Source organism: Saezia sanguinis (genome assembly GCF_003991585.1).
GTDB lineage: Bacteria > Pseudomonadota > Gammaproteobacteria > Burkholderiales > Burkholderiaceae_C > Saezia > Saezia sanguinis.
In genome coordinates this window covers 1-230,686 of record NZ_PQSP01000004.1, presented here as the reverse complement: position 1 = coordinate 230,686, position 230,686 = coordinate 1, and the positions used below count along the sequence as shown (strand labels likewise).

Genomic DNA, 230,686 nt, shown 5'->3' with positions numbered 1-230,686 from the left:
GCCCGGCCGAGGTATGGGGGCTGGTGATCAGCCCCATTTCTTCCAGATCGGCCATCACGTTGCGGATGGTCGCTGGCGAGAGTTCCAGTCCGGAGGCTTTGGAAAGCGTGCGCGACCCCACCGGCTGACCGTCTGCAATGTAACGCTCAACCAGGGTTTTCAGAAGTAGTCTCGACCGCTCATCCATAGCTGTTCATTTTAAAGGCAATAGCTGCTGTTGTCTGTTTGTCCTTGATATGTCTGCCAGTATAGCGCGCCCGGCAGGATTGTCATTTGCGGCCTGATCAGGCTGACAGGGCAGTAAGGTGGCATATAAGCCTCCTGCACGGTAAAGTCCGGTTATAAACGCTGGTTGTATGCAGGTGGTGGCTTGATGGCAGCGTATGGGCATATGGTCATGTGTTTTTAAAAGCGGTCTTTATATGGCTGCCCGCCGTCCTGCCCCCAAGCATAGGGAATGCAAGCCCCCTGCCTGACCGGCGGCATTGCCTGCCGTACTTGCGCAGAGTGCCTGCCATGGCACACAATAGCGCGATGCATTTATTGATTACTCACGCTCACAGCGTTGCCGTCACGCCCAATACGGATGCGCTGGCCGCTCATCTGAAGCTGCCCAACTTGCAGCAATTGCTCGCGCGCCTGAATGACAGGGGGCTGGATAAAAGCGATCCGTACAGCCTGAACATGCCGCACGAACGTGTGCTGGCACATTTGATGGGTCTTTCCTGCGATGATGGCCGCTTCCCCGCCGCCAGCCTGCACATGGCAGCCCAGGGGCTGGATGCTGCCGGCCACTGCTGGGCAGAGATCACGCCTGTGCATTGGACAGTGGGGCTGGACCAGATCAGCATGAGCGTGCCGGAGAATTTGCGCCTGAGCGACGATGAATCGCGTGCCTTGTTTGATGCGGTGCAACCGCTGTTGTCCGCGCAAGGCTGGCAGTTGCAATGGGGCACGGCATTGCGCTGGTATGCCACACATGAACTGTTGCAACAACTGGCTACTGCCAGCATTGACCGCGCCATCGGGCAGGACGTGGACGACTGGTTGCCCGATGACTCTGAGCCTGCCAAAGAACTGCGCCGCCTGCAAAATGAGGTGCAAATGCTGCTGTACCGCCTGGCGGTAAACCGGCAGCGGCGTGACAACGGAGAGCCGGATGTCAACAGCATCTGGCTTTCCGGCTGCGGCATACTGCCTGCACAGGCACACCTGCCGCAAGACCTGATCATGGATGACAGCCTGCGCCTGCCCTCCCTGCAAGGCGACGGCCCGGCATGGCTGCAAACCTGGCAAACGCTGGATGCCGGCCCCATTGCCACGCTGCTGGAAGCTTACCGCAGCGGCCAGACGGTGCAACTGACTTTATCAGGCAGTTGCGGTTTTTGGCAGTGGCAGGGACAAAAGAGCCTGTGGGGCGGCATTCAGAAATGGTTCCACCAGCCACCGGAGCCGGTACAGATTCTGGCAGCGCTTTAACGCGCTGATTCAACACCTTGCATATGGACCATTGCGGGGAAAAAGCCGCCGCAGCAGCATCCGATTACAATGGCGTTCATGCATTTAATTCCGCGCGACATCCCTCCCCGCACCCAGTGGCAGCTTGAGCAGGCCGGCATACACCCGCTGCTGGCGCGCCTGTATGCGGCACGCGGCGTCAGCAGCATCGACGAGGTGGATGCCAGCCTGAAACGGCTGCTACCACCCGATACGCTGGAAGGCACGCATGAAGCGGCTTTGCTGCTGGCCGACGCGCTGGAGCAGCAGCACAAACTGTGCATTGTGGCAGACTACGACTGTGACGGTGCCACCGCCTGCAGCGTGGCTTTGCGCGGACTGGCCATGCTGGGTTTTGCGCGTGAACAGCTCAGCTACCTGGTGCCGGACCGCGTTGTGGACGGCTACGGGCTGACCGCGGCCATTGCAGACCGTGTCAAGGCCACCGGTGCCGGGCTGCTGGTTACGGTGGATAACGGCATTGCCAGCCTGGAAGGCGTGGCACACGCCCGCCAACTGGGTTTGCAAGTGCTGGTTACCGACCACCATCTGCCCGCGCTGGTTGATGGACAGGTGAAACTGCCTGAAGCCAATGTCATCGTCAACCCCAATGCGCCGCAATGCAGCTTCAGCAGCAAGGCGATGGCCGGTGTGGGCGTGATGTTTTATGTGCTGCTGGCCCTGCGGGCCGAACTGCGCGCACGCGGCCGTTTTGACGCGCAGACACAGCCCCGGCTGGACAAACTGCTTGATTTGGTGGCGCTGGGTACCGTGGCCGATGTGGTACGGCTCGATGCCAACAACCGCCGCCTGGTGGCACAGGGGCTGGAGCGCATGCGCAAAGGCCAGATGCAGCCCGGCGTGGCCGCGCTGTTCCAGGTGGCGCGTCGCAACCCGGCGCGTGCCAGCACGTTTGACATGGGTTTTGCGCTGGGGCCGCGCCTGAATGCCGCCGGACGCCTGGCTGATATGACCATCGGCATAGAATGCCTGACCACCGACGATGCAGCACTGGCAACACGCCTGGCAGGTACGCTGGACCAGATCAACCGCGAGCGCAAGGACATTGAATCCGACATGCTGGAGCGCTCGCTGGTACTGCTGGAACAACACCTGACGGTTGATGAGCAACTGGACAGCGCCGCACAATTGCCGGCGGCCATCGCTATTTATGACGCCGGGTTTCACGAAGGCGTGGTCGGCATTCTGGCCTCGCGCATCAAAGAAAAGTTTTACCGCCCCGCGTTTGTTTTTGCCCCGAGCCAGGCGCCCGGTCAGGAACAGATCTTAAAAGGCTCCGGACGCTCCATTGCGGGTTTTCATCTGCGTGATGCGCTGGACCTGGTGGAAAAGCGCCATCCCGGTATGCTGTTGCGGTTTGGCGGGCACGCCATGGCTGCGGGCTGCACCCTCAGGGCACAGGACTTTGAAACATTTGCCAGTGTTTTGGCACAGATTGCCGCCGAGTTGCTGGATGCCGCCACGCTGGCGCGCACACTGCCAACCGACGGGCCGCTGCCTGCAAGCTATTGCACACCGCAAACGGCACACCTGCTGCAAACAGCGGTATGGGGCAACGGTTTTGCCGCCCCTGTTTTCAGTGAACCGCTGCAGATACTCTCGCAGCGCATTGTCGGGGAAAAACACCTGGCGCTCAAACTGAACTACCAGCAGCAGGTGGTCGACGGTATCTGGTTTGGCCGCAGTGCGCCGCTGCCGCAAAGGGCAACCCTGGCCTACCGGCTGGAAGCTGACGAATGGCAGGGCCAGCAGCGTGTGCGTTTTGTGGTGGAGGGTATGGACGACGGTGCATGACAGTGCGTCAAGGGTTAAAGTGACAATTCAATTCAAAATCTACATTAGAATCAATAGTACATTTCAAAGTAGGTTTACACCATGAAAAAGCTGTTACTTCTTTTATCCTGTTTTGTGATGGTCTTTGCAGCCCATGCGCAACAACCCTCTCAGGAAAACACCTCTTACACCCTTGACCCTCAGGCCACAGCCGCCGCACCATGGAAAGTGGGTGAAATGATCGCGGAAGAGCCATGTTTCGTCCTTAATGAAACAACCTGCTACTTCAAATTTCTTGGCATAACTACACAAGGCAAGGCTTTGCTGCAGGAATTTTATGCATCAGAGCAAAAGGCAACAGAACCTTATACTGCGATAGTATTACCAGAGACCGGAGAACGACGCCGTGATGGCTTATACACCATGCTGCATGAAAACGGTCAGAAAATGATGGAAGGCTACTATCAGGACGGCAAACGGCAAGGACTTTGGCCCATCTGGTGGTATGGCGATGGTGCGAAACATTCGGAAGGCTACTATCAAGATGGCAAAATACAAAGACTTTCGGCCTTCTGGCATGATGATCAGAAAATGTCGAAGGACCATTATCAAGATGACAAAATGCAAGGACTTTCGACCCGCTGGCATGAAAACGGTCAGAAAGCTCGTGAAGGTCATTACCAGGATAACAAAAAGCAAGGGCTTTGGACCTGGTGGCATGACAATGGTCAGAAATCTCAAGAAGGTTATTATCAGGATGACAAACCACAAGGGCTTTGGACTTGGTGGGATAAAAATGGAAACATCATTGAAAAGAGAAACTTTGACTGATACGGTGCCATTTTTCGTTTTGGATAGATATTCCCCGCTTTTTTAAAAACCGCATTTATCCATGCTAAAACCACCAGGCACCTCATTTTGAGGTGCTTTTTTTCATCAGAAACAATTCATTTGGATTTGCTGCGTGCCGGGTAGCAGCGGCACGCGAGAGAGATCAAAACGCACACGGTTTCAGCGCTGCTGCTGATCTGTGCCGGGGGCTGAATCCTGCGGTTGCTTTTTGCATGTGTTGATGCCCAGCCACAGGTACACCGGGCAAAACCCGATGATGCCCATCACCAGCGGAAGCAGGCCCAGCCAGCCCCACCAGCCAATCTGCCCGGCAACAGCCAGCGCAATCAGCAAAAGGCCAACTGCAATGCGAACTACCCGGTCTGTCAGTCCCAGATTGAACAGCATGGTTTTCCCTTTAACACGTTTTCAAAATATCCGGCCAACCGGACATGATTGGCAATATAACTCTTTTCTACTCATCCAGGTCAAGCCCCGCATACCGGTGTGCTTTTTTGTTCCATGGCATCTGCATCATCAGGTAACCAAGCAGGTTCACCCCGGTCAGCCCGGCAAAAAGCTGTTCCACCCCGATAAATGCGGCTACCAGATGAAACCATGGCGAAATCACAAAACCCAGTGTGACGCCCGCAGCAACCAAGGCGCCGACCAGCATCTGTACCTGACGCGAAATTTCAAACGATTGAGAGGGTGCGGTAAATACCGGCAGACCGGCTTTTTTCCATGCGTTCAGACCGCCTTCAATGAAATAGGCCTGTCCGGGTGCCACGCTTTTTTCCAGCAGCTTGGCATTCATCCGGGTACGCGCACCGGAGCGGCAGTGGAAAATCACCACGGTATCCTTATCGGCCTTCAGCTTTTTCCCGGCAAAACGCTCAATCGGCACATTGCGCACACCTTCGATGTCAATGTATTCGCGCTCGTGCTCGTCCGGCGAACGGATATCCACCAAACGGGCGCCCTTTTCAATGAGATCAAATGCCTTTTGCGGTTTTATTGCTTGAATCGGCATGGTTTTCCTTCACATTCGACTTACCAAAACAATCACTGCACCATGCATACCTGTGCCGGTACGGTGACAAAAATTTCACATCCATTGGCTTTTCTGCCTTTGGCGCCTTTAGTGCATTTTGCTCATGCAAACACCACGGATGAACAACACTGACAGATTCATCTGCCACAAGTGCCTACTTGCAGTCAGTGCAACAGTCTTTCCCCCGGTGACAGCGTATCAACTCTGGCGATGGCTCTGCCGCGCGGCTCATGGCATCTGACGGCATTCACCCGGTGTTTTGCAGATAAACACCAAATGGGGGTGTTTATCTGGTATGGCGCTTCTTCTATCTGTAATATTACATTATTGTCAGATTTTAGTGCCAATTCTTGTCAGTTGCATCCATGCCGGATAAAAACAGCACAGTTTGTATGCTGGGGCACTGCTGCCCTTTGCCGGTGTTTGCTTAATGCTACCGCATGAAACAAGTTGCAAACTGGCGTACACTTGCGCCTGGTGCTGCTGGATCTGCCCCGGATTTTTTCCGGCTCGTCTCAAAAGCCTGTTATCTGTTGGGAATCACATCATCGTGGGCATCGAAACCATTGTCATCCTGTTTTTTGTGGCGTTTGGCGCCGGTTTTCTGGACGCCATTGCCGGCGGCGGTGGCCTCATTACACTGCCTGCACTGCTGATGGCAGGGGTTAACCCGCTGGCCGCATTGGCCACCAACAAGTTCCAGTCTTCGGCGGCAACCATTTCCGCCACCATTGCCTACGCCCGGCGCGGCCTGATCGAATTTAAAACCGGCTGGCCGATCTTTTGCATGTCGTTTCTGGGCAGCGCCATCGGGGCAGTGCTGGCCAGTGTGATCCCGCAGTCTGCCCTGCAGGTGCTGGTGCCCATTCTGCTGATCATTGTGGCGATTTATTTCTATCTGTCACCCAAGCTGAGCAACGAATCCACCAGGGCCAAACTGTCCTACTTCACATTCTGCCTGACCATGGCACCGGTACTGGGGTTTTATGACGGCATCTTCGGCCCGGGCGCCGGGTCGTTTTTCATGATCGCTTTCGTATCGCTGCTGGGGTTTGGCATTCTGCGCGCTATTGCCTACACCAAGCTGGGCAATGCAGCCAGCAATGTCGGCGCGCTGCTGGTGTTTGGCGTGCAGGGTGCCATTGTGTGGCCGGTTGCGCTCACCATGGCTGTGGGGGCTTTCATCGGTGCCCAATTGGGCGCACGCTTTGCTGTACGGTTTGGCGCCAAAGTCATCAAGCCGCTGATCATTGTGGTCTGCCTGATCATGGCGGTCAAGCTGCTGCTGGACCCAAGCAACCCGATCACCCATTTCTTTCTGAAGTAATGCTGCACCAGCACCGGCGCTAATGCCGAGCGCTGATGCCAAGCTCTAACGCTGAGCTTTAATACCAAGCGCTTGTATCATGCGCCATCGGGCTTGCGAGTCAGGCGCCAGGTCAGTATGGCAGCCAGCGCCGGCAGCACAACAAAACCGGCCATCAGCCACAGCGCCGCCTGCCCGATCAACGTCGGCGGTGCACCTTCCTGCCCGCCACCGGTGGCGTTCACCACCAGCCCGGCCAGTGCCGAGCCAATGGCCATGCCATACAGTTGCAGTGTGGTTCCGGCTGCCGAGGCATGCCCGCCCTGCCCGGGCGCTGCCAGTTGCATGACCCGGGTCAGCAGATGCGGCCAGGTGGAGCCAATGCCAAAACCGGTACCCGCCAGCGCTGCCAGCAAGAACATCAGTTGCAGCGGGTAAATATCCCAGCGCCAGGGCAATAACACTGCCAGCGCCAGCAGACTGCCCGCACACAGCACCGGGCCCAGGCGCAGCATCTGGCTGGCCCGCTGTCCACTGCGCCCCGATGAAAACAGCGATGCCGCACTCCAGCCCGCCGCCATGACGGCCGCCAGATAGCCTGCGGCCAGCGGGCCATACCCGTGCAACTGCTGTAAAAAATACGGCACATAAATCTCAACCATGATGCCCGCCTGCAGCAGCCAGATACATGCATAAACCACCCCCAGCGGCATGCGCAGGCTGTGCCCGCCAACCGGCAGCATCTGCGTACCCTGGCTGCGGCTGTCCACCCAGACTGCCAGTGCGCCCAGCAGCAGGCCACCCACACAGCCCGAGAGCGGAATCCATAACCGCGTTTTTTCCAGACTGCTGACGGCAACCACCATCGCAGATGCCACCAGCAGTGTCAGCGCCAGCCACGGGATGGATGCTTTTTCACGGCCCGTACTGCCTGCTTCGCGCTGCACGCCGCGCGCCAGTTGTTTCAGCACAATCAGCGCCTGCACCACCGCCACCGGCAGCAGCACGCCAAAAGACCAGCGCCACAACCCGTACTCGGCAAACACACCACCAATGGCCGGGCCGCATAAAGTAGCAATGCCCCACATGGCCGATACCAGTGCAATCGCACGCGGCCACAAAAAGGGTTTGAACACCTGCCGGATCAACGCATAACTGAGCGCGGTCAGCACGCCGCCGCTGAGCCCCTGCACGGTACGCCCGGCCAGCAGCACCAGCATGCTGGGCGCCAGCGCGCAGACCAGACTGCCCAGCATGAACACCGCCATGGCAGCCAAATACGCGGTACGCGCACCCCAGCGGTTCAAAACAGAAACGGTCAGTGCTGAGCCCAGAATGGACGCCACCACAAACAGCGTTGTGCTCCAGGCATAATAATTCACGCCCCCAATTTCAGCCACAATGGAGGGCATGATGGTCGCCACGATCAGCACATTGATGGCATACAACGCCACCCCGCCGGTTACCGCGACTGCGCGCCAGATGTATTCGGAGGAAAACAGGGTTCCCCAACTGGCAACCACGGGCTGGTCTGCCGGAATCCGGGCCGATTCAACCGTGTCGGAACGGGTTTGAGATGTCATACGCTATGTTTGGGCGTCAGTTTGCACGCTGCACTGACGTCGATGGAAATGAGGTTATGCGGTTCATTATAGAATGCTGCCAATGCCTGCCCAAGCGGTGCAGGTAAAAGCATCCTCAGTGTCCTTTAGACACAAGATGCCCCCTTATACAACCCATTTCATTGCGCGCCCCCTGACCATGACCCTTTCTGAACCCCAGTCCGGCCAACCGGCTGCATTACCGCAAAGCCATGTTCCCAACATTCCCGGCATCATCTTGCTGCTGATGTTCATCATCCTGCTGGCTAGGCCAGTGACCCAGGCGCTGGGAGCACGCTTTGAAACCCAGTTGTTCGCCCAGATTGCGCCCCCCATCACCAAAGACCCGGCCTGGATCGCCTACCTGGCAACCGTCATCACCCATCTGATCATTTCCATCACACTGGCGGTGGCCACCTTTTTATGCATGGTCACCGTCAAGCGCGCGTCTGCGGTGCGCTTTGCCATCGCCGGTTTCTGGCTGCTGTGGCCGGTCTCTATCCTGGTTGCGCACTGGCAAAGCACATATTTCATCAGCCGCTACTTTGGCGCATCGCAGGTTGCGGCGCTCAGCCCGTTTCCCACGGCCATGCTGGCAGCCGGCAGCCTGATTGCGCTGGGCTGGACCGCCTACCTGCTGACCTCCCGCCAGGCCAGGCAGGCTTACCCTCACAGGCCGGCAGTTTAAGTGAAGCCGCTAGCCTGAGCCTGCTTTGCAAAGGCCGCCAGGAATAACAGCCTGATGCCATACACCATCACTGTCCTTCATGGCGATAAAGCTCTAAAATAGATAAGATTAACCTATTATTGACAAGATTTGACCTTCTGGAGACCGCCCATGAACGTTGAGCAAGCCCGTTACTACATGATAGAACAGCAACTGCGCCCCTGGCTTGTGTTGGATCCCAAGCTGCTGGAGTGCATACAGGCTGTGCGCCGCGAACTTTTTGTTCCGGCAGCCTATCAGGCCATGGCGTTTGCCGATATGGAAATCCCCCTGCGCGCCAACCCGACCCAGGGCGAACACATGCTCTCTCCCAAGCTGGAAGGCCGCCTGTTGCAGGCACTGTCGATTCAGCCCGACGACCGGGCACTGCAAATCGGTACCGGCTCAGGCTATATGGCTGCCGTCATGGCGCAAATGGGTGCTAACGTGCTCTCGCTGGAACTGGAAGTTGAACTGGGGCAAATGGCGCGCAAAAGCCTGCAAAAAGCCAACATCACCGAAGTGGAAGTGCGCGTGACCGATGGCTCCGGCGGCGCCCCCAAAGAAGGCCCGTACGACATCATTCTGCTCACCGGCTCGGTCGCATTTGTGCCGCAGACCTTTTTCAACCAGCTCAAACCCGGCGGCAGGCTGGTAGCGGTTGTCGGCGATGCGCCAGCCATGACCGCCATGCTCTACACCCGCAAGGAAGAAAGCACCGATACCGAAAAACCGGTCAGCATGGAAGACATTCACGCGCAATCGCTGTTTGAAACCTATATTGAACGGCTGCGCAATTTTGACGAGAAACCCTCGTTCACTTTCTGACACATCGCAAAACAGATTTTCGGTTTTCATCTGCATTCAGGCCTCTTACCCGGAGGCCTGTTTTCATTGGGTGCCTTTCCCTTTCTCTTTCTCCCCTGAACCGGCAGCCGCACAACCGCCCTGAAACACCCGCAGGCAGTGCGATCAGCCCTGCTTACAGCATGGGTTGGCCTTTTATAAAAATAGCTGTCAAAATGCCACAATAGCGTCACCAGTGCCATCAGCGACCATGCTCTTTCGCTACTTCATTGCCAAAGGAAACCGCCATGAACACCCGCCACAGCCCCACCCTCACACTGCCTGTCAAAACCGCCATTGTCACCGGTTCTTCGCGTGGTATTGGCCGTGCCATTGCGATACGGCTGGCGATGGACGGCTTCAAAATCGCCGTCAACTATACGAGCAATGAAGCGCAGGCGCAGGAAGTGGCTACCATCATTCGCAACACGGGCGGCCATGCCGTTGTCATCCAGGCAGACGTCTCCCGGCCAGACGATGTGCAACACCTGTTTGCCGCCACGCAGGAAGCCTTTGGCGTGATCGGCGCCGTGGTGCACAGCGCGGGCGTCATGTCCATGGCAACCATCGCACCGGAAAACATCGCGCTGTTTGACCAGACCATCAACACCAACCTGCGCGGCGCTTTTCTGGTACTGGCCCAGGCCGCCAAATACCTGGGCGAAGGCGGGCGCATTGTTGCCGTTTCAACCAGCGTCATTGCCAAGCCCTCACCCGGCTACGGCGCGTATATTGCATCCAAAGCCGGCGTGGAAGGACTGGTGCGGGTACTTGCCCATGAACTGCGCGGACGCAATATCACCGTCAATGCCGTGGCACCCGGACCAGTATCCACCGAACTTTTTCTCAACGGCAAAACCGCCGAACAGGTTGAACAACTCGCCAAAGCAGCACCGCTGGAGCGGCTGGGGCAACCGGAAGACATCGCCCGTGTCGTGTCATTCCTGCTCGGGCCGGACAGCGGCTGGGTCAACGCCCAGGTGCTGCGTGCCAATGGTGGATTTGCCTGATAGAAAAGCCGCAGCCAGGTACCGCAGCAAGTGCTGCGGTCAGCGGGAAATGACCAGTTCACCGTCAATCAAAGAAAACCAGGGGTTATAGCCCCAGAAGCCTTTGCCCTCCTGGTTTTTAAGGCGCAGTGGTGAAAAGCCCCTGTTGTCGAGCCGAACCAGGCGCCCGCCCATCGCCGTTTGCAGTTCAAAATCATCCCAGCGGATAGGGACCGCTCCGGTACTTTGCTCAAATTTGGCATCAAACCCAAGAGAGTCGGCCCACATGCCGGGGGCCAGATGGTTGGCGGCTTCTTTTTCCTCAAATGAGATGCGCGCTTTCTCCTGGATACCTGCCATATCTTGATGATCCATCAATTGCCAGAGCTCTTCATAGGCCTGCCGTAGTTTTTCCATGTTTTCCGGCGTATCTTCAAATACCGCGGCTTTGGTCCATGCCCACTCGGGAAGCCCGCTGAGCGTGACCTCACGTTCAATATGATAAAGAATGGTTCCTTCCTTCTCAAACTCATGGACGGCGCCAGCACTGGCCGAGCCCTGATAATGCGGCGATTGGACGCCTGTTGGCTGAAGTTCACCATCCACTTCGGCCACCGTGGCAACGAGCTGTATGACTTCCGCATCCCCTTCAGGAAGTGCCGCTTTGATCACGATCCGGCATTCGAAGTCGGCAGGAAATGCTGGATCGCCTTTTAAGGCCGTCAGGCTCGCTACATCAACGGCAATGGTATTTGCCCCATTTTCCAGATAGGGCGTGATATTCAGCCCCGCAGCCAGCGGGCCTTCGTCATAATAGTTTTCAATAATCTGTACCTGATTAACAGATGCAATACACAGCGCATTTTGCGCACTGAAATACAGCGTATGTGGCACAAACGGTGTCCTATCTGCCGCATACAGCATTTGAGGAAATAAAAACAGCCCCAGCAATCCCAGTAAACCTACTCTTATTTTTTTGAATGCCATTTCAATCATTTTCCTCTTAACCCATCTATCAGTTATCCAAATTCATTGTATCTTGGCCTGCTATTTTCTAGTGCCCCCTTAACGGCATGCTAAGGCATTGCCTGGCCAAAGGCCTGCCGCCCCTGTAAACGGCCTTTTCCCCTGCACCTCCCCCTCGCCCCCGGCTTCATCCCCTGCTGTATGGTCTTTTAGACACCTCAGGCCCCTTATAGGCAATCGGCCTGTCAGGCTCACCGTTTTGGCCGTCTGCCGGCATATCCATATTGTACTTGTCAGATTAATTGCTAAATGATAATCATTATCACTATAATAACCATTCATTATTAACAGAACATCAGCTGTTGTAGGCGGAACCGCAGGCGATCCGACAGGCACGCCTGCCACTACGGCTTGCATTTTTGCTGTATTCATCATGTTTTTAGCAACATTTCTCATCATGCTGCGCGAAGGGCTGGAAGCCGCCTTGATCGTGAGCATCATTTCCAGCTACCTGAAGCAAACCGGCAATGAAAAATGGATGAAGTTTGTCTGGCTGGGTATCGCACTGGCGGTTGCGCTGTGCCTGATCGTAGGCCTGGCGCTGTACTACACGGTCGGCGAAATTCCGCAAAAGGGCCAGGAACTGTTTGAAGGCATTGTCGCGCTGATTGCCGTGGTGGTGCTCACCTACATGATTTTCTGGATGCGCAAGGCATCGCGCTCGCTCAAAAATTCCATTGTGCAAAGCATTGATTCGGCCATCAACCGCAGCACCGGCCAGGGGCTGGTGATGGTGGGCATGGCGTTTTTTGCAGTGGCCCGCGAGGGGCTGGAATCGCTGTTTTTCCTGTTCAGCTTTTTTGACCAGGATGGTTACGTGCTGGTTGCCACCGCGGGCGCCAGCCTGGGCCTGTTTACCGCGATTGCGCTCGGGTACGCCATTTATAAAGGCAGCGTGCACCTGGACCTGCGCAAGTTTTTCAAATACACCGGCGTGCTGATTCTGTTCATTGCCGCCGGCCTGCTGGCCGGTGCGCTCAAGGCGTTTCACGAAGCCGGCATCTGGAACAGCCTGCAAACCATCGTGTTTGACCTTTCGGACAGTTTCCTGTCGATTCACACGGTACTGGGCTCAGTCCTCTCGGGGCTATTCGGGTTCAACGACCACCCCACCCTGGGAGAAGTCATTGCCTACTTCCTGTACCTGATACCGGCATTGCTTTTCTTCTTCTGGCCAGACAGATCAGCCCGCGCTGCCACAGCGCCAGCCACATCTGAGGCTGCTGCGCCAGCATCTGTGTCTACATCTCACTCATGATTCATTGCATTTTTTAAGGAGCTTTTATGTTGCGTTTCAAACTCAAATCCTCTGTTGTTGTGGCTGCCTGCGCAGCAGCGCTGTCGCTGCCGGTTTATGTGGCACAAGCCCAGACGGCACCGGCCGCTGCATCGGCAACCGCCTACGTGCCGCACGCCGAGGATTTCATTGAACCGGTAAGCCAGTACAAGATGTATGTGCTGGCCGAGATCGACGAGCTGGTAGCCAAGACCCGCCAGTTTACCGATGCTGTCAAAGCCGGCCGCATTGAAGAAGCCAAGGCGTTGTATGCACCGGCACGCGTTCACTATGAACGGATTGAGCCAGCCGCAGAAATTTTCGGCGACATGGACCCGGCCATTGACGCACGTGAAGACGATTTCAAAGATGGCGTGAACGACCCCGAGTTCACCGGCTTTCACCGCCTGGAATACCTGCTGTTCTCGCAGAACACCACCGAAGGTGCCGGCAAGTATGCCGACCGGCTGATGGCCGATGTGCTGGAGCTGCAACGCCGCCTGCAGGACGAGCCGATTCCGGTGGTGAAGATGGTTCAGGGTGCCGCCGACCTGATGGACGAAATCGCACAGACCAAGATCAGCGGTGAGGAAGACCGTTACAGCCGCACCGACCTGTGGGACTTCAGCGGCAACCTGGAAGGCTCGATCAAGATTGTGGAGCTGCTGCGTCCGCTGATCGTCAAGGCCAACCCGCAACTGCTGGCAACCATTGAGAAAAACTTTGCCGAAGCGCAGGCCACGCTGAATAAATACCGCACCGCCGACGGCAAGGGCTTCCAGAGCTATACCGCTGTGACCGAAGCCGACAAGGTGTTGATGCAGGCCCAGATCACCACGCTGGCAGAAGACCTCTCCACGCTGCGTGCCACACTGGGGCTGGATAACTGATACGCGCATGGCGATGAACCGGGCTGATGCTGTGCGCATGCATGCAACACATGCATACGTACACAAACATACAGACGGCCCGGGCGCTGTTGCAAAGGCCTTTGAACCGCAAACGGTTCAAAGGCTTACGAATAAAGGATAAACACATGTCACGCTCGAGCGTTTTTTGCAGGCTGACCCGTTACGCCGCCGTTGTTGCGGCCGCCATGGCGCTGGCCGCCTGCGATAAAACCGATGACGCAGGCAGCGGCACCGCACAGACTGCCGCCCCTGCCATGCAGGAAATTAAAATTGAGATTCTGGACCATGCGTGCGACCCGATGGAACTGACCATTGACGCCGGCAAAGTCCGCTTTATCATCCACAACAAGAGCAACCGGGCGGTTGAGTGGGAGATTCTCAAGGGCATACGCATTATTGACGAGCGTGAAAACATTCCGCCGGGCTTTACCCAAAAGCTCACCACCACACTGGACCCCGACACGTATGAAATGACCTGCGGGCTGCTCTCTAACCCCAGAGGCACGCTGGTCGTGCGCGCCACCGCCGACAATGGCGCTAACCGCAAGCCCACACCGATTGAGCTGGTGAGCGCCGCTGGCGAATACAAGGTATACATCAGCACCGAACTGAACGCCTTGCTCAAGCAAAGCCAGGCACTGGCAGACGCCATCAAGGCCGGCGACCTGGCCACGGCCCAGGCGCTGTATGCCCCGGCACTGCAACGCTATGAGCACATCGAACCGGTACTCAAACAGTTTTCCGCGCTGGATACGGCGATTGCCGCCGATGAAAGCGTATTCCGCGAGCGCGCCAACGACCCCGCTTTCAGCGGCTTTCACCGCATAGAAAGAGGTTTGTTTGCCGACCAGTCCACCGACAACCTGGAACCCGTGGCAGCGCAACTGCTGGAAAACATCAGCGCACTGCAACAGGAAATCAGCACCGTGAAAACCTCACCCGACCAGATGGTGGGTTATGCCGCTGCACTGATCCGTGAAATTGAGCAAAGCAAGCTACAGGGGCATAAAAACCTGTACGCCCGAACCGACCTGTGGGGCATACAGGCCAATCTGGATGGCTCGCACCGCATCTTCCGCCTGGTACGGCCCATGCTTTCCAAAGCGCACCCCGAGCTTTACCAGCAGATTGAAGACCAGTACAAGGCCGCCAACACCATTTTGGAAACCTATAAAACCACCGACGGCTTTCAGCCTTATGAGCAGTTAACCGAGGCAGACAGAGAAGCGCTGAAAACCACACTGGCGCAGTTGAATGACAACCTCTCCAGCCTGCCCGAAGCATTAGGCCTGGAATAACCGGGCACGTTGTCAGCAAGGAGGACTAAACCCATGTCACAGCAACACGATACAGCCCCCGGCAGTGCACAGCACACCAGTCCTGAGCAGCCGGGCACACCCACACGGCGCAACCTGCTCAAAGGCCTGGGCACCCTGGGCGGTAGCCTGCTCGCCGGTGGCGCGCTGGCCAGCCAGGCCCATGCAGCGGCAGAAACGGCAGCAGGCACAAACACCAATGCCAATGCTAACGCCTGCCCGGACACCACACTGCAATCGGTTCCGTTTTATGGCAAGCACCAGGCCGGCATCATCACGCCGGAACCGGCCGAGGCCGTCTTCATTGCGTTTGATGTGGTAGGCAAGGGTCGTGAAGACCTGGTGAAACTGTTTCAGGACCTGACCAACATCATCGCTTTTCTGACCAAAGGTGGCCCGGCCCCAACCGCCGACGTACGGCTGCCGCCGCCGGAATCAGGCATTCTCGGGGCCCAGGTACATCCGGACAACCTGACCATGACCGTGACCGTGGGCGCATCCCTGTTTGACGAACGCTTCGGGCTGGCCGCACAGAAACCGGTGCATCTGGTTGAAATGCCGTCCTTCCCCAATGACGCACTGGAGCGACCCTGGTGTGATGGCGATGTGATGATCCAGATTTGCGCCAATACGCGCGAAACGGTGATCTACGCGATGCGTTACGTCATCAAAAACTTTCCGAACCGGATGGTGGCCCGCTGGAAAATAGACGGCTTTCTGCCCGCACGCGATATTCGCAACCGCACCACCCCGGTCAACCTGATGGGCTTCAAGGACGGTACCGGCAACCCGTCGCATGAAGATGAACAACTGATGAACGAAATGGTGTGGGTCGGCAAAAACTCACGGGAGCCTGCCTGGGCTGAGGGCGGCTCTTACGAAGTGGTGCGGCTGATCCGCTTTCGCCTGGAATTCTGGGACCGCACCCCGCTGGGCCAGCAGCAAAATGACTTTGGCCGCCTGCGCGCCACAGGCGCCCCGCACGGCAAAGAACATGAATTTGACGACCCAGACTTTGAATCCGATTTGGATGGGAACATCACCCCGCTGGACTCACACATGCGACGTGCCGAGCCCCGCATACCGGAGCGCCATGTGGCCAAACTGCGGCGCCGCAGCTTCAGCTACTCGCTCGGGCTGACCAAAGCGCGCCAGCTTGATATGGGGCTGATTTTTGTGTGCTTTCAGGCCGACCTGCAAACCGGCTTTATCCAAACACAGATGCGCCTGAACGGCGAACCGCTGGAAGAATACATTAAACCGTTTGGTGGCGGCTACTACTTTGCGCTGCCCGGCACCACGCCCGATAGCTACCTGGGGCAGGCGCTGATGGAGGCATAAGGCGTAAAGCATAAGACATCAAGCGTAAACCGCATCCGTTTTTCTTTCAAGCCGATGGCCACTGCAAAGTGGCCATTGTTATTAGAGCTCGTTGGTTTTCAAGGGGCGCTAGAATTGCATGACATTGCCATATGTATCACGCTGATATCCAGGAGTGCATATGTGTGGTATCTTGCCTGCTGATGCGGCAAGGCAGCGCCACTGAACGCGCTCGCCATCAATTTGCGGATGCAACCAGACCAGGGCATTGTTATCAAGCATGAAAATGATGTCGCCACCCTGCGCCTGGTATATCACCTGTGCCCCTGGGTATTGTTCCAGTGCCAGAAAACCGCTGTTAATGGTTTCCTGCTGCTGGCCCAGCAGCAGCGGGTCTGTTGCCTTTCTGATGTCAGAGAGGTTAGTCAGTGCCTGTTCTATCGGGTCTTTATGCGGCTCGCTGATCGCGTCTTTGACGTAGCTGAGCGCAAAGTAAAACACCGGCGCCAGTAACAGTCCGCAAAACATGCCAAATAAAAAATTGCCTTTTTTCATTGTGATTTGAAAAATATATGTTCAAGACTGAGTTCGTCGATGTAGGAAACAATATTAAGTGATGGCTGTTCGCGCAGATAGGTCTTGTTCAGCCAGGGGTCTAACACCAGCACATAAACGCTCTGCGGCAAAGGTGTCTTCGCCGCCTTATTGTACTCGTAGGGTGAGCGTGCCTGATCAAACGACCATACATCGGTAAGCGTGGGTATTGCTTCCACCCAATAATGTCCCGGCCGCTCTGCCATGACAAAAATCCATTTGAGGTTAAGGCCCGTCAGCCGGTGATTGAGGCAGTTTGCTAAAAAACGTGCCTGATCATAACATTTAAAATAATCTGTATTTGTAAAGCTCGATACCCATGAATCATGTGCCAGCACATTGTTGAGCAGCGCAGAACTGAAATCGCTGCCTGTACTGCCACGCCCGGCCATGCGCAGCCCCTGATTTTCCATTAGCTTAAGCGACCAGCGGAATTCCTCTTCAATGCGCTGAACATCAACTGCATAGTCATAAGCCAGACCGTTGTTGGTAACGTTATTTGTCATGCGTTAAAACGCGCTGATGCTCGCGCCAAGTTTACCCATGGGTTCAAGGTCTAAGCTGCTGTTAAGCTGCATGACAGCCGGTGCTGTGGAATGCATTCGATGTAATCTGATCAGGACCATGTCAATATCTCCACCTAAGTGTATTGATGGTACGCGATCAAACAACACAGTCAACTGGTCGCCCAGCACACATCTGGTCATGCCACAGCATCAATCAGGCCTGAATTTTTGTGTAATGCAGTTCAGCGCAGGCGCCCGGCAATGTACTCAGCCATATGCTGTGCGGCACCCTGGTGTGCATGAATAAAGCCGCTGGCCTGCGCCTGCAGGGTGCGCAACTGCTGCGGCTGCTCCAGCCAGTGCTGCACCTGGCTGAGTGCCTGGGCGAAGTCAGCCACGCGGCAGGCGACCCCGGCTTGCAGTGCCATTTCGCTGGCCCAGGTGAAGTTGTAGGTGTATTCGCCCATGATGACCGGGCTGTCGCAGGCCAGGGCTTCAAGCAGGTTCTGCCCGCCATAGTCTTTGAAGCTGCCGCCCAGCAGCACGATATCGGCCATGCCGTAGTACAGCGGCATTTCACCGAGCGAGTCTCCCAGCCAGATCTGCGCTTCTTCAGGCTCCATGCCGGTATTGCGAACGGCCGCAGCTTCAAACACTGATGCGGCCTGCTGCCCTGCGGCGTCCAGCCTGGCAGCCGGCCAGGCGCTGCGGCAGCTCAGTGTCAGCCCGGCATCGCTCACCAGGCGTGCGACGGCGTCAAACCGCTGCGGGTGCCTGGGCACCAGCAACAGCACCGGGCGCTGATCGGGCAGCAATGCATGCCATGACATGGCCTGCCAGGCCTGCAACAGGTCGGCCTCTTCACCCTCGCGCGTGCTGGCCGCCATGATGATGGGGCGTGATTCTGCCAGTTTCCACTGCCGCCCTCGCGCGAGCAGCGCCGGGTCGGGCTGCATGTCAAACTTCAGGTTGCCCAGCACTTCCACCGTTGCAACGCCTGCTTCTTTTAACCGGCGGGCGTCGCTTCTGGACTGTGCCAGCGCCGCATTCAGCGCTGCATAGGCCGGGCGCAGCAGCGTGTTGACTTTTTTCATGCCTTTGAGGCTGCGCCTGGACAGACGCGCATTTACCAGATACATGGGCACCTGCTGTTTTTGTGCCATGTGCATGACGTTAGGCCACATTTCGGTTTCCATCAGCAGGCCCACCTGCGGGCGGAAATGCCGAAAAAAGCGTTTCACGCTGCCGGGGGTGTCAATCGGCAGCCAGCACTGGATGTCACCCTCGCGCAAAATGGCTTTGCCCTGCACACGGCCGGTTGCGGTGCCGTGTGTGAGCAGCAGCTTCATGTCCGGAATCTGCCGGCGCAGTTCATCAATCAGCACCGCCGCCGCGCGCGCTTCCCCCAGCGAAACCGCATGCACCCAGACATAGCTGCCTGCGTGTGCGGCAGCCGGGGTGCTGCCATATAAGCCAAAGCGCTCGCCAATGTGCTGGCGGTAGACCGGTTCTTTACGGCCACGCCACCAGAGCTTGAATACGTAAAAAGGCGACAGCAGCCGCCACAGGCTGGAATAAGACCAGCGCGCCAGGCACTGCTTGAAAGGTATTGCCATTGTGTGTGCGGTACTGCGTTGTTGCTGCGTTACGGTTCTGCCAGGGGTATCAGTGTGCGGCCGGCCCTTGCGGCAGTTGCACGCCGGGCATGACTTTTTCGAGCAGCGCCAGCATCACGGCCTGAATGCGTTCGAGCGCCTCAGGCGTCTGCCCTTCAAAACGCAGCACCAGCACCGGTGTGGTGTTGGAGGCACGGATCAGCCCGAAGCCATCGGCCCAGTCAACCCGCAGGCCGTCAATGGTGGTGCGCTGTGCCGGTGCGGCAAATGCGGCCTCTTTGGCTGCCAGCGCAACCAGTTGCCCCACCAGCGCATGTGCGTTGCCGTCCGGGCACGGGATATTGATTTCCGGCGTGTTGAACGCGGTAGGCAGCGCATTGAGTTCGGCGCTGGGGTCGGCCACGCGGCTCAAAATTTCCAGCAGGCGTGCGGCACTGTAGGTGGCGTCGTCAAAACCATACCAGCGTTCTTTGAAGAAGATATGCCCGCTCATTTCGCCGCCCAGCGGCGATTTCAGCTCGTGGATTTTGGCCTTGACCAGTGAATGCCCGGTGGTGGACATGACCGGCACGCCACCAGCCTCGCGTATGGCAGGAATCATCTGCTGCGTGCACTTCACGTCAAACACAATGCTCGCACCCGGTTCACGGGTCAGCACATCGCGGGCAAACAGAATCAGTTGGCGGTCCGGGTAAATCTCCTGCCCGTCGCGTGTGATCACGCCCAGGCGGTCGCCGTCGCCGTCAAACGCCAGGCCCAGGTCGGCATCGGCCAGCGTCACCGCGTGGCGCAAATCTTCCAGGTTCTCGGCCTTGGAGGGGTCGGGGTGGTGGTTCGGGAAGTTGCCATCCACTTCGGTAAACAGTTCAGCCACCACCTCGCAGCCAATGGCCTTGAGGATTTCGGGCGAGGATGTGCCGGTAATGCCGTTGCCGCAGTCCACCACGATTTTCAGCGGCCGCGCCAGTTTGATGCCTGCAACAATGCGGTCACGGTATTCGGGGAAAATATCGCGCTGAACAATTTCACCACTGTGTGCGGCCTGCACATAATCTTCTTTTTCTATGCGTTCACGCAGGGCCTGGATTTCAGGGCCATAAATAGCCCGCCCGGCCAGCACCATTTTAAAACCGTTGTAATCCTTGGGGTTGTGGCTGCCTGTGACCTGAATGCCGCTTTGGCAATGCACGGTGGCAGCATAATACAGCATGGGCGTGGTGACCGCACCCACATCGAGCACCTTGACGCCGGTGCTGGCCAGCCCCTTGATCAGCGCAGCAGAGAGCGCCGGGCCGGAAAGCCGGCCATCGCGCCCGACTGCGACTGTTTTTTCACCCGCTGCCAGCGCCGCGCTGCCAAAAGCACGGCCCAGATGCAAAGCCACCGTTTCATCCAGCGTTTTGCCGACAATGCCGCGAATATCGTAGGCTTTGAATATAGATGCATCAACGTTCATGGTTGTCAGAGTCCTTTTATATGTCTGCGCTTGTGTCTGTCATCAGCTTGTATGCGCAGGAAATCTTTCTCATTTTAGGCGAGCTTGCACAATATGTGCAGCCTGCCAGCCATTTCAGTAGACAAATGGTTCACAAAGAGGTTCCCGACACGCTGCCCGGCTGTTTTCTTGTGCCTGCCCTACCAGAACACGGTCAGGGTCTTTATAATGACAGGCACCGGTATTCACCGCCCTTGACTGCTATCCACTGCCTTATTGCCACCTGTTATGACCAATTCTGCCCCACACTCCCAGCCTGCCACGGCACCCGACCACGCTGCCCAACAGACAGCACAGTTGCAGCAGCAGGCCCGCCGGCTGGAATACTTTGCCTATTTTTACTTTTTTTCGTTTTTTCTGATTGTCATCACCGCTTATATTCCGTTCATGGTGTTCCAGAGTGCCGTGCGCGAGCACGGTGCTGCCGGCAGCGCCGCCCTGGTGCCCTTGCTGCTGGGCATCAGCTTTACCCTGGGCATGGTGGTGGGTGTACTGGCGCTGGTGCAGGTGATGGGCGCCCAGGCGCAGCAAAAATTGTTATCCGGCCCCATGAATAGGCCTGACCAGGCACAACTTGCTGCCAGCTCTGCCCAGATCAAAAAGCTGAAACTCACCAACATGGCCGCGATGATGCTGTTTGCCATTGCGCTGGTGATTAACCTGGTTGCAACGGCTCAGGTGTACTGACCCAAGCTCAACAAACGGGGTGAGAATAAACAAGCATAATTAAATACATGCGGTAAACTGGCTGCATGCATCTGTCAAAGTACGTCAATGTATATTGCCTGATCAGTACATGGCAACACCCCACTGACCCAGCATGTTCAATACCTATCTGAAAGCATGGAGCCTGAAGGCTGACGGCGCCCCGATCATTCGCCACAGCAGCAGGCTGCTGCCGGTACGGCTGGCCAGCGGCAAGCCCGCCATGCTCAAAATTGCGCTGGAGGCGCAGGAACAGCGCGGTGGACAGGTAATGCGTTGCTGGCACGGTGAAGGTGCTGCCCGGGTTTATGCCTGCGACAGCAACGCCCTGCTGATGGAGCGGGCACAAGACAGCGCCTCTTTACTGGACATGGCGCTCAGTGGCAGCGACGCTGAGGCCAGCCGCATTATCTGTGCAGTGATTGCCCGGCTGCATACAGCCCCTGTGCCGCCATGGTCCGGCCTGGTGGTACCGCTGGCGTACTGGTTTCGTGCACTGGCGCCCGCCGCGCAGGTTTACGGCGGTATATTGCAGTTCTGCGCAGCCGCAGCACTGAAGCTGCTGGCGAACCAGCACAACACGGTATTGCTGCATGGGGACATGCACCACAACAATGTGCTGAATTTTGGCACCGCACGCGGCTGGCTTGCAACCGACCCCAAAGGGCTTGCCGGTGAGCGCGGTTTTGAATACGCTGCCCTGCTGTGCAACCCAGAGCTGGCAAGCGCCACCTGCCCACAGCGTTTTATGCAACAACTCGGTGTTGTCACCCAAGCCAGCGGGTTGAGCCGAGAGCGCCTGCTGCAATGGACACTGGCCTATGCCGGGCTGTCAGCAGCCTGGTTTTTGGAGGATGAGGATCCGGCTTCAGCCGCGTCCGGCCTGGCCATTGCCGAAATGGCATTAACTGTATTGCGGTATTCCACCTGATCACACTGCGATCCAAAATGCTATGCAGACGGGCTCTGCAAGGGGGAGAGCACGCCAAAGCGTGACATATTTCACACTTTTTTGAAAAAATGATTGATTTATTCCTTTATACTCCCAACAATAATATGCAAAACATGGTATATCATGGATCAAACATCAACCTCACCTAACTGGGTTCGCCCTTACTTCGAACAGCCGCTGCACACCAACCTGCTGTATTACATTGTCTATGGTGAAGTGCAAGGGGAATTTCAGATTGATGGTGAAAAATACCGTGTCACCTATATGCCGCAAAGCCTGCAGTTGCAGAGTTTTCGCATGCCCGACGGGGTGGAAACCATCAGCCAGTTTCGCAGCGGCATATTTGCCAAGCAATTGCAAGAGCAACACCCTGAGCTGACTGAGGCCATCAACCAGCAGGAGCACTGCTACACCGTGCAGGCACTGCTGCCCGACAGCGATACACTGAATGATTTTCGCGTGGTCATCGGCGTTGCCAGTTACCTGCTTGACAGTGGCGGCGTGGCCCTGTATGACCCGCTGAACCGCAAATGGTGGACCCCGCAGAACTGGCATGAAAAGGTGTTTGAACCGCAGCAGTTCACCCCTTTCCCACACGTGAACATCATGGCTTCGCCCGAAACCGACGGCACCCACTGGATTTACACACAAGGCATGCGCAAGTTCGGTCGCCCCGACCTGAGCATTCGCGGTGTCGGGCAGGACTACATGGACGGCGTGTTTGAAATGATCAACCGCTTTATCGGCTACATGGCCGGGGGCGGCAACATCCATGAGGGGCAGGAGATCCGCATGGCTGCACTGCCTGAGGGCATGACCTGCGCTCACGGCGGCAGTTTTGACGACCCGAATTTCAACAACGTGCATGTGGAAATACGCTGGCCGCAAACGCTTTAGCCAGACACGTTGACCAGCCCGCCCGACAGCGGCGGGTCTGTCATGCTGTTTGCTACTGCCTATACGGCCTGGTCACAAACATTCTTTAATAAAAGATAATGCGCCTAATTGTCTTGTAACGCAAGCAATACCGGTACGCGCTGTATGCGTACTTGAAATCGTTTGATGATCCCTGGCCGCAACAGTAAAATAGGAACTGTCTGTAGCACTGTGTAAGCTACATATTTCCCTGAACCGATGCTCCATGAGCAAGGGCTTGGAAGTATTGCTGTATGAGCGTGATCATCTCGCGTTAGATGAACCCAACATGCCGCTGACCTCGCCCACCTGAACCCCTGGGTTCGGGAATGAGGCCCAAGCAGTTGCTACAGACCTTTTCTTTTGCGGCTGCCAGCATCCGGCAGCAGATTCACGCCATTGCATACAGCACATACAGCTTTCTGTGCATTGCACAGAAAAGTGCCATTGACGCCGGAGCATCATCTGGTGTAAAAACAATGGATGAAACGCATACAAGCATTTTTTCTGGCCCTGCTTACCGGCACGCTGATGTGGCTCCCAGGCATGGGTATAAGTGCAGCCCTGGCTGATGATAGCCAGCCTTTATCAGATTGGCGCCACCCGTTTGCTACCGTGTCTGCTCCGGCTTCGCAACCACCGGATCAGCCTGCCTGTACACTGCAGCCTGGGGAAACCACAGCCCAACTGGCACAGCGCGGCTGTTGCTCGCACCATCGCGGCGTGTGTGGCTGCACGCCAAACGGCAGGGTCAAATGCTGCGACGATAGCCTCAGCCCGACATGCCGCTGCGATCCGCGCAACCCTGACGATACCTGACCGGCTCCATGCAATGACACTCCGCTTGCATTGGCTTTGATCGCCGTTTTAAGCAAAGCGTGTCTATACTGTGCCTCAGCCAGGCAGGGTATCTGCTACCCGGCACCTTTCATCGCACGCGTCATGATCGCATCCAGAAAACTGTCGGCCTTCTGCCTTTGCTCGGCGGTCAGCTCATCGATTAAAGTGCTTTGCCCATTGTGCAGGGAAATGCAGGCAGCATACCCGGCATCGCCCCAGACAAAAGGATAGATGGCAGCAAAATCATCTGCCTGCGGCTGGTTAAAAGCTGCACAGCCACGCACCGCCGCCAGGTACGGAATCATTTCGGCATAGTTTTCGGTCAGTTGCAAAATACCAAGCTGCCATACGCCACGGTTACGGTCATAGTGCGTATGTGCCATGCAGTGCGGTGCCTCGCATACGCCGCTGACAAACTGTTGCAGCGATATATCGGCAAACGCCTGTAGAAAACGCTCAGGCACAGCAACAGATTGGCTCAACTGCCCGTCAATCCAGCCCTGCCAGTCATTGAAAGCACCGCCGACAGGCACCTGGCTGCTCATCATCTGCTCATAGCGCTCCGGCGTCACCGTTGCGCGCACGTAAAGGGAATGAGGTTCGGACACAGGTCAACTCCTTTCATCATCATCCATACCACGGTCTGGTACTTCATTACAACACGGAGCTTGCCCATAGGGGAGAGATGAAAAAGTCATCCGCCTCCTGCCGCTGGGCCGTTGATAATTCCGTGAAAAAGCGGCTTTGCTTGTCTTTAATGCCAATGCAGGCATCACAATCCATTCCTGTATAGGGATACATGGCAATGAAATCACCGGCATCCGGTTGGCTGAATCTGGCACAGCCGCGCAAAACAGCCAGAAAAGGAATCATCTCGCTGTAAATACTGGTCAATTGCGCAACACCCAATTGCCAGATGCCTGTATGCGCATCATAGACAGCACGCCCGTTGCCGCCGCTTGGCTCACATAGCCATTGCACCACCTGTTGCAAAGGCATGCCTTCATACACACTGAGATAGGCCGCTGGCACCAGGCCATCGCCTGTCAAATCTTTAGAATCAAACCACCGCTGCCAGTCATCAAAATCATTTCCGGTAGTGACCGGGCTTGACATCATTTGCGGATACTGGTTTGCACAGACTGTGATACGCGCATACAGCGAAGAACGTTCAGCCATGTCCCCTCCTCTTTTTAATCTGCCCCAACTGAAATGAATGCACACGGCTCTAACGGCCTTGCTGCGATACATTTTGACATATTCTGCAATTAACTTTTCCTGTAAAGCCGCCACGCTGGATACAGGGTGCACAGTGGCCAATACGTCAAAACAAACCGCTGGTTTTCATTGGACAACTCAAACTGAGCACTCCCGCCCTCTTTCATGACCATGGCGCAGTCTATGTGTTTTTTGACCCTACCTCGGGTGTATTTGAAAAGATTGAGCAGTTTCATTGAAAGCATTGCCGCATTTCATGCATTTTTTCACACCATGTCAAAGAAGGTAATCGCAGCAATTGATACAATGAATTTTTAACTGGCATCTTTTTAGCATATTTGCCCGGAGAATTTGCATGCAGCCTGCTTTTGGAACTTTATTTGACGCCCATATCGGCACCGTTTTTGCGCGCCAGTTGTTATTCTCCAAATACCTGGGGCCGCAGAACCAGCCCAAGCTCGACCTGGAAAAAGGCACCGCCGATTTCGGCGCCGGGCGCGTTTTTGCGATTCAACTGCTGGGCACCCAACTGGATGCGGAAGACGCGTGGCTATGGGCCTGGGCCGAACAGAATGAAACGCCTTTTCCCCCAGCCCTGCTGCTGGACAGTCAGGAGCTGAAAGCCAAAGGCGTGGCCGAGCACATTGACACGCTGGAACACCCCAAGCTGGTGCTGGAACTCAGCAGCGTTCCGCTGGTGCCTGACGAGTTCAACGGCGACCATATCGCCTCTGTAGCCGCCGGCATTTTCAACACCGCCTACTGGCGCGAACCGCTGGACAACGGCCTGCTGTTTTATCTGGTTAAAGACCTCCCTGCCGAACTGACAGGACCTTACGAGGTACCTTATATTCTGGAAACCATTGAGCAGGTTGCCTCTTACTACAGTACCGATAATGAAGCCATGGTGGAATATTTTCTGAAACAACAGGGCTTCAGCGTGCAGTGGCAGGATGTGCAGGAGGATAAAACAGAAGACAGCGAAGAGGGTGTGACCCTGCTGGCGCATCGCGGTGCCGAAGAAATCACCGCCCGGTTTGATGCCGAATATGTATTGCAAGAAATCGAAGCGCACGGTTTTGAAGGCGAAGAGAATTACCAGGAGCAGGAGGATCAGGAAGCGCAGGACTGGTGGGATGCCGAAGACCCCGACCAAGAGTTTCCGCCGCCGCTGGGCACGGCTTAAGCATCTTTCCCTTCAGGCTGCCATCAGACAATAGCAAATGCTTTGTCGCACCCTGTAATAAATAGCACCGCTATTCATCCTGGCTGCTTCGCGTATCCATCTGTGCCTGGTCCGCAGCGCACCTCCTATATTTTGCGTTAAAACACCCTCATAACCATTGGATAGCTCCCGGGTTTCATAGCCTCTTTACTCGTTATAATGTCTTGCTAATATGGACTTATAGCTATCCAAAACAGATCAAGGCTGGAGTTTTAAATGACAGGTAAGGAACAACGCGCGGCACTGCAACGTCAGATCTGGCAAATTGCCAACGATGTACGCGGTGCAGTGGATGGCTGGGATTTTAAGCAGTATGTCTTAGGCACGCTGTTTTACCGCTTCATCAGCGAAAACTTTGCCAGCTACATTGAAGGCGGTGATGACAGCATTAACTATGCCAAGCTTGATGACAGCGTTATCACAGCAGAAATCAAAGACGATGCCATTAAAACCAAGGGTTACTTCATTTACCCTAGCGAGCTGTTCATTAACGTCGCCGCTGGTGCCAATGCCAACGAGAAATTAAACACAGATTTGGCGGGCATCTTCGCCGCCATTGAAACATCTGCCAGCGGTTACCCTTCAGAGGGAGACATCAAAGGCTTGTTTGCCGACTTTGATACCACCAGCAACCGGCTCGGCAATACGGTAAAAGATAAAAATGCCCGCCTGGCGGCTGTGCTCAAGGGCGTAGCAGGATTAAATTTTGGTGGCTTTGAAGGCAGCCAAATCGACCTGTTCGGTGATGCCTACGAGTTTCTTATCTCCAACTACGCCGCCAATGCCGGCAAATCCGGCGGCGAGTTTTTCACCCCACAACATGTGTCGAAACTGATTGCGCAACTGGCCATGCACAAGCAAACCAGTGTCAATAAAATTTATGACCCCGCTTGTGGCTCCGGCTCACTGCTGCTGCAAGCCAAAAAACATTTTGACGCCCATATTATTGAAGAAGGCTTTTTTGGCCAGGAGATCAATCACACCACCTATAACCTGGCGCGTATGAACATGTTTTTGCACAACATCAACTACGACAAGTTCAACATCCAGTTGGGCAATACCCTAACTACACCACACTTTGGCGATGAAAAACCCTTTGACGCCATCGTATCCAATCCGCCTTATTCCGTGAAATGGATTGGCTCAGATGACCCGACCCTGATTAACGATGACCGCTTTGCCCCGGCAGGCGTGCTCGCGCCCAAGTCCAAAGCCGACTTTGCTTTTGTACTGCACGCGCTCAGCTACCTTTCCAGCAAAGGTCGAGCGGCGATTGTCTGCTTTCCCGGTATTTTTTACCGGGGCGGCGCCGAACAGAAAATCCGCAAGTATCTGGTGGATAACAACTATGTCGAAACGGTGATTTCGCTTGCACCCAACCTGTTTTATGGCACCACCATCGCCGTGAATATTCTGGTGCTGTCCAAACACAAAACAGACACCCAAACCCAGCTCATCGATGCCAGCAGTCTGTTTAAAAAAGAAACCAATAACAATGTGCTGACTGATAAACATATCGAAGACATTATGCAGGTGTTTGATAGCAAAGCCGACAAGGAATATTTTGCTAAATCAGTATCGTTTGAGACCATTGCCGCCAACGACTACAACCTGTCGGTCAGCAGCTATGTCGAAGCCAAAGACAACCGCGAGGTGGTGGATATTGCCCAGCTTAATGCCGAACTAAAAACCACCGTTGCCAACATCGACCGACTGCGGTCAGAGATTGATACCATCGTGGCCGAGATTGAGGGCACTCCCAATGAAGGCTGGGAGACTAAGACATGAGCAACATGGACTTTATTGAGAAATTGCTGGATGGCGTTCAGATAGAGTGGCAACCTCTGAAGGAAGTGGCTGAAATTCGTAGTGGCTGGGGTTTCCCGAATGCCTATCAAGGAAAATCTGAAGGCAGCTATCCATTTTATAAAGTCAGTGATATGAATATCGTTGGCAACGAAACTACGATGACTGCAGCGAATAACTTTATTGATGATACGGTAGTTAAAAAACTTGGTATCACGCCGGCACCTGCGGGCACTGTGATTTTCCCCAAAATTGGCGCAGCTGTGGCGACAAACAAGAAGCGCCTTTTATCTATGCCATCCGCCTACGATAATAATGTCATGGGATTGATTTCAAGTGAGAAAATTAGTGCTCGGTTTCTGTTTTATTGGATGCAAACAATTAACCTGAGCTCTTTGGCACACGATTCTGGTGCACTTCCCTCTATTCGCAAGAGCGAAATGGAAGCTCTACTAATTCCCATCCCTTGCCCTGAAAACCCTCAAAAATCACTAAAAATCCAAACAGAAATTGTCCGCATATTGGACACGTTTACCGAGCTTACCGCCGAGCTTACCGCCGAGCTTACCGCACGTAAAAAACAATACAACTACTACCGCGACCAGTTGTTGAGCTTTGAAGATGGGGAAGTGGAATGGAAGATGTTGGGGGAAGTTTGTGACTATGTAGATTACCGAGGAAAAACGCCAGCGAAAACTTCAAATGGAATATTTTTAGTGACAGCAAAAAATATTAGAATGGGATATATAGACTATCAAGCTTCACAAGAGTTCATATCTGAGAATGATTATGCCTTAGTTATGAGACGTGGTTATCCAAAGCTAGGGGATGTTTTGATAACTACAGAAGCCCCATGTGGGTTCGTGGCACAGGTGGATCGAGAAAATATTGCGCTAGCTCAGAGAGTCATAAAATACAGAAGCACAAATGATAGTCTCTCTAATTCGTTCTTAAAGTACTACCTATTGGGCAGCCAGTTCCAAGATAAATTGCATAAGACCGCTACAGGTTCTACGGTAAAAGGAATAAAGGGTAGCAAATTGCATCAATTAAAAATTCCTATTCCGAGCATTGAAAAACAAACACGCATTGTCGCCATCCTTGATAAATTCGACACCCTCACCAACTCCATCAGCGAAGGCTTGCCGCGTGAAATTGAGTTGCGCAAAAAGCAATATGAGTATTACCGCGATTTGCTGCTGAGCTTTCCCAAGCCTGAAGAGGTAACATAGTATGGAATACACCAAACCCATTGCCGAATCAAACAGCTTTATCGTTCTGGATAAATACACCAAAGAATGGCAGGTGGCCGAAAGCTACCAGAGCGAAGGTGACCTGGAGCGTGAGCTTATTCAGGATTTGGTCCATCAGGGTTATGAATACCTGCCGGGTTTAAATAAGCCTGAAGCGATGCTGGCCAATGTGCGCGAGCAGTTACAGGCCCTGAACAACGTGCAGTTTACTGACGGCGAGTGGCTGCGCTTTGTAGAAACCTGGCTGGATAAACCCAGTGATGGCGTCATTGATAAAACCCGCAAAATTCACGACGACTATATTCATGATTTTGTGTTTGACGATAACCGCATTCAGAATATCTATCTGCTGGATAAAAAGAACATTGCCCGCAATAAGGTTCAAGTGATCAAGCAGTTTGAGCAAACGGGCTCGCACGCCAACCGCTACGATGTGACGATTCTGGTGAATGGCCTGCCGCTGGTGCAGGTGGAACTGAAAAAACGTGGCGTGGCGATTCGGGAAGCCTTTAACCAGGTGCACCGCTATAGCAAGGAGAGTTTTAACAGCGAGCATTCGCTGTATAAGTATTTGCAGTTGTTTGTGATTTCCAACGGCACCGATAGCCGCTATTTTGCCAACACCACGCAGCGCAATAAAAACAGTTTTGATTTCACCATGAACTGGGCGAAAGCCGATAACAGTCTGATCAAAGACCTGAAAGACTTTACGGCGACGTTCTTCCAGAAAAATACCCTGCTCAAAGTTCTGCTGCATTATTCGGTATTTGATGTCAATAACACTCTGTTGGTGATGCGCCCGTATCAGATTGCCGCCACCGAGCGTATTTTGTGGAAGATCAACAACTCGCATGAAGCCAGAAACTGGAGCAAACCCGAAAGCGGAGGTTATATCTGGCATACCACCGGCTCGGGCAAGACCTTAACCAGCTTTAAAGCAGCTCGCCTGGCTACAGAACTGGCGTTTATCGACAAGGTATTTTTTGTGGTGGACAGAAAAGACCTCGATTACCAGACCATGAAGGAGTACCAGCGCTTTTCACCCGACAGCGTCAACGGCTCGGACAGCACCGCCGGGCTTAAGCGTAACCTGGAGAAAGACGATAACAAGATCATTGTCACAACCATCCAAAAGCTCAACAACCTGATGAAAAGCGAAGGCGACCTGCCTATATACACGAAGCAAGTGGTGTTTATTTTTGATGAATGCCACCGCAGCCAGTTTGGTGAAGCGCAGAAAAATCTGAAGAGGAAGTTTAAAAATTTTTGCCAGTTTGGTTTTACCGGCACACCGATCTTCCCGCAAAATGCCCTGGGCGCTGAAACCACGGCCAGCGTGTTTGGCCGCGAGTTGCATTCGTATGTGATAACGGATGCCATTCGCGATGAAAAAGTGCTCAAGTTCAAGGTGGATTACAACGATGTGCGCCCGCAATTCAAGGCAGTTGAAACGGAGCAGGATGAGACCAAACTGAACGCGGCGGAAAACAGGCAAGCCCTGTTGCACCCCGAGCGCATTCGGGAAATATCGCAGTATATTTTGAACAATTTCCGGCGGAAAACCCACCGTCTGCAAGCAAATGCCAATGGTTTTAATGCCATGTTTGCGGTGAGCAGTGTGGATGCCGCCAAACTGTATTATGAAACGCTGAATCAACTGCAGGAACACAGTGACAAGTCACTGAAGATAGCGACGATTTTTTCGTTTGCCGCCAATGAAGAGCAGGATGCTGTAGGCGATATTGCGGATGAAAGCTTTGATGTGTCGGCCATGAACAGCAGTGCCAAAGAGGTTTTAAGCGCTGCGATCAAAGACTATAACGCACTGTTTAAAACCAGCTTCAGCGTGGATAGCAATGGTTTTCAAAACTATTACCGCGATCTGGCCAAGCGGGTTAAATCAAAGGAAGTCGATTTGCTGATTGTGGTGGGTATGTTTCTGACCGGCTTTGATGCCCCCACACTCAATACCCTGTTTGTTGATAAAAACCTGCGTTACCACGGTTTGATACAGGCCTATTCGCGCACCAACCGTATTTATGATGCGACCAAGACTTTCGGCAATATTGTCACATTTCGTGATCTGGAGCAGGCTACAGTTGATGCCATTACCCTGTTCGGCGATAAAAATACCAAAAATGTGGTGCTGGAAAAGAGCTACAAGGAGTACATGGAAGGCTTTACCGATATAGTGACCGGTGAAGCAAGACGCGGCTTTGTGGACGTTGTTACAGAATTAGAACAACGTTTCCCCAACCCTGATGAAATTGTTTTGGAAAAAGATAAAAAAGACTTTGTGAAGTTATTTGGCGAATATTTGCGTGTGGAGAACGTGTTACAGAACTATGATGAGTTTGCCAACCTGAAAGCCTTGCAAAGCGTCGATATGGGAGATATTGAAGCGGTTGAGGCTTTTAAGGCACGACACTATTTGAATGATGACGACCTGGCGGCACTGCAAACCATCAGGATGCCTGCCGAGCGAAAAATTCAGGATTACCGATCAGCCTATAACGATATTCGCGATTGGTTACGCCGGGAAAAGTCGTCTGACGAGAAAGACAAATCGACCATTGACTGGAATGATGTCGTCTTTGAAGTGGACTTGCTGAAGTCGCAGGAAATTAATCTTGATTACATTCTTGAATTGATTTTTGAACACAATAAAAAGCATCAAAGTAAAGCAGGCTTAATTGATGAAGTACGCCGATTAATCCGGGCCAGTCTGGGTAACCGCGCTAAGGAAAGCTTGATTGTTGATTTTATTAACCAGACTAACCTGGATAAGATCGGTGATAAGGTTGGTATTATCGAGGCTTTTTTTGCTTTTGCGCAAGCAGAGCAACAGCGCGAGGCACAAGAGCTGATTCGTTCCGAAAATCTGAATGAAGAGGCAGCTAAACGTTATATCGCTACTTCACTCAAGCGTGAGTTTGCCAGTGACAATGGCACAGAACTCAATGCTGTTTTGCCTAAAATGAGCCCCCTAAACCCGCAATACCTCACAAAAAAACAGAGTGTTTTCCAAAAAATTGCAGCGTTTGTTGAAAAGTTTAAGGGTGTCGGTGGAAAAATATAAGCGTTTGAACCCGCTATATCAAGTTGTTGGTTGCTCAACTACAGTGTAGCAAACCGTTTAAAACGGTTTGCTACTTTCGCATTTATTTTTATCAGGACGTGTTAACACACCTTTTAAGATGCCATAACCGGCTTTGCCGGCGTGTTGCATCTAACCTCCTTTGAACAGCGGAATCTTTACCAGGCTCGCGGCTGAATGGTACCCGAGCCGATCTGTGGTTTCAGCTCACCGGTTTCACCGTAGTTAAGCTCGCGCACCAGGTTGCCCTGGCGGTCCCACCAGCTCCACACGCCCACCTGCACACCGTCAAGGTAACGCCCAGCCTGCTTGCGTGTGCCGTTGTCGTACCAATAGGTCCAGTCACCCTGCTGCTGCTCGTTGCCGTAAGCGCCTTCCTGCATTTTGGAGCCATTGTTGTACCACAGGATCCATACGCCATCGCGCACGCCGTTCACATATTGACCCTGCCCGGCCTGTTTGCCGTTGGGGTACCAGCCCATGGATGGCCCGTTGCGCACGCCGTTGATCAGCTCTTCCTGAAACATGGGTGCGCCGCTGTCGTACCAGAGTTTCCACTGCCCCTGCGGCAAGCGGTTTTGATACAGGCCTTCAATGGCTTTTTGTCCGTTGGCATGCCACTGCACATAGGGCCCGTCAATGCCGACCTGCCACAAGGCCTCGTATTGCTGTGTGAGTGATTGTTGCGGTGAAAGTATCCAGTTGTGCACTTCATCCAGGCGCAGCATGGTATAGGGGTCGGTGCGTTTCACGCCGCCGGCATGGTAAAAGTCCTGCACCACAAAAAAGCCTTGTGTCGTCATGCCCCAGAATTCGCGGTAGTACGCTTCATTCTGTGCCACCACAGTTCCTAATTCAAACGGAGCCGGCGGCAGGTCAGGCGTGGACAAAGGGGTTTCTTCAGGCGCGGTGCCTGCCACAGAAGGCGGTGTGGCAGGTGTTGTGCCTGCAGAAGGCCTGGAGGTGCCGGTACAGGCACTGAGTGCCAGCGCCAAAAATAGGATTGCCCACCCTGGTATAGAACTGTTCATCGTTTTCATTCTGGTTGATTTTTCACAATGTGTTTTATTCCTTTGGCTGGCTTTCAGGGCTGTTAACACGCCTTGAAACGCCATGGCCGCAGGGTACACTGCACTTGTGTGCATGCTGTTTGAATTGTAAAACATGGCCTGAAAAAAGCGGGCCGAAAAACCCTTTTAAAGGCTTAAGTGTGCCCTTTATCGCACAAAACCGCCATGACCGGGATCAGAAAAAAGGCCCGGCATGCATACGCCGGGCCTGTGCACTGTGCTTCAAATCACTCAGGGTTGGAGTGGTTCGTAGGTTACGGTTTCGAGCAGTTTGCCCTGCTCATCCCAGCGCTGCCACAGGCCAACCGGAATACCATCCACAATATGCCCATGCTGGCTTTTCTGTCCGTTTTCATGCCAAATGGTCAGCTCACCACGGCCCTGGTCAAACTGCCCGACCACCCAACGCTGGCCATTGCCATACCAGACCTGCAGTTGCCCGTGTACACGACCATTCTGATGCTGTCCCACCAGAGCGCGGTCGCCATTGACATACCACTGGCGCCAAGTGCCATGCAACTGGCCGTTTAGAAAATGGGTTTCGTCGCTGAGCTGGCCGTTGTCCCACCATTTGCGCCACACGCCTTCTTTCAGGCCGGCCTGGTAAGAGCCTTCTTCGCTTTTCTGGCCGTTTTCATACCAGCCGGTCCACAGGCCGTCTTCCTGGTCATGCACATAGTTGCCTTCCAGTGATTTTTCGCCACCGGCGTACCATGAGGTCCATTGCCCTTCTTTCAGCCCGTCGATGTAGTACCCCTCGCGCTCTTTGGCCCCGTTGCTGTACCAGGTAGTCGCCAGCCCCTGCTGAACACCGTTATGAAACTGGCCCTGCATGGCCATGGCACCATTGTCATACCATTGTGTGAGCATGCCCTGCAAATGCAGGTCAAACGGTACATCATCCTGCGTTACCAGCGTATCCATCGGGATTTGCGGTGACATCATCCGGGGGGTGATGTACAAACCATTCATGAAAGCACCGTGGGTAAACACGCAGCGGGGAATGTCTTGCACCTGCGTCACCACAAACGGATCGGTCAGCTTCTGGTTGCTGCCCTGGTAAAAGGCCTGCATCTGATAGCCTTGCTGCGTGGTGCCCAGGTAGGTGCAGTAAGCCACATCGCCCTGCGCCACTTTTTGCCCGACCTCATAGGACGGGGCCTCTACCAATGGGGCTGGGGTCAAAGTTGTGCAACCGCTGATGGCCCAGACCGCGAGCAAAGGCAACACCCATGCCAGCCGGTGCTGCAATGTGAAACTTGACGCAATTTTTTTCATATAACATCCCCTCCATTCGACCATACACTTTGGTACCGGACCTGGCAGCACACACTCATAAAGAATCTTAAAGAAAACACCCGAGCCCGTTACTGCGCGGTGGCTTCCAGCCGTTCTTCGTGCAGCAGCACGCCCTGTTCATTCCACATGCGCCAGACGCCCACCCGTTGCCCATGGTCGTAAGCGCCCTCTGTCTGCATTTGTCCATTGGCATACCAGACAGTCCAAGCCCCATGCAACTGACCGTTCAGATAGCGGGTTTCCAGCGCCTTGCGGCCATTTTCGTACCATAACACATAAGGGCCGGCCGCATTCAACTGGCCCAGCCAGTTCAGCATGCCCTGGCTGAGCCCGCCAGAGCCTTCCACGGCACCCGAGTACAACAGACCTTCCACATCAGCCTCGGTGCGCAGCACATAGGCATCGGTCAGTTTTTCATCGCTTTGCTCAGACTGCGTTGTTGCGGCACTGTGAGCGGATTTATAAAAGTCCTGCACGACATAGCCGTTCTGCGGTGTCATGCCCAAAAATTTGCGGTAAAACAAGTCGTTTTCTGCCACCAGATCACCCACATTGTATGCCACCACCTGTGGCGGTGTTTGCGGCACTGACGGCACGGAACCCCCGATGGGAAACCCGACACCCACCCCAACCCCGGAATGCCGGCTGCCGCCGAAAACACCAATCCCGATATTGGGTGAAATGCCATTACAGGCGGTAACGCTGACTGCTGCCACCAGAATGGCCAGTGCGACTGCTTTTCTTGTTGAACTCATAGCAAACCCCTTAGAGTGGAACCCTTTGTGTGAGCGCCAGCCTTGCCTAGCAGTGCTTGAGCAACCCTGAGCGCATTCCAGCCCATTGTAAACCACCTGGGGATTCATTTTTTCAAAGTTTTCACATGGGGATCACTGTGGAATATGGCATACTGTAATGGGTTTGCGCACAAACCGGTTGAACATCATTCACCTGCACGACAAAAGAGAATACGTGATGAAGCACATGCCTCGTCAAAACACCTGGATCTATCTGCGTATTGCACTGCTACTGGTTGCGGCAGCATTGCCGGGTGCCTATGCCCAAACGCCAGGCACTTTAACTATATCAGCCCACCCACAGCAGATGAGCTGTGAACTGATGACGGAGAGTGTCGAGCGCAGCGCCGGTTTTTTGGCAGCCGGCGCCTCTTTGAGCGAGGCTTACCAGCGTATCACAGGGCAAAATGCCTCCTTCAGGGAGCAGGTCAGCAACATACTTCACGTATCCATGGCTTCTGAACTGGCACAGCACAATTCAGCGCGGTGGAAAGAGGCCATGGAGATCATGTGCCAAAGACATTATCCGGAGAACCTGATGCAAACGGTCAATGGCATATGCGACAAGGTTTCAGGGCTCGCGTCAGTAGCAACGACCACCAGGGATAACGGGCCGATCAGCGAACAGCAGTTTATTGCAACCATCAGATCATCTATCCGCCAGGACGGTGGCGATACGGAGATTACGCAGTTTGCCATTGCACAGACGGAGCGCATTGTGATTGACCTGGTGAAGTATGTCTACCAAAACCCGGATAAAACCGGCGACGAATTGATTCAGGAATTCCGTGCCAGTTGTTACTATGACTATGACAACCGCTGATTTGATAACCACCGATCAAACGCTGACCTGCATTCCATGAGGCCTGTACAGCCCCCGGCGTGCTTCTGCTCTTACACCTGCGCAATCTGTATCTGCTGCGTTTGTGCGCATGGTCAACATTCGGCTGGCTATTTGACATGTCATTTTGTCAGACCTATGATCTTTCTGGTATTAATAAAAAAACAAGGCATAACAAAATGATTCACCTGACAACTGCTGCTCAAAAACACACCTATTCCGCCAAAAACCGCCTGAAGCTGGCCGGTGTGTTCTGCGCCTTGCTGATGGCAGGCAGCCCGTTTGCATACGCCGATTTGCTCACCGATGCCCAAAATGGCGATGTCAAGGCGCAGATAGAACTGAGCAGATACTATTTGTGGGGAAGCAGAGGGTACCCGCGTGATATACAGCAAGGCTACAACTGGCTGCTCAAAGCCGCTGAACAGGGCAGCACTGAAGCGCTAGTTCAGATAGGAGATATGTATAGCAGCCCCACGACTTCGCCCACTGGAAAACAGGAACCTCAGCTTGCACAGGAATGGTATCAAAAGGCTGTAGACCTGGGGAGCACCGCCGCCATGATCAAAATAGGCGACCTGTATATTTTCCAGTATCGGTCTCCCACCGGCAAAGCAGAGCCCAGAACAGCGGAAGAGTGGTATCTGAAAGCAGCTGACCTGGGAGACACAAAAGCCATGATCCAAATAACCAGGCTGTACAATAGAGCATACATGTCTCCCACAGGCAAAGCAGATCCCCAAAAAATAGAAGAATGGCTGCTCAGAGCTGCCAACCAAGACGATGGATTCGCTCAACTCAGGCTCGGATTTTTTTATCGCAATGAAGACGGAGAAAGTGGTGCTTTTCGAAATGCCGACAAGGCATTTTTCTGGTTTACCCAGTCAGCTCAGAACAAACGCAATGATCAGAACCACACCAGCCTTCCCTCCTCCTATTCCTCATTACGTGACATGATCCGCTTCGGAGAGAAACAACTCTCTGCGCAAGAACAGCAGGATCTGTTGGCATGGGTATTGGAAAAAGCAGCCAACAACCAGAATGTGCATGCACAAACACTTGCTGGTTTTTTATACAATAATCAAACCCTTGATATTTATGATGCTGAGAAAGCGTTTGAATGGTATCAGCGTGCAGCGCAGCAAGGAAGTCCTATTGCTAAAAACGAACTGGCCATCATTTATCTGGACGAGAAAAGCACACATTTCAATCCGCAACAGGCACTTGATCTGTTGAATCAGGAGGTTGAAAAATGGAATCATGGCGCTGAATTTCAACTGGCAGAATTGTACTTTGAAGGCAAGTTTGTCCCACAGGATAACCAGTTAGCATTCGCCCTGCTTAAAAAAGCGGCCTATGGTGGCAACATTGATGCCCAGTACAAACTGGCACAATTGTACGATAGCGGCACAACACCCGGCATCACGCAGGACAAAGCGGCTGCTTTTACTTTTTTTATGCAAGCCGCACAACAAAACTACCCCCCGGCCCAATACCGTTTAGCCCTCATATACTGCAACGGCGGGGTGCTTGCGCGGGATGTTGAGGAGGGACGCGCCTGGCTGATACGTGCAGAACAGGGCGACGTGGCTGAGGCCCGTGAGGCCCTGCAAACCGTGTGCAAGTAAGCAGCGCTACACACGCCGCCATAGCTGAAGTTGTATCACAGGTATGGCGGCACGTAAGTCATTTTTTGCTTTCATGGTTTTTGTTTAACCGAAAGATTTTGTCTGACCACAAGGGCCAGCATATGCTATTTCAGCTGCAGTACTGAGATATACTTTGACGGAGTGACTGAACTTCAATGTGAGGACGTGCGATGAATAAATCAACCTGGTTTGTTTCTTTGATGTTGGCTGTGGCACTGAGTATACCCGGCATGACAATGAGCCTGAATGCTGCTGCCCAGCCTGTCCCTTCGAACCTGCTGTTGATTGAGGCAGATTCTGAGGGCTTTGAACCCGCCGCATTTTATCTGGACCTTGACTCCATCCGCCCCAGCCCTGGCCACCCGCACTGGCGGCGTGCCAGCCTGATTGTACAGCCTGAAAATATCCAGAACTCACATGATTTGGCAGAAGTAGCGGGAGCGCAGTCCTGGGGCATACATATCACCGTCGACTGTCAAAACCAGGCCGCACGGGCAGATACCGAGCGCTGGTTCAGCCAGCACTACGGGCAGGGAGATGTCCTGCGCCGTGCTGATCAAGATGAAAGGTTTGCCGCCTCCGATGGCAGTAAAGGGGCGCAACTCATATTGGGTACCGTATGCAAATGACCCCGGATATCACCTTGCATGTAACCCGATACACGCGCCCTGGCACAGCGCCTGCTGAATGCCAAGGGTATGCATAGCCTCCTACCGAAATCTTTTTGACAGCCAGTCCTGAGGTGCCGCTTTTTTGCCCACAGATAACGACACAGCCCAATTTCCGGCTGCGGTTTGCAATCGATAAACTCTTCGCTAAAATGGGTGCTGGCTGAGTATCTCTTTACCCGCCTTTTGATATCTGATAAGGAATATGACATGTCTTTGATGCGACGCACACACCACGCTATGCTGGCGCTGGCTGTTATTTCAGGTTTTTCTGCAAGCAGCATGGCTTCTGCTAATGAGGCATTATGGACGCTGATACCAGGCACCGAAACTGCGCCGATTTTCATTGACCAGTCCTCCATCCAGCCCAGCCAGCAGAACCTGGCCTGGCGCACCGCCACATTGCTGGCACAACCTTTTGACAACGAAACCCCGCCGCGTCCGGTACCCAACGCATCAGCCACCATGGAGATCACGGTGGACTGTACCCTGCGCGCTATCCGCACCGATGCCATGCACCAGTTCAACCAGGCTTACGCCAAGGGTGAGGTGGTCAAGTCGATGACAATGGAAAATAATGACTTTCAAAATGCGCAAACCGCACAAGGCGATGTATTCATTGTGAACACGGTCTGTAAATAACCAGATCAGCCCCACAGGGCATCCATTTCAGCCGCAGCGGCCATCCCCTGCTTCACGCATAAAGGCCATACCGGTTATCATTGACATAAATTGCTGCTCATGTTCATCGGTTGGCATGTAAAAGCCGTACGGCAAACCTGCTGTACGGCTTTTGTTCTCAGACCGCAAATCACAGCACGGCTATCGCCTGCCGCGCTATTGCATAGTAGCCAGTACCCCTTTGATCAAGGCGGAGAGTTCTTCAGCCCCAATCGCAGCAACCGGCAGAAACAATGCCAGCCCGGCCAGCACCAATATGCACGCAATCGGCGTCAACACGGCAATACCGATACCGGCCAAAAATGAGATGTCGACCCGGCGGGAAATGCTATAGCCCAAAATGCCCACAGCCAGCAATGTGTTGATGATGCTCACATAGTACATGATGCTGGCCAGTGACTGCGGCAGTTCCTCCATGGCCTGCAGTTCAGCAGCCGTGTACTGCCCTGTGCTGTAGCTGTACAGGACAAACCCAATCACAATGTTGATGAGGAACATCACGATATACATGATGTTGAGCGATGCCAGCGATTTGTAAAACGTCGCATCCTTGCTGAACAGACGTGTCACACCAAACAGCACCCAGACAACCGCCAGATAAAATCCAAGCGCAAAAAGCGCCAGCCGTATATCGGCAATGGCATACAACAGTAAAGTGGTGAGTACGACTGGCAGGTAATGCATTCGTTGTAATCTTTCTGAGTTGATGGCCAGCGCGGACAAATCGGAACAATCGGACAAATGGCTTTGCAGCAAGCCAAGTATAGCTGCGCTTTGGGCTGCGAATGTTAAACCTGACTCATAAAAAAGCCATATCATTTGATATGGCCTGAAAATGCTTCAACCACACCGCCCTGCTGCAAAACCCTGCAGCCGGTTTGGGGTGGCCTTTAGAGGCCTATCTGCCTGTTATCGGCGCCGGTTACACCCTGAACGGCGAACATTGCCGCCACTTTGGCTGTTAGAGGGCGTCATCACCGCAATGCTGCCGCCACCGGAACCGTAATTCGATACGGATGCCGCCCGGTTGGCGGTGTTGCAGGTTTGTCCTCCCGGCTGCACACCCGACATGCTGTGCACCCGGACCGCCTGGGAGCTGCTGCTGGTTGCGCATGGTGCATCAGAATAGGTCACCCGCCCGGTTGCCGGGTCGGTGCAGCGTTGCAGTTGCTGGGCGTGTGCAGAAGTTGCCAGTGCCATTGCAAAAACTGGTATCAGCATCCAGATTTTCATCGTCATTTTCCTTGATGTTGATAGAAAGAGAATGTTGTTTCCGTATCACCCGCGTTACAGCATAATGCCCCTGCTTTGACGTGATGACATGTCAAAAACCATGTTGTCTATCCGATCTTATCATGTATACCCGCATGCTCCAAAAATAATTCCATGCAGATCATTCTTGGTGACTGCCTATCGGCATATGCAGCACCGCCAGCGGCCTGCCGCCACTGCTGTATCCGTACCTGCAAACGATGGGTCCGATATACCTATATATACAAAGGCTCCATCACACAATTCAGCAGATTAGGCAAATACACCGCAGGCTACAGCACGGCAGCGCTGGCAGGCGATAGCATACTGATGCCCAGAGTCACGACAGTCCAGCAGACATACGTGATTACCGCAATCATCAGCGCCACGAAAAACGATACGCCAAAATAGAGACGGATAAAAAACGATGCAACGGCTACCGTCACAGCAAAATAGATGACATAAAAATACAGCGCCACCTTATCCAGCTCAGCTTGCGTCAGCTTCTGTGGAAAGTTATACCCCGACAGCCCAGCTCCCGCAACAAATCCCAAAAGAAAGACAATGGCTAAAAGTGTAATGACGGTCATGTTACTGGCCGCCAGCGATTCATAGTATTTGGCCGTTGTGGTAAAAAGCCGCGCAATGGCGTATTGCAGCAAAACATAAAAAAGATAGAGCCCGGTTGCCACAGCCGCTGCCAGCCCACCCAGGTAACCCCATATAATGCAAGTGATGATCACAACCAGAACGTAATGCATATTCTTTTTCCTTTTTTTATAAAGTTTGATTAATTCAACATTGACATGGCTATGCAGCCATATCTCTGGAAACCTACCCACCCTGGGATCTTTGATGGCACGGTATGCCAGCAGCCCAGGCGCAAAAACAGTGCTCTTAAAATAAAAAAACCGCACGGGATACTTTCCGTGCGGGTTGCTGCTGGCTCAGCAAGGGCTAATCGCCCGGCACTGCGCTCGGGGGGAAGGGCCCCTCACACCAGCGACACAACTCACACGAATCACACCGATTCACAACCGCTTTTGTCTTTAATTCCATCATTTACACACCACACCGTCATTTGTATCAATTTGATTGCAAGTGGTCACAATCAAGTTATCGCGTTTAAATTCCGCGATAATTTATGTAATGTTAACGCCTAATTTTTTAAGGTCAATGATTTATAGGTTGTTGACCAAAATAATTGCATTTACAAAGAAGGCATATTTAATGAGTAAAACGCGCTCTGCGTAAGAGAACTTTCTACCGAAAATCTCGCGAAGATGCCCTGCCACAGAGGCATTAGGCATTTTCATGGCAAGCATTAAAACACCGCAAATAAGCGCATCAAAAGGTCTGAAAAAATAAATCCGCGTAATAATACATGTTGTATTTATGTAAAAAATCAAATGCCACATGGCTGCGACAGGCTTACGCTTGCTGCCCTGCTGGTCATTAAGCCGTTTTCAGTAAGTGCACGGTATTCGGACAGGCCAATATGCAGGACAATACTGCACGCTTGTGATTGCGGGAGCGGTTACCGCGCCACGATCATCTGTGCCCCGGGTAGTGCATGATCGCCGGCCCGCGTGCTACACTGCGGCAACCAGCGCTGGTTGAGAAAATCTCAGCGTGGCGATGTTTTGAGACTGATGTGTTTGTTGTACCGATGGCTGCCACACCCAAACATTTTTTTATCATTCCCTGGATACTGCTGGTTGTCAGCATGTGTTTCATCTATATGGGCGTTAAAGACCTGTATGGCGTCAGCGCTGCCTATCTGTGGGGCGAACAGGCGCAGGGCCAGGTCACTCAGACCAGCGCCGCAGGCCGCACCCGTTCAACCACATACTATTACACCATTGAATACCAAGATGCCCGCGGCACCCTGCACACCGCCACCAGCAGCGATATGCGGCCTTATGAAACAGGGCAGCACATTGAGGTGGTTTATTCGCCGGGCACCCCCAGCAAAGCCTACCTGCCTGATGTATACCTGTACTGGGCCGCTGACGGGCTGGGCTATATCACGCTGGCCTTGTTCATTGCATTGTTTGGATTCAATGAACTCAGCAAGGCGCTGGCCGGCAGCAGGCACCAGGCACTGGTGAACAAACTGCTGGCTATTGATAAAAGCATGGTGCCACTGGCATTGATGCTCACCGTCATCGCCCACCTGGCCGGCAAGCCCACATTTTAAGCTGCGCCCTGGCAGCGCGCAGGTTCAACGGCTGGCCCTGAAAAGAGCCTGATCAAGCACTGGCCTGACATGTTACATGGTGTCACTCAGATAGAACATGACCAGCCACACTGCCGCCTGCCTTAACCTGCTTTTGCCGCCGGCCCTGTTTTGAACAACACTGATGCAGGCAACCATTGATGCGCCACGGCCTGTACATAGCCAGCAATAACGTTATCGGTTAAGATTAATGCTGTCACTAAAAAACACGTCTGGATACAGGAAACGCACGGCCTGACAGGACCATGGCCAAGCGGTTCACTGAAAACCACCCGGACGCAATATGAAAAACTGATCACCTACCTGTGGCGTGAACCCAAGGAAGTAACAACATGGACATCATCACATTTTCCCAACAAGCCCGTAATTACCTGCAAAACTGCGACCCGGCCATTACCGGCCAGCTCATTGACGCCAACCTGCTGCAGTGGCAAGCCAAACGCAAACACCGCAAAACATCGGCATGGCTGTATGAAACGCTGCTGCGCCACGCTTCACGCGGCACCGGCAAGGGTGACGCCCTGGGTAAATGGTACCAGCCACGCACCGAAGCGGCTGATACTGCCCCCACACTTTACCTGCGCGATTATTTAGCCCCGATACTGTTTAACTTTAACCCGCAACAGGTTGCAGCCACTTATGGCAAAGAGCCGAAAAAAGTATGGCAGGCCCTGGGCGGTAAAAAAAATCTGAAAGAATTGCTGGCGCCGGACGGGAAAGCGCCGCAGAAAAAAACCATCAAAGCCTGGAAAAATTTTGTTCAAACCATCTGTGATGCTGCGGCGTTTTTTGCCGGTGACGACCAGTACAAGGCTTTTAAAAGCGCGCTGAGCGACGCCCATGGAGACGATGTCAACGCGCTGCTGGTACCGGTGGAGCTGTTGCACGAGGCCATCCCCTCACTGGATAAAGGCTTGGTTTACAACTTCATCAAAGAGCTTGGCTACACCGATTACGTTAAACCTGACGCCTCGCTGATCAACCTGTGCATGCGAGCCGGGCTGGTGGACCTGAAACAGGTGCAGCAACGCATGCAGAAAAAACCCAAGACGCTGCCCAAGGCACCGAAAAAGGACAAGAAGATCAACTATGCCAAAGTGGTCTGCCCGCAAAAGTTTTTCACCGCCATTGTGACGCTGTGTAAAGACAAAGGCATTCTGCCTTATGAGTTTGACAAGCTGATGTGGCTGGTGGACAGTGGCAAGTTCATTGAACCTGACGGTCGGCTGCGTGAATTCAAGACCAGCAAAAAAGATTTCATCGCGCAGTGCCTGGTCAATGAAGCCATCAATGCAGAAAAACTGCGCCATGGCAAAAAGCCCAAACAGCCCCTGAAAAAACCGGCTGCATAAAACAGCCTGATCATGAGCAGCAGTGCTACATTCAGCGCCTGCATGGCAATCAACCATGCAGGCCTTTTGTAATTTTGTGATCCTGTGATTTTATAACTTTTTACTTTTATATCTGCTTGCATCTGAACATAAATCTGCCTGCCGCAGCAGATCGCATGCCCACCAATTTCAGCCTGCGCAGGTATCACCTCATGCGCCCGGCCGTATGGGCACATAGCACTTCTCTGAAAATTGCATGCGGCGCTGGAATGCACCGCTAAAGTCAAGACATGTACCACAACAAATGAGTTCTGTACCATGTTTGACGATTACCTTTTAAATTACAAACCAGATCATCAGGAAGAAAGCACGCAGCAGGAAGATGCGCAAGCATGCATGGAAATAGAAGCACATACAGAAACGGTTGATCCGCACCCTGTCATTTCCGGTTTGATTTCTCTGGTGCTGTTGGCCTATGTTGCGGCCTCCGTGCTATTGGCAGTCAAGTTAAGTACGGTCATGGGTTATCTGGCTATACTTTTCGGTGGCAGTGGAATGCTGTTTGGCCTGCTCCCAATTATCATCATTGTCTTTTCTGCCATCGGCATAGCCCGGTGTACTTGGAGCGCTTACAGTAAAACAGACGGCTCGCTTGGGCAGAAGCTGGGCTTTGCTTTGTTTGCGTTCACTCTTCTCAATGTAGTACCGGCAATGCTCTTATTTTAAAAATATTTCCGGCAGCCAAAGTTAAAGCAAGGCAGCGATGACAATCATGTCCTGCAACAGGCACGTATCATTTTATGCGCCTCGCGGTATGAACAAAAAGCACTTCTTCATGAAACACGTACAAAGCCGGAATGCCGCGCTAAAGTGCAGACATGTTTTACAACACACAGGCAATTGAGCATGTCCGCAGAACACACTTCAACCAGTACGCAAACAAGCCAGCGGAATACGCGTGAACCTGCACACACGGCAAAAGTCAGCGCCCCGAACCCCATTGCCTTGATTCTGCTCTGCGTGGTGTTGGCAGCGCTTGCTATTGCGTTTATTCCAGTACTCATGTGGACAGCAGACGTACTCAATATCCTGATTATTCTTTTTACTGGTAATCAATCTTATGCCGTGATGAGGTGGGTTTTCGGTCTGTTATATGTCTGGCGCACTACCCGCATTGCCCGCTGGGTGTGGATCAACCGCAAAATGGATGGTCCTGGAAGCAGGTTTCGCATCGCCTTGTTGGCCCTCATTCTTTTCTGTGTGTTGATGTTGACAATTTTCTTTACACAAATCAAACCACTTTGATACCACGCAGGCTTAAAACACCGCATCTCCTGCCGCATACGCCTGAGGCATCCATTGCGTACCGGTGGCGTCGTCGCCATAACGGGCATAGCCCCCCAGATCGTTAAGCGCCTGAACCGGGTCGCTGGTAATGCGTTGGAAAAATTCTGGCAGGCTTGCGGCGTACAGGCTGAAGCTCAAACCATCCTGGTCGAAATAATAGATGCCACCATGCTGCGCGCCGCCCAGCGCCAGTAAAAAGTAGTTGCCCGAGTTGGGTACTTCACCGAACATGACGGCTTCATGCACCCATGGCGGAACCCGGGCGTTCAGTTCGCCGGCGTCAAACACCTCACCGTCGATCCAGTCCTGAAAATAGTCTCCCATGCGCTCCCACATTGCAATGGCAAAAACGCGTATGCCCACGACATGAATGCCGATGGCGTTGTGCTCGACGGTGTCGGCATACAGCTCGGCGCCGTTGTAGTGCGTATAAAAGTCAATGAATGCCTGCGGTGCGTTTTCACCCAACTGCTCATGCAGCAGCGCCATGTCCGCAGCAGATGCCGGCGCCCCCAAGGTGCTGGTCACATGCGCCACCCACTGTGCTGTACTGCTGCCATCTGCCGGGTGGCACAGAAAGCGCTGATTGGGCTGGTTGATATATTCACTTAATGGCCTGAGCCATTGCGGTACGGCCTCATGCGGCGGTGTATGCATTCAATTTCTCCACAAATGTTCCACGGCCTGAATCGTTTTGCCATACATTCAGGAAACAACAGTATTGTAACAATGCCCGTGTCTCGACTATATATAGCAGCACTGGTTGGATATTCAAGCTCTGATTGTTTCAGATCGACATGTTATAAATAAAATAAAGTATCATTGATTAACGCGTTATACAGGCACGGGACAACGTGACGCGTTTCATGGCTTGTTTCATTTACCCCTTGGATTTGCGGGTACGGGGTTTAGTTGCACTGCTTAACCTGGTGAGAATTAACTAAATCCTTGCCTTTGTTGCGCATCTTGATTCTCACCCTCACCGCCGTAAACGCAGCTCTGCCATGGCGCACGTTTTATTCCTGTATTTTTGAGGAGACTGTTTTGAAATCAGACTGGATCATCCGCTGCTGCAAGTGGTATAGTTTGTGCAGTATTTTGTTACTGAGTGGGTTTGTCCATGCCCAGCCATTGAGCCTATACGGTCTGACTCTGGGGGAAAAACTTAACCTGCCCAATTGCGCCATTGAAGAGCAGGACAGATTTTCCCAAGGATCATTGAAAAGCGCACTGCTTGATGTGCCCCAGCTGTGCGTGGTCAGGAACCTGGGTACGATGACCACACAAACTCCTTTCCCGCTTGAAGTTGCCATAGTTGCTTTTCCATTGTTAAACCAACCTCCCATCTCTTTGGGCAATATCGTATATGTCCATCTGGACAAAAATAACCGCCTGATGCGCTTTTTCATACAGGCGCCCGATAAACTGGATCAAAGCCATTGGATTATCCGTGCCTTGGAGCAAAAATTTGGTCCCGCACAGGTAAACACAACCCGTCGTGAAACCAGTATTTTTGGTGATTTGGAAGGTTCACTGCTGATGCAGTGGACATTTCCAAACCGGGGTGCTATTGAAGTATCGGGCGCTACTGGCTACTTTCCTTCTGGCGGGAAGATTGTTTTTAATGCCTGGCCAATGGCTCAATACATCACGGCAGTTGACGCGCCGCGTTCAAACACCACCACGCTGTATGGGCTGACCATTGATCAGCCCCTGCGCCTGCCTGAATGTTCACCTATGGCACGGATGGAGGATATACAGAAAACTTGTATCCTGAACAGTACGTTGCGTCAGACTTTTGGCACGGTCAATGCACGCGGTGGCTCAGTGTTCTACCCTTGGAAATCTCCGCCGAGCATCGCCACCCATGACCCGGTTGACGTTTTCGTTGACGAACAGGGGCGTCTGCTCTGGCTGCGCTTCAGAACAAACGGCGTAGCAACTCAGGAAAAAGTGCTGTCTGAATTGATTGCTCAATTTGGGGAACCCACTGAGCGTTTTCACGCCCGCGATATTCAGTACGCATTGCCTATCGGACCGGAATCACTGTTTGCCATATGGGAAAGAGACGACGCACGTATCACCTTTATCGGACAGAGCCAGAGCGGTCGTTTAGGCAGCGTCATGCTCACTGCCCGCCGTGTTATTCCAGATGAGTAAAACCGGCACTTATGCATACACAGCATCAGCCCTGTGCTGTGTATGCAGGCCAGGCCCTGGCGCAGCCCAACGTTTCAGGAACTGGAGGAGACTTTCATCAGCACCAGACCGCTGACAATCAGCAGCGCGGCCAGCACACGCATGAGGGTGAGCTGCTCGTGAAACACGATCACGCCCACAATGAATGCACCCACTGCGCCAATGCCGGTCCAGATGGTGTACGCGGTACCCAGCGGCAGGCTGCGCATGGCCAGCGCCAGAAAGTAAAAGCTCACGACCATGAACACCACGGTCACGATGGAAGGGGTCAGTTTGGTAAAGCTGTGCGATTCTTTCATGAAGGTTGCCCAGACAACCTCGGAAACGCCGGCAATCAGCAGATAAAACCAGGCCATGGATAACTCCTTGACTCAGGCCGTCCTGCATGCTGTGTGATGCCACAAGGGTCGTCCCCTGTGGTGGTTTTAGAGATGAAAAACGGTATGCAAGCTGCCAGCAGATCATTTCTGCCGGCAAACGCCCGTACGGCTCCCGCAACACCGGCTGCATGTGTTGCCGGTTTGTGATCATGCCGTAGTTTTTATTTTAACACAGGGCCGTTAAACCATGGCAGCCCATGCCCTCATCCTCAACGCATGTGCACATGCCCTAGTCTGCGCTGTAAAGGTCCCGCACTTCGGTGCCCTGCTCGTTCTCAATCAACACCAGGGCATCGACCCCGCCGCCAAAAAACAGTTCCACCGTCAGTTTTTGCGGTCCAGCCCAGGTGTATGAAACCGATACATCTTCCTGGCTGTGGTCTTCATCGTCTTGCAGGCGTGAGACTTCTGGCTTTAAATACTGGCCATTGCCGTTTTCAAGCGTGCGCTGCCGGTAGTCGGTATACGCTTGCAGCAGGTTGATACCTTTATACCGGCAGGCGGTACCGCCATCGTAGCCGTCATACTGTCCGTTTTCGTCGTAATAGATCAGCCGTTCACAACCCTGCGCACCGTGGGCCGCCGCAATGGGGGTGTAGACCATCACCCACCCGGTGTCCAGGATTTCATAGCGGAAAACAGCCGATTCAATATCCTGTTCATTCACCCGGTACGCCTGTTCCATCAGTACGACCCGGTCGCCTTCCTGCACCTGAAGAAATGCGTTGCCCGCATCAAGAGCGTAGACTCGCTGCTCTGCCCGGCCTGTGTATACCCAGTCGGTTGTGCCGTCAGAATCACCATACGCCAGCGGAGATAAGCGCAGCACGCTGCCGTCTGATTTACGCGTGAGCACCATCTCCGCACTGTTGCAACCTGGTTGTACCTGTTCGCACTGCGATGCCAGTTCAATAACATACGATGTGGTTAGCCACGTGGGCGTCTGCGCCACAGCCCGTGCACCGGCAAATAACAACATGCCTGCGCATAAAAAGATCATCCATGTGTTTTTCAGCATGGCATTGATTTTAATTTCAAATTTGAAAAGTGCATAAATAACAGCCAGCCGAAACAGGTCCGCCCTGTACATGACGGCGGATACGGCTAAAATTCAGCCTTCTGTCTGCTAAGAAACCAAGGAACCGCTGTGAACCATGATCAAGTGATGCTGGGCTACTATATTGCGCTGTTTGCCGTGCTGCCGCTGGCCTTCCTTGTTTTTCTTTACCTGATGGTGCGTGTGCTGAAAAAAGTGAATACGCTCAACCTGCCGCCCAGCACAACCGTCGTTGGCGGGCAGGTTTTTATCAGGTCAATTCCTGCCATCGTGGTGCTGATCATCCTGACCATACCGGTGTTTTATTTTAGCCACCTGGTCAAGCAGGAGGATTACTGCAAAACAGTGATTGCGGTGAACCACATCACCTCCCCTAACAACCGCATGCTGCAAGAGCGTTGCAGCAGTTTTGATATTGAAAAACTGATTGAAGAGGTCGGCCAGCAAACTGCACAGGCAACACAATAGTCTGAACAGGCCACGGCCCATACAGACGCAAAAGCAAGGCAGATGTAACGCCTGCCCGGAAATCTATGCCAACCAGCTTAACGGGCCGGGCGTGTCAGCAGGTTCATGCCTGCGCCGATGAATTTGCAGGCTGTGGAAACACAGAGCATGGCAAACAGAAAGAAGGCCACCAGCGCCACCATTACCGCCAGCCCCCTGCCAATGACCAGTGCAGGGATATCCTGGGTTTCGTGCAGCAGCGGCTGATCGGCCAGCCAATTGATTATGGTGTTGATCAACACGTTGCCTTCCATGAGGTAGTAGGCCAGATAAAGTTCTCTGAGGATATAAAAAATCAGCACCGCCCCGACCAGAACCAGCGCAGCGCCAAACAATGACCGCAACCAGGAAAAAGACCAGTTAAAGCTCCACGAACGGGTACTCTCCAACTGCATCTGCTCCAGCAGCTCCTGTTGTGAAATGGTTTTGGCTGGCTCCATGCGGGTCATGCTCCTGTGGTTTTGAATGTCATGTCAGGCGGCAGGCACCAGCCTGCCTTACGGCTCTGAATGCCATCATGCCAGAAAGCAGCAGATTTTCAGGTGAAAAACCGGGGCTACCGCTCGGATACTGGGTTTTGCCCCAGGCAGGCCAGCGCTGCGGGGATATCCGGTGCAACATCACGGCCCAAGGACGTGGCAAACTAACCGCCATAGCAGGCACACGGGCAATGCACAGGCATCACACATGGAGCCTGTGCCTGTTGGCTGCTTCATCACCGGGCGGGCAGATGCCGCCCGGTTATACAAACCGCTGCAAAGCAGTATCTGTGCATTGCAACAGCATGGCTGGCATTGCTGCCTGTTTACGCCAGGTTACACCGGTGCGGCAGGATCAAAACCTGGAATGCTTTTCAGCCAGATGACAATAAACCCGGCTTTAGAGGCACCATCGTCCCCATTGAACAGCACGCCAATACCCGGCTCAAGCTCCCACTTGGCTTCAATGGCACCGCTGGCCGCATTGGGGCCGGAGCTTAAGGCAACCCGGTTCAGTGACTGCGGTTTGCCAAAACGCGTTGTCAACTGTTGCAGGATCTGTTCCTGCGCTGTGGCTTCGGTAAATACCAGCAGATGCACCAGCTCACCCTTCTGGTTCAGGCTGGCCATCATCAGTGCGTCGGTATAAGGCAATGGTTTTTCGACCGGAGGAAAAGCAATACCGACCATTTCTGTCGGCATCGAACCCAGGGCTGTATTGTCGCGCAGATGCCTTTGCATGCACAGCTTGGGCACATTGCCCAGCGCCTCGTAAAGGTGCTGCGTCTCTTCATCGATGGCACAGTCGGGTAGATTCAGTGGTTTACCCAGCGTTAATCCGAACAAGTCGGGTGTTTCTGCCCGCGCCACCACGGCTGCGCACACCCATACCAGAACAAGGAACAGTTTTTTCATGACCACACCCCTTGATATCACGGCTATAAGTAACGCCCTTTATTTTGCCTGAAAACATGTATTTTAGGGTTAAGATATATCAAAATAGAGAATTACCCTGCCGGCCTGCATAAAAAAGAGGCCATGCAGCGGATGCCGCCGCCCTGATGGAACAGGGAATAGGACTTGTGGTTAGCAAATTCTGAGAAATCAGCCACTTTAACTTCCTAAGGCCTTAAACAGATTCACCAGAAACAAAAATATATTTTTCCTGCCATAAAATGCAGTTCAATAACCATGGCAATGAAAATATGACCCCGGACGAAGAAAGAGCCGCATGAACCGCCACACGTCAACACACAGACCATCCCCGCAGCGCAGGAAAAAATCTGGTTTTACTGTGCTGCCATTGCTACTGACAGCGCTTTCTCTGTCTTTGTGGCCCCGCACTCGCAGAAATGCACCTGATAAAACGGATGAACAGCCGAAAGAACCACCGGACAGTGATTCAACTACCTCCGTTCAGCAGAGCGAGACCGGACCATCCAGCTCAAATGAAAACATAGAACAGGAAGACGCATCAACCTCGCCTCCCATGCCTATGAACCATCTGGAAGGTGTTCTGGTATGGGTTCAAAAGCGGATATGGCCTTTAAGTGCATCCACACTGTCTTTGTCAGCACTTTCTCTTTTTCTATATTCGTGGCTGTTCCATGCGCCGATCAATATCACTTCACCGTCGATGATTGCTGCACTACCGGTGATATTTGCTCTGACCATTGTTCTGGAAATATTTCTAGTGCTACTGGTACTGGCTCCCACTGCACTTTTATTTGTGGCGCCAAGCAGCGATAAAAAAGCGCTTGTTTTTCAGTTAAAGGAAAAACCTGACCCAAAGATTCTCAGACGATGGTTTCAGTCTTCACTGACCATGACAGTGATATTGTTGATTGTCATATTCGGCGGTTCTCAGATCTCTCCCGGGCACGAAACATTACGCTCATGGATATTAATCCCCCTTTGCATATTGACACATATGTCATTCATGCTGGAACAGAATTCAGAATCTGCACATTCCAAATGGCAGTGGAAAAATTTGCGCTGCATTTCGCCTGACTATCTGGGCGTATTAACCTACGGTTCTATACTTCAGTTATTTCTAAATCTGAATGCACTTGAAATGGCGGTCAAATTTGTTTCTGACTGGAAATATCCCGACTTAGTCCTTCTCATTGTTGCTGCTGTAATTTCGATTTGCATTGTTGTTGTGATGAGCGTATTTCAATATTTGGCAATACAGGTAGCAGTCGACAAAAATTTTTATGAAAAACTTAAGTCACAAAAATCTGTAACCGCTCTCCTGTTTGGCTTGCTTTTTGTCTTTACTGCTTTTCTGGGCGCGTATTGCATCGATGCCATCTTCAGGCAAACCGCATCCGGTGGGCGTGAATGTGTTCAACTGACATGGGCACAGGATACGGCCCCTGGCGTTCCTTCTGCCCTTGTCAATCCGGACAATACGGCAGTAAGCCATCCTCTGCGAATCCTGCTGCAAGCCGATGGAGATTATCAGATTGGGTTGATTGGCGATGCTTCCAAAACCGTTTATTTTGTGTCTCGTACCCGCGTTGCAGCGCTGGCAAGTTGCCCGTCCACCAGCGCGCAAAAGGTGCAGGATTAATTTCAACTCAAGCTTCCATTCCACCGCTGGGGCTGCTGGTAAAATCTTGTTATGAAAGAGAACAAATACGATGACGCGCAGTTTTTCAGCGAGTACAGCCAGATGTCGCGCTCGGTCCAGGGGCTGGAGGGTGCGGGCGAGTGGCATGTGTTCAGGCAGTTATTTCCTGAGCTGAAAGGTAAGCGCGTGCTGGACCTGGGTTGCGGCTTTGGCTGGCACTGCCAGTATGCGGCGCAGCAGGGCGCACAGTCGGTGATCGGCACCGATATTTCGGACAACATGCTGTGCGAGGCACTCCGGAAAAATGCCTTCCCCAATGTGCAGTATGAACGCGTTGCAATGGAGGATATTGTCTTCCCTGATGCTTCGTTTGACGTGGTGATCAGTTCACTGGCGTTTCATTACGTGGCGTCATTTGATGATATTTGCGCCAGGGTGTACCAGCTGTTAACGCCGGGAGGTGATTTTGTTTTTTCGGTGGAGCATCCGGTGTTCACGGCCCAGGGCACGCAGAACTGGTATGACGATGCACAAGGCAAGCACCTGCACTGGCCGGTAGACCGCTACTTCAGCGAAGGTTTACGCCAAGCCTGCTTTCTGGGGCAAGAGGTTACCAAATACCATAAGACGCTGACCACCTACATCAACGCGCTGCTGCAAACCGGCTTTCGGCTCATGGCACTGGTTGAGCCTGAACCCGACCCCAGGCTGCTGGCACAGCACCCTGAATATCAGGATGAACTGCGCCGCCCGATGTTTTTGCTGCTGTCGGCCAGAAAATAAAGCACGCTGCCTTACTGGCCATGCGCGGCAATGTGCTAGCCTGCCCTGACCTACGCACGGCAGCTTACTTCACCATCAGCGTGGTGTTGATGGAGATGGTGCCGGTCAGCAGTTTATGAATCGGGCATTGGTCGGCAATTTCCAGCAGGCGCTGGCGTTGTTCTGCGTCGAGCTTGCCGGTAAATGTAATGGTTCGGCTGAGCTGGAGCTGCGCGGGCTCAGGTGCCAGTTGCTCATTGTCCACCTCCACGGTCACGTCAATTCCCTCCAGCGGCCAGTTTTTGCGCTTGGCATACATGGCAACCGTGATGGATGTGCAGGCTGCCAGTGAAGAGCTCAGCAGTTCGTGCGGTGTCGGGCCGGTATCACCCCCGCCCAGATCCGATGGCACATCAGCTACCCACTGGTGGGTACCTGATGACAGGGTGGTTTGATATGCGAGTTGCCCCAGATGGGCCTTGATGACAGATTCGCTCATGATCAATGGCTCCTGACGTTAAAGTAAGCAGCATTGCATTGCTCTGCTGCCCGAATTTGATTGATTTATGAATGATTGTGCCCATATTAGCATGAATCAAAAAACACGCGCTGCCGGAATATGGATCGGTTTCTTTTTATACTAGTGTCATAAATATATTGTTATGCAATACCTATATTGAATGGGCCCAGCCTCTAAGGCATGAATAAACCCTTGATCAGGACAGAATATGCAGAAATACAAAATAGGAGATGAAATGGCCAGCAAGTACAAAGGCTCAGGACACGTGCTGGCCGCAGTGACCAACGGCCGGGTGGTCGGGCTGGTGTATATTCATGATGTTTTGCCTGACTATGATGATTCTTCCAGCATGCATGACCTTAAGATTGCCGCCAACGACCCTAAAATGAGCCCCGTTGTGAGCGAGCTCAATGCGCTGGGGCACGTGTATGTCGGCATCTGCTCGGCATGGGAGCTGATGGTGCTGTAGCCTGGCTCTCAACGGATGCCAGCGCCTTGACATACCCGACCTTCCCCGCCCAGAACGCTTGCGTCAACCTGGCAAAACCGATAAAGTTCACTGAAATAATCAGTGGAGGCTAGGCACCGTGCATGACGATACGTTGAAGCGTTTTAAGGATGTCACAGAAACACTCAACACCATGGAAACCAGGTTCCGCACCCTGCACCATACGTTTCTTCAAGCACAGGGCCAGTGCGAAGAGCCCCTGCAGGATTATCTTGCCCGCCATGCTGCACAGGAAGCATTTGGCACACCGGCCGATGTGCAAACCATTGAACAGGCGCAGCATTATGCGGCTGTTCCGTTTCCGGCAGACCTTGTCAGTTTTTACCGCAAAACCGGTTCGCTGCACGGTGGCAGACATCTGAACAACCTCACCATTTTCTCGCCTGAATCTGTGCTGGAGCGCACCCGCAGCGACAGCCCTTATGCCCACTCAATCGGCCTGCTGGACACGATTCACTATTTATGGGACCACCTCAGAGAGGCTGAGTCCATGGACAGCTACACCGCGATGATGAGGCAGGAAGAATATGACGAGCTGAACCGCAGCTACATGGCCGTGGGCTACTGGTGCGAATCTATGGATGACGGCCAAGAGGATGGAGACATGCACTACTGCATCTTTTACGACCGGCAGGGGCTGTTTCGCACGGTATTTGTTAATCTGCTGGATGAGGATTTTGATATTGCCCAAGAGATCGAGCACAGTGCAGACGCTTGTACCTGGGACGAGATCATGAGCCACGCTCTCGATGAGGCGCTGTCAGCACGCTTATCATCGCCCAGATTATAGTGAAGCACGTTGTATTCATTTAAAAAAAACCAGATACCGTTACCCGTGAAGGAACCGCACCATGCACGACACTACGTTGAACCGTTTTAAAGAGGTTGCTGAAACATTCAACGCACTGGAAATTGATTCACGCACCATGTCTCATGCGCTGTTGCAAAAAGATGGCAACTGTGATGAGCCTTTGCAGGAATATATCAGGCGCTATGCCAAGCTGGCCAAATTCGGTACGCCGACAAGCGCACAGGCCATCGAGCAGGCGCAGCGCTACGCCGCCATTGCGTTTCCGGCAGCGCTTGCCAGCTTTTATCAGCAGGTAGGCGCATTCATCGGTAACGAGCATCTGTGCGACCTGACCATTTACCGCATTGACACGGTGCCTGAACGCGCCCGCGATGAATGGCCGCCTTATGAGCGCTTTTACTCGTTCGGCCTGTTGGACACGATCAATCTGGCATGGGGCAACAGCAGAGATGAATTTAAAATCGGCAGTGATACTGCCATTGTGAGCCAGCAGGAATACGACATCCTGAACCAGAATTACATGGTCGTCGGTTATTGGGCACACCCTCCGGGAGCCGATGCCAGCACCTACATCTTTTACGATAAGCAGGGTTTGTTTGGTACGATATATGTCGACCAGGATGAGTTTGACATTTTCCACCTGCTAGAGAAAAGCACCGCCGCCCAGACCTGGGACGAAGTGATGAACTATGCGCTTGATGAGGTTCTGAAACAGCGCTTTGCCATACCGATGATCTAAGCAGCCATCAAACCGGCTGATATGCAATGGCGCACAGGCCACCTTCCAGCCTGCTAAACAGGCCATGGTACTGGTGCGCCTTGTCAATCAGTCAATGACAATCTGAAACTGAGACATGAACATATCACGCAATTCTTCAGGTGTTTGACTGCGCTGCCTATACACTTCAGAAACGATGTAGCTGCTCAATTCACCCATAATCTGGAACTGCATTTTCCCCGATAGATTGTCATGTTCATTTGAAGCTCTTTGTTCAAGGTAACTCTTGAAAAAATCCGTCAAACCCTGCTGGGACATGCCTTCATCACGCATCATCGCCGCCCCCTGCATCATCTGCCCTATCCCCAACGTCATCTGGTTCAAGCCTGTTTGGATTCCATCCTTCTGCTGTGAACACAATTGCAGAAAATCAGGCCTGCTCTGTGGATGCAGCTCCCACAAATAGACCCCGCGGCTCACTCCCATCATATAGAATACACGTTCCTGCCGTGAAATACCGGAAGGCACCAGCTGCTCAACCATCTGTTCAAGTGATATGTTCCGGCTGACCATGTCATACGCCTGCGAATTGAGCGTGCTGATTTGCTGGCAGTTCACATGCAGAGGCGGTATGCTGCCCTGGGCATAAGCGGCATTTCTCAGCAACAATAAAAACAGCAGCCCCATCACTGCCACAGATAAACGCAGCGCCCTTGTCACCATATTGGCCATCATATATTTTTCAGTCAGAAAGCCACTTGCCCTCCCAAAGCCAGAACGCCCGGCATTTCAAGGCGCTCCAAACAATGGCTGATTATACATTCAGCGTTAATACGCCCCAGTGCTTCAGCTTGCTTTTTGGCATGCCATGCTTTACCATCTGGCCGAACACCGAAACCCCTCACAGGACGTGCCATGCTGAAAAAATACATCGTGAGTTTGCTACTGTTACTGGGTGCCACCTTCGCGTGCGCGCAGGAATATGGGCACTACGACCTTAAAAAAATACTGGTGACTTCACCCACTTCTGAGGGAAATGCCTATGCCGTGGATATGCAGTATCTGGACCAGATACTCAACGACCTGGCCAGCCACGCACTGAGCTACCCCACCCGGTTTGACACACCACAAGACAAACAGCGTGCAACAACTGATGTCAAAACCATCAGTGCCATATTCGACATCTTGCTGGACAAGCCGGAACCAGATGCTGGCCTGCTGCGGCGTGCCGGCATGTTTTACAGCATCGGACATAACCTGGACATTGCCGACTCTGCGCATAAAGCGGATACGACATTTCAGCGCCTGCTGAGCAACTTTCCCGATGATCCGCAGGGCAACTACATGTACGGCAATTTTCTGGCCGGTAGTGGTCAATCGCAAAAAGCCGTGACCTTTCTGGAAAAGGCCTTGAGCCTGGGCATCACAGATGCCAACTATTCACTCGGGCTGAATTGCCTGATGCTGGGCGATACACCCAAAGCACTGACCTATCTGCAACGCTACCAGCAGCAAAACCCCGACCATCCGCACATTGCAGACCTGATTGAAGCCATTCAAGAAGGCCGCTATGAAATGAAAACAGAAGAGGTGCCTGCCTTATGACCGCAGCACACACGCTATTAGCAACAGAAAGCAATGACGCATTCTGCTGCGGCTATATCCAACCTGGCAAGGCTGAATCCGTCTGAACATTGAAACCTGATGGAAACTATAACTAATACAGTTAACGTAGTCCTTAGTTTTTTGCTTGTCGCCACGGTTATTTTTCTTATCTTTGGACTTCCAAGCCTTTTAAGCGATTTTTTATCCGAGTCTATATTTAAAATACTCGAAAAAATAACAGGAAAGCCATTTACAAAAGACAAAGAAACATCTTTGATTGCTATCATCAAAGCCATTGTGATATTTGGCAGTATAGGCATTGTGATATGGTTCTGGACCAGTGCGTTGGAATCACTTGTGACATGGTTTTTATCTTGATTGCCTCCCTCCCACCACACCGGCTTTATGCCAGCATGGCACTGCCACAGCTGGATCAGCAACACGAAGAAATATTCGGCATTTCGGCACCCAAAAAACTCTTGCTTGCCCATAACGCACCTGCACAGGTCTTCCTGATGCTTTTTGCCGCATCTGCTGCTGGCTTTTAAAACGCACGGAGAGCCGCGCACCGCCTGTGGCGTATCACTCTTCGTGCCCACGGGCGTTGTAAAACCCGTTACACGTCAGTAAGTGGTTTCGAGTTGTGTCAGCGTATTGTGCATAGACTCCCGCCAGCCGGTCAGATTCTTCAAGCAACTCGGTAAGCACTCGGATGGTGTGGGCGGCGGCAGTGCAATTGCCGGCAGCGGATCCACCGGCAGCCTGACGTACACGGGCGAGCTCTGCGCGCACCCCGTCACGCTCAGCAACAGCGCCGTCACGCTCAACCATAATCTGCTGCAGCCTTTGCTCGTTTTCATATCGCTCCACTTCTTTAAGATCCAGTTCACGCTGTCTTTCCTGCTGCATCTGTGCCTGTTGCTGCAACTTGTACTGCTCAAACGCCAGCGTGATCCGGTCGGTTTGATTGTGCGCAGCTTCCAGTCGCCATGTCTGCACCGCTGCCCACAGCAACAGCCCGGTCATGGCAAGCACCACGGCCAGCTCAGGCAGATATTTTTTGATGAAATTCATCTGCACACCCGGCTTTATTTACGCTTAACTTTGTGCCAGAAACTTTTCCACCCGCTGTAAATGGCCTGCCCGAATCCGGGGTTTTTCACCTGTACACCGACACCAATGAAAAAGAACAGCACACATACAACCACTGCGGCAATTGCATCCATCACACACCCCCTGTTTCAATTTTTCGGATACCGGGCACATACCCCACGCCACGTCGCCATGAAAGCACCTGCTGCCGCATTCTGCTGCCAATGCCCAGGTGTACCCAATCAGTCACCCCCTGTTCAAAAATGAGCTGGTCAAACCGGATGCCGCTACGCTCAATGGCCTGGCAGACCTCCTGCACACTCTGGCCCTGAACCGTAAAATCTGCCGCCAGCCCTTGGGCATGGTCAGACGTTGCCACACCGCCCACCGCCTGATTGAGCGCGGCGGAACGATAACCACTTGAAACCAGAAGCGGCACATTGAACAAAGCCCTGACCTCCTCCAGCGATTGCGCCAGTTGCATCAGGTTTTGCAGATGTGCAGCATCAGGCTGGTTGTTGATCTGCAGGCGTTCGGCTGTGGCTGAGCGGGTAAACTCGCTGAGCCTGAAATGCGGGCTGAGGTACATATTGCTCATTCATCCTCTCCATAGGTTTCAGGATCAAAAATCTGCGTATCAAACTCCTGACCGCCTTTATGTGCGTACTGGCGCCATGCCGGTGCACCATCCACCAGCAGCCAGATCACGCCCCCCACCAAGGCCAGGCTGCCAACGCCTTGCAGTGTGCTGCTCAAATACGGCTGGCAACCGGCAACCGATGCGCACAAGATCAATGCCGTGTATTTGAAACGCGGTCGCAAGCTGCTGCCACACAGATTCAGCCGGAACACGGAAATGGCAATCACGCCAAAACACAGAATGCCTGTGACCAGCGCCGTCAGATAATAAAACGTTGTCATCGCTGTTATTCCTTTCCATCCATCTTGCGGTCAACGAACAGCTTCACCTTTTGCACAAACCATTCGCCGATCTTGTACCAGTCATCCCCAATCAGCCCGATGATCAGCGCCACCGGCGCCACCAGCCAGTCTGCCTCTACGCTGGGAATAAAGCCGGCAGCTATTTTGGAAATACCGACCGTCAGCAAAACAGCGGTAAAAACCACCCGTACAAAATAAAACAATGCGCTTGCCTTGCCTTTGGGCTCCCTTCTGCCCAGCGACCAACCCGCCCCGGTTGCTGCGGCAAAAGCAATCAGGATATAAGGCCCAATAATGGCCGCCATGGACGGCCCGAAAATAGAGGCCGCCATAATCACAAATAACTGCATCACATCCGTCTGGTTGTTTGTATCCATCTTTTCTCCTCTTACGCATGTGATGTTAGACGCCGATAGCACTTTTATGTGAATGGTTGGATGGCCAAATCATGGCTGGCAAAGACAAGAAAAAGCCACCTGAAGAGGTGGCCTGCATATTGATTGGATACTGAATGGTCTGCTTATTTTTTAAGAATTACAAGCTTAAAAAATGTCGAGTTGATGACAAAGGAAAGCGCTGTGATCAGCAGTTTGCTTAACAGCTCATTTACGCCGTAATCCACCAGCCCCTTGACCATTGCCGAATAGATCAGGATGACAATAAACTGGTAGACATACCAGGTAATGTATTTTTTCAATGAAATTCGATGCGCTGCAAACAGATAGCGGCCTGACAAAAACCAGACCACAATGACGGATACGACCGAACTGATGGCATTGGCGTAAAACGGGGAAAGCTGTACGGCCCAGATTAAAAACGCATACAGTGCAATATCGAGCAGCACTGCGCATATGCTGGAAAAAGCATAACGCATCAGATAATCAATCAGCTGGCGCAAATTCATCATCAGTGAACCACATCACTTCCGCACATGAATTCTGTACATTATTTACGGTATTTCTCAAGCGCCTGTTCAGGCGAAAGATGAATGAATTCATCCGGATGCATGGCCTTGTCATCCACATAAAACCCGAACCGCGCATACGGCTTGCCAAACCGTATGCCATGATAAGGCACCTGATGCACTTCAAGCCAGTCCATCGTTGTTTGCCCGACCTCGGCCACAATGCGGGCCTCGTTGTTCTGGAATGTTTCCATGCGGCGTGATGTATAGATAATGATCTCCCACCCGGCCCGCTCAAACTCCCTGAGCCTCATGATCACGGGCCTGTTTGGCTTTTTCATAGCGTAAGACACGCCCGGCTCGTCTATGGTGATGGTATTGTCCAGATCCACCACCAGCACGGGCGCCAGGTTTTCAACCGCAAGCTGCTTGACATCCACTTCCCAGAACGCTTCAAGCTGTTGCGGCGTTCCCATGGGTTTGAACAGGCTGACACGATCCATCAGCACACATTCCCCCGCATCCAGATATGTCTGATACAGCGGGGCCACGTAATACTCGCCCTGTTGGGTTTGGGTCTGGGGCTGCGCCAGGGCATGCAGCGCACGCTCGCAGAAAAGTGCTGCATCTTTAAAGTAATAAAGCCCGACAGATGCCCACTCGGAAATGCGCTCTTTTTCCCGCACCTGAAGCACCTGATCATGCTCATCGACCTCACAAAACGACCATGAATCCCCCTGTGCCTGGGCACAGGGAATAATGCCCTGCACCTGCGGATCGTTCATTTTGCCTAGCAGCGTCTGGCTTTCAAAATACGTGTCGCAGTTATAGATGACAACGGAACTCTCAGGCAGAATATGCTCAAAAGCAAAACTTGCTGTCTCAAGCTGGCCTCTTGTCAGCGCGTCAATCTCCAGCCAGACCACCGATGAAAACGGATAGTGCATGGCAATTTTCTGCTCCATTTTCTCTTTGACCCGGTGTTTCTTTTGCGTGATGAGCACCAGCCGGTCCTGCCCGCAGATTGGCAGTGAGCGTAAAGACCACTCCAACAAAGTAGAGCCATACAGCTCGATCATCGCCTTGGGCAAGGTGCCAAAAGAATCACGGAACCGGCTTCCCTCGCCGGCAGCACACAAAATATACGTTACAGCCATCAGCTTTCCTTAGCGCTTCATACGCCTTTCATCTATGACAAAATTCTTTTCAGGTGGTTGAGAAGCGGTAAAGCTCCATCGCACGAATCAACTGCCTGTGCATTCTGAGCTCATCCTCTGCATGCAGCGGCATCATGCTCAGAAACAGGCTGCTTTCATACAGGCGTAAACGTTTAACAGATATATTGCGCTTTTTCAGGTAGTCCAAAAACGTCTGCTCCAGCAGCGCCACTCCCGGCACATGTGCATCCTTTAAACCCAGAGTCAGATCACGCTGCATCACCACATCCATCATGTCGTAGACCATCAGGTCATAATGCCCCAGGAATGAATGGCTCAGCTTGGCCAGGTCGTACCACGCAGGCATATAGTCATCTTCTGCCTGCGGTGAGACACGACCTCTGGGGTCGATGAGCTTGATGTACTCTTTGGTGCTGTCAAACAAAATGTTGGAGAAAAACAGATCCCCATGAGAAAACACCAGCGTATCCTCTTTATGCTGCTCTATATCCTTTTGCAGCGCTGCAACATACAGATCGGCAAAATGCGCTACAGAACCCATACCGTTCATCTGGCACATCACATCCATTTTGGGTACGCAGGCATGTTGCAACAACATGTCCACACGCTTTTTCAGCTTGTCGACAAACAAGGCTTCAGCCCGGCGGGCGTAAGCCTCCTCCCCCACTTTTTGCGCCGGGCAACTTTGCAGGTATTGATCCAACAGGCTCATTAACAGCTCGCCATCATGCCGGTTGGCAAATACCCCGTTCAGCAAGGATTTAGCCACGTCCAGACAGGGAACCGCCTCAATTTCATAACCACTGCGGTCTGCCTCCATCACCAGATCGCCCACCTGCGGAAAATAAGGCCGAACCGGGGCTGGAAGCTGCCTGAAAAAATCATACTCAGCTTGCATTTTCTCCACGACAGACGAAAGCTTTAAAAAGAACACATTGCGACTGGGCTGCAATGAATTAAAGTGCCGCAGGGAAAAACCGCTGCCAAACAGCCGCAACGCCGTTGCCGTGTGCCCCAGATTCGCGATCTGGTCATCGCCGGCCTGCACCCGTGCTGGCTCTGAGGATTCCAACGTTGCTTCTATCAGCTGCTGATAGGTCATACAGGCTGCAACAAACCGGGCCGGCTGGCCAGCAGTCTGATGGGGGTGCTTCTCCACAAACAAGGGAATATCCGTTTGCATGGCCTTATGGAACAGGTTATCCACCCAGTCCAGATCCAGCGGGTAGTAGGCAAAGTTGTAAATCACCACCTTTTCATCGTCTTCCGGCAACCGGGCCTGCGCCTGCAATACCTTCATGCACAAAGCCTGCACCTCGCTCCACTTTGAAGGGCACGCGGCATCCGCATACAAAAAGCGGCTGTGCTCAAACGCAGGAATGCTCTCTACAAGCCCGCCATATGTGCGTTGCCCCAGGCGCAATTTACGCACATCCTTGGTATGTAAGACACTGCTTACAAACGAGTTAGGCAGAAGTTGGGGGAAAAATATGCAAATCATCTCATCAACTCAATCTCTAAAAGAGCACGCCTGACGGTCTTTTTTAAGCCAGCGCACAATACTCAGCATGACCAAAAGTACGGCTGCCACATAAACAACCAGCATCAGACAGTTATAAACCTGTGTCGCATTAACACCCAGCGCTATGCCAAAGCTGCCGCCCACCCGGTTGATGATGACCGCAACGGCATCCCCGCTGACAGGGATAACCAATGCAACAGCCATCCACTCGAACACCCAGCCGATAACGGATAAAGACAACACCATGCTGATCGTGCCCTTTTTCTCCCAGGGCAGCTTGTTGAGGCTTTGGCGCAGTTGGTAAGACTGCCTTAAAAACCAGGCATCTTTCCTGTTGACCCGGTTGAGCTCCAGCAGGTTTCGCTCCAACCGCCTCAAAATAGGAGACAGCGCAAACATAATGCCCCACATCAACGCTAGCAACAGCAGCAAAGCAAAAAACAGAATGCGTGAATCCGACAGTGTGGTAAAGAAGAATATCACCACAACCAGAATGAATGCGTCAAAAATGCGAACCAATATCAAAGCCAGCAGCGTTGGCACCGCCTTGCTGCGATCCTTGTAAGCACAAAGAACAATGACGGTGAGCTCATACACAAAGGCCCCGATCAGATAGCCCAGCGCCGCCCCGACAAAATGAATCGTATTGGTGCGAAACAAAGAAGGGCGCAAGACCCCCAGACTGATATACAACCGCGCTGCACGCACAGCCGTTGCCACCAGCATGAACAGTAGAGCAAATCCCCAACACACCCACAATGAAAGCTGCTGTTCCATCAGATACTCTTTACAATGCAGAACTTGTCTCAGCCAGAGAACCTGCCAGAGGAATAGACTGGGACGTATATTGCGGTTTACTGGGCTGGTGTATGCTTGAGAAAAGCGTTTGCGAATCCCGCATATACTGCCATGTCAGCCCCAGCAGACGCCACCCCTGGCGGAAAATCTTGGCATTTGAAACCTGGTCATCCTCCCGCCACGTCAATGGGAAAAACTTCATCGGCACCTTTTTCCAGATACTGTAGTACAGCATATATACATTGAACGTCAGGTCATCCGGGAAACCCATGTAAAACCGGGGTTTCAAAAACCGGGCGCTATACATGTTCAGCCCGGAGCCCATATCCAGCACCTGAGCGCGCGTCACCAGCGAAATCATCTTGTTAAACGCGACATTGCCAACCGTTCTGAAAGTTGAATACCCCTCCAGGACTGAACCTTTAGCAAACCGGGCCCCCAACAGATTATCGTATTGCTCGTACTCCTGACGCTCCAGCAACGGCAGCAAATCCTGTATGCTGCCCTGGTCATCGCCGTGCAACACCACCAGGTAATCATGTCCTTGTTCAAGGCAATAATTAAACGCCACCTTATGAGAGCCACCCAGACTGTAATTTTCATCGTTTCTCAACAGCGTGGTTTTACACCCCTGAATCTGCTGCAGCCCCTTTTTGGCTGCCTCCAGTGTTCCATCAGGGCTGCGGTTCTCAACCACCACAATTTCACTGAAATATTTGGCAACTTCGGGTGGAAACTGATTCAACACCCGCCCAATTTGTGCCTCGCACCGATAGGCAGGAATAAAAACCATGATATTTGGCATAAAAGCACCGTCTCCTCGCAGCTACGTGAATAGGCAGATTCACTGTCAAGTAAATGATTATAACGTTGCAGCACCACCTTTTTGAATATACAAGCGCCTTTATATTTTGATCGGCAGAATCGGTATAATCTTTTCTTCATATTGAAACACCTTGGCGGCTTAAGCTCCACTTGGAGCACATCATCCCGACATACCAGAAATTATGCGACTGCGAACATGGTTATCAGACACTATTCATAAAAAAGCACTGTTCATTGCTTTGGTTCACTGGTATGTCACCTTTTTCTTTGAAAAAGACCTGTTCATACGCTCTACGCTCGAGAGCAAAACCTTCACCGTAGCCAAAATCATCGTCATATTCAGCTTCTGGCAAATTGCAGCCTACATGTTCAGGCGGTACAAGCGCGAAGCCGACTACCGCCGCTTTATCCATTTTTCCGCTATTTACTTTCTCTTTTCAATGGTCGTGCTGCTGATGATATGGCCCGGAAATTGGGGCTGGGAAAAAATGGGGCTCATCGGCGTTGTCAGAAACTTTGAACAATATGCATGGCACCATTACCTGATGATATGGTTCTATTACTACGCCACGCTGCTTTTGCCAAGCCCGGTAAGTGTCATCATTCTCCAACTGGCATGCCTGTCACTGATTGTTGGCTATTTTGTCTACTCTATATCTGAGACAATCCATCGCAGCAAGCTGGCATGGCTGGCTTACATTCCATTTATCTTCCCGTCAGTCCTGGCGCAAAACTACTTTCCGCTGCGGGCAACCCTCTTTGCTTATATTGTCCTGCTTTTACTTGTCATTTTAATCAAATCAATCAGCCGACAAAAAACGTTACCTCCAAGCTGTTCATTGCGCTATCCATACTCACTGCCCTTATCTCCACCATTCGCGGTGAAGGTGTCTACTTTCTGGTTGCCATTCCAATTCTGTTTATTATCATTTTTTGGAAAACCTCAACCCGGTTCCAAAAAACACTTTTCCCGATACTTACAGCCATTCTCTTCCTGATTGTCAATTACCCGCAATCCAAAATCATGGGGCCAATTGACCATCAGAAATACATTCTGACCACTTACACCGAACCTTTGGGGTCCTTAGTCAACAAGGCAATGCAGGACAACAGGACCGACTTGATAGAAGACATTGACAAATACCTTCGTGTTTCCAACTTCAAAGACGTCAGTGGTGCCTATGCATACTGGCACACCGATCTGATCAGGGAAGGCTTTTATGAAGCCGACAAAAGCGACTTATATCACGCACTTCTCAAACTGATTTACACATACCCGGACGTATTCATCAAAGACCGGTGGGCAACCTTTCAATTTGGCCAAACGCCAATCGTCGTAACAGAAACGGTCGGGTACACCGCCGGCTCAGCCCCATCTGAAGTTTATGACACTGTTTTCAAAGGCGGGCTTTCTGACTATCTTTCACCGAAAACAAGAGACAGAACGCTCCAATTCATTGCCCTGCAAACCAGCAAAACGGCACGGGCATTTTTTCATAACATATTGATTCCACTTGGACTTATCGTATTTTTGTCGCTTGTTTTATTGATACTGAAGCAATACAAGACCCTTCTATGTGTCATATGCCCCCTGCCTATGGCAGTCCTGGCATTTCTCGCAGCACAAACCGGCTTCTTTATGTATTACTTTTCAGTTTACCTGTTTGGATATGCAGCTTTTTTTGTTGCAGCCATTTTGATAATCTACAAATTGACCAACATGATATGCTTGCCCTCCAAAACCGGATCCGACAAAGCGCTGTATTGATCCTTGCAGTCATCGTACCCAAACCTCATACCGCCCCAAACAGCCTATCATCACTTGTCCAAATAATAATAAGATTATCAGCCACCCCAGCTACCGCACCAGCCACCTACTTCCAAGGGGTATAATCCCCTGCGACGCGGAGACATCATGGCATGGCTTAAAAACAACATCAGTATACCGATTGCATTGCTTGTGGCATTAGTCCACTGGGGCCTGTCCTTTTACTTTGAGGTCGATTTCTATAGCCAACCGACCATTGAAAACCCTTTTTTAATCGCCTCAAAACTTCTATTTCTGGTGATGTTCTGGCAAATCATCGCCTACATGATTCGCCGCTACCTGAAAGAGCCTGAATACCGTCAATTCATTGCTTTTGCCAGTATCTATTTCGCGATCTGCATGTTGCTTTTGCTGCTGATCTGGCCCGGCTTTTGGGGAGCTGATGCATTTGAACTTTTAGTACAGGTGCGCCGCATGGAATTCAATGCCTGGCAGCACTTTCTGACACACGCTTTTTATTACTGCGCCGTATTTATTTTTCCTACACCCGTCAGTATCAACATCCTGCAATTGGTAATTATTTCTCTGATTGTGGGCTACTTTGTGTACTGCATTTATACCGTTTGCGGTCATTCCAAAATAGCCGCTGCCTGCGCTTATATCCCTTTCCTTTTACCCAATATCCTGCTACAGGACTCATTCATTTTACGGGCCACAGTGTTTGCATATCTGGTTTTGTTCCTATTTACCAGGTATTTATTTAAGGCATGGGAGCGTAAAAACATCCCGCTTTCTGCCGCCCTGTTTTTCGCCTTTATCACTGCCTTGGCTTGCACCTTGAGAACCGAAGGCTTTTTAATTGCGCTGGCATCCATCCTGATGTTTCTGGTTGGGTTCAGACACCTGTCCACCAGAGGTGTCAAGATGGTATTCATTGTAGCAACCGTACTTTTAACCTCAGTCTCACAGTACACCCAAAAAAGCCTGCTTGCGCTGCATGACGAGAAGATCCCTTACTTTTATGCCATGACTACTGTCATTGATCCTTTGCACCCTCTGGTCTTGAAAGCCAGAGAGGAAGGCCGCCAGGATTTGCTTGCAAGCATTGCTGCGGTATTAGATATTGACCAATTTGCACATGGACAAAAACCAATGGTTTTAATAATACAACCCAACATCATTAAACCTGCTTACTATGAATCACCACGTGCAAGAAGGCATTTTTTACGTGCATATTTCAACTTGATCAAGACATACCCGACAACCTTTATTCAAGAAAGATTAGATACATTTTTAGAGCCTAACAATAATTCGCACAATACTATATATCGTGATGGTTATTCACTTTGGAAAACATACCACCACTTGTTTGAAAACTCAGTTTCTGATTTTTTAAACAAGTCATTGAGAGAAAATACTATTAGCTGTCTAATACTTGCGGAAACTCCCATAAGCTTCTTTTTTAATAATCATCTTATTCCAATTGTGCTATTAAGCTTACTTATATTGATCAGCCTGATCAAACGAAACTATATTGCATTTTTTGGATTCTCAGTCATTATTGGAACGGTTATGCTTGTATTCTTAACCGCTCCAGGAACCATGTTCATGTATTATTTTCTTAGCTATCTCAACGGCTATGCATTTACTGTTGGTGCTGTGATTATTTACATGAATTGTTTTAAGCAAAAATGTATTCAGTCACGATAACGATTCCTGATGAACCCGAACCGCCTGTAGTGATTGTCGTATTGCCTGAAACCGCTGCACCTGCCCCACCAGCCCCATAGCCTGATGCACTCATCCCCGCAAGTGCCAATCCCGAATTAACGACACGTGCCTGCCCTCCTCTGCCGTATTTTGAATGAGCCCCCACACCAGATACTCCAGTCACCTCAGCAGGCCACCAACCGACCCCACCACTTTCGCCGGGGATATTAATATCTCCACCTGTTGCCGATCCTCCTGTTCCTGCTGCTGCAGACCCAATAACTGCTGATGAACCTTGGGAACCATTGCCTCCGCCATTTGCGGTCAATGTTAAAAATGTCGTTGTGCTGCCACTTAAATTTGAAGTCCCTCCTGCACCAATGATAACGCTTACATTTGCACTAATTTCAGCCTTTGTAAATAATTTGCGGCAGTATCCTCCAGCCCCACCGCCGCCACCTACATTGGCAACATTGGGTCCAGCAGCAGTCTGCCCACCTCCGCCACCTCCGCCCAACGCTTCAACAACAATACAAACCATGCCGCCAGATGGTTTGTATATTCCAGATGAAGTAAATACCTGAATATTCATAGAAAAGGATTTGTTAACTTTAGTCCATCCACTCGCTTCTTCAGAATCCGGATCAGTCATATTGGCATCTACCGTGTTCTGCCACAATGTCACACCGTCAGCACCCAGCAGCACAGATCCTTTAGGATATCCCCCAATCTCTGCACAAAGCTCCTGGTTGAAAGGTACGCTGACCCCAGCATTGACATTTCTCTGCATTTGGCTGATACCCTCACGCAAAGTCTGACTCACCTGCATCTGGCCCTGTGCACCAACCTCCAGCCCGTCTCCTAAGAGCACATTGACACCATCCACATTCACCTCAATACCCACGCCTGGCTTAACAGTCAGGTTACCATCCTCGTCATAACGCAAACCATCTCCAATATAAATTGTCACTTCTGTACCCCCTCCTATCTCAAGATTAGTAATACGCCTCATTAAATTACTCAGCAAGCCCCGTAAGTCAACTAGGGTCGCTGCATTTCTGTTAATCGCATTCAGCAGCTCTGTTTTCAGCCGTAGCTGGGCCTGTGCATCAAAGTCAAGCCCTTCACCGGGCTTGACCACAACGGCACTGTTATATGCCCCCAGTCCATCACCAATAAGTAGGCTGACACCCGCTGCATTGCTGATAATGCCTATATTCGCGTTGACCATCAGCATATGTTGCGCAGTGATCAGTCCATCCCCTACTTTGATAGCCTGCGGCAATCCACCGGTATCAAACCCCAGCAATGCATTTTTTCTCTGGCTGACAGACGGCAGTACAAACTCGCCTTCATCAGTATCAGGCAACTTGACTGCCCGTCCAACCTCATACGCCAGTTCCTGCGCGATCATCGTAAGCTTATCCAGCGCCACTTCATGCTGTTTGGCAGGAAAAACGTCTCCCTGCACATAATTCACCAGTTGTGTTACAGGCACCTTGCGCGAAATTGTCAGCATTTTGCCTACAGCCAAAGGCTGCACCAGTTCGACTTGACCATCACCAGCCTCTGCCGCAATAACATGGTAATCAACGTCTGGCACCAGGCAAACTTCATTTGCTGCGTCTGTCATTACCACATGTAAATGCTCGTTTTCCAAAAAAGGAAATCCAACGGCAAACACGGTAGAAATGTCATCGCCCCTGTAAGGCCCGACCTGGCTGCTGGTTATACTAACGGTCATCCTCTATCCTCTTTTCTATACCCTGTGTGCTACAGGATCAGAGGTTAGCAGGAGCATGGTGATTTATGTGAACAATCCAGATTTTTTTCATTGATACCTGTATAACCATTTTCAGTTATACGATGAGAAAGCCACCTAGAAGGTGGCTTGTACATTGTTTAATAGATGGCATTTACATAAAAAGGAAAATCTAAATCCGACACAACTTGCTGATCTAAATTTCTCTGCCATTCAAAAACCAATACAGCAAGTGGCACAGATAAAACTCAATCCACAACCCACACTTGGATCCTACATGGAGCGGTCGTTGTTGCTGAGCCATTTTTAAAGACATTAAGTGTACCTGCAGCAGATCCAAACAGGCCATTGCTACCTGTCTGAATGCGCAACACATCATTAACAACATCCGCCACAATACCGACACCCCCGCTTGGATACAAGTAGTAAGCAGAAACAGTTCCCCAATCGCCACCAAACAGCAATTGAATTCGTAAATCGATGTTTCGACCTGGGAATGGATTTGGCATCGTATAGCTTTGATTGATTGTTACATTCGCCGGATTCGCTGCACTCCCACCATTCGGATAAATAATGGCAAAACGGTCTGACAAATACTGTGCCAATCTGCCCTCATTCACCACCTTGATCCATCCATTGGCGCTACCTGAATCCGGGTCTGTCATATTGGCATCCACCATGCTTTGCCACAAAGTCACCCCATCAGCGCCCAACAACACCGCCCCTTTGGCATAGCCTCCGATTTCTGCGCACACATCCTGGTTAAAAGGAAAAGTTGTGCCTGCTGTTACCTGGGTCATCTGCCCACTCAACTGGCTCACACTTTCGCGCAAAGCCTGGCTCACCTGCACCTGGCCCTGATCACCGGCCTCCAGCCCCTCACCCAGAATCACGCTCACGCCATCAGCATCCACCTGAATGCCCAGCCCCGGTTTCACGGTCAGCCGTCCCTGTGCATCGTACCTGATGCCGTCTCCAATATATATAGCCACTTCGCCCCCCTCTCCTGTTTCAAGATCCTCTACACGCTGCGTCAAATGCGCAATCAGCCCTTTCAGTTCGATAATGCTTGCACTGCCGGAGCTGACCGATTTGATCAGCTCCTCCTGCACCTGCGCTCTGGCCTGCTCGTCAAACTCAAGCCCTTTACCCAGCTTCACAACCACTGCATTGTCAAACATACCCAGCCCGTCACCAATGAGCACACTCACGCCGGCTTCATTGCTGACAATACCCATGCCTGGCTTCACCATCAGCATTTGTTCTGCCAGCTTCAACCCGCTGCCAATCGTCACGCTTTCAGGCAACCCCTGTCCGTCAAATCCCAGCAGCTTGTTTTTGCGGTCATTCAGGGCAGGTAATTCAACAGGCTGCTGCTCCTCACCATCGGCTGTTTTCACGGCGCGGTCTACGCCGTCTTTAAGCTGCTGCGCAATCATGGTCAGTTTATCCAGCGCCATTTCGTGGCTTTCTGCCGGAAAAGCATCTCCCTGCACATAATCAGCCAGTTGTGTCACCGGCACTTCGCGGCGAATCATCAGTGCTTGCCCAACAGCCAAAGGCTGCGACAAGTGAATCTGTCCTTCTGGCTGCCCGACGCCTGCCACGGTATAGTCACGCCCCAGCACCAGCACGGTTTTGTGCTGCTCCTGTTCATACCATACGTGCAGGTGTGCAGCATCCAGAAATCGGAAATTCACCGCAAACACAGCCGTTACACCATCGCCCTCATACGGCCCGGCTTTACAAATGTCGGTGGTTACAGTCATGGCATATCCTCATTCATCTTCGCTCCTCTGTGCTACGGGGGTTAGCTTACGAGACCTAGTGCCGCTAATGTGAACGCCTCTTGCATTGCCTGCGCCTGCTACATCAGCCAGCCACATCAATTCGCTCAATATTTCCATATCAGTTTAGTACAGCCTAAACTCATGTGTTAACATATTTCTTACCTTTTATTCACAAAATCCCTGCATGCCATACACCACGTGTATGCAGTGCAAGGCTATTGATTTGTATGAAACAAACTGCCTGCACCCGCTCCACTATCAGACGCCTATTTCTTTACCTGCTGATTCTTTTTTGCAGCTCCACGGCCATGGCGCAACAAACCCCGCGCGTCACATTCTACGGCTTGACCTTAGGTGAAAAATTAACGCTGCCAAACTGCCAGCTCCCCGCACGGCTTGCCAATGCACGTGCCCTCCAGATATTGCCCACCATCCGCACCACCTGTGTCATTGAGCACCTAAGCACATCAGAAAAAGGTGCATATAACAATGTCATTGTGCGAAAAGTCATTGCATTGCCAGCCGACTGGCCTTTCCCATGGCTAGATTACAATTTCATCATGGCTGAGCTTGACCCCCAAAGCGGTACCATCATTGGCCTGGGTGCCGGAACCCGTGGCATTGCTGTACAAGAAGAGGTAGTACATGCCCTTACCATGCAACTCGGACCACCATCATCTTTAACCGACGGTACAGATAATCCACTTATGGTGGCATCCCCCGGCTCAATAGAAGCCCAATGGCTGTTCAACCGAAGTGGCATCAGCATCACTTTCACTGGAGAAGCCGGAGAATCTGCCAATAACCGTACCGGCATGATTCACATAACCATGAAACCACCGCAAAGAGCACAGCCGCCTGCATCAGCGCCGTACCGCTATGCCCCAACAGGTATACCTTTCAGGTCTTACTGATACCCACCTGAAAGTACCTTTACATGGTCATGAACAACCTCTAACGCTTCTCCTTTTGCCGGTACGCTTGCCAGCAAAGTTGTACATGCCCATGCACTCGCTGCAAAACAGCGCTAAAACGACCTGTGTTGCACACCAGGTGCCTGCCAGCCATTGCCCAAAGGCTTATGCACATCCTCACCGCGCGGCATCAGCCCTTTGCGCCGGTAGCGTTCACGCACACGGTTTGGCCCCGTATTGCGAAACATATCGTTCACAGCCTCGAGCCGCTCGGGGTAACGCATGTACATGCTGTGCTGTACCTCGCGCATCAATTGCGCTTTCATCTCACCAGGGTTAAGCGCCTCCTGTATGCGGTTGGTCACCACATAATCCAGTGCCTGGCGGCTGTAAAACAAATCCACTGAAGGCGTGTTATACAGCAATGCCCCCAGCTCTGAGGCCGCCGCTGCATCACCACGCCTGCTGCTGGCATAAAGGGTTTGCAAATGGTCCATGCGCATGGCACCGTAACCGCCCGCATAATCCCCCTCAGCACTGCCACCAGCCTGGCTTTGCCTGTACGCCTGTGCATACAGATAATCAGCATAAAACCCTGCGGCACCGCTTTGCTCCAGCGCTTGCTGCCATACATAGGTATCCCCTGCTGGCCGCGGATTTTTACCCTGCAACACACGCTGCGCACAATCTCCCACATAATGCAGCATGCCTGCAAGCGTCATGCTGTTGGCAATTTGTGTCATCGGGTTGGCGCCATCGTGCACAAACTCAGCCATGGCTTGTGCATTCTTGCTGTAAACGCCATCGCCCCATGTCAGATACAGCATCGCATTGGCCACCGAATCAAACTCTTGCATCACCCGCACCAGCTCGCCTTCGGCCGTGCCTGCAAGCGTACCGTCGTACAAAGAGGCTCGCGGCACACGCTTGTTTCCCAGCGCACCGACTGCACCATTCATCTGGTCTCGCAGCAGCGCGCGGTAGCTGTCAGCCAACTGCGCCCGGGCACTTGCAATTGCTTTTGCAGACGCCTCTTGCCCGCGCGCCAGCAGATCTTTGGCAAATGCACCATCAGGCACAGCCGCCAGCGCCTCAGGCGTTAAAAAGCGCCGCCCATCGCTGGCCAACGATACCGCCTGCCGCAGCAGGTCCCAGCGCCCGGCATCCACGTTATACGCTGTCAGCAGGCTCTGTATCCGTTGTGGCAGCACGTCAAAACGCCTGTCGCTGCGGCCTGCCAGCAAAGCCGCGTATTCCACCGTAAACGCCCGGCGCATCACGTTTTGCCACTGGGTCTGTGCATCCCAGCCAAACAGGTTATGCAGCCCCTGAAACAACTTCCCGGCCATCAGCCCCGGCGCATCCACCTGCGAGGCCAGTTGCCCCATGATCGACTGCCCCAAAAACTGCATGCTTTGCAAAGCCCGTTTCTGCTCGGCCGCATTCAATGCTGTCAGCGGCTGTGCAATCGTGCGCCATGCATGTGTCAGCAGGCCATCACCATCGGGCGCATACAACGCGGCCATATCCTGCGGCAAATCCTGCAGCAAACTGCTGCTCGCCTGCCCCAGTTGCTGCACAGCATGATAGTTTTGCACACCGTCCTGCCATTGCAGCGCCAACTCATGCCCAGGCTGTGTAGCAGAGCCATCCAGCAGCCGCATGGCATCATCAATCTCCCGCCCACCGGCGCTGAACAAGGCAGCGCGTACCGGGTCTGCCGCCAGTGATTCATAATGCCCGTCCACCAGCCGCTCCAGCATGGCCTGCGGTTGCGTTCCAAACCGTTTGACCAGTGCCAGCCGCTGTGCCTGGTGTTTGATATGGTGCGCCAGTGTCCCCAGCACATCACTTGTGCCAAACGCACGCTGGTATTCAAACTGTGCATCTGCATTCTTAAAATACAGCCAGTGTCCGGATGCATCAGACGCAGGCGCCTGCGCCCCGCCACGTTGCTGCCAGCCATGGTCATGCAAAATACCATCCAACACACGCAGCGCATCAACCCGCTCGTGCGCGCCCTCCTGCAAGGCATCAAACACAGCCTTCAACACACCATTCTCTGGCCGGACACCGCGCTGCAAAAAAGTCCGCTCCATGTCCAGCCGCGGTATCACAAAATCACACCACTGCGCATACCCGGCATACGAAAGCCTGGCACTGTCATGCACCTGCGGCATCAAGGCATCGTCAGCCGCGTTCAGATAAACACCCTCGGCCCGCAACTGCTCACGGATATGCTGGTTGAGCAGCATCACAGAATCTGCGGCATCCCGCACCTGCGGACTGTAGCCGCTCAGGTCACGCTCTGCGGCCTTGTCGGCCAGCACCCGGTAAACATCACGCGCGTGCTGCCTGTCCGCCAGAATGCGCCAGCTTCCGCCTTCCAGTGCATCGCTGCGCAAAAAAGCCTCCCACTGCAGGCTGTATTCCCGCCCCAGTTGCCGCACAGAAGGCACCTTGTTTTCAGCCGCATGGGAGTCTCCCAGCAGCATAGACACAAAAGCCCGGGTATCCGAAACCGGCTGGTTGCGGCTGCCAGGCATTGCCGCTTTTTCACCCGCAACCAAACCGGCCGCCCCTGCACCATCCTTGCCGGCAGCCATCTGCGTCTGCATTTGGGTTTGCGTTCGCGTCTGTGTCTGTACCTGCTCCTGCGCTGGGGTCAGCACCGATTCAACATCTGTCAGCCGGGCTGTAAATTTGCTTTCATCCAGCAAACGAACCCGCTGCTGCTGCATGGCCCGCTGCTCCAGGTCCAGCGCCACCCCTGTAGCCATCTCCTGCATCAGCGGGCGAGCATCCAGATCCTGAACATCGGGCAAGCCGTCAAACCTCTGCCGTTGCACCGCAGCCATACGCTCCTGCATCGCATGCAGTACCGCACGCACCTGCTGCGGCGGTACACCAGTCAAACGCTGCTCCAGCACCTGCGCCAGATGCGGCATATCCGCCGCCTGGTGCGCAGCCTCCACCAGCACAGCACCCGTGCGTTGCGCCGTCGCTATTTCATGCTCACCAGCGGCAATCTGTTCAGCAAAAACAGGCTTTCCGCCCTGCCCGCCAGACACATCTCCCTGCCCCGGTACCGGGCCTGCCTGGGAACGGCTGTGCCTGGCCTCGTTACGCAAAGCTGCCAGCGCCATCGCGCTCAGGTCCGCATCGGTCAAAGCCATCATCTGCCGTGCCGTACCAAAATGGCGGTAAACCCAGCTTCGCACTGTCGCTTTCACCTGCTGCACCAAAGACAGATCAGGATAATGCTGCACCACATTGGCCAGCATTTCCAGATGCACCGCTCCCTCAGGCGTATAACGCGGCACCTGGGCACGCGCGCGCTGCGCCCATGGTTCAGAGCGCAACAATGCATCGTCAAGCTGCTGCCTGATATCTGCCAGCACCTGTGGCCCCACCATGCGTTCAAAACCGGTCCGCACCCCTAACTGGTGCAGCAAAATACCCTTCACCTCTGGCCCCGAAACATTATCAGCCACCATGTACACATCGCCATCGGGGCGCAACACCGTCTTCACACCGGCGGCATACGGGCCGCCCGGCACATCGGCCACAGACGCCACCACCTTAACCCGCCCGGCCTCCAGCAACCTACGCGAACTGCGCCCGAACGCATCGCGCACCGCCCCCTGTACCAACTCTACCGACTGAACTGATTGAACTGACTGAGCCGCCGGCATCCGGTCTGCGGCCTGCTGTGTACCCATTGCCCCTGCACGCTCTGTCACTGCCGGTTTTTCTGTGACCGGTGCCAAAAACGCCTGCCGCCTTTGCTGTTGCTGCGCATGGGCCTGTATCGCCTGCTCCAGTTCCTGCACACTGCGCGCCAGCACCGTTTTGCGGCCTGGCGGCTGGTTATCAACCGGCTGCCTTTGGGCCGCCTCTGCACGCAGTTGCCGGGCCTGCAACGCCGCCTGGGCGTCATAACCTATCTGGTTTTGCGGCTGATGGCTGCGCTGGGCCACGCCCACCATATCGGCGCTGTTGAGTTTGCCGGCATCGGCATCCAGCACCGGCCTGACATCCAGCTGCTGCCCCTGCACCATCTGAACCACAGCCGCCTGCGCAACACTCCTGCGGGTCTCAGGCGCAGCACTGCGCAACTGGTCTACGCCCCGCTCAGGCGCAATCTGAGTCCACTCCAGCGCCTGCTGCATCACACGCTCACGCCGTGCCTGCACCTGCCCCCCGTCCGCATCCCTGCTTGCAGGGCCGTGCGTTTTCAAATCATCCTGCCAGGCACGCGTATAGTGTTCAATCCACTGCCCCACCTTCGCTGGCGCATTAACTTGCTGCGCCAAAAACTCTGCCGTGCGCTGCACCTGGGGTGACAACACCTGCGCTCCATCTTGAGCGGTAACTGGCTGAGCATCTGCCGGCGTGACCATATCCGTACCATGCGTCGTAGGCGCCGCCACATGCTCTGCAACAGCAGGCATATCCCGTGTAACAGCCCCAGCCGTACCGGCTGCGCCTTCTGGCTGGCGCAACTGGTGCGCCATGACCAGCGTATCGCCAATGTCATTGAGCACAGCAGCACGTTCTGCCGTGGGCAACCTGTCCACGCCCCGAACAACGCCCAGCACCTCATCCAGCAAATCCCCGCCTTTCTGGCGCTCTTCATGCAGCAACCGCACCAGCCCCGGATGCATCGGACTCTGCGGTTTGACTCCCGCCAGGCGCCGTACGCCCTGATACGCACCGCTCGCCATGCGGTTAATACCCACCCCGGCCACAGAACCCACCGCCACATTTTTAAAAGAATCCTGCAAACTATAATTATCCAGCGGGTTCATCTGCCGAATATGGTAATAAGGAACTTCCCGTGCCGTATTCATGATCACATTATCGACCAGGTCTGTGGCAACACCGCGTCCCACATGCGCTATGCGCCCGATCGTTGACTGCTGCATCACCTCGCGCTCCAGTTGTGCCGCGCTGCCGCTCAGCACCCGACCGATACCCAGCCTGGCAGCGCCTATCCGCACAAACCTGCCTCCGGGAATCAGCGCAATGCCCGCCTCAACCGGATCACTCACCATCGGAACAACAAACCCAACCGCCATCAGCGCACCACCCCGAAAAAACCCATTGTTATCACCAATGATGGCCTGCTGTGCATGCTGAATTTGAATACTTTCAATCCATTTCATTAACCCCGGTTCGGTATACTGGCCACCCCTGAGCTCAGCCCGCCCCTGCTCGCTCAAAGGTCCCAGGCGTTCCTCTGCCATGCGCAGCGCCTCATCAGCTGATAACCGAGGCAACGAGCTGTCCTCATTCAACTGCTGAATACTGTAATTGCGCAGCGCCGAAACACCGATTGCATCATGATGGGACAGTTGCACCTGCGCATTCATCTGATCGGAAAATGACGCACGTAAATCCGTGATCGAAAATTCATCTGCCGCAGTGCGGTAATTTCTAAATGGAATCATGATCAGTCCGCCATCCCCGAATACTGCTCCTGGTAAACCAGGCTTAATTCATTGGCTTGTTGCATAATAGCTGCCTCTTGCATCTTTTGCTCATACAGCTTTTCAGGCGTTATACCCAGTATCTTCCAGGGTAAAACCACTGGCTTACCATCATTGGTATATGCACGGTATTGCTCATCGGTTTTTTTATCCACGAAAAACAATGCCATACCAGAACCATCATGCTCTGTATACAATTTGATGCTGCCATTGAACCTGGAAATATCAGCCACCCGGCCATAGGGGTCCAGCGAATTCGCCAGCCCCCGCGCATGAATATCAGGCGCATGATCTGTAATCCAGTTTCTAGCGTTTGAATCTGCTAACGTTGCTAAACGAGTCTTCCCTCCCATGATACCCAATGCTTCTGCGGCTTCGACAGACTTCCGTGGCAGTAACAATCCATCATGCAGCACATACCTGCTCACAACCGATTCACCTGCCAACTTAACGGCCTCGCCAATATCCAGGTTACCGTTGGATTGCTGCAGGTTCATATACGCCAGCCGCAGAATCATTTCCCTGCGCGAACTGCTTGCAAACGGAAATAACTCGTTGTCAGGCTCCAGTGTTTTATCCAGTAAGGCGACCTGCTGATTCACCAGATTTTCCAGCCTCTCGGTCTGGTAAGGCCGCAAATGCCTGCCGGCAATCAATGCCTCGCGCCCATCCTCTGTCAGGCGTGCAGCATATACAATATTGCGAAAATCTTTCTCCCTGGCCGACAATATCGGCATATACAAATCTGCCAACCGGTTATTTCCTGCAAAAATTTCACCAAATGCCTGCCTGAAATTTTCACCATACGTGTCATACATGATTTTAATGTCACGTGCAACCGCATCCGGATGACCATTCATCAGAAAATCCTGCAACGATGCCACCTGCTGATTATCCAGAAACCGCACCGCACGCCCATCCCGACTCCACTGGTACTGCGTTTGAAACAAAAGCGCATTGATCTGGTTTTGTGCCAGCATCATGCGTGCCATTGCATTTTGCTGCGCGGCCACATCGTTTCTGTTCATCGCAGCAATATACTCCGCCTTGGCCTGAGCATGCATACGTGAGAACCCATTCTTAAGCGTCAGCATCTCTTCACCGCCAGAGGAAAAAGCATGGTATGCCGGGTCAGCCTCCCTCAGCTTTAACTCCGACTGCGCCGCAAGCGCCATCGCGGCCGGATTGGCTGCGTCAGACATGCCGGGAATATTCCCACCGTTCAGGTAATAACGCAGCATTTGGTTGCTGGCCTGCATCACACCCGGCCTGTATGCCATTGAATCTGTTTTCAACTGATATTCAGCAAACTTTTGGGGCGCCTCATCGCCATAAACCTGCCTCAGACTCTCCAGCGTCACCTGGCCTTGCTGCTCGGCAGAAGGCATCTGCCCCTGCGCCATCAGCACCATACACTGGTTATACGCGGTTTGGGCAGCACCGGCCTGTTGCGCGCGCTGTGCCTGTTGCTGGCTTTGCAGCATGGTATAAAAACGGTGCTTATCCTCTGCGTTCAGATACTGCCAGTAGCGCGGCAATGCCTCCCTTTGTTCAGACCCGACAGTCGGACTGGCCACAGGCTGAGCCGCTCCGGATTCGGCCTCAGGCACTGCACCAGAGTCAGACTTCACTTTAGTTGCCGCGTCAGAGCCAGGGTCAGGGGCAGCCTCGGCAGAATGCAGTGCATTGTCTGTAGACTGCCCCACAAGCTGCACCGCCGCCATCAGTCCATCGCCTGACACCCCCATCGCCTGCGCAGCCCGCAGGTAATTACGCGTCTCCTGTGCGGGTGGCTCCCGACCGGCCAGCACCGCTCTGCTGGCCGCTTCACCCCCGTTGTAGTTGGCAAGCGCGGCCAGCATATTGCCATCAAAACGCTTGTACAACTCCCCAAAATACTGCTTGGCAGCATCCAGCGCGTAATCAAAGTTACGCATATCCTCATGCGTATACCGCCTGCCGTCTACAGAGGATGTGAACGATTCGGCTGTCGGAGGTATAAACTGAAATGGCCCAACCGCTCTCTTATTCGACTCCCGATCATCCCTGACCCGGCCAAATGACAAATTTTCTGCAATCAGTGCCGTCCGCAGCGCCATATACAGCCATGTATTCCCACCCGCTGCAGCTATAAGTTTGTTATTCTGCTCATCGGTCAGTTTAAACTGCTCCAGCGAACGCTTTACCTCTTGCGGAACCGCCGACGGATTCGCCACATTGACCGAAGTACCCCCCATCTGCTGCGACACCTGGCTGACATCCTTGCCATCCAGCGCCACGCTTTGCTGAGCTGCTGTGCCACCGCTACTTGCAGCACCGGGCGTCCTGATGCCCAGGTCCTGCTGCATGGCAGATAACCCTGCGTCAGGCACCTCGCCACGCCTGATCTGCGCCTGCACAGCCGAAGCGGCCCAGGTACTGCGCGCATTATAAAAAATCGCATCTTTGCTGACCTGATCTAAGTTCTGATTCAATGCCAGCATGTGCTCCAGCGAAGACGTCCGGTCATCAAACAGCGCCGGGTCATCCGCCAGCTCAGAAGCACTGTTGCTGACAAACTGAGCCAGCCCGAGCTTATCCCGCTCTACAAGCATCGTTCTCTGATAATTCTGATTGCTTGTTGAGAGCCCCCGCCGCATCTCCTGCGCCTTGGTCGCAAAAAGCGCTCTGGCCCCGGCCGTTCTGAACGAATTCAAACGCTGCGCAAACCAGGGATCAAACCCCTTGTCCAGCTCCTGATTCAGGTCGGTATCAAAATCCCACTCCTGCTGGCGCTGCTGCATCTGCTCATTCCACATGCGCTGGCCTTCTTCCAGCATGCCCTGGGCCCGCATCTGCTCCTCAAACTCCAGTTGCGCCTGGCGTTTTTTCTCCATCTCAGCCACCACCTGCGCGCCTACCTGCCCCATTTGCCCTACCGCTGCACCCACAGGGTCCTTGCCGCTGACCTGCGCGGCCCCGCCGCTCATCGACGGCACCACCTGCCTTTGATAAAAAGGAATTGCCGGCATATCAAGCCCCCCCTGTGCCGCGCTGATAACCGCGATAGCCTTTTGACAGCCGCTGACTGCCGTAAGCCGGCGTTTTCAGCAACTGGCTGGTGGCGCTGCCCCCTTTTTTAATACCATCCGTGCCAAACGCCCATTGCGTCAGCGTATCCATTGAGGTAAAGCGCCCGCTCTGTTTGGTCATTGCCGGGTATTTTGACGTTTTACTTCCCGCCGATTGAGCTGAATTCTTCTTGAACTGATCCTTCACCGGCTTGACACTGTCAAACAGACTGTACAGACTCACCCCGGTATTCACCGCCGCGGTCAGCGCGCCCATTTTGCCCGCCTTATAAGCCTGATCACCCTCCCAGCGCTGCACGGTAGCCTGATTTCTCAGCCCGGTCGCATCAATCTGCGCGTCCGTATGCACGGCGGCCACATCAGCCTCCAGATTGTCGTAGGACTGGCGCAACATATCCAGCCGTGAGCCGCTTAAACCCACCCCCGACTGCGCCCCCGCAGCCAACTGCTCGCCAATCACCTGCCGTGCCTGCGAGCGCAACACATCCCCCCTGACCGTTGAAGCACGCAGGCGGTTGTTTGCCTGCTCCTCCAGAATCCGGGCATTGGCCCGCCCGGCTTCCCTGGCCGAACGCCCCTGGCTTAATGCCCCGTATGCCTGCATCGCACCACTGACCAGCGTTCCACCTGCCTGAGGCGCTATCTGCGAAAAATCAGCTCCCATTACTTCCTCCCTCCTGTCTGCCGTACCAGCCGTGGCCGGCCTCCATCACACCGCACATTCCACCTCATGCACCCGTGCATACATATACGCATCGGCTCCATTGGCAAAAAAACGCCGCATCGTACCCTCACGTGTAAACCCCAGCAGCCGCACCCACTGGTTGCCGGCCTTAAAATCCGTGCGCACATACGCCTCCAGCCTGGTCAGCGGCACACTGCCGATATACCCTTTGGCGATACGGCACCCGGCCCGCATGCAACGCCCGGCATGGCGCGACAACAGCGCCCACACCATGCCGCGCCCCTGCCATAACAAAAACGTACCGTAACAACCCATCACCTCGCCCTCATGCAACAGCGCATATGCAGGCAGCGGCGAAGCCGCCATCGATGCATAAAACGCCCCCGAATCCAGCGCCTCGCGCATCGCCTCCTGCTCAGGCTGCAACACAATGGCCTGCAAATGCGCCTGGGTCAATGCCTGAATCTCCAGCCCCAGTTTCAACCCCACTCCCATCACCGGTCCTGTGTGGTCACCTGCGGGAAAATACCCACCAGCGTTGCCGCATACGGCTGGTCACTGACAAACACAACATAGCCGTCCTCGCCATAATCCCCCGGAAACTCCACCAGCTTATCGCCGCTGAACAACGGCACCGCCTTGCTCATCGCGTGCTGCGGCGTTCTGAACATCAGCGCATCCAGCTTATCCAGGCTGGCGCCATAACGCCCGCTGCCCGTATCCAGCAGCCGGAACACCGCCTTGTTGATCCGCTTGGTCTTGCCCTGCGCCGTACCATCGGCCGCAGCCGCCTCAATGCGCATCGAGCGGTAAGTGGCCGTATACGGCAACCCCACATGCACAACAGACGCAGCGCTGGCCAGCGTAATCGCACCATCCCGCACCAGTGCATTCGACTGCACGGCACCATCGGCCAGCACCGCCACCTCGCACCCTTCCAGATGCGACAAGCCCTGCACCACCTGAGTCGGCGTACCGCGATATGACAACCCGCAGTCCAGATAAAACTGCTCGCTGGGATCCTCCCCGCTGCGATACATCGCATCCATATACTCGATACAGCGGCACACCCGGCCATTCACCATGCGCTTCACACACAGCCACAGCTCCTCGCGGTCCCCCTCAAAAGCCGGAATCACCCCAACCGACTCCACCTCGCCACTCACACTGTGCCGGTGCCAGCCCTTCACCTTCTGCTCGTTATTCCAAGTCAGTCCGATCAACTGCCTGTCAGAGCGCACCATCCACACCACCGGATCAGGCTCCTGCGCCAACGCCATCGCCACAATCCCAAACGCCTTGCGCCCGCCAGACACCACCACACCATCGCCAGCGGTGATATGCTCAGCCACCACAGCCGCATCCTCCGACACATAGCCATCGGCCCCGATGTTGTAATAAAACTCGCGCGCCTTCAGCCCCGCACGCTGAATAAACAAAATTGAACTGCCATTCTTCACCGGCTGAATCGACTTGGAGCCATATTCCGACTGCAACACCGCGCGGATATTGTTTGGCCCCAGCGCATCACCATTGCTCAGCTCGCCAATTGCAAACTCGCCTGCGGCCGTACCCGCAATCAAATCCTTATCCGGCAGCAGCCACTGAATGTCATTGATCTGTCCGGATGCCAGCGTGATACTGATCGCCATATCCGCCGTCACCTCACTGTTATCCTGAGGCGAAAAATCCGTAAAATCCTCAACCACCGAAGCCCAAACCTTCTGCCCGCGTGCAAACCACAGGCGCGAACGGAAAAACGCCACCGAAGTCGGATACCCCTGCGCTTGATCCCATGCCCCCAGCGCCCAGCGCGTCGTCCGGTTCTCATAACCGCACACATGCAACGGCAACAACGACTTGCTCCACACCCAGCCTTCCACCTCATAGCTGCTGATCACATTCTTGATCATCACGCTGCCATAACCCGGATCACTGTACTGCCACAACACCCCCACCATATGCACAGGGTTGAGCTCCATCACATTCGGCCCATCCCACTCCAGCCCTTCGGTATGCACCGGCTGCACCGTGCCGGTATAGGCATTGGTCTGGGATATATAGTTTTTACCGTCAGAGCGCCGTAGATTACCGGGCCACACCGGCTCACTGGAAATCCATGGTTTCACCGCTGCATGTGCAGGCGTTTCCAGATATACCCACGTATCCAGCATCCCGCTGTGAAAAATCGGGGCTGATGCGGTCAGCCTGACATAACCCGACTGGGCATTCGCATAAATAGTCGTGCTTGAATCATTCAAATCCTTGAACGGTCCATTTTTCGTCTCGTAATACAAAAACTCAAACCCCGTGGCCGACGTCCGCCTGAGCGTACAAACCGGAAGCCCCGGACAGCACAGATACAGCACATCCCCCGCCTGCGCATACTTCAGTTTGGTACTGCCATCGGCGTTAAAAAGATGGCTCAACGTATAAGACGTCGCCACCTCCACCGGCAAACCACTTGCATTCAACAGCAAACCACGCTCACCCGTGCTCGAATCGGTCGTATAAAAACGCGCATAACCAACCCCGAACTCCACCATATACGCCTGAGACACCGAATACTCAAACGGAATCAGCACACACTGCCCATTATTCTTACTCGTCCCGGCAAACCGCGTTCCGGCACGCTTCTTCAGCGGCCCCTGAACCGTTGGCACAAAATTCTCCAACAGCGAAGCCGCATTCGGATACTTCTCAAAATCAACCCGGGCATCCAGCAGCGGAGAAATCTCCCCCGCATTAAAATTCGTCAGCGCAGGAGACGCCTTAGCCATAAAACCCTCCACTGCGTGCACTGTCAGCCGCCTCGCTGCCTGTCATGCCACCCGACTCGCGCGCCGCCAGCCAGTTACCCTGCGCGGCCACATCTGGAGCCGTCTCCACCGCATCCTGCCTGATCGCGCGCCGCAGCGCCTGCTCATACTCCTGCCACAGATTCTGCTTTTTCGTATTCGACTGCGTCAGCGACTCACACGCCTCCAGTGCCAGCTTGCACGACAGCACCTCCACAAACAGCGGGCTGAACAACCGGTAATCCTCCACCCGCGCCACATACCGTATCCGCAGCGGCGGCGCCCAGTCGCTCAACAGGCGATCCCCCTCAATCGACCACCACGGCTTACCGTGCCTGCGCGCCAGCACCAGCAAATCATTCAACTGCACCAGCGCCAGATAATCACGCGGCAACAGGTAAGTAAACTCATAACCAAACGCCGGCGCATCAACCAGTGCCGGCAACTGTGCGCGCCGGATCGCAAACTTCCAGTGGTATGCCGCCAGCTCCGCATCGCGCACATCGGCAAACAGCGCCTTCATCACCCGTGCGGCCTTCACATCATCTTCCAGCAACAAAATACGCTCAGCCCCCAGCTTGGTCAGTGCCTTGTTGGCAATAGCAACCGGATCCGTCATGCCCACCTCTTTTCTCTCATCATCATTTTCAATACGCCAGGCACACTATAAAAGCCGCCACGCCATCTATGTGAACGCAGCCGCTACAATTCCCACAAACTCTCTCACACCGCTACCGCCTCAAACAACCATGCAAAACACCCTCACCCCCATACGGCGCCACCTCACATTTCTGGCATCTGCCCTGCTGCTCGGCCTGGCCAGTACCCAGGCCAGCGCAGACATCCGCGTCACCGGCATAACCACCTCTGACGTCCAAACCCGCCATGAGAACCACTTTCCCTTCATAGAAACCACAGACCCGGCCCGCCAGCGGGTGGCCGACAGCATCAACCTGCTGCTGCAAATATCCGAACTGCGCGCCAACTCGCCGCAGGCCGATACAGCCGGCCCCTACCCTCTGGACACCCGGCATGAACTGCAAAACCAGACAGAACCCCTGCAGCAAAGAAACTACCGCGTCATATACCAGACGCCCCGCTTCCTGACACTGCAAACCGACATCGGGCCGCGCACCGACACTGCACAACTGCAACCCGGCTTCAGCCAGCGGTATATCCGCAATTACGTGTTTGATCTGGACAGCGGCCAGCCTGTCACCCTGAACCTGCTGCTCAGCCGCGAAGGCATCATCTGGCTCAATGAACAACTCATGGCACAGCGCAACGCCGTATACGAACAACTGCTGGCCCGCATACCCGCAGCACCAGGGCATGGAAAAGCACACGAAACAAACGCTGAAGCAGACCCGTCACAAAACGAATACACCCGTTATGAAGACTGCCAGCTCTGGTCCGTGGAAGAAACCGGTGGCACCGTCATGCTCACCTCCAACGCGCAGGCCCTGCAACTGCTGCCACATGCCCTGGTCATGGAAGACCTCGACACCTCCTGCCTGGGTGGGCAGACCACGCTGCACGGCGTCAACGTCAAGCCCGGCTGGCACAATGAAATCAGCTATGCCAGCCTGGCGCCCTACCTCAGTGCTTACGGTCAGTGCCTACTCAACGGCAGCGGCCCATGCCAGCTGCACTACCCCCTCAGACCGGAACCCGGCCTGTGGAGCGGCACCCTGCCGGACGGCAACCACATCACGCTGGTCGTCACCAGTTACGACCCCCATTACATGGACGGCATGGGAGACGACCTGAACGGCTACATCATTTGGAACCGGCAGCACCTCTATCCGGTACGCGTTCACAACGAACGGCGCGACTCCAGCTGGCGCGACCACGAGCCCAAGCCTGAGCCCGGTACCGACACCGTCCCTCAACCCATCTTCTCCGGGCCGTTTCGCTTCACCACATCCGATCAGGTTGAACAATTTTTACAACTGGCCTTTACCACAGACGGCCTCTGGGAATACGTCTCCACCACCAGCGATACGCAGCACACACTCAGCCCCGGCCTGCCATAACCACCGCGGCTCATCATTAAATACCAACAACCAGAAAAAAACCGGGAACGATGATCCCGGTTTCAGACAACGCTTCTATTCTCTATCAACGGCGGTCCCGCGCTATAAGCAGCCGCCCTTGCGCACACCCGCCATCCCTCACGCCCTTTTAGGAATGAAAGAAGTATCCATCGCATACTTTTTATAATTATCGATATCCACATACACATCCAGCATGCGGTCATCCGGAATGAACGGGTCAGGGTCCACCCACAAATTCTTACTGTAATAAACATACAGCTTTTTATCCTGAGGATTCTGCCACTCCGACACCAGCCGGTACGGGTGCCGCCCATTCACCGAAACACTCTGGTTACGCTCCACCCGCGTCAACCGCACCGAAAGCCTTTGCCCGCTCTGCCTCAGCCGCTGCAATCTGACCTCTCCTGACCACATCCGCCACATTGGCACCATGCCCACCAGGAAAAAACCCCCGCCAAATCCCAGAAAAGCCACCGCAAAAAACCAGCCCTCCAAAAAACCGCCAATACGCGCCCTATTCGGTTCTGCCGGCTGGTAATACACCTGTACCCGCTCACCAATATCGTAAGAAGGTGGACTCGAGCCTACACTGCCATGAAACATAATCTCCTGCCCGTCGGCCGTTTCAAACACAACCACCGGCTTGTAAGTTTCATCCCCGACCAAATCCACCACTTCGCCCGTTGTCTTCACCGAGTCCATACGAAACTGCAGCGTTTGGTAAGCCATATAACCACCTACCAGAAAAAACACCAGACCGACACCCGCAAAAATCCCAAGAATCCATTTCAACGTTTGACTCCTTTACATCACCATGCCACACCACTGTGTTCAGGCACAGACAGACAACATCCTGATCTGTTCGCCCATCCTTGCTGCCTGCGTGGCATTATAGATAGCGGCAAAGCCTTTACCCCCTTACACGAGCAGATTGCTCGTTTTTCGCATTGACACGCAATAAAAAACCTCACAGGCACATAAACCCATGAGGTCTGAACCAACCAGCAAACCGCACAACCAGCGCCCAATGGTCAATTGCTCAATGACTCAATCCGTTTGCGTTCGAGTTTGCGCCTCGCGCTCCTTCTCTGCGGGCACAAAAGACGTATCCATCACATACCTTTTGTAATCACGGGCATCCACATACACATCCAGCATACGGTCATCCGGAATGTACGGGTCAGGGTCCACCCACAGCCGCCTGCTCGAAAAAACATACAGCACCTTGCTTTCAGGATGCTCCCACTCCGAAACCAGCCGGTACGGATGATGCCCGTTCGCCGCCAGATTCTTATTCACCTCCACCCGCGTGAGCCGTACTGAAATCTTTTTGCCGCTGCGCGTCAGCAGCTTCCACCTGATCAGGTAACGCACGCTGCGCACCAAACCCGATACACCAATCAAAAAAAAAGCAATGCCTCCCACCTGCATAAACAACAGCCCGAGCCATGCCCCCAAACCTTCTGCCACACCTGCAAGCATACAAAATAAAATCAGGCCAGACCACAGCAGCCCCACCACGGTCAACAGCACACTCGCATAAAACGGCATCATCCATCCCCACCGGCCTACCACTAGATACAGCAGCCATCTCACTTGTTTACAGGAAAAACAAAGGGCAGATCAACTGCCCCTCGTCACGCACCCCGAAACATTATACGCAGGGATAACACATGCTCAAAACTCCGCGCCTCACCCGGCTGGCCCTTTTACCTTTTAGCCCTTTTCTGCACGCGCCCTGGCTGTACGTGCCGTTGAAGCCGGCCGGGTACTTTTAGAAGCATCCGCTTTGCGCACCGCCTTCTTTTGCACCACGGCAACAGGCGCTGCCTCAGCAGGCTCCACCCGGTCTGCCCAGTGCGAACAATCACGCCCGCTCACAAACACCTCACCCGGTTGAATCAGCACATTCTGCACCTGCCCCATCTCCCTTGCCTGCCACTTCACCATCACCGCCCACCTTTCAAAAAACACCACCAAATCCGGCACTCACGCCCCATTCATGCCTTATTTCTGCCCCACCAGCCTCACACCTTCACAAACGACAAACGCCTGTCAACCGATGGCTGATTCGTAATGAACGCATAAAACCATGCATTCTCCAGCGACTGCTGCACTTCATAATACAAACGGAACCGCTTTTGATACCCCCCCGGCGGAAACACCTGCACCGCAAACAAACTGCCTACCTGCACTGTCGAAACATCCACCGTATCCGTTTCCAGCACCGTCTGCGCATTCTCCCAATCGTCACCGGCAGCCGTCTTCACCACCATGCGCACCATTCCCGCAGGCCGTTCAGGTGCCTGGCCGTTGCCCGCGTCCTTGGGCTGCAACAGCATCACCCCCAGATAAGCCGGCAGACCCGAACCATCATCCAGCGCCAGATCATAAGGCGACGTCTTGATCGCATCCAGATCCAGCGTGTTATCACCCCACTGCGAAACCGTAACCTGCTGCGCCACAGAAAAACCCAGCCGCACCGTCTCACCACTCACCACAATACCGCCGATCTCTATCGAAATATCAAACTCATCCTCAACATCCACCGCCATCCATCACCCCTTTAGACATGCTTTCAAGAGCCGCTCCAGTGCCACCGGTACAAACACAGACACAGAAAAACGGAGTGCAGGCCACACAGCAACATCCACGCCCTATTGCCCTATTGCTCCATTGCCTTATTGCACCTGCACCGCCTGCACTCCGTCAGCACCAACCGGCCCTGCTGCGGCCGGCTCCCTGCTGTTTACACCATGGCGCTGCCCGCGGCCAGCGCATGGCTCACATGCGCATCCTTCACCATAAATGCATTCACCACCCCATTGGTCAATGAACCATCCACGGTATAACGCACGGCCAGATACTTCCGGTACGCATCCAAAGGCAAACGCAACGCACACAACCGCTGATACGGCTGCAAAGCGCTCACGTCCACCTCACCCGAACTCACCACCACCTTCGCGCCCGTCATCTGCGCGTTATCCGCCGTCTCCAGCGTCACCGTCAGCGTACCGGTACCGCTGGCCGCTGCTGTCGCCAACTGCACCACCAGCCACACCGGCTCACCTGCGCCCAGGTCCACCTTGGCGTTCGGTGTTGTACCGGCAAACATATTCAGCACATTGTCTGAAAGTGCATTGGCCGACACCACCTGCTTGTTAGAAAACTCCAGTTTGCTATCCAAAATCATCTGTACACTCCTTACCGTGTCACCTGCTCCCTCAGGGAGCAACCACCACATCCTCATTGTTCATAATGCGATCCACCTTGCGAATCGGCACACCGTCAAACACCACCTCGCTGGTGCGCTTGCCAAACTGATTGAGCCCCTGCTCAATCGACAGCACATTGCTCGTCTTCTCCATCGCGGCAATCTTGAGCAGCGAAAACAGCGTGCGGTTCACGTAAAACGCAGGCCGCACCGCATCCAGTGACGGCAGATGATCAATTGCACGACTCATCAGCTTGATGATCGACGTCTTCGCATCCAGTGCCTGCGAGCCACTCAGCCCTTCCAGGTCATTCACGCTGATATTGGCAACACGCACCACATAACGCCAGTCACGCACCGTCAGCCCCGCATTCCACTTGATATGCGCACGGTAGGCCTCAAAATACCCACCCTTGTCATCGGTCACCGTCACCTGGCCCTTATCGTCAAACGACAGCCCGGCCTTGGACCCTTTCGGGAAAATGCCATGCACCGTGTTATCACCCCAGCCCACCAGCCAGATCGAAGTCAGCGGCCCGGTCGTGCCACCCGCACCCAGCACATTCTGCGCACTCGCTGCCGCATTGGCACTGGCCAGCTCGCTGTAACGCACCGCCAGGCCGGTAAACTTCGCCGGCTCCGCCGTCGCATTACCATAAATCAGCGTCTGCGCCATCTCCTGATTCATCGCCTCAAAAAAAGCCTGACTCTCCGACAAACGGAACTGCTCCGTATTGCCATTCAAATCCGCCAGATCCTTATCCACCTCTGAATACGACTCCAGCATCCCGCATGTATCGGTAATCTGCACGGTCGTTGACTTCGACGGCTGCACCCCCTCATACAGCTTGCGCCACGCCACATTAGGCATACCGGTGCGAATGGTGGTCTTGTGCCCGGTCGGCAAATTCCCCTCGCGCCAAATCATGTCAGACAAAATCGAATTATTCTGATTCAGAATCTCAACAATCTTGTCCACCTTTCCGTTTTCATCCAATCGTTTGGCCCAGTCATTCAACGTCAAATTTGAACGCGGTGCCTCATTCGCAACGGCCATTCCTGCTCCTTCCATACATATAAATAAAGATACAGGCGCAGCATAAAACCCGGTGCCCTTTTTATGTGAACAACACACCCACACAACAAGGCGCATAGAACGCGCTAGAATGAAAATTCATTTTGAAAATGGAACACCTCAATGAGAAAAAACTTCTTAATTGTTTTCTTCAGCTGCTTCTTTATGCATTTGGCATCTGCACAGCAAAGTATCAATTTTGATTACCTGAACCTCGGGCAAACCCTTGCATACCCGCTGTGTCAGAAAGACATAGAAAATTCACAGCCGGCCTGCATACACACGATAGGTTTTGCACACGCCCAGAAAAGCATCGTTGGTTATGGTGACCGTGTAGGAGGAATTCAGGGGCTGAAAACCTTCAGGTTAAATGTGGCGGCAGATTTCGACCAGGCGTTGCGTGAACAGTTTCAAAACAAGGGCATTACCATCAAAAACGGATTCTCCCCGTGGAGTATTAACGGGGTGGCAGACAAAAATAACACGATACTGCAATACAGCTTTAACTATTGTGCCTCAGACCTTGAAAAAATCTTACAAACCATGGACCAGCAATTTGGCCCCCATCAGTTTAACGACTTAACCGCTGAAGCAGAAAAAATCATCAGCAGTGAGCGATTCGCCCACCCGCATGGATATGGTCTCTATGCGCAGTTTTACACCTGGACGGTAGGCGACAAAGTCATTGTGCTGACCACCAACCCTGAGAGATCCTGCTTTGAACTCGCCGTTATGACAACAGACTACTTTAATCAAAAAAGCAACGAGCTGAAATATGAACCGCGAGTGGTTCATTATCTCTGAAATTACCCGGCAAAGCAGTCAGATACATTCTGTTATCGGCAGATGAGTCAGCGTATCCAGGTCATTTTTTACATGAGGATGAATGATACGCGTCCATCTGCCGCTCAAACAAAAAATCATGACCAAAGCACCTGAAACTTTTCACACAACCGAAAAACCTCACTGCTAAAAAGACTGTTGACACAGCCAACGCAAGGCCAGTTTGATCTGTTGCATGGAAAAACATTTTTCCCAAAAACACCTTACCTCGGGTTACACACCACCTCATACTTGATACCGTCAGGGTCCTTGAAAAAAAACGCATAATAATCCGGCCCGTGCTCCTCAAACACACGCGGCGCATGCACAATCTGTGCGCCGATAGCCGCCACCTGTGCATACATATCGTCCACCTGCGCGCGCGATAACGCCCTGAACGCCAGGTGATGCAGCGCCCCGGGCTTTCTGCGGTGTACTTCATCATGTGCAAAAGCACGCCGCGGCGAGCAAATGCCAAAGTCATACTCCGGGTGCAAATACTCCACCACATACAGATCATGCGCCTCAATCACAGCACTCACCTTGCGGTTGATATCAAACCCGAAAATCGGCATCAGCCGGTCATAAAACGGCTCGGCCACCCGCATATCCCGCACCGTCACCTGTATATGGTCTATCGCCAGCATCGCTTCACCTTTCTGTCAACATCCGCCCCAACTGCGTCATGCACAGCCCCGCATGCCATTCATTTTACCTGCGATCACATATCCGCCTGCCCATAAAAAAAGGAGCCGAAGCTCCTTTTCAATCCCCCCCCGCGGGCATCCTGATCAGCACACCTGCCGGCACACCGCCACCGCCCTCATGCTCCAAAGGATGAGGCTCTCCATAGTTTTTCTGCCAGATCTGCATTCCTGCCTGATCCCACTTATACCAGGTACCAACCTCTTTGCCCTTGTAGTACAGCCCCTCTTCTTTTTTCTGTCCACTCTCATACCAGTAACTTGTCCACAAACCATGAAACTGGCCCTGCAAAAATGAGCCCTCGCAAATCTTGTTGCCTTCCGTATCCCATTCGGCACACAACCCCTGCTGCTGCCCGGCGTAGTACTCACACTCGGCCATCACCTGCCCGTTTTCATACCAGTCAGTCCACACCCCCTGCTGCAAACCATTCACATAAGTGCCTTCCGTCTTTTTGCCGCCGTTTTCATACCATTCGGTCCACAGACTTTCACGCCGGCCATTCAGATACAACGCCTCAGAAGCCAACTGCCCGCTCAAATACCATATTCTCGACTTGCCCTGCAACGTGCCATTGTGAAAAAAAGATTCCTGCACCTTCTGCCCCTCAGGGTTCCACACCAGATAGGCGCCGGTAATCCTGCGGTTGACATAACCAAAGTCGGTCAGCTTTACACTGCTCTCACCGATCACGGTATACGCACAGGTATACTTTCCGTCCCCCTCCTCGTAAAAATCCTGCACCAGGTAATGTCCGCCAATCGTCACACCGAGAAACTTGCGGTACAGCTTGCACATCTGCGTAAAAGCATACACCCCGCCGCGCACAACTACCTCACCGGGCTGCCATGGCGCCAAAGCTGTTGCCACGGCGTCAATCGGCGCACTCTGCCGGCAGACACACCCCTTTAACGTATACACACCGGAAAGGCCTGGCAGCCCTGCACCACTGAACCCTACATTATTCTTGTCCATAACGATTCTTTGCCTCCTTGTTAAACAACGTGCCTTATTGCTGGCACATGCCTATCGAGAAAACACAACCGCCCTGCCCACAGACGCCATTCTTTGCATCACATTTCAGCCTGCATACGGTTTGACAAAACCACCACACACGGCCTGATGCCACAGACATTCAGTGCGACCCGTTTAAAAGAAATAAACACACACCGAAAGTAATTACAGTCTAACACCGCTGTGCCAATTACGCACATGCCATATACCAATCAGGCAACACATCGCAGGTACAACCAGCCGCAAAACAGCGGCTGGCACAAAGCCTCTTTGGCCCTTTTCCCTCTGAAAATACACAACCAGCCATGCCGGCACACACCCTGCCAAACCCCTTCTTGGCACAAGGTCTCAAATGCCCCTTCGCCAATTGTATTTATACCTGCTTGCGCACCCCAAACGCACCAGATATCCCAACAAACCGGCCACAACCATAAAAAAACCACCTGCCGTCATGACAGGTGGTCCATTGTCGAACCCGGTACCGCCTTATGCAGAAGTTGCTACCTCAAACACAGCGGCATCCGGCAGCCCTTATACCAGGTTATTATACCGAGCCGCCATAGTTCACTTCATCCAGCAGCTTGCCGCTATCGTCCCACTGGCTCCATATGCCCACTTTGGAACCACTGCGGTAACTGCCTTCACTGGCCTTTTGGCCATTGGCATGCCACTGAGTCCACTGGCCTTGCTGCTTGCCATCCAGATACTGGCCCTCTACGGCTTTCTGGCCGTTATCATGCCACTGTGTCCAGGTACCCTGCAACTGCCCATCCTTGAACTCACCTTCGGTCTGCTTCTGACCGTTGTCATGCCACTGAATCCAGGCGCCGTGCTTGCGGCCATCCTGGTAGTCCCCCTCCTCAAACTTTTGCCCGTTGGCGTACCACTCGACCCAATGCCCCTGCGGCTTGGCGCCATCGTAGCTGCCCTCTGAATTCTTCTGCCCGTTGGCATGCCAGCGCACCCACAGGCCCTGCATCTCACCATCCTTGTATGCACCTTCTACCGACTTCTGGCCGTTATCATGCCAACTGGTCCAGTGGCCCTGTTTGGTACCTGCCACATACGATCCTTCTGACTTCTTCTGGCCATTGTCATACCATTCGCTCCACAGCCCCTGGCGTTCGCCATTGCTCCATTCGCCGGATTCCGTCTTGGTACCGTTGTCGCTCCAGTGCGTCCATACACCATGCGACTTACCGGCTACGTATTCACCCTCTGCCGACTTCTGCCCATTGGCATGCCAGAACACCCAGGGGCCGCTCTGCAACCCGTTCTCATAGGCGCCCAGCACCCTTTCCTTGCCATCGCAAGACCAGCGCACATAGGCACCCGAAACATCCCGCTCATAAGGTTTAAAAAAATCACCCCGTTCCACATCCTCACGCTTGACCACCATGTATGGATCGGTCAGCTTCAACTCCACCGGCTTGCCGGCCTCATCGGTACGCACATGAAAAAAATCCTGTACCAGGTAGTGGCCATCAACCGTCATTCCCAAAAACCGGCGCACCACCGACTTGGCACCACAGGCCTCAGATATCGGTTGCGTTGCCACCTGGGCTCCCATCTCCCACGGCGCGGCCAGCGTTGCCGCCGCATCCACCAACGGAATTTCCTGCGCAGATGCGCCCCATGCCAAAGTAGCCCAACAAGCCAAAACTACCAACTGCTTTTTCACTGATACACTCCTGGTTAAAAAAACCTGACAAAACTCACAACGCTGGCACCATGCCACCGTAATCCATCTTTTCAATCAACTCACCGGACTCACTCCAGCGCTGCCACACACCGCGCCTTTGACCCTTTTCAAAAAAGCCCGACATCGACTTGTGACCGTTCTCATACCAATAACACCACACCCCGTCAGGCTCGCCATCCTGGTAAGCACCTTCCGAGGCCAGTTGCCCGTTGGCATACCACTCCTGCCACAGCCCCTGCTGGTGGTCATGCACGTATGCCCCCGTTTCCCGCATCTGCCCGTTATCATGCCAGACCGTCCAGCGTCCATGCGCCAGACCATCCTCATACATACCCTCGATGGCTTTGGCGCCATCCTCACCCCACATCACCGCATCACCCGATTGCCGCCCATGCACAAAGAACAGTTGATATTTTTCCCCACCATCCGAATACCAGCCCAGATACGGCCCCGAAATCGCCTCACCGCGCCATGCATCAAACCCGGCCTCAGACACATCGCGTTGCTGCATCAGTTCATACGGATCGCTGAGCTTCGCATCGCCATGCGCATAAAAATCCTGCACCACAAAAAAACCATTGACAGACACCCCGACAAAACGCCGGTACACCTCAACCGGCCCGCCTCCGGAAGGCAGGCTCCCTGTGGCCACCACCTCGCCCACGCCCCACGGTGCTACCGCAGTCGCAGCTCTATCTATCTGCGCAGACACATCCCTATCCGACCGCTCACCCGACATGCCGGCACAGCCGCCCAGCAGCAGCGCAGCCATCATGCCCAACAAACCCATCCATACCTTACGCATATGCAGTCACCATCCACAATTTATCCATGCAGTGGCTGCATTCTACAAATAAATTCATATTCACCATTTAAAACTGAACACCTGCAAACAAACACCCTGATATATGCCCATAAAAAACCACCTGGTTTGAATCAGGTGGTTTTCCATACAAAGAACAAACCGCATTTTGACCACACCGCGCATCACGGAATCCATTCAGCCTGTCCCTGTGTCCATGAGCCCCATGACGCAAAGTTTCTTACCCTCTTGCCATCTTTCTGACATTTCCGTATCGAACAGGCAAAAAAAAGCCACCGGGGCGGGTGGCTGGCACTGGGTGCCAAAAGTAGAAAGACTGCTCTGGAGGACAGAGATACAGACTTTCTTCAACCGAAACGCTCTTCAACACTCAAAAATACATCATCAACTCCATTTAATGCCAAAGGTAGCAGGCTCCATCTGCCGCAAAACACATCCGTTTGAACACAAGCCAACCGGACTGTCCGCCAGCAACACGCCACCCGGCATACACCGACATACACCAGCACCGGTTCAGCACCACGCTGGCATTCACACAAAATCAGAACCGCACAGGTCGCCATCATGCCCAAAAAAAATAACCCCATCTATGCCATAGCCACTTTTCTCTGCACCTATCTTTGCACCCGTATGCATACCCACACCCCCCATTTTTCAGCCGGATAGACAGGCCACACCAGCCAGGCCCACACCCGCTTTCACAGGGAAAACACCTTCGCCCAGCTTGTAACACCCCATTGCCATACACATACCACACACAACCCGGCCCGGTCACCGTCACCAAAACAGCCCCCTTTATACAGCGCGCATCATGGAAAACACCTAGACTTTTATACCGTCCCTAAGGGTTGCAACACCGGCTCATACAGCAGCGCCCATAAAAAAACCACCCGGCCAATGCGCGGGTGGTTTTTTCACACCATCTGATATCCGTTCAATTCACCGATTCTGCGGCCACACTCCCATGATCCTGCTCATCCACCAACTTGCCGTCACGGTCCCACATGCGCCACAGCCCCACTTTACGACCATGCTCGAAATACAGCTCGCTGCGCTTTTGCCCGTTATCATGCCAGGTCGTCCACAAGCCATGGGGCTGATTCCCCTCAAACTGCGTTTCCTCCCGCTTCTGCCCATTGTCGTACCAGGTCATCAGCGGCCCCTGCAAACCGCCATCCACATAAAACACCTGCTGCTGTTGGCGCCCATTCAGATACCACGTCACCAGCGGCCCCGAAAAAGACCTGTACCCCGGCCGCAGCACATCCTCCTTGAGCACCACCTCCTGTGCATCCATCAGTACAAACGGCTCGGTATACAGCTTATCATTCTCCTCATAAAAATCCTGTACCAGATAACCGCCCTCAGGCGTCACCCCTAAAAATTTACGATACGCATCAAACACCACAAACACCTGCGCACCATGGCGGCGGTACAAATCACTCAACTGCTCACTACTTTCATAATCATCCGAATACCGGCTCACCACATCACCCACCGGCCATGGTGCAGCAGCCGTAGCCGCCTCATCCAGCGCCGCCGCACTATTGCTTTCAACCGCGCCCTGTGCCCCGGCCAAAGCCCCCGCAAACAACAAAACCCCCGCTGCCAGCCACTTTTTCATCTCATATCCTTGCATCATCTTGTACCGCCAACATACACCTGCTACACCCGCACATCGGCAAAACCATTTAAGAAAGCTATTTCACAAAACCATTTTATACCAGCCCCTCATTCAGCAGGCACACCATAATCCTCCTCATGCACCAGTTGCCCGTGTTCATTCCAGACCCGCCATACCCCCCTCAACTGCCCATTATTGAACATCCCCTCTTCGGCCTTCACACCATTTTCAAACCAGCTCACCCACAGCCCATCCTTCTCATTATTCAGATAACGGCCCTCGCTCCACTTATGCCCGCTGGCATACCATGTCGTAGCAAGCCCCTGCCTCACATCATTCTGAAACTGCGCCTGTTCATAAGCACCATCGTCATACCACCATGTCCACAAGCCCTGGCGCACATTATCCATATACGACCCTTCCTCCCGCTTCTGCCCGTCCTCATTCCACACCGTCCAAGTGCCCTGCAACAGCCCCTTTTCATAATGCGCCTGCATCGACATCACGCCACTCTCATACCAGTATGACCATAACCCGTCAGCCACGTCATCCAGATACGGCCCCTCTACAGACTTGCCGCCGCCTTCATACCACTGCACCCACACCCCTTGTGCCATATCATCTTCATAACGCCCCTGCATCTGCCGCTCACCGCTCTCATACCAGTACAACCACAGCCCCTGCGCCATATCATCGCGGTAATCCCCCTGCACACTCATCTGACCGCTGTCATGCCACCAGCGCCACTGTCCGTACGCCACACCATCCTGATACTGCCCGCTCATCATCGGCGCCCCATCCGGATGCCACAACGCATAAGCCCCCTGCACCGAATGGCGGCACGCCGCCTTGAAACACGTGGAAACCACCTCATTGCGCCGCGTCACCACATAAGCATCAGACAACTTGGCATCGCCCGTGCGGTAAAAATCCTGCACCAGATAACCGCCACCCTCCACCATACCCAGAAAACGCCGGTACAGCAGATACACACCCTGCGGGGCAGCAACCCTGCCTTCAGCCACCACCGCACCCGCAGACCATGGCGCGGCGGCAGTCGTTGCAGCAGCAGCCTGTGCATCCAGCAACGGCCCGCGCATGCCACTACATGCGCCCAACACCAGCGCAACCACAGTGCTCAACACACACCACCCCATCCGTTTCATGCCGCCACCTCCTATCACGCCTTGACCCCACATCCAAAAAACATCGTCAGATTCATTGTATACAGATCCCGCAATACCCCCGCAAAACCAGGCACCCCACATATAATTAGCAGCAACAGCAACCCGCCTTGCCCCACCATCAACCCCCATAGGAATACACTGACATGCAGGCACACCAAGCCGCCACCTTCGCAATTCAGGCCATGCTGCTGTTTGCAATGCTGGTCCTCCCACCTAACGCACACGCCGATCAGACCGCATCCGAAAACAGCGCCGCAGCCCAATATGCCCAATGTACCCAACAGCATCTGGAAAACCTGCGCCAGCAGGCACTTGCCGCATATCAAAACCAGGGAAAAACCGAGCAGGCCGCACAAGCGGCCATGGAACTGCTGCAAGACGCCATTGATGCCGACTGCCTTAACCGCCCCGAAAACCCCAGCAGCGAAAACCAGACACCCCCGGCCGACCTGGCAGCCACCACCGCCTACGCCTGGCTACTCAATGACAGCATGTTCTACCTGCTGCATGCCCCGCAGAAAAACATATATGACGACATATACAACAACGGCTGCACCTGCCTGAGCGCGCTGACCCCGCTGCTCGACGAAGACTACACTCCCGTAACCTGGCTGCCCGAAAACCTGCGCCGCGCCACCGCTCACAACACAAGCCAGTTAATCGCCCACTGCACCGACACCATCACCCGCGCCAACTACTGGCAAAACCAGGTCAGCCAGGCCGACCGGTATACAGTGCAACCGCCATGCCCGTTTGACAGCACTGCCACACGCCTGAACGACAACCTGTGCATCCGCTTTGACACCGGCCTCTACCCCGAAGCCGCCGAACACATGCGCACCAGCGATGACGACGTCCCCCTCCCCGACTGCGACTCAACCCCCACCGCACAAGGCTGCCCGGTCTTCATCGTCTCCACCCGCACCAACGGGCGCATCACCACCACCCGCTTTGCGGCCAGCCAGTCGGCCCTGGCCGACATCAGCAACACCTGCACCTTTCAGCACATCGGCGTCAACGCCACTGGCGACCAGTTTGCGCTGCTGGCGCCCTACGGCTACGACTGCTTTGGCGGCTCAGCCCGCTTTTCCATTGAAGAAATCTACGAAATCCAAGATGGCAAGCCGGTACTCGTGCGCAACAACAGCATGGGGTTTCACTGAACACAGCCATACCACATGCTGGCACGTCCATCATCGCTTTTGCTGTTTACAACTTATCCATTGTCTGAGCTCGGATAGTCTTTTTGATCGACCAGTTTCCCATCCTCATCCCAGTGGTACCAGACTCCCGTTTTCACGCCATTGCGGTAACTTCCCTCATTGCTCTTTTGTCCATTTTCATACCACATTGTCCAGGTACCACTCCATTGGCCATTTTCATAATGACACTCCAACTTTTTCTGCCCATTTTCGTACCATGACACCCACAACCTCTGCCGTTTATCATGATCATACTGCCCTGACTGCCGTTTTTGCCCATTCTCATACCACATGCTCCACGGGCCATTCAGTACACCCATCTGGTATGTCTCTTCCCGCATGGACGTGCCATTCTCGTACCAATTACTTCGAACACCATCCAATTGTCCATCCTTAAACTGGTACTCCCATTCTTTTTGCCTGTTGCTATACCAACCAACCCATTTCGCAGTGGATTCGCCATTCAAATAATGCTTCTCCCAGGATGGCTGCCCGTTTCTATACCATCCCATCCAATCGCCATGACGTTTGCCATCCAGATAATGCCGTTCTTCATATTTTTCTCCTTCTGGATACCACAAACGCAAAACCCCCTCAAGATCAGCATCCCATGTACGATCAGTCCTTAACCCCCCATTACCATCAGTAACTATTTTCACGTACGGGTCTGAAAACTTCACTTCCATCTCACTCAAGCTATCGTCTGCCAATACCTCCCGATAAAACCCTTGCAACACGTAATCGCCCTGCGCCGTCATACCTAAAAACTTCATCTGTACGATATACTTTTTATCAGTGCCATCATCTGCCTTGGAATACAAAGGACCAGCGCTGTCCACAAGCTCCCCAACAGTCCACGGAGCAGATTTTGTCGCAATATCATCAATGACTACACCCTGTTCCTGTTGTGCCTGTGCATACACCATACAGGCACATGCCGCCATTCCTCCCAGCAAAAATTTTTCCCATACTTTCATATACAGTCCTCTTCTCATTCATGTCCAAACCCCTTCATTCTACATATATCGTTTAAACACAAAAAAACCCGCCATCAGGCGGGTCGTCAATTCATTTGGACTACAGGTTCTTTACCTCAACAAAACCTTTACTCTGCTCAGCCCCGGTCAAACAGCACTTCTGCCGCACTCCTTGCCTGTGCACGGCCACTTCCGCCCAGCCCTGCCGCGTCATCCTCGGCCAGCCCACGGCCAATCTCATACAGCAGTTGCACCGTCGCCTTCACCCCCACGGCATCCTGCAGTGCGTTAATGATGTCATCAGCCCGGTCCGCCGGCAAAAACTGCGCACGTGCACGCCGCGCCAGCTCAATGTTAGCGTCATAGCGGCCCTGCCACTCCTGCTTCAGCGCCTGCGCCTCGGCCTGGTACTGCGCCTCCTGCGCTGCCTGCTGCTGCTCCTGTTGTGACTGCATTGCACTCACCTGCTGCGCCATATACGCATTCCAGCCCTGCGCCAGCGTTTCCGCCTGGTGCTGCGTCAACCCTGCCTGGTGCAGCAGCGGCGCCATCTCCTTGGCAAAAACACCATCATCGCCCTGCGGCAACGGCAATTCATAATCCTGCGGCTGTTGCGGCCGGCCAATCTGCTCATAAAACTGCGCCCACTGCTGCGGTGTGGCATCCTGCCCCGGCATCTGCACACCCTGCGGCTGCTCAGTGCCATCGCCAAACAAACCGGCCTTATCCCCGGCTTCATTGCCAGGCTCATTACCAGCATGATTCCCGGCGGCACCTTTAGCCTCATGCTGTACTGCCTCCCCCTGCAGGCTGCCCAGCAACGCCGCACTCACCGAAGCATCATCGCGCACCTGCGCCGCCCTGTTATCCACACCCGCATCATTCACTGTATCCATGCTCATCACTCCATCGTTGATCATCATTTCCTGTGCCTGCATTCATCAGCCGCACCAGCTGTGCATCGCTGATATTGAGCGTCTGCACAATCTTCAGCCACACCTCGCGCCGCCCCTCCAGCACCGCCGTGGCGTGCGTATCCACACGCCCATCCTTGCCAAAAACCACGCACGACATATCGGCGCGGCAAAAGCCGCGCAAATCCGCCAGCACCTTCTGTGCCGCACGGCTCAACACCTGCTCCTGCGCTGCATCTGCGTCTGTGCCAACATCTCCACCCGCACCTGCGTTATCCTGCATCACCTCGCCGTACCAGAACACCCGCCGGTACCAGTGCCGCAGATTCTTAAAAAACGTCATCCGGTTCATTACCAGCCCTTACGCCATCAGCCCGGCAAAACGCCCGGCATCGGTCCCTGCTCTGCCGTGGCAGCCAGCACCTGCGCCTGCGCCAGATCCTTGGCGGCACTTGCCGCTACCGGTGCGGCGGCCAGAATCTGCTGTTGCTGCTGCGCCTGCTGCTCCTGCCGCTGCTCCATCAGCGCCTGCACCTCATCATCCCCGCGGATCACCCGCGCCGGCACACCGCTCACCTCCAGCATCACCTTGGCTGCCTGGTCAAAATCCACCCGCGCCAGCACATCGGGCCCGGCCACCTGCGCCAGTGCGCCCAGTTGCTCAATCGAACGCATGATCGCCACCCCGTCATCCATACGGCGGTAACGCGCCAGCTCATTCGTATACTCAATGCTGTACTCGCCGCCCTGCTCCATCAGCGCCTCAGGCATTTGCGGCAGCTCTTCATGCATGGCCAGAATATCAATCTCCCGCGTAATCGTCGGCTCCAAAAACTCGCTCTCTACCCGGGCCGCGGCAGGCGCCAGCAACGCACCCTTTTCCTGCGCACGCAGCATCGCCTCGGTGGCCGTCATGTTCGGCGTCTGCACCAGAATCTGAAACAGCGTGTTCCACAGCGCATCATTGATAATCTGGCGCTTTTGCTCCATCATCTCCATGCCAATCGGCAGACTGTTACCAAACTGCATTGGAATCGCCAGTTGCCGTCCCTGGTCATCCACCCCGCCATAATTAATAGCACCCGGCGTCAGATTAAACCCGGTCGAAAAAATCCCGTCGCGCGCAGCCAGCATCGGCGGCATCACCGCCAGCTCGGCGGCCTGCATCATGTCGCGGTTCATCACATTGAGCATCTTGATATCAGGCAGCACCAGCGCACACGGCCCCTCGCCATAATTACCATCGCCCGAAAACCGCAGAATCGAATACGGCATCGTGCGATAGCCGCCCTCACCCACCACCTGCGAGCCCGTCAGCGAAATAAAAATCGACTCAAACGCCATACCACGTGCATCCAGCCGCTGCTGCTCACGCTCCCTGCGCGGGCGCACCATATGCACAAACCAGAACTTCTGATTCGGCGTGCGCTCCTTCGCACTGATCACCGTTGCCGGCAGCCTGTCGCCAAACCGCTGATACGCCTGGCGCGCCGTCAGCGCAAACTCGCGGTCCACCCAGTCCACCTCGCCATAATCATTGCTGCACCAGTACACCTGCTCCAGCGGCACATGGCGGTAATACAGCGAACGCCCCAGCCGCTCACCCACATACATACACGCATTACCAAAGCAGCCCGCATCCAGATAACACTCCTGCGTGGCCACATCAAAATTGGCCGAATAACGTGCCGAAAACAACCGGTCGCGCACCAGCTCGGTATAAGCCCGCACCTGCGGATCACCGTCCAGATCCTCATCCACCGCCTTAATGTCATGCCACATGCGGTTTTTCGGCGTTGCCAGCGACGACAGCGCCGCCGCAAAACGTTTCAGCGCCAACGCCGGTGTTGCATCATAAATATGCTCGGTACGTGCCTTGCCCTTGTACAGCGCCTCATCGGTCATCGAGCGGTGCTCCCTGAAATTCGCCCGGTTCGGTGCCACCCGCTCGGCAATACTTTGCCACAACTGCTCATACAACCGGCGCTCCTGGCGCAACTGCTCATGCAACGCCAGCAGGTCAGAAACCTTCTCCATGCTCACACTCCCCCTTCTTATCTGTGCCATCCGTTTCCTGCCGCGCCTTACTGCCCAAGCAGCGTTTTGCTGGCTACCGCACCACTCGTATTACCGCTGCCATCGGTCAAAATATTCGCAGCCACCCCCTTGCGGCGGCGCGCCATATCCTGCGCGTTGCGCAGTGCCGCCTCATTGTTAGGCGTCACCTCCTTGTTGCTCAGCGTATCCAGTTGCGGCCCGGCCTTATTCGCCTTGGATGCCATCATTGCGCTGCCAACCGCCCCGGCCGCACCCGCCACACCGGCAATCGTCGAACCATACGTTGAAAGAAAACCACCCACAGCCGCCATCGTCCCTGCCATACCAAACCCCCTTCCCTGATCCTCACGCTCAATCCATGAAATTAAAATCCGCCACCGCTTTCGTCGGCAACCGCTCCTGCCGCTCACTCACCGGGTAGGCAAACGTCAGCGCCAGCGAATCCGCCCGGTCGGGCGACTTCACGCCCCGCCGCTTCGCATCCTCTTTACTCTCCATCAGCAGCGCACCACCTTTGTAGCTGTAACGCAGCGCCGACAAATCCGTCTGCAACTCCGCATCGTTAGGCAAAGACGCACCAGCCTTCAGATAGTCCCGCAAATCACGCCACAGCCGCGCGCGCAGGTTATAGTTCTGTCCGTCTGAGAGCCGCAGCGCCGAATTCACATCCACCACCACCGGCCCAAACTCGCGCCGCAAAATATCCGCCACCCCTGCGCCAATACCAATCGTATCCACTGCAATCTGTGCCACACCGGCCCCCCGCTGGCGGCTATAAACACCGCCCCAGTCATGCACCACATCCTTCACCCGGCCCGCCACATCCACCACATCGGCCTGGCCGAACACCACCTGAGGAAACACCACACGCCCCTGGCGCAACGTAATCACACTCTTATCATCACCAAACCGCGCCACATCCACACCCACCTGCAACGGCCCCAGCGCATGCACATCGGCCGGGCCGCAGCGCATACACTGGCTCACCACATCACCCGGTATATACGTATTACTCACCGACGCCGCATAATTGCGGTCCACCTCCTGCGCCAGAACCACCGCATCCAGCAGCGCCTGCTGGCGTGCGTACCAGTCCGCACCCTTGCGCGGGTCGTCCCGCCAGTCAAACACAAACACCGGCACACGCCCGCCATGCCGCTTGCGGTAAAACGGATTACCCACCCCGTTGGGTGTACTCACATCAATCTTGCAGTTGCTCGTCTGGCTCAGCGCCGCTTCAATCGCCTCGGGCTGCTCATAAAACGCCGACTCATCCTTAAAATAAATCGACGTGCGGTTACCACGCCCGATATTGCTGCCCGCCTCGCCCACCATCACCGCGCCATTCTCCGGGTTGATGATGCGCATCGCCGGCGCATGCCTCTTCTCGTCATACCCTTTAGGCAAAAACTCACGCGGCAAATACTGCAACGCCGTGCGGACCTTCCAAAACAGCGACTTCGGGTCACCCACCTTATCTACGTACTCCTCCTTGCGCGAGCCAAAACCAATCACCACTCCCGGGTGAAACAGCCACATCCACACCGCCACGGCCACACACAACCACGACACCCCCATGTCGCGGCTTTTTTCAACCAGCCCGTCCTCACGGCTGCGCCATCGCGCCACCAGCCAGCGCACGCACTCGGCCTGGCGCTCAAACAGCACAAACGGCGTCAGCGCATCGCCCCCCACCTCCACATGGCGCGGGTCAAACGTACACAGCCAGTCGCTGATAAACGCCACCGGCTCCTCGCGGTAATGTGCTTTCACCGCTGAGAGCAACTGCGCATCAGCCTGCAAAAGCGCCAGCCGTGCGCTGCGCGCCTGCCACACCGGCGCATAATCCGGCGCCAGCCAATCCAGATCAACAGCGCCCATCTCATCCAACGCTGCCGCCGCTGATACCTTTGCCGATACCTCCGATGTTGTCGATGTTTTCAATGCCGCCATGCTCCTGCTGAGAACTCCGGGCAGCGCTATCTCTTCGAACGCTCCTGCTGAACCCCGGCCATGCAGCATGGTAGAAGCGCTGCCACACTTTATGTGAACATGGCATACCCTTGCCTATTCATCTGCTCTCATTTCGCACAGCCACAAACAAAAAGCCACTTATAGTGGCTTTTATCATCAATACACAAAAATAACGTCAGAAATCTATCCGCCTCAGAAGTTATGCACCGACCCCTCATGCACTTTCTCTCCCATTAAAATTCTGAACTCTGTCCCATCCTCCAGCTTTCCCATGCCCGAGCCATTCATCAGATTTTCCCCATAACGCAAAACACGCGCCGTTCCGGTACGTCCGTCAGAGCAGCTCACCTTTACTTCTAGCATCGCGTTCGTGCTGAACTGGTCATAATCCCCATTACAAAAGAAACCGCTTGAATCAGAAGCGTAAAAAGTCCCTTGCGACAAAGAAGCATACGCCTCACCCATCAGGGCTTCGCTCTTGCCATCCACATTCACCAAAATACCTGTAGTCACACTGCAACCAAACAACCATAGAGACAATACCGTGACAGCAACCAAATTCTTCATCCTCTCTCTCCTTTCAAAATATATAAACTCACACATATCAACACACGGCATTATCACTTCTTCACCACAAATACATTTTCACGCTGAAAACCCTTATATCAAATCACCTTATTTTTAACCCTCGCTTCCCCACCATCCTCAAAAATATGTCAGAATTAAGAACGCAATATAAATAACACTCACTGCACACAAAAAAGCCCTCCGCCCAAAGACGAAAGGCTTTTCCACCGCATCAGCGGTCCAAATGAACTGCGCTGAACTATCCGTCCTGCAACGCCCCCATCATCACCTGCACCAGCTCCCCGCCTTCAGGCGTGCTCCAGCTGCCGGCTAGCTCTGCAATCAACTGGTTGGTACTGGTCAGCGTCACACCGCCACGCTCCATGCGCCGCAATGCAATGTCATCGGCCATCTTCGTTGGGGAGCCACCGGCATCAGCCACCACCTGCACCTCATAACCATCACGCACCAAGCTCAGCGCCGGATACACCGTACACACATCATTGGTCACCCCGGCAATAATCAGCTTTCTGCGCCCGGTTGCCTGGACCGCACCGGCAAAGCTTTCATCCTCCATCGCATTCACAATCCCGCGCCGCCGGATACGTGCGGCAAACGCCTGTGGCAAAATCGTCTCCAGCTCGCTCAGTAAAGGCCCCTGCACATAATCCTCCATGCTCGAAGTCAGCACCACCGGCAGCTTGAGAATCCGCGCGGCCTGCGCCAGCATCAGCGCATTGCGCTTCAGCTCTTCAAATCCAATCGACTTCACCCAGCCCATCGTGCCCACCTGGTGGTCAATCAACAACATAACCGCATTGCCTGCATCCAATTTTTCGCAACTCATGATCATTCCCCTTTCCAGCAGACGAAAACATACCACCTTCGTCCGCATCAACCATTAACACACAAACACCATTTATCCCCATCAGGCCGCCATCACCAGGCGGTTGGGCAGCGATAGCAGCCCGTCTGAATGGGGGTGAATAACTTGCTCATCTTTTTAATCCTTTACTGTATTGACTGAAGCATGGCTTTATTGTCAATGAATATGAAAATGGAATAAAGGCGGTAAAATGGAAAATATTATTTCATTTATGGCGCAATAAAACGGAGCATCATCCATGGAACTCCTCAATGACATGGCCCTGTTTGTCGAAGTCGTCAACGCCATGAGCTTTCGCCGCGCTGCTGAAATCACCGGTGTGCCCAACTCCACCCTGTCACGGCGCATCAAGGCGCTTGAACAAGCCATCGGCCTGCGGCTGCTGCACCGCACCACCCGCAAAATCGAACTCACCGAAACCGGGCAAATCTACTACGACCGCTGCAAACGCATTGTCCACGAAGCACGCCTGGCACACGAACAACTGGGTGACCTGCTTGCACAGCCCAGCGGCACCCTGCGCGCGTCGCTGCCGGTCGACTTTGCCAGCGTTTTCCTCACCCCGCTCATTGCCGAATTTGCCCGCCTGTACCCCGGCATCCGTTTTGAATTTGACCTCACCCCGCGCCGCGCCGACCTCGTGAGCGACCCGGTCGATGTCGCCATCCGCATCGGCGAGCCGCCCGGCTCCAGCCTCATCGCACGCCAGCTCACCCGCCTGTCCAGCAACCTCTACGCCACGCCGCGCTATCTGGAACACCACGGCGAACCCTCCCACCCGCACGAGCTTGAGCAGCATGATTGCCTGCACTTTCCCAAAGTCAGCACATGGACCCTGCACAACGCGGACCAGACCGTGGAAATCCCCATCCACAGCCGCTTTGCCATCAACAACGTCGGCATGCTGCGCCGCCTGGCCACACTCGACATGGGCATCATCATGCTGCCCGCAGAAGTCGTTACCGAAGACCTCGCCAGCGGACAACTACGCCACATCCTGCCCCTGTGGCAGGGCACACCGGTGCCCGTCTACGCGCTCACCGAAACCCGCCTGCTGCCCGCCAAAACACAGCGCTTCATCGCATTCCTGCGCGAACGCCTGAGCCTGCTTACCTTTGCCCGGCCCGCTTTCGCCCATGACGCAGCACCCGTAACACCATCCACAACACCACCCGCTGCACAAACTGCCACTCGCGCGCGCCATACCAAAGCCAGCCCGCGAAAACCGCGCCAAAAAACCTGATGATACTTTACCCGTATACCGCCCCTCAATCCCGTCTGACAGACCCGTGCACAACCCCACACGCAACGCACGGTATTGACACAACACCGGGAATGCTCAAACACATAACATGGCTGCTGAATCCATGCAACACCATCCGTTTTACAAAACTTTACCCGGATGTAACAGGCCATTAAACCGATTCAGATAAACTAACAACCAAATCACAAAACCAAAAACTGGGGAAAAGACCATGAAAAAAATACTGTTGGCCTTGAGCATACTCAGCCTTTGCATCGGCAGCGCGTCAGCAGCAGACTTTACCGACTTTCTGGCCGCCATCCGCGGCAAATCAGACGTCACCTACTACCGCAACAACGACGCGGTCGTCGGCTCAGACGGCTCAGCCATCCAGATCAAAGGCCGCAACATCTACACCAACTATGGCGAAGTCTACCGCATCAACGGCGACACCATCTACGCCAGCAACAACATTATCTATCAGCTCAGGGGCAGCAGCCTGTGGGGTTCCAACGGCACCGTCTACACGCGCGAAGGCAACACCATCATCGGCAGCAACGGCATCGTATGCTACACAGAAACCAGTCTTGAAAAAAGAGAAGTCATGACCTTCTGCAAATCAAACCGCTCCTCATCGCGGCCACCTTCACAGCACAATTCACGGCCCCATTACCGCTGAGCCGGAACCTAAGCCGGCCCCACACGCGGTGGCATGATGCCGCCATCAGCACCGCGCCCCCACCATCCATGGTGTAGGTCGGCAACAGGCCGGGCGCCCCTAGCTGCCCAGCAAAGACCGCTGCATCCTGCTCACCACCTCATCGCGCACCTGCTCGGTCAGGAAATGCGTCGGCACATGTCCTAGGCTACTGCGAAACCACCTTTTAGGCCGTAATTTCTGGCGCACAAACGCCAGAATCCGCAACGCGTCTTGACGGTTGCGCGCATACAGCAACCTGCCGCGAACCTCCCATCGCCACCATGCATCCTCCGGCCATGACAGCACATGCACACGGTTATCGTGACAATGCGAACACAACACCACACCCTTGTGCCACCTCTGGTAACCCGGCTTATCATCGCCAGCACCGCGCAAAATCTGGTCAGAAGAACTTTGCGGTGGCGTCCACCGCAGCAAATGCGGGAACCGCTCCATCACATACCAGCCACCCCACTGGTGGTATAGATGCTGCGCATCCCTTTTCGGCGTGCGGTTCAAAAACACAAACGGTTCATGAAACTGCGCCATCTGCCCGCAAGCCGGGCAAATCACATCATACGGGTCATCATTCATTATCCACGTCCCCCACTACAAACGCAGCCAATCCACCCATCGCATCACGACCATGGCATCACCGGTCCGCCAGGCGCAAATGCACCGCATTCCTGGGCATCGGCTCAGGATTCTGGTTACTACCCCTGGCCCCGGTCGGAAGCTGCTGCGCAATCCACGCGGTACTCAGCGTCTGCGCCTGGGCATCCCAGACAAACGGCTCACGCGTAATCGGGTGATACGCCCGCAGCGCCGTATCATGCATAAACGCATCGGCCTGCGCCGCAGGCACACCCGCGCTCACCAACTGATACTTGGTATGCACCAGCATCAGATAACTGTGCACATCATAAAAACGGTTCAGATACACATCAAACGTATCCAGCGTATCTCCAATCCCCTGTTCGACGAGCCAGTTCGACGGCACCAGCTCACCGTTTTGCCGGCGCTCATTTTGCAACGCCATCTGCGCATCAAAAACAGCGCGGCGTGCTTGCCCCGGCGTAAGCAGCTCATCGCGGGCATACAAATCAGCCACTTCATCCATGTCCAACGCCGCCCGGTCCAGCATCGGCTGCATGGTCAGAAAAATCAGATTCTCCGAAGCCTCCGGATCATAGCTGGCCTGAACCACCAGCCAGTTCACCACACCTTGAGGCCCCTGCGCCAACTCCTCCTCCACGCCCACGTTATACAGCCACAGGGTATACATCATGAAATTGCGCTCTCCCGCAAACCCCTCCACCATCGCTTTCTGCTCATCTACACTCAACGGCGCAATGAGCACCTGCAACCGCTCATCGTGCAGATAAGGCCGCATCTGCGGGCTGTCCAGCAGCACACTGAGCGTATGGTAAACCGTATAAACCTCATTGATCGCAACCATCTTCCCGATCAGCGTTTTTTCCTGAACCAGCATGCGCCGGGCAAAATCCGCCTCAGCCTGCAACAACGCAAAAGCCGTATCCGCATCACCTGCATCCAGCGCAACCAGCGCCTGCGCCAGCCGCAACTCAGAAAGCCGCAAAGCGTAATGGTAACTGGGCAAACGGTCGATTACCCGATAAAAATAACCGCCATAGTTCGGCAACCGCTGAATCGCCACATAACGCTGCAGCAACGCCTTGTTGCGCTCAATCAATGCCGCCACATCGCCCTTGCGCGCAAGCGTTTGCGCCACACAGTCATCCACATCCAGCCACCTGCAGGCAAACACAAAATCCTTCCCGTCCACCTGTATGTTCAATTTCAGCGGTTCCCCGTCCTGATAATGATTTTCCGGCACGTCATACTGATCGCGCGTCGGCCCGCCGCCGGCCGCCAGCGCCTGTTCCAGATAATCATAATTATTCAGCATCACATCCGCGCCAATGGCCATATAGTCCATGTCCGCAGGCACATCCAGCGCAAACAGCCCCACATACACATCCTGCAGCAAAAAATCCCGCTGCGGCCGCTGCGGATGCATGATCTGCTCAACCTGCGGCAACATTTCAGTCGCTGCCATGGACGGCGCATCCGGCCCTTCCTGCGGTGCAGCCACTGCACCCAATGCCCAAGCCATTGCGGTCACTGTCGCCGCTATTCTAAAAAAGAACCCTGACATCGAAATTACCCTCCGTTAAACGGCTCAACACGTGGCCCAAGTTTATAACAGCACTCCACTTTTACAAAGCGCTGCATCACCAGGCATATCCAAATCAGGCTGCCTCAGCAGCCAGCCACGACCTTCACCCCAGGGCAAGCGCATCACCGGCACGGCAGGCTGAACCGGCAGGCCCGGCAAATCCGGCAAATGCGGCAAATACCGCGCAGAAAAACAGGTACCCATCACAGGCGCTAAAAAGCGCTGCGCAACAACTCCGCTTAATCCAGCCTATTCCAGCCCATTCCAGCCTAATCCTGCGCCAGCGTGCAGCCCTCGGTTGCAAGCGCCTGTTCACCTTCATGGCCTGTGGCGACCGCCGGATTGGCAGCAATCCACGCCTTCAGCAAAGGCTTATACACCAGCCACCAGGCCAGCCCGTCATCTGTGAGCAAAGCGGCTATATCGGCATCATCAAACGCCCACCACTGCGCCAGCGGATACTGCTTGCACTGCATCACCATCACCTCGGCGGTATACACCACCTGGCAGCACCGCATCTGAACCGTCATCACCTCCCTGCCATTGCCCAGCTTCAGCCCTGACAGGCTGGCGCCCTGCAAATTCACACCAGTCAGATCAGCACCCCACAACACCGCCTCACTCAGATTGGCGCCACGCAAATCTGCGTCCTCCAGCCTGGCCGCACTCAGATCCGCCCGGCACAATTGCGCTGCCCGCAGGTCGGCCCGGTCCAAATATGCATCCCTCAGATTGGCACCGTACAAATTGGCATCACGCAGCTTGGCAAAACTCAGCTCGGCATCATGCAAATTGGCCTGATACAGATTCGCACCATTCAAATTCACATTGCGCATACGGCACTCATGCAAATCTGCCCGCTGCAAATCCGCCATGCACAAATTGGCACCATAAAGCTGCACGCCACTCAGCCTTATGCCCCGCAGCTTGAGCTCCTGCAGGTTGGCCTCACTCAGATCCGCCTGATATAAACGCGTCTGGCGCAAATCCGTCTCACGCAAATCCGCACCGCATAATTTAGCCCCCGCCAAATCCGCCTGGTACAGATCAGCTTCCCGCAGACACGCCTTTTCCAGCCTCGCATGGCGCAGCCGTGCCCCGCTGAGGTCGCACCCCTTCAAATCCGCCTCATCCAGATCGGTACTGTCCAGCACCGCACGGCTCAAATCAGCCTCACGCAAATCCATGCCATGCAGGTCGTACCCGCTCAGATTCAACTCTGCCAGACTGGCGCGCTGTCCGTTCGTTTTATCCCTCAGCCATTTTTGATGTTGTGCCAGCCTGCGATTGACTGCCGTTATTAAATCCGGATCGATCATGTCTCCTCCTTTGCCAGAATTATTTGCCCTGCTGGCTGCAGCTATTCTTGTGCCATCAGCACAGCAGCCCCTGGGGGTCCAGACCTGCACGGCCTGCCCCCGAACTGCCTTACAGCAAACAACGCCCTGAAATTCCGGCAACACCATCCGGCCCCGGTCGGCCACGTGCGACAGCCTGCCACATCACACACCAGCTGCGCTTCTTCTCATTCATCTTTTGGCAGCGATGCAAGGGCATCACTCAAGCGGCTTCTCGCAAAATTATAAAAACTTTTTCTCCCGAACAACTGCTGTTCAAAATCCAACCGGCTGATCTGGTATGAAACAAAATCAAACTCCAGCGCGCCCTGCACCCCGAACCCATTCATATTTTGAGGTTTATCTCACCTGCCCTGCCTGGTACACACCGGCCAAAGTATCACTCCGTCGGCCCACCGGTATCACAGCCTGATACGCCACAAAAAACAGCCGGCTGCCGCCACAGCCCCTGCCTAGAATGCCAGCAACATCTTTGGAGAACACGTTATGTACCAGATCGAAAACAACCAGGTCTTCTACACCAAGCCGCTGGAGCTCCGGCTGCGCCTGAAAACGGCCCATGTGCAGCATTTCCAGCCGCTCAAAGACCGCACCATCAGCGCCGAACTCACCCGCACCATCACCCAGTACGGCTGCTGGCACCGGCTCAACAACCTGATGGCCAAAGACGACCGCACCGTCTGGTTCGGCAACCAGCCCGTGCCCGGCGCCGACCCCGAAAGCTTTGTCTACTATCACGGCGGCGAATGCGCCTGGGGGCAAGACAAAAACCAGCTCTACTGCTTTTTTGACAAAGGCAGGCACAACATCAAAACCATCAAAAGCAAAAACCCCGCAAGCTTCGGCTTTTTCGACTTTCCCGAAACCATCGGCTACCTGCGCATGTACGCGTTTGACGAACACCACGTCTACCACCTGGGCCAGCGTGTGCGAAAAGCACACCCGAACGCCTTTCGCCCGCTCACCAAAAAAATCTATTCATTGGACCGGCAACTCATCACCCATAGCTATCCCAGCAGTGCTTACTACACCAGCGAAAACAACCTCTATTACCACGGCAAACCGATCGAGGGTGCCGACGGCTACACCGCGCACTTGGTCAGCCTGGAAAAAGCCGGACAGGCCAAATACCTGATCGCTTACGACCAGCACCACTTCTACTACGAAGGCGTGCCGGTGCACCCGCGCTTTCAGGCCATGTTCGACCTGATACCGCCGCCCATCATCGCGCACCAGAACAGCCTGGCACAAAAGGCTGCCTGAGCCCTATGCTTTGTACTTTTTGCCCTGCGCCCCGGTGTACCCGCTTTTCCTGCAACCCGCCAGAAAGCCTTGCAGACTGAAAGCTTAAAGCGGAAGACCTACACCCGGCCAATCATCTTCAAATACGCCACCCCCGGCTCCAGCGCTACCGAGGCCTCTGACTTGATGGCGGGCAACTCCTCGGCGCCGCCCACGGCCACGCGCTCGCCGTACTTGCGCGGCAGCAGCTTGCCAATCATCCACTTGAGCGTATCAATGCGCAACTTGGCCGCCTGCACCGACACACTGGTGCTGGCGTCAATCGCGCTCGTTTCATCCACAATCAAATCCAGAAAAAACTCCGCCTGCCGCTCACGCGCACGCGCATACTGCGCGGCAAAAGCCGTCTGCTCCTCCAGCCAGCGGTACACCGTGGCGCGGGCGGGCATGCCGCTTTCACTGCAAATCACATTCAGGCTCTCGCCCAGCGACAGACGTTCGCAAATCACATCTGCCAGTGCGGCATCAAACACCGTGGGCTTGCGGGAAACTCTGGTTGACTTCTTTTGACTTGCCATCCGGTCATGCTACGCCTGCTGCTGCCTGTCATGTGAACGCCGCCAGCACCTGCCAACCTCTCAGTGTGCTCTCAGTGATCTCTCAATGCTCTTTCAGCGCTCAGTCAGCGCCAGCCTGGCCGCCAACAGACCAAACGCCGCCGCAAAACTGCGCTGCAGCCATGTCAGCAAATGCGGTCGGCTCAAAACCCGGTCACGCATGGCTGCGGCAAAAACACCATAAGCGCAAAACACCACCAGCGTCATCAGCATAAAAACACCCGATAACTCCGCCATGCGCCATAAAGGGTACGCGTCCTGCACACTAATGAACTGCGGCAGAAATGCCAGAAAAAAACAGACAGCTTGGGGTTTAACACATTGGCCAAAATACCATGACCCACCACCCGCCGGTACGACGGCGCTGCCTGTTGCGCCACTGGCCGCTGCAGGCTGCTGGCACTCAAGGCCCCTTTCCCCTTCAGCATACCCCAGGCCATATACAGCAGGTAAACCACACCGGCATACTTCACAGCATTAAACACCAGCGCACTCGTGTGCATCACGGCCGCCAATCCCAGCATGGCCGCTGTCAGATGCGGCACAATCCCCAGCGTGCATCCCAAAGCTGCCGCCAAACTGACCCTGCCCCCATGTGCCAGACCAGCGGCCAGTGTATAAATCACCCCCACGCCCGGAGACACCACAATCAGCAACGTCGTGAGCAAAAACTCTATCGACATATTCGCACCTTCCCTCTCAATTTGAACTGGCCCGTGGCAGCCGCCTGCAACATCTGGTCACCAGTTGAAATCCGGCCGTATCATGCTGTCAATCCCGTGCGCAGCCAGCATATCACGTACCCTTTTCACATCCTGGGCCGCCCCCTCAAACACAACAGGGCGTTCCTGCCGGAGCAAATCTTTCGCCGCCAAAAAATTAACCGATGCTACAGCGGCAATCACTCTGACGTGCTGCACATTTTGAAAGCTGCCATTCAGCACATGAACAGCATACACCGTTTCATCCGGCACAATCCCTTCAACTTCAATACAGGAAGTCACGGCCGACCAGCCGCACTGCAGGCAACGCCCCCCTGGCATGAGCCCTCTTGAAACACCTGCAAAGCAGCGCCACACTGGTCACACATCAAGGCGTCATGCTTATGCATATCACTTGGCCAGAACCGTCACCACGCCGTGCCGGTCCAGCCGGCCCTCTTCGGCATACAGCACCGTCAGCCCCCCTTTATCCCAGAAAGCCGACTTCACGCGTGCCGTATCCACCGTATCCATCTCCACCCGCTGCGGCGCGCCCAGCATCAGCCGCAGCCGCTGCATCACCACCTGCTGCGAATCCGCCCGCGCCTGGAACAGCACCTTCATCAGCCGGCCCGCATCATCCAGATAACCGAACGCCCAGTGAAAATCCCCCATCGAAGGCTGCGCCCCGACAGGGAAAAAAACCATCACCTGCTCATGCGACACCCCATTCACCAGCCCCTGCCCGACATCACGGCGCACACACATCACCATCGGCTCGGCATAAATGCGGCGCACCAGCTCCTTGAACTCATCATCCGGCACCCCGGGAATACGGCGCACCTCCGCCGGCACACACGCCGGCAATGTCAAAGGCTGCCCCAGCTTCAGGCCAAACACCTCCGTCATATCCTGTGCAGGTGCGGGCTCCTGCGCCACTTCCGGCTCCTGCGGATCCTGCTCCTGCTGCATCACTTCCGGCACGCCACCCTGCTGCACCAGCCCTTCGTGCGGCTGAACAACAGACTCCTGCCGGTCCGGCCCCTGTTCTGTCTGCTGATCTATCTGTTGCCCTGTCTGCTGTTGTGGTGATTGCTCTGGCTGCGGTGCCGTTTCAGCCCCTTCCAGCGCCTCCCCGGCCTGCACGGCTTGCCCAACCGGGTCATTCACCGCAGCGGGCGGCTTCTCGCCCATCATCGCAGCCAGTGCCACCATCAACAGCAGCACCACCACAATCGCCGCGCCAGTCGCCACCAGCACGCCCCGGTTATACTGCCCGGCTTTTGAGCGCCGCCCCTTTTTCTTCTTGCCGCTCGAAGCATTCGCCGCCGGGCGTTTACCCTGCTTTCCAGCCCCCGGGGCACCTGAACCCTTTTGTGATACTTTTTTCGGCACTTTTGACTGCGCTTTGGATGGCCCTTCGGGCTGCTCTTCAGCCTGCGCGGCCGTACCAACACGCACATCGCCACCCTTGACAACCGCACCCCCCAGGTCTGCGCTGCCCTGCGGACTGTCAGCCGTGTTCTCAGCCTGAGCGTTCACCTCAGCATCAGGCAAATCTGCACCTGCCGCCTTATCTGCCGCAACACCAATACGGACACGCCGGCCCTTCTTTGCACTTTCACCCTTGCTCATACACCCCCGCCCTTACTGGCTCCACATCCATTCACCGTCACACGTCACACACGCCTGCGGGCATACACGGTCATACCCAGTGTACCCGCCCGGTTGCCACCGCCGCTTCACAATACAGTACAAAACCGCAGTCCGTTGCTTCCGTTCGCAGTCCCGTTCCCGGTGTTCATTTTTCATACCCGCAATTGTACACAGCCCGCCCCATTTCACGCCCAATGACCCGCCGCACTGCACAGCACCTGCCGGGTGCCATCACACCAAGAAGAAACAGGCCCATACCTGCGCACACGGTAGGGTCTGGGCATCGGCTGATACCTCCGCGGCCAACGCCACTTTTGACACCATCCGCATTCTCACCCCGGTCAATCCGCCAGGCCCGCAAATACTGCCACGCAGCCGCCCCGCCGTTTAAGTTCAATTAAGCCACGGCCGTATGCAGCCACCCCGTCACCAGCCTGGCCGCCTGCGCAACCACCGCATCATCAGGCTTCGCATCGGGAACCGGCCTGGTAAAAAACACCGCGAGCACCAGCGGATTTTGCTGCGGCGTCCACAGCACCCCCACATCATTACTCACACCATAGGCGCCGCTGCCCGTCTTATCGGCCACAATCCAGCCCGGCGGCACCCCGGCGCGTATGCGCTGGCCGCCCACGGCATTGCCGCGCATCCAGTCCTGTAACTGGGCCCGCTGCGCTTCACCCAGCGCATCGCCCAGCAACAGCTTGCGGGTACTGAGCATCATTGCCAGCGGTGAAGTCGTATCACGCTCGTCGCCCGGAATCGCCGAATTCAGCTCCGGCTCCCAGCGGTCCAGCCGGAACACCTCATCTCCCACCGAACGTGCAAACGCTGTCACCGCCTGCGGCCCACCCACCAACTGCACCAGCAGATTGGCCGCCGTATTGTCACTGTACTGCAGGGCCGCCGCACACAACTGCGCTACACTCATACCGCTGCCGGCATGCTTTTCCGTCACCGGCGAATACGACACCAGATCAGCCGCTTCATAAACAATCTGCTGCGCCATCAGGCTATCGTCATGCATGCTGTAATGCAGCACCGCGGCCACTGCCACCATCTTGAACGTGCTGCACATCGCAAAACGCTCATCGCTGCGGTACAACACCGTGCTGCCGCTGGCCATATCCAGCGCAGCCACACCCAGCCGCCCCTGTGCCGAACGTTCCAGCGCTGCCAGTTGCTCCTGAATATCACCGCGCGCCAGCACTGTGCCGCCTTGCAGCACAGAACCACACCCGCCAAGCCACGGCGCCACGCCCGCAGCCAGCGCCCCCAGAACCCATACCCGCCGATTAACCGGCTGATTCATTGCCATTGCCCCATCTCCTTGCTTGTTGCACTTGCCCCTGGCCGCCCCTGCGCAAACATACACACAGCAGCCATGATACCCACACCGCCAGTTTAACCAAATACCCGCCGCCCATAGCAAAAAGCCGCCATTTCCTCACGAAAACAGCAACCTCGGCCCCATGCATGGCCTAGTGCAGCCACCTCAAGCCCTCTACCCACCTGAGCACACATACAGTATCATCATGGCTAAACCACACAGACTCCAGGCACCAGGCACACACCATGACACCGCGCCGTTTATACAACATATACCAGCGCCTGCTGGCACCGGCTGCATGTGCCATGCCTGACACGCCTGATGCAAGCGACGCACTGCATGCCATCTGCCAGGCGGCTGAACAAGGCGATGCGCATGCCCAGTACCGCCTTGCACACATCTACGACAGAGGGCTGGGCGTTGACCAGAACCACCAACTTGCCGCACAGTGGTACCTCAAAGCCGCCGAACAAGGGCACGCCCAGGCACAACACGACCTGGCATACAGCTACGCCAACGGCGAAGGCATTGCACAAAACCACGCCAAAGCCTTTTACTGGTACACACAGGCCGCCCAACAAGGACTCGCCGATGCGCAAAACAACCTCGGGGCCGCCTATTTTTACGGCCAGGGCGTGGACCAGAACCCGTCCATGGCTGCCCACTGGTACCGCCAGGCAGCCAGACAAAACAATGCCGATGCCCAATACAACCTGGGGCTGATGTACAAAAACGGCCAAGGCATTGACCCCAACCCCGGCACCGCAATCCACTGGTTTTTACAGGCGGCACAGCAAGGCTTTACACGTGCTCAGCACCAACTGGCCGTCATGTACGACACCGGAACAGGCGTTGCACAAGACCATGCCGCTGCCGCCCACTGGTACCTGCAGGCAGCTCAACAAGGTTATGCCGACGCGCAGTACAACCTGGGCTGCATGTATGCCAGCGGCGAAGGCCTTACCCGCAACACCGAACAGGCATGCTACTGGTACACACAAGCGGCCCAACAGGGCCATGCCCAAGCGCAATACAACCTGGGCTGCCTGTATGCCAGTGGTGAAGACCTCACCCGCGACACCGAACAGGCATGCTACTGGTACACACAAGCAGCCCAACAGGGTTATGCCGATGCGCAATACAATCTGGGCTGCCTGTATGCCAGCGGCGAAGGCGCCACTCGCAACATCGGGCAGGCGAGCTACTGGTTCACCCAGGCGGCCCGGCAAAACAGCGCCGATGCCCAGCAGGCACTGTTAGAACTTTTTGAAAACCCCATCAGCCCTGATAACACTCCGCCATGAAACAACAACACACATCCATACCGCTACCCCGTTTTCTAATCGCCTTATTCACCGGCCTGTGCCTGAGCCTGTCCGTCACGGCCCAGCCGCTCGACGAACTGCGCGAGCTGGCCGACCAAGGCGACGTACAGGCCCAATACAAACTGGCCTGGAGATACTACGAAACGCAAACGCCCAACAGCAACCCGCAGGCCGCCGCCCAATGGTTTCTCAAAGCAGCCGAGCAAGGCTATGCACCGGCACAGAACATGCTGGGCGTCATGTATGAAAAAGGAATCGGTGTTTCCCAAAACGACCGCACCGCATTCGACTGGTTTCGCCAAGCCGCGCTCCAGGACGATGCCGACGCCCAATACAACCTGGGCCGCATGCTCTTCACCGGCCAGGGCACCACCACAGACTACCGTGCCGCACACGACTGGCTGCTCAAAGCCGCCGAGCAGAATCACATGCAGGCGCAGTACGAACTGGGCATCATGTACCGCGATGGCGAAGGCGTTGAAAAAAACAACGCCACGGCCATTCAATGGATCACCAAAGCCGCCCAGCAAGGGCTGCCTCAGGCCCAGACCGTGCTGGGCACCAGCTATTACAGCGGCGAAGGCGTACCCCAGGATCACCAGGCCGCGCTCAACTGGTTGACCAAAGCCGCCGAACACGGGGAGCCAATGGCCCAGTACAACCTGGGCGGCATGTACTTCTCCGGCCAGGGCACACCGCGCAACCTGCAAACCGGCATCGCCTGGCTCACCAAAGCCGCTGAACAAAACTTTGTCCAGGCCCAGTTTGCCTTAGGCTCCATTTACAGCACCGGCCAGGGCGTGCCGCAGGATTACACCACCGCAGCCGCCTGGTACCGCAAAGCCGCTGAACAGGGCCACCCCAATGCACAGTACAATCTGGGCCGAATGTACGAAACCGCCCGCGGCGTTCCCAAAGACCTGCAGCAGGCGCGCTACTGGTACGGCAAAGCGGCCGCACAAGGCCACCCCAAAGCCGGGCAAGCACTCAATATGCTCAAATAACCCCGACTTTTTTCACAAACACATCGCATGATCATAGGTAACACTGCATGAAACATCACCGCCAAAACCCCATCGCCTATCTGCTACACCCGCTGCTTGTGCTCATCGCATGCATGTGTCTGATCCTGCCTGCAACAGCCCAGCCATCGCTGGACACCCTGCGCCAGCAGGCCGAGCAGGGTGATGCCCAGGCCCAGTTTGAGCTGGGCAGCATGTACGACTTTGGCGACGGCGTGCCGCAGAATTACGACACCGCCATCACCTGGTATCTCAAAGCTGCCGAACAAGGCCATGCCGAAGCGCAATACCACCTGGGCAACATCTATGACCAGGGCGACGGTGTCGAACAAAACACCGAAACCGCCTACTCCTGGTACCTGAAAGCCGCCGAGCAGGGCCATGCCGAATCCCAATACAACGTCGGCAACATGTATGACAACGGCGAAGGCGTCAAACAGGACTACACCTCCGCTGCTGCCTGGTACCGCAAAGCCGCCGAACAAGGCCACGCCGAAGCACAGTTCAGCCTGGGCGACATGTACGACCAGGGCGACGGCGTCCCCAAAAACCTGCAGACCGCCTTCTCCTGGTACCTGAAAGCCGCCGAGCAGGGGCACGTGGATGCCCAGTTCAACGTCGGCCAGATGTACTACACCGGTGAAGGCGTCAAACGCGACCACGAACAAGCCAAGCTGTGGTTTACCCGCGCTGCCGACCAGGGCGACAAACCGGCGCGGCAGATACTGCGCGAACGGTTTCAATAAAAAAACCCGCTGCACACTGCCACAGCCACAGTCCCCGTCACAACAACAGTCGCCGGCCTGACACCTGCAAAAATTCACAGGCCAAATCCGGCGGCTGTTTTTTTGAAGCCCCCTCTGCCACAGCTTGACCACCACAACCGTGTGCGTGCGGCCATGTCACCATAACACTGTATGACAGCGTGAACACCACAGCCAACATCAAAAACACCCTCGCTTTTCTGACCAGCCGGCCTCCCCATCCCGGCACCGGTATTGACACACACAAAGCACAGGCCTGACAATGGCTCGCATGACAACGTGTTCATACATACACATGCATACACACGCAGCCAGCCCCCAAATCACCATCGTGAAACATACACACACCATGCCAGGCACCTTTTTCATAAAATTCACATTGCTGTTGATGGCCTGTTTTTACCTGGCATTTCCAGCCGCCGCCCAGCCACTGAACGCCCTGCGCCAGCAGGCTGAACAGGGCAACGCGCAGGCACAGTACCAACTGGGCCGAAAATACGATTTAGGCCAGGGCGTGCAGCAGAACTACGCCGCCGCAGCCAGTTGGTACCTCAAAGCGGCTGAACAAGGCCACGTCAACGCCCAATATAGCCTGGGACACATGTACTATCAGGGCGATGGCATTGCGCGCGACCTGGAAGCCGCATTCTCCTGGTACCTCAAGGCGGCCCAGCAAGGTGACGCGCACGCCCAGTTCAATGTTGCGCGCATGTACCATAAGGGCGAAGGAGTCGGGCACAGTCTGGCAGACGCCTTATCCTGGTACCTCAAGGCAGCGCAGCAGAACTACATCCACGCTCAGTACAACATCGCGATGATGTATGACATCGGCGAAGGCGTGGAGCAAAACCTGGAAACCGCCTTCTCCTGGTACCTGAAAGCCGCGCAACAAGGCGATATCGACGCCCAATTCAACGTTGCACACATGTATTACAACGGTAAAGGCGTGCAGCAAAACCTGGAAACCGCCTTCTCCTGGTACCTGAAAGCTGCGCAGCAAGGCGATGTTGACGCCCAGTTCAACGTATCGTACATGTATTACCATGGAAAGGGCGTGCAGCAAAACCAGCAGCAGGCCCGACTGTGGATGACACGCGCCGCCGCACAAGGCGACACGGGGGCACAAAACGCACTGCACGACTGGTTCGAATAAAAACGACCAGCACGGCCCTATAGATAAGCATTCCCGCAGCTATTCCCGCAGCCACTCCCGCAACCATCCCCGGCCAGGCCTGTAATGTCCCTCACGGGGTCTCGCAGGGTCATTCCCCGTGCCTGGCCTTGCGGCGCAAGCGGATAAACCACACCAACATCACCGCCACCACCACAACTGACCACAGCCATGGCCCTACCACCACAGCCACCTCACGTGGCAGCAACCCGCCTTGATGCTGATCCAGCAGGTTCAGGTTGTACTGCGCTTGAGCATTGCCCTGCTGTGCCGCCTGGGTAAACCAGGCCCTGGCGGCCTGCCTGTCTTTATCAACACCGAGGCCATTCAGGTACATCGCCCCCAGGTTATTCTGCGCATAAGCCAAACCCTGCGCGGCTGCCTTTTCATACCACTGCACAGCCATGCGGTTATCCTGCGCAACACCCCGGCCATCACGGTACATCACGCCCAGATTGTACTGAGCCTCAGCCAGCCCCTGCGCCGCCGCTTTTTCAAGCCATGCCAACGCGGCGGCATCATCCTGCGTACCCCCTGTCCCCTCGTAATACATCATGCCCAGGTTATACTGGGCCGGCGCACAATCGCGACTGGCCGCACTTTCAAAATAAGCCAGGGCCATTTCATCATCCTGCACCACACCACAGCCGTCCCTGTACAAAAGACCGATATTGTTTTCTGCCATCTCATGCGACTGGTCTGCGGCCTGCTGGTACCACTGCAACGCCATGCCGCAATCAGGCTCCACCCCCAGCCCTTCATAATGCATCACGCCCAGGTGGAACTGCGCATCGGCATGGCCTTGCACAGCGGCTTTTTCAAGCCACGTTATTGCCATCACATAATCTGTATCCACCCCCTTGCCTTCGTGATACATCGTCCCCATCATGTATTGCGCATCGGCATAATTCTGTGCTGCGGCCTCTTCAAACCAGGCTCTTGCCATTGCGTCATCCTGCGCCCCTCCCAAACCCTCGTAATACAGCCACCCGAGAAAATACTGCGCATCCACATGTCCGTGCTGCGCAGCCTTCTCAAACCACACCCTAGCCTGTGCATAATCCTGCACAATCCCCAGCCCTTCATAATACATCGCCCCCACGCTGAACTGCGCTGCATCATGCCCTTGCTCAGCGGCTTTCAAATACCACGCCAATGCCGCCGGATAATCCTGCGCCACGCCATTACCCAAGTAATACGCCTCGCCCATTTCATACTGTGCCTGCACATCACCACCCTGTGCATCCTCCAGCACACCGGCTGCGGCCCCCAAAGCTGCACAAACCAGCAGGCACCCGCACAGAAGCATCTGCCGCAACCACTGAGTACACTTCATCATCAGCATTCCTTTTCACCTGTGCAACACATCTGTCACGGCTCCCTGTGGCATACAGTCAACATACTGTCGCACAAGGGCCAGACCCTGTGCATTTTCCGATAAACCCCACCATTTCCGCGCTACACCCCAGCACCCTTCTCGGTTACACCAGGGGGGTTACCGTTTCATACGCTATCATCAGCCATTCCAGCCACCGCTTTACACCACCTTTAACGCACCAAGAGACACGCTGATGAAAACAATGCATACCCTGCTGGCCGCCCTGCTGCTGACAGCCACCGTCACCCAGGCACAACCTGCCGCCAGCGAAACACAACCCGACCCGCTGCAAACCGAGCCAGCGCTCAACATCCTGCTGCGCCATACCGACATGGTCATCCCCCCTGCATCCTCATGCTATGGCCACTATGCAGACGTCAGCCAGCCCACACTTGGCAACCTGCTTGCCACCCAACTGGCCTATTTATACAAAGGCGACAACATCATCGCCGGTGCGTGCCTACAGGAAAAATGCCGCATCCACATCACCCATGCCGCCGGTGAAGACCTGTTCTCCACCACCATTTACTTTGCTGTCGAACAGGGCACCATCAACCCCGCCAGCCTGCACTGCCTCATGACACCCTGAATACCGGCCAGTCCATGACAAGCACCTCGAGCACCTGTTTTCCGAACTTCGACCTCACCCATTTTTGGGAAGACAGCGACTACGCTGCCAAAGAATACACCGGCAGCTACCCCGATGCCGCCACCATTGCCAGCCTGGAAAACGAACTCGGCTACAAACTGCCTGCGGCCTACATTGAACTCATGCAAGCCACCCGCAATGGCGGCATCCCCACCAACACCTGCTTTCCCACCACTGAAGCCACCTCATGGGCCGAGGACCACATCGCCATCACCGGCATCCTGGGCATCGGGCGCGACAAACCCTATGCCATCGGTGGCACATTCGGCAGCCAATTTCATATTGACGAATGGGGCTACCCGCCTATAGGCATAGCCATTTGCGACTGCCCCTCGGCCGGGCACGACCTGGTGTTTCTCGACTACCGCCAGAGTGGCCCGCAAGGCGAGCCCGAAGTCGTGCACGTCGACCAGGAGGGCAATTACCGCATCACCTGGCTCGCGCCCGACTTTGCCAGCTTCATCCGCGGCCTGGTCAACCAAGAAGTGTTTGACGACAGCCAGGGATACCAGCAGGAACAACTCGAAACCGTGCGCAGCGCACCCTTCTCGCCCTTACTAGCCACGCTGTGCCAAAACATCACCGAAATAAACCACATCGAACAGCGCATTCGCCATCTGGCTGAAACCATCGTGCAACAAGAAGGCTTTTTTGCACTGCACGCCGATGAACACTCCCATCTGCTGTACGGCCTGCAATTCTGGCTGTACACCAAAGCCCACCCGCACACCACACAAGAGCAGTTCCTGCAAGCCTACCCCGGCATCATCGCCCTGGCATCCGGCTTTTCCACCGGCGGTTATGCACCCGACTTCATCTCCGAATGGCTGCATGGGCACATCGAACAAGGGCAGATACAACCAAACAGCAGCATGCACCTGGCCTTCACACCCCAGGCCGCCAGTGCGCTCATTGCGCAATTCAACGCTGCAACGGCATCCACCCCCGGGCTGTAGCCCGTAAACCCTGCAATGTGGCGTGTGCCTGAATACACACGCTGACACGCCGCCGCCCAGCATCACGACACCATCTTCACGTGCCGGATGCGGGCAATTGCCTGCCCGCGCCGCTCACCCGACAAAATATAATGCACCTGCGTTTTGCCGCACTCCATCTTGCATGCAATCTGCGACAGCGACAACCCCTGCGCCCGCAACTCAAAAATCAGATCCACGTCATGGTCAGTCAGCTTGGCGCGGTGATGCAACTGCCCGATGCGCCGCCCCTTTTCATTGAAACACATCTCCATCAAACCTCCTGTCTTCCGCCTGCCCTGTGCCGCACCACCAGTAACAGGCCCTGAACCCCCTGCTAAGAACCACCGGCCGCCCCCCGTTACATCGCCCACGGCAGTACATGCACACACCGGCTTTTCACCACCGGTTGCGAACGGATCTCGCCATGCAAAATCTTCCATACCGTTGTCCTGCCACATTCCATGCGCTCGGCAATCGAAACAATCGTCATACCCTGCTCACGCAATTCAAAAATCAGCTCCACATCGCGGTCCGTCAACCGCGCTTTGTGATGCGACTGCCCAATGCGATACCCCCGGTCGTTATACTGAAGCTCCACGCTACACCCCCTTCCTTGCACACTCACCACTACAAACATTGTTGCAATCACTGTTACAACCACTGCCGCAACCATCCCCACAATGACCACTGCAACCGCTGCTGCCGCCACCACCGCAACACGCTGTGCCGCCATCCGTATGCGCCACAACCGGCACAACACGCCCTTGCACACCACCTGCCTGCATGCCACCTTCCGGTACAGGGGGACAGTGCCGCGCATCAGAACAAGCCGCCTGCTCAAAACACTGCGGACATGTGCGCCGCGCACGCGCAATCGCATCCTCCACCGCAATGCTGCGCCTGATCTCGCTGTCCGGATACATCGTCGCTGCACGCTTGAGCATATCCTGCACATACACAGGCAACAAATTGTGATATACACCTTTATTCATCCATCATTCCTTTTTCTGTTGTACTTCCTGAGCGTGTTCACACACGCCTCGCATACCTTTCACACACCCTCACCACAAGCCCACTCCGCCCGGTTACAGCCTGAGCTTCTGGTACGCCACAATGTCATGTGCATGCCCATCGTGCTGCCACCATGAACTCAAGCCATTGGCAATGCCCATAACCCCCGAACGCGTTTTGATCTTGGCCGTCTCATACCACGCCAGCGGGCAAGGCCCGCCCTGCCAGTTTGTCCACTCACTGCCCTCTGCCTCCCCTGCCGAACGCCTGGCCCGCGCCTCACACCCTGGGCAGGCATGCATATAACCGGCCCACAAAACATCCGTACGCGCCTGCGCACAATCCCTGCAAACCTGCGCATACAACAACACATCATCACCGTGACCTGCCTCATCACCATCATTCCCAGCCAGACCCACCTGCCCATTGGCATTCACACCATCCATCATTGACACACCTTTCATCTGCACATCCCCTGCTTTCATACACACCACCTCACGCCTCATCCCGCCTCTGGCGGCTGATATAACGCGACACCGTGCTCTCATCCACCCGCACTTCATACGCAATATCCACCAACCCCCAGCCATCGGCATACAGGCGCTTAATCAACCGGGCCTGCCCGGCAGACAATGGCCGTCCCGGGTTCATCCGGGGCTCCGCCTTTTCCGGCCAGTTCACCAGCACATTCACCATCTTTTGCATCACATCCGACTGCGTCATTCCTTCTGTCCCTTTCATTTGTCACCATCTGCCAACCATCTGTCCAAGCCACCTTGGCCGCCTTGCCGGCCTTTACTGCCTGCATTGCTCTCGCTGCTATTGCTGCTTTTTTTACTACCCATCCAGCGCTGCACCTTTACCCTCTGCTAGTTCACGTTGCCTCACCACCCACAACCGTAGAGGGCCCCCCTGCCCACAGCACACCCCTGACAATGCCCGCCTGGCCAGTGCCACCAAAACAATCCCCCGTACCACCACCGGCAGAAACACCGCCACGCATCACCTGCGCACAACGCAACTGCTCCCCGACCAGCACCGGTGCGGGCACCGGCAAACCCCGCCGCGCATACAACTCATCGGCCCCGCGGTCCCCCACCAGCACACAGGGGTAGGGTGCTGCGCCATCTCCGGCATACGCGCGGTAGCTCTCACAAAAACGGTGCTGCAAATAGCCCAGCTCCTTCACCGGTGTGCGGCACACCACCGCCCAGCCGCCCAGATCAGCAACCACCCGGTGAATCAGCCCTTCGTCAAAACACACATCGCAATACGCCCCCACATGCACCATCGCCTGCAACACCTTGCCCCACGCCACCTGTGAACGCTCGGTACGCGAACCCTCCAGCAGCTTGATGATGTGCGCGGGCATCGGCACAAAACGCCCCTGCTCCGGATCTGCCACATGCGCATCCACCGCCGCCTTGAACTGCTCCAGAGAAAAACGCTGACACACCCGCCACCACATGCGCAATACAAAATCCGTCGCGTCCTGGCGGTAAAACGTCAGCACACCGGCCAGGTACTGCACAAACTCCGCATAATCCTCACGCTGCATACCAGCCCCTTTGCCATTTCTGCGGTATTGCCATCTACGCTGGCCTTCCCTTGCCACTTGCACCACACGGCCCATCCACCGCTGCGCGCTCCTGTACTTCCTGCACTTCCCGTGTCTCTCGCACCTCTCGTGCCTCCCGCTCTTCCTGCGCAATCAGTCGAGCCACCACAGCGCCGTTGCGCTGCTCCAAAACCGCCTGCTTTCCAGCCGCGCTAAACCTCTGCACACCGCTGCTGGCACGGGCAAACTTCACCGCATTGCCACACCATGCACGCCAAGCGGCTTGCCAGTCCAGCATCGTGCTGCCTTTGGCGGTGTGATAATCCTTGAACGCCTGCAACTCCACCACCACATCCACCCCCCGTTCCTGCGCAAATGCCCAGCTGCTGCTTGAGAGATCAAAATCCTCCGGCAACATCTGCCTTTGCTTAATCACCCCTTTTGCTGAACGCCCCTTATTTGCACACGCCGGCACCTTTGGCACACCAGCACCCCCCGCGCTTTCGCCTCCGTCTTCGATAACGTCTCCGGTAGCGTCTCCGATACCGTTTCCGACAACGCCCTCGCCTTCGAATACGGTGGCATCTGCTATCCCTGTGCTACACCGATGCGCATCCGGTGCTACGCATCTGCTATGCATCTGCTGTGCAACACCACCAGCACCATCGGTCGCATCAGCCCCAAACGGTGATGGAAACTTGCTCTGCTTGGCACGCGCCTGCTGCTTAAAATTCCACACCTGCAAATACAACTTGCCATTCACCTCGTACAAATCCACCAACCCGGCCTGCCTCGTTTTCTCCAGCCAGTGCGCAACATCGTCATTACCCACCTGGTCAAGCCGCAATGCAAACAACGCTGCCCGCAGCAATGACACATGCGCGAAATAACGGCCATAATCGTCCACCACAGACAGCAGGCGGCGGTAAAACACCTCGCTGGGCCAGTCCAGCCGGTTCACCCGCTCACTGGTCAAAATACCTTCTCTCAAAATCCGGTTAGGCACCACCCGCCTCCCTGCGCACACATACCACTGAACCTGCTTTTCCGGGCACCCTTTGGCATAACAAACCGGCACTTCGCCGGCAATCCATGCCCTTGCCTGCCTCTGGTTTCAATTCACGCACACAATTTTTCATTAATTTATTAAAAATCAGAAATAACTATAATTTAAGAAGAATTTACAGAAACACTGCCATAAACCCCAATTGACCCATAATTTAGAATGTATTAAACAGCGTGCACAATTCGCCAGATCACCTGCACCCATCCGCCTGCACCATCCGGTAAGCCCCGCCGTTTTCTGGCACGGGCTGCATACCACCTGATGCAAAAAGAGAAAAGAACGCCTCACCCGGCAAACCAGTTTGGCTTGCAGGTTCTATACCTACCTCTAAAAACAATGATTTTCCGTAACGCCTTGGCCCCGATCCGGACTGCTGAAACCGGGTTGTGATGCCTGCCTGCTGATTTCTCTATTTTGGTACTGCTTTGAACTGAAAAATCAAGGGAACATTGCTATCACATAACTAAAGTTTAACAATTACTAAACGATCAGTCAAGAAAAATAACAATTATTTGTCAAGGTCTTTAGTTAATGCTAAACTAACTATCAGGCATTGTGTTGAAGTACTTGAAACTATTGATATGAGGCAGCCGCTCATGCGTGCAATGTGATGTATGAAACACAGTTAGACAAAAAGTATGCAGACTGTGTGAAAAAATCCCGGCAATAAGTACCCACCTGACCTTGACACTCTGAGCGATTCAGACCATGCTATAAAGTAACTATGAGAGCACGTAGTCACAAAGCATTTGAATGATCTGACAAGCTGCTTGGCATGACCTGTCAACACGTCGCTCCATAACCCAAGAGGCATAAACTATGAACAACATCTATTGCCATACCGAATTTCAGCGCCGTCCTAAAGACGCGCGCCATTGCCATGTCGCCCTATGGCGACACACCAGCACCTCAGCAGGCCCGGCCCGGGTCAGGCAGGGTGCAATCTTTCTTTCATAGCCAAGGCTTGACCATTGCAAGCCATTGCAGCAACCACAGCCAGTCATTTCATGTTGTATACATCCACCATCAGATTACACCCATGCAAATATTATGAAAGAATCCGATATCACACGCCGTACCGAATTTCAGCGCTATTTTGAAGACGTGTTACGGGGCAACCGCCAGCAACTGATCCAGTCGGGCATCAGCAAAGGCCGCGTTACCCAGTACCTCGATCCGAAAGAGCCTTTCGGCGAACGCGCCGCCATTGCCATTGAAGACAAACTCGGCGTTGATCGCGGCACCATATTCCCCTCGCTGCTGGCAGCCAGGCACTACTACTCACCGCTGCACATTCCGCACCAGCACGCGCCGCACCTTGCCGCAGCAATCCAGCACATTGTCAACCAGGCCATTCCGGTGGTTGGCTCGGCACAGCTTGGCGATAACGGACACTTTTACGAACTGCAATACCCTGTGGGCCAGGGTGACGGCTATATCCAGTGGGCCACCAGCGACCCCAATGCCTACGCGCTGCGCTGCAAGGGCGACAGCATGAAGCCCCGCATCCGGCACGGCGAATTCGTCATTGTCGAACCGAATCATGACTACCACCCCGGAGACGAAGTCGTCGTGCGCGACAAGCGCGACAGAGTCATGGTCAAACAACTCAACTACATCCGCGACGGCATGGTCTACCTTCAGTCTGTCAATGAGGCATTCGGACAAATCGGCATCCCGCAGGAAGACATTGAAATCATGCATTACGTTGCCGGCATCGCCAAATCGGCACTGCACATGCCCGACAGCAAGTAGCCCGGCAGCGCACACCGCGCCGCCGGTCCGGGCCGCGTACCTCTATCACTCATCACCTCCACCCAGCAGCAACACAATAGCCAGCATTGGCCCAGCAGCGCCGCAGCACACCTGTTTGGCCTACCACAAAAATGAATGCTGTAAATAAACTCTGCGCTATACTGCGGCGCAGCACCGTGAAGCAGTCATGCCTGCGGGGCCTGAACAATACACACAGCCTGACAGACCGGCCAGTATCGGCGTCACATCAATCAATCCGAACATCTGAATCAACCTATGCTGCCCATCCTTATCGGAATCATCGTCTCCATCGCGATTCTGACCGTTCCGCTGATGCTGGTCGCCAAATTCATCGGCGCTCAACGCACCGACTTCAAAACCTGCCTGCTGGCGGTCACCGCCCAGGTGGTTGCAGAAGCCATACTGCACGCCTTTTTGGGTGATAACGCCATACTGATCGGGTTCATTATTTTTGTTGGCATTTATAAATACATGCTCGAAACCACCTGGCTCAAATCCATGTTCATCAACATCATTTCCAACATGCTGCTTTGGGCCATCATGCTGCTGGGGCTGGCTTCATTCATGTACCATACAGCACCATGAGTCCCCAGAAAACTCTCCCCCAAAGGGACTAGGGGGCCGCGCAACTGGATGGCCAGCTGTATGGTCAACTGTGCAGCCACGGCCACACCTCGGCTACGGCTGTCGTACAGCCGTCGGGTGCATACGCAACATCACGCGCGCACCCCGCATAACCAGCCACCTCAGTACCCACAACTCCAGCGCCCACACAAACAAAGGCAATGACAGCGACAACAGCCAATGGCGCCCCATGCCATAAGCCTTTATCATGTCAAGCAAACCCTCATTGGACAGCACCACATACATTGTCCACAGCAACGGCGAAAAACACACCAGCAGCATATAAAGCCGCCAGCCCCGCCCGTACACCTGGGCACACAGGCGCCATATCAGCAGCAACGCCAGCACCAGCGTAACCACTCGGCCTGCAGCAGAAAACAGAACTTCCAACAGATTGAAAATCGGCTCGGCCAGCACATCAGGAAAATTCCATACCAGCTCGACCAGCAGCCACAGCATCATATGCAAGCATAACACCCCGCCAAACGCCAGCAGCACGCCACGCGCCATATAAGGCTTATACAGCTTTTTAACATCCGGCAGCCGTATCGATGCCACCCACGCATAAATCAGCAGCCCGACCGGCAACAAAGGCAGCGCCTGCCACAACTGCACCAGCAGCGGGTTCGGATGTGTCTGCTGCGCGGCAGCCATCAGCGCCCAGTAGTTCACCTGCTGGTAAAGCGCCACCAGCAACGCCGCCAGCAGTGCCGAAAACCCCCACAGGGCGCAGCGCCGCCAGAGCCGGGCATCCAGTGCCAGCGGAGAGCGGGTCAGCCAGCGCATGTGATCCAGCAGCATGAACACCAGATGCATCCCCGCCCACAGAACAAGGCAGCGAACCGCCGGCTGCCATATGGATACCCCATACAACTCCAGCGGATGAGCCCCGGCCCGGCTGAGTGCACCCCGCAAAAACGAATACCCGATCTGCACCAGATACATCAGCGCATAAAGCAGCACGCCAGTCAGCACACACCGGACCACATTTCCAACCGTCAGCCGGCACACCGAACGCGGAAACAGATAAACAAAAAACAGCACATACACATAAAACAGCAACAGCACATTGATGCTGCGACCCAGCACGTCCCACAGCGAATATCCGACTTGCAGCCGCGGAGCCGCCATATATGCAAGCAGCGTCCCCAACAAAGATAACAACCACACCGTCAGCGTGCCCCATGCCGCGAGCTTCAGCACACCCGACACCTGCCCGCCCGGTACGGCAAGCTTTCTGCGGGGCTGCGCCAGCGGCTCAACCGGCCCCCGATCATCATCCGTTTGCATCAGCTATGACTCCTCCAAAAATTATGATCATTATCCGCATCATCGCACATGCAACAGCATCTGCCAAATTCAGCTTTCCGTGCCCTGCTGCTGGCCGCGCGGCTGGCACCCGGCCTGCCCCATCGCCTGGCGTAGTTCAGCCATTTCTGAGCGCAGGCTACGCAGCTCATCCATCAGCAACTCATTTTCACTCTTGACCACTTCGCGCGTTTCCTCCTGCTCCTCGTGGTCAGCCTCATGCATCGTATCCACCATGATCGCAATGAACAGATTCAGCACCGCAAACGTGGCCACCAGCACAAACAACACAAAAAACACCCAGGCCCACGGGTATGCCGCCATGATCGGGCGCGTCACCCCGGTTGCCCATGAATCCAGCGTCATGATCTGGAACAGCGTAAACAGCGAACTGCCCAGGTTGCCAAAAAGCACCGGAAACTGCTCGCCAAACAGCTTGGTTGCCATCACCGCGGCAATATAAAAAATCAGCAGCAACAAAGCCATCACCGAACTGATGCCCGGAATCGCCCGCAGCAGCGCATTCACCACCTTGCGCATGGCCGGCACCGTAGAAACCAGCCGCAGCGCACGCAAAATGCGCAAGGCCCGCAACACCGACAGCCCGGCCCCGGCCGGCACCAGCGTAATGCCCACCACCAGAAAATCAAACACATTCCAGCCGCTGAAGAAAAAACGGTGCCGGTACACCACCAGCTTGAGCACAATTTCAACAATGAAAATACCCAGCGCCAGATGATCCAGCGTCACCAGCACCGGGCCTGCTGCACCGGCCATCAGCGCAGGCGAAGTTTCAAACCCCAGCGTAATGGCATTGATCACAATGACCACAATGATAAAACGCTGAAATACAGCAGACTCAATCAGCTTTTGAACCGCACCCATGGCAAACCACCGCTTGTAATGAATAAAACCAACCGGCAACGCCCCTGCAACTGCACTCGCTTGCCACGACACTGAACAGCCCGGCCCCGGCCTGCTGCCCGCCAAACATTATAAACTTGGGCAATTTTGCTTTCGATATAATTGGGTGACACATGAGATGATCAACCTCTGACACTACCGCATGGCAACCCTGCACACCCAACTGCAAATCGAAGACCTGCCTGCCGGCAACACCATTGGGGGTCTGGATATATACGAGCTCTAAAACCAACAGGCACAGATGCGCAACCGGAAAAACCGCCAGAACAAAAAAATCGTCGAGGTCTGCCAACGCCTGCGCGCCCGGTTTGATACCGGGGAACACTGGGACCTGCGCGCGACAGGTGACTTTTGCATCGTACCCTCACACTGGGAACTGTCCGACCTGAAAAAAACTTCAAAGCCGTCAACCCGCGCTGGTATGAACAACTGAAACCGCAACTGCCGGATTAAGCTGAACTCATCGACTGAATTCACCAACGGGATTCAGCCGGATGAAACCACCCGCTACGCCATCTTCAGCATCGCCCTGATGCCACCGCGCACCATCACCGCCAGCAGCCACAGGCACAACACCCACGGGAAAAAATACCATCCGAGCAGCGCCGCCACGTTGTAACTCATCATGCTTGCCACGCCCGAAGATGCACCATGCAACGCCTGCACTGTCAAAACAAACCATACACACAGCGGCAGCAAAGCAACCACAACAACAAACAGCCGCCCAGCCCAACCCGCAGCACGCCGGGTCACACGCCACAACACAAACAGCGCCAGCAGCGAAGCCAGCACCGTAGAAACAGCGGTTCCCAGCGACACCACCCAGCCAAGCACATCGTCAAACCACAGTGGGTGATGCACCTTGATCTGATAAGCAATCCCGGCCAGAATCGCCAGCACCACCACACTACCCCAAAACGTGCGCCATACGCCGCGGGCCACACGCGGGCGCTGCACCATCGGTGTTGACTGCCCATACTCGGCCGGCACAAACGCATACACCAGCATGCCCCCTTCTGTGTGAGACATGCCGCGCGTAATCTCAACCTCCTGCTTGACCGGCTGGCGCATCGGCACACCGTACACCGGCAGCGCAAACACATACACCAGCAACACTGCCACCACGTACGGCAGCAACAGCAAAAACTGCATCACCACCGGCCCGGCCAGTTCAATACCTTCAATGCCATCACCCCACGTCACCATGTGGTAAGGCACACGCCAGCGCTCCCACAAAATCAGCAGCAACGCCGCCAGCAGCGCCGAAAACCCCCATAGACAACAACGCTTGACCTGCTGCGCATCCAGCATCAGCGGCGCAGGCTCCAGCCAGCGCTGCCTGACCATAGCCGACATCACCAGCTGAAACACCGCCCACAACACCAGCACCCGCAGCAAACTGACCAGCGGCAGCCAGAAGCCAAGCACCACAGCGCTCACACGGCCTTCAATCAGCCACTGATACACAAACACCTGCCCTGCATCCACGGCACACAACAGCACGCCCACAGCGCAGCACAGCAACCCGTTCTTTACCGTCAGGCGGCACACCGAGCGCGAAAACAGCCCGACCCAAAACACCGCCAGCACAAAAATAAACGTCGGGATATGCAGCCCGGAAAGCAGCGCTGCCCTCCAGGAACCCACCGCCTGCAAGGCAGCCGTCTGAGAATAAAGCCCTGCCAGCAACAATATGGCCGTCAGCATATAACCTGCCAGCCCCAGCACAGCCAGTGCCGCCATACCGGCCAGACGCCCCGGCGGCTGCGCCACCAGTTCAACCATGGCAGCCGCTTCCTGCGGCAAACTCAGGTGGGCAACTTCATTGCTCATCGGCGCTCCTTTATCATCATATTTTGAGTTAACATACCCTCGATCCCCCGCCTGAAACAAAAGCCCATCAAAGCCATCTCAAACGCCGGAAAACACCTGGCTTTGCGACACCATACCAGCAACATACCGGGCACACACCATGCCCGCACCATGCGTTCGTCCCCATTGTATCGACAGCCATGGCACGCATCAATCAAAAAGCACCTATTCACCCGGCACCGTCGCCCACCCTCTCCCAGGCGAATTAAGGGGAAATGCGCCATTGACACCATGTTTAGAATTTACTAAACTATTCATTCAGAATAAGGGGCAACACATGGCGACAAACGCAACCTTCAACGAAGACCGGGCACTGGCAGCAGACCTTGAACGCCATCAGGCCAGACTGCGCCAGGCCGATGACAAGGCACAGCAGCAGGAAGACACAGAAATGACACTGCAACAGCAGTTCATCCATGCTGTTTACACCCAACCAGTCACCGCCAAAGCCCTGTTTGCGCCCATGTACAGAAACATCCGCGACAACAGCTGGCAGCACCAGAGCATGAGTGACATCTTTGCTCAATCGCTTGACTACACAAACGGCCCAGGCATCGGCGATGCACTGGCTGTCATCATCGAAGCCACACAACGCGGCCAGACATCGGCCAGCACACTCATCAACCGCTGTGCCGGCACCTGGGCCCGCTACAGCGCAGAATAACCATCGCTATCCCATGCACAAAATACTGCGCACAAAATAGCGTGCGCCATTACCGCTAATGGCATATATTTTTCCCCTGGGCTCTTTACACATTGCTGGCAGGACACAACCAGCTGGAACCATTCCAAACGCTGACACACAATCCCTGACGATGCCTGGTGTCACATACATCGTGCAGCCTGGCTTTCCCAGCATTTGCACTTTCTCAGCACCTGCCCGTTTCCGTCGGCACCCACCTCTTCAGGCTCGCCGCATACATCAGCGATTTAACATCCAGCTATTCACTGCCTACCTGACAGATTAGCCTGCCGACTCAAAATAACTGTCCTCTTTACGGTCTGACCATCAACAACCTGGTATGACCAGAAGTGCGCTGGGTAACTGATTACCAACGCGGGCGACTCACGTATCATCCATATTTTGAGGTAAGGCCATGTCACAAAATACCAATACAGCCGATCTCATCTATGACTACGCAGCCGATGCGCACCTGATCTCCGAAGAATTCCGCTATGCCCTGCGGATCATGGAATTTCAAAGCCGGCGTATGGGTGGGCGGGATAATGCGCGTGAGCGTAGCTGGCCTTATGTGCAGGCTAATGACTGGATGGCACACGATGCCTGGGGCGGGCGAGTGTTTGGAACCAGTTATTACCGTTGCCTTGAGCAATCGCACTTTGTACTCAAGATGCTGCATCCTCTGAGAGGCTTGCGCTTAAAATGGCTTTTTGTACTGGCAAGCAAGCCAGGACATTATTGGGTGGAAGCAGTGCCGATTGTCAATGAATACCAGTTTACAGCGCGGATGCCTGCGCAGTGGCAACAGTTTGTCAACGAAGAAAAGTGGCCGGAAGGCATACGTGTACTGGTGCTTGACCCGCTGTGGGGTACCATAGAAACGCGTGCAGTTCCTACCGCAAATATTGAACCTCATCCGACAGGCAATCCTACTGAGCGGATATATTTTTAAAGATGAGCATTGCGATGAAAAAAGAAAAAGGCGATTTCATTTTCGGGGCAGTATGCGGTATTTTGTGTACCCTTTTGGCGGTGGCAATTATCCCGGTCATTTGGAATTTTTCAGATTCCTATAAAGTCGCAACAGACAAGGCATTGGCACACACACAAGCGTCTGAGAACCTGAAGCCAGGATTTAACGATACCAGCGACCTGCCCGAGGTTGAAATGCTCTACCTCTTTGACAATGGCGATGTCATTTTGTCTACTACAGACGGCGCGTTAGTATGGCAACATAAAGACCCGCAAGCCGACAAACATTGTTACGGTGCACCAGCCAAATATATGTCACAGGATTGTCGCCTCAATGCAAAATAGTACTCAAAAGTTGGGCGTTTAGACAAAGCCAAAATTACATCTCATACCCGTTTTAAAACATGTTTCAAAAACACATGCAGACACCACGGCAACAAACGCTACAGCAGATACTGAACATGATCACAACGGTGAAAACGACATCTATTTTTGAACGGCAGATTAGGCCATGAAAAAAGAAAGAGGCAATTTCATTTTTGGAGTGGTATGCAGCATATTATGCACACTTCTTGCCATGCTGATCATTCCTGCCATCTGGAATTTTTCAGATTCATATAAAGTAACCACAGGCAATGCATTAGTATATGTTCATGCATCAAAAAGCCTGACTCCCGGATTTAACGATACCAGCACCCTGCCCGAGGTTGAAATGCTTTACCTCTTTGACAATGGCGACTTCATTTTGTCTACTACAGACGGTGCTTTAGTGTGGCGGCACAAAGATCCACAAAACGGTAACCGTTGCTACGGTGCACCAGCTAAATATATGCCACTGGGTTGCCGCATGGAGTAAAGTAACTTGAAGAAACGCTCAAAACCCGGTCACTGTAAACCGCGCACCATGTCATAAGGATAATACGGCACATCCTTCAGAATCAGATCATCCAGCTCCAGAATCTTTACCAGCGCACCGCTTTCAAAACTCCAGTAACCCACGTGCACATTCTCCTTGCTTTCGTGAGCGTTATACCAGCCCGTTTCCTGATGGTCTGCATACCATTGCTGCGTCAGATACCTCTCCAGCCGCTGCACCGCTGCCAGTTTATCCAATGCTGCCAGCGTCACCACCTCTCTGATATTGCTGTAAGGCCGTGGCATCAAAAAATCCTGCGTGCGCTGTTCCCAGCCCGGGTTGCGTGAGCGGATCAGAAAATCCACCAGCGAATCCTGCAACTGCTGCTGCTTTACCAGCAGCGCCAGCTTGTTAAACTCCACATCATCCACCTCCAGCATGATGCCGATGGAGAGCATCCACACCATCTGGATATATCCATACTGCGCCTGCCAGCCCCGCTGCATGTAAGAAACGGCAATCAGATAATCATCCAGGAACGACGCATCCAGCCCGTTGCCTTTCGAATACTCGCACGAAATGATATTGAACTGGCACTCCGCCAACTGCTGGTACAAGTCACTCACAATACTCATGTTATCACGTGGATAACTCTGCACCCCGGCCCGTTCGTCAGCCTCCCGTTCAGCAATCACCATCAAATCTTTCTGAACATACTCCCGGTTCCGGTTTTCAATATCCAGATAGTTATCAAAACTGTTCAATTGATCTCTGACCATCATGGCACATTCCCCTCATACAATCATACAATTGACATCCACCTGCAACCGTCAACACAAATCCCCGCCACACGCCGCAGCAAGCGGCCATGTCCAACCGATTCTAGCACCCGGGCATAAGCCATACCCGCAAAACACGTAATCGACAGCCCGCACACCTTTTTCACACTTTTTACACACCATTTAACCTGTACAACCACACCTGCACAATCCCTTAACAATAGCCCGCCGCGCCCACAAAAAAGGCCCTCTTGGGGCCCTTTTAAAAAACACCGGATCATGGCTGCGCAACATCACACACCAGCCCCATCAGAGCCGGGCCCGAAATCATCCTCTTCCACCAGCACCCCATTCTTATCCCATTCGCGCCAGTAGCCCACCTTTTCATCGTGGCGGTACTCCCCCTCTTTCCACTTCTGGCCATTCGGGTGCCACAACATCCATGTACCGTGCCATTGATCCTCCTGGCAGTGACAAAACGCCCGCTTCATGCCATTGTTGTACCAGAACGACCACTCGCCCTGCGTCTTGCCATTCGCAAAATCACCTTCACACTCTTTTTGCCCGTTGTCATACCAGAACAACCAGCGGCCTTCCATCAGCCCGTTGATATACTCCCCGCTGCGACTCTCCTGGCCATTGTCATACCAACTGACCCAGCGCCCCTGCTCGCGTCCGTTAGCACAAAGCCCTTCTTCCGCTTTTTGACCATTGGCCCACCAGCGCCTGAACAGCCCCTGGGCAAAACCATTCTCAAACTGCGATTCACAAAACTTCTGACCGTTGATATGCCACAGCACATACGGCCCCTCGATACTGCGGTTAAACAAGGCACGCACCGACTGGTTCTTATCGAACAAAAACGCCGTCACATCCGCAGCCCGCTTCAGCCGGTAAGGATCCGAATACTTAACATCGCCATCCTTATAAAACGCCTGTACCAGATACTCGCCCTCAGCCGTCACGCCCAGAAACTTGCGATACATGTCATACGGATAAATCCCCCCCACGGCCACCACTTCACCCACCTTCCATGGCACCGCCGCAGCGCCCTCTGCCCCACCTGATGCAGGTTCAGACACTGCCAGAGTCGTCAGACGCGCAAACCAATTCAGCATTTTTATCATGATATCCCTATGCTCCCATGATGAATAACCACAGCGCCCTTAAAACCGCCAACCTCTTTTATACCTTGTTACATTTATATTGCCAGCCCAAAGCCATGCAAAACCTGAGCCCGTTTCATTTTACCTGCACAAGATGAAACATTTGCCCCACTGCACCAGATAAACCCATGACATAACCCAAAATACACGCCACAGCAGCATATCCACCCATGGCATACGCTGCGTTAACAACAACCATCACCCTTTCAGGGTCAGGAAAACACAGCGCTAAAACCCTTTGCCACCCGGGCACTGGCTGACTAATCAGGCATTGGCCTACTCGTCAACCGGGTTACCCTGCTCATCCCAGTAACGCACACTCTCCTCTACGCCGTCACGGTACATCGCCTCGCCGCTCAGCTTGCCATTGGTATGCCACCACTGCCACTTGCCATCCATCATCTCCATGCCACCACGAAACGCCCCACGCGAAGCCATCTGACCATTGGGGTGCCAGCTCACAAACGGGCCCACAATCACCACCCCCAACAACTCCACGCTGTCCACATGCTGTGCCAACTCCAGTTGAAACGGATCCGTCAGCTTTTTATCACTCTGCTGATAAAAATCCTGCACCAGAAAAAACCCCTCTGTGGTTACCCCTAAAAACTTGCGGTACACCGGCACCGGGTCGTCTTCGCCCATATCCACAGCTCCCTTGGCCGTGACCTGCCCAACCTTCCACGCCGCTGCGGCTGTTGCCGCCTGATCCATCTGAAAACCACCTGTCTGTGCAGAAGCACCAGCCATCAGCGCCAAAGAACACAACCACACCGCTAAAAACCTTTTCATCACAACGCCTCCTGTTTGAATCAAATCATTGTACAAATTTTGTTTTTATACACTTTCATACATCACTCCAGACATATTTCCAGGTGCTGATGCACCCAGCCTCTTCAAACCCACTCCAACGCACTGTCACCCTGACTGCAACCGTTCACTTACCCGCCCTTATCCAGCCGATCATACAACCACACATTTAAAAAAGTGAGGGGAATATGAAAATGATCAATGTCATTAAAAAAGGCACTGTGCTGGCTCTTGCCACACTTGGTCTGTGCCTGTCGGTTTCAGCATCTGCTGAATCACAATGGACTAAAATTTCAGGTCTTTTTAATAGTTCAGGCATTGAAACCCATGATGGTGACTCCTTTTGCGGAAGCATCAACTGGGTTTCACATACGCACTACATAGGCCCTTGGCGCTGGACCAGTAACACTGAAACAAGTATCGACTGTCTGACATCCTACAATTATGGTAAGCAGGAAATCTGGGCCACCCATACTATCTATTGCAAAGAAGGCGGCTTAATTGACCGCGAACTTTTTGGCTGTTATCAGTACAAGGACGCGACGCCTTCTACATTAACATGCCCGACAAATCCTCCAACAGACCATTTCGGAAGACCTGCCCGAGGAGCTGTCGCATGCAACGGCAAAGAAGTGAAACCATGTATGTACATGACAGAGGATTATTGGAGCGATGATGCAGAAGCAATAGCATATAAATGCTTAACACTACACGAAACATTTCACGCAAATGATCCCAGAGTAACATGTGACGAAGGGTGGGGTGCCATTGAAAACCGTGAAGAACGCCGTAACGCTGAAATCACTGCCTATGCACTACAGGCTCAATGTTTACAGAATGCAAAGGAGGAATGTGCAATATGGAATATTGCTTGCAAAACAGCCATTAATGGTGAAATATCGCATGCAGAGCGGATAAGGCGTTGGTATGAACAAGGCATATTAAAATAATGAATCTATCTTTGAGCTAAATTAAAATTAACATCAGGAGAAATAATTATGAAAAAATTTTGGAGTATCTCGTTGCTATTATTTATCAGTTCTTTATTTTCTGCATGGTCTTACGCACAATCGACAATTACGCAGGAGCAAGCTATCGAAATCGCTAAGCAAGAACTTCTCAACGAAGGGGGGGATATCGAATGGATTGGGGATACCATTGTTATGTTTGATGAAGAGTGTAACTGCTGGGGAATTATTTTTGAAAGCAAACAATTACCAAACGGCGGTTACCTCATTGGAGATCATGTGAGCGCAGAAGTCTCTCCTGACGGATCAAGCGTTCAACTAAGAGCCGGGTATTAGCCCATACAAAAATAAATTACATCACCAGTTTCAATTAGGCCCGCGCATTCAAAGTCGCGGGCTTTTTTATTGCTACCACATCACCCACGCACCATAAACCCGCTAAAATCAAACCAGCCATGATGACATGGCCCGACATGACCCGCATACCACCAGACCATTTATAACATCAAAAACAAGCCCATGGACAGCGCCACCCCACTCAAAGTATTTCTGTTCATCGGTGGTATCATTTTTTTTGCAGGTGTGCTTCCGATGCTATGTGCACACATCGTTTCACGCTTTATCAAAAAAAGTGCCGAGGTCGATATCAGCCCCTTCACTACACACAAATATTCTAAAGAGCGTCGCATGGGAACGCTGTTGGGAATACTGTGTTTTTTCGGCATTGTTTTCATTGCAGGGAAGGGTTTCTCTCTTTATTTCTCATACCAGGAAGAACGCGACCAAAGACTGGCGCATGCGCAAACCCAGGCTGCACAGGCCAGCGAACAGGGGGCCGCCAACAGACAGGCTGAATGGGAAAGGCGCAATACCTTCTCTCCCGAAGAAACGTCCTCCGTAAACAACCGCCCTCATACGCCACCTGCTGCAACATCACAGCCTGCCGCAACAGCCACCAGTCCTGAGCAGGTTGCAGCACAGCGCGAGCAACTGATTGCTACCCAGTTTGACCCCGAAAGCGGCGCGCACCTCAAGCTGGAAAACTACATTCAAAGAAACAGAAATTTCGCTCCCGGCTCCTACCGTCATGACCACACCGACTTTGTCGACCATGATGATTACCTGATCGTCACCACCACATTTTTTGCCAGCGACAGTACCACTTACAAACAATACGAGTGGGTTGCCAAAGTCAATCTGGACGGCTTTCTGATGGGCATCCTCAGCGAGAAGACCCTGCGTGCTGAAACACCGTGAAAAGTGCCTGCCCCTCTCTGCCCCAAACCACACCACTGCTACACCACTGCTACACCACTGCTACACCACTGCTACACCACTGCTACACCACTGCTACACCACTGCCAACGGGCAAATGGGCAGTTTATAAAATACAGTTTCCTTGTCATAATACCGCTACAGGCAGACCCCTTCTTTATTCTCCAAAAGGACTTCCGGCGTGACCAAAGAGCATGTGGCCTATGTCAATGGCGAGCTTCACATCACACACCGCAAAGGTGCTGCCAGCGTCAGCCCGTCCTCCATTCTCCAGTTGAACACCTGCCTGCTGAGCCAGTTTGTCCCTGATTTCTGCGACGCTGTTGACGAATTTCATATCCTGATACAGGCACAACAGTTCTGGCTGATCGGGCCTTTCATTCATGGCGCCATACCGGCCATCGATGCACTCACCCGCGCCCATCCAGAAATTCCACGCTGGGAAATGCATCTCCACAAACTGCCGTGGCGCCTCAGGGCGCCAAGCTGCCTGGGCCTGAGGCTTTTTCCTGACGCCGGTCTGGGCTGTTTTCCGCTCAAGGCACTGCCAGCGCACACCCAACTCAATTACTGCACGCTGCCCCTTACTTATCTGTACTGGCCAGAACACGACAAAAGCTAGGCCAGGTTGCGCTGCATGCACTCTGCAAGCCACCAGCACTCTTGCACCGCCTCAAAAGCAAATCCCGCTTCAAGCGGGATTTTTAACACTGTCACGTCAAGCCTGTAGAATCCAGGTCACACCGCAAACAGATTTTTCAAATGCGCTTCATAAGCCACCAGCGTTGCAGGCACATCCGGTGCTTTTTCCACATCGTTGGCGATAAATGTCGGCAGTGCCTTCAGCCCGATGAACTGCTGCGCCTTATGGAATGTGTAATACACACCCTCCACGCCACGGCCATCAAAGAAATTGCCAAACTCGTTAAACGCCTCCAGCGGCGCATTCCATGTCACCGAAAGCATGTAGCGTTTATTCTCCAGCATTCCACCGGTACCATAGTTCTGGCTCGGGTTGGTACGTGAGCGCCCGTCATTGCGGTACAGGCTGCCATGCCCGGCCGTAAACACGTCGTCAATGTACTTCTTCACCGGCCATGGCAGGCCCATCCACCAGCCCGCCATCTGGTAAACCACCACATCAGCCTGCAAATACTTCTGCACCTCCTGCGCATTGTCGTAGCCTTTGGCTATCACCGTTTCGTCCACCGTATGCCCGAATCCCTTGAGCACCTGCACGGCCCGGGCGTGCAGCGTATCATTAAGCCGCCCACCCGAATGTGCAAACTGGGCTGCACCATTAATCAGCAAAAATTTCATTTCTTATACCTCCAACAGAGCATTGTCATGCCGTGCAGACGCTGCCGCACCGGCAATACGCCTCATTATGCCCCGCGGGCATCTGCCAGTGTCAACCTGCGCCTTCTACCCCATGCCCCCATTGAGGGATACGCGTATGCGCTATACTGATTCTCTTCATTTGATACCCCAATCACATGCAAACAAAAAACCACCCGCAGGTGGTTTTTTATCTTCTGTATGTTTCTGTATATAAGCGCCTTCAGTCCACCGCCCGCACATACTGTTTGAACGATGCAATCGCGGCCGTATCTGACGTATTGCACACCCATGCATAACCGTCGCAATGCGTGCGCAGCACCAGCTCTTCACGCCCTTCGCCAGCGGGCACGCGGCGCACTTCAAACCCGCGCTCATCCGAGCCATCCATCGGCATCACCGTGCGCATGGTGTTGTCTGTAACATCCTCCACCTTCCACACCGTGTTAAGCACCATCCAATCATATGCACGCTGCCAGTACACTGCGCACTGCTGTTCGCCTTCGCACACCAAGGGCTCAGCCGCCTGGTTCCTGACTGCGGATGTAGGCTGCGGCATCATGCATGCCGTCAGCGCCAGCGAAACCAATACAACACCCGTCCAACGCAACATCTTTGTGCTCCTTTTCAATTCATTCAGCTGCTCATTATTTCATTTTCAGCTCGGCAGCGTCAACCTGTGGCACAGAACCCTGCTTTTCTGTATACGCACCATGCAGGGCCGCCAATACACTCAAGCCCTCTGCATTCATGATCCAAAACCGTTGAAACACCCGTGCGAATCCAGCCGATCCGGCCCATGCACTACATAAACGGCACCCGGATAGAATACGCGGGCGCAACCACCTGGTACCACACGGCCTTATGGCAAAGACACTAAGGGTGCTGCACCAAGTGCGGCGGCATTGGGCCGTGATCTACCTCTTTGACCAGGTTGCCCTGCTCATCCCACCAGCGCCACAGGCCATAAGGCACCGGATCCCTCACCTGTCCTGAAACACACCTGACCTGCCAGCGCTCAAAAGCCTTCTGCCCGTTGCGGTGCCATCCGGTGTGCACTCCGCTCTCGCAGTCATTGGCATACATGCGCTCTTCCTGCTTTACCCCATTTTCATACCACTGGGTTGCCGGACCAGTCAGCCGGCCTTTTTCATATTCAAAGCGCGACATCACGTTGCCGTTGGGATACCAGTGTACCGATTCACCTGCAAGAGTACCATCCACAAACATTCTTCTACCTTCCAACTGTCCATTGCTGTACCAGTTTTTTTCCTCCCCCTGCAACACACCGCTATCGTACTGAGCCTCATACCGTTTCTCTGCGTTCAGATACCACTCCACATAACGCCCCGACACGCCGCCTTTGGAGGTCATGTTGGCAGAAAAATCCGCCTCGGTCACATACGCTGCATCCACCAGTTGATACGGGTCGGTAAACTTCACATCGCCCTCATCAAAAAACTCCTGCGCCACATAGAGCCCCTGGTCCGTCACGCCCAGAAACTTGCGATAAACGCCCTGTGCCACAAAATCCGGCTGGCTCAGGTCTTTGCTCTGGTCAATATCACTCACCTCATACACCACACCATGCGCCACCACGCCGCCCACCTCCCACGGCGCTGCCGCAGTGGCCGCTGCATTCAGCGTGTAGGCCAGCACCTCCTGCGCATGACATAAACACCCCAAGCACAAACAAAACAACACTGCCAGCATCTTTTTCATCGCATACCCCTACCGCAATACCGCCTATTGCGCATAATAGACCCATGGCATCATCTTCAATTGCCAGGCACATGCCCTGCGGTCACATACACCACAGGCAACCACTTCAAAACCATGGCTAAAGAAATAAGGAACACACCCATGAAATCACTCAGCAAACTCATCGTTGCTGCCAGCATTGCAGCCCCTGCGGCGGCTTTTGCCGTCACACCCATCACCTATACCTGTGAAGACGGGCAAAGCATTCAGGTGGCCTACCCCGACCATTTCCACGCCATCGTCATACAAAATGACGATGTTGCCCTGCTCAAACACGCCATCTCTGCCAGCGGCGCACGCTACGTGGGCGGCGGCTGGCAATGGTGGGGCAAAGGCATGAACGAAGGCACCTTGTCCACCATCAAAGAAGGCGAAGCCGTTGCATCAGACAAAGGCCGCTTCTGTCGCGTACCGGCAGCCGCAGCGCAGCAGTAATATCAACAGCCCGAGGGAAGCCAACCAACAGGTTGACCAACACCCCAGCAGCCAGTGCCTTGCCAGCACTGGCTTTTTGATGCCCGTGATAAATACCACCGCATATGCCCGCCATCAGAACCCGAACCATGCACCCAAACCAGCGTCCACAAATACGGGTTCAAATGGGCGAGCCAACACGTCCTCTTTTAAATTCCTTTGGACGTGCTATTTCTTACGCGTAACGGCACCATAAATCACCAGCACCACAATCGCGCCCACAATGGCAATCAGCATGCTACGCAGGTCAAACCCGGACACACTGCCAAACCCCAGCGTTGTACCGATAAACCCGCCGACAGCCGCGCCAACAATGCCCAGCACAACCGTCACAATAAACCCGCCAGGCGCTGGCCCGGGGGTCAGCCATTTAGCCACCACGCCTGCAATCAGGCCAAAAACAATCCATGCCAAAAAACCCATGGTGCAATCCTTTCATCCGAAATCATACTGTTGTGATGCACATGATAAGCGAAGCCGAATTCCCGGCAGGGCATCATTGCTACCCGCCTTAATAGACCTTGACCACCTCAACCCGGATACCCGTTTTACTGCCGCCATCCAGGTTTACCTTGGCCCGCTCACGCGTTGCATACAGCAGCTTGCCCTGGTACTCGATCTTGGCATCCAGCACATAGGTATTGCCTGCACGCAGCTTGGTACTGTCATATGACAACACAAACGGCAGCGGAACCTGGTGTTTGATTTCATAGCTCGCATGAGACAAGGCGGTAGACACATCGCGGTTATCCGACTCGTCCATCAGCGTCACCGTCAGCGTGGCGCCCATCGGCAATGCCGAGCGGTCGTTGTAATACACCTCACCGCTCAAGGTGGAATTCTGGCTCATGGTGCCACAGGCAGACATGAACAGCGCTACAAAAAATAAACCCAATAACTTTTTCATCATTTCCCCTTTTTCCCTTTTGTTTGACGATCATTCACCGCAGCGCATCAAGGCCGGGCACACTCAGGTGCGCCACGGCATCTGTCGCATACGGTTTTTCAGGTTATGCCCGGCCCAGGCAATAAAAAAGCAGGGGTCACCCTTATTGGCAAAGACTCCAATCCACGTTAAGATGAAAAGTTATAACCGCAGCTGTAAAAACATTGCAACTCATTGCGCCTTCCTGTTGCGCCATGCCGCAATGCAGCGCCGCACTTCAACCTCCACTGCCCGCACAGCCTGTTCCCACCTCGCTTTGCGGGCGGCCTTTTTTGAACAAGCAGGCATTGCCATGGGTTACAAAGCCGCTGATTCCACGCCGCCGAAAGTGTTTTTATCCCCCAAAATTACCCATCATGCAAACGCGTTCAATTGCGGCTAAAACGGTACAGAACATTCCATTTTCACAAAACCGCCACCGTTGAACGCGCCACCAACATCCTCTTTTCTACTTATCGCGCCCGCGCATGTGCGGGCAACTCAGGTGTCTGGTATCGCAAAAAGGCTTGTTCTGCGACTCGCCACAACGGCACAACGTCATGCGGTTGCGCACCTCATAAGTCCGGCCATCGGCACCTTCCACCGGTATGCCGCCTTTAACCCACAGCGGCCCCATAAACCCGGCCGCCGTATCCTCCACCGGACTGATCTCCTGCGGCAACTGCGGCTCATACACCCGGCCCTCTTTATCCACAACCGTCAGCCGCCCGGCTGCGCAGTTACACGCTTCACGAATGGCAATCTCCTTGTAATTCGCCCGGTCCGATTTCAGGGCTGCCACCCAGGCCCGCGGCGCACCGTCGCAAAACCGCATCGAAGCACACAGGCTCTCATCATCCAGCAGATCCAGCTCACGCCCCTGATAGCGCCTGGCCCGCTGCATATACCCTTCGTGTGCGGCCGTCTCCTGCCCTTCAAACCCGATACGCTCATGCGTGCCATCACAGTACGGCTTATTCTTTGAATGCCCGCAGCGGCACAGGTAATACAGGTCGGTCTGCTGCTCATACGATTTACCGTCTACCCAGGACTGCGAAGTCCCCTCTTCATCAATAGCAATCACAGCCTGTACCAACGGGACATCACCCGAAACTTCATAGGGACCGTTTGGCAGGATACGGATTTTTTTAGCTTTCTCCATATGACACCTACCTTTCATCGTGCGTCAACACATCCATCATATGACAACGCATCCGGCAAATCAATTGACAGCAAATTAACAGCACAGCGTTCCACGCACACCATCGGGAAGCCATTCTTCTGCGCCTGCTGCCATCTGATGCCGACCTGCACACCCACACCACTTTACCCGTAATGAAAACCCCGGGTTTCCCTTGATTGCCATGACCGGCACATGCCGCTATCATTAAGCTTCCTTCCTGGACATATTCAGCCGCACCGTGCCTTTCAACACCAGTGTGGCTATTTTTTCGGCCATGCCATATGCAATGCGCGCCAACAATGGCCTGCAAACACCTGTCCATGTCTTTGCATGATCGAACCGGCACAGACATCTGTCGGCAAAAAAGAAAAGCTACAATCACTTTAGCCCAATCACATCCTCCATTTAAAAAGAAGCACGGACTGGCTTACGCCTGACAATCACCGCCACAGTTATGAACCCATTGCGCTACCAGGTCATCCTTTCAGACTTTGATCACCAAACGCAGACCCGCTATACCGTCGCCACCCTGCTGGGTGAGCACAAAGCAGTCGCCATGGCAACCGCGGCACACCTTGCCACCCCCAAACACCACAAAGTCTACAAAGTCACGGTTAAACCACTGGCAGGGGAAATGCAGCCACACGACCTAGTAGACCGGATGGAATGGTAACGCCGACCGCCATTGCACCCCGCTTTCCTTAATTTTTAGTTGAAGCAACACCTTTACGGTATTTGCCAGCGCAGCGCATCTTGTCATCATGGACAAACCCGGCAGGCATACCACCACGATGCGCACCTCCCTATAATGGCTCTGCGCCCGTTGGCGCTATTGCCCATGTATCACAACCGCTTTGCCATGACTGCCACACCGGATATCAAAAAATTTATTCTGACCCCTGCACTGCTCATGCTGATGGCCGTGACCACCGGCATTGCTGTAGCCAGCAACTACTATGCACAGCCACTGCTGCACACACTCGCGCTGTACTTTGATATCTCCGAAACCGCAGCCAGTTTTATCGTTACCGTAGCCCAGTTAAGCTACGCACTGGGGCTGATACTGCTGGTACCGCTGGGTGACATCTTCGAGCGCAAACGCATGATCATCATCATGATGACACTCTCCACCGCCGGGCTGCTTGTATGCACCGTTGCGCCCGGCCTGCTGGCCCTGCTCATCGGCACCGCAGTGGCCGCCCTCTTTTCTGTGGTCGCGCAAGTACTGGTGCCGTACGCGGCCACACTGGCCGACCCGGCATCCAGAGGCAAAGCCGTTGGCACCGTCATGAGCGGCCTGCTGCTGGGCATACTGCTGGCACGCACCTGTGCCGGCGTCATCTCCTACATTGGCGGCTGGCGACTTGTCTACGCCATTGCCGCACTGCTCATGCTGGGCATCACCATTGCGCTGGCGCTACGCCTGCCGCCCTATCCGGCCAGCATCAAAATCGCCTATCCCCGGCTCATCATATCCATCTTCGACCTGTTCAAAACCTACCCGCAACTGCGCCTGCGCTCACTGCTGGGCGCATTCACCTTTGCCATATTCTCCGTATTGTGGACACCGCTGGCGTTCCTGCTCGGCGGGCAATACCACTACTCCGACCTGACCATCGGCCTGTTCGGCCTGGCCGGTGCCGCCGGCGTCCTCATTGCGCCGCTGTCCGGACGCCTGGCAGACAAAGGCCAGTCCGCCCGCATCACCACACTGGGCCTGCTGTTGCTGCTAGCTTCATGGGCCATCATCTACTTTGGCTCTGTTTCAGTCATTGTCCTGCTTGTTGGCATCCTGTTTTCCAACATTGCCACCCAGTCCGTGCACATCATCAACATGAGCGAAATATTCAAGCTCCAGCCCGATGCCCGCAACCGCCTCAACGCCGGCTACATGTTCACCTATTTTCTGGGCGGCACCTTCGGCACCCTGATCTCCGCGCTGGCTTACCAGCACCACGGCTGGGCTGGCGTGGCCATCCTGGGCTCAGCACTGTCGGCCATAACGCTCGTCATCTGGTTGCTGGCCCAGAAAAACCGCCCGGCGTAAGCAGTACCGGGTGCGACCAAGCGGCCTGCACCCCTGCATCGCATCCGGCCTTATACGCTGTGCGCGTCCCTATCCGCAGACCCTGCGCACGGCCATCTGTGATATTTATTGCAATGCAATTCCCCGCTATGCTCACTGCACTTTATTGTGCAGCAGAGGCACTCAGCTCCGCCAGCCGCCGTTTTGCTTCAGCCAGTTCATAGCGTGCTTCAGCCAGCTTCTCTTCGCGGCGGGCAATCTTATCCGGGTCACCTTTGGCAATGGCCTCACGCAAATCAGCCTCGCGCTCCTGCACCTCCAGCACCTTTTGCGCAACATCCCGCTCCAGTTCGGCCTTCAGGCTTTCATCGGTACAGTAAGTATTCACATTGCTCAATGCCCGCTCCAGCCCCTGAATGCGGTGGGTATTGCCATACTGCCGTGCGTAGGCCAGTTCCTGCTCCAGCGCAGCACGCTTGGCATCGCAACCCGTCAGATTGGCAGGCCTGGCCTGCGCAGGCGCAGCACACCACAGCGCGGTACCCAGCAGCATGGCCGCCAAAGAAAATTTCAACGTGAATGCGGATTTGATTTGTTGTGATATCTGCATGACTGATTCCGTCCGTTCAAAAGCCACGTATTGTATAAGCCCGACCGAGTTCCGCTGGGCGGACTGACAAAACCACATGCACAGGTGCGATGATGCGCGCATTACTGCACCAAAAACACCCGCTGACATCACTCACCACGCACCACAAAAGCGGCATCCATTTTTCCTCGCACCCGTGACAAACCACTCGACCCACAAGTGTCGACAAAGCCATTACCGGCATCCCAGGCAATCGCAGGCAGCGCCCGACCACCTTCTATAAGTCAATGATTTTTATAATAAAAACAGCGCTAGGGTTTCACCTGATTGTGAGCCGCAATGGCACTCTCTACCATGGGAACCGCTTCCAACAGCGACTTCGCCGTGCCTGACCGCACGGTTTTTTTTATGCGCTGCCAGCGTATAGCGCATGCCTCTCTCGATTCGGGTTTAGGGTCGTCTGGCAATAAAAACTTTCTCCATTGCCAACGCCCTCAACCCTAGCAAAAACATCTCAAGTTCTGTCCTGACATTCTTTCATACATCTCGCCAGACGCTTTCCCGAGCATCAATGTATCTGCCTCCTCAGCCCTGCCTATACACAGTTTTCCAACTTTCAATCGTTCACTTAGCCGGCCTTATCCGGGCGATCATACAGCCTCATTATTAAAAAAGAGAGGTAAATATGAAAATGATCAATGTCATCAAAAAAGGCACTGTACTGGCTCTTGCTACACTTGGTCTGTGCCTGTCGGTTTCAGCATCTGCCGAGTCACAATGGACCAAAGTTTCGGGTATTTTTACCAGTACGGGTATCGAAACCCATGATGGTGATTCTTTTTGCAGAAACATCAATTGGGTTTCACATACACAATATTTAGGCTCCTGGCGCTGGGCCGGCGAAACAAGCATCGACTGCAAGACATCTTACAACTATGGCCAGCAGGAAATCTGGTTCACCCAAACTGCCTACTGTAAAAAAGGCGGCCAGATTGATCAGGAAAGCTTTGGCTGTTATGTACTTAAGTAACACAACCAAAATCTCAATACCCACCAACCGGGATCATCATTGACTTTATAGATGGCAAATATTTTGGCATAGATGCAGTGGTAAATTTTTGTGCATACGGTTGCGTCATTAACGTACCAACAATGCCTAAATGTGAAGTCACCGATGAAGGTAATATCGAAGTATTTTCTGAAATTGGCTCTGCTTCACATATGACCTATACCGGCGAGGAATGCGAATAAACATTTACTTTCATGGTTAGTTAATCGCAATCAAGGGCTTCATCGCTTTATATCAGTGATGAAGCCCTTTTATCAAAAATGCATCAACTCTACGCTGTGCTGTCTTCAGCGTACTTTCTCAAAAGACCCGGCTTTAAAAATCAACACATGGGAAAGCACGCCAGCCTTTCCCAGATACCCATCACTGCCTTGCGGCCTTTGCCAACCACGGCCTGCTGCCGGCAACGATAAAATAAGCACCGATGGCAAAATGCCTGCCCTGATTTGACTTCGCTGTACAGATGGGCACAAAATAGCCGTGGACCCTGATACCGCCGACGCCGTACACGTCCTGTTGCGCACACCTTTAAACCTCTCCCCATGTGCAACAACGTGCTGCTGCTGGACACCTGCCGCCCGGTTGGGGCTGGTGCAGACGAACTGTTTATCACAACGACAATCACGACACACACAGACCCGACTCCTTATGAACACACCCAACACACCCTATCCGTGGACTTTTCAACGCATCGGCGGGCTTGACCAGGTGGTCCTGGCCAGCGCAGACGACATCAGCCACCTTGACCAGCTTGACCCCAAACTCTGGGTCGCGCTGAGCTGCCCGACTTCGGGCATGGAGTTTGATACACGCACGCTGCAACTGCTTGATAGCGACAAGGACGAGCGCATCCGCATCCCTGAAGTCGTGCAGGCCGTCAAATGGTTGTGTCAGCGGCTCAACGACCCGGGGGAAATCATTCATGATCCGCAGGAACTGCCGCTGGCCAGCATCAAGGCCGATACCGACGAAGGCCAGCGCCTGCTGGCCACGGCGCACGCCATTTTGAACAATCTCGGCAAACCCGATGCGCAAACCCTCACCCAGCAGGACGTGGCCCGCTCGGCCGCACACGCTGGCGAAAACGTCTTCAACGGCGACGGCATCCTGCCGCCATTGCCAGCGCTGCAAGCCGATATCTGCGACTTTATCCAGAACGCGCTGGACATCATCGGCGGCGTGGAAGACGCCGGCGGCCAGATTGGCATCAACAGCGACATCGCCAATGCATTCACCCAAAGCCTGCAAAACTGGCAGCAATGGCGCAAAACGCTGGACGGCGCGACCACCCCGCTGGGCGCCAACACGCCCGAAGCATGGGACCTGCTGAGCGAACTCTCAGACAAAATCAACGACTACTTTCTGCGCACCGAACTCGCCGGCTACGCACCACAGGCGCAAGCCGTGCTCAATGTCGACGAAAAATTCCTGGTGCCGGTACAAAACGGCCTGCTCGAATCCGAAGCCCTGTCTGAACTCCCGCTCTCCAAAATCCAGCCGCAGCAGCCGCTGGACCTGCACTCAGGCATTAACCCGGTATGGCGCGACCGGGTACAGCGCTTTGCCGAACTCATCGCCCCCCTGCTGGCACAGCCCGCAAGCCTGACCTTTGACGAATGGCGCAACATACAGAAAACGCTGGCGCCCTATTCGCAGGCCGTTGCACTCAAACCGGCACTCGTCAGCGCCAAAGTCACCACCCCGCCCACATCCACCATCGACAAGCTGGGGGCCGACAAAATCAACGAGCTGCTTAGCAGCGGCGTGGCCGAACGCTTTATCGAACTGACCGAAAAAGACAGCACCACCCCGGCCGCCGCCGCCGACATTGCCGACGTGGAACGCCTGGTGCTGTACTACAAGCACCTGTACCACCTGCTGCGCAACTACACCAACTTCCACGACTTTTACGACATGGACTGCACCGCCGCATTCCAGGCCGGCATCCTGTTCATCGACGGCCGCAGTTGCCGCCTGTGCGTGCCTGTGGCCGACGCGGCCAAACACGCCACACTGGCCGCCTACACTGAACTGTATCTGCTGTACTGCGAATGCACCCGCACCACACAAACCGCCGATGGTGAAAAACAGGAAAAACGCCTGATTGCCGCCGCCATGACGGCTGGCAACTCCGACCTGCTGCTGGAAAGCCGCAACGGCGTCTTCATTGACAACCAGGGCAACGACTGGGATGCCACCGTCATCAAAATCATCGCCAAACCCATCAGCCTGAAAGAAGCCATCTGGTCGCCCTACAAACGCTTCGGGCGCATGGTCTCAACCCAAATCAACAAATGGGCCAGCAGCAAAGACGATGCAATTGCCGCCAACGGCACCCAAAAACTCCAGACCCTGGCCACCAGCACCCCGGCCGCAGCCACCACCGGCACGGCAGCTACAACCGCTGCCCCCAAATTCGACATTGCCAAAAACGTCGGCATCTTTGCCGCCATCGGGCTGGCACTGGGTGCCATCGGCACCGCACTGGCCACGCTGGCACGCGCCCTGTTTTCACTGCAGTGGTGGCAGTTCCCGCTGGTCTTTCTGGGCATCTTTTTACTGATCTCCGGGCCTTCAGTCATCATAGCCTGGTTCAAACTGCGCCAGCGCACGCTGGGTCCGCTGCTCGAAGCATCCGGTTGGGCCGTCAACGGCCGTGTCAGCATCAACTACTTCCTGGGCTCCCAGCTCACACGCAAAGCCGAACTGCCCGACAACGCCACCCGCAGCTACAGCGACCCCACCAAACCGTCACGCAACAAACCGCTCACAGCATTCATCGTGGCGCTCATCATTGGTGCTGCTGCCATGGGAGGCTGGCTGTGGTATCGTGCGGCGGCCAAAACCCCGGCCACACCAACACCGCCTGCGGCTGAAGCCGTGCAGAACGCACCTGCGGCACCCGCGACAAATGCGGCACCAAATACAGTGCCAGAAGCAACACCGGCACCCCCCGGCACAGAACCGGCCCTGCCTGCGGCCGCTACCGAATAAGACTCTGCATCTGGATGGCACCGGCAAGGCCCTGGCTCGCTGCCAGGGCTACAGTAGGCGGTAGTATGCTGCTGAGTTATGCTGAGATTGCTGCCCGGGCCCAACCGCCCGGCCCATCCAGGCAGCACATCAGACAGTACGCTAGCGCATCAGACGACTGGCACAACTCTCTGCCGCCTGTTCCGTAAAGTCCATAAACGCCTGCGCTTCGCGCGCATCTTCGCCAGTCGTTTCCATCAGGTAATTCACATCCAACAGCGCCTTCGCATCGTAATGCGCCGTAATACGGTCCAGCGTACACTGACAAATCGGCTTCAAATCCGCGCCATACTGCACACACTCGCGCATGAAATTATCCTCAAACCCCTTTAACGCGACCTCAGGATAAGCCAGCCCGCACTCATAACCCACGCGCAACGCATCCTGCTCCATTTTCCGGGTCTCAGGCGATGAGGCTGGCAACGCAAAAACCCGGCTTAATTCCGGCAGCGTATAGGCTTCCTCCAGCTTTTGAAAGCCGCACTGGCATACCGGCTCCATATATACCCCGTACTCAAGGCAACCGGCCATAAACGCGCTCTGCGCACGCTCTCTCATCGCACTGGACGCGGCCGCCGAATCTTCACGGCGCTCATCACACCCTGCGAGCAATGCCAGCACCCCACATAAAAACAGCGTTACCAGTCTCATGACATCCCCTGATCGTACAAAAATGTGTCCAGTATAAATGCCAGCAGGCAGAAAACCCCAATTCCAGACAAACCGGTATCAGCCCGGCACAACAGCTTCAGGACAGGACAGCTTTCACATGCATGTGAGTCAGGAGAAAAAGAAGGAAAAGAAGCAAAACAACAGCGCAAATACAACAATGGCAGCAGTCAAAAGCCACCAACATTTGCCACCAGCGTTTTTTGCCATCCGGATGATATCTAATACGCGCCGCAACGGGGACGTGAATCTATATAGCACTATATAGCGGCTACCCTGGACGACCCGCCTGCATTGGGCACAGAGTAGCATTATGGATGCGTTCCTTCTGGAACAAAACCAAACAGGAAAAGAAAATGGTCAAGGTTTTTGCCCGCCCTTGACCATCAAACCAGAAAACCACTGGCATATAAACCTAGGCACCGTTTTGGGTTTTCTGGCACTCTCTCTTTACATATTGTCGTTATAAAAAAACCTGTTCTGTTTCATTATTATGGGCCAAGCAAGGCGTTTAAAAATAGCAATAAGCGGTAATATTACCGGTTTTCGCATTTTTCTTACTTAATCTGGCACAGGGTTGCGTTAAATCACAACTTTACAGTGCCAGTCAATGGGAAAATACAACAGATCCTTGCACCCGGCATACACAAAACCCGCCATCTGCTCCCTCATTCCCATTTTCAAAACATGGGCAATATCCCTGTTGCCTCTGCCAGAGCGCTGCAATGCCCCTGTATAGATTGAAATTGCGCGCGCATGGGTCTATGATGAAACCTTATGCATCCCCTTGCTGCCATTGGGGCATTTAAGGCCTCCGGGGCATTTCAGCTTGCCCCATGCCGCAGCGCTAGGACAAGCCAATAGCCGGCAACCAACAACACACGCAAAACAGCACACGCAACCCAAGACTTGCGGCAATTTGCCGCAACATCCAACCCCGAAACTACAGTACCGCCTCAAAACATTCCAGCTGCGGTGGCCCCAGGTAAATATCGCGTGGCGTTTTGCCTGCATTGGCATGGGCCTGGCGGAACGCCTGCGAATGCGTCCAGTCGATAAACGCCTGCTGCGACGCCCACACCGTATGCGAAGCAAACAACGTATACGTATCGGTCTGCGGACCGCGCAGCAAATGAAAGTCGACAAATCCCGGCACCTCTTTGAGGTGACTGTCCCGCGCACGCCAGATCTCAACAAACGTCTGCTCATCGCCGCGCTTCACTTGAAACCGGTTCATTGCAATATACATCCTGATCCTTTCTGTTCACATCACTGCATCTGTTACATACCATAATGCATCCGCACCAACCAAACTGCTGTCATGGTTTAAAACCGGGCGTGTTAACACACACCAAACAGCCAAATCCGGAACAATTAAACACAATGGCCCGCAGAAACACCTGTAATCACATTTATAATCATATGCATTATTTTCACCAATTTCTCCACCCATTGACAGCCCGCCATGCCATTTAACCAGCTCTGCTCCCACCCTAGCGCCAGCATCTGCAAAACATGCAGCAAAACGCTCTGCCCTGAATGCGGCAAGGCCCTGGGCTAAAACACAGACACTGCCGCCAACCACCTATGCCACCAGCCAACAGCCCCCGCAAAACAATCAACCTGGCCCTTCAGGGTGGCGGCGCACACGGCGCATTCACCTGGGGCGTGCTCGATGCATTGCTGGAAGACGGCCGGCTGGGATTCAGCGGCATCAGCGGCACCAGTGCCGGCGCCATGAACGCCGTGGTACTGGCTCATGGCCTGCTCAGTGGCGGCAACGACGGCGCCCGTCAGGCACTGACACGTTTCTGGCAGGCCATCATACAGCAGGCCGCGCTGGCCACACTGCCATTTGGTTACTCCAGCTCGCACATGCTGCTGCAATGGAGCCGCTTCATGTCGCCACAGCAGATCAACCCCATGGCGGCCGACCCGCTGCGAGACATCCTGCAAGACCAGATCGACTTTGAGCACCTGCGCCGCGCCTGCCCGCTGCAACTGTTTGTTGCAGCCACCAACGCCAATACCGGCAAACTGCGGCTGTTTGAAAACCACGAACTCAGCGCACAGGCGCTGCTCGCATCCGCCTGCCTGCCCACCATTCACCGCGCGGTAGAAATCGATGGCGAGTTCTATTGGGATGGCGGCTACAGCGCCAACCCGGCGGTATTTCCGCTGTACACCAACTGCCCGGAACGCGACATCCTGCTGGTGCTGCTCAACCCGCTGCAACACCTCAAAACACCCAAAAGCGCCGAAGACATCCGCACCCGCTCACTGGACCTGGCGTTCAACGCCGCATTCCTGCGCGAAATGCAAATGCTCACCCTGCTGCGGGAACAATCCGCCTTCACATTCTTCCCTAGTGGTCGTATAGAACGGCGCGTCAAAAAACTGCACTTCCATCTCATCAACGCCGAAGACCTGCTGCCCACGCTGGCGCTTGAAACCAAACTGGTACCCAGCCGCAGCCTGGTGGAAATGCTGTTCGAGCAAGGCCGCACACGCACACAGGAATGGCTGGCCAGCCACTTTGAAGCCATCGACAACCGCTCCACCCTCGACCTGCAGGCCGTATTCAATTAAGCGATTTTTTACCGATTGTCAGGCGAGTCCCAGCTGCTTCGTGTGCGGGTCCAATCACGCCGCCATACCGTACGTAATACACCGTACATAGCGTCATACACCGTGCACACGGCGTCCGCAGCATGCCATGAAAAAACCGCCCCCTGAGATCCCTAATCCTTATCTGCCGTTTGGGATGATGGTGCCTGCTGGTCGGCGGGTTTTGCCTGATCTTGCTGGGCTTTCTTCACCTTCACCTTTTTCATATCCTTGATGAAAAAAAACAAAGCCACAGCGCCTACGCCAAGAACCATTCCCATAGTGGATGTATCCATCTGTATATCTCCTTTTTAACGCAAGAATAACATCAACCCCATCAGCCAAAGGCCAATAACCCACTAAAGGCGAAAACACATCGCCGCGCTCTCCTTTGTTAACCCACCTTTATACCACCCCTATGCAATCTGCACAGCGATACATGAACCAGATACCCGCAGTATCAACAAAAAAGACTTCTCATGGAGTTCACATAAACTTCTCCATCAGTCATTAAAGTTACTCCTCAGGGGCCATGCCAACACCAGAAACAATACACCGTATGGGTGCAGTTTGAACGTATTTTCTGTGCTTGTTACGCTCAATACCCGCCGGAAAAGATATGTGTTGCATGTATTCCCGACATTGTGCTAACTCAAAACAAGGATACACCGTGAACAAAACAACAACCGCTGACAATTCACACAGCACACAACAGACAGGTGGCCCGCTGCGCCAACCTGCAAGCACATCACCTGAACTGATGCAACAGGCTGCCGATGCGCTTTACCAGATCATCCGTCAGTCAGACCTGTGGTTATACCAGGCACAGGCCATCCGCGACCTGGCCGCCGTCCATGAACAGTACACCGACATCAACCAGTTTGTACAGCTGGTCGGCGCCCTGGCTGAAACACTGCGGCAATCCATTCACGAACACCCTGTATTGGCACAATCTATCTCACTGGCCTACCGGCTGCAGCAGACAGCATCGCAAAACACCTGCCCGGAACACCCCCTAACGCCATAACCCAACCCCATCGGGCATATTACCGGGGCGACATTCATACAAAACAAAAAGCCACCTGCGGGTGGCTTGTACATTATTCATACGCAAACAACGGCATCCATACCATCAGACAGACTCAGACACATCCATACCGGCCCAGTATTCAAGCCCCGACGCACACCTACTTGTGATACCGCTTTTAACTGCTGCGAAGCTCATTCATCGCCAGCACCAGCGCCTCATCAGCACGCTCCATGCTCAGATAAAGCTGTGCACTGCGCCGATAAGGTTGCCCCAGCCTGTAAATGGTCCACCCCCACAAGCCATTCTTCTTCAAATCCAGCTTGCCGAGGAGATCACACGCCTCCGATAATGGTCCACACTGCATGGCAGACCCCTCCTGTAAAGTACTCTCAAACCATAAACTATCCATGGTGCAGTGCCTACTTGTCAGTCGTTTGTGCCCCATATTAAAGAAAAAAGACCTTCTTCATAGCGCATGCCCATATACACGACTTTAAATCTGGTCTATCCAGATTTCCATTCACCCGGCCTTTGCCACATCACACAGCAACATAGACGCCGCATGCAATACCCGTTATCATGAAACTATTAGGGCAAACACCTCCACAGCAGATTCGCAGGTTCAAAAACACCTGGCTTTATCCCTCTGCCTCCAAAATAACGATTACAACAAATCAAATGAAAAAACTCATCATCATCGCAGTGATAGCATTCTGTGGCTATCTTGCATACCAGGAATACACAGAAAAGCCGCCCGTTTACACCGGCGCACCTTATATCCATGTATATGGCCGCACAAATTGCAGCTATACCCGCCAGATGATGCAATACCTGCAAACTCAGGGCACCCCCTTTAGCTTCTACTCAGTCGACAACGCCAGCACAGCCGACCGCCTGCACACCAACATGCGTGCCGCCGGCCTGAACACCCGCAGCTACTACCTGCCGGTGGTTGACGTCAGCGGCCAAATCAGCATCCGGCCAGACCCCAAAACCGTCAGCGCAGACTACTACCGGTAAACACCGCTGAACACGGCACTACTCCTCCACATTGAGTCCGCCCATACTGCCGCCATATATACTCCAGCCCGGCATCTGGCAACAGCCGGCAAAGGTATAAAATACGCTTATGAGCAAAAAATTTCCGGTCCACCCCAAACACCCCGAGCGCAACTGCTGGGGTTGTGACCAGTATTGCCCGGCCACATCGTTGCGCTGCGGCAACGGCTCAGAAAGAACACAACACCCGGTCGAACTGTTCGGAGAAGACTGGCTCGAGTGGGAACAAAACCACCCCCCACAACCTGCCCCTGCCACCAGCGACAAAACCGGCAGCACACACTGACTTCGCATCCAACCACCGGGTTCATGATTTTGCTTTGGGAACATTCGAGAACAAAGCGCACTACACCAGATGCCCCTTTGGACAAGAGCTGCGACTCAGACTTTTTTATGCTTCCCACAATTACCGCCTCGCTTTTACTGGCTGAATCCAGAATTAAACACTGCCCGCTCTGAGTGTTCCTTCCGCATTTTCCCTGCTCAGGGGCAAACAGCACCGACATGACAGCCATTGCATCGGCGAACTTTTCCAGTTGATCAGACGCATGCGCATACCGTTTTAATCACTGGTTACACACTCACCACCACACCGGCACGGCATCCGCCACAGATACAGCGGCTACCTTCATACCATGGCTACCGCCCGCGAAACTCCGCAACCACCTCTTCAAAACTCGGGTTCGACTTCGCCCGGCCATGCACGAACACCATCGGCGGCGGCTGATCCATTACCTGATCAAGCCTGAGCAACAAACGCCGGTTCTCCTCCGTCGCCTCAAGAGAAAGACTCAAAGAATTCGTCCTTCTGAACGCAATCCCCTCTGCCCGCAACGCCGCAGCCAAGTCATCCGCAGCGCGCGCTTGCTGCGACGTACAATTCATCGGCGCCATAATCACAATGCCTTCCCCGACCACCTTGGTTGACAACTCCACAAAGCCATTGTCACTCGTCGCCCGATTCAATGCCGCCTGCTCCAGTGCCTGTTGCTGCTGCTCCCTGTTCATGAAATAAAACACCGAGAAAACAGCCAATGCAGCCACCATTCCCATGACAAGTAATCTTCTCATCTTCAGGCCTTTCAAAACTAAACACATTCATATACGTGCTTATCACACCGTATCATTCAAACACCATATTCAAATACATATCGCCACAAATTTGTGCAGACACCATCCACACATAAAACCCGTAACCGGCACTGCCATTCTGCCCCCAACCCTTAGGCGACAGCCAGCTCACTCGCCGGTTCCCAATGCACATCATAAGCCTTGCCCAGCAGCACGCAAACGTATTTTCCCAGGCTCATCCCTAGGCACTGCTGCACCGCCTGTGCGCCAGCATCCTGCCACTGTGCCGCCAGCGCCAGCCGGGCAAACACCGGCCAGTCTTGCGACAACTGCTTGACCAGCGTTGCCGCCAGGTCGTACGCCTGCGACATCGTTGCCTGCTTTTGAAATGCATCGCCTGACCAGAACGCCTGAATCGTCTGCGCCGTCCAGTAAGCCTGGTGGTTTGCCAGCATCTGCCAGGCGTCCAGCTCGGCAGGCACACGCCCGGCCAGAGACTGCTCCACATTCACCGCAATCCCCTCATTCAACCATAACGGCAGCGGCAGGTGCGACACATAACTGTGCGTCAGCTCATGCACAATCACCGGCTCCATCAGCGACAAATCGGCATCCATCGTCACAAAATGCCCGCAACCCGCATTCAAATACATCCCGCTGCTGCGGGCAATCTCCGCCTGCTCATCCGGATAATAGGCAGCAATATACGAAAAATACGCATCCACATCGTCGCACACCACCAGAATATCCTTGCCCCAGCCCTGATCATCGGCCACCCCCTGCAGCGTGTGCATGATGCGCCTTCGGGTGCGGTCAATAAACGCCATCGCCGCCACCGCCCGCCGCTGCTCCAAAGAAGAAAGCACAAACGTCTGCGCACTCTCCATCAGAACATACCCGGCACCCAGCGCATCACGCAAATGCAGCAGCCAGCCGCGCTCACACGCCAGCCAGGCTTCAGCCTGCTGCGCCGCCGGCACCTCCTGCTCAATCCAGTCATACACCCGCTGCCAGTCCGGCAGCGCTACACCATCGTGCGAGCGAATCAGCTCCGGCAAATACAGTCGTGCCCTTTTATTTTTTTCATCGCCTTCATTTCCCCCGCCCCCTTCATTTTCCTGCTCCACCTCAACCCACTGTGGCGCCTCCCCTTCACACACCCAGGCACCCTGCCGCCCGGCCTGCGGGCGGCCCTTCAACCATCGCCACAACTTATTCAGCATACATTTCCCCTGCTTCAAATCTATGTCACTCAAGGTAATCACCATAATATCATCACACCCTGATGGCACCAACCCGAATCACCGCCTGAAACCTGCGTCTTTCACCGAAACCATCACAACTACCTGCCCCATCGCAGCACCGTAATCTTCTCCGCCTGGTCCGGCACACACCGCCAATGCAGGCACCCTGTATACCCTGGGCTGTGTACCCGACTTCCATGCTGGTCTTACCACAGAAAAACCTCTGCCCTCACCCATAATGGCTCTGTAGACACCCCCAAACACAGGAGCCTGTCATGCCAATTCCAGCAGATGACTACAACCAAGCCCGTGCAACAGTCATACAGTTCTATAACCTGAACCATATCAATGGCGCTGCCGGACATACGCATGCCGTCCATAACACTCGCGGCGGTGTACCCAATCGCTACGGCACCGAACTGATCGACACCGTCCGTGCCGACCTTGCCAACACCACCGTCGCTCAAGGCGCGCGTGACGATCTGATACGTCGACTGGAACGCATTCTCAATATCTAGCGCACACTCCGCAGGCACCATATACCGCACATTTTCGGGTGAACCAGAGCACCTTTGGGACAGCGTCACAATTGGAACGGACAAGGAATAAACAACTCTGCAGTCCGTGCGGAAAACATTGGCCCAGCAAACCTGCTTCATACACGGGGCATAGGCAATGGCCGAAGCGGGTTGCGCATCAGAAGCGCATCAGAAAATACACCCCCGGCCGAGCAACCGGTTGCAGCAACCGGCCTCCTTACCTGCCTGCGAGCGCTCCAATCACCTGCAAAACAATAAAAACCACCAGACAGCCTAAACCAAACAGGGACACTATTTTTGAATAAGGCCCCAGCAGGCGATTCCTCATAACGATATTAACGGCGCAAAGCACAACAATAACAGCCATTGCTATACCGACAATCCTGATCATCACAATCAGCATTTCAAAGCTCCCCTTATCGGCTTCATGGCGTTACACACAGCACCCAATATAAAAAAGGAAGGTGGATTGATGCACAGATGTCATTCGCGTAATCTTTTAACATCCTCTTTTGTTAGCAAACCAAACTTTTGCATCTTACTCGCCATCGCATTAAACACCAGCATATTTTGAGAATCCAAAGAAACGCCTGTGTATTTTTCATAAATTTCAGCAATAGCACGCACACTTAAATCTAGCGCATCAATATACGCACCCTCTTCACTCTTTTTGCTTATCACCGCATTCACAGGTGATACTTTTAAGCTACTGTTAACAATAGATGTAATAAAAGCATCGTTTAAAAAAGACTCAGGAACACCATATTTTTCAAGTAATTCTCGAAAAAACTCTTCTCCTGTAAGATTTCTGGCTGTAACCGTTGGAATATCCGGTTTTGGTATAAAGTGAACAAAAAGGAAAAATAAGAATATACCGACAAAAACAGCAATAAAGATTTCCAAAATAAGCCCCTTATCAATTACATTCTCACTCTAATGGTATATCAAAATCAATTCAGCATACCGAGAAGTAACCGTCTGTGCGCATATCCCATGTCACCTGAAATTATCGCCTGATATGCCTACGCATCAGGCACAAGACAAATTCAATCATTTACTCTATTTCTTAACCTCTTTACTAAATAGTAAATCATCGGTTTAAGTATATAGTTACCTACCCCTGCTCCAATGATTACGCCTAACAGAATTGTCCAGCGCATACCAAAAGAACGAGGTCCATTTCCTGAATATAAACCATCTTGAACACCAAATACATAAAAGGTCAGATAGGACATAAGCCCAAAAGTTGATAGCAAAAACACCAAGGCCAAAAACCAGAGAACAACCGATTCAGCGTCCCATTCAATTGCAATGATGATTGGAAGAATAAAAAGCATTGACACAAATCCAGCAACAATATCTCTTACCTCAGCAGTCACGTTCTTCCCTCATTTCTCCCAAGTGGTTATGCACATGCAATTCTATCTGGCCACTTCCCCAGGCCTCCACCCGAAAGCCCGGCGCAAAACATCTAAGATCAAATGCTTGGCAACAAAAGCATATAGGCAGATACAAGCGTGCCTGACAAAACATGGTAATGCCTTATGGCTTTTAGCTGAAAAACAGTTGTTCCCCAAACCCCATATTATTGAAAGCCATTCACCGCTGTTTGGAACGCCTGATCAACTGCAGCACCACCGACACCACCACACACACAATCCCCGCCACACTCACCATTGCCCCCGCACCATGCAAAACCGTACCCTGGTTAAACGCGTCATAAGCACACAGCAAAAACAAACACACCCCTGCCAGCGCAAACACCACCTCTGCCACTCTTGAATACTTTGTCATAATCAACCAGCCAAATTCATATCAGAAAAACACACAAAAACCAGGGCACACCGACCGTATCCCCCGCCAACATCTACATCTATGACTACGCCCCGCACTAAACGCTGCACACCTCCGGCAAATCAATTTCAGCAAACTCCTCAGGGTCGTTACGGTCAGGCCAGTAACGCAGCCTCACATTCACAAAGCGGATATCCTCCGCATCCGTATCCAGCACCACATGGGTGTGAATCCCCTCCAGCGAACTCGGCGTCGTGCCAAACACATCATAAACACTTCTGCGCGGTATATTGCGGTTACCTTCGTGCGCCCACTCCAGCTGCTTATGCCACACGCCCAGCATCGGGTTAGACGTAATCTCATTTGGAGAAGCCGTCGTCGTATGCGGCCTTCCGCTGGGCGCAGGCAGGCTCTCCACCGTCAGGTTATTGTGGCGCACATCCAGTGCCGCCAGACGCTCATTGCGTGTAGGCGCAGGCCCTGAAAACAGATCATACGGGTGCGAAGCCGCCGCCACAATCGCGGCCCGGTTCGTCTGCCCATTTGCGCCCCGCCCCGTCAGGTAAACCTCCAGATAATAAGACAGTGCGGCCTTCTCCTTGCTGTAAGACGGCAAATCCACCTTGCACTCCACCTCCACCCCCCTGATCGTATGGTGATGCATCACAGGCGTTATCGCTCCCACCCAATCATCCCGGTATTTTTCATGCAGGCTGATGGTCCCGCCGGTCACAGCAAGCTGCGGCCACAGCCCCATCCAGGCCGCCTTCAGCGCCTGAAATGCACTGTTCATATGCTCATACCGGTTCCACTTGTAGGCAAACCCGGCCACCGTCCTTTGCGGCGGCGTGCCTTTGCCAAACACGCAGCGCTTCATCCAGCCCTCCAGCGGCTTGGTTCGCTTGCTCTCGGCCACCATCACAAATATAGCCGCTGCCGTGCCCGCCACCAGCGCCACCACCCCGCCAATCACCGGCACCGCAACCCCCAGCGTTCCGGCCAGCAGCAGCACCGACCCTACTGCCGCCGTCACCGAACACGCCGCCGCCAGGTTATAGTACTGCGCCACCTGCGGGTTATCGCCCATCTTTGCCGCGTTAGAAGCCTTCACCGCCGATGCCGACGCATCCAGCATATTCGTCACCGCGCCCAGAATCACGCCATTGCGCGTCAGGTTCCTCGCCAGCGTATACGCAGCCGTACCCGTACCCAGCGTCAGCGGCTGCCGGTACGCCAGCACCCCTTCAATCGTGCCACCGGTCAGCGTCATCGCGCTCGACGCAATCCCCACCGACGCACTGAAAAACTCAAAATACGCCGCATCCCGCATCTCGCCGGAACTGTTATCAATCGCCTTGCACGCATTATTGAGCGACTGCCACAGCAGAATAATCGACACAATATCCAGTGCCGCCCCCAGCTTGGCCGAATTAATCGTATCCCCCGCCTGCGCCACCGCGCCCCTGCGCCGCTCCAGCGCCACATCGGCGTCTGCCCGGCGCTGTTGTGCTCCTGCGCCATTGGCCGCCCGTGTTTTAGCATCCAGGTCAGCCTGTGCAGCAGTCACCGCATCGCTGGCCGCCTGCGCCTTGCCGTTGGCAACAGCCAGTTCCGCTTCCCGTGCCGCCAGCTTCTCTGCACTATCCTGCGCGGCCTTCACCGCACTGGTTTTTTGCGCCTCGCTGGTCCCAGCCTGCCCGTTCAACACACGTGCCTGCTCCGCTTTAGCTGCAGCGTCCTGGCGTGCCTGCTGCGCACTCACTTTGGCCTGCTCCAGTTCGACATTAGCCGTGCGGGCATTTTCCCGCGCCTGCGCCGCCGCACGTTCAAGCTCCTGCACACTGCCGCTGCCTTGTGCGCCAGCACCATCGGCAACACCGGCCGCTACATCGCCCTGCTGCCCGTAGGCAATCGGCGCCAGCATCTTAAACACCGTTCGGCGGTGCCTGTTTGCAGCCTGCGCATCCGCGTTTCCTCGCGTCAGGCTGCTGCTGCCGGCAAACTCATTATGCCCGGCATCGGCCTTATAAGCCGCAATAGCCCGCTGCACCGCAGCGGCCCGCGCCTGCGGCGCAAGCGACTCTACGTTGGAAGGAAAATACCGCGCCGGAATCGACACCTCGGTAAAAAACCGCCACTTGATCCGCGTGCTGCTCGTCAGCCGCCACCACGTGCGCCCCTTCACCGGCAGCTTGCCGCCGTGCCCCTCATGAATTCGCGTCAGGTAATCCTCCAGTTGCGCATACACCTTCTTTAAATCATCGGTACTGGTAATCACCATCGTCTGCGTCACCGCCTTGTTCTCATACAACAGCACACTGTAGCGCAACATATTGTTCGCCTTGCCGGTGCGCGGCGGCATCGGGTCAGAGCCAATACCGGCATTATTTGCACGCGCCCTCTCCCGCGCCAGCGCCTGCTCGGCTGCGCGCTGCTGCCTTTGCGCCTCCTGCAACTGTTCTTGCGCCCGCGTCTGCGCCCTGGCTGCCTCGTCAGCTGCGGTCTGTGCTTTCTGCGCCTCGTCGGCAGCAGCATTGGCGGTATCGCGTATACGGTTAGCGTCGGTCTGCAATTTTTCTGCATCGCTTTGCAGCTTCTGCGTATCGGCACTCTGTGTCCGGGCCGCCTCCTTGGCTGCCGCCGCTTTCTCATCGGCCGCCCGCTGAACCGCCTGTGCCCCTGCCAACTGCACAGTTGCATGGCCTTTGGCTACATCAGCCTGTGTGGCTTTTCCCTGGGCGGCACTGCGTGCACGCTCCAGCTCCACCCGGCGCGCCTCGGTTTCGTTGAGCGTTTCCACCTCGGCCATCGCGCTGTTGGCTGCCACCGACAACGCCTGCCGTATTCGCTGTAGCGAAAGCTGGTCCTGCCACTTTTTATACTCGTCACCCACCTTCACAATACCGGCCACAACGCCATGCATCGCCTTCACCTGGTCCAGCAGCGATCCCTTCACCGCCGCATCCAGTTGCGCTTGGTTACTGGCGCTGTATGGCCTGCTGCCCATGCTGTCCAGCAGCGTTTCATACGCCTGCTGCGCGGCCTTTTCCTGCGCAATTCCCCCCTCAAGCAGCGCATCAATCTGCGGCGTGCGCCGGAACAGCGCTTTGGCAAACAGCGAATCATAACTGCCCAGCAAATCCTGCCAAAGCAAAATGGAAGGCGTCGCCCCTCTGCGCTTGTACACCAGCGGCCCCAGCGACAAATCATTTTTACCCGTATCGTACTGCGCCAGGTCCGACGGTCCGCCATCCAGGCAGCGCGCCACCATCCGCATGAAACTCGTGGCAGACACCCGGTTGTCCGGCACTGCGGCATCATCATCGGTATAGTCATACTGTGCCACCAGTTGAAAATCCTCTGCCCTGAACGCATTCACATACGTCTGTGTGATCTTGTTGATGGTGTCAATAAACCGGTTGTTCCACGCCGCGTAGCTGTTATTAAACGTGCGCCGCTGCGCAATGTCGTAATACTCGCCGGCACGCTGGTCAATATCCCTGATCTCGCTGGCCGTCAACTGGGTATGGTTTGGATAGCGTTGGCGCACTTGCGGCAGGTATGCTTCACGCCAGTGCCCATGCTCGCGCTCATAGTCACGCTCGGCCTGCGGAATATCGGTTGGTGCGGCTGTGGCCCTTCTGCGGTTGGTCACCACCAAATCCAGAAACTGGCTCGTTTTCTGGTTTGTTTCATCCCGAATCTTCGCCTCACGGATTTTCGCAATTTCCACTGAAGTCGCATACTTGTACGAGCGCAGCTCCGAGCTGTTCCACTTCTTCCTGTCCAGAATCAGCGCATTGCGCAGGTAATTCGTCTCCAGCACCTCGCCCACCGGGTCGGGCACCACCACCGCGGCAATACCGGCCACCGGCCGCTTGGCACGCTGATAAGCAGTAACCGTGCTGTTAACAAAGTTGGTTGTTTGGGGTTTTTTGCTCACTCTGGAAATAAAGCTGAACAATGAAAATATTGATGCCCCAGCCCTTTCCTTGTATTCCAATACATTGTCTAAAAAAGAAATATCATTCTCGCGCAGCATACCGCCGTAGGCGGTCTGGTTGTTGCCCTGTTTCAGCGCGTCAATATCCAGCGCCATAAAGCGTGCGTCAAACTGCTGTCCGGCCTTGTAGTCGTTAATCACTTTCGCCGGCCAGCAGTCGTTGGCAAACGCCAGCCACGCACGCTCATAGCGCACGTCGTCCACTGTGATGAACGCCGCCGGAATATCGTGGTTCGCTGCCGTGCACTTGGCCGGCAGCGGCGCCGGCCGCCCGCGCCGCATGTTGTACGGGTTGATGCTGCGGAAATGCCCTTGCTCCGTCACCTGGTACGCCTGCACCACTTTCTGTGCGTTTGGCTGCCCGCGCCGTTGCAGGTACACATACAGGTATCCTTGCCGCAGCACCCGCCGCTGCGGTGCGACCTTTTCAATCGCCTCGCGCAATGGCAACAGCGATGCTGCATTGCCGCCCGGAAGTCGGTTAAATGCTGCATTTTCTTCATTCCATCTGGCACTTGACAATTCTGCCGCTGTAGTTCCCCGACGCAACGGCAATATCGGCAAACCCCGACGCTCGCACGCCTTGCAGCCGTGGTTGTCACGCGGACATTCACCATCCATCGCGTCTTCAATCACCGAGAACACATTCTCCTCTGTGATCAGCGGGTTGTCATTCTGCTGCCGCCGTAGTTCGGCCTGTGTCTGTTCTATATTTCCCATTGTCGTATCTCTTTGGTATTTTTATTTATCCGGCACCTGTCCATCTGTAAACATGCTTCTCAGGCCAACTTCAAAAAAACCTCTTTTATCTTGCGAATAATACTCTCCTATATATTTGGCCCATACATCATCTGTATTCCATACCGCCAGAACTGAACCATATGCAGAAAGCTGCCACATCGTGCGTGGAATATTTCCTGGCGGAAACTCCAATAAACTGTCTTCTTCATCATCTTCTTTCACCCGCACCCTGATACCATAAATATCCGGCTCTCCTAATTGTGCTTTAAACATCGTCATATAACGTTGCTGATCTTCAGGCGTTACTGGTGGGTAAAACTCATCAGATAATTCATGTCTTTGCCCATAAGCATCAAACTTGAAATACACCATCCGGTCATTTTCGTCTGTGCCTACAACAACATCCTGAGGATACCCATTGATCTGCATTGCATCCGGAAACCATATCACGACCTCATCAGCCGTGCCATACTTCAAATGTGGATCAACTGCTGAATAAAACCCTTCTGCATAGGTGATGCAGATGTCATCGCCAATCCTGCCAAACGCCACATCGGGGTGGCATTCGGGAAGCTGAGGCACCACCTCGCCCAGCGTCAGCCCGTACAGCGTGACCGCATGTGCCGGTGCACTTGCTGTCGCCGATTGGGTTGTGACGGGCTCAGCAACAGCAGTAGCCGTATCGGCGTATGCCGCCACGCCCAGCAATAAACCAAGTAATGTGCTGATGACCATTTGTGGTACTTTCCTGATCAAGCCGGTTTGCATCTGTTTCTCCTGTTTCGTTCTTTCTCTTTGCCACAACAGCATCGCAAGCCCCCGGCGCTCGCACGCCTTGCAGCCATGGGCGTCACGCGGACATTCGCCATCCATTGCATCTTCCATCACCGAGAACACATTCTCGTCGGTCACCAGCGGGTTTCCATTCTGCTGCTGCCGCAGCGCTTCATGCGTTTGTTCTACACTGTTTGTCATTCTTCTTTTTCTCCATCATGCCTTTATTTGTTCGGCACCTGTCCATCCGCAAACATGCTTCTCAAGCCTATTTCTATTCGTCCATAATCAGACTCATCATATTGACCGACATACTTAGCCCAAACATCTTTTTTTAGCCACACTGCAATCACAGACCCATTAGCGGCTACATCCCACATCGCTGACGGAATCCCATCTGGGGCTATATCTCTCATCATCGCTTCCATAGATCTGTCTTCGCCTCGAGTTCTAATGATGTAAACATCCGGCTCCCCTAATTGCTCTTTAAACATAACCATGTAACGTTGCTGATCTTGTTGCGTCAGTTCCGGATATATTCCCGTTGTGATTTCCCCATGTCCATAAGCACGAATACTGAAATACACCATCCGGTCATCTTTGTCCGTGCCTACAACAACATTCTGAGGATACCCATTGATCTGCATTGCATTTGGAAACCATATCACGACCTCATCAGCCGTACCATACTTCAAATGTGGATCAACTGTTGAATAAAATCCTTCTGCATAGGTAATGCAGATGTCATCGCCAATCCTTCCAAACGCCACATCGGGGTGGCATTCGGGAAGCTGCGGCACCACCTCGCCCAGCGTCAGCCCGTACAGCGTGACCGCATGTGCTGGTGTGTGTGTTGGTGTATGTGCCGCTGCACTTGCTGCTGGTTCAACATGAGGCGCTGTTTGTGATGCAGGCTGTGCAGATACCGCTGCACCCAGCAGCAGTCCATACAAAGCGCCTGTCATGGCCAGTGTCATTTTGATGGGCATGGCGGTATTGTTTTTCATGCATCCAGCTCCTGCAATATGCGCATGATCTGCACATGCGACAACTGCCTCATCTGTGCAGCCAGTGATGACGGGCTTCTGACGGCATGGTCAATTCTTTCGCGCACCACGGGGTGCTGCTCCATGCGCGGGTGCATGGTTAACCGCATGATGGCAAACACCTGGCGGTCTTTTGCGTCTGCAAGCCCCCGGCTGTGCGCCGCGTGCAGTTGCTGCAAGGCCATGTAAACCGCCCCTTGCGGCAGCGTGTACTGGCTGCGGGCCAGCAGCGGCATTTGTTGCCGCTGCTCAGGCCCAAGCGGCTGCGTGCACAGGTAAACCCAGGTTCTGAGCACATCTGCCGCCAGCGCGGTGTCGATCTGCGCATTAATGGCACTTTGCGGCAACATCACCGGGCCGTCTGCTGTATTTGCTGCATTTGCCGAATCTGCCGGGCTCACCGGCTCGGCCTTAAAGCACAGAAAACCCCGGTTGCTTGCCGGCACAATCCACTGCGATATGGCCCCCAGCCACTGCGCATGGATATGCGGGGCTGCCTCATTGCACGCGTAGGCGATCAGCTCCTGGCGCAACGGCTCATACACCGGGTAGATGCGGGCACCGGCAGGCAATGCATCGTCTGCATCGGCATTGGCAATTGCAATCATGTCGCCCTGCGCTGCTGCGTACACAGTGCGGCGGGCAATTTCTGCCGCCAGTGCATGCAGGCCCAGGCCGCTTTGCAGCCAGCCGCAAATATAACGCCGCTCGGCCGGGTGTTCGTTATGGGCGTATTCAATGGTGGCATCAAATACATCGCCCAGCTTGCCGTCAAGCGGCTCGCCGGCCTGCGCCAGCAGTACCAGGTGCGGGCAGTCGGCCAGTGTGTGGCTTAAATCGGGCCGCTCCACCACGGCAATGCTGCCTTTGCCCAGCGTGTTCTCCAGCGATTCCAGGCTGAAACAATCGTCTTCGTCCGCCACTTCCAGCGGGTCCACCAGCAGGTATAGCGGCTGGCTGATGTCGCGCTGCGACCGAATCAAATCTATATATGACTGCACCACACTCATTCCTTTACCTATGCAGCTACCCGGCTCGCAGCAGCTACCCCGGCATTGCTGCCGCTATGTGAATTGGCCTGCCCCGTGCTGGCCTGCCCGCGCACCGCGTACATGTACAGGCGTGGAATTATCATTTCCACATAATCATCAGGCTCGCTCACATCGCGCCAGTAGCGCAGGTTCACCACCACATGGTCCAGCGTATCGGGCTCCACATCCAGCACGTGGTAGGTTTTAATCTGCTCTACACTGGGCTTCTTGGCCGCCGCTGCGGCCTGCGCCTTGTTGTACTGTTCGCACCAGAATTCCGACGTGTAATTGTAAGTCTGGGCCATCATGCTTTTGTCTCCGGCCGCAGCAGGCATCATCACATCGGTATACACGTAGGAAATATTGTCCAGCCCCTCGTTATCCACCTCCAGCGCAAAAGGCCGCGGCAACTGTTCCTCCGACCGCAGCCCCGGCGTAAACCGGCCCAGCGCATGGCTGTGCCACAGCACCTGCTCATCTGCCATCACCGCACGATTCTGGCTGTCGGGGCTGGGCAAGCTGCCTGTTACATTCTGCACCAGCGGCCTGGGCGCATTCACCGATGGATGCCTGAGCGGCAGAGGTATAAAACCTTTTCCCGATATACCTTGCCCATGCATAATCCGTTTCCCAGATAGCAACTACGGAATCATCCGCACTTCCTACCCACATCATTTCAGGAATCCCTGCAGGTGCATTAGCTCCACGGTCACTGTTTCCGCCTTCTTTTATATGCATCAATATCGGCTCGCCTAATAGCTTGTTAAGAATTTCAACATACTGCCCCTGCGTAGAAATACCCCCTTGTGGAAACGTCCGCATATACTGCACGCCCTGTGCATCAAACCCGATCGTGATGGCATCTGGGTATTCCGCATCTATCATCTTGTAAGGGAAAATCACCCCGCCCAGTTCACCGACCAGATCAAACACCGGCCGCCGCTCGCCACCGCGCTCGTTCGGCAAAAAACACGGGCCCGGCGCGTTGCGCTGCCAGAGCATATCGTCGGTGCATGCCGGGTAGAGCGGGCCGTGAAGGTCATGTGTTCAGCTCCTGAAGGATTCGCATCATTTGCACATGCGAAATAGCACCTATTTGTGCAGCCAGCGTGTCTTCGCCCCTGATGGCGCGGTCGATGCAGGCCTGTATGACAGCGTGTTGCTCTATGCGCGGGTGCATGGTGAGCCGCATGATGGCAAACATCATCTGGTCGCGCATATTGGTGAGGCCGCGCCGGTGTGCCGCGTGTAACTGCTGTAGCGCCATGTAGGCAGCGCCCTGAGGCAGCTCGAACGGGCCGCGCCGCAGCAAGGGCATTTGCTGCTGCCGCTGCACGCTGATGGGCCGGGTGGCAAGCTGCTGCCACATGCGCAGCACGTTGGCTACCAGCGGCGCATCAATCTGTGCATTGACGGCATTTTGCGGCAGAGCAACGGGGCTGTCTGCTGTATTTGCCGCATCTGTTGCATTTGCGGCATCTGCTACGTTTACGGTGTCTGCCGCACCTGCTGATTCGGCCTTAAAGCACAGGAACCCCTGGTTGCTGGCCGGAATGATCCACTGCGATATTTCACCCAGCCATTGGGCATGAATGTCCGGATGGGTTTCGTGGCATTCATAGGCAATGAGTTCCTGGCGCAACGGCTCGTACACGGGGTAGATGCGCGTGTTGGCGCGGCTTGGGTCTGCTGCATTCACAACCGCAATGGTAGCTGTATTTGAGGCGAATGTCATGCGCTGGGCCAGTACTTCGGCAAGCTGCCCGAGGTCCAGGCTGCTTTGCAGCCAGCCGCAGATGTAACGCCGCTCGGCCGGATGTTCGTGGCGGGCGTATTCGATGGTGGCATTGAGGATGGAGCCCGCTCCTGTACGCGCCGGTTCTCCGGCCTGTGCCAGCAGCACCAGGTGCGGGCAGTCGGCCGGGGTGTGTATGAGGTCGGCACGCGGCACAATTTCAATGCGTGCCTTGCCCAGGGTGTTTTCCAGCGATTCCAGGCTGTAAGCCTCATCTTCATCTACCGTTTCCAGCGGGTCTACCAGCAGGTACAGCGGCTGGCTGATGTTGCGCTGCGAGCGGATCAGGTCAATATAGGGCTGGGTGCCGCTCATCGGCTTTTCTCCGAGCACTCGCCAAATGGTGTTTCCAGCGGGGAGCCGCTGATGGAGATGCCTTCGCCACCGCCGGAGCCGACCTGGTTCATCGGCCCCTTGATGTTGATGTTGCCTTCAAGCGTGATGCCCGATGCATCGAGCGTGATTTTGCCGCCGGGTGCTTTGAACACTATTTTTTCCTGCACGCCCAGTTCATACATCTGGGTTTTGCGGATGATTTGCTGCCCGGCCTCGATCTGGTGGTGCCCTTCGACCTGTATTTCGATATGGCCCCCGACTTTTTCCCAGTGGTTGGCGGCAATGTCGTCTTTACGGTGGTTGCGGATGGTTTCTACCCGGTTGTTACCGATTTCGATGGTCTGGTTCTGGTCGATGTTGAGGAATTCGTCATTGATGACGTGGTGCTTGCGGTCGTGCCCGATTTCGACGGCCTCGTCGTTAATGACCTGCTCGCTTCTGTCGTTGCCGATGAAGATTTTTTCGTTGTGCTCAACGTGTTCACTGCGGTCGTTGCCGATCCAGGTGGTTTCGTTGTTGAGCACCTCAATATTCTGGTCTTTCTGGGCGTGGACGTAGATTTCTTCCTGCTGGTTTTCGTCTTCAAAGCGAATTTCGTTAAAGCCTTCGCCCTTGTGGGTGTGGCTGCGCCAGGTGCTGCGGGTTTTGTGTTTGGGCAGCTCGTAGGGGGTGGGGTTTAACGCGTCGTTGGTGCGCCCGGTGATGATGGGCTGGTCGGGGTCGCCATCCAGGAAGTCGACAATGACTTCCTGCCCGATACGGGGAATGGACTGCTGGCCGTCGCCCCCGCCAATGCCCCAGGCCTGCGCAACACGGATCCAGCAGGTGCTGTGTTCGTTGTTTTGGCCGATGCGGTCCCACGGGAACTGGACTTTGACACGGCCCCATTCGTCGCAGTAGATTTCTTCACCCTGCGGGCCGACCACGTGCGCGATTTCGGGGCCATGCAGGTGCGGTTTGGCCGGCAGGGGGGCTTTCCAGTCGGCAGCGGCAGGCACGAGTTCAGCGGTTTGTGTATAGCTGGTGCTGACTTGCGCGCCTGCAGCTTCTTCTTCAGCGCTGGTGTGTTGTTTGCCCCAGTGCTCAACTTTGACAGGGCGCCACACGGCGTTGAGGTTTTGGCGTGGGTGGCCGGTGAGTTCAAAGGCGACGCCGGGTTCAATGCGGGCATCGTCCCCGGTGGCGATGGCGAGTTTGGCGTCGCGCCGTAAGGCAGCCAGCCGGGTCTGGGTGAAGGGGCTGCCTGCGGCGTCTTGTTTGTAGCGCCCGGGGTAGTCGTAGCGTTCGTACTCGCTGGACTGGGCCGGCATGTCGCGCCCGATGCTGGCCTGGTGCTGGTTGTAGCGCGGGTTTTTGAAGGTGTAGTCGCGCTGGGTCTGGCGTGCGGTTCGTACCTGCTCGTGATAGGAGAAGGTGTGCAGCGCGGGCTGAGGCCGGTCGCCTGCCGGGGTGGGCTGGTACAGGACGGTGCCGTCTGCGCCGTCGCTGCCTTCGAGCGCGCCCAGGGTCTGGATGACGTCGGTAAGGATCATCTGGTGGCCCTGCTCGCTGTGGGCAAAGCGGTAGACAAAGCCTTCTTCGGCAACCAGTCGCTGGATGTACTGGAAGTCGGTTTCGTCGGCCTGCACGCAGTATTCGCGGGCAAGATGGGCTTGCTGCTGCTGGAGTTCAAAATTGGTAACGTGGTCAGCATTAAATACTTGCGTCAGTATTTCGGGCACGGGCTTTTGCTGGAAGATTCTCCAGTCGGAAAACAGTTGCGTGCGCGAGAGCATGGGCTCGATAACCGCGTGGTAACGGGTTCGGCGAAAGCCGCTGTTGCCCTGGCTGAAATGGCTGACGACGCCATGGACACGGCGCACAGCGGTCGCGCCCTGCCAGATGGTAAGCAGCGCGCCTTGGTCCAGGAGTTTGGCAAAGTCGATGTCGGCGTCTGCGCTTAAGAGTTCAACTTCCAGCACGAAGGGTTCATTGAGGGCCTCTGTCAGTTTGAATTCAACCACGTCAAAGTTGATTTCTGTGCCTGCCTGGGCGCTGGCGTTGTGTGCGGGTTCAAAGCTAAATCGGAGGTCTGTCTGCGCCATAATGATTCCTGTACTGATATGTTGGTGTTATAGATGTTGATACGGTGGTGTGCAGTGGTTTAATCGAGCAGCCAGTCGCTCTCGCCTTCAATCAGGGTGCCGCCGTGGCTGGTGACATCGCCCAGCCGCGCGATCGGATGCCCGTCGTCCAGGCTGGCAATGGCCGAGCCGGTAATGATGGTGGCCCCACAACTGACAAGATCGCCAACACGGGCCACCGGACGGCCATTAAGTATGCTGGTGGGCGAGCCGGTCACCACGACCCCAGGGCCATGGATCGGGCACATGTGTGCATGACCTACTAATACGACGGGGCGGCTTGCCATGGGTGAGTCCTCCAAATGCAAATGCTGCTGGATTGTTGTTTTGGGCTACAGGCAGCTGATTGTGTTTTTATGTATGTTTTCATTATGGGTAGCTGTGTGAATAATGTGTGAAGTTTCTATGAAACCTTACGGTATTTCTGCCTGAGTATATTAAACGGCGTTTGCTCTATGACGTGCTGCCGGGCACCTGCCTGGTCATATAGAGCCGTCCAACTTGAACGCTGTTTTTAAAGACACATCAAGCCAGAGCAGGAATAACCATGCTCCGGCTTTAGACGGAAGAGTGTGCGCTGCACCTTATATGCATGCGTGCGCACATGTCCGATTAACCTTCGATCGGCGCTCTCCAGTCGTCAGAAGCTTCGGTTCCGGCGACCTCATGGCTCCAGATGATCTTGCGGTAGGCCAGTGAGACGCGGACCAACTGGGTGTAGTTGGCGTTGTCGGCGTTCTGCGCATGTGGCAGTACGGTGTCAATGTCTACAACCGTAGCATCTTCCAGCTTGGTGGAGAAGAAGTGTTCCTGTTTGCCATCTACAGATGTGCGATACCAGCGGACTTCCACGGTAGGCAGCATTTCACCGGTGGTCAGTGCCTGGTACAGCAGTGGTACGCCTTTGTTCAGCGCACAGGTGAAGACAAACGGTTTGTGCACGCGCTGGCCTGAGGGCTGGCCGCTTTGCGGATCGGTCGGGGTCGTAACACGGTGGCTGATTTCCTGGACCAGGATTTCGTCTTCGTGGCCTTCGACGTAGACGTTACCGACGGAATCGGCTGTGAATGCACCCTGGGTGATGTTGCCCTGGGTTTTGCCTTCGATCGAAATATACGCTGGGGTTGGCATTGATATGCTCCTTAGTTTGTTAATTGTCTGCACTGTTGCAGAAGCCTTTACCCTACTGCAATTCGCGTGCCACCTATAGACCATCATCCATAATAAATTGATTTCATTGACAAAATTATCATTTCAAACAATAGCAAAATGAGTTATCCACAGAATCTCGACTTATCCACAAGTCAAAACGGGTCATTATTGACCCGATTTTTGCTAAGCTGTTGTTTTAAAAGAAAAATCATACCGGGCCACTTTTGACCCGATTTTTTCTAACTATTTGATTTCAAAGAATAATCATGCCGGGTCAAAAATGACCCGCCAATTCTTGAAATGGAATTATTTCTCACTTCTGATGTGATTTCAGCCTGCCAAACCCCTCTTTATTTTCTGATCATCGCATCGAACTTTTTAACCAGCCTGCACGTTTTTTCCATAGTTTTTTCGCCGCAAGATATTTGCCCGCTCAGCCATCTGCTCCCTGCTCAATTGTTTTCATGCTCTTTCTTTGTAGCCAATAAAAAAGCCGTCTACTCATCGTAGACGGCCGCTATTTGATTAGGTGAATAGATACAGGGAATACCTGCATCTACAGCAACATAATCATTCGTTTGGTTTGGCGTAGCACCCCGTGCTTATGCCTGGAATAATCCAGCCTGGGTTTGTTCCGCTTACTAATTTTTTGCATGTAATTGTCTTACCCACATTTGTTGCCCTTCCAGTATTACTGGTGTGGACAAAACAAGATAGAAAGCTTGATCTGGCTGGCTTTGTAGCACTCAGCTTATATTCGTTATCATAAATATAACTCCACGCACCTGACAATTTATCATTAGCTTTTTGCACAATGAGGGTACACATATGATCTAATGATATGCCAACCTCTGTATCTGCGGGACTATCAAAAGAGTAATCCTGAATCCAGGCACCCACCTCGGGCTGCTGCGCCGATGAAACTGTGACGAGCCCCAGTCCAAGCATGAGTGCCACGCCTAATTTTTTCATTCCTGCTTTCATTTCCACATAACCTCCAATAAGTTGTTGAGGTTTTATGATCGCAGCCAAACAGTGTGTCATGTGAACGAAAACCGTCTTTTTGAGTGTTCACATTAGCGGTATTTACCAACTTACCATTTATCCTCACCAATCAACAATGAGAGGATCTATGGTGAAATTGAAACTTAAGAAACTGGCTGCTGCTGTGGCTGTAGGTGTTGTCGCTTCATCTGCACTGGTGGCCCATGCGCAAAACATTGACCGCGACAATATCTATACGGCTGATTTCCGTGGAATATCCGCTTACCAAGCCTTGGGAGAAGCAGTAGGAACCCCTAAGCAGATATGTGATCTGGTTGCCGCATATCGAACCGACAATACTGGTAAAATTATGACTTACACAACCGTAGATGCCCTTGTAAAAGACAGTTGGGGGGCGACAGGAATGGCATTGTATTGTCAGTTTGATACTTACCATACACAAACTCATTACACACACCATCACTCACTAATTAGATATGCTCCTGTTACCCAGTAACTAAACGAGTAAACCCGTACAGCAAACCTGTTACGGGTTTATTTTCACCTCCCCATTTCTCTCCTTTGCCCCCACAGTATGACTTAACGTGTCGCTATCTGAGATACCTGCGATCAAGCAAAATAAACCTTCTCAATCACCGTTCGATAAAATGACTCAATTCACTCTCAATATATATACGAGATGATTTTTTTCATCAAAAGCAATTAAAAAAACGAGGTGCTTGTGTTTAAAGTGCCAACCCATAAAAACGATGTTTCCTGCCTGCTTTTTCCTCTGAACAAAGACCTTTTCTCCCAATACAAATTTGGGAGCAGGTACTGCTTTAAAGATTTGAGGTTTGACTTTGTAAACATCGTCTCCATACTGGAGCGTCAGCCATTCTGCATCTGCATGGATCCATCGAAAAATACGCACAGAAAACTGAGGAAACGTTGCCTGGCTTTCAGAATGAACCAGCTCCAAGCCCTGAGCGGGGTTCCAAACACAGGTGCCAAAAGCGTTTTTACTAAACTCACTCACAATGTATTGCGCTGAATAAAATAATCCAAATCATCTTCATCATACCGGCTCTTCACATCTCACACATTTTGCCGCAGTAATGCAGTCATACCGCTTTCAAACAAATCCTAAAGCAGCTTCGTTTCCAGCTCTATTTGGCACTGCTATGAAGTTTCGGCTTAAGCATATGCCCCATCTTCCAGAACAACCATCTGAAATGCCGACGATGACACAAAAGAAGCGTTTGCACACTGATCATTATGCCGACCTGATAAATCAAAAACTATACAATCCATTCATCGGTTTAAATGATCAGGACGCAATAATGAACAAAACACCTGAAAATGAAAATTTAAACAACGGCATGCAAAACGCTTCAACAAAAGGCTTCTCTTTCAAAGGATTCGCAAAAGGCGTAGCCAAAGGGCTGATATTCTTTTTTTGCATCTTTATTGTGGGTTATTTTTTCTACGCTTGGATTATGTACAGCGACTACACGGTACGAACCAGAATCAGCGAAGGCCTTGTTCTGGCAGCTTCCGCAAAAAATCTGGTTGTTGATAATGCTGTCAACGGTTACCCATATGACCAAGGCTGGTCAGCAATTACTCCAACCAACAACATCGCAAGCATCGAAATTGCCAGGGCAACCGGCGTGATCACCATTGTGGGAACCAAAAGAGCAGACAATATTGTTCTCCTCTTAACACCCATGGTTGACGAAACGCCTTTAAGTGGTCAAAAAATTGAAGGACGCATATATTGGGTCTGCTCTGAACCCACTGGCAAGGTCCCGCCTCATGACATCCCGCCTGAGTGCCGGTAATGCTCTAGCCAGAGCACATATCCCAAAGCAAAGCCTTCTTTTGAGGGTTTTATAAACTGTCGCTTACTTAATAAAAGAAGGAAAAAAATGAAGCCTCTTTTCACACTCGCCCTCTCTCTGGTTGTTTTGGCAGGGTTCACAAATGGCTGTGCTGAAAATTCCGATATTCCTACCGTATTTGAAACTGATCCCAGCTACTATCAATTGACAGAAGACCAAGTCAAAGCGCGGGAAGGCGTCACAGTGATGACCAGAGATCACGTCACCCCCAGATGCACCAACTATTTTTATGCTATTCAAGCACTGACAGACACATCAATGGGGTGGGTGTATTCAAAAGAAACCCGCCAATTGGTTTCTTTCACCAATGACATCCGTGCCGACACTAAAATACTGGAAGAAAACCTGCAAATACTCAGCGCCCGTTACGGGCAGGCAACCGTGATAGAACACGCTTCAAGGGACCCAAGACCGTATTACTACGAGTGGAACTCCCAATCGAATGAGCAGTTAAGAAATGACGGAATATATAAAATAGAAGTGCGAGATTTTCTCAGCCATGGCATGCTCTCATATCGCATCCTCTTTGTGGACGATGACAAAGCCTGCGCCAGAATCAGAGAACAATAACACCCAAGACAAACGCCCTTTTACAAGGGCTTTCGCTGTTCCATGCACCCCTTCGTGGGCTATCAACTAATCGTCACGCAAAGGATAGTCAACCCCGCACGGTTTTGATTCTGTCCAATTTATCAACGCCTCCCGCTGGGCGGCAGTTGCAGCACGGGAGTTAGCCTGCTTGAGCTGATCCACGGAAAATTTCTCAAACAGCGATTGAGCAAAACACTGACACTGCTGCGCCGTGTTGCTCTCATTTTCCAGACATCTTTCTATCACCGCTTTCTTTATTTCACCTTGTTCATTTTCAGGCCCTGCAAATGCAGCTTGAGCACCCCAACCTGTTAGTGCAGCAAAACAAAGTACAGCATGCAATTTTTTCATTACCCAACCTCCAATTCTTGTTCAATCAATATGTCTGGTTTTCTTCTCTAACCGAGTTTTCATTATCAGCTACTTGGCACCATTTCGCAAAGTGCACGCATCACAATAAGCTCCTTCAAAAACTACGCAGTTTTAAAGAGCAGATCAATCTACCCGCCAGACTTTCATTCGGCAAGATATGAAGAAGATAACACGTACACTGATCAAGTTGAGCATAGAATGGATAAAGTACAAACTGACATTAGCCGTTTCAATCATACTTTACTTGCTATAAGCGGTTGGAAATAATTTTTAAAAGGAAAGATATGAAAATCTCATTCGTCCTAATTTCTACAGCGCTCTTATTGTCAACACCTGTATATGCTCAAGAACAGCCGGCAGCTACACAAGTGCAAACGACTATAACAGAAGCACAAACCATCGATACGGAAAAAAGCCATACAACTAATCAAAGATGTAATCCACCTGAATTGTTTGGTGGAAGGGTAGATATTTGTTATTATCCATCCAAAAAGAAAACGGCCTGATTGTTCACTTCAACGGGAAACCTGTTGGTGGTAATAATCTGTATTTAACAGGTGATCATTTCAGCGTGTATCTGTCGCCATCAGGAGAAGTTACCGATTTTTTAAAGGGCTATAACTAAAATCCCGGTCAGAGCATATATCCTAATTTGGGAGTTTTATCCAGCAATACCAACAATCAGTGAAAGAAGAATACAAGTCTTACAAATAATGATGTATCTCCTATACTTGGATTTGGGTTGCTCTCTTGTTGCTGCTTTAATGGCAATATATCAATTAGTAAAACCAACGCTACGGGGTAATAATCCTTGAAATCAGAACAAACAACAGGGAAGCGCTCAGCGTCAAAAATCTATCTTCAATGCGTTGCGCTGATAGCAGGATTGCTGCCAGCCATCTGGGGTGTCTATTTAATCACTTATGACAATGGTTGCACAGGATCCATCAGCTGCTTGGGTGGCATCTTCGCATATTTCTTGGGCATCGCATTGATCTTTGTTTCAGTCATATTTTTCCTTGTTTGGGGCCTTCTGATTTACTTCAAACAAAGGAAAAAAAGAACAAAAACAGAGGAAAATTAAATAGAGCAATGACTCTACATTTAGCCCCATAGATAAACCAACAGGTAATGACCGGTTCAAGTTAAAAATATACCCCAAAAATGCCCCCTCAACACCATTGCTCAAAGAGTTTTCACTCGTGATGACATGGGACAAAAATTCAAAAAACAATCGCTGGTGAAACATCGCGCGGGCGCAACGCCCACGCGTAACACATTACAGGCAAAGCCTGGAACCTGAATAGACCCTAAACGAAAGAAATTTCTATTCAGGTAAAGCCGCACATTTAACGATGTTTGTTCGTACCTTACTCACAATTGACAGTACTTCATCGCATTCAGCCGGGGCTATAGGCGGATTACGACAAACCGCTTCATCCGTTTTGTTGGCAAGATCCGTCCAAGGCTGCAGGGTTTGGAAACATGCCTGCTTCAAATTGAGTTCAGCCTGGATCTCTGCAAGCTCATTCCTCAAATGCCCATCCTCATAATGCATCAGCGTCGTCTGACAATTAGATAAAAGCTCTCTTAAGATACTTTCTGCTTCAGCATATGACCCCTGCCTTACCAATTCATCAGACCGATCCACAGCCTGTTTCATTGCACCTCTTTCACACCCCTGCGAGGGTTTTAAATAATGTCCGGCAAAACTTGCTCTATTCCCACAATTGGATCGACACGCTTCATACATTTCATCATCAACAACAACCTCAATACCGTTGTCGTTTCTATAAAAAACGATTTCGCAACCTCCTCCCTCTGTCGCACCAACATGTCTATCTATTTTCCCGGAAAGGTCGCATGTATGAAAATTACCACCCACTGCAAAAATTTCAAATGATTGATGCCCATTTTCAAATGGACCTATGTTCATAACACCCCAGCCACCTTCTGTAATATATTCTCCGGCCTCAAATGGTTTTGACTGTGCCATAGCATGAAAGCTAAGGAAGCATAAAATTAACATCATCGCTTTTTTCATTTTGAATCAACCTTATACGTTTGTAATGCGTGAAGTATCGATTCAGCCTGTGAAAATAAAATGAAAAATCCATGAAGTCTTTGTGAAACTTACTCTTTTCACTGCCTCGACCGCTTCCTGTATCGTCCCCTGTATTACCGGTCGTAAATGCCGGCTATCAATGCGGAGTTACCGTCTTTTGTTCCCCACCATATAAACCAAGCACTTACTTTCCAGGGGAGACTCCCCAAAAAGCGGATTACCCGCTTCAACCGGCTTGCCTGCCTCTTTGGTGTCACGTGCCTGGGTCTGGGCATATTTGATATACAGGAAGAAGCTCCTACTCCTACGCTTTGACTACAACCATTCAGGGTACTGATCGCTTGACTTGCCAGATTTCTTTGGGTTGTCATATTTCTATCACATTTCAAAATGATAATAAAACTACTTATTCCAAAACGGGTGCGCCATGGAGAACATACCAACTTCTGCCACCGAAACAGAAATCGCTCTTTTCATCGAACAGCTTGATTTTCCCAGCAACTACATCAACATTCGGTTTGCTGCCATAGCCTACCTGGGAATGTGCCGCCATGAATATATGAGCCATGAATGGATGGCCAACCACTTCGCCTGGGAAAAAAGCCTTCGCGACATTGGCTATATCGCCGGCGAGAAAAATGCCAACACCATCAGAGACCGTATCACACAAACCTACCGAAGCAAAGGATATTGCCTTGTCTCTGATTGATGAAAGTACGGTTGAATAGTGTGCCACCAAATACACCACCACGTTTCGCCCTCCTTACAGCTCTCGCAGAGCTGGCTATGTGGTGCTATATCTCTTTTATACCCACAGTATCATTTTGGGTTACTCAGTTAGAATGAAATTTCCAGCAATCCTTACGGGAGAATCACGATGCCTTATTACACTGCGGTTATCGAAGGTCCAAGTGGAGGAAATTCACGTTACTATTATCGGTATCAGGTCCATAGCCACCAAATGGCAGTAGCATTTGGAAGAGCCGCAAGACAAGCATATGCAGATACTCATCATGTAGCGTTCGGGGATACACATGAACGCCCTGGAAGCTTCCAATCCGGGGTAAACCATTTCCCTGGAGATGGACATGAGCTTGATGAGATTTAAGTAGGCTCATCGCTCCAAAACAAAAAGCCCCACTGCTCAGCTATTGCCTACCATGTGGGGGTTTGCTACCTTCCTACAGAATAAAGAGATGAAAAATAATATAGTTTGTTTTATCTCGTTTCTCATCATAAGTTTGACTGCTACTGCTCAGCAGGAAACTTTGATTGAAATACCGGAAAACCTTCGCACAACACAAATTAGCACGGATACTTATCTATCTCTTCCATCAGGTGTTTATGTCGTACCCAACAACTCAAATCTAAGGTATATTCCTGTAACCTTAAGCTATTCACCTGCACAAGAGGGGCTAGTCTGGAAAGCGGCTCCGTTAGAAAGTATAGATTGCACAACCCGCAAACCGATCTCCCCCTCTATTTGGGACCATTGTAATTCACATACTTCTACCACTGAAACAACGCCTTTATGCCAAACACTTGATCAGTTACTGAATGCAGTTTGCCCTCAATAACCCCAAAAAAAGCCACCGCTGGGGTAGCTTCCATTTAATCTGGTGACACGTGTAACCAAATATCCCCTAAGATACCGCAGCCTCGCTATCTTTATCCATGGATTATTCTGTACTGAACTGTAAAGTGTTGCTGCAATCATTCAGGGCACTCATCGCTTAGCCTGGGGCTACTGGGTTTTGTTTTTATCATTTCGTATCATCGACTGTTATTTAGGGGGCATTATGAAAAAAACACTGCTATTTCTATTTATATCCCTCATGCTGTCTGGATGTACAAGCCAAATTGGAGTTTCGAATGGATGGCAAAAAATACACGAGAATGAGAAATTATCTTTCTATATAGAAAATCCTCTTAACACTAATATTGAAAATTGGAGAGGAGAAGTCTCGGGGGACTGGACCTTCTTTTATCTGCTAGTCCAGGGTAAAGACAATGAAGATCCTTGGTCAATGGTCATTGATAGTGCAGTAAATTGTTCATCCCAAACTTTTCTATGCCGATATATAGTCAGATATGACCAACCTTTTGGCAAAGGAAACATTACCCAACAATTGATCTCTAGAAACTACTCTACTTGCGAAAGAAATAACACTTTCCCTGTTCCGCAAATTATTAATTTCATTTGCCAATAATGTAGCCAATACTTTGAAAACCTATGCAACAAAAAGCCACCCCAGTGGTGGCTTGCATATGTGCTCTAGCCGGAACTATAGAACAAAGGTATCAAATCTTTCTTATAGGTCTCCATATTGCACCAGCAACTTGAAGTTACCAGTTTGTTCTGTTGATTCGTCATATTCATGCGCAACAGCAACTACGCCTACAAATGTCTGTCCTTGAAACATCATCAATGCCTTTTCTATTGCCTCATCTGCTGTTTTGCATTGTATTGACGGGGCTGCCCACAGTTGTACTTTTTTTCCTTTTTTATGACGCGTGAAACCCCGTGCGAAATAAATTGTCTTCATGGCAGCTAATTTACCATACTTTTATGGTCGCCCCAGCCCAACAAAAAAGCCACTGCTGGGAAGATCGTTAGTCCACTGGAATTGCGGAATATTCCGCAAAGCAAACAAAAAGGGTCAGACCCAAAATGATCTAACCCTTTGATAAATATGGAGGCGCGAGCCGGAGTCGAACCGACCTACACGGATTTGCAATCCGGTGCATAACCGCTTTGCTATCGCGCCATGTTTCCTGCCCTCTGAACATACCGGTAAGCGGTTTGCCAAAGGACCGAACCGAAGTATAAACGATCTTTTGCCACTTACGCCACCGACTGGCAAATTACCCTTAGATGCATCCTGCAACCCATTCATATTCAGGCAGTGCATCCCTGATGCAAAGCTGGTTATCGTTTCTGCAGTGTTAGCAATATATACTGGCCGCAAGTTTAGCAACATGCACCATTTTTATGTCTGTTCGATTGCAACTGGCCGGAACAATTTGGCGGCGCACCACCTCTAACGGCATTATTACAACCATTTGTCATTATGCCCCTGCTGTGCATACAAAACAACCGATGCACCCTGTACTATGCATTCCTGCATAAAACATGACACAGACAACAACGCTCACCCCTCCTGCACGCAAAACCCTCCCCTGGCTCCTGATTGAACGCTTTACTGCGTATAAACAGGTGGCGGGAGCCGTCATTGCGCTGGTGTTATTCATTGCCGCACTGTTTATCTGCTGGAAGCTGGTGAAAGAAACCAATATCGCCCAAATGCGCCAGGCCGTGCATGATGTGCCTTGGTCGGCACTGTTGCTGGCACTGCTGGCAGCCGCGGGCAGCTACACCATGCTCATAGGCTACGAATGGTCTGCCTCACACTATGCCGGCGTACAACTGCGTCCGGGCATACTGGTTACCGGCGGTTTTTGTGCCGCAGCCGTAGGCAATGCGGTTGGCCTGTCCATGCTTTCCGGCGGTGCAGTGCGCTGCCGGCTTTATTTCAGCCAGGGGTTAAATGCCACCGATGTGGCCCGCATGTCCATTTTTGCCAGCCTGTCGCTGGGCTGTGCTTTGCCGCTGCTGGCAGCCATAGCCGCCCTGTGTAATGTGCAGGCGGCTGCACTTGCATTGCATCTGTCTGCCGCATGGGTCACTGGCATTGCATGGGGTGTGTTTGCGCTGTACCTGATAATCGCCATGGTGCTGTACCAGCACCGCCTGCGGTCATCCCCCCCGGACGATACGCCTGGCACTGGCAAGTCCCGCTGGTTTCAGTATGTTCAGTTCGGGCGCTGGCCCATTCGCATTCCCAGCCTGCGCCTAGCGTCATGGCAACTGGTCATCACACTGTTTGACGTGATCTTTGCCGCAACCATTCTCTACCTGTTGCTGCCTTCGGCGCCGCCTTTCATCACATTTGTACTGGTTTACCTGCTGGCGCTCGCAGCCGGCGTGCTCAGCCATGTGCCGGGTGGCCTGGGCGTGTTTGAGGCCGTCATACTTGCCGCATTTGCCGGACAACTTGGTGCCGCACAGCTCGCTGCCGCCCTGCTGCTTTACCGCGCCGTTTACGTGCTGCTGCCACTGGGGCTGGCCAGCATCATTTTGCTGCTCAACGAGGGTCGAAACTATCTGCCGCTGCAATCGGTCATGCGCTCGGCTGCCAGTGTGGCCGCACCCATCATATCGGTGCTGGTTTTTGCCGCGGGCATTATTTTGCTGTTCTCCGGCGCCACCCCCGAAATTGACAGCCGCCTGCAAATTCTCAGCTTCATCATGCCCGACCAGTTGATCAACGCCTCGCACCTGGCGGCCAGCCTGGTTGGCGTACTCTGCCTGGTGCTGGCCCGTGGCCTGCGGCGACGCCTCTCGGCGGCCTGGATGCTCACACTGCTGCTGCTCATTGCCGCCAGCGTGCTGTCTATCCTCAAGGGACTGGACTGGGAAGAAGCCTTTGTCATGCTCGTCATTGCCGCACTGCTGTACGCCTTCCGCAGCTCCTTCTACCGCAAAAGCCGCCTTACCGAAGTACCGTTTTCTGCACTGTTTGCCACAGCCTGCTTTTGCGTCGTCGCGGTCTCACTGTGGCTCACGTTCTTTGTTTACCAGGAAATTCCCTACCACAACAAACTGTGGTGGCAATTTGAACTCGACAGCGAAGCACCGCGTGCCCTGCGCGCCGCACTGGCCAGTTTTTTACTGCTGGGCTGCATTGCACTGACCTGGCTGCTGCGCCCAGCACTGCCCATAGCCAGACAGGCCCGCAACGAACAACTGGATGAAGCCTACCGCATTGTGCAGGCCGGCACCCAGCCCGAAGGCGGGCTGGTCATGAGCGGCGACAAAGCCATACTGTTCAACGAAACACGCACCGCATTTCTCATGTACGCGCGGCACCGCCGCAGCATGATTGCGCTGTTTGACCCCATTGGCTCGGCGCTGGAGCGGGCCGACCTGATCTGGGAGTTTCGCGACCTGTGCGACCAGCACCGCGTGCGCCCGGTGTTCTATCAGGTCAGTGCCGCCAACCTGCCCTATTACATGGATGCCGGGCTGACCGCCATCAAACTGGGCGAAGAGGCCATTGTCGACCTGACCCGGTTTGACCTTCAGTCCAAAACCAACCGCGACCTGCGCTACACCTGGAGCCGTGGCCAGCGCGACGGCCTGTCGCTGGCATTTTACGCGCCCGGCACCGCCCCCATGGCGCAGTTGCAGGAAATATCCGACCAGTGGCTGCAAAACAAACATGTGCGCGAAAAAGGGTTTTCGCTCGGGCATTTCGCACCAGACTATCTGCGCCACTTCACCATTGCCACGGTTGAATACCAGGGCCAGATCGTCGCTTTTGCCAACCTGCTGCAAACAACCAACGGCGCATCGGCCAGCCTGGACCTAATGCGCGTGGCCGACCATGCACCCAACCTCACCATGGAATTTCTCATGGTCGGGCTCATTCTGCACTTTCAGCAGCACCAGTTGCAACGCTTCAGCCTGGGCATGGTGCCGCTTTCGGGACTGCATTTGCGCCGTGGCGCCCCCGTAACCCAGCGCCTGGGCGCAATGATCTTTCGCCGTGGCGAGCAGTTCTACAACTTCCAGGGCCTGCGCCGTTTTAAAAACAAATTCTCCCCCCACTGGGAACCCCGCTACATGGCAGTTCCTGCCGGGCTGGACCCATGGATGGCGCTTGTCGATACCGCCACCCTCATCTCCGGCGGCTGGAGCGGGCTGGTCAAGCGCTAGCCGTATCACATCACCAAGGCAGACCTTCCTCATGACGCCACACCATACCCGTCCGCAAAACCTGCAATCCCCGCAGGCGCCACAGCACCAGCCGCCATCACGGCGGCGCCGCTGGCTGCTCATCGTACTGCTTGCCGTCATCTTCATCTGCATGGCAGTGGCCATTGCCTGGTGGCTGCTGCAACGCACCCCAAAAGCCTGTGTGCAAACCACCACTTTGGCCGATGGATCCACCCTGCTCATCGCACACCCACAGGGCGAGCCTGCAGCGTACAGCATCATTGCCGCTACCGAAGCCCAGCACCTTGACCCCAACCAGTTGCTACAGCTTGCCAGGCAGACCGATGCCCAGTTAGTACAGTTTGTACTCAAACCGCAAGGCAGTTGCAGCGACCAGCAGACGCGGCTGCAAGCCGCCACCGATGCGCTGGATAATCCGCCAGACATTGTCGTCGGGCTGGACAATGGCGCGGCACTGGCCTATCGCTGGCTGGCGCAGCAGCAAGACGATGATGCGCGCGCACTCTCCATTGGCTTTAACGTGAAGCAGCCCGACTGCGACCAGCCGCTACCCGCTGAAGCACCACACGGTCACTGGGAAATCATCTGGAACAACGACCCCGAAAGCGATACTGGCCTGTTTGTACGCCAGATGCAGCACACCCAAACGCACACCACCATCGGCCAGTACATGGCCGGCTCCACGCTGCTGCTGAACACACACCTGGCCGCTGTGCTCGACGATCAGCAACAGGGCTTTCCGGTTGTGGAACTGCCCGCCCCCGCAGACAGCCCTGATGGCCATTATGCGCCTTATGCTGATACCGTCACCCTGTACTATTCAGGCGATGGCGGCTGGCGCGACCTGGACAAAGTCTCCGGTGAATACATGGCCGCCCATGGCTATCCGGTTGTCGGCGTGGATACCCTCAAACTCTTCTGGCAGCACCGCTCTCCCGAACGCAGCGCCCAGGATCTTGCCGAACTCATGCAAACCTATCGCGACAAATGGGGCGCCAAACGCTTTATACTGGCAGGCTACTCGTTCGGTGCAGACATCATGCCCGCACTCTACAATCGCCTCTCACCACAGGACCAGGCCAGCATTGGCGCCATCGTGCTGCTTGCGTTTTCACGCAGCGCCAACTTTGAAATTGCCGTGAGCGGCTGGCTTGGCCAGGACGCCGACGAAACCCTCACCGGCCCCGAAATGCAGCAACTCCCTGCCGACAAAGTTCTGTGCATTTACGGCAGTGAAGAGCGGGAAGACTCCGGCTGCCTGCAACCCCAGGCTGTTGGGCAGGCCATCGAAATACCCGGAGACCACCACTTCGACAAAAACTACGAGCACCTGGCGCAACTCATCATGCAGGGCATTGACAAACGCATGCCCCCTGCTACCATCACAGCCACTACACCGCGCGCGGCGCCCTGAACCACATGTCCGTTTTCATCTGCTATTTTGAAAAGCCACGCCCGCTGTCCGGCAGCAACCATGCGCTGTACCGGCAGGTTGGCCATTTTCAAGCACCCGCCCTGTTTCACTGCGGGCAGGTCACACTGCTCACACATGACGGCAAAAGCATCAACGCCGTCAGCTTCACCGACGGCATCTCGTCATCCACCTTTTACCGTTTTACCGGCCCCGAAAAAACCAGAGGCCATCTGTTCCGCCAGACCCTCAGCCAATTTATAAGCGGCAGAATAGAGAACCCCTGCATTGCGTCATTTCTACACTTCTTCATCCTGCACCATAGCGAAATGGAAATCACGCTGCCCCAAAAAAGCAGCGCCATACAGCCGGCAGATCTGGAGGCCCTGTTTCAAAACAACATATTCAGCGGGCTGTATCAGATACAAAAACAGCCACCCGGCCATGACGGTGATCAGGCTTTCCCTACCCCGTCAAAAACCCGTTTTGAATAAGCTCTGAATACACCCCCTCAGGTGCAGATAAGCACCTGTGCCACAGCAACGCTGGCCCAGCTACTGCCCACGCACGCTCAGCCTTGCATCACGCCTCAGGCAGGCCGGAAATACCGCGCAGGTCCATCTCTCCCAGAAAGTCATCCAGCGCCTGCCGGTTGCTCATGCGCTGCGCGTCACTTGGACCCAGCAACAGCGGTTCAGCATCTTTCGGTGCCGGAGCCAGTGCTCCCGGATAAAAGCGGATGTTGCTGGCAACAGCATCCCACATATCAAAAAACGCCTCTTTTGTGGGCACCGCTGAATTCTCTATCTGCTCAGGATATTCGCCCAGCGTATCCGGCAGCCATCGGTCATCCACCGACAACACCAGTTCGGCATGCACAAGCGGCTGCGGGTCAGGCGTTTCCTGCCCGACAAACTCCCACCGGGCTTCGACATCGGTTGTAAAGTCCCCCATGCCCTTACCCTCTATGGCAACCCCTTGCGTATACCCCGTCACCAGCTCCTGCGCTGGCAAATGGTCCTGCGCGCGCTCAGCTGCGCGGAACACAATGCCACCCTCAATCCAGTCATCCTCCACATCGGCAATCATCGGCGCAAAAGGGCCAAACTGCTCCAGCAAAGGCACGCCATCCACCTCTTCGGTATGGCGGATTAAAAATGTGAAATAAGGCGCCGATATCGTACCAATATACAGTTCAGAACACACACCGTAATGCTGCGCAATGAACCCACCCTGCAGACAAATACCGGCCTGCTCAGGCATTTGCCCGGGCGCCAGGTAACTCATGCGCGCCATGGCCTCGGCAATCTTCTGGTTCACCGTGTCATAACCACCGTCCTTGATGGTAAACAGCGTGCCCTTGTCCCAGAAATAACCTTCGGCATCATTGACCGTTACATAATCGGCCGTCTTCACACCATTCAAAACCCGCGCGTTATACGAAATACTCTTCTGGTTGAACGAAAAAAGACCACCGTTTTCCCGGATCGGATGATACTGCGGGGGCGCAGCCAAAGCCGCAGCAGACTGCTCCTGCTCCATAACCTGCAACTCGGCCCAGCGGGCATCAACCAGATCCTGAAACGCCTGAAAACTCACCCCCGTTCGCGTTGTAATCAACATGCCATCCAGCCTCAGCTCTTCCGACATGTCAAGCGAACCATCTGCAGGCTTCAACGAAACCAAACGCTCAGGCAAATCAACCAGCATACGCCCAATACAAAAAGTTTTAAAGTCACGCGTCATATTCATAAATCCAACAAACTCCTCTCAGGTGCCAGGCGTTACTTTCACCATACGCTTGGCCCTCATGATTCTGCGAGCACATCTGTAACCTTCCCGTACAACCTTCTCCTGCAATCTGCCCAAACATCCCAATGGCATACCATGCAGGCATGGCTCACCACTCTGGCCTGTCAACTCTCCTTCTGGGCCTCTTCAGATTCGGGCTTTTTCCCCTGGTTTTCAATCGTCTTGGCAGTCTCTTCACAACCAGCCACCCCTAAAATCGAATACAAAGTCACCTTGACCGCCCGCGCATCGTCAAATGCCTGATGGTGATCCAGCAGCTCTTTGCGCTTCTCATTTTCATCTACGGCAAACCTGTAAGGAACCATCTGCCCTTCCGTATGCCCCTGCTTAACCTCCTGGGTCGGATAGGCTGAGAAGTACGGTACAACACCATCCCCCTTGCTGTCGGCCTTGGATATCTTGGCGGTAAACCTTGCATTGTTGACCTGGTTTTTAAGCCACACACTGTTTGACGGCAGGTACGACAAAGAAGTATCTGCCGCCTGGTTGGCGCCGAAATAAGGAATATTTTTCAACAGCGCGCCAATCGGGCCGTCCTTACCAAAAATCGGCTCCACCGGAAATGCCCCATCTTTGCCCAACTGTTCCAAAGAACCCTTTTCCTTGAACTCTTTAAATATAGGCAGTGAATCTTCTCCATACAGATACTCCTGTATCAGGTTATCGTGCTCATTGAGCACCAGATTTTCCGAAAATATCTCCTTGGCTAGATCCTGGCCCGTTATGCTGTCCAGTTCCTTCTTCACGCCCTCAGACAACGCCCTTGACTCAACCGCCTGAGCAGATTTTGCATCTGCGCCCGCAGCAGCCCCTGCTGCAGGAGTTGACGAGGCACTTCCGCTTGGTCCGGGTTTGCTGCCTTCTGTATCCAGAGGCAGTTTATATTTAAATTCAAAGTCGCTTTCTGTTGTGGCCGTCTCTTCCTTGCTTTTCTCCGCATCACCTTTGCCGCCTTTGGCAGTCTGTGCCACCTTCCAGGTCAGCTCGCCGAATGCCGGAGTTGCCTTGTTCTCCGAATAAAAAGCAAACGTTTTGGGGTGTACATATCCATCCAGCTCGTATTTATGAAAGTCCCCGACTTTTTCCATCAAAGCCAGATACTTCGTCCACTGCTCCTTGCGTTTGGTTTTATCTGTCGACAGGCGCACCGGATTGGCCAACCCGTACCAGCGGGTCTGCTTATAAATATCTTCATATGGATCACTGACCGGCAGCGACAAAAACGCTTTCTCATCCTTTTTAACCTGAAAATGCAGCCAGCTCGTCTGTGTACCCTTTTTATACAAATGGCTTGGCACATGCTCCAGCAGGCCCGGTGACTGTGCAAATACCGGCGTCACAAATTTGCTGTCAAACCCCATTGCATAAGACGTCACGGCCGAACGGGCGCGTTTGAACCAGCCCTTACCCTTGCCTTCAACCTCCCAGCCCACCTGCATGCGCCGGTAAATAGCAGCCATACCGTTGAAAGCATGCATGCCGTGTATAGCACCATGCGCAATCACCGGCTTTTTGGCAACCTCTGATTTCTTGTTCAACTCTTCCTTTTTTTTCTCGGCAGCAGCCAGTTTTTTCTTGCGTTCTTCTTCGGCTTTTTCCTCAGCCTGTTCCTTTTCAGCAGCAGCTTTTCTTTTCTGCGCCTCAGTCTGCGCCTGTGGTGTCTCCTGTTTGGTCTGAGTCGCAGCAGTGCCAGCAGGAGCCCCCGCAGCCGGTTGGGTTGTTTCTTTGCCAGCGGGGGTGGTTTGCGCTGTAGACGGTTGAGCAGCATCCTGGCCTCCACCTTTACCCCCCGGAGTACCCGATGTCTCAGTTGGCTGCGTGCCCTCTGCTGTGGCAGGCTTCTTGCCCTCTTGTCCTGGCTGCAAGCCTTTTATTTCCTTATCAACAGCATCCAGCTGTGCCTGAATCTGCTCCGCTTTCTGTTGATTAAAACTGTCCAGATTCTTGAGCAGCGTTCTGCCTACCAGGCCGCCCATGGAATGGGTCACAATAATGAACCCGCAGCACTCCAAATTCAGTCCATATTCGTCGCGCTTGGGTATATCTTTATTGACACTTGCCGACGAACCTGACTTGGCAGAAGCAGAAGACTTTTCCGAAGCCGCCGGAGCTGCCGCAGCCTCCTGCGTGGTTGTTACTGTATTGGTCTTATCTGTTGTATCTGCCGCAGCAGACGAAGACGCTTCAGTCTTTGCTTCTGTTGATTCAGCTGTGGAATCCTGTGTATTCTCCGTTTTGGCAGCATCGGCATCTTTATCTGATGCATTGTCCGACGGAGTCTTAGGCCGCCTTTTCGCTTCAACATACTTTTGAATTTCACACAACCGCGCATAAATATCTATGGCAGCCTGCCGATTTGAACCCAGCCAGTTATACCCGACAGCAAACACCGGAAAGTGATACTCAATCGCCCGGTCCACATGGTTCACCAGTTCTTTGCTGTAAGCCTCTTCATTGGCCGAATCTGCCTGATCTACTTTATCCGTGCTTTCCTTAGGCGTAGCGGCATCCTTCTCTGGATCAGCAGCCTCGTCATGACCAGCAGTCTCATCGGCAGCCTCAGCGGTTTGCGCCCCATCAACATCAGATGACGCCTTTTCCTCCTGCTTGGCCTCCACATCGGTCACCTCTGTGGCATCAGCATCCTGCGGCTGCTCTGTTTTTGTCACTGCGGGGACATACCCCGGCAAAATAGCGCCTTTCGCATTCGGAAACTTATCATCAATCAACTTGAACACATCGTTGAAAACAGGCATATTCTTCAGCGACGTTTCATTGATGCCATCCTGAAACACCGTCCCCCCTGAATAAGTCAGGTGGCGCAGGCTGTTTTCCAGGTTGATCAGAAAGTCGCCATAGGAATTCCAGCACACGGTGGCCCAGCCGCGCCGCAATGCCTCCTGCACGCCAAAAAGCTGCTGGTCATCGTAGGCGGCATCTTTTTTCCCTAAATGGCGTTTGATTCTGGAGATAATGCGTTTTTCAATATCTGTATCATAAGCCGTCAATGCCGCAGTTTCCGCCGGGTCCAATAACTGCTGGCGCTCTGTCGGCGTCAAATCAGTAAAGCCTTTGGACTTGGGAAAAATCAGGTTAACGATCTTATCGGGATCCAGCGGGATCACCACTTTCGCCAGGGCATCCGTAACATCTGTACCCACTTTTTTCATCGCTTTTTCAAACTTGTTCTTGAACTTGCGGTCTTCCTGCTTTTGTTTGTACTTTTCCCACTGGCTGTCGGCCTCCGTTTTCAACTCCGCAATCAGTTGCCCCAACAGCGTTTTAGGCAAACTTTTTTCTTCTGTTTCTTCCGTCGCCGTAGTCTCGGTGGTTTCGTCCTCTTTCGGAAACTCCTTGCCTGTTACCTTGGTAATCAGCTGTTCAACACCCTTGTTGATCTCTTTATTTAAACTCTCAATCTCTTCATCCAGCTTGGTTTTGGCAAAAGTTTTAACTACGTCCAGCAGCGCTTTGGTTGGTTCGCGAACTTCATTAAAAATTTTCTCTTTCAGCCCCAGTCCCCAGTCCAGCGGATAATCCGGAAACCAGGCCCACTTGTTTTTAGCACTGATCAATTTGGCATGATTCCCCGTTGCACGCAAGGGAGAGCCCATCACATCTGGTATGAAAATAATGGGAATCGCTTTTGTTGGAAATACTTCCACTTCCTTGCGCACAAAATCATTTTCAGGCGTTGTCGAGACAACGCCGGTGGGCATACCTTCTTCATCTATAGTCGTTTTTACCCGGATTATTTTCTTATTTCCAGTTACCATATCGAATCCTCAGTTCATACTCTATGGCAATAGCCGCCACTCAAAAAAAATCAGATGCAAACTGCAAGTAACCCGCACTGGCAGTAACCATCACGCGGTTTACTTGACATCCGCAGGCCCCAGCAGACGCACAGCGTAATCCTCCGGTACCAGCGCTTTTTGCACCGGCGTCCAGCCTTCGGCATCGGTCACACCACTGATGATCGAGCCATCGGCCCGAACTAGCTCAAACTTGTAATTGGCCACCGGCTTACCAGCCCGAACCAGCCGCACACGCTGGTCAAACGCCGCATCACCCCACGAATTCACCTGTTCGGAAAGCGATGCCGGCCCCGACACATTCACCGGCATGCGCATATTGCCCACCTTGCCACCGAACTCAATGCCCGACTCGGTCAGCGTGATGTAACTGCCGCCGCAAGTTAGCGTCAGGCGCTTTTTAGCCACCAGCGTCATATGCCCGGCGGTGGCAAAACGAATGGCCTCCTGCGACTCCCCAATCAGCGTGCCATGCTGCGCCTGCAGATGGATATCGTCCTGGTTGGCAATCTGTTTGATGCCGCCGGTAACAGCAAACAACGACATCGCATCCCCCGACACCAGATGCAACTGCTGGTTGACGGTCATGTGCGCGTCCTTCTCCGCCGCAAACTCCAGGTTGCGCCGAGCACCAATCATGACACTCTTAGGCGTTGCCATCGCAATGCCGTCCGGCGCGCTCACAGCCACAATCGGCTTGGCCCCTTCTTCCTCACTGCGGTCATTGGCACCGGCTCCCAGATGGTTCACCGCATCCACCAGGTTTTCAAAATCGTCATACCGCGCTTCAGGCGCTTCATGTGCGTTAGCAGTATCCAGCAGCGAACGGACCAGCGACTGCAGCCCATCCACACATTTGCGCAGTTCAGCAACATCCAGTTGCCCGCCCACGGCCTCGGTACGGCCATCGGTTCCGATATACAGCCCTCTGGCAGCACGCACCGCACCATTAAAGTCCGTACGCAGCTCAAAGCCCTCACCACGCGGCTCGCCGGTACCATCCTGCTCGCGCGGGTGTGTCAGAAACCCCAGGTTCAACTGCGTTGCCGCATGGGTGCTGCGCAACTGGGTCTTGATCTCGCCGGTGGTATCGTCAATCAGCAACTCATTCAGGCCGCTGCCCTTATGCTCTTTGCTTTTGATCGTGCTCAAAGTCTTGAGCGCAGGCAGTTTATAAGGTGTGGGGTTGGTCGCATCGTACGAGCGCCCGGTAATCATCGGTTGGTCCGGATCGCCGTCCAGAAAATCAACAATCACCTCCTGGCCGATACGGGGAATCGCCATATGCCCCCAGCTTGCACCCGCCCAGTTCTGTGCCACACGTATCCAGCACGAACTGTGCTCATCACTCTCCCCTTCGCGATCCCACGGGAACTGAACCTTCACCCGGCCATACTCATCGGTATAAATCTCTTCGCCTTCTGGCCCCACCACATGGGCAATCTCCGGGCCGTGCAAATGCGGTTTTGCCGGAATAACGGCTTTCCATTCCGCCTGCGCCGGCACCAGATAAGCCGTCTGCTCATACTGCGTGCTCACCTGGGCATTGGCAGCCTCTTCCTCTGCGCTGGTATGCTGCTTGCCGCTGTGTTCCACCCGTACCGGACGCCAGAAAATATTCATGTCGTCGCGCGGGTGCCCGTCAAGCTGGAATGCAATACCCGGCTCCACCCTGGCATCATCCCCAATGGCCACGGCCGTTTTCGCATCGCGCCTTAAAGACTGCAACCGGGTCTGCGTGAAAGGCACACCTGCGGCATCCTGCTTGTAACGCCCCGGATAGTCATAACGCTCGTATGCCGCCGACTGGGTCGGCATGTCATGCCCGGTGCTGGCCTGCTCCTGGTTATAGCGCGGGTTTTTAAACGTATAGTCACGCTGCGTCTGCCGCGCGGTACGAACCTTTTCCTGATAAGTGAAACGGCGCAATGCAGGCTGCGGCTTGTCCCCTGCCGGATTGGGCTGGTATAAAACAGGCTTGGCCTGCTTATCGCCTGACTGCCCATTCTCCTGTCCGTCTTCCTGCCCGATAGCGCCCAGCGTCTGGATCACGTCCGTAAGCACCATCTGGTGCCCCTGCTCGCTGTGCCTGAACCCGTAGACAAACCCCTCTTCAGCCACCAGGCGCTGAATAAAATCAAAATCCGTCTCATCGGCCTGCACACAGTACTCGCGCTGCAAATGCGTCTGCTGCTGGTACACGCCATAATCCGTCAGCCGGTTTTCCTTAAACACCCAGGCCAGTATTTCCGGAATGCTCTGCTGCTGGAAAATACGCCAGTCCGAACACAGTTGCGTTCTGGCAAGCTGCGGCTCCATGACCGCGTGATAACGCGTTCTTCTGAACCCTGTGTTGCTCTGGCTGAAATCACTCACAATGCCATGCACGCGCCTGACTGGCACAGCACCGCGCCAGATGGTAAACAGCGCCGGCTGATCCAGCAGTTTGCCAAAATCCACCGCCGGATCAGAGCTGATCAGTTCCACCTCCAGTTGATAAGGCTCGTTGAGTGCCTCCACCAGATGAAACTCAATCACATCAAAAGCCACACCCGATGCGGGTTCAAAACTAAAGTGCAAGTCCGTTTGCGCCATGGCCGTTCCTTGTTTGACTTCTTTTCTTGCTTTACCAGCGCGTATTAACACGCCCTAACCTGAATCACCCGCTCCTACAAGCAGGTGAACCGGTTCTGCTTTTTTCCTCAAGCAAAACCGGTACTCGTCATCAACAACATGCACAAACGCTGCTACTTCACCATCCAGCTTGCATCGCCTTCAATGAGCACACCACCATGACTGGTGGCATCGCCCTGCCTGGCCACACAACGACCATTCACTTTGGTGGCGCCCGTCCCGTTCACAATCACGGCGCCACAGCTGATCAAATCTCCAACACAAGCGGCATTGCGCCCATTCACCTTGAACCCCGCAGTTCCGGTAACCACCGTCCCTGCGCCGTGCTTCGGGCATGAATGCGCATGTCCTACCAATACCACGGGACGCCCACCAGACGAACCTCCCGCACCTTGACTGCTTGCTGTCATATCAGATCCTGCATGATCATTGTCGTGATGACTACTTACTTTCCTGACACATCAAACCGTCAGGAATCAACCTTCAATCGGCGCTCTCCAGTCGTCAGAAGCTTCTGTACCGGCTACCTCATGACTCCAGATGATCTTGCGGTAGGCCAGTGACACGCGTACCAGCTGGGTGTAGTTGGCGTTGTCGGCGTTCTGCGCATGTGGCAGCACGGTGTCAATGTCTACAACCGTCGCGTCTTCGAGCTTGGTGGAGAAGAAGTGTTCCTGTTTGCCATCTACAGATGTGCGATACCAGCGGACTTCCACTGTCGGCAGCATTTCACCGGTAGTCAGTGCCTGGTACAGCAGCGGTACGCCTTTGTTCAGTGCACAGGTAAAGACAAACGGTTTGTGCACGCGCTGGCCTGAGGGCTGGCCGCTTTGCGGATCGGTCGGGGTCGTAACACGGTGGCTGATTTCCTGGACCAGGATTTCGTCTTCGTGGCCTTCGACGTAGACGTTACCGACGGAATCGGCTGTGAATGCGCCCTGGGTGATGTTGCCCTGGGTTTTGCCTTCAATTGAAATATACGCTGGGGTTGGCATTGATATGCTCCTTGTTGAAATGAATAAAACAGACATGAATCAAATAAACGTGCTGCTTTCTAGCAGCTCTACTCTATTTATCATGCAAACTATGTGCCTGAATTCACCTCAACAAGCTAACCCACTGAAAATAAATAATTAATTAATATCCTAAAAAAATAATCGGGTCTATTCTGACCCGAATTCGGGCCACTTTTGACCCGCTCATATTCAATCACTGATCTTTTTTGTTTAACGTCAGAGCAAAATTGACAGAACGCGTTACTTTTTTGTCAGCGTCACGCACTTTTGACACCCTTAAAATAGTACTTGGCACCTGCCCGGTTTACCTCAAACCAGATCAGGTGCCATCGTTTGAAAGCAGCCCTAGAAGCTGTGGTGCTCAGCTCATATCACCGTTGTTGCAGCACGGTATCCAGTGAACGAATCACTTCATTGGTGGTTGTATTGAGCACCAGCGAATAAATCACAAATGCCAGCACCAGCACTACTGCAGCCGCAGCCCATGGCGCCCACCATGCCCACTGTTTACCCACACGGAAGTTGCGCGAAGCCACATTGCTGTGCGCCGCAGTCAGCGTCTCCGGCGTTTCACCACGCATCTGCCGCAACGCCTTGTGCAGCTTGGTGATGATCGCCTGCAGCTCATCGCCACTGTTGATCTGCACGCCATAGCGGCCCTTGAAGCCCATGCACAGGCACACGTACATGAACTCCAGCACATCACGGTATTTCTCCTGATCCATCAGCATGCGCGACATGATCGTGAAAAACTTTTCACCGCCCCAGGTCTCATCATGGTAGATGCTCAGTAAAGAACGCTCGGCCCAGATCGACTGCGCCCCCCAGGGCGTACCCATCACCGCTTCATCGACAAAAGAACACAGGCAGTAACGGTACGCCAGTTGCGTGGCGTTATCATATTTATGCTGTGCAATCTCCTCACCAATGGTGGCGATCTGGTTGCGCACCGTGGTATAGAGCTCATCCACATTCGGATTTTTGTTGAGCTTGCGAATACGCATCACCAGCCCGATGATCGGCAGCGATGCATCCACCAGCGGGTTATACCCATAACCACGGATCTGAAACCACAGGTCGCTGTCCTGGTCAATCTGCTCCACCGTGTTAAACGACACATCGGCCTTGTTCGTCAGCGCCGCGCGCTGCGGCTCCCGGATACCGCCGGGCTCTTTGAAGATCGGCTCTCTTGTAGCTGATTGCATTGTCATGTCATTGACTCCTTATCGCCCAGAACTGAAGCTCAAGCTCAGGGAACTGGCCGGCAATGTGAAAACCGAAGCCAGCGGTATTTTTCATCATCCGCTGCCACGGTGTGCTGGAGCGGTCCAGCTCAAAATAATTAAAGCCCGAGTGATACGGCAGATGGCGCGGCGCCACCGGCAGTGAATTCAATGGAATGCCCGGCAATTGCAGGTTGACCAGCTCGTTGATCTTTTCGATCGAAGCCACCTTGGCCTGTTGCAGGAACTGCTGGCGCAACTTGTCGTTGGGCATACGCGCGCGCACTGCCAGAATAAATTCGGCACTCTCCAGCAAGAAGCGGTCCTGCAGCGGTGCGGTCAGCAGACCGTACTGGTGCTTGGTGATTGGCAGCGACACGGCACGCGGCTGCATCACGGTACTCAGGATGCGGCGCAGCGTTTCCTCCAGCACCACAAACGACTCCCGCAACCGGTCATGCTGGTACGCCGGATACTCCGCCGGCAGCCGGCCTTCATCGGTAAACGTGCTCAATTCGCCGCAGGCCTGGCTGAACGCAATATAAATATCTTCCGGATGCACCTGCCGGCAGCGCGCCAGATGCTGAAAATACGGTTGCAGCCGGTTCAGGCACAGCAGCAGGTTAAAGTCCGTCACATCAGCCACACCTGCCTGGCTGGGCGAACCTATGCGCATGGCAATATTTTTGGCGCGCTCGCGCATCAAGCCTGCCACCTCTCCCAGAAAACGCTTCAGCGGTGACACCGCCTCCAGCGAAATACTGGTCGGGTAAAACGACTCGTCCATCACCAGGCTGCCGTCCGGGCGCTTATCCAGAATACGCCCCAGCGCTAAGCTGGTATACGCACTGCGGTCATCGCGGTCCAGCGCCAGTTGCATATTAGGCACACTCAACGGCACATCCACATAGCTGCCGTCGGGCGTCACAATGTCCTTGATCTCTTCAGACTTGGCCATGTAGCGCGCATTCACATACGTGTCAGGCCACTGCACTTCCAGCATACCGTCGGCGTGCATAGGCAGCGTCAGATACACAATCTGATTCACGGCCGACACATCACTGATCGTCAGCGGCGTGGGCGGCGGCACATCATTGGGAATATCAAAAATCGTACCGTCAGGCATCACCCCCTTGGCACGCACAATCGCAATCTTGCCAAAACTCAGGTACTCCTGATTGAGCTCCAGTTGTTTGAACCCGTACAGATATTCGCTCGCGCCACTGATACGCTGGTGCAACTGATACGCGTTAAAACGGGCCTGCTGCTGAAGGTGTTGCGGTTGAACAAACAGCCCCTCTTTCCACAGGACATTATTTTTTGATGCCATAACTCGCAACCTTTTCCATTATTTTGTTTTGTTGATTCTGCATAACCATGTCATTACTTCGACTCATCGACGCCCTCATCCTGCAGCGTCACCGTATTGCTGTCAAAACCGACCAGCAGTCGATACATGCGTCCCTGCGCCGCCACCGGAATCGCACGCTTCCAGGTCGCACCATTCATTTCATGGAACTGCGCAAAAACGGCGATGTAACGCGTATCGCTGTCGATCTTCTTGAAGTCAATGTACTTGAACTGCCCGGGCTGCAGCACATAATCATCCACCTTGATATAGGTACTGCCCAGCGCCTTGCGGATATCCGCTGCCAGGCTGTCCACGTCGGCATTTAGAAACATCGAGTCATCGGTCAGTTGCAACACCTTGAACGACACCGGCGTGGCAATTGCACGCGCCATGGCCGGCGGATACTCCGACACCGGAATCGCTGCGGTGCCCGTCAGATTATCCTCACCGGCATCCACCACCAGAGCATCGTTTGATGCACGGCCACCATACTCGCCCACCTGCAGCGAATGCAGCCTTTCAGCCTCCGTCACAGAAGCAGGCAACATGCCGCTTTCATCACGCAGCGGATACGGTGCCCCCGCCCCTGATCCTGCGGCAATTGTTGCCGATGTGGCTGCAGATGCCGTGGCAGGCGCTGTCGCCTGGCCTGCTGTCTGCCCGGTTACCGGCGCTGCGGGCGAGCGGTCGGCCATTAATATGCCCGATGCCCCCGAGCCCGGCACTTCAATCAGAATCGGATCGCGGGTATGCTCCTGCCCATCCAGCACCCTGAAACGAATTACCTGTCTGGTTCCCGATGCAGGGCCGCGTTCAGCCGCAGCAGCAGGTGAAGACAATGGCAATGGCGAGACCTCTTCGCCCGTAATGTTCTGCCCTTCCATCTGAGTCAGCGTTTCGCGCACCTGCTCCAGCAGCGCCTCCTGGCTTTCCGCCTTCAGTGTCAGCGAATACTCCTCAGGCTCTTCCTGCTCCGGCGGCACGCTGTTCGGATTGGGGTTGGTCGTCGGGCTCGCGTACAGACTGAACGCAATCTGTGTCGGCTGGTCCTTGGCGTCTCCCACCTGAACCGACGGATCCCACACCACCTGCCCGACCTTCACTGCGGCACTGAACATCTCTTTGGGTGTACAGGCCGAAAGCGTCAGCCCCAGTGCTGCAACCAGCGGTAAATACTTCAAATTCATGATGCCTGCATCCTTATTGCACGGTCGTAAGCCTGTTCAAACACCTCCCAGAACAGCTTCTCAAGCCCCTGCTGGCGCGATGACACCATCTCGTTGTAATAGTGGTTATACATGCGCCAGGCCCAGGCCTCATCCCCCGCGCGCTGTTCGCCTTCCACGCCATAGCGCTGAAAGCGGTGCGCCAGCACATCGGGAGAAAACGCCTTGAGCAGCGCATTCAAACTCTCGCCAATCGCCTGAATCACCGCGATATTGTGAATACGGGCCTGCTCCAGGCTCTCTTCAATGGCGGCCGGGGCCGACAGATGCACAGCGCTGCGGTACTCCGAAAACATCGCACGCGCGGTATCTTCATAACTCTGCTTGAGCCGCAGCGGGTTATCCTCAATCGGCTGCAATGTGCGCGTAAGCATCGTCAGGCTGTGCGTTGTACCCACCTGGTCACCATACAGTCTGGCAATACCTTCCAGCGCCGCCTTGACCGACTTGCCCACCTCCTGCAACAACGTGTACGATGCCGAGCTGTCCATCGAGCCCAGATTCACCTGCATGCCCTGCTGCAATGGCAGCGTGGCCAGATGCTGCCCGCCCTCGCCCGCATTGGCGTGCTCGGTCATCCACTCCTGCGCACCGGGGTAAGGCAGATTGGTTGCCCCCGGAACCATCTGGCTGCTGGGCGTGGCCGAATGAAAATGGCTCACCGCCTCGCTTGCCGTGGCGGTAAAATCCGGCTGCGTTTTGGCATTGGGCGAAACCCCGAAATGCGTCGGGTCCAGCGGCACGCGGTCAACAACCGGTTTATGGCGCTGGTCGTCAGCATCCATGGCTGCCAGCGGATCAATGGAAGATTTCAGATGATTAGAGGGTGTTGTCATTTGTTGCAATTCCTTCTGACCTGCCGCAGCAGAATAGGGTTCATCAGCGATATGCTCCTCGTTTGGGCTCGCCTGCTCCATAAGCTGTTTCGAATTTTCATTCACCAGCTCACCAACATCATATTGGCCCAGCGTCCTCTCGGAATCAATGAGCGCATGATATTCTTCATTAAAATGGACCGCAATCTTATACGGCCCCACCTGCAGCACATCGCCATCATTGAGCTGTGCAATATGCCCCGCACCGACACCACGCGTACTCTCGTTGATACAGGTATCGCCGCAACGGTCAATCACGCAAAACGCGCCGTCAATCCAGGCCACCTCGCAGTGAATCGGGTTGACCCGGTTCAGCGCGTCCTGCAGCACCCAGTTGGCGCCACGTGAACCAATCGTACCGCCGGTGCGGTCAAAATTAAAACGCGACACCGCCCCCGGCTGTAGCTTGCTGGGGTTGGACACCATCAGAGAGACACGGTTCTGCATTGATTTTGTATTCATGTTCTTGCCTTAATTTTGACAACAGATTCCAAGCGTAAAGGCGCATCCTGCGGCAAAAATGTTGTCCAGCCCAGGTGCGTGCCACTTTCTTTTTTTAATACAAACGGGGGCACTTCCTTTTGCTGCAACCCCAGTTCCAGGTCATAAGCCATGCTGTCACGCAGCAGAAAATCAATCAGCTTGCGCAGCGGCTCATAATCTTTGCCATTAGGCAAAAAGTCACGGAAACGCTGCTGTGTCAATTCCGAAATCACAATCGTGAACTTGCTCGCACGCGTGCTCACGCGCGCGCCCAGCACAAAATTATCACCCAGCGTGGCGTTGGCCTTGCCCATGGCGTTACGCTGCCCGGGCGCCACATCCACATAGCGCTGGTCAAACTCACGGATATGCACCGCTTCCAGATCAAAACAATGCGCAATGATACCGGACACCACGCTCGGAGAGCGGCTGCGGCTGGCAATGATGCCGGTAAAACTCAGCAGCCGCGCCCATGGAATCGGCGTGGCGCCGCGCAGCTCCGAATCATTCAGGCCGATCAGCGCAAACACATATTTCGAAAATCGGTCTTTCGCCTCGTGCTGAAAACGCACGTAATAGCGGTATTTGCGCCAGGCCTGGTGCAGCAACGTGAGCAGGCGGTGATTAAAAAAATCCAGAAAAGCCGGCCGGATGCCTATGCCATGCGCATAGTCATACGCCAGTTGGTCAATGTAATACCCCGGCAGCGGCGAATCCGGCCCCTGCATGCTGAAAAAACTGGTCTTGACGCGGTACTGCTCGTCAGAATCAGGCAGCCGCTCGGCCAGCACTACGTCAGAAGCCGGAAACCCCAGTTGCGCATCGCCTTCCAGCACCACGCGCTGGAACAGGGGCGAATCCGCCTCGCCTGATTCCAGGTCATCGTCGTGCAACCGGTGCAAGTGCTCCAGCAGGCGGTAAAACGCATAGTTATGCGCATCGCCCAGCACCACATCGGCTATATCACGGGTTGCTTGCCGTTCCTTAATGGCCATGCGTAATGCTCATTATTCAGTGTATTGACAACTTCCAGTTTGTGAAAAGAATTGATACTGGGATACAAAGCAAAAAAATGGGACAACACCGTACCAAACATATACAGCTCGCCCTCACACGAAAAAGTACTGCCATCCATATCCAGCACTGTCTTCAGTCCCCGTACCGGCAGACCCTTGACCAGATGATCCACCGGCGTGGTTTCCGCCTTGCTGATCCCGTCCAGCCGTTTTTTCGTGGCCCTGGCGTGCTGAATGTCATACAGCGCGGTAAAGTCATACGCGCCAATCACCGCTTTCATCGGCTCGGCTGACAGCAGCGAAAGATAATTCAGCGACATGTTGGAAATCAGCGTCCAGTGCAGCGAACCATCGAGCAAGGGCCGGTAGGGCGGCGTCGGGCGCATGATGTTGGTATACGTCACAAACGAAGGCGTCGTCTCCGTGTGCACACAGATATCACCCGCACCCAGCGCCAGCGGCAACTGGCGGTTGGTACACGTCAGCTCAATCGAAACTGTCTCGTTTTTACCCAGGTAATACGTTTCGTCCGAGCGCACAAAAGCCACCCGGTAATTCAGCGCCTCGTCATTGACAGACTCTTCAATGCGCAAGCGGTAATACAACGCCGAGCGGTCCTGCGCATACTCAATCTCATGCTGAAAAGACTCGAACGGATGAAACTCACGCAGAAAATCGCCCCGTTTGCCATCCTGCTGCACCTTCCATGAGCAGATGCTGTCCACGCTGAACACCTCAAAACACTCGGGCTGCAATGCACTGGCCTGCAAACGGTGTTCCAGCGCACGGCCGGTCAGGTTGATCGGCTCGGCATCGTGCGAAAACAGATTCACGGCCGGCGCGCAGTACAGGCTCAGATCGCCGGTACGCAATTTAAAATCACTGGGCATCGGCCTGGAAAAATGAAATTGCAGCCGCACCTGATGCGCTGCAGTGGCAGGCCACATTGAACTCAGCTTTTTAAGGCGAAAAAAATAAAACCGCTGCGGGAAAACAAAATACTCCTGCAAAATGCGGTAACCATCGTACACATTGCGCGGGTACGGCAACAACGCATCTTTGGGCGAAAAACCCAAAAACTCAATATTCCTGACATCCAGATGCCGCGTCTCTTCGCCAATTTCAATCCGGATTTCACTCAGGTATTTGGCCAGCCACAGGTACAGGGTAGACGCTGTGACATCATCACTGCTGATATAAAAATCCAGGTCATCGCAGCCAATCGTATTCAAAGGCTGCTGCGACAGCGTTTGCAGATCAACGCGGACAATCGACTCCTGCCGGCTGTGCGCGTCACTCACCTTGTCAATGGCCAGCGGATACACCGACACATCGGTACACGTTCTGAAACGGCATTGCGTGCCATCCACCGGCTGCGAACGCAGTTCCGTGGCGCGCGGAATCACCTGGCGCTCGGTCAGCGCCTGGGCAATCGGGTCAAAACGCACAATCGTTGCACTGGGAATCGGGCGCAGATAATTCGGCCACAACAACTGAATCATCGAATGCGTCAGCTCGGGAAAATCATCCTCGATCTTCTGGCGCAGCTTGGCCGTCAGAAATGCGAAACCCTCCTGAAGTCTTTCAACATCAGGATCAGATGCCTGCTCCCCCAGTGTACGCGCCAGTTTAGGGTTATGACGTGCGAACTCCTTGCCCTGTGCCCGCAGGTAATTCAGTTCATCTCTGAAAAAGTCTTTAAGCGCCACTGCCTCATCCTTATTTCACCTTGAAGGTTCCATCATTCATGATGAGATCTATTTCAACCAGTTCTCTTTTGTCTTTCACTGGCACAAGACAATCAATACGAAAGTTCAGCTCAATCGGCATGTGCGGGTTGGGAATCGAATGCACCCGGCGTACCACCACCCGAGGCTCCCCTTCCCGAATCACACGGCAGATATCCTCCCCGATGCGCTGCATCAGGTCACTGCTTCCCAGGACTGCATCATTAAAATCCATCAAACCATCATGCGGGCTGCTCTGCGAGCAGCCCTGACGGGTATTCAACATCCGTTCCAGGTTGCGTTTGATTGCCTCGATACGGTGCGCCAGTTGACCCTGCTGCGAAACACTGCGAGGTCTTTCGTCCTCACTGCCCAGGCGATCAAACAGGCTGCTATTTCCTAACGATCTAGGCATAAATCAACGCACCCTAAAACGATGTGGCTACTTGCCGTTACTTATTCTTTATCCAAACGGCCAACCAGACTCAGCGCGAAGCTGGCACCCATGTACTTGAAGTGCGGGCGCACAGACAACTGAACCTGATACCAGCCCGGATCTCCTTCCACATCCGAAACCACCACCTTGGCTGCACGCAAAGGACGACGGCTGCGAACTTCGGAAGACGGATTTTCCTGGTCGGCAATATACTGTTTCAGCCACTGGTTGAGCTCGCGCTCCAGATCCTGGCGCTCTTTCCAGCTACCGATCTGTTCACGCTGCAGCACTTTCAGGTAGTGCGCCAGACGGTTGATGATGAACATGTAAGGCAGTTGCGTACCCAGCTTGTAGTTGGTCTGCGCTTCCTGGCCTTCCGGCGTTTTCTGGAAAATCTTCGGTTTTTGCACCGAGTTGGCCGAGAAGAACGCTGCGTTGTCGCTGTCTTTACGCATTGTCAGCGGAATGAAACCTTCCTCAGAAAGCTCAAACTCACGGCGATCCGACACCAGCACTTCGGTCGGAATCTTGGCCTGAACCTGGCCCAGCGCTTCATACAAATGCACCGGCAAATCATCCACCGCACCACCGGAGAGCGGGCCGATAATGTTCGGGCACCAGCGGTATTTGGCAAAGCTGTCTGTGATACGGCTAGCGAGCATGAATGCGGTATTGCCCCACAGATAATTCTCGTGCGAGCCATCCACCTTCTCCACATAAGAGAAGCTGCGCACCGGGTTTTCCAGCGGATCATAAGGAGAACGCAGCAGGAAGCGCGGCATTGTCAGACCCAGGTAGCGTGAATCTTCCGTTTCACGCAGGCTGCGCCACTTGGCATAACGCGGACCTTCGAAAATATCGTGAATTTCCTTCAGGTTGGGCAATTCGGTATAAGACTTCACGCCCAACATCTCGGCACCCGCAGCAGCCAGGAACGGTGCATGCGCAATCGCACCAACCTGCGACATATAACGCAGCAGCTTGATATCCGGTGAGCTCGGGCCGAATGTATAGTTGTTCACCACCAGGCCGGTTGGCTCGCCACCGAACTGACCGTAGCCGGATGTGTAAACATGGCTGTACATGCCGCTTTGCGTGATATCGCCAGCGCTTTCAAAATCATCCAGCATCTCTTCTTTGGTGACATGCAGAATTTCAATCTTGATGTTTTCGCGGAAATCAGTACGGTCCACCAACTGCTTCAGGCTGCGCCATGCAGACTCCAGCTTTTGCAGCTCGGGGTGATGCAGCACCTGGTCCATCTGGGTAGAAATTTTTTCATCCAGACGTGCAATCATGCTGTCAACCAGCACCTTGTTGATCGGCTGTGACTGGTCACGGCTTTTCAGAATTTCAGAGATAAAGGCAGCAACCCCTTTTTCAGCAACCGCATAGCCTTCATGCGTAGGCTCCATGCGTGTTTGCGCCATGATCTGCTCAAGTAATCCCACACTGCCAGCGGCTGAACTGGCTGCACCTTCAGTTTTTGTGCTCATTTGTAGTAAATCCTCTTTTGTATGCTTACCGACAGAGTAACCATGCACTCACGTGCTGTTGTTACTTCTTAGAATCGCCAGGTTTTCCGGCAGGCGGCGTCTTCTTGCCGTCGTCAATCACCAGGTCAAGCTCCTTGGCAAGCTCGGCACGTGCCTTGTCGTCTGTCAGCAGATGCTGAATTGTTTTTCTGAAATTCGGAACGTTGCCCAAGGGCCCTTTCAGCGCAACCAGCGCTTCACGCAATTCGAGCAGCTTTTTCAGCTCGGGAATCTGCTGTGCCACGGCATCCGGGCCAAAATCTTTAATCGATTCGAACTTCAAATTCACTGCCAGGCTGGCGTCAGCATCGTCGCTCAACGTGGATGGCACTTCCATCTGCAGCTTGACTTCCGATTTTTTCAGCACATCATTGAACGTGTCTTTGTCCACCCGAACAGATGTTCTTTCACCCAGCGGGGTATCCTCTGCATGCCCCTTAAAATCCCCTGTGACCAACACCTTCAAGGGTAATTCTATTTCTGCTTGCTGATCACCAGTTGCCGGAATAAAGCGAATGTTAATTCTCTCTTTGGGCGCAACTGATCCCGAATATATTGCCATGGATTACTCCTTACTTATTTTGATAAAGGCCCACGAAAAATTGCGAATAGCGGAGTGATCATACTACAAAAGAATTTCACAACAACTACTAATCAGAGTAAATCCAAAGGTACTTCCAAAATTGAATTCAAGCTTATATAGTGTAGCCCTGATACGCTTGGAAAACGTGTCTGGATCGCGTTTGCAAGGATCCTTTTATGTCATTTTTGTCATTTTCTTGATTTTGTTTTCAGCAGTTTCTGTCATTTTGTTTGCCAATGTTTTGAGGGTTTGCCATTTTTGTCACTTCTGTTGGTCGCGTTATATTTAACCATTTAGACAGTAAGGGCTTAGGTGTGTAGTTAACAGGAGACATTTATGACAGAAACATGAGGGTATACATATATTTTTTTTACATATTTATGCCCTCAATAAGAAATGCAATGATCAGTTTACATATATATAACTATGATACGAGTCGATTTAGAGGCGCTGTTCAATCACCTGAATGCTGAATCCCGCCTGGCCCTGGAACAGGCCTCCAGCCTGTGCATCTCACAACAAGGCGGAGAAGTCACTGTCGCACACTGGCTCTTCACGCTGCTGGACAACCCGGTTGGCGACTTTCGCATGCTGCTCAAATACGCAGGCATCGATACCGACGAAGTCCGCCAGGCGCTCGCGAGCGCGTTTGTCAACCAGCGCGAAAACATCAACCAGTACCCCAGCTTCTCGCCCCTGCTCATTGAAATGATTCAGGAAGCCTGGACGCTGGGCTCAATGGAACTGGGGCACCAGCAAATCCGCAGCGGCGTACTGGTGCTGGCCACCCTGCTCAACTCAGCGCGCTACCTGCCGCTGGCAGCCATACAGATTTTCGAGCCGATTAACCGGGAAGCACTGCGCAAAGACTTTAACAAACTGTTTGCCGAAACCTCTGAGCAGCCTGCGCAGGAAAACAAAACCAGCGACAGCAAAAATAATGTCGTCAGCGAAGCCGAATCCGCGCTGAAGAAATTCGGCCACGACTTCACCGAGCAGGCACGCCAGGGCCGCATTGACCCGGTACTGTGCCGCGATGTCGAAATCGACCAGATGATCGATATTCTGACCCGCCGCCGCAAAAACAACCCGATTGTGGTGGGTGATGCAGGCGTGGGCAAAAGCGCACTGGTCGAAGGGCTGGCGCTGCGCATTGTCGAAGACCGTGTGCCCAAGCTGCTGCAAGGTGTGGCGCTGTGGGGGCTTGATCTGGGCGCACTGCAAGCCGGTGCAGCGGTCAAGGGCGAATTTGAAAAACGCCTCAAAGCCGTCATTGACGAAGTCAAAAACTCGCCACGGCCCATGATCCTGTTCATCGACGAAGCCCACACCCTGATCGGCGCAGGCAATGCTGCCGGCGGCAGCGATGCGGCCAACCTGCTCAAACCGGCGCTGGCACGCGGTGAACTGCGCACCATTGCAGCCACCACCTGGTCAGAATACAAAAAATACTTTGAAAAAGACCCCGCGCTCTCACGCCGCTTCCAGCTCGTCAAAGTCAACGAACCGACACTGGAACAGGCCGTGCACATCATGCGCGGGCTGCGCAACACCTACGAACAGGCGCACCACGTTTACATCAGTGATGACGCCATACTGGCCGCGGTAGACATGTCGGCGCGCTTCCTTTCCGGGCGGCAGTTGCCCGATAAAGCCATTGACGTGCTCGACACCGCCAGCGCCCGGGTCGCCACCGCCCTGGCCGAGCCGCCACGGCGCCTGTCAGCGTTTGAACATGAAGAACAGCAGATCAGATCCGAATTCGACCTGCTGGAACGTGACCGCAAAATGGGCCGTAAGGTTGACGCCTCCCGGCTCGACTACCTGTCTGCCGCTTTGGTCAAAGTGCATGAAAAGAAAATCCATTTAGAGCAGGCCTGGCAAAAACAGAAATCACTGGTCGAAGACATACTGGCCCTGCGCGCCCAGATCACAGAAAACGAAGCCGCAGCAAAACAGCCGGATGAAACCGCCCAGCAAACAGCCAGTGCACAGGCCGCTGAACACAACGCAGAGCCAGCCGCTGAACCTGCTGTTGCTGCGCCAACCGATACTGACCCTACTGCTGATACCAATACCCATACGGACACGCCAGCCGCCGCAGACGCAACCAGCCCGGCGCCGCAAGCCACGGCAGAAGAGGCCAACCAGGACCTTGCCGCCAAAGTCGAAGAACTGGCACAACTGCAACAGCGCGATGCACTGGTGCATGCCGATGTGGGCAAAGAGCAGATTGCTCAGGTCATTGCCGACTGGACCGGCATTCCGGCCACCACCATCTCCCATGACCGCATGGAACGGCTCAAACGCATGCCAGCCATTTTGGCCGAGCGCGTCAAGGGACAGGACGTGGCCATCGACCACATCCACCGCCACCTGCTCACTTCCACTGCCGACCTGCGCCGCCCCGGCACACCGCTGGGCGTGTTTCTACTGGTCGGCCCCAGCGGCGTGGGCAAAACCGAAGCAGCGCGCGTGATTGCCGACGAATTTTTTGGCGGCCTGCAATTCCTCACCTCCATCAACATGTCCGAGTATCAGGAGAAACACACCGTTTCACGCCTGCTGGGCTCGCCGCCAGGGTATGTCGGCTATGGCGAAGGCGGCATTCTGACCGAAGCTATCCGCCAGAAGCCCTATTCCGTCGTGCTGCTGGACGAAGTGGAAAAAGCCCACCCCGAAGTCCTGAACATCTTTTACCAGGCGTTCGACAAAGGCGAAATTGCCGATGGCGAAGGCCGCCTGATCGACTGCAAAAACATCCTGTTCTTTCTCACCTCCAACATCGGGTTTGACTCGGTGGACGATGGCCTGCAAACACCCGACCAGACCGAGCTGCGCAAAAAACTCATGCAGTTTTTCAAGCCCGCACTGCTCGCGCGCATGCAGGTGGTGCCCTTCAACCATCTGGATGAAGACGTACTGGCACAGATTGTTGACATGCGCCTCACGGCCATATCCAAACAGGTCTTCAACCGCTACAAGGCCAACCTGGAAGTGCTGGCCGCAGCCAAGGACGAACTGAAATCACGCTGCATCCGCCACGAAAATGGCGCCCGCATGCTCGACGCCTCGATCGACGGCGAGCTGCTGCCGCCGTTGTCCATGAGCATATTGCAGCAACTGGCCACAGGAGAAACCTTCACCAAAGCCACACTCGGCTGGGACGGCCAGAACTTTACCGCCATCATAGAAAACAGCGTGTTGTAAGCCCCATGGACACATCAGCCATGCTCAGCATTGTCAAAAAACTCACCTCGACCAACAGCATTGGTGAGCTGGCTACCGCTTTTGTCCAAAACGCTTCCGAATCGCTGGAAAGCGGCCATATCATGGTCTTCCAGCGCCCCGCCTCCCACAATGAGCTGCTGCCGCTGGCATGCAGCCATGGCGATTCAGCCGACTATCCCAGCGTTTCCATGGATGAAATCAACAACCCATTGGTCTACGCGCTCATCAGCGGCAAAAAATGCTTTATCAACACCATGGCCCGCCTGATCGACGTGGGCATAGGGTTTGAACAGTTCCGCAACTGCGGCACCTTCGGCGACGCGCTTGTCGTTTTCCCCATTTTCGATCAGAAAAAAAAGGCGCTTGGCATTCTGGCAGCCCGTGGCCCGCGCCCACACATTGAAGCATGGAGCCAGGATACGCTCTGGTCAGAGCTGATCCCCATCTTCACCCAGCTTTTTTCCAGCCTGACCACCAACATCCTGCAAGACAAAACGGCTCGCGCCGAACAGGCTTTTTTACAGGAACGGCTAGAGAAAAAAGTCGAAGAACAGGCACGGCGTTTTGTCATGACCGAGTACGTCGGCTCCAGCCCGTCAACCAAGCGCATCCGCTCGGAAATACTCGACCTGGCCAACTCCTCCCTGTCTGTGCTCATCACCGGCGAAACCGGTGTCGGCAAAGACCATGTCGCTTCACTGATCCATAAAACCTCGCCACGCGGCACGGCACCGTTTATACCCGTCAATTGTGCAGCCATCTCCAAAGACCTGATCGAATCCGAACTCTTTGGCAGCGTCAAAGGCGCATTCACCGGCGCACAACTGCGCGCCGGGCTGGTTGCAGCGGCAAATGGCGGCACCTTGTTTTTAGACGAAATCGGCGACATGCCAATCGCCCTTCAGGTCTCGCTGCTGCGCCTGCTGAACGAAAAAAAATACCGCCCTGTGGGCAGCAACCAGGAACAGACCAGCGACTTCCGCCTGATCTGCGCCACCAACAAACCGCTGCCTGAGCTGATCAAACAGGGGCTGTTCCGCGAAGACCTGTACTTCCGCATCCGGCAGGCCTTGCTCGAGCTGCCGCCGCTGCGCCAGCGCGCGGTCGATATCAGCCCGCTGTGCTGGTACCTGATCCAGCAGTACAACAGCGACCACCAGCGCCACATTGCCGGCATTGAAGTCTCGGCCATCGACCTGTTTCGCCTGTACGACTTTCCCGGCAACGTGCGTGAGCTGAAATACCTGATACTGGCGGCCTGTGAAAGAACCACGACCGCCTCCATGATCACCAGAGAAACCGTCGGTTCTGTGCTCAACAAAATAGAAGGGTCGGCCATCCACAAAATGCCCGACCCCAGCGCTGTGGACATGCCCAGCCCGCAGGACCTGGAAGCATTGCTGCGGACCAACAATCTACCCGCCGCATTAGACCATTTTGAACAATTGCTCATTCGCATGCGTCTGAGCATGTCCAACGGATCCAGGCAACTGGCCGCAGACAGCCTGGGCATACCCAAACGCACCCTTGCCCGCAAATGCCAGCGCTGGAACTTAGGAATTGACTCCAAATGAAAAAAACACTGACCATCACTTTACTTGCACTGCTGCCGCTGGCAGCGTCGGCCCAGCCGGCCGCCGGCACAACGCCAGCCGGTGCAGCACCAGCCAGCACAACACTGACCCTGCAGGACTGCACCCAGATCCGCTCCTCACTGGAGCGCCTGGCCTGTTTTGACAAAGTGGCGGGCACCCCTGCCGTCATCGATGCAGGCCGCCCGGCCATCAGCACCAGCCCGCAGCATTCGCCCATCATGCAACTGGTGCAAAACAACGAAGCCAACCGCCCCGCGGAAGACAGCCGCTTCATCATTTCAGAAGCACCCGAACCCGATGGCGGCACCCAGGTCGTTATCTCGGCCCCGGCGCTCGGCTCCATCCCGCCGCGCCCCTATCTCACCGTCAGTTGCCTGACCAACATCACCCGGCTGCAATTTGTCACGGCCCAGCCCGTGCAACGCAATGTCATCCGCGTGCGGCTGCTGATTGATGGCAAGCCCATCGGCCCCCAGAGCACCTGGCAAGTCATGCATTCGGGCGAAGTGGTCGATGCCGGCAGAGGCCTGCACGCCATTGACCTGGTACGGCGCCTGGGTTACGGGCAGCGCCTGAGCGTTGAAAGCGACGAAGAACTTTTAAACGGCCTCGTATTTGACACCACAGGCCTGGCACAACACATCAACCGGGAGCGTGAGGCATGTCACTGGTAAGCGCCCCTGCGGCAACGCCCAATCCAATGATCCTGTCGCTGCTCGCCCCCATTGAAGGCAAGCAGCCGGAGGGGCTGTTTGACGAAGACAACGAAATCTATCTCAAGCTTGATGACGAGATGATCAAACTCGGCGGGCTGCAAAACAGCACCATCGACTGGGACTATGTCGAAACAAACGCCAAAACCTATCTGAGCACGCAGTGCAAGCACCTGCGCGTGGTGGGACACCTGATTAACTGCTGGCTGAGAAAACGCACCTGGGCCGCCTGGAGCAACGCCTGCGAACTGCTGGCCGGCTTTACCGATACCTATCTGGAAAGCGGTTACCCCAAACCCGGGGCCAAAGGTGTGGCGCACAAACGCAAGCTCATCACCACACTGACCGACCGGATCAAAAACACCTTTGAGGAACTCGCCGGCGGCAAAGACCAGGACAAAACAGCACTGCAGGCGGCCGCACAAGCGCTGGAACACTTCCAGGCCGTGCTTGCAAAACAGGGCTTCAATACAGCAACGCAGGACACGCTGGCGTCCATGCTGAAAAAAACCGCAGCCCTCATCAGCGCCCCGCAGCCTTCAGCCAATGCGCCGAAAGCCTCGCCCAACCAGCAAGGCGGCAAAACACTCAGCTCTGACTTTTTTGCATCCAGCCACAGCAGCGGCCCGCTGTCTGCCAGCAACGAAAGAGAAACCCGCAAAACGCTGCTGACCATTGCCGAAATCGCCAACGCGCAGGACGCTTACGACCCGGTCGGCTACATGATCCGCCGTTATGCACTGTGGGCGCACATCACCTCCACGCCCATCATCAAACGCGACCGCATCACCGAGCTCATGCCCATTGCGGCCGAAACAGCACACAGCTACCAGGAAGCCATCGACAGCAACCGCATCGACCCGGCACTGCTGCAACGCGTTGAAAAAAGCGTCACCTCCAGCATCTACTGGTTCAAAGGCAGCTACCTGGCCTACACCATTGCCACCCGGCTGGACATGAACGAAGCCGCCGAAGCCATCCGCCTGGCTACCGTGCGCTTCATCCGCCGCATACCCATGCTGCTTGAACTGCAGTTCAGCGACGGCCAACCCTTTGTCGACGAACAAACCCATGCCTGGATCAGTGCCCCGGCACCCACCGCATCGGCAGAGCCCGCAGCACCGGCCATTAACGCCGACTTTGCCGAACTGCAACAGCAGCTCAGCGAGCAAATGAACAATGAAGGCGTCGAATCGGTACTGCAAACCCTGCAACAACTACAGTCAGGACAGCAGTCGGTGCGGCAGCAATGCCACATCATGAAAATCACCGCCGACCTGATGCGCGAGCGCGGCCTGACATGGCTGTCAGAAGAACTCGAGCGGCGCATAGAAAACTTAATGATTTCAACACTTGCTTCTCAATGGGAACCCGAGTTGTATCAACAGGTTCTCCCACAAGCAGATAACACATAACAACGACATACAGGAAAAAGGAAATATCAGCAATGAGTAGATTAATCAGTTATCTCAAACGGTGGTTACTCCCTGCAGTCCGGCAATTCAAAGTGTCGCTGCCGTTTTTATTTGCGCTGGCTCTACTGCTGCTGCTCATTGCCATCTGGTGGCTCGGGCCGAAATGGCAGATCGGCGGCTCCAGGCCGCTTGAAGGCTTCTGGTCACGCATCACGGCCACCGTTATCCTGTTTATCATTCCGCTGCTGTGGTGGACTGTATCCACCCGCAAAAAATACCAGAAACTCGCCAGCGAACGCAAGTACGAAGAAGCGGTCGAACTCGACCCCTGCCTGCCCTATCTGCAGGCACAGGAACGCCTGCTGGACTCCAACCTGGAAGTCCTCAAGGCCAACAACCTCAACAAAGACTTTCTCTATAAACTCCCCTGGTATCTGGTACTGGGCCAGGAAGGCTCCGGTAAAACCAGCCTGACCAACCGCTCCAACCAGAACTTCTCCCTGACCGGCGTGGTCAAAGCCGGCGTGCGCAAAACCGCCAAAGACCCGTTCCTGGCCTACTCGCTGGACTGGTGGGTCGGCAACGAAGCCGTGCTGATTGACCCGCCCGGTGAAATCATCAGCCAGTCAGATCCCGAAGGCAACGACAGCGCCAAACCCACGCTGGCAGAACAAAACATCTCTGCCCAGGAATCCGCCCTGCGTAACCCCAATGCGCTGCCCACCGGCCTGACCAAACGCCTGTGGGACAACCTGATTGACTGGCTTGACCGCAACCGCAGCCGCCGGCCACTCAACGGCATCATCCTGGTCATCGACCTCTCATCTCTGCTCAACCAGTCGCCCAGCGACCGCAAAACACTGGCCATCCTGCTGCGTGCGCGCTTGTTTGAACTCAGCAAGAAACTCGGCACCCGCTTACCGCTGTATCTGGTACTGACCAAGTTTGACCTGATTGACGGCTTTAACGAATTCTTTGAAAAACTGCCGCGCTCGGTGCGTGAAGAAATCTTCGGATTCACCTTCACACTCAAATCCGTTAACCACTTCGATGCCTGGCTGGAAGAATTCATCGCCGACTACGATGCCTTTGTGGCACGACTGAACGAGCAGGTATTCGACGCCATCGGCCTGCCGCACACGCTGGAAGAGCGCGAACGCCTGTTCTCCTTCATCAACCAGTTGGCCGGCATGCGCGACATGCTCGTTGGCTTCCTGACCGAAATGCTCGGCAGCGACAGCTACTCCACCCCGGCACTGGTGCGCGGTGTTTACTTCTCCTCGGTCTACCAGCAAGGGCTCTTGTCCAACGCCTTTGTCAACGCCGCAGCCAAAACCTACGGCCTCTCGCGCCTGATTCCGCAGGCCAAAGAAACCTCGCGCGGGCTGATCTACTTTGCCCAGAAACTCTTCCGTGACATCATCTATCCGGAAGCCGGGCTGGCCGGAGACAACGTCAAAGTCATCTCCCACAAACGCAAAATCCTCATTGCCAACGGTGTTGTGGCTGGCCTTGCCACGCTGCTCATCATTGGCGGCTGGCAAATCTACTACACCATCAACAGCGACAAGGCTGCCCGCGTGCTGGCGCAAACAGAAGAATTCAGCCGTGCCTACATCGACACCAGCATCGACACCACCGGCAAGAACCTGCTGCAACCGCTCAACCAGATCCGCGAAGCCGTTGCCATCTTTGGTGACTACCGCGAAGCCTGGCCCGCCGTTGAAGACATGGGCCTGTACGAAGGCCGTGTCATCGGCCCCAAAGTGGACGAAGCCTACCTGCAACTGCTCTCCAAGCGCTTCCTGCCCTCACTGGCCGCTGGCCTCATCAACACCATGGACAGCGTGCCGCAGGGCAGCGATGCACAAATGGCCGCACTGCGCATCTACCGCATGATCGAAGACCGCCAGAACCGCCGCCCCGCCATGGTAGAAAACTGGATGGGCCGCCAGTGGCAAACCGTCTACCCGACCGACGGCGTGGTCCAAAACGACCTGATGAACCACCTGCGTTACGCCATGCTGTACGCACAGGCCGACCTGCCCCAGTACCAGGGCAAAATACGCCACATACAGCAGATACTGCGCCAGATACCGCTGCAACAGCGCGTGTACATGACCATGAAGGCCACCGCACGCGACACCCTGAGCAACCCACTGGACCTGCGCAACGAAATCGGGCCGTCATTTGACCTGGTCTTTACCCCCATTGCCGTGGCGTCCTCCAGCGACCCCTCGGTCAATGCCTACACCGTCATCTATGACTCCACCTCGCAGCCGCTGCTGCTCGACGCACTGCTCACGGCACGGGGCTTCCGTGAATACTTCGAGCCGCAAAGCAAAGACGTGACCGAACTCGCCATGATCGACCAGTGGGTACTGGGTGAGCGCGACAGCATCAACTACTCCGATGCCGACAAGCAAATCCTCAGCGAGCGCATCAACACGCTCTACACCACCGACTACATCGACAGTTGGCGCCGTGCGCTCAACCAGTTTGAAGTCAGCGACTTCAAAGACATCCAGCAAGGCGTCACCGTGCTCGACACCGTCATCGGCCCGGCGGCACCATTCCGCCGCCTGCTCGAAACCGTGCACGACAACAGCGTCATCTACGCACCGGTACAACTGCCCGCAAGCGTACCGGGAGCTGCCGCAGCCGGCAACAACGCCAAACCCGACTCAGGCAATGCCACGGCCGCCGTCACAGCAGCCAACGCTGCAGCGCTGCCGCAAACCACACTGCAAGTCAATGCACAACGCATCACACGTGCGTTCGACCCGCTTGCGGCCATGCTGGTCAGCAACAACGGACAGGCATCCTCTTATGACGACGTCATCCGCTCGGTGGGCGCCCTGTACGAATACCTCAAAGTCGTACAGGACAGCCCCGACCGCGGCAGAACCGCCCTGCAGGCCGTGCTGGACCGCTTCTCGCTCAAAGGCAGCGACCCCATCTCCAACCTGCAGCGCATTGCTGTAGGCCTGCCCGAGCCCATGAACCGCCACGTGGCCAAACTGGCGCAGCAGTCGCAACAGGTCCTCATGATTGAAGCCCTGCGCGAGCTTGAAAAACGCTGGGATTCCGAAATCTACAGCTTCTACAACGAACGCCTGGCCTCGCGCTATCCGTTCAACCCCAACAGCCGGCAGGACGTCGCGCTGGACGACTTCGAAAAATTCTTCGGCCCGCAAGGCATGTTGCAGAACTTCACCGACAAATACCTCAACGTATTCCTGCGTGATAACCTCAACGCCCTGTACTCCGAAGGACAGGGCCAGTACCTGGTGCGCACCGACGTGCTCACACAACTGGAAGCCGCCAACCGCATCCGCGACACCTTCTTCAACAACCGCGGTGCGCTCAACGTCCAGTTCACTGTACAGCCGCTGGGCATGACCGCCACCAGCCGCACCAGTATCCTCAACGTCGACGGGCAGCTCATTCCCTACCGCCACGGTCCCAGCACCACGGTCGGGCTGATCTGGCCAAACACCCTGAGCGAAGGTGCCACCAGCAAACTCACGCTGGTCAACAGCGGCGGCGGCAGCTCCGAAATCAGCTACCGCGGCCCGTGGGGGTTGTACCGCCTGCTCAGCAATGCGCAGCTCACCGGTGCCAGCGCCACCTCGGTTGACCTGAGCTTCAAGGTCGGCAGCGGCACCATGCGCTACCGCGTCTCCTCAGAAAAAACCAACAACCCGTTCACCCAGAAAGTATTCCATGGCTTCAGCCTGCCCAGAACGCTACTCAACAACGAGCTGACCGCTACCCCTGCAGCCACGGCAAGCACGGCAGCGGCCACACAGCCATAACCCATAACCGCCGGCCACTGCAAAACCCATGGAACACAACCAGCCTCACCACCACCGCCCCAACCGCCCACCCGCGGTTGGAGGTGCGGTTGTGAGATGCTGGTTATAGCTCGGTAAACGCCCGAAACGCCAAGGACAACACACACATGAAAATCTATCTGTTAGACAAAAAACTCGTCAGCGAAATACGCAACCACATTACCCTCAGAACCACACAGGGGGTTGACACCGCACGCAGCGCCGATGAGCCCGGCTGCCACGTCAGCCCGATACTGGCCCTGCTCACCGACAAACTCCTGCGCGGGCAGCGCATGGAAGAAATGCTCGAAAGCGTCGCCACCGAAGTCAAGCTCATCGACAAGTTCTACAAAAAAGCACAAACCGACTCCACCTTCCTGCTCGACCACAAATTCAGCCTGGTCACCCCGTTCTGTAACGGTGCCGAGCACAAACTGCGCGAATCCATCCCGTTCATCTGGTTCCTGCAGCGCCGCCTCACCGCGCTCAAACCCGACGAATCCACCGCGCAGGTACGCGACGAAATACTCGCCAATGCCGCCCAATACAAACTCGAACCCGGCAACCCGCTGGTCATCACCGCACTGGCAGCCCTGTACGGGCACGAGCAAGCGCAGCAAATCATTCGCAAAGACGCCGGCAAAGTCTCCGAAAACAACCCGCTGAGCGAAGCCCAGATCGACCTCATCAACATCTGCCTGCTGCCAGACCTTGCCTCCACCTACTCCAAACGCGTGTGGGAAACCTCCGACAAAGCACCGTTTGACATCTTCTACACCCTGCTCACCACCAACCCGCTGCTCAACACATTTGCAGCGTCGCTGGGTGTCTCGGCACACCCCGTCACCACCCAGGTGGAAGGCAAAGACGTCATCGAATGCGAATACAACATGGAACTCACCACCGACTTCTTCCCTGCCATCGCCAACGACGGTGCACAACTGGCCGAACTGGTACAGAAAATTACCGCGCCCGCAGCGCCAACACCTGCAGCAACATAAACAGCCCGTTGCTTACATAAACAAAACTGGCTGACAACTGCTTAACAAACAGGCATCCCCGCAAGGATGCCTGTTTTAGCAACATCATTCATAAAAGCGACCTCTAAAAGCGCTCATCACAACCATACATTTTGTGGCTTGAATCTAGAGTGCATCATCATGCGCAGGCCCCGTATCATCCATATCCCTTATGAGCGGTAGCGGCCTGCACATTGCAACAGCACAAACAGCAAATCGGCCTGGGCTGGCCATGATAACTGCCACTCTTTTGCTGCACCCTGCTGCACCCTGCCGCTCCCACCTGATATGACAACAAGCCGGCATCACTGTCGGCTTGCTGCATTTTATACATCCTCATACCCTGCACTGTGCACATCGCGCACCACATCCCACACACCAGCCAGCGTACGGCAACCTAACCCCTGCCGTGCTTCCTCTCCTCCAGCCATGCATTCACCTGTTCCTGTGTATGCGAGTAATGCCGCTTCTGCGGGAAAAACGCCACCTCCTCCAATGAAACCGAATCACCAAGGCTGCTCAGATCACCATCCTTCACATTCCAGAAATGCAGCGCCCGTAACCTGGGCATCGCCGCCACAAACGCCACCGAATCCAGCTCCGAAACAAAAAGCGACTCAATACCCTCATGGCCCGCCAGAAAAGAAAAATCATGCAGCAGCTTGCACTTTTCAACATACAAGTCAGACAAGCCCTGCACCGCATTCACCGCCGAAACATCCGCCAGCTTCGGGCAGTGGTCCAGCCTCAGCGACGTCAGCTTGTGCAAACCGGCAAGCCCGTCCAGCGACACAAAGCGCCCCCCGCTGATCCGCAGATCCTCCAGCCCAGCCAACTGCGACAAAAAAGAACAATCCGTATTCTTCACACTAACCAGCAGCAGGCTCTTCAACTTTGGCAACACCAGCGGCTCCATTTCGGCTGAGGCTCCCGTGATATAAAGCGTCTCCAGCCCCTGCATTGCACAAAAATCAACCACCCCTTTGACATACGCCATGCACAGCATCTTCAAATTCTTCAGCGCATACAACGGTGAAAAATCCGTCTTTTTAATATGGATGCCTTCTCCAATATCCAGCGCCTCAATAAAGTGCTGCCCCGCCAGCGCCGAAACATCCAGCGCCACATGGTCGCAGCTATCGCCACCCACCGGATTCATCACCCGGATACGGCCAAACCCGCGCTGCTCTGCATACGCCACCCCTTCTGCCACCCTGCTTACAGGTATCTCCAGGTAGCCCGTATGCTCATTCAAACAAAACCCATCCGTCAACACTTCACTCCCTTTGCACCGTGGCATCAACCAGCTTCACACACCCCAGAGCTTACTGTCAGGGCCATCATCAACCTCATACCCGCCAACAGCCATCCATTTTCAATTCGGCGCCAACAACAACATCCGCAGCAACCATAGGCGCCACTTCAAGCTGACAGTTAGATTGAAATCAGGCTGATAACCAGATGACAGCCAGACCACACGCCAGCGCCGCAATGCAACAGCACCAGCCCCAACCTCTTTGAAAAAACCGAAATCATCCGCTCTGGATACATGCCCTTGCGCATCAGCGCTCAGGAACCGGCTGGCTCAAATACCCGTCCGGAACCATGTACCCGGCCCGACGGACTTCTTCAATATAGAATTCTGCCGGTGGCGGATTCTGGTAATACGCGGCATCATCGGGCGACATCGCCGAATAAATGCCTTTCCATGGCGGCATCTTTGCCGGTGGCAACGGCAGCACTTCATTCAGCTGCGGAAAACGCAAAAACATGTTTTCATCTAATGCATCCTTAATTTCCCGATATGCCTGTGCCCTTGGTTTATCATCAGTGACCCCCAATCTTTTTTGATCATTTTTATCACCGGCAAAAGCGGAATAAAGCACATACGCCGCCTGTGCCCCTTTTACCCCGCCCTGCATCGTGGCTCGCTGATATAGCCGCGTCGCTTCCTGTGCATGACCATCTATCTTTCTGTATCCGGCCCAGCTATGCAGTGCTGCGCTCAAGTCCCCCTTGGCCGCACATTCCATCAAAGCTTCTTTCCTCTCCACCTGCCGGGAAATATCCCAGTACACCTCCGCCAGTTGGTACTGCGCCAGCGGGTCGCCCAAATCGGCCGCTTTTTGCAGGTACATCAGGCTGAGTTGCCCGTTGGCCACATACCCCGCACTGCCTTCGTGCAGCGCGGTAGACAACCACTCCAGCGCACCCACCCAGCGCTGCTCCAGCCCGTAGTGCAGCCATGCGCGCGCTTTCTCAGGCTCTGCCGGAAAACGCCCGCCGCGCACCAGCGAACTTTCACTGTACAAAATGGTCAGGTTCTTCACCGCCTGATAGTGCCCTTTGCGGGCTGCGGCTTCATACAAAATCAGCATCTGCTGGTGCTGCTCTATCGTGCGGTAGGCGATGGCATTAAGCGTGGTGGCTCCCCTGTACCAGCGCCGCGCCTGTGGATCCGCCACTGGCGGCTCCCAGCGTGCGCAACTGGACAGTAACTCCTGCGCGCTGCGATCCGCGTCAAACGGCTTGACGGCTCCGTACAGTTGCTCTATTTCCTGCCGGGTGTAGTCTTTGGCAGGCGGTTTAGATGGTTGTGCAGCACATGGCTGTGCAAACCATACCAAACATGTCAGGCCTGCCATCAGGCACAGGGCCGCAATCGCCCTTACACGCTGTTGACCGGTATGGAACGACATGGCAACCATCCGCTTTCACACCCGCTGCTATTAATTACTGCGCTGCGGTTGGCTCAGGTAGCTGTCACTCACCAGCAACCCGGCGCGGCGCACATCTTCAATCAGTTCCTGCGCCGGTGTCGGGTTCTGGTAATACGCGGCATCATCGGGTGACATCGCCGAGTAAATGCCTTTCCATGGCGGCACTTTGGCTGGCGGTAGCGGCAGCACTTCGTTCAGCCGGGGAAAGCGCAGAAAGTCATTAGCCTCAAGTGCCTCCTTCAGTTCTGCATACGCCTGCTTTCTGATAGGGTCTGCAAACGTTGATAGTTCCCTTTGGTTACGAGTATTACTGTTGGCAAACGCAGAGGAAAGAACATAGGCTGAATCCCCCCCTTTGCTCCCCCCTGCCATCACTGCTTGCTGATACAATTCTAGTGCTTGCTGAACTCGCCTATCAATTTGATTGTAGGAACCCCAATCGTGTAAAGCGGCACTGAAAACCTGTGCCGCTGCGCACTGCAACAATGCCTCCTCTTTCTCTACCTGTTTGTAGCGGTTGCCATAAATCAGCGCCACCTGGTACTGCGCCAGCGGGTCGCCCAAATCGGCCGCTTTTTGCAGGTACATCAGGCTGAGTTGCCCGTTGGCCACATACCCCGCACTGCCTTCGTGCAGCGCGGTAGACAACCACTCCAGCGCACCCACCCAGCGCTGCTCCAGCCCGTAGTGCAGCCATGCGCGCGCTTTCTCAGGCTCTGCCGGAAAACGCCCGCCGCGCACCAGCGAACTTTCACTGTACAAAATGGTCAGGTTCTTCACCGCCTGATAGTGCCCTTTGCGGGCTGCGGCTTCATACAAAATCAGCATCTGCTGGTGCTGCTCTATCGTGCGGTAGGCGATGGCATTAAGCGTGGTGGCTCCCCTGTACCAGCGCCGCGCCTGTGGATCCGCCACTGGCGGCTCCCAGCGTGCGCAACTGGACAGTAACTCCTGCGCGCTGCGATCCGCGTCAAACGGCTTGACGGCTCCGTACAGTTGCTCTATTTCCTGCCGGGTATAGTCTTTGATGGAATTTTGTGCCATAACACTGTCAACTTTCTGTGGGTCATGCGGTGAATCGGATGGGGCAGCATGGACAGCAACCGCGATGGCTGCCAGCGCGGCGGCCAGCAGCAGGCAACACAGCCGCTGCCGTATGCGCGTGATTGGTGTACTCAGGCTGGTCATCGGGCTACCCCCGCCTCACAACACCAACCACGCCACGGTCGTCTTCAAACTGCGCCACGAGCCCGGTAATCGGTTCTTTCTTTTTAATTTTTCTCCAATTAACTTCTGTCACATCTTTCATTTCACTAAAAATTTTCCCCATATCTTCCCCATTGATCGTACCAGTTTGGTTAGGAAAATCCTCAGAGTTTGCTGCCCCGGAATAATGCCCCAACAAATCTCTGCGAAACTGCTGTGCCGTGCTCTCGTCGTCGGAAATCAGGTTCAACTCAGAATCCATTGCCATGCTGCGGATATTGAGGTTGCTGGAGCCCAGGGTAAAAAACGCATCGTCCTGCACCATCAGCTTGGCATGCACATACGCCTGCTGCGCCAGTTCCCCCTTGGGGGCCTGCGTGTAAAACATGAAAAACAGCGGCTTGATGCGCAGCGCCGTCAGCTCGCTGAGCGGCACCTTGTCAGCCGCGCTCAACCGCCTGCCGGCCCGGGTGGTGGCTTTGTTGCCATCGCTGTCTTCACTGTTGGCGTCATACATCTGATCTTCAGCTACGCTGAACTGATCGCCCACACCCAGTTCGTTGGCCATCTGCTGCGCCCGGAACACCTGGTTTTCAGATTCGGGCTTGCAGGTTCCCATCAGAATATACAGGTCTCCTTCAAGCCCCCGGTTGATCGCCTGCTGGCGCCAGTGTTTGATATGTCGTACCAGCTTGGAATACTGGCAGTACTGGTTAACAATCAGAATGTAGTTGCGTGCATGACGTACTGCCTGTAAATATGCGTCTTTCACCTCTTTTTCCTGATGCCCGTGCAGCATGCGGTCAGGCCGGGTTCTGACAATCTGCCCGTGCATGCGACCAATTTTCTGGTTGGCAATGTCGGCATACAGTGGTTCACGGCTCAGGCGCAACGCATTGCGCGCTTCGTTCACCAGTGCCCGCGCCGGCGGGGTTAGTGCACGAGCAGCAGCGCGAGCTTCTTCCGCGCTGGAGCTTTCATCCAGCAGGATTTCATTTTCATTCGCTCGCGGCACCATGGCCGGTGTTAACCCATGCTTGCGGTCAAGCTCCCAGGCTTCACAAAAATTGCGGTTGATATCAATCGTCAGCGGTCCTTTGATCAGCATGGAAAAATCGTGGTAAGGCAGGTAATCCATCTCGTTGCACGGATCACGGTGCACAAAAGGAAAGGCGCTCCAGTAATTGGTCATGGAATTATGGCCCATGACATACGCATGGCGGTTAGCATCATCCTCAAAGTCAATCAGCAGCGTTTTCTGGTGATCTGCCGGGAAGGATAGTGAGCCGCTTTCGCCCCGGATACCATCCATGCGCGGGTCTTCTTCTGTGATGGAATGGTTGCTGATGTCCCGGAACACCACAGCAAGGCGGTCAGCGCCCGGAAAATCCTCCCACATGACTTTATGGAACCACTGCCAGGAATACTCCTGCGCCTGCGGGTGCCTGCTTCGCAAAGGCAGATTGTTTAAACCATCGTTCCCGCCATATGCGATGGGCTCAAAGCCGGTATCCAGCTCGGTACGGTCAATATTCACTTTGCGCCGCCATGGCGTGTTAGCGCGGCCAATGCCAACCATATTTTGAACCATGTCCTGAGAATGATTCAGCGAATAATACCAGATCACCAGCCTGACTCGCAAATCAGGCTTGCTTGCCAGTGCATCCAGCAACAACTGCCCGTAAGCGTCTTTGCGCAACCAGCCTGAGTGCGGTATGTTGGCACCTGCGCCATTGGTGTGCATATGCCCGCGCTGGCGGTACACATCGTCGGTGCGAACCAGCGGTATTGCCGGGTCAAAACCCCAGGTGATCATATCAATTGATCTGGTTGCCCCCTTGATAGACCCCGCAACCGCGCTGAAAACATCAGCCCCGCAAAAGTAAGGCAGAAAAAAATTACCATCGCGCGGCTCATAACGCGAATCCTCCAGATACCACTGGGGCACCGCATTCAATTCACGTTTCTTATCGACTTTTTGCCTCGAAGGCACTCCCCGCCGCCTTAAACTGGTTTCATCTGACATAGCCATGATTAAAATCCTTTTATCGCATTTGATTTGAATTGTTTTTTAAAACACTCCGTGTTTCAGTCTTTATCAGGCAAATAGCTGAAAAAGCGCGACAACAACTGGTCCGTTTCACTTTTAAGGTGACTGCTGCCATTCTCATCGGTAAACCCGATATACCGGAACCCCATCTGCCCTAAAGAACGTGCCAGAATCTCTCTTTTGTCATCTGTCTGCTCCATCTGCTCAACATCAAACGTATGTCCGCTGACCAGCTCCACCTGGTATTTGGCGCCCTCTTCCAGGTCATACACAATAGCGGCTTTATCGTCAGTAAGCCCCTCTTGAATCAAGGCACCGTCTTTATACAGCTTGTACGGCTCACCCTTATAAAGCAGGCCCTTACCCTGTGGGTGCGATGAAAGAATGAACACCCCCTGCTGCTTGAATGTGACCGGATCAAACTCCATCTTGGGCAAATCATAGTTCACATTGAGCGCAGTCGGCCCTTTAAACGGAAAGCTGCTGGCCTTGAATTCAATAATGCCCGGCGCATGCATGTAAATATGCCCGTCTTTGATCTTGATATAAGCCCCGCCCGATGTCAGCAAGATCTCCTTCTCCGCTGCCACCTCCACCTTGTCTTCTGTGGAC

General features: G+C 54.2%; 223 protein-coding genes, 1 tRNA gene and 1 pseudogene (1 of these 225 cut by a window edge). 85 read left to right on the top strand and 140 right to left on the bottom strand.

What is annotated here, in order from left to right:
* A protein-coding gene (gene hrcA / locus CUZ56_RS09420) for a heat-inducible transcriptional repressor HrcA (RefSeq protein WP_126980142.1) crosses the window boundary here: on the bottom strand, positions 1 to 187 show its start. It extends 851 nt beyond the left edge of the window; only the first 187 of its 1,038 coding nucleotides appear in the window; the start codon lies at positions 185 to 187; its stop codon lies off the left edge, out of view.
* Between the two features lie 329 nt (positions 188 to 516).
* On the opposite strand from hrcA, the gene CUZ56_RS09415 reads away from it, so the two are divergent.
* The 3 genes from CUZ56_RS09415 to CUZ56_RS09405 all read left to right on the top strand — a co-directional run bounded on the left by CUZ56_RS09415 (position 517) and on the right by CUZ56_RS09405 (position 4,122).
* The gene (locus CUZ56_RS09415) at positions 517 to 1,479 is read left to right on the top strand and encodes a hypothetical protein (protein WP_126980141.1); all 963 of its coding nucleotides are present in this window, start codon (positions 517 to 519) and stop codon (positions 1,477 to 1,479) included.
* A 78-nt stretch (positions 1,480 to 1,557) separates the two neighbouring features.
* Complete coding sequence (gene recJ / locus CUZ56_RS09410; RefSeq protein WP_126980162.1) at positions 1,558 to 3,312, top strand: single-stranded-DNA-specific exonuclease RecJ; 1,755 nt, start codon at positions 1,558 to 1,560, stop codon at positions 3,310 to 3,312.
* Between the two features lie 81 nt (positions 3,313 to 3,393).
* Complete coding sequence (locus CUZ56_RS09405; protein ID WP_126980140.1) at positions 3,394 to 4,122, top strand: toxin-antitoxin system YwqK family antitoxin; 729 nt, start codon at positions 3,394 to 3,396, stop codon at positions 4,120 to 4,122.
* Positions 4,123 to 4,302: 180 nt separating this feature from the next.
* On the opposite strand, the gene CUZ56_RS09400 is transcribed toward CUZ56_RS09405, so the two are convergent.
* Both CUZ56_RS09400 and CUZ56_RS09395 read right to left on the bottom strand, forming a co-directional pair.
* Positions 4,303 to 4,530, bottom strand: coding sequence for a YgaP family membrane protein (locus tag CUZ56_RS09400; RefSeq protein WP_126980139.1), 228 nt, complete (start codon positions 4,528 to 4,530; stop codon positions 4,303 to 4,305).
* A 67-nt stretch (positions 4,531 to 4,597) separates the two neighbouring features.
* Entirely contained in the window at positions 4,598 to 5,155 is a 558-nt protein-coding gene (locus CUZ56_RS09395) for a rhodanese family protein (RefSeq protein WP_126980138.1), read from the bottom strand.
* Positions 5,156 to 5,726: 571 nt separating this feature from the next.
* Between CUZ56_RS09395 and CUZ56_RS09390 the strand changes: the two genes are divergently transcribed.
* Positions 5,727 to 6,503, top strand: coding sequence for a TSUP family transporter (locus CUZ56_RS09390; RefSeq protein WP_239442341.1), 777 nt, complete (start codon positions 5,727 to 5,729; stop codon positions 6,501 to 6,503).
* Positions 6,504 to 6,580: 77 nt separating this feature from the next.
* Here CUZ56_RS09390 and CUZ56_RS09385 read toward each other — a convergent pair whose 3' ends face one another.
* Positions 6,581 to 8,065 (bottom strand): MFS transporter, encoded by a 1,485-nt coding sequence (locus tag CUZ56_RS09385; RefSeq protein WP_126980136.1) that lies wholly within the window; start codon positions 8,063 to 8,065, stop codon positions 6,581 to 6,583.
* A 136-nt stretch (positions 8,066 to 8,201) separates the two neighbouring features.
* On the opposite strand from CUZ56_RS09385, the gene CUZ56_RS09380 reads away from it, so the two are divergent.
* From CUZ56_RS09380 to CUZ56_RS09370, 3 genes are all read left to right on the top strand, one after another.
* Complete coding sequence (locus CUZ56_RS09380; RefSeq protein ID WP_126980135.1) at positions 8,202 to 8,771, top strand: hypothetical protein; 570 nt, start codon at positions 8,202 to 8,204, stop codon at positions 8,769 to 8,771.
* A 150-nt stretch (positions 8,772 to 8,921) separates the two neighbouring features.
* Positions 8,922 to 9,617 (top strand): protein-L-isoaspartate O-methyltransferase family protein, encoded by a 696-nt coding sequence (locus tag CUZ56_RS09375; RefSeq protein ID WP_126980134.1) that lies wholly within the window; start codon positions 8,922 to 8,924, stop codon positions 9,615 to 9,617.
* Between the two features lie 266 nt (positions 9,618 to 9,883).
* Complete coding sequence (locus tag CUZ56_RS09370) at positions 9,884 to 10,645, top strand: SDR family oxidoreductase (protein ID WP_126980133.1); 762 nt, start codon at positions 9,884 to 9,886, stop codon at positions 10,643 to 10,645.
* Positions 10,646 to 10,684: 39 nt separating this feature from the next.
* On the opposite strand, the gene CUZ56_RS09365 is transcribed toward CUZ56_RS09370, so the two are convergent.
* Positions 10,685 to 11,611 carry a hypothetical protein gene (locus tag CUZ56_RS09365; RefSeq protein ID WP_126980132.1) on the bottom strand — a complete coding sequence of 309 codons (927 nt, stop codon included), beginning with the start codon at positions 11,609 to 11,611 and terminating at the stop codon, positions 10,685 to 10,687.
* 412 nt (positions 11,612 to 12,023) lie between these two features.
* On the opposite strand from CUZ56_RS09365, the gene efeU reads away from it, so the two are divergent.
* From efeU to efeB, 4 genes are all read left to right on the top strand, one after another.
* Positions 12,024 to 12,908: an iron uptake transporter permease EfeU gene (gene efeU, locus CUZ56_RS09360; RefSeq protein WP_126980131.1), complete on the top strand. Its 885-nt coding sequence runs from the start codon at positions 12,024 to 12,026 to the stop codon at positions 12,906 to 12,908.
* Between the two features lie 26 nt (positions 12,909 to 12,934).
* On the top strand, positions 12,935 to 13,816 hold the full coding sequence (efeO, locus tag CUZ56_RS09355) for an iron uptake system protein EfeO (protein WP_126980130.1): 882 nt from the start codon (positions 12,935 to 12,937) through the stop codon (positions 13,814 to 13,816).
* Between the two features lie 146 nt (positions 13,817 to 13,962).
* Positions 13,963 to 15,135: an iron uptake system protein EfeO gene (efeO, locus tag CUZ56_RS09350; protein ID WP_162615311.1), complete on the top strand. Its 1,173-nt coding sequence runs from the start codon at positions 13,963 to 13,965 to the stop codon at positions 15,133 to 15,135.
* A 33-nt stretch (positions 15,136 to 15,168) separates the two neighbouring features.
* Entirely contained in the window at positions 15,169 to 16,494 is a 1,326-nt protein-coding gene (gene efeB / locus CUZ56_RS09345) for an iron uptake transporter deferrochelatase/peroxidase subunit (RefSeq protein ID WP_126980128.1), read from the top strand.
* A 108-nt stretch (positions 16,495 to 16,602) separates the two neighbouring features.
* On the opposite strand, the gene CUZ56_RS09340 is transcribed toward efeB, so the two are convergent.
* The 4 genes from CUZ56_RS09340 to CUZ56_RS09325 form a co-directional block, all read right to left on the bottom strand.
* On the bottom strand, positions 16,603 to 17,028 hold the full coding sequence (locus CUZ56_RS09340) for a hypothetical protein (protein WP_126980127.1): 426 nt from the start codon (positions 17,026 to 17,028) through the stop codon (positions 16,603 to 16,605).
* Positions 17,025 to 17,573, bottom strand: a complete 549-nt coding sequence (locus CUZ56_RS09335; RefSeq protein WP_126980126.1) for a hypothetical protein — start codon at positions 17,571 to 17,573, stop codon at positions 17,025 to 17,027. Before CUZ56_RS09335 ends, CUZ56_RS09340 begins: the two co-directional genes overlap by 4 nt.
* Before the next feature lie 242 nt (positions 17,574 to 17,815).
* Positions 17,816 to 19,189, bottom strand: coding sequence for a 3-deoxy-D-manno-octulosonic acid transferase (locus CUZ56_RS09330; protein ID WP_126980125.1), 1,374 nt, complete (start codon positions 19,187 to 19,189; stop codon positions 17,816 to 17,818).
* A gap of 49 nt (positions 19,190 to 19,238) precedes the next feature.
* Positions 19,239 to 20,645, bottom strand: a complete 1,407-nt coding sequence (locus tag CUZ56_RS09325; RefSeq protein WP_126980124.1) for a phosphomannomutase/phosphoglucomutase — start codon at positions 20,643 to 20,645, stop codon at positions 19,239 to 19,241.
* 267 nt (positions 20,646 to 20,912) lie between these two features.
* Here CUZ56_RS09325 and CUZ56_RS09320 point away from each other — a divergent pair, with 267 nt between their 5' ends.
* From CUZ56_RS09320 to CUZ56_RS09305, 4 genes are all read left to right on the top strand, one after another.
* Positions 20,913 to 21,371 (top strand): hypothetical protein, encoded by a 459-nt coding sequence (locus tag CUZ56_RS09320; protein WP_126980123.1) that lies wholly within the window; start codon positions 20,913 to 20,915, stop codon positions 21,369 to 21,371.
* Positions 21,372 to 21,504: 133 nt separating this feature from the next.
* Positions 21,505 to 22,320: an aminoglycoside phosphotransferase family protein gene (locus tag CUZ56_RS09315; protein WP_126980122.1), complete on the top strand. Its 816-nt coding sequence runs from the start codon at positions 21,505 to 21,507 to the stop codon at positions 22,318 to 22,320.
* 144 nt (positions 22,321 to 22,464) lie between these two features.
* On the top strand, positions 22,465 to 23,238 hold the full coding sequence (locus tag CUZ56_RS09310; RefSeq protein WP_126980121.1) for a hypothetical protein: 774 nt from the start codon (positions 22,465 to 22,467) through the stop codon (positions 23,236 to 23,238).
* Between the two features lie 501 nt (positions 23,239 to 23,739).
* The gene (locus CUZ56_RS09305) at positions 23,740 to 24,075 is read left to right on the top strand and encodes a hypothetical protein (protein WP_126980120.1); all 336 of its coding nucleotides are present in this window, start codon (positions 23,740 to 23,742) and stop codon (positions 24,073 to 24,075) included.
* Between the two features lie 95 nt (positions 24,076 to 24,170).
* On the opposite strand, the gene CUZ56_RS09300 is transcribed toward CUZ56_RS09305, so the two are convergent.
* Together CUZ56_RS09300 and CUZ56_RS09295 are read right to left on the bottom strand one after the other, a co-directional pair.
* Positions 24,171 to 24,704, bottom strand: a complete 534-nt coding sequence (locus CUZ56_RS09300) for a hypothetical protein (protein ID WP_126980119.1) — start codon at positions 24,702 to 24,704, stop codon at positions 24,171 to 24,173.
* 46 nt (positions 24,705 to 24,750) lie between these two features.
* The gene (locus CUZ56_RS09295) at positions 24,751 to 25,275 is read right to left on the bottom strand and encodes a hypothetical protein (protein WP_126980118.1); all 525 of its coding nucleotides are present in this window, start codon (positions 25,273 to 25,275) and stop codon (positions 24,751 to 24,753) included.
* A 394-nt stretch (positions 25,276 to 25,669) separates the two neighbouring features.
* On the opposite strand from CUZ56_RS09295, the gene CUZ56_RS09290 reads away from it, so the two are divergent.
* The 4 genes from CUZ56_RS09290 to CUZ56_RS09275 all read left to right on the top strand — a co-directional run bounded on the left by CUZ56_RS09290 (position 25,670) and on the right by CUZ56_RS09275 (position 32,677).
* Positions 25,670 to 26,500: a DUF6882 domain-containing protein gene (locus CUZ56_RS09290; RefSeq protein ID WP_126980117.1), complete on the top strand. Its 831-nt coding sequence runs from the start codon at positions 25,670 to 25,672 to the stop codon at positions 26,498 to 26,500.
* A 255-nt stretch (positions 26,501 to 26,755) separates the two neighbouring features.
* Positions 26,756 to 28,327: a type I restriction-modification system subunit M gene (locus CUZ56_RS09285; RefSeq protein ID WP_126980116.1), complete on the top strand. Its 1,572-nt coding sequence runs from the start codon at positions 26,756 to 26,758 to the stop codon at positions 28,325 to 28,327.
* Complete coding sequence (locus tag CUZ56_RS09280) at positions 28,324 to 29,577, top strand: restriction endonuclease subunit S (RefSeq protein ID WP_126980115.1); 1,254 nt, start codon at positions 28,324 to 28,326, stop codon at positions 29,575 to 29,577. Before CUZ56_RS09285 ends, CUZ56_RS09280 begins: the two co-directional genes overlap by 4 nt.
* Before the next feature lies 1 nt (position 29,578).
* Complete coding sequence (locus tag CUZ56_RS09275; RefSeq protein ID WP_126980114.1) at positions 29,579 to 32,677, top strand: type I restriction endonuclease subunit R; 3,099 nt, start codon at positions 29,579 to 29,581, stop codon at positions 32,675 to 32,677.
* 176 nt (positions 32,678 to 32,853) lie between these two features.
* On the opposite strand, the gene CUZ56_RS09270 is transcribed toward CUZ56_RS09275, so the two are convergent.
* From CUZ56_RS09270 to CUZ56_RS09260, 3 genes are all read right to left on the bottom strand, one after another.
* Positions 32,854 to 33,726, bottom strand: a complete 873-nt coding sequence (locus CUZ56_RS09270) for a toxin-antitoxin system YwqK family antitoxin (protein WP_162615310.1) — start codon at positions 33,724 to 33,726, stop codon at positions 32,854 to 32,856.
* Positions 33,727 to 33,996: 270 nt separating this feature from the next.
* The gene (locus CUZ56_RS09265; RefSeq protein ID WP_162615309.1) at positions 33,997 to 35,043 is read right to left on the bottom strand and encodes a toxin-antitoxin system YwqK family antitoxin; all 1,047 of its coding nucleotides are present in this window, start codon (positions 35,041 to 35,043) and stop codon (positions 33,997 to 33,999) included.
* A gap of 89 nt (positions 35,044 to 35,132) precedes the next feature.
* Positions 35,133 to 35,819 (bottom strand): toxin-antitoxin system YwqK family antitoxin, encoded by a 687-nt coding sequence (locus tag CUZ56_RS09260; RefSeq protein WP_126980111.1) that lies wholly within the window; start codon positions 35,817 to 35,819, stop codon positions 35,133 to 35,135.
* A gap of 157 nt (positions 35,820 to 35,976) precedes the next feature.
* Between CUZ56_RS09260 and CUZ56_RS09255 the strand changes: the two genes are divergently transcribed.
* The 4 genes from CUZ56_RS09255 (at position 35,977) to CUZ56_RS09240 (ending at position 39,658) form a co-directional block, all read left to right on the top strand.
* The gene (locus CUZ56_RS09255) at positions 35,977 to 36,681 is read left to right on the top strand and encodes a hypothetical protein (protein WP_126980110.1); all 705 of its coding nucleotides are present in this window, start codon (positions 35,977 to 35,979) and stop codon (positions 36,679 to 36,681) included.
* Positions 36,682 to 36,878: 197 nt separating this feature from the next.
* On the top strand, positions 36,879 to 38,327 hold the full coding sequence (locus tag CUZ56_RS09250; protein WP_162615308.1) for a tetratricopeptide repeat protein: 1,449 nt from the start codon (positions 36,879 to 36,881) through the stop codon (positions 38,325 to 38,327).
* A gap of 191 nt (positions 38,328 to 38,518) precedes the next feature.
* Positions 38,519 to 38,977 (top strand): surface-adhesin E family protein, encoded by a 459-nt coding sequence (locus CUZ56_RS09245; protein ID WP_126980108.1) that lies wholly within the window; start codon positions 38,519 to 38,521, stop codon positions 38,975 to 38,977.
* A gap of 249 nt (positions 38,978 to 39,226) precedes the next feature.
* Complete coding sequence (locus tag CUZ56_RS09240) at positions 39,227 to 39,658, top strand: surface-adhesin E family protein (RefSeq protein ID WP_126980107.1); 432 nt, start codon at positions 39,227 to 39,229, stop codon at positions 39,656 to 39,658.
* Between the two features lie 195 nt (positions 39,659 to 39,853).
* On the opposite strand, the gene CUZ56_RS09235 is transcribed toward CUZ56_RS09240, so the two are convergent.
* The 3 genes from CUZ56_RS09235 to CUZ56_RS09225 form a co-directional block, all read right to left on the bottom strand.
* A complete protein-coding gene (locus CUZ56_RS09235) occupies positions 39,854 to 40,381 on the bottom strand; it encodes a hypothetical protein (RefSeq protein WP_126980106.1) in 528 nt (175 codons plus the stop codon).
* Between the two features lie 225 nt (positions 40,382 to 40,606).
* Positions 40,607 to 40,930, bottom strand: coding sequence for a DUF4124 domain-containing protein (locus tag CUZ56_RS09230; RefSeq protein WP_162615307.1), 324 nt, complete (start codon positions 40,928 to 40,930; stop codon positions 40,607 to 40,609).
* 311 nt (positions 40,931 to 41,241) lie between these two features.
* The gene (locus CUZ56_RS09225) at positions 41,242 to 41,709 is read right to left on the bottom strand and encodes a hypothetical protein (protein ID WP_126980104.1); all 468 of its coding nucleotides are present in this window, start codon (positions 41,707 to 41,709) and stop codon (positions 41,242 to 41,244) included.
* Positions 41,710 to 42,521: 812 nt separating this feature from the next.
* Between CUZ56_RS09225 and CUZ56_RS09220 the strand changes: the two genes are divergently transcribed.
* The 4 genes from CUZ56_RS09220 (at position 42,522) to CUZ56_RS09205 (ending at position 45,823) form a co-directional block, all read left to right on the top strand.
* Positions 42,522 to 43,148 (top strand): DUF3592 domain-containing protein, encoded by a 627-nt coding sequence (locus CUZ56_RS09220; RefSeq protein WP_126980103.1) that lies wholly within the window; start codon positions 42,522 to 42,524, stop codon positions 43,146 to 43,148.
* Positions 43,149 to 43,519: 371 nt separating this feature from the next.
* Positions 43,520 to 44,539 carry a hypothetical protein gene (locus CUZ56_RS09215; RefSeq protein ID WP_126980102.1) on the top strand — a complete coding sequence of 340 codons (1,020 nt, stop codon included), beginning with the start codon at positions 43,520 to 43,522 and terminating at the stop codon, positions 44,537 to 44,539.
* Positions 44,540 to 44,836: 297 nt separating this feature from the next.
* A complete protein-coding gene (locus CUZ56_RS09210; RefSeq protein ID WP_126980101.1) occupies positions 44,837 to 45,244 on the top strand; it encodes a hypothetical protein in 408 nt (135 codons plus the stop codon).
* 180 nt (positions 45,245 to 45,424) lie between these two features.
* Positions 45,425 to 45,823, top strand: coding sequence for a hypothetical protein (locus tag CUZ56_RS09205; protein WP_126980100.1), 399 nt, complete (start codon positions 45,425 to 45,427; stop codon positions 45,821 to 45,823).
* A gap of 12 nt (positions 45,824 to 45,835) precedes the next feature.
* Here the strand turns inward: CUZ56_RS09205 and CUZ56_RS09200 are convergent, their stop codons facing one another.
* Positions 45,836 to 46,522 (bottom strand): SMI1/KNR4 family protein, encoded by a 687-nt coding sequence (locus tag CUZ56_RS09200; protein ID WP_126980099.1) that lies wholly within the window; start codon positions 46,520 to 46,522, stop codon positions 45,836 to 45,838.
* Between the two features lie 618 nt (positions 46,523 to 47,140).
* Here CUZ56_RS09200 and CUZ56_RS09195 point away from each other — a divergent pair.
* Positions 47,141 to 48,025, top strand: coding sequence for a hypothetical protein (locus CUZ56_RS09195; RefSeq protein WP_126980098.1), 885 nt, complete (start codon positions 47,141 to 47,143; stop codon positions 48,023 to 48,025).
* 74 nt (positions 48,026 to 48,099) lie between these two features.
* Here the strand turns inward: CUZ56_RS09195 and CUZ56_RS09190 are convergent, their stop codons facing one another.
* Both CUZ56_RS09190 and CUZ56_RS09185 read right to left on the bottom strand, forming a co-directional pair.
* The gene (locus tag CUZ56_RS09190; protein ID WP_126980097.1) at positions 48,100 to 48,420 is read right to left on the bottom strand and encodes a DMT family transporter; all 321 of its coding nucleotides are present in this window, start codon (positions 48,418 to 48,420) and stop codon (positions 48,100 to 48,102) included.
* 253 nt (positions 48,421 to 48,673) lie between these two features.
* Positions 48,674 to 49,462: a hypothetical protein gene (locus CUZ56_RS09185; RefSeq protein ID WP_126980096.1), complete on the bottom strand. Its 789-nt coding sequence runs from the start codon at positions 49,460 to 49,462 to the stop codon at positions 48,674 to 48,676.
* A gap of 129 nt (positions 49,463 to 49,591) precedes the next feature.
* Between CUZ56_RS09185 and CUZ56_RS09180 the strand changes: the two genes are divergently transcribed.
* The gene (locus CUZ56_RS09180; protein WP_126980095.1) at positions 49,592 to 49,969 is read left to right on the top strand and encodes a hypothetical protein; all 378 of its coding nucleotides are present in this window, start codon (positions 49,592 to 49,594) and stop codon (positions 49,967 to 49,969) included.
* A 77-nt stretch (positions 49,970 to 50,046) separates the two neighbouring features.
* On the opposite strand, the gene CUZ56_RS09175 is transcribed toward CUZ56_RS09180, so the two are convergent.
* Together CUZ56_RS09175 and CUZ56_RS09170 are read right to left on the bottom strand one after the other, a co-directional pair.
* Positions 50,047 to 50,448, bottom strand: a complete 402-nt coding sequence (locus CUZ56_RS09175) for a hypothetical protein (RefSeq protein WP_126980094.1) — start codon at positions 50,446 to 50,448, stop codon at positions 50,047 to 50,049.
* 375 nt (positions 50,449 to 50,823) lie between these two features.
* A complete protein-coding gene (locus CUZ56_RS09170; RefSeq protein ID WP_126980093.1) occupies positions 50,824 to 51,402 on the bottom strand; it encodes a hypothetical protein in 579 nt (192 codons plus the stop codon).
* A gap of 316 nt (positions 51,403 to 51,718) precedes the next feature.
* On the opposite strand from CUZ56_RS09170, the gene CUZ56_RS09165 reads away from it, so the two are divergent.
* Together CUZ56_RS09165 and CUZ56_RS09160 are read left to right on the top strand one after the other, a co-directional pair.
* Positions 51,719 to 53,062 (top strand): hypothetical protein, encoded by a 1,344-nt coding sequence (locus CUZ56_RS09165; RefSeq protein ID WP_126980092.1) that lies wholly within the window; start codon positions 51,719 to 51,721, stop codon positions 53,060 to 53,062.
* Positions 53,063 to 53,113: 51 nt separating this feature from the next.
* A complete protein-coding gene (locus CUZ56_RS09160) occupies positions 53,114 to 53,845 on the top strand; it encodes a class I SAM-dependent methyltransferase (protein ID WP_126980091.1) in 732 nt (243 codons plus the stop codon).
* A gap of 64 nt (positions 53,846 to 53,909) precedes the next feature.
* Here the strand turns inward: CUZ56_RS09160 and CUZ56_RS09155 are convergent, their stop codons facing one another.
* Entirely contained in the window at positions 53,910 to 54,323 is a 414-nt protein-coding gene (locus CUZ56_RS09155; protein ID WP_126980090.1) for an OsmC family protein, read from the bottom strand.
* 229 nt (positions 54,324 to 54,552) lie between these two features.
* Between CUZ56_RS09155 and CUZ56_RS09150 the strand changes: the two genes are divergently transcribed.
* The 3 genes from CUZ56_RS09150 (at position 54,553) to CUZ56_RS09140 (ending at position 56,402) form a co-directional block, all read left to right on the top strand.
* A complete protein-coding gene (locus CUZ56_RS09150) occupies positions 54,553 to 54,813 on the top strand; it encodes a hypothetical protein (protein ID WP_126980089.1) in 261 nt (86 codons plus the stop codon).
* A 118-nt stretch (positions 54,814 to 54,931) separates the two neighbouring features.
* Positions 54,932 to 55,642, top strand: a complete 711-nt coding sequence (locus CUZ56_RS09145; protein WP_126980088.1) for a hypothetical protein — start codon at positions 54,932 to 54,934, stop codon at positions 55,640 to 55,642.
* Between the two features lie 61 nt (positions 55,643 to 55,703).
* Entirely contained in the window at positions 55,704 to 56,402 is a 699-nt protein-coding gene (locus CUZ56_RS09140) for a hypothetical protein (protein WP_126980087.1), read from the top strand.
* A gap of 87 nt (positions 56,403 to 56,489) precedes the next feature.
* Here the strand turns inward: CUZ56_RS09140 and CUZ56_RS09135 are convergent, their stop codons facing one another.
* On the bottom strand, positions 56,490 to 57,116 hold the full coding sequence (locus CUZ56_RS09135) for a hypothetical protein (RefSeq protein WP_126980086.1): 627 nt from the start codon (positions 57,114 to 57,116) through the stop codon (positions 56,490 to 56,492).
* A gap of 180 nt (positions 57,117 to 57,296) precedes the next feature.
* On the opposite strand from CUZ56_RS09135, the gene CUZ56_RS09130 reads away from it, so the two are divergent.
* A complete protein-coding gene (locus CUZ56_RS09130; protein ID WP_204250870.1) occupies positions 57,297 to 57,986 on the top strand; it encodes a tetratricopeptide repeat protein in 690 nt (229 codons plus the stop codon).
* Between the two features lie 17 nt (positions 57,987 to 58,003).
* On the opposite strand, the gene CUZ56_RS09125 is transcribed toward CUZ56_RS09130, so the two are convergent.
* The 11 genes from CUZ56_RS09125 to CUZ56_RS09080 all read right to left on the bottom strand — a co-directional run bounded on the left by CUZ56_RS09125 (position 58,004) and on the right by CUZ56_RS09080 (position 65,227).
* Positions 58,004 to 58,477 (bottom strand): hypothetical protein, encoded by a 474-nt coding sequence (locus CUZ56_RS09125; protein ID WP_126980085.1) that lies wholly within the window; start codon positions 58,475 to 58,477, stop codon positions 58,004 to 58,006.
* 91 nt (positions 58,478 to 58,568) lie between these two features.
* Positions 58,569 to 59,060: a DUF2514 family protein gene (locus tag CUZ56_RS09120; protein WP_126980084.1), complete on the bottom strand. Its 492-nt coding sequence runs from the start codon at positions 59,058 to 59,060 to the stop codon at positions 58,569 to 58,571.
* A gap of 14 nt (positions 59,061 to 59,074) precedes the next feature.
* Entirely contained in the window at positions 59,075 to 59,212 is a 138-nt protein-coding gene (locus CUZ56_RS15775; protein ID WP_162615305.1) for a hypothetical protein, read from the bottom strand.
* Positions 59,212 to 59,676 (bottom strand): D-Ala-D-Ala carboxypeptidase family metallohydrolase, encoded by a 465-nt coding sequence (locus tag CUZ56_RS09115; RefSeq protein WP_204250869.1) that lies wholly within the window; start codon positions 59,674 to 59,676, stop codon positions 59,212 to 59,214. The genes CUZ56_RS15775 and CUZ56_RS09115 overlap by 1 nt, the downstream gene beginning before the upstream one ends.
* Positions 59,673 to 59,999 carry a hypothetical protein gene (locus tag CUZ56_RS09110; RefSeq protein WP_126980083.1) on the bottom strand — a complete coding sequence of 109 codons (327 nt, stop codon included), beginning with the start codon at positions 59,997 to 59,999 and terminating at the stop codon, positions 59,673 to 59,675. The genes CUZ56_RS09115 and CUZ56_RS09110 overlap by 4 nt, the downstream gene beginning before the upstream one ends.
* 5 nt (positions 60,000 to 60,004) lie before the next feature.
* A complete protein-coding gene (locus tag CUZ56_RS09105; protein ID WP_126980082.1) occupies positions 60,005 to 60,397 on the bottom strand; it encodes a hypothetical protein in 393 nt (130 codons plus the stop codon).
* A gap of 143 nt (positions 60,398 to 60,540) precedes the next feature.
* A complete protein-coding gene (locus CUZ56_RS09100; RefSeq protein ID WP_126980081.1) occupies positions 60,541 to 60,927 on the bottom strand; it encodes a GtrA family protein in 387 nt (128 codons plus the stop codon).
* 38 nt (positions 60,928 to 60,965) lie between these two features.
* Complete coding sequence (locus tag CUZ56_RS09095) at positions 60,966 to 62,081, bottom strand: NTP transferase domain-containing protein (protein WP_126980080.1); 1,116 nt, start codon at positions 62,079 to 62,081, stop codon at positions 60,966 to 60,968.
* A 49-nt stretch (positions 62,082 to 62,130) separates the two neighbouring features.
* Complete coding sequence (locus tag CUZ56_RS09090) at positions 62,131 to 63,534, bottom strand: aminoglycoside phosphotransferase family protein (protein WP_162615304.1); 1,404 nt, start codon at positions 63,532 to 63,534, stop codon at positions 62,131 to 62,133.
* Between the two features lie 78 nt (positions 63,535 to 63,612).
* On the bottom strand, positions 63,613 to 64,401 hold the full coding sequence (locus CUZ56_RS09085; RefSeq protein WP_126980078.1) for a hypothetical protein: 789 nt from the start codon (positions 64,399 to 64,401) through the stop codon (positions 63,613 to 63,615).
* A 10-nt stretch (positions 64,402 to 64,411) separates the two neighbouring features.
* Entirely contained in the window at positions 64,412 to 65,227 is an 816-nt protein-coding gene (locus CUZ56_RS09080; RefSeq protein ID WP_126980077.1) for a glycosyltransferase family 2 protein, read from the bottom strand.
* Positions 65,228 to 65,429: 202 nt separating this feature from the next.
* On the opposite strand from CUZ56_RS09080, the gene CUZ56_RS09075 reads away from it, so the two are divergent.
* From CUZ56_RS09075 to CUZ56_RS09065, 3 genes are all read left to right on the top strand, one after another.
* Entirely contained in the window at positions 65,430 to 66,245 is an 816-nt protein-coding gene (locus CUZ56_RS09075; RefSeq protein ID WP_126980076.1) for a hypothetical protein, read from the top strand.
* 26 nt (positions 66,246 to 66,271) lie between these two features.
* On the top strand, positions 66,272 to 67,015 hold the full coding sequence (locus CUZ56_RS09070) for a hypothetical protein (RefSeq protein ID WP_126980075.1): 744 nt from the start codon (positions 66,272 to 66,274) through the stop codon (positions 67,013 to 67,015).
* A gap of 147 nt (positions 67,016 to 67,162) precedes the next feature.
* Complete coding sequence (locus tag CUZ56_RS09065) at positions 67,163 to 68,725, top strand: hypothetical protein (protein ID WP_126980074.1); 1,563 nt, start codon at positions 67,163 to 67,165, stop codon at positions 68,723 to 68,725.
* Here the strand turns inward: CUZ56_RS09065 and CUZ56_RS09060 are convergent.
* Both CUZ56_RS09060 and CUZ56_RS09055 read right to left on the bottom strand, forming a co-directional pair.
* Complete coding sequence (locus CUZ56_RS09060; protein WP_162615303.1) at positions 68,697 to 70,409, bottom strand: glycine-rich domain-containing protein; 1,713 nt, start codon at positions 70,407 to 70,409, stop codon at positions 68,697 to 68,699. The genes CUZ56_RS09065 and CUZ56_RS09060 overlap by 29 nt on opposite strands.
* 326 nt (positions 70,410 to 70,735) lie before the next feature.
* Positions 70,736 to 72,256: a hypothetical protein gene (locus CUZ56_RS09055; protein ID WP_126980072.1), complete on the bottom strand. Its 1,521-nt coding sequence runs from the start codon at positions 72,254 to 72,256 to the stop codon at positions 70,736 to 70,738.
* Positions 72,257 to 72,585: 329 nt separating this feature from the next.
* On the opposite strand from CUZ56_RS09055, the gene CUZ56_RS09050 reads away from it, so the two are divergent.
* Positions 72,586 to 73,191, top strand: coding sequence for a hypothetical protein (locus CUZ56_RS09050; RefSeq protein ID WP_126980071.1), 606 nt, complete (start codon positions 72,586 to 72,588; stop codon positions 73,189 to 73,191).
* Between the two features lie 113 nt (positions 73,192 to 73,304).
* On the opposite strand, the gene CUZ56_RS09045 is transcribed toward CUZ56_RS09050, so the two are convergent.
* The 6 genes from CUZ56_RS09045 to CUZ56_RS09020 are packed head-to-tail and all read right to left on the bottom strand — an operon-like array spanning position 73,305 to position 85,856.
* On the bottom strand, positions 73,305 to 78,644 hold the full coding sequence (locus tag CUZ56_RS09045) for a hypothetical protein (RefSeq protein WP_126980070.1): 5,340 nt from the start codon (positions 78,642 to 78,644) through the stop codon (positions 73,305 to 73,307).
* Positions 78,645 to 78,646: 2 nt separating this feature from the next.
* Positions 78,647 to 81,694, bottom strand: a complete 3,048-nt coding sequence (locus tag CUZ56_RS09040; protein ID WP_126980069.1) for a lytic transglycosylase domain-containing protein — start codon at positions 81,692 to 81,694, stop codon at positions 78,647 to 78,649.
* Between the two features lies 1 nt (position 81,695).
* Positions 81,696 to 82,418, bottom strand: a complete 723-nt coding sequence (locus CUZ56_RS09035) for a hypothetical protein (protein ID WP_126980068.1) — start codon at positions 82,416 to 82,418, stop codon at positions 81,696 to 81,698.
* 45 nt (positions 82,419 to 82,463) lie between these two features.
* A complete protein-coding gene (locus CUZ56_RS09030; protein ID WP_126980067.1) occupies positions 82,464 to 82,934 on the bottom strand; it encodes a hypothetical protein in 471 nt (156 codons plus the stop codon).
* Complete coding sequence (locus CUZ56_RS09025; protein WP_126980066.1) at positions 82,934 to 85,219, bottom strand: hypothetical protein; 2,286 nt, start codon at positions 85,217 to 85,219, stop codon at positions 82,934 to 82,936. Before CUZ56_RS09025 ends, CUZ56_RS09030 begins: the two co-directional genes overlap by 1 nt.
* A complete protein-coding gene (locus CUZ56_RS09020; protein WP_126980065.1) occupies positions 85,212 to 85,856 on the bottom strand; it encodes a hypothetical protein in 645 nt (214 codons plus the stop codon). The genes CUZ56_RS09025 and CUZ56_RS09020 overlap by 8 nt, the downstream gene beginning before the upstream one ends.
* Here CUZ56_RS09020 and CUZ56_RS09015 point away from each other — a divergent pair.
* Positions 85,855 to 87,273, top strand: coding sequence for a hypothetical protein (locus CUZ56_RS09015; protein ID WP_126980064.1), 1,419 nt, complete (start codon positions 85,855 to 85,857; stop codon positions 87,271 to 87,273). The two genes, CUZ56_RS09020 and CUZ56_RS09015, sit on opposite strands and share 2 nt — an antisense overlap.
* A gap of 138 nt (positions 87,274 to 87,411) precedes the next feature.
* On the opposite strand, the gene CUZ56_RS09010 is transcribed toward CUZ56_RS09015, so the two are convergent.
* From CUZ56_RS09010 to CUZ56_RS08985, 6 genes are all read right to left on the bottom strand, one after another.
* Complete coding sequence (locus CUZ56_RS09010) at positions 87,412 to 88,086, bottom strand: DUF3592 domain-containing protein (RefSeq protein WP_126980063.1); 675 nt, start codon at positions 88,084 to 88,086, stop codon at positions 87,412 to 87,414.
* Positions 88,087 to 88,341: 255 nt separating this feature from the next.
* Positions 88,342 to 88,848: a hypothetical protein gene (locus CUZ56_RS09005; protein ID WP_126980062.1), complete on the bottom strand. Its 507-nt coding sequence runs from the start codon at positions 88,846 to 88,848 to the stop codon at positions 88,342 to 88,344.
* A gap of 162 nt (positions 88,849 to 89,010) precedes the next feature.
* Entirely contained in the window at positions 89,011 to 89,244 is a 234-nt protein-coding gene (locus tag CUZ56_RS09000; protein ID WP_126980061.1) for a hypothetical protein, read from the bottom strand.
* A gap of 77 nt (positions 89,245 to 89,321) precedes the next feature.
* Positions 89,322 to 89,849: a hypothetical protein gene (locus CUZ56_RS08995; RefSeq protein WP_126980060.1), complete on the bottom strand. Its 528-nt coding sequence runs from the start codon at positions 89,847 to 89,849 to the stop codon at positions 89,322 to 89,324.
* Positions 89,850 to 90,043: 194 nt separating this feature from the next.
* Entirely contained in the window at positions 90,044 to 90,487 is a 444-nt protein-coding gene (locus CUZ56_RS08990) for a Bbp16 family capsid cement protein (protein ID WP_126980059.1), read from the bottom strand.
* A gap of 31 nt (positions 90,488 to 90,518) precedes the next feature.
* The gene (locus tag CUZ56_RS08985; protein WP_126980058.1) at positions 90,519 to 91,565 is read right to left on the bottom strand and encodes a major capsid protein; all 1,047 of its coding nucleotides are present in this window, start codon (positions 91,563 to 91,565) and stop codon (positions 90,519 to 90,521) included.
* A gap of 183 nt (positions 91,566 to 91,748) precedes the next feature.
* Here CUZ56_RS08985 and CUZ56_RS08980 point away from each other — a divergent pair, with 183 nt between their 5' ends.
* Entirely contained in the window at positions 91,749 to 92,387 is a 639-nt protein-coding gene (locus tag CUZ56_RS08980) for a hypothetical protein (RefSeq protein ID WP_126980057.1), read from the top strand.
* Between the two features lie 242 nt (positions 92,388 to 92,629).
* Here the strand turns inward: CUZ56_RS08980 and CUZ56_RS08975 are convergent, their stop codons facing one another.
* The 6 genes from CUZ56_RS08975 to CUZ56_RS08950 form a co-directional block, all read right to left on the bottom strand.
* Positions 92,630 to 93,052, bottom strand: coding sequence for a VOC family protein (locus CUZ56_RS08975; protein WP_126980056.1), 423 nt, complete (start codon positions 93,050 to 93,052; stop codon positions 92,630 to 92,632).
* A gap of 118 nt (positions 93,053 to 93,170) precedes the next feature.
* Complete coding sequence (locus CUZ56_RS08970) at positions 93,171 to 94,085, bottom strand: toxin-antitoxin system YwqK family antitoxin (protein ID WP_126980055.1); 915 nt, start codon at positions 94,083 to 94,085, stop codon at positions 93,171 to 93,173.
* A 583-nt stretch (positions 94,086 to 94,668) separates the two neighbouring features.
* Positions 94,669 to 95,805 carry a toxin-antitoxin system YwqK family antitoxin gene (locus CUZ56_RS08965; protein WP_126980054.1) on the bottom strand — a complete coding sequence of 379 codons (1,137 nt, stop codon included), beginning with the start codon at positions 95,803 to 95,805 and terminating at the stop codon, positions 94,669 to 94,671.
* 34 nt (positions 95,806 to 95,839) lie between these two features.
* Positions 95,840 to 96,631 (bottom strand): toxin-antitoxin system YwqK family antitoxin, encoded by a 792-nt coding sequence (locus CUZ56_RS08960; protein WP_126980053.1) that lies wholly within the window; start codon positions 96,629 to 96,631, stop codon positions 95,840 to 95,842.
* Positions 96,632 to 97,583: 952 nt separating this feature from the next.
* Positions 97,584 to 98,273: a toxin-antitoxin system YwqK family antitoxin gene (locus CUZ56_RS08955; protein WP_162615302.1), complete on the bottom strand. Its 690-nt coding sequence runs from the start codon at positions 98,271 to 98,273 to the stop codon at positions 97,584 to 97,586.
* 107 nt (positions 98,274 to 98,380) lie between these two features.
* Complete coding sequence (locus CUZ56_RS08950; protein WP_162615301.1) at positions 98,381 to 99,439, bottom strand: toxin-antitoxin system YwqK family antitoxin; 1,059 nt, start codon at positions 99,437 to 99,439, stop codon at positions 98,381 to 98,383.
* Between the two features lie 164 nt (positions 99,440 to 99,603).
* Here CUZ56_RS08950 and CUZ56_RS08945 point away from each other — a divergent pair, with 164 nt between their 5' ends.
* Positions 99,604 to 100,623, top strand: a complete 1,020-nt coding sequence (locus CUZ56_RS08945) for a hypothetical protein (RefSeq protein WP_126980050.1) — start codon at positions 99,604 to 99,606, stop codon at positions 100,621 to 100,623.
* 53 nt (positions 100,624 to 100,676) lie between these two features.
* Here CUZ56_RS08945 and CUZ56_RS08940 read toward each other — a convergent pair whose 3' ends face one another.
* From CUZ56_RS08940 to CUZ56_RS08905, 8 genes are all read right to left on the bottom strand, one after another.
* Positions 100,677 to 101,639, bottom strand: coding sequence for a toxin-antitoxin system YwqK family antitoxin (locus CUZ56_RS08940; RefSeq protein ID WP_162615300.1), 963 nt, complete (start codon positions 101,637 to 101,639; stop codon positions 100,677 to 100,679).
* Between the two features lie 137 nt (positions 101,640 to 101,776).
* Complete coding sequence (locus tag CUZ56_RS08935) at positions 101,777 to 102,535, bottom strand: hypothetical protein (protein WP_126980048.1); 759 nt, start codon at positions 102,533 to 102,535, stop codon at positions 101,777 to 101,779.
* Entirely contained in the window at positions 102,519 to 102,896 is a 378-nt protein-coding gene (locus CUZ56_RS08930) for a Bbp19 family protein (protein WP_126980047.1), read from the bottom strand. Before CUZ56_RS08930 ends, CUZ56_RS08935 begins: the two co-directional genes overlap by 17 nt.
* 26 nt (positions 102,897 to 102,922) lie before the next feature.
* Positions 102,923 to 104,590 carry a portal protein gene (locus tag CUZ56_RS08925; protein WP_162615299.1) on the bottom strand — a complete coding sequence of 556 codons (1,668 nt, stop codon included), beginning with the start codon at positions 104,588 to 104,590 and terminating at the stop codon, positions 102,923 to 102,925.
* A 47-nt stretch (positions 104,591 to 104,637) separates the two neighbouring features.
* A complete protein-coding gene (locus tag CUZ56_RS08920; protein ID WP_126980045.1) occupies positions 104,638 to 104,934 on the bottom strand; it encodes a hypothetical protein in 297 nt (98 codons plus the stop codon).
* A gap of 28 nt (positions 104,935 to 104,962) precedes the next feature.
* Entirely contained in the window at positions 104,963 to 106,564 is a 1,602-nt protein-coding gene (locus CUZ56_RS08915; protein WP_126980044.1) for a TerL protein, read from the bottom strand.
* A 213-nt stretch (positions 106,565 to 106,777) separates the two neighbouring features.
* The gene (locus CUZ56_RS08910) at positions 106,778 to 107,152 is read right to left on the bottom strand and encodes a hypothetical protein (protein ID WP_126980043.1); all 375 of its coding nucleotides are present in this window, start codon (positions 107,150 to 107,152) and stop codon (positions 106,778 to 106,780) included.
* Positions 107,153 to 107,411: 259 nt separating this feature from the next.
* Complete coding sequence (locus CUZ56_RS08905; RefSeq protein WP_126980042.1) at positions 107,412 to 107,999, bottom strand: isochorismatase family protein; 588 nt, start codon at positions 107,997 to 107,999, stop codon at positions 107,412 to 107,414.
* A gap of 277 nt (positions 108,000 to 108,276) precedes the next feature.
* On the opposite strand from CUZ56_RS08905, the gene CUZ56_RS08900 reads away from it, so the two are divergent.
* Positions 108,277 to 109,281 carry a LysR family transcriptional regulator gene (locus CUZ56_RS08900; protein ID WP_126980041.1) on the top strand — a complete coding sequence of 335 codons (1,005 nt, stop codon included), beginning with the start codon at positions 108,277 to 108,279 and terminating at the stop codon, positions 109,279 to 109,281.
* A 232-nt stretch (positions 109,282 to 109,513) separates the two neighbouring features.
* Positions 109,514 to 109,960: a hypothetical protein gene (locus tag CUZ56_RS08895; RefSeq protein ID WP_126980040.1), complete on the top strand. Its 447-nt coding sequence runs from the start codon at positions 109,514 to 109,516 to the stop codon at positions 109,958 to 109,960.
* 99 nt (positions 109,961 to 110,059) lie between these two features.
* On the opposite strand, the gene CUZ56_RS08890 is transcribed toward CUZ56_RS08895, so the two are convergent.
* The 3 genes from CUZ56_RS08890 to CUZ56_RS08880 all read right to left on the bottom strand — a co-directional run bounded on the left by CUZ56_RS08890 (position 110,060) and on the right by CUZ56_RS08880 (position 113,500).
* Positions 110,060 to 110,575 carry a hypothetical protein gene (locus CUZ56_RS08890; protein WP_126980039.1) on the bottom strand — a complete coding sequence of 172 codons (516 nt, stop codon included), beginning with the start codon at positions 110,573 to 110,575 and terminating at the stop codon, positions 110,060 to 110,062.
* 58 nt (positions 110,576 to 110,633) lie between these two features.
* The gene (locus CUZ56_RS08885) at positions 110,634 to 112,118 is read right to left on the bottom strand and encodes a hypothetical protein (RefSeq protein WP_126980038.1); all 1,485 of its coding nucleotides are present in this window, start codon (positions 112,116 to 112,118) and stop codon (positions 110,634 to 110,636) included.
* 332 nt (positions 112,119 to 112,450) lie between these two features.
* Positions 112,451 to 113,500, bottom strand: coding sequence for a pentapeptide repeat-containing protein (locus CUZ56_RS08880; protein WP_162615298.1), 1,050 nt, complete (start codon positions 113,498 to 113,500; stop codon positions 112,451 to 112,453).
* 525 nt (positions 113,501 to 114,025) lie between these two features.
* Between CUZ56_RS08880 and CUZ56_RS08875 the strand changes: the two genes are divergently transcribed.
* Complete coding sequence (locus CUZ56_RS08875) at positions 114,026 to 114,802, top strand: DKNYY domain-containing protein (RefSeq protein WP_126980036.1); 777 nt, start codon at positions 114,026 to 114,028, stop codon at positions 114,800 to 114,802.
* 98 nt (positions 114,803 to 114,900) lie between these two features.
* Here the strand turns inward: CUZ56_RS08875 and CUZ56_RS08870 are convergent, their stop codons facing one another.
* The 5 genes and pseudogenes from CUZ56_RS08870 to bla form a co-directional block, all read right to left on the bottom strand.
* Positions 114,901 to 115,359, bottom strand: a complete 459-nt coding sequence (locus CUZ56_RS08870; RefSeq protein ID WP_126980035.1) for a terminase small subunit-like protein — start codon at positions 115,357 to 115,359, stop codon at positions 114,901 to 114,903.
* Positions 115,360 to 115,452: 93 nt separating this feature from the next.
* Positions 115,453 to 116,081: pseudogene (locus CUZ56_RS08865) on the bottom strand (LysE family translocator).
* 57 nt (positions 116,082 to 116,138) lie between these two features.
* Positions 116,139 to 116,441 carry a hypothetical protein gene (locus CUZ56_RS08860; protein ID WP_126980034.1) on the bottom strand — a complete coding sequence of 101 codons (303 nt, stop codon included), beginning with the start codon at positions 116,439 to 116,441 and terminating at the stop codon, positions 116,139 to 116,141.
* A 69-nt stretch (positions 116,442 to 116,510) separates the two neighbouring features.
* Positions 116,511 to 117,734 (bottom strand): hypothetical protein, encoded by a 1,224-nt coding sequence (locus CUZ56_RS15770; protein WP_162615297.1) that lies wholly within the window; start codon positions 117,732 to 117,734, stop codon positions 116,511 to 116,513.
* Positions 117,735 to 118,152: 418 nt separating this feature from the next.
* Complete coding sequence (gene bla, locus CUZ56_RS08850; RefSeq protein ID WP_126980159.1) at positions 118,153 to 119,067, bottom strand: class A beta-lactamase; 915 nt, start codon at positions 119,065 to 119,067, stop codon at positions 118,153 to 118,155.
* Between the two features lie 263 nt (positions 119,068 to 119,330).
* On the opposite strand from bla, the gene CUZ56_RS08845 reads away from it, so the two are divergent.
* The 4 genes from CUZ56_RS08845 (at position 119,331) to CUZ56_RS08830 (ending at position 123,349) form a co-directional block, all read left to right on the top strand.
* Positions 119,331 to 120,389: a tetratricopeptide repeat protein gene (locus CUZ56_RS08845; protein ID WP_126980033.1), complete on the top strand. Its 1,059-nt coding sequence runs from the start codon at positions 119,331 to 119,333 to the stop codon at positions 120,387 to 120,389.
* The gene (locus CUZ56_RS08840) at positions 120,386 to 121,414 is read left to right on the top strand and encodes an SEL1-like repeat protein (protein ID WP_126980032.1); all 1,029 of its coding nucleotides are present in this window, start codon (positions 120,386 to 120,388) and stop codon (positions 121,412 to 121,414) included. The genes CUZ56_RS08845 and CUZ56_RS08840 overlap by 4 nt, the downstream gene beginning before the upstream one ends.
* A gap of 47 nt (positions 121,415 to 121,461) precedes the next feature.
* Positions 121,462 to 122,178 (top strand): tetratricopeptide repeat protein, encoded by a 717-nt coding sequence (locus CUZ56_RS08835; RefSeq protein ID WP_126980031.1) that lies wholly within the window; start codon positions 121,462 to 121,464, stop codon positions 122,176 to 122,178.
* 406 nt (positions 122,179 to 122,584) lie between these two features.
* Positions 122,585 to 123,349 carry a tetratricopeptide repeat protein gene (locus CUZ56_RS08830; RefSeq protein WP_204250868.1) on the top strand — a complete coding sequence of 255 codons (765 nt, stop codon included), beginning with the start codon at positions 122,585 to 122,587 and terminating at the stop codon, positions 123,347 to 123,349.
* 109 nt (positions 123,350 to 123,458) lie between these two features.
* Here CUZ56_RS08830 and CUZ56_RS08825 read toward each other — a convergent pair whose 3' ends face one another.
* Positions 123,459 to 124,706 carry an SEL1-like repeat protein gene (locus CUZ56_RS08825; protein WP_162615295.1) on the bottom strand — a complete coding sequence of 416 codons (1,248 nt, stop codon included), beginning with the start codon at positions 124,704 to 124,706 and terminating at the stop codon, positions 123,459 to 123,461.
* 232 nt (positions 124,707 to 124,938) lie between these two features.
* Here CUZ56_RS08825 and CUZ56_RS08820 point away from each other — a divergent pair, with 232 nt between their 5' ends.
* Together CUZ56_RS08820 and CUZ56_RS08815 are read left to right on the top strand one after the other, a co-directional pair.
* Positions 124,939 to 125,334, top strand: coding sequence for a hypothetical protein (locus CUZ56_RS08820; RefSeq protein WP_126980028.1), 396 nt, complete (start codon positions 124,939 to 124,941; stop codon positions 125,332 to 125,334).
* A gap of 14 nt (positions 125,335 to 125,348) precedes the next feature.
* On the top strand, positions 125,349 to 126,350 hold the full coding sequence (locus CUZ56_RS08815) for an SMI1/KNR4 family protein (RefSeq protein WP_126980027.1): 1,002 nt from the start codon (positions 125,349 to 125,351) through the stop codon (positions 126,348 to 126,350).
* 62 nt (positions 126,351 to 126,412) lie between these two features.
* Here CUZ56_RS08815 and CUZ56_RS08810 read toward each other — a convergent pair whose 3' ends face one another.
* From CUZ56_RS08810 to CUZ56_RS08785, 7 genes are all read right to left on the bottom strand, one after another.
* Complete coding sequence (locus tag CUZ56_RS08810; RefSeq protein WP_126980026.1) at positions 126,413 to 126,643, bottom strand: hypothetical protein; 231 nt, start codon at positions 126,641 to 126,643, stop codon at positions 126,413 to 126,415.
* Between the two features lie 86 nt (positions 126,644 to 126,729).
* A complete protein-coding gene (locus tag CUZ56_RS15765; protein WP_162615294.1) occupies positions 126,730 to 126,969 on the bottom strand; it encodes a helix-turn-helix domain-containing protein in 240 nt (79 codons plus the stop codon).
* A 1-nt stretch (position 126,970) separates the two neighbouring features.
* Entirely contained in the window at positions 126,971 to 127,363 is a 393-nt protein-coding gene (locus CUZ56_RS15760) for a hypothetical protein (protein ID WP_162615293.1), read from the bottom strand.
* Between the two features lie 93 nt (positions 127,364 to 127,456).
* Positions 127,457 to 127,867: a hypothetical protein gene (locus tag CUZ56_RS08800; RefSeq protein ID WP_126980024.1), complete on the bottom strand. Its 411-nt coding sequence runs from the start codon at positions 127,865 to 127,867 to the stop codon at positions 127,457 to 127,459.
* A 10-nt stretch (positions 127,868 to 127,877) separates the two neighbouring features.
* The gene (locus CUZ56_RS08795) at positions 127,878 to 128,123 is read right to left on the bottom strand and encodes a helix-turn-helix domain-containing protein (RefSeq protein WP_126980023.1); all 246 of its coding nucleotides are present in this window, start codon (positions 128,121 to 128,123) and stop codon (positions 127,878 to 127,880) included.
* 133 nt (positions 128,124 to 128,256) lie between these two features.
* Complete coding sequence (locus tag CUZ56_RS08790) at positions 128,257 to 128,940, bottom strand: DUF6475 domain-containing protein (protein WP_126980022.1); 684 nt, start codon at positions 128,938 to 128,940, stop codon at positions 128,257 to 128,259.
* Between the two features lie 34 nt (positions 128,941 to 128,974).
* The gene (locus CUZ56_RS08785) at positions 128,975 to 129,946 is read right to left on the bottom strand and encodes a hypothetical protein (protein WP_126980021.1); all 972 of its coding nucleotides are present in this window, start codon (positions 129,944 to 129,946) and stop codon (positions 128,975 to 128,977) included.
* Between the two features lie 1,110 nt (positions 129,947 to 131,056).
* On the opposite strand from CUZ56_RS08785, the gene CUZ56_RS08780 reads away from it, so the two are divergent.
* Positions 131,057 to 131,761, top strand: coding sequence for a S24 family peptidase (locus CUZ56_RS08780; RefSeq protein WP_126980020.1), 705 nt, complete (start codon positions 131,057 to 131,059; stop codon positions 131,759 to 131,761).
* Between the two features lie 276 nt (positions 131,762 to 132,037).
* On the top strand, positions 132,038 to 132,367 hold the full coding sequence (locus CUZ56_RS08775; protein ID WP_126980019.1) for a hypothetical protein: 330 nt from the start codon (positions 132,038 to 132,040) through the stop codon (positions 132,365 to 132,367).
* 93 nt (positions 132,368 to 132,460) lie between these two features.
* On the opposite strand, the gene CUZ56_RS08770 is transcribed toward CUZ56_RS08775, so the two are convergent.
* The 4 genes from CUZ56_RS08770 to CUZ56_RS08755 all read right to left on the bottom strand — a co-directional run bounded on the left by CUZ56_RS08770 (position 132,461) and on the right by CUZ56_RS08755 (position 136,471).
* Positions 132,461 to 133,696, bottom strand: coding sequence for a hypothetical protein (locus CUZ56_RS08770; RefSeq protein WP_126980018.1), 1,236 nt, complete (start codon positions 133,694 to 133,696; stop codon positions 132,461 to 132,463).
* 69 nt (positions 133,697 to 133,765) lie between these two features.
* The gene (locus CUZ56_RS08765; protein ID WP_126980158.1) at positions 133,766 to 134,599 is read right to left on the bottom strand and encodes an ion transporter; all 834 of its coding nucleotides are present in this window, start codon (positions 134,597 to 134,599) and stop codon (positions 133,766 to 133,768) included.
* Complete coding sequence (locus CUZ56_RS16010; RefSeq protein ID WP_148113753.1) at positions 134,574 to 134,963, bottom strand: hypothetical protein; 390 nt, start codon at positions 134,961 to 134,963, stop codon at positions 134,574 to 134,576. The genes CUZ56_RS08765 and CUZ56_RS16010 overlap by 26 nt, the downstream gene beginning before the upstream one ends.
* Positions 134,964 to 135,145: 182 nt before the next feature.
* Positions 135,146 to 136,471 (bottom strand): hypothetical protein, encoded by a 1,326-nt coding sequence (locus CUZ56_RS08755; protein WP_126980016.1) that lies wholly within the window; start codon positions 136,469 to 136,471, stop codon positions 135,146 to 135,148.
* A gap of 316 nt (positions 136,472 to 136,787) precedes the next feature.
* On the opposite strand from CUZ56_RS08755, the gene CUZ56_RS08750 reads away from it, so the two are divergent.
* The 4 genes from CUZ56_RS08750 (at position 136,788) to CUZ56_RS08735 (ending at position 139,020) form a co-directional block, all read left to right on the top strand.
* Positions 136,788 to 137,174, top strand: coding sequence for a hypothetical protein (locus tag CUZ56_RS08750; protein WP_126980015.1), 387 nt, complete (start codon positions 136,788 to 136,790; stop codon positions 137,172 to 137,174).
* A 433-nt stretch (positions 137,175 to 137,607) separates the two neighbouring features.
* Entirely contained in the window at positions 137,608 to 138,144 is a 537-nt protein-coding gene (locus tag CUZ56_RS08745) for a hypothetical protein (RefSeq protein WP_126980014.1), read from the top strand.
* Between the two features lie 14 nt (positions 138,145 to 138,158).
* On the top strand, positions 138,159 to 138,509 hold the full coding sequence (locus CUZ56_RS08740; RefSeq protein ID WP_126980013.1) for a hypothetical protein: 351 nt from the start codon (positions 138,159 to 138,161) through the stop codon (positions 138,507 to 138,509).
* 166 nt (positions 138,510 to 138,675) lie between these two features.
* Entirely contained in the window at positions 138,676 to 139,020 is a 345-nt protein-coding gene (locus CUZ56_RS08735) for a hypothetical protein (protein ID WP_126980012.1), read from the top strand.
* Positions 139,021 to 139,049: 29 nt separating this feature from the next.
* Here the strand turns inward: CUZ56_RS08735 and CUZ56_RS08730 are convergent, their stop codons facing one another.
* The 3 genes from CUZ56_RS08730 to CUZ56_RS08720 all read right to left on the bottom strand — a co-directional run bounded on the left by CUZ56_RS08730 (position 139,050) and on the right by CUZ56_RS08720 (position 141,757).
* Positions 139,050 to 139,802, bottom strand: a complete 753-nt coding sequence (locus tag CUZ56_RS08730; protein WP_126980011.1) for a PoNi-like cognate immunity protein — start codon at positions 139,800 to 139,802, stop codon at positions 139,050 to 139,052.
* Positions 139,803 to 140,092: 290 nt separating this feature from the next.
* A complete protein-coding gene (locus tag CUZ56_RS08725; protein WP_162615292.1) occupies positions 140,093 to 140,917 on the bottom strand; it encodes a toxin-antitoxin system YwqK family antitoxin in 825 nt (274 codons plus the stop codon).
* A 324-nt stretch (positions 140,918 to 141,241) separates the two neighbouring features.
* Positions 141,242 to 141,757, bottom strand: coding sequence for a toxin-antitoxin system YwqK family antitoxin (locus tag CUZ56_RS08720; protein ID WP_126980009.1), 516 nt, complete (start codon positions 141,755 to 141,757; stop codon positions 141,242 to 141,244).
* 206 nt (positions 141,758 to 141,963) lie between these two features.
* On the opposite strand from CUZ56_RS08720, the gene CUZ56_RS08715 reads away from it, so the two are divergent.
* The 4 genes from CUZ56_RS08715 (at position 141,964) to CUZ56_RS08700 (ending at position 144,640) form a co-directional block, all read left to right on the top strand.
* Positions 141,964 to 142,725 carry a hypothetical protein gene (locus CUZ56_RS08715; RefSeq protein ID WP_126980008.1) on the top strand — a complete coding sequence of 254 codons (762 nt, stop codon included), beginning with the start codon at positions 141,964 to 141,966 and terminating at the stop codon, positions 142,723 to 142,725.
* A 48-nt stretch (positions 142,726 to 142,773) separates the two neighbouring features.
* Positions 142,774 to 143,079, top strand: coding sequence for a hypothetical protein (locus CUZ56_RS08710; protein WP_126980007.1), 306 nt, complete (start codon positions 142,774 to 142,776; stop codon positions 143,077 to 143,079).
* Between the two features lie 351 nt (positions 143,080 to 143,430).
* Positions 143,431 to 144,000 carry a hypothetical protein gene (locus CUZ56_RS08705; protein WP_126980006.1) on the top strand — a complete coding sequence of 190 codons (570 nt, stop codon included), beginning with the start codon at positions 143,431 to 143,433 and terminating at the stop codon, positions 143,998 to 144,000.
* Between the two features lie 199 nt (positions 144,001 to 144,199).
* Positions 144,200 to 144,640: a hypothetical protein gene (locus CUZ56_RS08700; RefSeq protein ID WP_126980005.1), complete on the top strand. Its 441-nt coding sequence runs from the start codon at positions 144,200 to 144,202 to the stop codon at positions 144,638 to 144,640.
* A gap of 116 nt (positions 144,641 to 144,756) precedes the next feature.
* On the opposite strand, the gene CUZ56_RS08695 is transcribed toward CUZ56_RS08700, so the two are convergent.
* The 3 genes from CUZ56_RS08695 to CUZ56_RS08685 all read right to left on the bottom strand — a co-directional run bounded on the left by CUZ56_RS08695 (position 144,757) and on the right by CUZ56_RS08685 (position 147,078).
* Positions 144,757 to 145,338: an NAD(P)H-dependent oxidoreductase gene (locus CUZ56_RS08695; RefSeq protein WP_126980004.1), complete on the bottom strand. Its 582-nt coding sequence runs from the start codon at positions 145,336 to 145,338 to the stop codon at positions 144,757 to 144,759.
* 241 nt (positions 145,339 to 145,579) lie between these two features.
* Complete coding sequence (locus CUZ56_RS08690; RefSeq protein WP_126980003.1) at positions 145,580 to 145,969, bottom strand: hypothetical protein; 390 nt, start codon at positions 145,967 to 145,969, stop codon at positions 145,580 to 145,582.
* 263 nt (positions 145,970 to 146,232) lie between these two features.
* Positions 146,233 to 147,078, bottom strand: coding sequence for a toxin-antitoxin system YwqK family antitoxin (locus tag CUZ56_RS08685; RefSeq protein WP_126980002.1), 846 nt, complete (start codon positions 147,076 to 147,078; stop codon positions 146,233 to 146,235).
* A gap of 141 nt (positions 147,079 to 147,219) precedes the next feature.
* Between CUZ56_RS08685 and CUZ56_RS08680 the strand changes: the two genes are divergently transcribed.
* A complete protein-coding gene (locus CUZ56_RS08680) occupies positions 147,220 to 147,552 on the top strand; it encodes an MliC family protein (RefSeq protein ID WP_126980001.1) in 333 nt (110 codons plus the stop codon).
* 207 nt (positions 147,553 to 147,759) lie between these two features.
* Here the strand turns inward: CUZ56_RS08680 and CUZ56_RS08675 are convergent, their stop codons facing one another.
* Positions 147,760 to 148,014 (bottom strand): GlsB/YeaQ/YmgE family stress response membrane protein, encoded by a 255-nt coding sequence (locus CUZ56_RS08675; RefSeq protein ID WP_126980000.1) that lies wholly within the window; start codon positions 148,012 to 148,014, stop codon positions 147,760 to 147,762.
* An 88-nt stretch (positions 148,015 to 148,102) separates the two neighbouring features.
* Positions 148,103 to 148,441: a YbaY family lipoprotein gene (locus CUZ56_RS08670; protein ID WP_162615291.1), complete on the bottom strand. Its 339-nt coding sequence runs from the start codon at positions 148,439 to 148,441 to the stop codon at positions 148,103 to 148,105.
* A 16-nt stretch (positions 148,442 to 148,457) separates the two neighbouring features.
* Between CUZ56_RS08670 and CUZ56_RS08665 the strand changes: the two genes are divergently transcribed.
* A complete protein-coding gene (locus CUZ56_RS08665) occupies positions 148,458 to 148,919 on the top strand; it encodes a hypothetical protein (RefSeq protein ID WP_126979998.1) in 462 nt (153 codons plus the stop codon).
* A 66-nt stretch (positions 148,920 to 148,985) separates the two neighbouring features.
* Here CUZ56_RS08665 and CUZ56_RS08660 read toward each other — a convergent pair whose 3' ends face one another.
* Complete coding sequence (locus CUZ56_RS08660; protein WP_126979997.1) at positions 148,986 to 149,678, bottom strand: CDGSH iron-sulfur domain-containing protein; 693 nt, start codon at positions 149,676 to 149,678, stop codon at positions 148,986 to 148,988.
* Positions 149,679 to 150,153: 475 nt separating this feature from the next.
* Between CUZ56_RS08660 and CUZ56_RS08655 the strand changes: the two genes are divergently transcribed.
* Both CUZ56_RS08655 and CUZ56_RS08650 read left to right on the top strand, forming a co-directional pair.
* Positions 150,154 to 150,372, top strand: coding sequence for a hypothetical protein (locus CUZ56_RS08655; protein WP_126979996.1), 219 nt, complete (start codon positions 150,154 to 150,156; stop codon positions 150,370 to 150,372).
* Between the two features lie 165 nt (positions 150,373 to 150,537).
* The gene (locus CUZ56_RS08650; protein WP_239442331.1) at positions 150,538 to 151,746 is read left to right on the top strand and encodes an MFS transporter; all 1,209 of its coding nucleotides are present in this window, start codon (positions 150,538 to 150,540) and stop codon (positions 151,744 to 151,746) included.
* Between the two features lie 142 nt (positions 151,747 to 151,888).
* Here the strand turns inward: CUZ56_RS08650 and CUZ56_RS08645 are convergent, their stop codons facing one another.
* Positions 151,889 to 152,335, bottom strand: a complete 447-nt coding sequence (locus tag CUZ56_RS08645) for a DUF1090 domain-containing protein (protein WP_126979995.1) — start codon at positions 152,333 to 152,335, stop codon at positions 151,889 to 151,891.
* A 664-nt stretch (positions 152,336 to 152,999) separates the two neighbouring features.
* Here CUZ56_RS08645 and CUZ56_RS08640 point away from each other — a divergent pair.
* On the top strand, positions 153,000 to 153,344 hold the full coding sequence (locus CUZ56_RS08640) for a hypothetical protein (RefSeq protein ID WP_126979994.1): 345 nt from the start codon (positions 153,000 to 153,002) through the stop codon (positions 153,342 to 153,344).
* Between the two features lie 687 nt (positions 153,345 to 154,031).
* Positions 154,032 to 156,377 (top strand): hypothetical protein, encoded by a 2,346-nt coding sequence (locus CUZ56_RS08635; RefSeq protein ID WP_126979993.1) that lies wholly within the window; start codon positions 154,032 to 154,034, stop codon positions 156,375 to 156,377.
* A 141-nt stretch (positions 156,378 to 156,518) separates the two neighbouring features.
* Here CUZ56_RS08635 and CUZ56_RS08630 read toward each other — a convergent pair whose 3' ends face one another.
* The 3 genes from CUZ56_RS08630 to CUZ56_RS16005 all read right to left on the bottom strand — a co-directional run bounded on the left by CUZ56_RS08630 (position 156,519) and on the right by CUZ56_RS16005 (position 158,538).
* Positions 156,519 to 157,067: a hypothetical protein gene (locus CUZ56_RS08630; RefSeq protein ID WP_126979992.1), complete on the bottom strand. Its 549-nt coding sequence runs from the start codon at positions 157,065 to 157,067 to the stop codon at positions 156,519 to 156,521.
* Between the two features lie 961 nt (positions 157,068 to 158,028).
* On the bottom strand, positions 158,029 to 158,334 hold the full coding sequence (locus CUZ56_RS08625) for an antibiotic biosynthesis monooxygenase family protein (protein WP_126979991.1): 306 nt from the start codon (positions 158,332 to 158,334) through the stop codon (positions 158,029 to 158,031).
* A gap of 15 nt (positions 158,335 to 158,349) precedes the next feature.
* Positions 158,350 to 158,538, bottom strand: coding sequence for a hypothetical protein (locus CUZ56_RS16005; protein WP_148113752.1), 189 nt, complete (start codon positions 158,536 to 158,538; stop codon positions 158,350 to 158,352).
* Positions 158,539 to 158,672: 134 nt separating this feature from the next.
* Here CUZ56_RS16005 and CUZ56_RS08615 point away from each other — a divergent pair, with 134 nt between their 5' ends.
* Positions 158,673 to 159,674: a patatin-like phospholipase family protein gene (locus tag CUZ56_RS08615; RefSeq protein ID WP_126979989.1), complete on the top strand. Its 1,002-nt coding sequence runs from the start codon at positions 158,673 to 158,675 to the stop codon at positions 159,672 to 159,674.
* Between the two features lie 152 nt (positions 159,675 to 159,826).
* Here the strand turns inward: CUZ56_RS08615 and CUZ56_RS15750 are convergent, their stop codons facing one another.
* Positions 159,827 to 159,988, bottom strand: coding sequence for a hypothetical protein (locus CUZ56_RS15750; RefSeq protein ID WP_162615290.1), 162 nt, complete (start codon positions 159,986 to 159,988; stop codon positions 159,827 to 159,829).
* 374 nt (positions 159,989 to 160,362) lie between these two features.
* On the opposite strand from CUZ56_RS15750, the gene CUZ56_RS08610 reads away from it, so the two are divergent.
* Entirely contained in the window at positions 160,363 to 160,719 is a 357-nt protein-coding gene (locus CUZ56_RS08610) for a hypothetical protein (RefSeq protein ID WP_126979988.1), read from the top strand.
* Positions 160,720 to 160,897: 178 nt separating this feature from the next.
* On the opposite strand, the gene CUZ56_RS08605 is transcribed toward CUZ56_RS08610, so the two are convergent.
* Positions 160,898 to 161,131 carry a hypothetical protein gene (locus tag CUZ56_RS08605; RefSeq protein ID WP_126979987.1) on the bottom strand — a complete coding sequence of 78 codons (234 nt, stop codon included), beginning with the start codon at positions 161,129 to 161,131 and terminating at the stop codon, positions 160,898 to 160,900.
* 269 nt (positions 161,132 to 161,400) lie between these two features.
* Here CUZ56_RS08605 and CUZ56_RS08600 point away from each other — a divergent pair, with 269 nt between their 5' ends.
* Both CUZ56_RS08600 and CUZ56_RS08595 read left to right on the top strand, forming a co-directional pair.
* Positions 161,401 to 161,742, top strand: coding sequence for a hypothetical protein (locus CUZ56_RS08600; RefSeq protein WP_126979986.1), 342 nt, complete (start codon positions 161,401 to 161,403; stop codon positions 161,740 to 161,742).
* A 109-nt stretch (positions 161,743 to 161,851) separates the two neighbouring features.
* A complete protein-coding gene (locus CUZ56_RS08595; RefSeq protein ID WP_126979985.1) occupies positions 161,852 to 162,067 on the top strand; it encodes a DUF3079 domain-containing protein in 216 nt (71 codons plus the stop codon).
* A gap of 353 nt (positions 162,068 to 162,420) precedes the next feature.
* On the opposite strand, the gene CUZ56_RS08590 is transcribed toward CUZ56_RS08595, so the two are convergent.
* Both CUZ56_RS08590 and CUZ56_RS08585 read right to left on the bottom strand, forming a co-directional pair.
* Positions 162,421 to 162,852, bottom strand: coding sequence for a hypothetical protein (locus CUZ56_RS08590; RefSeq protein WP_126979984.1), 432 nt, complete (start codon positions 162,850 to 162,852; stop codon positions 162,421 to 162,423).
* Positions 162,853 to 163,004: 152 nt separating this feature from the next.
* The gene (locus CUZ56_RS08585) at positions 163,005 to 164,075 is read right to left on the bottom strand and encodes a gluzincin family metallopeptidase (protein WP_126979983.1); all 1,071 of its coding nucleotides are present in this window, start codon (positions 164,073 to 164,075) and stop codon (positions 163,005 to 163,007) included.
* 296 nt (positions 164,076 to 164,371) lie between these two features.
* Between CUZ56_RS08585 and CUZ56_RS08580 the strand changes: the two genes are divergently transcribed.
* Positions 164,372 to 164,614 carry a hypothetical protein gene (locus CUZ56_RS08580; RefSeq protein WP_126979982.1) on the top strand — a complete coding sequence of 81 codons (243 nt, stop codon included), beginning with the start codon at positions 164,372 to 164,374 and terminating at the stop codon, positions 164,612 to 164,614.
* A gap of 238 nt (positions 164,615 to 164,852) precedes the next feature.
* On the opposite strand, the gene CUZ56_RS08575 is transcribed toward CUZ56_RS08580, so the two are convergent.
* From CUZ56_RS08575 to CUZ56_RS08505, 15 genes are all read right to left on the bottom strand, one after another.
* The gene (locus CUZ56_RS08575) at positions 164,853 to 165,038 is read right to left on the bottom strand and encodes a hypothetical protein (protein WP_126979981.1); all 186 of its coding nucleotides are present in this window, start codon (positions 165,036 to 165,038) and stop codon (positions 164,853 to 164,855) included.
* Positions 165,039 to 165,118: 80 nt separating this feature from the next.
* On the bottom strand, positions 165,119 to 165,538 hold the full coding sequence (locus CUZ56_RS08570) for a hypothetical protein (protein ID WP_126979980.1): 420 nt from the start codon (positions 165,536 to 165,538) through the stop codon (positions 165,119 to 165,121).
* Positions 165,539 to 165,681: 143 nt separating this feature from the next.
* Entirely contained in the window at positions 165,682 to 166,014 is a 333-nt protein-coding gene (locus CUZ56_RS08565) for a hypothetical protein (RefSeq protein ID WP_126979979.1), read from the bottom strand.
* Between the two features lie 220 nt (positions 166,015 to 166,234).
* Positions 166,235 to 166,429 carry a hypothetical protein gene (locus tag CUZ56_RS08560; protein WP_126979978.1) on the bottom strand — a complete coding sequence of 65 codons (195 nt, stop codon included), beginning with the start codon at positions 166,427 to 166,429 and terminating at the stop codon, positions 166,235 to 166,237.
* A 97-nt stretch (positions 166,430 to 166,526) separates the two neighbouring features.
* Complete coding sequence (locus CUZ56_RS08555; RefSeq protein WP_126979977.1) at positions 166,527 to 171,152, bottom strand: T6SS effector BTH_I2691 family protein; 4,626 nt, start codon at positions 171,150 to 171,152, stop codon at positions 166,527 to 166,529.
* Positions 171,153 to 171,173: 21 nt separating this feature from the next.
* The gene (locus CUZ56_RS08550; protein WP_126979976.1) at positions 171,174 to 172,148 is read right to left on the bottom strand and encodes a hypothetical protein; all 975 of its coding nucleotides are present in this window, start codon (positions 172,146 to 172,148) and stop codon (positions 171,174 to 171,176) included.
* Between the two features lie 23 nt (positions 172,149 to 172,171).
* Positions 172,172 to 172,954, bottom strand: a complete 783-nt coding sequence (locus tag CUZ56_RS08545) for a hypothetical protein (RefSeq protein ID WP_126979975.1) — start codon at positions 172,952 to 172,954, stop codon at positions 172,172 to 172,174.
* Entirely contained in the window at positions 172,951 to 173,994 is a 1,044-nt protein-coding gene (locus CUZ56_RS08540; RefSeq protein WP_126979974.1) for a hypothetical protein, read from the bottom strand. The genes CUZ56_RS08545 and CUZ56_RS08540 overlap by 4 nt, the downstream gene beginning before the upstream one ends.
* A 17-nt stretch (positions 173,995 to 174,011) precedes the next feature.
* Positions 174,012 to 174,542: a hypothetical protein gene (locus CUZ56_RS08535; RefSeq protein ID WP_126979973.1), complete on the bottom strand. Its 531-nt coding sequence runs from the start codon at positions 174,540 to 174,542 to the stop codon at positions 174,012 to 174,014.
* Positions 174,499 to 175,026, bottom strand: a complete 528-nt coding sequence (locus CUZ56_RS08530; RefSeq protein WP_126979972.1) for a hypothetical protein — start codon at positions 175,024 to 175,026, stop codon at positions 174,499 to 174,501. The genes CUZ56_RS08535 and CUZ56_RS08530 overlap by 44 nt, the downstream gene beginning before the upstream one ends.
* Before the next feature lie 37 nt (positions 175,027 to 175,063).
* Entirely contained in the window at positions 175,064 to 176,134 is a 1,071-nt protein-coding gene (locus CUZ56_RS08525; protein WP_126979971.1) for a hypothetical protein, read from the bottom strand.
* Positions 176,131 to 178,239, bottom strand: coding sequence for a type VI secretion system Vgr family protein (locus tag CUZ56_RS08520; RefSeq protein ID WP_204250867.1), 2,109 nt, complete (start codon positions 178,237 to 178,239; stop codon positions 176,131 to 176,133). The genes CUZ56_RS08525 and CUZ56_RS08520 overlap by 4 nt, the downstream gene beginning before the upstream one ends.
* 59 nt (positions 178,240 to 178,298) lie before the next feature.
* The gene (locus CUZ56_RS08515; RefSeq protein WP_126979969.1) at positions 178,299 to 178,565 is read right to left on the bottom strand and encodes a PAAR domain-containing protein; all 267 of its coding nucleotides are present in this window, start codon (positions 178,563 to 178,565) and stop codon (positions 178,299 to 178,301) included.
* 325 nt (positions 178,566 to 178,890) lie between these two features.
* On the bottom strand, positions 178,891 to 179,409 hold the full coding sequence (locus tag CUZ56_RS08510; RefSeq protein ID WP_126977702.1) for an Hcp family type VI secretion system effector: 519 nt from the start codon (positions 179,407 to 179,409) through the stop codon (positions 178,891 to 178,893).
* Between the two features lie 591 nt (positions 179,410 to 180,000).
* The gene (locus CUZ56_RS08505) at positions 180,001 to 180,462 is read right to left on the bottom strand and encodes a hypothetical protein (protein WP_126979968.1); all 462 of its coding nucleotides are present in this window, start codon (positions 180,460 to 180,462) and stop codon (positions 180,001 to 180,003) included.
* 100 nt (positions 180,463 to 180,562) lie between these two features.
* On the opposite strand from CUZ56_RS08505, the gene CUZ56_RS08500 reads away from it, so the two are divergent.
* Positions 180,563 to 180,931, top strand: coding sequence for a hypothetical protein (locus CUZ56_RS08500; protein WP_126979967.1), 369 nt, complete (start codon positions 180,563 to 180,565; stop codon positions 180,929 to 180,931).
* 156 nt (positions 180,932 to 181,087) lie between these two features.
* Here CUZ56_RS08500 and CUZ56_RS08495 read toward each other — a convergent pair whose 3' ends face one another.
* Positions 181,088 to 181,453 carry a DUF6960 family protein gene (locus CUZ56_RS08495; protein ID WP_126979966.1) on the bottom strand — a complete coding sequence of 122 codons (366 nt, stop codon included), beginning with the start codon at positions 181,451 to 181,453 and terminating at the stop codon, positions 181,088 to 181,090.
* 79 nt (positions 181,454 to 181,532) lie between these two features.
* Between CUZ56_RS08495 and CUZ56_RS08490 the strand changes: the two genes are divergently transcribed.
* Positions 181,533 to 182,258, top strand: a complete 726-nt coding sequence (locus CUZ56_RS08490; RefSeq protein ID WP_126979965.1) for a pilin — start codon at positions 181,533 to 181,535, stop codon at positions 182,256 to 182,258.
* 87 nt (positions 182,259 to 182,345) lie between these two features.
* The gene (locus tag CUZ56_RS08485; RefSeq protein ID WP_126979964.1) at positions 182,346 to 182,888 is read left to right on the top strand and encodes a hypothetical protein; all 543 of its coding nucleotides are present in this window, start codon (positions 182,346 to 182,348) and stop codon (positions 182,886 to 182,888) included.
* Positions 182,889 to 182,954: 66 nt separating this feature from the next.
* Here CUZ56_RS08485 and CUZ56_RS08480 read toward each other — a convergent pair whose 3' ends face one another.
* Positions 182,955 to 183,260 carry a hypothetical protein gene (locus CUZ56_RS08480; protein ID WP_126979963.1) on the bottom strand — a complete coding sequence of 102 codons (306 nt, stop codon included), beginning with the start codon at positions 183,258 to 183,260 and terminating at the stop codon, positions 182,955 to 182,957.
* A gap of 305 nt (positions 183,261 to 183,565) precedes the next feature.
* On the opposite strand from CUZ56_RS08480, the gene CUZ56_RS08475 reads away from it, so the two are divergent.
* On the top strand, positions 183,566 to 183,787 hold the full coding sequence (locus CUZ56_RS08475; RefSeq protein WP_126979962.1) for a hypothetical protein: 222 nt from the start codon (positions 183,566 to 183,568) through the stop codon (positions 183,785 to 183,787).
* Positions 183,788 to 184,608: 821 nt separating this feature from the next.
* Here CUZ56_RS08475 and CUZ56_RS08470 read toward each other — a convergent pair.
* The 4 genes from CUZ56_RS08470 to CUZ56_RS08455 form a co-directional block, all read right to left on the bottom strand.
* Entirely contained in the window at positions 184,609 to 185,325 is a 717-nt protein-coding gene (locus CUZ56_RS08470) for a hypothetical protein (protein ID WP_126979961.1), read from the bottom strand.
* Between the two features lie 427 nt (positions 185,326 to 185,752).
* Complete coding sequence (locus CUZ56_RS08465) at positions 185,753 to 186,097, bottom strand: hypothetical protein (RefSeq protein WP_126979960.1); 345 nt, start codon at positions 186,095 to 186,097, stop codon at positions 185,753 to 185,755.
* A 1,561-nt stretch (positions 186,098 to 187,658) separates the two neighbouring features.
* Complete coding sequence (locus tag CUZ56_RS08460) at positions 187,659 to 187,892, bottom strand: hypothetical protein (protein WP_126979959.1); 234 nt, start codon at positions 187,890 to 187,892, stop codon at positions 187,659 to 187,661.
* A gap of 148 nt (positions 187,893 to 188,040) precedes the next feature.
* Positions 188,041 to 188,114: transfer RNA gene (locus CUZ56_RS08455), tRNA-Cys, on the bottom strand.
* A 365-nt stretch (positions 188,115 to 188,479) separates the two neighbouring features.
* Between CUZ56_RS08455 and mprF the strand changes: the two genes are divergently transcribed.
* The 3 genes from mprF to CUZ56_RS08440 are packed head-to-tail and all read left to right on the top strand — an operon-like array spanning position 188,480 to position 193,051.
* A complete protein-coding gene (mprF, locus tag CUZ56_RS08450; RefSeq protein ID WP_126979958.1) occupies positions 188,480 to 191,125 on the top strand; it encodes a bifunctional lysylphosphatidylglycerol flippase/synthetase MprF in 2,646 nt (881 codons plus the stop codon).
* A gap of 31 nt (positions 191,126 to 191,156) precedes the next feature.
* On the top strand, positions 191,157 to 192,560 hold the full coding sequence (locus CUZ56_RS08445; RefSeq protein WP_126979957.1) for a virulence factor family protein: 1,404 nt from the start codon (positions 191,157 to 191,159) through the stop codon (positions 192,558 to 192,560).
* A 5-nt stretch (positions 192,561 to 192,565) separates the two neighbouring features.
* Positions 192,566 to 193,051, top strand: a complete 486-nt coding sequence (locus tag CUZ56_RS08440) for a hypothetical protein (protein ID WP_126979956.1) — start codon at positions 192,566 to 192,568, stop codon at positions 193,049 to 193,051.
* Between the two features lie 88 nt (positions 193,052 to 193,139).
* Here the strand turns inward: CUZ56_RS08440 and CUZ56_RS08435 are convergent, their stop codons facing one another.
* The 14 genes from CUZ56_RS08435 to tssB form a co-directional block, all read right to left on the bottom strand.
* Positions 193,140 to 194,309, bottom strand: coding sequence for a T6SS immunity protein Tli4 family protein (locus tag CUZ56_RS08435; RefSeq protein ID WP_126979955.1), 1,170 nt, complete (start codon positions 194,307 to 194,309; stop codon positions 193,140 to 193,142).
* 164 nt (positions 194,310 to 194,473) lie between these two features.
* A complete protein-coding gene (locus CUZ56_RS08430; protein ID WP_126979954.1) occupies positions 194,474 to 198,145 on the bottom strand; it encodes a hypothetical protein in 3,672 nt (1,223 codons plus the stop codon).
* 99 nt (positions 198,146 to 198,244) lie between these two features.
* On the bottom strand, positions 198,245 to 200,779 hold the full coding sequence (locus CUZ56_RS08425) for a type VI secretion system Vgr family protein (protein WP_126979953.1): 2,535 nt from the start codon (positions 200,777 to 200,779) through the stop codon (positions 198,245 to 198,247).
* Between the two features lie 152 nt (positions 200,780 to 200,931).
* On the bottom strand, positions 200,932 to 201,228 hold the full coding sequence (locus tag CUZ56_RS08420; RefSeq protein ID WP_126979952.1) for a PAAR domain-containing protein: 297 nt from the start codon (positions 201,226 to 201,228) through the stop codon (positions 200,932 to 200,934).
* A gap of 66 nt (positions 201,229 to 201,294) precedes the next feature.
* Positions 201,295 to 201,813 (bottom strand): Hcp family type VI secretion system effector, encoded by a 519-nt coding sequence (locus CUZ56_RS08415; RefSeq protein WP_126977702.1) that lies wholly within the window; start codon positions 201,811 to 201,813, stop codon positions 201,295 to 201,297.
* Positions 201,814 to 202,205: 392 nt separating this feature from the next.
* A complete protein-coding gene (icmH, locus tag CUZ56_RS08410) occupies positions 202,206 to 203,045 on the bottom strand; it encodes a type IVB secretion system protein IcmH/DotU (protein WP_204250866.1) in 840 nt (279 codons plus the stop codon).
* Between the two features lies 1 nt (position 203,046).
* Positions 203,047 to 204,387: a type VI secretion system baseplate subunit TssK gene (tssK, locus tag CUZ56_RS08405; protein ID WP_126979951.1), complete on the bottom strand. Its 1,341-nt coding sequence runs from the start codon at positions 204,385 to 204,387 to the stop codon at positions 203,047 to 203,049.
* Between the two features lie 53 nt (positions 204,388 to 204,440).
* On the bottom strand, positions 204,441 to 205,595 hold the full coding sequence (gene tssJ / locus CUZ56_RS08400) for a type VI secretion system lipoprotein TssJ (protein WP_126979950.1): 1,155 nt from the start codon (positions 205,593 to 205,595) through the stop codon (positions 204,441 to 204,443).
* Entirely contained in the window at positions 205,592 to 206,971 is a 1,380-nt protein-coding gene (gene tagH, locus CUZ56_RS08395) for a type VI secretion system-associated FHA domain protein TagH (protein WP_126979949.1), read from the bottom strand. The genes tssJ and tagH overlap by 4 nt, the downstream gene beginning before the upstream one ends.
* On the bottom strand, positions 206,968 to 207,987 hold the full coding sequence (tssG, locus tag CUZ56_RS08390) for a type VI secretion system baseplate subunit TssG (RefSeq protein ID WP_126979948.1): 1,020 nt from the start codon (positions 207,985 to 207,987) through the stop codon (positions 206,968 to 206,970). The genes tagH and tssG overlap by 4 nt, the downstream gene beginning before the upstream one ends.
* Positions 207,951 to 209,717, bottom strand: a complete 1,767-nt coding sequence (gene tssF / locus CUZ56_RS08385) for a type VI secretion system baseplate subunit TssF (protein WP_126979947.1) — start codon at positions 209,715 to 209,717, stop codon at positions 207,951 to 207,953. Before tssF ends, tssG begins: the two co-directional genes overlap by 37 nt.
* 10 nt (positions 209,718 to 209,727) lie before the next feature.
* Positions 209,728 to 210,150, bottom strand: a complete 423-nt coding sequence (gene tssE / locus CUZ56_RS08380; protein ID WP_126979946.1) for a type VI secretion system baseplate subunit TssE — start codon at positions 210,148 to 210,150, stop codon at positions 209,728 to 209,730.
* Positions 210,151 to 210,191: 41 nt separating this feature from the next.
* On the bottom strand, positions 210,192 to 211,667 hold the full coding sequence (tssC, locus tag CUZ56_RS08375) for a type VI secretion system contractile sheath large subunit (protein ID WP_126979945.1): 1,476 nt from the start codon (positions 211,665 to 211,667) through the stop codon (positions 210,192 to 210,194).
* A 61-nt stretch (positions 211,668 to 211,728) separates the two neighbouring features.
* Positions 211,729 to 212,268, bottom strand: coding sequence for a type VI secretion system contractile sheath small subunit (gene tssB, locus CUZ56_RS08370; RefSeq protein WP_126979944.1), 540 nt, complete (start codon positions 212,266 to 212,268; stop codon positions 211,729 to 211,731).
* Positions 212,269 to 212,715: 447 nt separating this feature from the next.
* Here tssB and tssH point away from each other — a divergent pair, with 447 nt between their 5' ends.
* The 6 genes from tssH to CUZ56_RS08340 all read left to right on the top strand — a co-directional run bounded on the left by tssH (position 212,716) and on the right by CUZ56_RS08340 (position 224,080).
* Positions 212,716 to 215,499, top strand: a complete 2,784-nt coding sequence (tssH, locus tag CUZ56_RS08365; RefSeq protein ID WP_126979943.1) for a type VI secretion system ATPase TssH — start codon at positions 212,716 to 212,718, stop codon at positions 215,497 to 215,499.
* Between the two features lie 20 nt (positions 215,500 to 215,519).
* Positions 215,520 to 217,094 (top strand): sigma 54-interacting transcriptional regulator, encoded by a 1,575-nt coding sequence (locus tag CUZ56_RS08360; RefSeq protein ID WP_204250865.1) that lies wholly within the window; start codon positions 215,520 to 215,522, stop codon positions 217,092 to 217,094.
* Positions 217,091 to 217,789 (top strand): type VI secretion system-associated protein VasI, encoded by a 699-nt coding sequence (gene vasI, locus CUZ56_RS08355; protein WP_126979941.1) that lies wholly within the window; start codon positions 217,091 to 217,093, stop codon positions 217,787 to 217,789. The genes CUZ56_RS08360 and vasI overlap by 4 nt, the downstream gene beginning before the upstream one ends.
* Complete coding sequence (tssA, locus tag CUZ56_RS08350; RefSeq protein WP_126979940.1) at positions 217,777 to 219,243, top strand: type VI secretion system protein TssA; 1,467 nt, start codon at positions 217,777 to 217,779, stop codon at positions 219,241 to 219,243. Before vasI ends, tssA begins: the two co-directional genes overlap by 13 nt.
* 32 nt (positions 219,244 to 219,275) lie before the next feature.
* Positions 219,276 to 223,061 carry a type VI secretion system membrane subunit TssM gene (gene tssM, locus CUZ56_RS08345; protein WP_126979939.1) on the top strand — a complete coding sequence of 1,262 codons (3,786 nt, stop codon included), beginning with the start codon at positions 219,276 to 219,278 and terminating at the stop codon, positions 223,059 to 223,061.
* 146 nt (positions 223,062 to 223,207) lie between these two features.
* Positions 223,208 to 224,080 (top strand): hypothetical protein, encoded by an 873-nt coding sequence (locus CUZ56_RS08340; protein WP_126979938.1) that lies wholly within the window; start codon positions 223,208 to 223,210, stop codon positions 224,078 to 224,080.
* Positions 224,081 to 224,495: 415 nt separating this feature from the next.
* Here the strand turns inward: CUZ56_RS08340 and CUZ56_RS08335 are convergent, their stop codons facing one another.
* The 5 genes from CUZ56_RS08335 to CUZ56_RS08315 all read right to left on the bottom strand — a co-directional run.
* Positions 224,496 to 225,353, bottom strand: a complete 858-nt coding sequence (locus tag CUZ56_RS08335) for a leucine-rich repeat domain-containing protein (RefSeq protein WP_126979937.1) — start codon at positions 225,351 to 225,353, stop codon at positions 224,496 to 224,498.
* Positions 225,354 to 225,660: 307 nt separating this feature from the next.
* On the bottom strand, positions 225,661 to 226,797 hold the full coding sequence (locus CUZ56_RS08330) for a DUF6396 domain-containing protein (protein WP_126979936.1): 1,137 nt from the start codon (positions 226,795 to 226,797) through the stop codon (positions 225,661 to 225,663).
* 30 nt (positions 226,798 to 226,827) lie between these two features.
* Positions 226,828 to 228,006 carry a DUF6396 domain-containing protein gene (locus CUZ56_RS08325; protein WP_126979935.1) on the bottom strand — a complete coding sequence of 393 codons (1,179 nt, stop codon included), beginning with the start codon at positions 228,004 to 228,006 and terminating at the stop codon, positions 226,828 to 226,830.
* Positions 228,007 to 228,010: 4 nt separating this feature from the next.
* Positions 228,011 to 230,056, bottom strand: coding sequence for a phospholipase D-like domain-containing protein (locus CUZ56_RS08320; protein WP_126979934.1), 2,046 nt, complete (start codon positions 230,054 to 230,056; stop codon positions 228,011 to 228,013).
* A 56-nt stretch (positions 230,057 to 230,112) separates the two neighbouring features.
* The coding region (locus CUZ56_RS08315) for a DUF2345 domain-containing protein (protein WP_126979933.1) at positions 230,113 to 230,686 on the bottom strand (574 nt) is incomplete at its 5' end.

Coding starts and splice junctions, on each gene's coding strand:
- CUZ56_RS09415 (WP_126980141.1), top strand. CDS start 517: ATGGCACACAATAGCGCGATGCATTTATTGATTACTCACGCTCACAGC.
- recJ (WP_126980162.1), top strand. CDS start 1,558: ATGCATTTAATTCCGCGCGACATCCCTCCCCGCACCCAGTGGCAGCTT.
- CUZ56_RS09405 (WP_126980140.1), top strand. CDS start 3,394: ATGAAAAAGCTGTTACTTCTTTTATCCTGTTTTGTGATGGTCTTTGCA.
- CUZ56_RS09400 (WP_126980139.1), bottom strand. CDS start 4,530: ATGCTGTTCAATCTGGGACTGACAGACCGGGTAGTTCGCATTGCAGTT.
- CUZ56_RS09395 (WP_126980138.1), bottom strand. CDS start 5,155: ATGCCGATTCAAGCAATAAAACCGCAAAAGGCATTTGATCTCATTGAA.
- CUZ56_RS09385 (WP_126980136.1), bottom strand. CDS start 8,065: ATGACATCTCAAACCCGTTCCGACACGGTTGAATCGGCCCGGATTCCG.
- CUZ56_RS09380 (WP_126980135.1), top strand. CDS start 8,202: ATGCCCCCTTATACAACCCATTTCATTGCGCGCCCCCTGACCATGACC.
- CUZ56_RS09375 (WP_126980134.1), top strand. CDS start 8,922: ATGAACGTTGAGCAAGCCCGTTACTACATGATAGAACAGCAACTGCGC.
- CUZ56_RS09370 (WP_126980133.1), top strand. CDS start 9,884: ATGAACACCCGCCACAGCCCCACCCTCACACTGCCTGTCAAAACCGCC.
- CUZ56_RS09365 (WP_126980132.1), bottom strand. CDS start 11,611: ATGGCATTCAAAAAAATAAGAGTAGGTTTACTGGGATTGCTGGGGCTG.
- efeU (WP_126980131.1), top strand. CDS start 12,024: ATGTTTTTAGCAACATTTCTCATCATGCTGCGCGAAGGGCTGGAAGCC.
- efeO (WP_126980130.1), top strand. CDS start 12,935: ATGTTGCGTTTCAAACTCAAATCCTCTGTTGTTGTGGCTGCCTGCGCA.
- efeO (WP_162615311.1), top strand. CDS start 13,963: ATGTCACGCTCGAGCGTTTTTTGCAGGCTGACCCGTTACGCCGCCGTT.
- efeB (WP_126980128.1), top strand. CDS start 15,169: ATGTCACAGCAACACGATACAGCCCCCGGCAGTGCACAGCACACCAGT.
- CUZ56_RS09340 (WP_126980127.1), bottom strand. CDS start 17,028: ATGAAAAAAGGCAATTTTTTATTTGGCATGTTTTGCGGACTGTTACTG.
- CUZ56_RS09335 (WP_126980126.1), bottom strand. CDS start 17,573: ATGACAAATAACGTTACCAACAACGGTCTGGCTTATGACTATGCAGTT.
- CUZ56_RS09330 (WP_126980125.1), bottom strand. CDS start 19,189: ATGGCAATACCTTTCAAGCAGTGCCTGGCGCGCTGGTCTTATTCCAGC.
- CUZ56_RS09325 (WP_126980124.1), bottom strand. CDS start 20,645: ATGAACGTTGATGCATCTATATTCAAAGCCTACGATATTCGCGGCATT.
- CUZ56_RS09320 (WP_126980123.1), top strand. CDS start 20,913: ATGACCAATTCTGCCCCACACTCCCAGCCTGCCACGGCACCCGACCAC.
- CUZ56_RS09315 (WP_126980122.1), top strand. CDS start 21,505: ATGTTCAATACCTATCTGAAAGCATGGAGCCTGAAGGCTGACGGCGCC.
- CUZ56_RS09310 (WP_126980121.1), top strand. CDS start 22,465: ATGGATCAAACATCAACCTCACCTAACTGGGTTCGCCCTTACTTCGAA.
- CUZ56_RS09305 (WP_126980120.1), top strand. CDS start 23,740: ATGAAACGCATACAAGCATTTTTTCTGGCCCTGCTTACCGGCACGCTG.
- CUZ56_RS09295 (WP_126980118.1), bottom strand. CDS start 25,275: ATGGCTGAACGTTCTTCGCTGTATGCGCGTATCACAGTCTGTGCAAAC.
- CUZ56_RS09290 (WP_126980117.1), top strand. CDS start 25,670: ATGCAGCCTGCTTTTGGAACTTTATTTGACGCCCATATCGGCACCGTT.
- CUZ56_RS09285 (WP_126980116.1), top strand. CDS start 26,756: ATGACAGGTAAGGAACAACGCGCGGCACTGCAACGTCAGATCTGGCAA.
- CUZ56_RS09280 (WP_126980115.1), top strand. CDS start 28,324: ATGAGCAACATGGACTTTATTGAGAAATTGCTGGATGGCGTTCAGATA.
- CUZ56_RS09275 (WP_126980114.1), top strand. CDS start 29,579: ATGGAATACACCAAACCCATTGCCGAATCAAACAGCTTTATCGTTCTG.
- CUZ56_RS09270 (WP_162615310.1), bottom strand. CDS start 33,726: ATGAACAGTTCTATACCAGGGTGGGCAATCCTATTTTTGGCGCTGGCA.
- CUZ56_RS09265 (WP_162615309.1), bottom strand. CDS start 35,043: ATGAAAAAAATTGCGTCAAGTTTCACATTGCAGCACCGGCTGGCATGG.
- CUZ56_RS09260 (WP_126980111.1), bottom strand. CDS start 35,819: ATGAGTTCAACAAGAAAAGCAGTCGCACTGGCCATTCTGGTGGCAGCA.
- CUZ56_RS09255 (WP_126980110.1), top strand. CDS start 35,977: ATGGGTTTGCGCACAAACCGGTTGAACATCATTCACCTGCACGACAAA.
- CUZ56_RS09250 (WP_162615308.1), top strand. CDS start 36,879: ATGATTCACCTGACAACTGCTGCTCAAAAACACACCTATTCCGCCAAA.
- CUZ56_RS09245 (WP_126980108.1), top strand. CDS start 38,519: ATGAATAAATCAACCTGGTTTGTTTCTTTGATGTTGGCTGTGGCACTG.
- CUZ56_RS09240 (WP_126980107.1), top strand. CDS start 39,227: ATGTCTTTGATGCGACGCACACACCACGCTATGCTGGCGCTGGCTGTT.
- CUZ56_RS09235 (WP_126980106.1), bottom strand. CDS start 40,381: ATGCATTACCTGCCAGTCGTACTCACCACTTTACTGTTGTATGCCATT.
- CUZ56_RS09230 (WP_162615307.1), bottom strand. CDS start 40,930: ATGAAAATCTGGATGCTGATACCAGTTTTTGCAATGGCACTGGCAACT.
- CUZ56_RS09225 (WP_126980104.1), bottom strand. CDS start 41,709: ATGCATTACGTTCTGGTTGTGATCATCACTTGCATTATATGGGGTTAC.
- CUZ56_RS09220 (WP_126980103.1), top strand. CDS start 42,522: ATGATCGCCGGCCCGCGTGCTACACTGCGGCAACCAGCGCTGGTTGAG.
- CUZ56_RS09215 (WP_126980102.1), top strand. CDS start 43,520: ATGGACATCATCACATTTTCCCAACAAGCCCGTAATTACCTGCAAAAC.
- CUZ56_RS09210 (WP_126980101.1), top strand. CDS start 44,837: ATGTTTGACGATTACCTTTTAAATTACAAACCAGATCATCAGGAAGAA.
- CUZ56_RS09205 (WP_126980100.1), top strand. CDS start 45,425: ATGTCCGCAGAACACACTTCAACCAGTACGCAAACAAGCCAGCGGAAT.
- CUZ56_RS09200 (WP_126980099.1), bottom strand. CDS start 46,522: ATGCATACACCGCCGCATGAGGCCGTACCGCAATGGCTCAGGCCATTA.
- CUZ56_RS09195 (WP_126980098.1), top strand. CDS start 47,141: ATGACCACACAAACTCCTTTCCCGCTTGAAGTTGCCATAGTTGCTTTT.
- CUZ56_RS09190 (WP_126980097.1), bottom strand. CDS start 48,420: ATGGCCTGGTTTTATCTGCTGATTGCCGGCGTTTCCGAGGTTGTCTGG.
- CUZ56_RS09185 (WP_126980096.1), bottom strand. CDS start 49,462: ATGCTGAAAAACACATGGATGATCTTTTTATGCGCAGGCATGTTGTTA.
- CUZ56_RS09175 (WP_126980094.1), bottom strand. CDS start 50,448: ATGGAGCCAGCCAAAACCATTTCACAACAGGAGCTGCTGGAGCAGATG.
- CUZ56_RS09170 (WP_126980093.1), bottom strand. CDS start 51,402: ATGAAAAAACTGTTCCTTGTTCTGGTATGGGTGTGCGCAGCCGTGGTG.
- CUZ56_RS09165 (WP_126980092.1), top strand. CDS start 51,719: ATGAACCGCCACACGTCAACACACAGACCATCCCCGCAGCGCAGGAAA.
- CUZ56_RS09160 (WP_126980091.1), top strand. CDS start 53,114: ATGAAAGAGAACAAATACGATGACGCGCAGTTTTTCAGCGAGTACAGC.
- CUZ56_RS09155 (WP_126980090.1), bottom strand. CDS start 54,323: ATGAGCGAATCTGTCATCAAGGCCCATCTGGGGCAACTCGCATATCAA.
- CUZ56_RS09150 (WP_126980089.1), top strand. CDS start 54,553: ATGCAGAAATACAAAATAGGAGATGAAATGGCCAGCAAGTACAAAGGC.
- CUZ56_RS09140 (WP_126980087.1), top strand. CDS start 55,704: ATGCACGACACTACGTTGAACCGTTTTAAAGAGGTTGCTGAAACATTC.
- CUZ56_RS09135 (WP_126980086.1), bottom strand. CDS start 57,116: ATGATGGCCAATATGGTGACAAGGGCGCTGCGTTTATCTGTGGCAGTG.
- CUZ56_RS09130 (WP_204250870.1), top strand. CDS start 57,297: ATGCTGAAAAAATACATCGTGAGTTTGCTACTGTTACTGGGTGCCACC.
- CUZ56_RS09125 (WP_126980085.1), bottom strand. CDS start 58,477: ATGGGCAAGCAAGAGTTTTTTGGGTGCCGAAATGCCGAATATTTCTTC.
- CUZ56_RS09120 (WP_126980084.1), bottom strand. CDS start 59,060: ATGAATTTCATCAAAAAATATCTGCCTGAGCTGGCCGTGGTGCTTGCC.
- CUZ56_RS15775 (WP_162615305.1), bottom strand. CDS start 59,212: ATGGATGCAATTGCCGCAGTGGTTGTATGTGTGCTGTTCTTTTTCATT.
- CUZ56_RS09115 (WP_204250869.1), bottom strand. CDS start 59,676: ATGAGCAATATGTACCTCAGCCCGCATTTCAGGCTCAGCGAGTTTACC.
- CUZ56_RS09110 (WP_126980083.1), bottom strand. CDS start 59,999: ATGACAACGTTTTATTATCTGACGGCGCTGGTCACAGGCATTCTGTGT.
- CUZ56_RS09105 (WP_126980082.1), bottom strand. CDS start 60,397: ATGGATACAAACAACCAGACGGATGTGATGCAGTTATTTGTGATTATG.
- CUZ56_RS09100 (WP_126980081.1), bottom strand. CDS start 60,927: ATGATGAATTTGCGCCAGCTGATTGATTATCTGATGCGTTATGCTTTT.
- CUZ56_RS09095 (WP_126980080.1), bottom strand. CDS start 62,081: ATGGCTGTAACGTATATTTTGTGTGCTGCCGGCGAGGGAAGCCGGTTC.
- CUZ56_RS09085 (WP_126980078.1), bottom strand. CDS start 64,401: ATGGAACAGCAGCTTTCATTGTGGGTGTGTTGGGGATTTGCTCTACTG.
- CUZ56_RS09080 (WP_126980077.1), bottom strand. CDS start 65,227: ATGCCAAATATCATGGTTTTTATTCCTGCCTATCGGTGCGAGGCACAA.
- CUZ56_RS09075 (WP_126980076.1), top strand. CDS start 65,430: ATGCGACTGCGAACATGGTTATCAGACACTATTCATAAAAAAGCACTG.
- CUZ56_RS09070 (WP_126980075.1), top strand. CDS start 66,272: ATGGGGCCAATTGACCATCAGAAATACATTCTGACCACTTACACCGAA.
- CUZ56_RS09065 (WP_126980074.1), top strand. CDS start 67,163: ATGGCATGGCTTAAAAACAACATCAGTATACCGATTGCATTGCTTGTG.
- CUZ56_RS09055 (WP_126980072.1), bottom strand. CDS start 72,256: ATGACTGTAACCACCGACATTTGTAAAGCCGGGCCGTATGAGGGCGAT.
- CUZ56_RS09050 (WP_126980071.1), top strand. CDS start 72,586: ATGGCGCAACAAACCCCGCGCGTCACATTCTACGGCTTGACCTTAGGT.
- CUZ56_RS09045 (WP_126980070.1), bottom strand. CDS start 78,644: ATGATTCCATTTAGAAATTACCGCACTGCGGCAGATGAATTTTCGATC.
- CUZ56_RS09040 (WP_126980069.1), bottom strand. CDS start 81,694: ATGCCGGCAATTCCTTTTTATCAAAGGCAGGTGGTGCCGTCGATGAGC.
- CUZ56_RS09035 (WP_126980068.1), bottom strand. CDS start 82,418: ATGGGAGCTGATTTTTCGCAGATAGCGCCTCAGGCAGGTGGAACGCTG.
- CUZ56_RS09030 (WP_126980067.1), bottom strand. CDS start 82,934: ATGGGAGTGGGGTTGAAACTGGGGCTGGAGATTCAGGCATTGACCCAG.
- CUZ56_RS09025 (WP_126980066.1), bottom strand. CDS start 85,219: ATGGCTAAGGCGTCTCCTGCGCTGACGAATTTTAATGCGGGGGAGATT.
- CUZ56_RS09015 (WP_126980064.1), top strand. CDS start 85,855: ATGCCCACCTCTTTTCTCTCATCATCATTTTCAATACGCCAGGCACAC.
- CUZ56_RS09020 (WP_126980065.1), bottom strand. CDS start 85,856: ATGACGGATCCGGTTGCTATTGCCAACAAGGCACTGACCAAGCTGGGG.
- CUZ56_RS09005 (WP_126980062.1), bottom strand. CDS start 88,848: ATGATGCCGTTTTATGCGAGTGTGCTGTTGACCGTGGTGGGGCTGCTG.
- CUZ56_RS09000 (WP_126980061.1), bottom strand. CDS start 89,244: ATGGTGAAGTGGCAGGCAAGGGAGATGGGGCAGGTGCAGAATGTGCTG.
- CUZ56_RS08995 (WP_126980060.1), bottom strand. CDS start 89,849: ATGGCGGTGGATGTTGAGGATGAGTTTGATATTTCGATAGAGATCGGC.
- CUZ56_RS08990 (WP_126980059.1), bottom strand. CDS start 90,487: ATGATTTTGGATAGCAAACTGGAGTTTTCTAACAAGCAGGTGGTGTCG.
- CUZ56_RS08985 (WP_126980058.1), bottom strand. CDS start 91,565: ATGGCCGTTGCGAATGAGGCACCGCGTTCAAATTTGACGTTGAATGAC.
- CUZ56_RS08980 (WP_126980057.1), top strand. CDS start 91,749: ATGCATTTGGCATCTGCACAGCAAAGTATCAATTTTGATTACCTGAAC.
- CUZ56_RS08975 (WP_126980056.1), bottom strand. CDS start 93,052: ATGCTGGCGATAGACCATATACAGGTGACGGTGCGGGATATGCGGGTG.
- CUZ56_RS08970 (WP_126980055.1), bottom strand. CDS start 94,085: ATGGACAAGAATAATGTAGGGTTCAGTGGTGCAGGGCTGCCAGGCCTT.
- CUZ56_RS08960 (WP_126980053.1), bottom strand. CDS start 96,631: ATGCGTAAGGTATGGATGGGTTTGTTGGGCATGATGGCTGCGCTGCTG.
- CUZ56_RS08955 (WP_162615302.1), bottom strand. CDS start 98,273: ATGAAAAAGTGGCTGGCAGCGGGGGTTTTGTTGTTTGCGGGGGCTTTG.
- CUZ56_RS08950 (WP_162615301.1), bottom strand. CDS start 99,439: ATGAAACGGATGGGGTGGTGTGTGTTGAGCACTGTGGTTGCGCTGGTG.
- CUZ56_RS08945 (WP_126980050.1), top strand. CDS start 99,604: ATGCAGGCACACCAAGCCGCCACCTTCGCAATTCAGGCCATGCTGCTG.
- CUZ56_RS08940 (WP_162615300.1), bottom strand. CDS start 101,639: ATGAAAGTATGGGAAAAATTTTTGCTGGGAGGAATGGCGGCATGTGCC.
- CUZ56_RS08935 (WP_126980048.1), bottom strand. CDS start 102,535: ATGGATACAGTGAATGATGCGGGTGTGGATAACAGGGCGGCGCAGGTG.
- CUZ56_RS08930 (WP_126980047.1), bottom strand. CDS start 102,896: ATGACGTTTTTTAAGAATCTGCGGCACTGGTACCGGCGGGTGTTCTGG.
- CUZ56_RS08925 (WP_162615299.1), bottom strand. CDS start 104,590: ATGGAGAAGGTTTCTGACCTGCTGGCGTTGCATGAGCAGTTGCGCCAG.
- CUZ56_RS08920 (WP_126980045.1), bottom strand. CDS start 104,934: ATGGCAGGGACGATGGCGGCTGTGGGTGGTTTTCTTTCAACGTATGGT.
- CUZ56_RS08915 (WP_126980044.1), bottom strand. CDS start 106,564: ATGGCGGCATTGAAAACATCGACAACATCGGAGGTATCGGCAAAGGTA.
- CUZ56_RS08910 (WP_126980043.1), bottom strand. CDS start 107,152: ATGAAGAATTTGGTTGCTGTCACGGTATTGTCTCTATGGTTGTTTGGT.
- CUZ56_RS08905 (WP_126980042.1), bottom strand. CDS start 107,999: ATGAGTTGCGAAAAATTGGATGCAGGCAATGCGGTTATGTTGTTGATT.
- CUZ56_RS08900 (WP_126980041.1), top strand. CDS start 108,277: ATGGAACTCCTCAATGACATGGCCCTGTTTGTCGAAGTCGTCAACGCC.
- CUZ56_RS08895 (WP_126980040.1), top strand. CDS start 109,514: ATGAAAAAAATACTGTTGGCCTTGAGCATACTCAGCCTTTGCATCGGC.
- CUZ56_RS08890 (WP_126980039.1), bottom strand. CDS start 110,575: ATGAATGATGACCCGTATGATGTGATTTGCCCGGCTTGCGGGCAGATG.
- CUZ56_RS08885 (WP_126980038.1), bottom strand. CDS start 112,118: ATGGCTTGGGCATTGGGTGCAGTGGCTGCACCGCAGGAAGGGCCGGAT.
- CUZ56_RS08880 (WP_162615298.1), bottom strand. CDS start 113,500: ATGATCGATCCGGATTTAATAACGGCAGTCAATCGCAGGCTGGCACAA.
- CUZ56_RS08875 (WP_126980036.1), top strand. CDS start 114,026: ATGTACCAGATCGAAAACAACCAGGTCTTCTACACCAAGCCGCTGGAG.
- CUZ56_RS08870 (WP_126980035.1), bottom strand. CDS start 115,359: ATGGCAAGTCAAAAGAAGTCAACCAGAGTTTCCCGCAAGCCCACGGTG.
- CUZ56_RS08860 (WP_126980034.1), bottom strand. CDS start 116,441: ATGCCAGGGGGGCGTTGCCTGCAGTGCGGCTGGTCGGCCGTGACTTCC.
- CUZ56_RS15770 (WP_162615297.1), bottom strand. CDS start 117,734: ATGAGCAAGGGTGAAAGTGCAAAGAAGGGCCGGCGTGTCCGTATTGGT.
- bla (WP_126980159.1), bottom strand. CDS start 119,067: ATGAATCAGCCGGTTAATCGGCGGGTATGGGTTCTGGGGGCGCTGGCT.
- CUZ56_RS08845 (WP_126980033.1), top strand. CDS start 119,331: ATGACACCGCGCCGTTTATACAACATATACCAGCGCCTGCTGGCACCG.
- CUZ56_RS08840 (WP_126980032.1), top strand. CDS start 120,386: ATGAAACAACAACACACATCCATACCGCTACCCCGTTTTCTAATCGCC.
- CUZ56_RS08835 (WP_126980031.1), top strand. CDS start 121,462: ATGAAACATCACCGCCAAAACCCCATCGCCTATCTGCTACACCCGCTG.
- CUZ56_RS08830 (WP_204250868.1), top strand. CDS start 122,585: ATGGCCTGTTTTTACCTGGCATTTCCAGCCGCCGCCCAGCCACTGAAC.
- CUZ56_RS08825 (WP_162615295.1), bottom strand. CDS start 124,706: ATGATGAAGTGTACTCAGTGGTTGCGGCAGATGCTTCTGTGCGGGTGC.
- CUZ56_RS08820 (WP_126980028.1), top strand. CDS start 124,939: ATGAAAACAATGCATACCCTGCTGGCCGCCCTGCTGCTGACAGCCACC.
- CUZ56_RS08815 (WP_126980027.1), top strand. CDS start 125,349: ATGACAAGCACCTCGAGCACCTGTTTTCCGAACTTCGACCTCACCCAT.
- CUZ56_RS08810 (WP_126980026.1), bottom strand. CDS start 126,643: ATGGAGATGTGTTTCAATGAAAAGGGGCGGCGCATCGGGCAGTTGCAT.
- CUZ56_RS15760 (WP_162615293.1), bottom strand. CDS start 127,363: ATGAATAAAGGTGTATATCACAATTTGTTGCCTGTGTATGTGCAGGAT.
- CUZ56_RS08800 (WP_126980024.1), bottom strand. CDS start 127,867: ATGAAAGCAGGGGATGTGCAGATGAAAGGTGTGTCAATGATGGATGGT.
- CUZ56_RS08795 (WP_126980023.1), bottom strand. CDS start 128,123: ATGAAAGGGACAGAAGGAATGACGCAGTCGGATGTGATGCAAAAGATG.
- CUZ56_RS08790 (WP_126980022.1), bottom strand. CDS start 128,940: ATGCAGCGTGAGGATTATGCGGAGTTTGTGCAGTACCTGGCCGGTGTG.
- CUZ56_RS08780 (WP_126980020.1), top strand. CDS start 131,057: ATGAAAGAATCCGATATCACACGCCGTACCGAATTTCAGCGCTATTTT.
- CUZ56_RS08775 (WP_126980019.1), top strand. CDS start 132,038: ATGCTGCCCATCCTTATCGGAATCATCGTCTCCATCGCGATTCTGACC.
- CUZ56_RS08770 (WP_126980018.1), bottom strand. CDS start 133,696: ATGCAAACGGATGATGATCGGGGGCCGGTTGAGCCGCTGGCGCAGCCC.
- CUZ56_RS08765 (WP_126980158.1), bottom strand. CDS start 134,599: ATGGGTGCGGTTCAAAAGCTGATTGAGTCTGCTGTATTTCAGCGTTTT.
- CUZ56_RS08755 (WP_126980016.1), bottom strand. CDS start 136,471: ATGAGCAATGAAGTTGCCCACCTGAGTTTGCCGCAGGAAGCGGCTGCC.
- CUZ56_RS08750 (WP_126980015.1), top strand. CDS start 136,788: ATGGCGACAAACGCAACCTTCAACGAAGACCGGGCACTGGCAGCAGAC.
- CUZ56_RS08745 (WP_126980014.1), top strand. CDS start 137,608: ATGTCACAAAATACCAATACAGCCGATCTCATCTATGACTACGCAGCC.
- CUZ56_RS08740 (WP_126980013.1), top strand. CDS start 138,159: ATGAAAAAAGAAAAAGGCGATTTCATTTTCGGGGCAGTATGCGGTATT.
- CUZ56_RS08735 (WP_126980012.1), top strand. CDS start 138,676: ATGAAAAAAGAAAGAGGCAATTTCATTTTTGGAGTGGTATGCAGCATA.
- CUZ56_RS08730 (WP_126980011.1), bottom strand. CDS start 139,802: ATGATGGTCAGAGATCAATTGAACAGTTTTGATAACTATCTGGATATT.
- CUZ56_RS08725 (WP_162615292.1), bottom strand. CDS start 140,917: ATGCTGAATTGGTTTGCGCGTCTGACGACTCTGGCAGTGTCTGAACCT.
- CUZ56_RS08720 (WP_126980009.1), bottom strand. CDS start 141,757: ATGAAAAGGTTTTTAGCGGTGTGGTTGTGTTCTTTGGCGCTGATGGCT.
- CUZ56_RS08715 (WP_126980008.1), top strand. CDS start 141,964: ATGAAAATGATCAATGTCATTAAAAAAGGCACTGTGCTGGCTCTTGCC.
- CUZ56_RS08710 (WP_126980007.1), top strand. CDS start 142,774: ATGAAAAAATTTTGGAGTATCTCGTTGCTATTATTTATCAGTTCTTTA.
- CUZ56_RS08705 (WP_126980006.1), top strand. CDS start 143,431: ATGGGAACGCTGTTGGGAATACTGTGTTTTTTCGGCATTGTTTTCATT.
- CUZ56_RS08695 (WP_126980004.1), bottom strand. CDS start 145,338: ATGAAATTTTTGCTGATTAATGGTGCAGCCCAGTTTGCACATTCGGGT.
- CUZ56_RS08690 (WP_126980003.1), bottom strand. CDS start 145,969: ATGTTGCGTTGGACGGGTGTTGTATTGGTTTCGCTGGCGCTGACGGCA.
- CUZ56_RS08685 (WP_126980002.1), bottom strand. CDS start 147,078: ATGAAAAAGATGCTGGCAGTGTTGTTTTGTTTGTGCTTGGGGTGTTTA.
- CUZ56_RS08680 (WP_126980001.1), top strand. CDS start 147,220: ATGAAATCACTCAGCAAACTCATCGTTGCTGCCAGCATTGCAGCCCCT.
- CUZ56_RS08675 (WP_126980000.1), bottom strand. CDS start 148,014: ATGGGTTTTTTGGCATGGATTGTTTTTGGCCTGATTGCAGGCGTGGTG.
- CUZ56_RS08670 (WP_162615291.1), bottom strand. CDS start 148,441: ATGAGCCAGAATTCCACCTTGAGCGGTGAGGTGTATTACAACGACCGC.
- CUZ56_RS08665 (WP_126979998.1), top strand. CDS start 148,458: ATGAACAGCGCTACAAAAAATAAACCCAATAACTTTTTCATCATTTCC.
- CUZ56_RS08660 (WP_126979997.1), bottom strand. CDS start 149,678: ATGGAGAAAGCTAAAAAAATCCGTATCCTGCCAAACGGTCCCTATGAA.
- CUZ56_RS08655 (WP_126979996.1), top strand. CDS start 150,154: ATGAACCCATTGCGCTACCAGGTCATCCTTTCAGACTTTGATCACCAA.
- CUZ56_RS08650 (WP_239442331.1), top strand. CDS start 150,538: ATGTATCACAACCGCTTTGCCATGACTGCCACACCGGATATCAAAAAA.
- CUZ56_RS08645 (WP_126979995.1), bottom strand. CDS start 152,335: ATGCAGATATCACAACAAATCAAATCCGCATTCACGTTGAAATTTTCT.
- CUZ56_RS08640 (WP_126979994.1), top strand. CDS start 153,000: ATGAAAATGATCAATGTCATCAAAAAAGGCACTGTACTGGCTCTTGCT.
- CUZ56_RS08635 (WP_126979993.1), top strand. CDS start 154,032: ATGAACACACCCAACACACCCTATCCGTGGACTTTTCAACGCATCGGC.
- CUZ56_RS08630 (WP_126979992.1), bottom strand. CDS start 157,067: ATGAGACTGGTAACGCTGTTTTTATGTGGGGTGCTGGCATTGCTCGCA.
- CUZ56_RS08625 (WP_126979991.1), bottom strand. CDS start 158,334: ATGTATATTGCAATGAACCGGTTTCAAGTGAAGCGCGGCGATGAGCAG.
- CUZ56_RS16005 (WP_148113752.1), bottom strand. CDS start 158,538: ATGGGTGGAGAAATTGGTGAAAATAATGCATATGATTATAAATGTGAT.
- CUZ56_RS08615 (WP_126979989.1), top strand. CDS start 158,673: ATGCCACCAGCCAACAGCCCCCGCAAAACAATCAACCTGGCCCTTCAG.
- CUZ56_RS15750 (WP_162615290.1), bottom strand. CDS start 159,988: ATGGATACATCCACTATGGGAATGGTTCTTGGCGTAGGCGCTGTGGCT.
- CUZ56_RS08605 (WP_126979987.1), bottom strand. CDS start 161,131: ATGGATAGTTTATGGTTTGAGAGTACTTTACAGGAGGGGTCTGCCATG.
- CUZ56_RS08600 (WP_126979986.1), top strand. CDS start 161,401: ATGAAAAAACTCATCATCATCGCAGTGATAGCATTCTGTGGCTATCTT.
- CUZ56_RS08595 (WP_126979985.1), top strand. CDS start 161,852: ATGAGCAAAAAATTTCCGGTCCACCCCAAACACCCCGAGCGCAACTGC.
- CUZ56_RS08590 (WP_126979984.1), bottom strand. CDS start 162,852: ATGAGAAGATTACTTGTCATGGGAATGGTGGCTGCATTGGCTGTTTTC.
- CUZ56_RS08585 (WP_126979983.1), bottom strand. CDS start 164,075: ATGCTGAATAAGTTGTGGCGATGGTTGAAGGGCCGCCCGCAGGCCGGG.
- CUZ56_RS08580 (WP_126979982.1), top strand. CDS start 164,372: ATGCCAATTCCAGCAGATGACTACAACCAAGCCCGTGCAACAGTCATA.
- CUZ56_RS08575 (WP_126979981.1), bottom strand. CDS start 165,038: ATGCTGATTGTGATGATCAGGATTGTCGGTATAGCAATGGCTGTTATT.
- CUZ56_RS08560 (WP_126979978.1), bottom strand. CDS start 166,429: ATGACAAAGTATTCAAGAGTGGCAGAGGTGGTGTTTGCGCTGGCAGGG.
- CUZ56_RS08555 (WP_126979977.1), bottom strand. CDS start 171,152: ATGGGAAATATAGAACAGACACAGGCCGAACTACGGCGGCAGCAGAAT.
- CUZ56_RS08550 (WP_126979976.1), bottom strand. CDS start 172,148: ATGACAAACAGTGTAGAACAAACGCATGAAGCGCTGCGGCAGCAGCAG.
- CUZ56_RS08545 (WP_126979975.1), bottom strand. CDS start 172,954: ATGAAAAACAATACCGCCATGCCCATCAAAATGACACTGGCCATGACA.
- CUZ56_RS08530 (WP_126979972.1), bottom strand. CDS start 175,026: ATGCTCTGGCAGCGCAACGCGCCGGGCCCGTGTTTTTTGCCGAACGAG.
- CUZ56_RS08525 (WP_126979971.1), bottom strand. CDS start 176,134: ATGAGCGGCACCCAGCCCTATATTGACCTGATCCGCTCGCAGCGCAAC.
- CUZ56_RS08520 (WP_204250867.1), bottom strand. CDS start 178,239: ATGGCGCAGACAGACCTCCGATTTAGCTTTGAACCCGCACACAACGCC.
- CUZ56_RS08515 (WP_126979969.1), bottom strand. CDS start 178,565: ATGGCAAGCCGCCCCGTCGTATTAGTAGGTCATGCACACATGTGCCCG.
- CUZ56_RS08510 (WP_126977702.1), bottom strand. CDS start 179,409: ATGCCAACCCCAGCGTATATTTCGATCGAAGGCAAAACCCAGGGCAAC.
- CUZ56_RS08500 (WP_126979967.1), top strand. CDS start 180,563: ATGGTGAAATTGAAACTTAAGAAACTGGCTGCTGCTGTGGCTGTAGGT.
- CUZ56_RS08490 (WP_126979965.1), top strand. CDS start 181,533: ATGCAGTCATACCGCTTTCAAACAAATCCTAAAGCAGCTTCGTTTCCA.
- CUZ56_RS08485 (WP_126979964.1), top strand. CDS start 182,346: ATGAAGCCTCTTTTCACACTCGCCCTCTCTCTGGTTGTTTTGGCAGGG.
- CUZ56_RS08480 (WP_126979963.1), bottom strand. CDS start 183,260: ATGAAAAAATTGCATGCTGTACTTTGTTTTGCTGCACTAACAGGTTGG.
- CUZ56_RS08475 (WP_126979962.1), top strand. CDS start 183,566: ATGAAAATCTCATTCGTCCTAATTTCTACAGCGCTCTTATTGTCAACA.
- CUZ56_RS08470 (WP_126979961.1), bottom strand. CDS start 185,325: ATGAAAAAAGCGATGATGTTAATTTTATGCTTCCTTAGCTTTCATGCT.
- CUZ56_RS08460 (WP_126979959.1), bottom strand. CDS start 187,892: ATGAAGACAATTTATTTCGCACGGGGTTTCACGCGTCATAAAAAAGGA.
- mprF (WP_126979958.1), top strand. CDS start 188,480: ATGACACAGACAACAACGCTCACCCCTCCTGCACGCAAAACCCTCCCC.
- CUZ56_RS08445 (WP_126979957.1), top strand. CDS start 191,157: ATGACGCCACACCATACCCGTCCGCAAAACCTGCAATCCCCGCAGGCG.
- CUZ56_RS08440 (WP_126979956.1), top strand. CDS start 192,566: ATGTCCGTTTTCATCTGCTATTTTGAAAAGCCACGCCCGCTGTCCGGC.
- CUZ56_RS08435 (WP_126979955.1), bottom strand. CDS start 194,309: ATGAATATGACGCGTGACTTTAAAACTTTTTGTATTGGGCGTATGCTG.
- CUZ56_RS08430 (WP_126979954.1), bottom strand. CDS start 198,145: ATGGTAACTGGAAATAAGAAAATAATCCGGGTAAAAACGACTATAGAT.
- CUZ56_RS08425 (WP_126979953.1), bottom strand. CDS start 200,779: ATGGCGCAAACGGACTTGCACTTTAGTTTTGAACCCGCATCGGGTGTG.
- CUZ56_RS08420 (WP_126979952.1), bottom strand. CDS start 201,228: ATGACAGCAAGCAGTCAAGGTGCGGGAGGTTCGTCTGGTGGGCGTCCC.
- CUZ56_RS08415 (WP_126977702.1), bottom strand. CDS start 201,813: ATGCCAACCCCAGCGTATATTTCAATTGAAGGCAAAACCCAGGGCAAC.
- icmH (WP_204250866.1), bottom strand. CDS start 203,045: ATGACAATGCAATCAGCTACAAGAGAGCCGATCTTCAAAGAGCCCGGC.
- tssK (WP_126979951.1), bottom strand. CDS start 204,387: ATGGCATCAAAAAATAATGTCCTGTGGAAAGAGGGGCTGTTTGTTCAA.
- tssJ (WP_126979950.1), bottom strand. CDS start 205,595: ATGAATTTGAAGTATTTACCGCTGGTTGCAGCACTGGGGCTGACGCTT.
- tagH (WP_126979949.1), bottom strand. CDS start 206,971: ATGAATACAAAATCAATGCAGAACCGTGTCTCTCTGATGGTGTCCAAC.
- tssG (WP_126979948.1), bottom strand. CDS start 207,987: ATGGCCATTAAGGAACGGCAAGCAACCCGTGATATAGCCGATGTGGTG.
- tssE (WP_126979946.1), bottom strand. CDS start 210,150: ATGCCTAGATCGTTAGGAAATAGCAGCCTGTTTGATCGCCTGGGCAGT.
- tssC (WP_126979945.1), bottom strand. CDS start 211,667: ATGAGCACAAAAACTGAAGGTGCAGCCAGTTCAGCCGCTGGCAGTGTG.
- tssB (WP_126979944.1), bottom strand. CDS start 212,268: ATGGCAATATATTCGGGATCAGTTGCGCCCAAAGAGAGAATTAACATT.
- tssH (WP_126979943.1), top strand. CDS start 212,716: ATGATACGAGTCGATTTAGAGGCGCTGTTCAATCACCTGAATGCTGAA.
- CUZ56_RS08360 (WP_204250865.1), top strand. CDS start 215,520: ATGCTCAGCATTGTCAAAAAACTCACCTCGACCAACAGCATTGGTGAG.
- vasI (WP_126979941.1), top strand. CDS start 217,091: ATGAAAAAAACACTGACCATCACTTTACTTGCACTGCTGCCGCTGGCA.
- tssA (WP_126979940.1), top strand. CDS start 217,777: ATGTCACTGGTAAGCGCCCCTGCGGCAACGCCCAATCCAATGATCCTG.
- tssM (WP_126979939.1), top strand. CDS start 219,276: ATGAGTAGATTAATCAGTTATCTCAAACGGTGGTTACTCCCTGCAGTC.
- CUZ56_RS08340 (WP_126979938.1), top strand. CDS start 223,208: ATGAAAATCTATCTGTTAGACAAAAAACTCGTCAGCGAAATACGCAAC.
- CUZ56_RS08330 (WP_126979936.1), bottom strand. CDS start 226,797: ATGTCGTTCCATACCGGTCAACAGCGTGTAAGGGCGATTGCGGCCCTG.
- CUZ56_RS08325 (WP_126979935.1), bottom strand. CDS start 228,006: ATGACCAGCCTGAGTACACCAATCACGCGCATACGGCAGCGGCTGTGT.
- CUZ56_RS08320 (WP_126979934.1), bottom strand. CDS start 230,056: ATGGCTATGTCAGATGAAACCAGTTTAAGGCGGCGGGGAGTGCCTTCG.